The organism is Microbacterium sp. CFSPD4_SD4, from assembly GCF_057364585.1.
Genome location: NZ_JBNFOC010000004.1, coordinates 107,218 through 274,402, shown reverse-complemented (window position 1 = coordinate 274,402; position 167,185 = coordinate 107,218). Strand labels below are relative to the sequence as shown.

Below are 167,185 nucleotides of genomic sequence, written 5' to 3'. Positions count from 1 at the left end.
CGGCGGTTGGCGGCCTCGCGCGACGCGGCGGGCCGCCGGGTCGACGTGGTCCGCGTCGCCGTCGTCCTCCTCGTGCGCGGAGCCGTCATCGTCCGACGGCGCGGCGCTGGTCGGGACGCCGTCCGGCGAGCGCGGCCGCACCACCCCCGATGGCGCCGAACAGATGGCCCTGCCACGACACGCCGTCCGCGACGCCGAACACCCCGGCCAGCATGGTGCCGCCGTACAGGCCGACCACGACGACGGCGATCACCGCGTAGAGGATGCGGTGCGACACGCGGCCGGGAGCGAACACCCGCATCACCACGTAGCCGAAGTACCCGAAGACGAGCCCGGAGGCGCCCACGGTCAGCGTGCCGGGGGCGTTCACGAGCCAGGTCCCGAGCCCGCCGACGACCGCGACGATCACGGTGACGGCCCAGAACCGGCGCGTGCCCTCGACCGCGACCAGGCAGCCGAGCACGAGGAACGGCACGGAGTTCGCGATCAGATGCGCCCAGCTCGCGTGCAGCAGCGGGGCGAAGACGATCCCCAGGAGTCCCGCAGGGTCCCACGAGCGGATGCCGAGGCCGCTGAAGGAGCCCGGCAGCACGGCGTCCGCGAACTGCACCGCCCACATGGCCGCGAGCAGCAGCACGGGCGACGCGAATCGCCGCAGCGGATGCTCGGGTCTGGCCGGCGGAGGAACGGTCACCGCTCGATTCTCGCAGGAGCACCCTGCGGCCGGCTGGACGCGGGCAAAAGAAAAGACCCTCCGCGCACCCAGCAGAGCCCGGTTACCCTTGCTGCGTTTCCGCCCTGGGGGAATTGGCCTGGATGCCGCCACGCGGAGAGCCGTCGTCCACTCTACCCGACGCCGACGGGACCCGACGACCGCAGCCCGGCATGGTCCCGCGGGCCGTGCGGAGCGTACGATCGATGCACGCGCATCGTTGCGCCGGACGAGAGGGAACGCATGCCAGAGAACGCCCCCCTGAGCCCGGTCGCGATCGACGCCGACGGATTCGCCGCCCAGACCGCGGCCATCCTCGGCTCGATCAGCCAGGTGATCGACGGGAAGCCCGAGGCCGTGCGCAGCGCCCTCGTCTGCCTGCTCGCCGAAGGCCATCTGCTCATCGAGGACGTGCCCGGCGTCGGGAAGACGATGCTGGCCCGCGCCCTCGCCGCGACCGTCGACGCCACCGTCCGGCGCATCCAGTTCACCCCTGACCTCCTGCCCGGCGACGTCACGGGGGTCTCGGTCTACAACCCCGTCGATCGCGAGTTCGAGTTCAAGCGCGGCGCCGTCTTCGCCCACATCGTCATCGCCGACGAGATCAACCGTTCCTCCCCCAAGACCCAGTCCGCGCTCCTGGAGGCCATGGAGGAGGGGCAGGTCACGGTCGACGGCTCCACGCATCGGCTGCCGGACCCGTTCCTCGTCGTCGCCACGCAGAACCCGCTGGAGATGGAGGGCACCTACGCGCTCCCCGAGGCGCAGCGCGACCGGTTCATGATGCGCATCTCGATGGGCTACCCCGACCCCGCAGCCGAGGCCCTCATGCTGCGGCAGCGTGACGTCGTGAACCCGCTGGCGACCGTGACCCCGGTCGCGGACGCCACCGCGATCTCGCAGCTCATCGCCTGGGCCCGGGCCGTGCACGTGGCGCCCGCACTCGAGGAGTACGCGGTCGCCCTCGCCCAGGCCACCCGCACCGACCCGAGCCTGCACCTCGGCGCCAGCCCGCGGGCCACGCTGCAGCTCGTCCGCGCGGCGAAGGTCTGGGCCGCACTGGACGGCCGCGACTACGTCATCCCGGATGACATCACGGACCTGCTGATCCCCGTGTTCGCCCATCGGCTGCTCCCGGCCCGCGGCGCGCATCGGGCGGGCGCCCAGCCGGTCGAGGCGGCGCTCACCCAGATCGCGGAGCGCGTGCGCGTGCCCGTCGCGACCCGTTCCTGAGGACACCGCCATGCGCCGACGTCGACTGCTCACGCCGCGCGGCACCGGTGCGCTCATCGCCGCGCTCGGATGCGTGATCGCGGCCAACATCCTCGGTGCGCGGATCCTGCTGTACCTCGGGGTCCTTCTGGCCGCGCTCACGCTGTTCGCGGCTCTCGCCGTCCGCCTCCCCCGCCGCTCCGGAACGGTCACCCGGCAGATCTCGACCGACCTCCTCACGGTCTCGGAGACCTCGCGCGTGACGGTCCGCTTCACGCTCCGGGCCCTCCGGGTGCCGCACGGGCTGTGGCACGATGTCCTCCCCTCCGCCGTCACCGGCGACTCGGGAGGCGAATACCCCGCCGACACCCCGCAGCTCAGCTACCTCGTCACCGGCGTGCGCCGCGGCGTCTGGCCCCTGGGGCCGCTCCTGCTGCGCACCGTCGATCCGTTCGGTCTGGCGCAGCGGGAGCAGGCGTTCGGCGACACGCGGACGATCACGGTGGTCCCGGAGGTCTTCGCGCTGACCCCGCTCGCCGTCCGCATCGGCGCGGCGGGCGGCACGGCGCACACCTCCTCCACCCGGCTCGGCCAGGGCAGCGACAACCTCTCGCCCCGCGGCTACGCGCCCGGCGACTCGATGCGCCGCATCCACTGGAGGGCGACCGCGCACCGCGGAGAGCTCATGGTCCGGCAGGAGGAGGAGGAGTCGAGCCCGGACGCCGTCGTCGTTCTCGACCGCTCGGGCAGCGGGTGGACCGCGAATGCCGAGGAGATCGATCCGACGTTCGAGGCCGCGGTCTCGCTGTGCGCATCCGCCGCCCTCCATCTCGCCGCCGAGGGATACAGCGTCGACGTCCTGGACAGCGCGGGCACGCTCCTCGGTGCCCTCCGCGGACACGAGGACGACCGGGACGGCCTGCTGGTCGCGCTGGCGATGGTCACGCCGCGCGGCGAGCGTCGCGACCTCGTCGCCCTGCTCGGCGGGACACCGCCCGGACCGCTCGTCTACGTGACCGGCCGACTGGATGAGGAGGACGCCGCGCTGCTCCGCCCCGCCGGCGCCGCCGCACCGCTCCTCTTCAGCACCGACCCGCTGCCGGGCACCGAGGAGGCCGCCCGACAGCACGGCTGGACCGTGGCGCGACTGGGCACCGACGTCGCCGAGGCCTGGGACGACGCGCTCTCGGCACGGACGGGAGCCGTCGATGTTCCGGGATGAGCGGCCGCGGCCCGCCGCCGTGCCCACCGGCACCCGCCCGCGCTGGCACCGCGATCGGGAGGAGCCGGCCGGGATCCTCGCCCTCGGTGCCCTCGCCGCCCTCGCCGCGCTCACCGCGCTCTGGCCCTTCACCTCGGTCATCGCCCCCGGGGTCTGGTCGTTCGTCGTGACCCTCGTCGTCGTCGCGGTGATCGGCGTCGGCATGCTCGTACGGCATCTGCTGCGCGACCGTCCTGCGACCGTCGTCGGGCTGGTCGCCCTGCTCGCGCAGCTCCTCGTGGCCGTCGGTCTCCTCACCCTGCTCCTCGCGGGAGACACCGCCGTCGCGGGGGTGGTGCCGACGTCCGACACGCTCACGCTGTTCCAGGCCCTCGGCTCCGCAGCGGTCCAGGAGATCGTGTTCGGCTCGGCTCCGCTGGAGGCCTCCCCCGGGCTCGCGGCCGCCCTGGGTGCGGGCTTCGCCCTCGTCGCGATCCTGCTCGACCACCTCCTCGCCCACCGGGCCGCCGTCCTCGCCACCGTCCTGCTGGGGGCCGTCGGCGCGGTGCCGATGATCGTGACGCTGGGACCGCCGAACGTGGCCTGGTTCGCCATCGCGGCCGTCGTGGCCCTCCTCCTGTTCCGGGTCACGGCGCGACGGCACCCCGAGTCCCCGCGCCGCGCCTCGGCGGGTGTCGCGGTCTCCGTCGGGGCGGCCGCCATCGCGACCACGCTCCTCGTGACCCCGCTGCTCCCGGTCGCGTCCAGCATCGCCGGGACCGGGGTCGGCGTCACGGTCGACGCCTCCCTGCGCCTGGGCGACGACCTCCGACAGCCGAGTCCGGTCGAGGTGCTGACGGTGGCCACCGAGGCGGATACCGCTCCCTACCTCCGCCTCACGACGCTCTCCCGGTTCGACGGCCGCGTCTGGCAGCCGGACCGCGGCGACCTCCAGTCCCAGGCGGACGGGTTCGGCGACGCGGAGTGGAGCGAGGACGTGACCGCCGCCGAGCAGACGACCTCGATCCGGGTGCTGCGGATGTCGAGCTCCTGGCTGCCCGTGCCGTATCCGGCCACGGACGTGCAGGGGCTCAGCGCGGCGTGGCGCGTCTCGCCCGAGAACCGCACGTTGTTCTCCCGCCGCGCCGACGCGGTAGGCAACGACTACACCGTGACCTCGCTCCGCGTGACGCCGACGCTGGAGCAGATCCGTGCGACGGAAGCGGCCCCGCCCCGCGAGACCGACGAGGACGAGGAGGTGGAGCTCCCGGCTATCATCCCCGAGCTCGCGGCCGAGGTGACCGCGGACGAGGAGACCGACTACGACCGGCTCGTCGCGCTGCAGGACTGGTTCCGGTCGCAGTTCGAGTACTCGCTGGAGACGCCGGTCGACGAGGGCTTCGACGGCACCGGCGCCGACGCCGTGGCGCGATTCCTCGAAGAGCGGTCCGGATACTGCGTGCACTTCGCCGGCTCCTTCGCGCTCATGGCCGAGAGCCTGGGCATGCAGGTGCGGATCGTGGTCGGATACCTCCCCGGTTCGCCCACCGACGAGAAGCGCGGTGACGAGTCGATCTTCTCGGTGTCGAGCGACCAGCTGCACTCCTGGCCCGAGGTGCTGTTCCCCGGCATCGGCTGGGTGCCTTTCGAGCCGACCGCCTCGCTCGGTGTCCCCACGGCCTTCCGTGCCGGCACCACCGGGGGCGGGAGCAGCAGCGGCCCGGCGACCCCCGCACCCACGACGGCTCCGCAGACCGAGGAGACCTCCGGGCCGGAGGTCGACCGGAGGGATGCGGATGCCGGCTCGACGGACTCCGGGGGGCTGCGCCGACTCGACCCGACGCCGGTCCTCCTCACGACACTCGGTGTCGTGATCGTGCTCCTCCTCCCCGCCGTCGTCCGGCTCCTCGAGCGGCGCCTCCGGATGCGTCGCGCCGCCCACGGAGACGCCGCCGCGGCGTGGGCGGAGCTGCGAGACACCCTGATCGACCTCCGGATCCCCGTCTCGGACGCGGAGAGCCCGCGGATACGTGCCGCCGGGCTCGTCAGGGAGGCAGGTGCGGACGAGGCCGCGTTGGGCCGGTTGGTCACGGCGGTGGAGCGCGCGAACTATGCGCGCACGTCCGCCGCTGCCGACGACCTCGCCGTCCCCCTGCGGGCCGTGCTCGTCAGCCTCCGCGCGCACGTCGCCGGGGGGACTCGGGCCGAGGCGCTGCTGTTGCCGCGGTCGCTCTATGCGCCGCGGGGTTCCGACTCCCGACTCCTGGTCTGACGGTCGGCAGGCGCCGCGGTCAGAGGTGCGCGGCGGACGGCTCCGCGTGCGTCGGGCAGGCGACCGCGTCGCAGTCCGCACAGACGACGAACTGCGCCCGGCAGGAGGGGTCGGGGCAGTTCGCGGTGCGCTTCGTCGCCGCCCCGCATCCCGCGCAGACGCCGATCACCCGCGCGTGGTCCGAGAAGTCGACGGATCCGCGCCCGTCGAAGACGTAGAGCGATCCGTCCCAGAGGCCGTCGTCGCCATAGGTCTCGCCATAGCGGACGATCCCGCCCTCGAGCTGGTAGACCTCACCGAAGCCGCGGGACACCATGAGGCTCGACAGCACCTCGCAGCGGATGCCCCCGGTGCAGTAGGTGACGACGGGCTTGCCCTTCAGGTCGTCGTACACGCCGGAGTCGAGCAGACGCACGAAGTCCCTGGTGGTCTCGGTGTCCGGCACGACGGCGCCGCGGAAGCGTCCGATCTCCGCCTCCAGCGCGTTCCGGCCGTCGAAGAACACGACCTCGTCCCCGCGCTCGGCGACCAGGGCGTGCAGCTCGTCGGGGGTGAGGCGCGCCCCTCCGCCGACGACGCCGTGCGCGTCGACCCGCAGCTCGTCCGGGGCGCCGAACGACACGATCTCGTCGCGCACCTTCACGCTCAGCTTCGGGAAATCGAGGCTGCGGCCCGCCTCGTCCAGTCCGGTGCCCTCGCTCCACTTAATGTCGGTGTCCCGGAAAGGGGCGTAGGAGCGGAACGAACGCGCCCACTTCTTCAGAGCCGGGAGGTCCCCGCCCAGTGTGCCGTTGACGCCGTGCGACGAGATCAGCAGCCGTCCGCGCAGCCCCAGCGCCTCGCCGAGGTCACGCTGCCAGACGCGGATGGCCTCCGGATCGGCGAGCGGGGTGAACGCGTAGAAGAGGACGATCTTGGGGGTGGCCACCCAGGAATCCTACGTCGCCTCCCGTCGCGCTAGCTCACGTCCCGCCGCAGGAACACCACCGCTCCCGCCCCGACCGCGAGCAGGATCCAGCCCGCCGCGATCGGCACCGCCGCGGGCCCGAGCCCCTCGCCCGCGGGGATGCCCAGGGCGGCCACGTCGAACCGGAAGGCGTCGAGCAGGGCGGGAAGCGGCAGATAGACGGCGCCGGCGCTCCAGAACATCGCCGCGAGGAGGCCCACCCCCATCGAGAGGGCGGCGACGAAGAGCGCCGCGAGATGCGCCTGCACGACGATGCCGATCCCCAGACCCCACAGCGCCGCGGCCGCACCGAGGGCGACAGCCGACGCGACGGCCGACGCGTGCACGGGGACGCCGCCCAGGGTGACGAGAAGCGCCGTGTGCCCGCCGACCACCGCGGCGACCGCCACGACCGCGCCGCCCAGCGCCGCGGCGGGCACGCGGACGACGAGCATCGCCCACCGCGACTCCAGCATCAGCCGCTGCGCGACGACGCCGTCCCGCCGGTCGATCGTGTAGCGGAAGGAGCCGTAGACAGCCGCGAGGATGCCGGCGTAGGTCGCGAGCACGGCGTCGAAGGGGGCGGCGAGCTCCTCCCGGGCCGCCGACGGGGCCTCGGCGAGCTCCGCCGGGATGCTCGTCGCCAGGGAGAGCGACAGCAGGAAGGCCGCCAGCGTGACCCCGAGGAGAACGACGTCCCCGGCCGCGCCCCGCGCCTGTGCCCGCAACGCTCGACCGATCACGCGACGCTCCGGCGTCCCCGGACGGCGGCGAGCGCGACGAGGCCGACCGCCCACGCCGTCCCGATGGCGAGGGCGGGCGCGAAGGCGAGCAGTCGGCCCTGGTACTCCGGCACGCTCAGCGCCGCGATGGCCATTCCCGGCGAGAACCGCGCGATCTCGGGCGCCGTCCGCAGCATCGCGAACTCCAGCGCCATCGGGAAGACGAGGACGATGATCGCCGTCGCGTAGTAGTTCCGGGTGATCCAGCCGATCGCTCCGCCGATGAGGGCGCCGAGGACCACGCCGCCCAGAGCCCCCGCGACGATGCGCCCTGCCTCCGCCGTGAACACGAGGCTCAGCCCGTGCCGGGCGAGGAAGACCGAGATGCCGAGCATCCACAGCAAGATGACGACCACGGCCAGCGCGAGGGCGATGACGACGCCGGCGACCAGCTTCCCCGGGAAGGCGCGGCGGAACCCGACCGCCGTGAGTGTCCGGTCCATGGAGCCGTAGTAGTACTCCCGCGTCACGGGGTACGCGCCGACGAACGCCGCCGAGATGACCGACCATGCGAGCGGCTCCAGCAGCCGGGCTGTCGCCGCGCCCGCGTCGAGGCCGTCCACCGCGAGACGGGAGCCGTCGGAGAAGAGCACGAAGGCCGGCATGAGGACCGCGACGAGGTACACGGCCAGGATCGACAGCCCGCTCACCGCGCGCAGCAGTTCGCCCCGGATCACGCCGCTCATGCGGGGGCTCCTTCGACGAGATCGAAGTACCGGCTCTCGAGCGAGTCGGCCCCGCCCGTGACGAGGTCGTCCAGCCTCCCGGCGAAGAGCGCGCGGCGTTTGATGACGACCACCTCGTCCACGACCTGCTCGAGCTCCGGGAGCTGATGGCTGGAGACGAGCACCGTGCCGCCGCGTTCGGCGAAACCGCGAAGGAACCCGCGCAGCCAGCGGATGCCGTCGGGGTCGAGACCGTTGGCCGGCTCGTCGAGGATGAGCGTCCGCGGCGCACCGATCAACGCCGCGGCCAGGCCCAGCCGCTGCGCCATGCCCGTCGAGTAGGTCTTCACACGACGGCGCGCATCGGCGGCGAGGCCCACCTCGTCCAGCACCTCGTCGACGCGGCCGCGCGGCGCACCGGCTGCGAGTCGGCAGATCTCCAGGTGCCGTCGCCCGGAGATGCCAGGCTCGAAGCCGAACCCGTCCATGTGGACGCCGACGTGCGCAGCCGGGTTGTCCAGCGCCCCGAACGGCGCCCCGTCGATCACGGCCTCGCCGTCGGTCGGCCGCACGAGACCGACGATCGCCCGCAGCGTCGTCGACTTCCCCGCGCCGTTCGGGCCGAGAAGCCCCACGATCGCCCGCGGGCACCGCGAACGACAGGTCCTCGACAGCGGTGCGGCGTCCGAACCTCTTCGTGAGGCCGCGTACCTCGATGGCGTGCTGATTCATGGTCATCCTCTCTCCTCCTCGCTCGTGAGAGCTGCCAGCGGCGACGCGACCGCCGCCCAGAGCGCCTGCCAGAGCGGCACCGTGCCGAGCTCCACGCGCGCCTGTCCCGCTGCCGGGAGGGCGCTGCGCTCCCCCGACACCTCCACCTCCGCCACGGCCGTCGCCGGGATCGATGCCCCGGGCGTCCTGACCGGGAAGAGCGCCTCGACCGGCACCTCGATCTCCGTCGCAGGTCGGGTCCTGATCGTCCCCTCGCCGCGGTACTCGCTGGCGAGGATGCCCCGCGTCGACAGGACGACCGGGGCGCCGTCCGGGATGCGGGTGCCGGGATCCCGTCCGCCCTGCACCAGGACCACTCGGTCGTCGTCCACGGAGAACCCCAGCACCGCGGCCGTCGGGACCGGGACGAGGATGCCGGCGGCCACGATTCCGGCCGTGAGCGCGGCGGTCACGCCGACGAGGCGGAACCGCGAGGCACCGGATCGCCACATCCGGACCAGAGCGCGCACCAGGAGGACGACGCCCGCCACGACCACGACGGCCTCCAGAGCGAGCACGAAGAGGCTCGCCGCCGGGCCGGCTCCGTCGAGCAGCTGCGCGGTCCGGACGACCGCGAACAGCACCATGACGACCGGAGCCGTCAGGCAGCAGAGACCGAACGGCACGCTCCACCACCGCTCCAGCGCCCGCGGCTGCCGCGGCGCCCCGAACACGAGGCGGGCGAGGAAGCCCGCGCCGTCGCGGATCGACCTCCTCCGGAGATTCGGCTCGTCCAGGGCGCTCATCAGGGCGAGGTACCCGTCGAAGCGCACGAAGGGGATCAGGTTCACGAGCACGACGACCGTGCAGGAGATCGCGAGGAGCAGCAGTGTCTCGCGGGCCGCCGACGACGGCAGGGCGAGAGCGGCGAGCATCGCCACCGCCGCCACCGTGGCGTGGACGGCGGGGCCGGCCAGGGCGATCGCCACACGATGCCGTCGGTCGGGGAGCCGCCAGCCGTCCGTGACATCGACGAAGAAGGCGGGCGTGAGGTACAGGAGCATGAACCCCGCGCGCCGCGGCCGGCCTCCCAGCCGGGTGAGGGTGAGCCCGTGCGCGGTCTCGTGGACCAGGGTCGCGAGACCGAGCGCCACGACGACGAGGGCGAAGCCGGCGAGCGGCACCGGACGAGCGAGCACGTCACCCAGCTCGCCGAGGTGCAGGGCCGCGCCGACGATCCCGGCACCGACCACCGCCGCGACGATCGCGAGGACCGCACGACGCGGGACGGGCACGACCACACGGTCGAGACGCGCGAAGAGCGCGGACGCGCCGAGGGTCGCGAACTGCACGGTGAACGGCGGTCGATACGTGACCCGACCGGGCAGCCGGGACGCACCCCCGTCCAGGAGCCCGTTGTCGCGGAAGCGCTCCATCAGTCGCAGCACGCTCTCATCGGTCTCCCCCGCCGCGAAACGGGCGCGCAGCGCGGAGACCGCGGTGCGGCCGTCCATCGCCGTCAGCAGGTCGACGACCGGTCGGGACAGCCGCGCCGACGGCACGCCCTGGACAGTGGCGAGCCACCCGGAGCCCTCCGCCGTCGGCTCGAACGCGACGCCGGCGGCCAGGGTCGGACACGACTCGGCGGTGAGGGCGTCCCGTCCTCGTCCGCGACGTCGCCACACGGCTCGTGGCCCTGCCGTCGTCATCGCCCGCCCCTTCCATCCTCGGCGCGGGTGGTGGTGAGGAGGAGGATCTCCACACCGACGGGCGTCCGCACCGGGGACGTCTCGGGCACCGCGAAACCGGCCTCGACGAGTTCGTCGGCGAGGAGTCGGGGGTTCAGCACGTGCAGGCGACTCGTGAGGACCGGCACCTCCGCGCGCGGGGCGATGTCCGCGAGGCGGACCCAGTTGACCAGCCGCACGGCGCCGTCGTCCTCGATCTGCTGCGCGAAGAGGTAGGGCTCGTCTCCCGCGCTGCCGGGGACCGTGATCTCGCGGTCGGTCGGGAGTGCGAGAGCGTCCGCCGACGCCCCGTCCGCGATGGTGAGGGCGAAGACGCCGGCGGAGGCCAGATGACGTCGAACGCCCGCGTAGAGACGCGCCCGGTCTTCGCCATCGAGCAGCGTGATGGAGGTCGCCCCGAGGACGACGAGGCCGAAGTGCTCCCCGAGCGCGAGGTCGCGCATGTCCGCCACGACGCACTCGACGGCCGCCCCGTGCGGCACGGCGCCGCGGAGGCGCGCGAGCATGTCCGCGGAGAGATCCACCGCCGTGACGCGATGCCCCGAGCGTGCGAGCGGGATCGTCAGCCGTCCGCTGCCCGCGGCGAGGTCCAGCACGGGTCCGGAGGCCGTGTGCGCGAGCCCCAGGACCTCGCGGATCTCGGCTCGGTCCGGGCCGACGAGCCGGTCGTAGAAGTCGGTGCCGGCTCCGGCGTACAGGTCCTGTGCCCTGGCGGTCGCGCCGACGAGGTCGAGCCGTGCCGCCACGGTCTCGGTGATCAGGGACGTCATCCGTGCATCGCCTCTCCTCGGCTGGATGGTCGGGGGGGGTGCGGGCGGACGATCCCGCCCGCACCCGCTGTCAGGTCGCGATGGCGGCGGCTCCGCCGATGATCGCGATGATGTAGCTCGCGTGCTCCCACCACTCGAGCGGGGTGTCGATCTGTTCGAGTTCCAGGAACTCCAGCGACGTGGACTGCACAGTGCACCTCCTAGGTCAGAGCGAGAATTCCGATGATCACGCCCACGGCGAAGCCGCGGATGTAGTCATCGGCATCGCCCGGCGCGTCCATGGCCTCGAGTTCGGTGAACTCGAGCGCCGGCAGTGCTGCGGTCATGCGTCCCTCCTTCCTTTCTCCGATCGGGTGCTGCCGGACGGCATCACGTGGCGGCTGCCGCACCGATCCCGATGAGGACCAGCGCGCCGATCACGCCCTGGTAGAAGCTGTCCCAGCTGGGCGCCTCCATCGGGTCGAGCTCCTGGAACCGGATGCTCATCTCCGTGCTTTCGTTCATTCCCATCACCTCCTCTCCGCTGCTCGGGCCGGCGATCGCCGACCGGGGACGGGCTCCACCGGGAGTCGTGGAGCACAGCGCGGACGTCCGCGGCGCGGACTCCGCGCAGCATGGGGCGGTGATCCCCCCACGCCGTCTCCACGGCGGCGGCGATCCGATCGATCTCCCGTGCGCTCGGGCGCGGCGGTGACGGGAGCCCTCCCTGGTCGACGACGGCGGCGATGCCGGCGGCCGGGTCACGAGGCAGTGCTGTCCCCGCCGCGACGCCGGCCCAGAAGGCGTCGAGGCTGGCGCGGTCGCCCCAGCGCGGATCGCCCGCACCGATCCGCCGCCAGACGGCGGCGATGACCGCCGCCGTGGCCGTCATCTTGCGGACGCCGAGATGGAAGGCGACCTCGTTCGCGAGGTACCAGTGGCGGGCGCTGTACGGATCGGGCCCGCGGAGGGCGGCCGTGCGCTGGGTCGCGGCGCTGAGCCGCGCGAGGCGCAGCCGTCCCGTCGTCGACATCACGTCAGCCGAGGCCGCCTCGAGCAGCGCCCGGCCGAGGAGCCGCGCGTCGCGGTCGGCCCGCGCCGTCCGTGGACTCGTCGAGGCGCCGGCCACCCGGAGGAACGCCTCCAGCGCTCCCTCCCGGACGGCCGCGGGGGTGAGTGTGGCGAGCTGGTCGGGATCGAGGACGGCGTGGCGCGGACGCAGCGAGCGACCGACGAGGAGCCGGGCTCCGCAGCGGTTCCGGAGGATGGCGACGCTGTTCGTCTCCGACGACGTGCCGAGCGTCGTCGGCATCGCGACGATGTCGACCGGCGGAGGCGCGTCGGGCAGGATCGTGAGCGCCGAGGTCGCCGCGTGCCGCAGGGCGAAGTCCAGGAGGCGTCCGCGGCTGAGCGCGAGGGCCGCGATCTTGCTCGCATCGAGGACGCTTCCGCCGCCGACGGCCACGATGACCTCGGGCGGTCGTCGGACGAGCTCGTCGGCGATCAGGACGACGCCGAGCTCGTCCACCCCCGAGGCGTCCACCGTCATCGTCCGGGCGGACGCTGCGGCGGGAAGCGGGCGCGCGACGGCCGCGTCGGCGATCACCAGCGTGTCGCGTCCCGCTGTCAGAGCCGCCATCGTCTCTCGTGCGCGCGGCCCGTGCCACAGCGTGGGGACGCGTGCGGTGAACGGCACGGTCATGCCGCCGCCTCCCGCACCCGTGCCAGGCCGCCTCGCACGGCCCGGTCGGTCTCGGCCACCTCCGCGGGGGTGAAGCCGTAGCCGGGGATGAGCTGGAAGGAGCTCGGACCGGGGTGCACCACGACGCCGCTGTCGGCGATGGCGGACACCACCTCCAGGACGTCGGTCCCGGAGAGCGGGGACCCGTCCGGGCCGCGGAGCCCCACCCCGACGAAGCAGCCGCTGCCGGTGACGTCGGTGACGATCCCGTCCTCCTGCCAGGTCCGCGCGAGGCGGTGCAGCGTCGACGCCAGGGCCTGCGTGGTGGCCTCGACGTCGATGCGGCGGAGCTCGTCGATCACGGCGAGGACCGCGGCCGCGCAGGCCGGCGTGCCCGCCTGCGTCTCCCCGTGGACGAACGTCCATCCGCCGCGGGCGAACGCCGTCGCGACGCGGTCGCCGACGAGGAGCGCCGCCGCTCCCATCGCCCCGTTCGTCAGCGCCTTCGACACGAGGAGGACGTCCGGGGCGGCCGCCCAGCGGTCGGTGGCGAACATCGCGCCCGTGCGCCCGAAGCCGGTCGCCACCTCGTCTGCCACCAGCAGGAACCCATGCCGCTCCCTCAGCTCCAGGAGACGACGGACGAAGGCGGCGGACAGCGCGTGGGCGCCGCTCCCGAGGACGGGCTCCACGACGACGGAGGCGACGCGGGAGCCTTCACGCTCCAGCAGCGCTTCGAGCTCCGCCCCGTCGTCGGCGTGCGACACGTGCCGCACCGTGCGCCGGTCGACGCCGTAGACCGACTGCAGCAGGTCGTCGCCGCTCAGCACGTGGCTGCCGTACATCGTGCCGTGATAGCTGCCGCGCAGGCCGACGACGAGCGACCGCGAGCCCGCGCCCTGCTGCGCCCAGTACTGCCGGGCGAGCTTCATGGCGGCGTCGTTGGCCGCCCCGCCGGAGGTGGAGAAGATCACCCGCCGGTAGCGCTCGGAACCCGCGAGGGCGACGAGGGCATCGGCGGCGTCCTCGGCGTACCGGTGCGGGGCGCGGAACAGCGAGAGGTAGGAGGCGTCGCGCGTCGCCCTGCTCACGGCCTCGGTCACCGCCGGGTTGCCGAAGCCGAGGGGCACGTTCCACAGGCCGCTGGTCGCGCAGAGGCGGTCGGAGCCGTCGGCGTAGAAGAGGCGATGCCCGGAGGCGCCGACCGCCACCAGATCCGGAGGGAAGGCGGTGTCGGCGGGGAGCATCGACGTCCACAGCGCGTGCGGCGCGCTCATCGTGCTCCTCCCCCCGAGGCGTCCTCGATCCGCGCACCGAGGTGGACTCCGAGCGCGGCGAGCGCCTCCAGGCACAGGTGCCGCGCGTGGGCATCGGGCACTCCGCAGGCGCGGGCCACGCGCGCCGCCGCCCGCCCGCGTGTGCTCGAGGTCTGGATCGCGTCGACCACCGCAGCGGTCAGCGGGGACAGGAGGTGCCGGCGGAGCGTCCGGACATCGGCGAGCAGGAACCCCTCGGCGGTGTCGAGCAGGAACGGGTCGCCGGTCAAGGGTTCCGCGTCCGCGAGGTCGTCATCGAGGAGCGCCCACCCGAAGCCCGCGATCCGAGCGGCGCCGTTCGGCAAACGGAGCATCTTCCGGAGGTCGGCCACGTCGAGGTACCGGCGGACCCACGGCCGGCGGTCGAGCTCGACGACGAGGTCCGCCGAGCCGGGCACGCCACCCAGCGCCGACGCCAGGGGCAGGGCCTTCCCGAGGGCGGCGGGGAGGTCGTCCACGTGGCCGATCGCCTCCCCCTGCACTCCGAGATGCACACCGCCGTCCGCGTCGATGCGGAGGGCGCGCGGAGCCTCCACCTCCTGCGGGCGCGCGAGAGCGGAGCGGTCCGCGAGCAGCACCCGGGGGTCGAGTATCGCGGCGGCGAAGACCCCGGTGCCACGAGCGAGATCGGCGTCGTCGAGGAAGGCACGCCAGCTCGCCTCGTCGAAGAAGCGCATGGCCGTCGGCCCGACGATCTGGACGAAGGAGGCTGCGATGTAGTCCTGGAGCTCGACGCCGCGCTGCCCCAGGAAGAGCTCGTCGCCGAGGTCGGCGAGCCGTCCTCCGTAGCCGACGACCCGCGCCGACCCCGGCCGAGGCACCGATCCTGCGGGCTTGAGGATCACGTCCTCGGGGTCGGCCGCAGCCGCGAGGGCCTCAGCCCCGGTCTCCGCCTCGCGCAGGAACACGCGACCGCGTGCCGCATGTCCGCCCGTGACCCACGCCCGCAGGGCCTGCGGCCCGAGGAGCGGGTCCTCGCCCGTCGACCCGTCGTCCTGCCGTGCCGTCGTCGCACTCGTCCCCATGATCCCCCCAGAGAACCGGATCCATCTGACGCCTTTGCGTCTTCATATGAAGATATCCAGGCCTCTGACGAGGTGCAATATAACAGCTTTCGCGACCGCAGGCCTGGATCCCCGGTATGTCACGAGGCCCCCGGGACATCGGATAGGATGGACAGGTTGTTCCCTGGTGACGTGTCCGAGCGGCCGAAGGAGCACGCTTGGAAAGCGTGTGTTGTGCAAGCAACCGCGGGTTCGAATCCCGCCGTCACCGCCACAGACAGAGAAGACCTCCGCATCGCGGAGGTCTTCTCTCGTTTCGGGCGGCGTCAGCCGTCGAAGCGCACCCCGTACGTCAGACCACCGGGCGCGGACGGGAGCACGGTCATGCCGAGGCGCTCGTAGAACGCGGCCGCGCCGGAGTTCGCGGGGTCCATGCCGAGGTGCAGCGCCGGGACACCGCGCCGACGCAGCTCGGCGAAGAGCGTCTCGATGAGACCGCGACCGAGTCCCTGCCCCTGGGTCTCCGGCAGCAGGTCGATGTGCAGATGCGCCGGGTACTCGGCGGCATGCGGCTCGACTCCCGGCTCCCTGGTGTAGCCGTACTCGATCAGCTTCTCCTCGCGCGTCTGCGAGTCCGCCGATCGCGGATAGCGCGCGTGCAGGCCCGGCCACCACTCGTCGCGGAACCAGGCGTAGAAGGCGTCGGTGTCGTCGGTGGCGACGATGTAGCCGATGGTGCGCCCGTCCTCGGCCTCCACGACCCAGGCGAGGTCCGGGTGCCGCTCGACGTACGGCACCGCGAAGAGGTTCCCCCACAGCTCGTCATCGGACAGCACCCCGGTGGCGTCTCCCCCGGCGTCGGCCGTCCGCAGGCAGATCTCGAACATCGCCGGGCGATCGGTCGGACGGTAGGGACGGATGCGCGACACGGGGGCTCCTCGGACGGGTCAGGTTCCGCTCAGCCTATCGGCGCGGGCGGTCGCCTCGACGTCGCGTCGCACCCACGGCACCAGCCAGGCGGCGAGCACGAGGACGACGCCGGCGCCGACGAACGCCCCGCCGAGCGTGTCCGTGGCCCAGTGCACCGACAGGAAGGTGCGCGACAGGGCCATGAGCACGATCCAGGCCGCCCCCACGATCGCCACCCAGACCCGCGGGAAGAGCACCCAGAGCGCCAGGGCGATGGTCGCCGCATTCGCGGTGTGACCGGACGGGAACGAGCCGTAGTCGCTCACGACGAGCATGTCGTGCGGGCGGGCGCGGCCGAAGACGTTCTTCAAGAGCTGGACGGCACCGGCGCTGACGAGGAAGCACAACGCGGCGAACAGCGCCCCCCGCCATCGGCGCAGGAGCAGCAGGACGGCGATGGTCGCCAGCGGCACGGCGAGGATGGCGACCCAGCCACCGCCGATCCAGTTCAGCGCGAGGGCGAAGCTCAGCATCCAGTCCGCGCGGACCGCGGCGATCGTGTCGTTCCACCACTGGTCGAGCCCCGGCGTCTGCGGATACACGAAGACGACGAGTGCGCCGAGGGCAGTGGCCAGGAGGAGGCAGGCGACGCCCCACCACAGCAGCATCCGTCGATTCATCGTCCCATTGTGACGGACGCCCCCGCGATCGCGGGTCGCCGTGCCGGTCAGCGGGCGATGCGGGCGAGACCCTCCTCGAGATCCGCGATGAGGTCGGCCACGTCCTCGATGCCGACCGAGAGACGCACGACGTTCTCCGGGACGGCGAGCTCGGTGCCGCGGACCGACGCGTGGGTCATCTCCGGCGGGTAGCCGATGAGCGACTCCACGCCGCCGAGCGATTCGGCGAGCTGGAACACGCGGGTGCTCTCGGCGAAGGCCCGGGCGGCGTCCGCACCCGCGGCGAGACCGAGCGACAGCATGCCGCCGAAGCCGCTCATCTGCCGCGCCGCGATCTCGTGACCGGGGTGCGACGGGAGGCCGGGATAGAACACCTGCGCGAACTCCGGCCGCGCCTGGGCCCACTCGGCGATGGCCTGCGCGTTCTCGGAGTGCTGGCGCACCCGCACCGCGAGGGTCTTGATGCCGCGGGTCGTCAGCCAGGCGTCCAGAGGCGCGGAGACCGCACCCACCGCGAACTGCTGGAACTTCACGGCCTCGACGAAGCGGTCGTCACCGAAGACGACGGCACCGCCCAGCACGTCGGAGTGCCCGCCCAGGTACTTCGTCGTCGAGTGCACGACGAGATCGGCGCCGAGCGCGAGCGGCTGCTGCAGAGCCGGCGAGGCGAACGTGTTGTCCACCACGACGAGGGCACCGGCCGCGTGCGCCACCTCGACGATGAGCGCGATGTCGACGACCTTCAGCAGCGGGTTGCTCGGCGTCTCCAGCCACACGATGCGCGTCTCGGGACGGATCGCCGCGCGGATCACGTCGACGTCGGAGAGCTCGACCGTGGTCGTGTCGATCCCCCAGGGCGCGAGGACCTTCGTGAGCAGGCGGTAGGTGCCGCCGTAGACGTCGTTTCCGAGGAGAACGTGGTCGCCGGGCTTGAGGATGCCGCGCAGCAGCGCGTCCTCGGCCGCGAGACCGGACGCGAACGACAGCGCCCCGACCCCGCCCTCGAGAGCGGCGAGCTGCGTCTCCAGCGAGGAGCGCGTCGGGTTGCCCGCACGGTTGTACTCGTAGCCCTCCCGGAAGCCGCCGATGCCGTCCTGCACGTGCGTCGACGACTGGTAGATCGGCGGGATGATCGCCCCGGTGATCGGGTCGGGCGCCTGTCCGGCGTGGATGGCTCGGGTGGCGAAGGCGTGGTCGTGGTCGTGGTCGGACATGCCCTCAGCCTACGTCCGGGCCCTCCGACGGGTGCCGGCCTGTTACGTCCCGCGTCACCGGGAGAGGTAGCCGAGCAGGTCCTGTCGCGTCAGCACGGTGTGCGGCTTGCCGTCCTCGGTGACGAGGAGGGCGTCGGCGTCGGCGAGCGCGGCCCGTGCCTGCGCGACCGACGCGTGGATGCCGATGAGCGGGAGCCGCTCCCCCACGTGTGCGCCGACGGCGTCGCTCGGTTCGGCGTCGCCCCGGAAGAGCAGGTCGAGAAGGCCCTTCTCGTCGACGGTGCCCACGACCTCGCCCATCATCACCGGCGGCTCCGCGCTGAGGACGACGAGCTGCGAGACCTCGTACTCCGTCATCATGCCGATCGCCTCCAGCACCGTGTCGGTGGGGTGCGCGTGCACGAGGTCGGGGAGGCCGTGGCGGGAGGCCCGGGCGGCGAGCACGTCGGCGACTGTCTCCCCCTCCTCCACCTCGCTGAACCCGTAGGAGCGCATCCAGCCGTCGTTGAAGATCTTGCCCAGGTAGCCGCGTCCGCCATCCGGGAGGAGCACGACCATGACCGCATCCGCCGGCAGGTCCTTCGCCACCCGCAGCGCCCCGACGACGGCCATGCCGCTGGAGCCGCCGACGAGGATGCCCTCCTCGCGGGCCAGGCGCCGCGTCATCGCGAACGACTCCGCATCGCCGACCGCGACGATCTCGTGCGGGACGGCAGGGTCGTACGCTCCGGGCCAGATGTCCTCGCCCACGCCCTCGACGAGGTAGGGCCGACCGGTGCCGCCGCTGTAGACGCTGCCCTCGGGGTCGACGCCGATGATGCGCACCGCGTCGTCGGACACCTCGCGCAGGTAGCGTCCTGTACCGGTGATCGTGCCGCCCGTCCCCACCCCGGCGACGAAGTGCGTGACGCGCCCGTCGGTGTCGCGCCAGATCTCCGGCCCGGTCGTCTCGTAGTGGCTGCGCGGCCCGTTCGGGTTCTCGTACTGGTTCGGCTTGAAGGCCCCGGGGATCTCCCGTGCCAGCCGGTCGCTCACGCTGTAGTACGACTCGGGGCTGTCCGCCGGGACGGAGGTCGGGGTCACGACGACCTCGGCACCGTACGCGCGGAGCACGTCGATCTTGTCCTCGCCCACCTTGTCCGGGAGCACGAAGACGCACCGGTAGCCGCGCTGCTGGGCCACGAGGGCGAGCCCGACGCCGGTGTTGCCGCTCGTCGGCTCGACGATCGTGCCCCCCGGCTGCAGATCGCCCGCGGCCTCGGCGGCGTCGATGATGCGGGCCGCGATCCGATCCTTCGCCGATCCGCCCGGGTTCAGGTACTCGAGCTTCACGAGAACCGTGCACGCGATGCCCTCGGTGACGTGCTGGAGCTTCACCAGGGGCGTGTCGCCGACGAGGTCGACGATCGAGTCTGCGTACTTCATCTGTTCAGGGTACGGCGCGGGCCCTCGCCTCCGGGGCTGTGTTTCACCGCCGCTTCGACAGGCTCAGCGACCCAGAACCTGGGTCCCTGAGCCTGTCGAAGGGCCTGAGCCCGTCGAAGGGTCAGCCCTTCGTCGCGCCGGCCAGCAGGCCGCGCACGAAGAAGCGCTGAAGGGCGAAGAACACGATCAGCGGGACGATGATCGAGATGAACGTTCCCGCGGACTGCAGGAACCACTTGTTCCCCCAGGTCCCGGAGAGCGAGTTCAGCGCCTGCGTGATCGGCAGGGCACCGGGCGAGGCGAAGATCGTCGCGACCAGCAGGTCGTTCCACACCCAGAGGAACTGGAAGATCGCGAAGGACGCGATCGCCGGAGCCGCCAGCGGCAGGATGATCCGGAAGAAGACCTGACCGTGTCCGGCGCCGTCCACGCGGGCCGCCTCGATGATCTCGCCGGGGATCTCGGAGATGAAGTTGTGGAGCATGAACGTCGCCAGCGGCAGCGCGAAGATCGCGTGCGCGATCCAGACGCGGGCGAAGCTGTACTGCACCTCGTTCAGCCCGAACCCGGGGAAGATCGGCACGTCGTTGATCGTCAGCCCGTCCGAGAACAGGCTCAGCAGCGGCACGAGGGCCATCTGCAGCGGCACGATCTGCAGCGCGAACACGAAGATGAAGAGCATGTTCCGACCCTTGAAGTCGATCCATGCGAACGCGTACGCGGCGAGCGACGCCATCACGATCGGGAACACGGTCGCGGGGATCGTGATCGCCAGCGAGTTGATGAACGCCGTCGCGAGAGTCGTCGAGGTGCCGCCCGAGTTCCACGCCTGCACGTAGTTGTCGAACGTGAACTCCGGGTTGGAGAAGACCGTCCACCAGCCGCTGTTCTGCGTGTCGGCGCCCGGGCGGAACGACGTCACGAAGAGACCGAAGGTCGGGATCGTCCAGAAGAGCGCGATCACCGCGGCCGCGATCGTCGCCCCCTTCGAGGTCAGCTTCTTGTGGGCGGTCGCCTCGTTGCGGCGCGTGTCCCGCGCCACCTGGCGCTTGGTGCGGTTGTCCACGACGGTGGCCTGCGTTGCACTCATCAGCGGATCTCCCTCTGCTTGGCCATCGATCGGGCGTTGTAGATGATCAGCGGCAACACGAACAGGAACAGCACGACGGCGAGCGCCGACGAGTGCCCGTAGCTCTGGAACCGCTGCTGCTGGTTGACCATCTCGAAGCCGAGGACGCTGGTCTCGTCCCGTCCGCCGGTCATCACGGCGACGATGTCGTACACCTTGAGCGAGGCGATCGTGATGGTCGTGAGCACGACGATCAGCGACGACCGGATGCCGGGCACGGTCACGTTGCGGAAGCGCTGCCAGGCGTTCGTGCCGTCGAGCTCGGCCGCCTCCATCTGCTCCACCGGCACGGCCTTGATCGCGGCCGAGAGGATGACCATGGCGAAGCCGGTCTGGGTCCAGATGAACACGATGAGCAGCATGAGCGTGTTGAGGATCGGCTTGATCGCCAGCCACTGCACGGGGTCGCCGCCGAAAGCGGTCACGATCGCGTTGAGGAGACCGATCTGGTCACCCTGCCGGGCGTCGTACATGAACTTCCAGATGATGCCGGCGCCGACGAACGAGATCGCCACCGGCATGAAGACCAGCACCTTGAGGAACTTCTCGCCGCGGGCCCTGTCGATGAAGACGGCATAGGCGAGGCCGATGACCACGGAGATGACCGGAGCGAGCAGCGCCCAGATGATGGTGTTGATCACCGACGACGTGCCGACCGGGTTGGTGAAGACCCAGATGTAGTTCTCGAGCCCGACGAACTCGTCGCCGGTCTTGTCGAAGAAGGACTTGAAGATCGTCGAGATCGCCGGGTAGATGAGGCCGAGCAGCAGCATGATGGCCGCCGGGGCCATGAACAGCACGAGCTGGAAGAGATAGCCCGCTCCCTGCCGCGCGCGGAAGTCCGCGAAGAAGAGGAGCGCCCCGACGAGGAGCGCGATCGCGACGACGTACACGACGGCGTTCGCGTAGGGACGGAGCAGCAGCAGCGCGAGCACCGGGATGACGAGGCACGCGACCAGCCGCATGATGAAGTAGCCGCGACCAGGGCGGGGCGCGAACTCGATCAGCACGAGGATGATCGCCACGACCACGCCGAACACGAGCAGCACGGCGGGGATCTGCACCAGCGGATTCAGACCGCCCAGCCACAGGAAGAAGCTGTTGAGCGAGAACCCGATCGTGATCCGCGAGGACTCCTCGGTCGGGGCGGTGAAGACGAGGAGGAGAGCCAGCGCGACGACGACCACGAAGCCGATCGCGAGGATCGTGCGTGTGGTCTTCCTCCCCTTCTCGTCGGTGCCGTGCGTCGTCGGCGGCGCGTCAGCCTCGACGGGTTTCTCGATGGTCGCGTGCGACATGAACGTCCCCTTCTGGATCGTGCTGGGTTCCCGCGCAGTATGGATGGGTGGAGCGGGGCCGGGCTTGTGCAGCCCGGCCCCGCTCAGCCTGAGAAGATCGCGTCGAGGCGATCAGTTCTCGTAGCCGGCCTGGATGTCGGAGAGCACCGTGTCGGTGTCCTTGCCGTCGATCCAGTCGACCATCCCCTTCCAGAACGAGCCCGAGCCGACGGTCGACGGCATCAGGTCGGAAGCGTCGAACCGGAAGGTCGTCGCGTCGTCCTGCATGATGGTCATCGCCTCCTGGAGGAACTCGCTCGAGGCGAGGCTCGGGTCGGCGTTCTTGTTGGCGGAGATGACGCCACCGAGCTCGACACGGGCGTCGGCGAACTCCGGCGATGCCATGAACTCGAGCACCTGCTGGGTGGCCTCGTCGTCGGAGAAGGCCGCGACGAACTCGCCGCCACCCTCGACCTGGAGCTCACCGGCGGTCTCGCCCGGCATGATGAACGCGTAGACGTCGCCGTCCGGCGCGACCTCGGGGACGTTGCCGTCCGCGGTCTCCGTGTCGAGGAAGTTCGCCGACAGGAACGACGCCTGGTGGGTCAGCGCGCAGTCGCCCTTGGCCACCGCGTTGGCGACGTCACCGAAAGCGGTCGAGTTGATGCTCTTGACGTCGCCGTAGCCCGCGTTGACGTACTCCGGGTTGAGCAGGATCTCACCGACGGCGTCGAAGGCCTGCTTGATCTCGGGGTCGGTGAACTTCACGTCGCCGGCCACCCAGTCGTCGTACACGTCGGGGCCCGACTGGCGCAGGACGAGGTCCTCGATCCAGTCCGTCCCCGGCCAGCCCGACGCCGCCTCGGAGGCGAAGCCGGCGCACCAGGCGGGACCGCCGGTCTTCTCGACGATCGTGTCGGTCAGGGCGATCATGTCGTCCCAGGTCTCCGGGACCTCGACGCCCCACTCGGCGAACTGCTTCGGCGAGTACCAGACGTAGCCCTTGAGGTTCGCGAGCATCGGCGCCGCGTAGAAGGTGTCGTCGAACGTGCCGTACTTCTTCCAGTCCTCGGACCAGTTCTCGTCGACGGCGGACTCGACCGCCTCCGGCGCCGGCATGACCTTGCCGGTGTCGACGAGGGTCTTGAGCAGACCGGGCTGCGGGACGATCGCGATGTCGGGGGCGTCGCCACCGGTCACCTTGGTGACGATGTTGCCCTCGAAGCCCTTGTCGCCGGTGTACTCGACCTTGATCCCGGTGTCCTTCGTGAACTGCTCGAAGGAGGCGTTCAGGTCATCGGCCTCGACGCCCGTGATGCCGCCGGAGATCCGGACGGTGTCCTTGGTCTCTCCGCCCTCATCGCCCCCGCCCTCGGCGCAGCCGGCGAGCGCGAGAGACGCGACGCCGACGAGTGCGATGGGGGCGAGCAGGCGGTATCGCTGTGACAAAGCCATGTACTTCTCCTCTTCCGGTGGATCTTCAGTCCGCCCAAGGAGAGCAATCGCCACATCCATTGGGGAACCGATTCCAGGCCAACCTACTCGGGTTCCTTCGCGCCGTACAACTGGGGAAGGTTACAAGATCACAACCGTTTGAGGTCGGTGCCCTCCGTGTGGTGGGAGCGCTCCCAGTTCCACGGGTCTGGAACCGGTTCCTCCTCGCGTGTGGAACGGCTACGATGGCTCCCGGCGAGCGCCCGATGGCTCGCCGTCGTGGAACCGGGTCGAGGAGGACACGATGAGCACGATCGCCGACGTCGCGACGCGCGCCGGTGTGTCCAAGGCGACCGCGAGCCGCGCCCTGAGCGGCCGCGGCTACGTCTCGGAGGAGACGAGACAGCGCGTGGAGGAGGCGGCGCACGACCTCGCGTACGTCGCGCACTCCTCCGCCACCAGCCTGGCGACCGGGCGCACCGGCACCATCGGCCTGGTGATGCCACCGGTCGACCGGTGGTTCTTCTCGGAGCTGCTGGCGGGCGTGCAGGAGGCGCTGCTCGTGCGCGACCACGACCTGTCGCTGTACGGCGTCCCTGAGCGCTCGGAGACCAGGGAGCGGCTGTTCGAGAGCGTGCTGCCCGGTCGGAGATTCGACGGCATCATCGCCGTCGGCATCCAGCCCAGCGCCCGCGAGCTGGAGCGCCTGCACCGCACCGGGCGCCCGCTCGTCAGCGTGGGGCCCTACAGCGCCGGATCGAGCGCCGTGTCGATCGACGACGCGGCCGCCGCCCGGATCGCCACCGAGCACCTGATCGAGCTCGGCCACACCGACATCGCCTTCGTGGGCGGCGCCACCGACGACACCGACCTCAGTTACGGCGACGCCCGACGCCTGGCCGGCTACCGGGAGGCGCTGCACGCGGCGGGGCTGACTCCGCGGGCGCGCATCGCCGGGGCGGCCCCCACGATGCCCGGCGGCTATGCCGCGGCGGCGGGACTTCTCGGCGACCGTCGCCACCGACCGACCGCCATCGTCGGCGTGTGCGACGAGGCCGCCATCGGCGCCGTGATCGCCGCCCGCCGCCTGGGCATCGCGGTGCCGACCGAACTCAGCGTCGTCGGCATCGACGACCACGAGCACGCGGAGATGTTCGCCCTCACGACCATCGGGCAATCGCCGCGGGACCAGGGCCGGGAGGCCGTGCGCCTGCTCATGCGACGGATGAGCGAGCCCGACGCTCCGGTCGAGCACGTCGGGGCCGCTTCGGCGCTCGTCGTCCGCAGCTCGACCGCGGCGCCGCGCTGACCCCGCAGACGCACGAAGGCCCCGGGCGGAACCCGGGGCCTTCGCAGAAGCGCTGGTGCGCTGGAATTACTTGAGGGTGACGGTCGCGCCGGCCTCTTCCAGAGCAGCCTTGGCCTTCTCGGCCGTCTCCTTGTTGGCGCCCTCGAGGACGGCCTTCGGAGCACCGTCGACGACGGCCTTGGCCTCGCCGAGGCCGAGCGAGGTGAGCTCGCGGACAGCCTTGATGACCTGGATCTTCTTGTCGCCAGCGGCCTCGAGGATGACGTCGAAGGAGTCCTTCTCCTCCTCGGCCGCGGCCTCGCCCGCGCCACCGGCGGCACCGGCGACGGCGACGGGAGCAGCAGCGGTGACCTCGAACTTCTCCTCGAACGCCTTCACGAACTCGTTGAGCTCGATGAGGGTCAGGCCGGCGAACTGCTCGAGCAGCTCCTCGGTGGAAAGCTTCGCCATGATGTATCTCCTAGATAGATGGGGTTTGTAGACGAGATCGCCGGTCGCTTACGCGGCCTCGGCGGTCTCCAGCTTTTCGCGAAGCGCGTCGATGGTGGCCGCAGCCTTGCCCATCGTCGCCTTCATCATGCCCGCGGCCTTCGCCAGCAGAACCTCGCGGCTCTCGAGCGAGGCGTACGTGTTGACCTCGTCGGCGGTGAGGGCCTTGCCCTCGAAGATGCCCGACTTGATCACGAGAAGCGGGTTGGCCTTGGCGAAGTCACGCAGAGCCTTGGCGGTGGCGACGAAGTCACCGTGCACGAACGCGACAGCCGACGGCCCCTTGAGGTCGTCGTCCAGCGCGGAGATGCCTGCCTTGTTGGCGGCGATCTTGGTCAGCGTGTTCTTCACCACGGCGTACTCAGCGTCCTGACGGATGCTGTTGCGCAGCTGCTTGAGCTGGGCAACCGTCAGACCGCGGTACTCGGTCAGCAGGACGGCGTTCGAGTTCTCGAATGACTTCGTGAGCTCGTTGACCGATGCATCCTTCTGCGCCATGGTCACTCCTTGGTGTGTACGAGGCGCCGCACGGTGGTGGGGCGCCGGCCTCCGACCCCCTGCAAAAGAGAAGAGCTCCGGCGCAAGCGCACGGAGCTCGGAAGTTCGTGACACCTGCGCGGGCCCCTGCGATGCAGAGCTTCGATCCTGTGCACTCGCGCGCACACGATGACCAGCGGTCTTCGGTTATGACCACTGTACCCCACCCCCACCTCTCCCCCAAATCCCCCCTCCTCTTCCCGTCGACCCACCCCTTTGCGTGCACCCCGGCCCCTTACGCCTGCATGCACGGGGCCGGAGGGCACGGAAGGGGGTGGGTCAAGGGTTCACCGGGCGAAGAGACGGAAGGCACGGAAGTGCGCGTCGGCCGCGGCGAGGGAGGCGACGTGCTCGCTCGACACCCGGATCACCTGCCAGCCGGTGGTTCCGCGCACCCAGTCCTCGCGGATCTTCTCGTCGAGCACGACGCTCTCCGCGGTGCGGCCCCCGCGGAGCTCGTCATCCAGGTACTTGTCACGGCCGTCGCACTCCACGAAGGTGCGGGACTGGTCGACGGCGATGCCCATCCAGAACCGGCCGCCGCGCGGTCCGTCCACCGGCACCTGCAGCCGCGGTCTGCCGAAGCCGAGCTGATGGAGCCGGTACCGCGTCACGCTCTCCAGAGGCAGTTTCGCGCGACCGTCGGCCAGGCCCACGATCCGGCGAGCCTGCACGATGCCGCGGAGCCGTGGACGGCGGACCCGATCCGCGAGGTCCGCCAGGAGAGCCTGCTCCGCGGTGTCGTCGAACTCCCACGGGTCACCGCCGACCAGAGCGAGGGCGGCATCCGCGACCGCGAGAGCCGCCTCCGGAGCGACCGTGCGGGCGAGGTCGACGACCGTCCGGGCGAGGGAGGTGCAGCGGATGCCGTCGCGCTCCACGATGTCACCGGCGGCAACAGTGCCCTCGTGCCGCAGGATCCCGGACGTGCTGTGCCGGCGGTCCGGTGGCGCCGTCACATGGACCCTCGTCGGACGCACCCGATACAGCGGCAGTCCCCACAGCACCGCAGCCGAGGCGTGCGAGAACACGGGCCCTGGCCCCGAGGCCGCGAGGTCGGCGGCCACCACCTCCGCACGATGCCGGGACTCCGGGGCGAGCTCGCTCCAGGTCCGCAGCGCGAGGTACCACCCACGGCGCACACGATGCAGCTGCCGCCCTTCCACCGCGGCGTGGAGCGTCCGAGACCCCCAGCCCTCCTCCTCCAGCCGTCGACGACCGAGGAGCATCCCCCTGATCTCCTCCACGCTCACCTGTCTCATCCCCCGACTCTCCCCTCTCCTCTCGCCGCTCCCCCGCCTTCCCCGGTTTCTCCACACCCCTCTCTCCCCTCCCGCCCCTTGTGCAGGAATCGTCCTCCCCTGCCGCCCCACCCCCTTGCGTTCGATCCACCCCCCTACGCGCGTGCGCAGGGGGCCGGGACGCACGCAAGGGGTGCGTCGGCGGGAGGGGGCGGCGTGTACGACGGGAACGGGGGTGGGGGAGAGTTAGAGTCTTCTGGTGACCCCGGAACTCCAAGCTCGCATCGTCGCGGACTCACGCGACCGCGTGGCATGGATGAGGGCACGATCGCGCGGCATCACGGCCACCGACGTCGCCGGGCTCACCAGCGAGCGCTCGATCGCCCGTGCTGCCGACGCCAAGCTCGGCGGCGGGCCGCGGTTCGGCGGCAACGCCTACACCGACCACGGCCGGCGCCGCGAGCCGGAGATCGCCGCCTGGGTCGCGGCCACGCACGGCATCTTCCCCTCCTCCGCGCTGTTCCACGCTGAGGTCGAGCACCGCCACCTGGCGACCCCCGATGGCATCTCGGTGGACGCGGACGGCCGTGTCAGCCTCGCGGAGATCAAGACCACCAACAAGGCCTTCCGGGGATCCCCGCACCTACCTGCGTCAGGTGTGGTGGCAGCAGCACGTGCTGGGCGCCGAGCGCACCCTGTTCGTCTGGGAGGAGCACGTCGACTTCTCCCCCGTCCACGACGAGCCCCGCTGCGTGTGGATCGACCGCGACGACCGCGAGATCGCCAAGCTCGTGGGGCTCGCCACCGACCTCATCGACGAGCTGTACCGCCGCACGACCGGACGCACGGTCCCGGCCCGCTCCGCGTCCCCGGCGGACAGCCGTCGGGAGCAGCTCCGCGAGCGCGACGCCTTCCGCGCCCTCGCCCTCGCCGACTGACCGCGCGGCGGCGATGCCGTCCCGGTCGCGTCAGGGTTCGCGAGCGAGCACCCGACGCGCCTCCCCCGCGACCTCGGACGCGATCGTGTCGAGGAGCGCGGAGCGCAGGTTCCACTGCTGCCAGTACAGCGCCACGCGCAGAATCGGACCGCCGAGCGCCACGAGTCCCGGCACCTCCTGCAGCCGCGGCACCATCCCCCAGCCGAGGCCGAGGCCGACGGCGAGCGCATAGTCGTGCGACGCCGGGACGTAGTGCCGGGGAACGCCGGCCGCCGGCACGCCCCGCGCGGCCAGCCACTCGTGCTGCAGGGTGTCCCGGCGGTCGAAGTCGACGAACGGCGCGTGCGCCAGAGCATCGGGGGTGACGCCGTCCGGGAACCATCGCCGGGCGTAGGCGGGTTCGGCCATGGCGCGGTACTCGAGCACGCCGAGGGGCGCGACCGTGCACCCCGCGACCGCCGTGGCCTCGCTCGTGACCGCCGCCATGACGGTCCCCGATTCGAGCAGGCGGGCGGTGAAGTTCTGATCGTCGCGGTGCAGGTCGACATCGATGTCGTGCGCGGCGGAGAGCCGGGCCATCGGTGCCAGGAACCAGGTCGCCATCGAATCCGCGTTGACGGCGAGCGGCACGCTGATCCGCCGCCCCTCAGCGCTCCCCTCGATCCCGACTCCCGCGAGAGCATCCTCTTCGAGGAGGGCGATCTGCCGCGCGAGCCGCACGACGGACTCCCCCGCCTCGGTGAGGCGGACCGGCTTGCTACGCACGAGGAGGATCCGCCCGAGCTGCTGCTCCAGCGCCTTGAGACGCTGACTGACCGCGGACGGGGTGACCTGCAGCCGACGCGACGCGGCATCGAGAGTGCCCTCGTCGGCGACGGCGGCGAGCGTGGCGGCGAGCCCCGGGTCGATCCTCACATCAGTGATGCTAATGGTGCGGAAGGAATCTTCGCTGCACCTCATGCTCAGCCCTCATAGGCTCGACACATGCTCACGGTCCTCGCCGGTCTCGGCCTCGGTCTCTCCCTCATCGTCGCGATCGGCGCACAGAACGTGTTCGTGCTGCGTCAGGGCATCCGGCGCGAGCACGTCCTCGCCGTCGTGATCGTCTGCGCCCTCTCCGACGCCGTGCTGATCATCGCCGGTGTCGCGGGGCTCGGGTTCGTGCTGTCCGCCGCACCCTGGCTCGTCGTCGTGGCTCGCTGGGCAGGGGCGCTGTTCCTCCTCGGATACGGACTGCTTGCGGCGCGGCGGGCCTGGCGGGGCGGCGAGGAGCTGGTGGTCGACGGGGGCGACGCCCCGGTCTTCGAGGCGTCCGGGGGCACCGGCACGCTCACCCGCACCCGCCTCGCCCCGGTGATCCTCACGACGCTGGCGTTGACGTGGCTGAACCCGCATGTGTACCTCGACACGGTGCTGATGCTCGGGTCGATCGCGGCGACGCACGGGGACGAGCGGTGGCTGTTCGCGGCCGGGGCGGTCGCGGCGAGCATCCTCTGGTTCACCGCCCTCGGCTTCGGCGCCCGCTACCTCGGACGGTGGCTCCGCACCCCGCGCTCCTGGCGCATCCTCGACGCGGTGATCGCGGTCGTGATGATCACGCTCGCGGTGAGCCTCGTGCTCCCGGTGCTCGGCGGCTAGGCGTTCACCCGGCCTCGATCTGCGACACCCGCGCCCGGATGAGCGCGCGGACCGCCTCGACCGGAAGGGGGTGCTCCGGCTGGAACCGGATCGTCCCCTTGTCGAGGCTGACCCCGGGGTGACCGTCGAGGAAACCCGCTATGGCAGCGACCGCCGCGGGGCTGAACGGGTAGACGCCGATGTGCTTCTTCGCACGCATCACCGAGAGCAGCGGCTTGCCGTAGTAGACGAGGGCCGGCATCCCGTAGCCCTTGCCCTGTTCCGCCTCCGGCACCTCCTCCGTGGCGATCGCGTACACGCCATCGATCACCGCACGGTCTGCGGCGTCGAGATCGGTCAGGTAGTCGTCGATGGTGCCCACGCACCGCATCCTGCCACCGATCGCCCGCGGGGTCGAGGACTCACGCGCCGTCGAGGGGCCGGAGGATGCGGGTGAGGAACCGCTGCGTGCGCTCGTGCTGCGGAGCGCTGAACAGCTCGGCGGGCGGCCCCTGCTCGACGACGACGCCGTCGTCCAGGAAGAGCACATGGTCTGCGGCCTCGCGGGCGAAGCTCAGCTCGTGGGTGACGACGGCCATCGTCCATCCCTCGTCGGCGAGCTCCTTGATGACGAGCAGCACCTCTCCCACGAGCTCCGGGTCGAGCGCGCTCGTCGGCTCGTCGAACAGCAGCAGGTCCGGCTGCAGGGCCAGTGCCCGCACGATGCCCACCCGCTGCTGCTGCCCGCCGGAGAGCTGATGCGGCCGCGCGTCCGCCTTGTCGGCGAGACCGACCCGGGCGAGCAGCGCCTGCGCCTCGGCGACGACCTCGGCCTTCGGACGGCCCTGCACCCGCCACGGCCCTTCGATCACGTTCTCCAGCACGGTCAGGTGCGGGAAGAGGTTGTGATGCTGGAACACCATCGCCGACCGGTCACGCAACGCGAGCCGCTGCTGCTTCGCGACGCGGGGCTTCGGGCGGATCTCCGGTGCGAAGTCGATCTCCGGGCCCCCGGCCATCGCGATGGTGCCGGCGTCCGGGGTCTCCAGGCCGTTCAGGGCGCGCAGGACGGTCGTCTTCCCCGAGCCGCTGGGCCCGATGAGCACCACGACCTCGCCGCGGTGCAGGGTGAGGTCGAAGCCGCGCAGCACCTCGGTGGTGCCGAAACTCTTGTGCAGGCCCCGTGCGGTGAGCAGCGGTTCGGCCGTGGGGTCAGTGCGCGACACGACTGTCGAGCCTCCTCTCCAGGGCGCTCTGCCCGAAGGAGAGCACCAGGCAGATCACCCAGTAGACCAGCGCCGCAGCCAGGTACAGCACCATGAACTCGAGCGTGGCGGAGGCGATCTGCTGCGCCACCTTGAACAGCTCCGTCACGAGGATCAGCGAGGTGAGGGAGGTGTCCTTCACGAGCGAGATGAACGTGTTGGACAGCGGCGGCACCGACACCCGGGCAGCCTGCGGGAGGATGATACGGGTCAGCGTGCGGGTGCGGTTCATCCCCACCGTATAGGCGGCCTCCCACTGCCCCTTCGGCACCGAGAGGATCGCCGCCCGTACGACCTCGGCGCCGTAGCCGCCGACGTTGAGCGAGAGCGCGATGATGGCGCTCGGCCACGGATCGAGGGTCACCCCGACGGACGGCAGGCCGTAGAAGATCACGAAGAGCTGCACGAGCATCGGCGTGCCGCGGATCACCGAGATGTAGAACCGCGCGATGCCGGACACCACCGGATGCACCGAGATCCGCATCAGCGCCATGCCGATCGCGATCACGAGCCCCAGCGCGAACGACACCAGGGCGAGCGGGATCGTCGCCGTCAGCCCCGCCCAGGCGATCGGCCCGAGCGAGGAGAAGAAGAGCTCCCAGGGATTCTGCATCGCCTACTGCGAGACGTCTTCGCCGAAGTACTTCTCGCTGATCTCGGCCAAGGTGCCGTCGGCACGGAGCGTGTCGAGCGCTTCGTCGACCGCATCGACGAGCGCCTCCTTGTCCTTCGTGAACACGAAGGCCTGCTCACCGGCGTCATCGGTCTCCGCCGCGATCTTCAGGCCCGTCGGGCTGTTGGTCGTCTCGTAGTCGAGGAACGTCAGCTTGTCGTTGACGGTCGCATCCACCCGGCCCTGGCGGAGGAGCTCCACGGCCTGCGCCCACCCCTCGACGCCCTCGACCTTGGCGCCGGACTCGGTGGCCAGCTCGTACCAGTTGCTCGTGAGGGACTGCGCCGTCGTCTTGCCCTCGAGGTCGTCGAAGGACGAGATGGAGTCGTCGTCCTCCTTCACCACGATCACGCCGGGCGACACCGTGTACGGGGTGCTGAAGAGGTACTTCGCCTCGCGCTCCTCGTTGATCGACACCTGGTTCGCGATCACGTCGAAGCGGCCGGCGTCGAGACCCGCGAAGATCGCATCCCACTGCGTCTCCTGGAACTCGACCTTCAGGCCGAGCTCGTCGGCGACGGCCTGAATGATCTCGACGTCGTAGCCGGTGAGGTCACCGGAACCGCCGTCGTCGTGGAAGCTGAACGGGCGGTAGGTGCCCTCGGTCGCGACCGTCAGCGTGCCGTCCTTCACCAGGCCGAAGTCGGAGCCCGCGGCGCCCTCGCCGTCCGTGCTCGCGGGCGTGCTGGACCCGCTGCAGGCGGTCAGCGCGGCGGCGGCGACGACGAGTGCGGTGACGGCGATGAGACGACGGGACATGGACCCTCCTGGGGTGAGAAAGCGCGGGAGCGAGTTTACGCGACGACCGCGGGAACTCCCCCACAGTACGCGGCGCCTCCGACGTCAGCGCATCGGATGACGCCGGATGTCGCGCGCCGAACCGCCCCGGGAACGCAGAACGCCCCCGGGCGGACCCGGGGGCGTTCGGTGCGACAGGTGCGAGACCCGTCGACGCGTCAGATGGCGTTGACGTCCAGCGGGATGCCGGGGCCGAACGTGGTCGACACCGCACCCTTCTGGATGTAACGACCCTTGGCGCTGGACGGCTTGAGGCGGACGATCTCCTCGAGCGCGGCGTCGATGTTCTCGTTCAGCTGCTCGGCCGAGAAGGAGGCCTTGCCGATGACGAAGTGCACGTTGGCGTGCTTGTCGACGCGGAACTCGATCTTTCCGCCCTTGATCTCCTCGACGGCCTTGGCCGGGTTCGGAGTCACGGTGCCGGTCTTCGGGTTCGGCATCAGGCCACGGGGACCGAGCACCTTGCCGAGACGGCCGACCTGGCCCATGAGCTCCGGGGTCGAGACCGCGGAGTCGAAGTTGGTCCAGCCGTCGGCGACCTTCTGGATGAGCTCGGCGCCGCCGACCTCATCGGCGCCGGCCGCGATCGCCGCCTCGGCCGCGGGGCCGGTGGCGAACACGATGACGCGGGCGGTCTTACCGGTGCCGTGGGGCAGGATGACGGTGCCGCGCACCATCTGGTCCGCCTTGCGGGGGTCGACAGCGAGCTTCAGCGCGACCTCGACGGTCGAGTCGAACTTCGCCGAACCGGTCTCCTTCGCGAGCGCGACGGCCTCGGACGGCGTGTAGAAACGGTCTGCCTCGATCTTCTCGGCGGCAGCCTTGTAAGCCTTGGACTTGGTAGCCATGATTATTCTCCTCAGCCCTCGACCGTGATGCCCATGGAACGGGCGGTGCCGGCGATGATCTTCGAGGCGGCCTCGATGTCGTTCGCGTTCAGGTCGGCCTGCTTCTGCTCGGCGATCTGACGGACCTGGTCCTTGGTGATCTTGCCGACCTTGACGGTGTGCGGGGTGGCCGAAGCCTTCTGCACGCCGGCGGCCTTCTTGATGAGCTCCGCCGCGGGCGGGGTCTTCAGGACGAAGGTGAAGCTGCGGTCCTCGTAGACGGTGATCTCGACGGGGATGACGTTGCCGCGCTGCGACTCGGTCGCGGCGTTGTACGCCTTGCAGAACTCCATGATGTTGACGCCATGCTGACCGAGCGCGGGGCCGATCGGCGGCGCCGGGTTGGCGGCACCGGCGTTGATCTGAAGCTTGATCAGGCCGGTCACCTTCTTCTTCGGTGCCATTCTCTTTCCTTTCCTCGAGGCGGATGCGAGCATCCGCTTCTCCCACGGCTCCGGCCTCTCCGGCCCGTGGTCGTCTGCGCGCCCTTCGATAAGCTCAGCGGCACACAAACCACGTAAGTCTACCCGATCACTCCCCCACTCGCGAGCCGGCCCCTTGTGTGCGAGCCGGCCCTCTGCGTGCGTCCGCAACGGGCCGGGAGACACGAAAGGGGGTGGGTCGGGGGAAAGAAAACGGCCGCCCCCGAAGAGGGCGGCCGTTCTCGTGCACTTCGGCAGGCTCAGTGACCCACGGTCAGATCATCTTGGTGACCTGGTCGAACGACAGCTCGACCGGGGTCTCGCGCTCGAAGAGCGAGACGAGGACCGTGAGCTTGCCGCTCTCCGGCTTGATCTCGCTGATCGAACCGGGAAGACCCGCGAACGAGCCCTCCTTGATCGTGATGGTCTCGCCGACCTCGAAGTCGACCTCGGCGGGAAGCGGACGGGCGACGGCGACGCCACCCTTGGCCGCGATGTTCTTGGCGGTCGGCACGTCCTTGACCTCGACGAGGGACTTCAGCATGTTGAAGGCCTCTTCGAAGCGCAGCGGCGTCGGGTTGTGGGCGTTGCCCACGAAGCCGGTGACGCCGGGGGTGTGCCGCACGACCGACCAGGTGTCTTCCGTCAGCTCCATGCGCACCAGCACGTAGCCGGGGATGCGCACGCGGGTGACCATCTTGCGCTGGCCGTTCTTGATCTCGACGACGTCCTCCATCGGGACCTCGACCTGGTAGATCTCGTCCTCGACCTCGAGCGTCGACTTGCGCTGCTCGATGTTCGCCTTGACCTTGCGCTCGAAGCCGGCGTACGAGTGGATGACGTACCACTTGCCCGGGAGCATGCGCAGGTCCATGCGGAAGGCCTCGTACGGGTCTTCCTCGGACGCCGACTCGTCCTCGTCGGACTCGGCGGCGGGACGGTCGTCCTCGCCGTTCACGTCGGGCCCCTCGTACGGGGTGACCTCGTCGGCCGCTTCGGCCTCCTGCTCCGCGACCTCTTCGGCCACGGAATCGTTGAGGACCTCGGCGGCGGCTTCGGACTCCGCGGCCTCGTCCAGGTTCAGAGCGTCGTTCACGATGGCGTCCGCCTCCGGGTCGTCGATGTCGATGTCGATGTCTTCCGTCTCCTGCTCGCCGTCCTCGTCCTCGACGTGGACCGCGACGTGCTCGGCAGAGGTGACCGAGAGCTCCTCCGCGGCGAGCACGTTGCCCTCCTGGGCCTCGTCCTCCTCGCTGGACTGCTCTGCGGCGGTCGCCCAGTCGGCGTCGTCGGAATATCGTTCAGACACGTTGCTTCTTCTCCATAGCTGCGGCGGTCGCCGCGGGGGTCATCAGCCAGGGATTCCGAACACGTAGTGCGTCAGGAGCCCGAAGACGTAGTCGAGACCGTAGACGATGCCCATGACGATCAGGACGAAGACGAGCACCACACCCGTGAACTTGAAAAGCTCCTTGCGGGTCGGGGTGACGACCTTGCGCAGTTCGGCGATGACCTGGCGGATGAACAGGGCGATGCCCCCGAAGAACCGGGAGAAGGGGTTGCCCTTCTTCTGGCGCGTGGCGCCGGCCGCGACGACGTCGCCGCGCGGTTCGTCCTGATCCATCCTGAATGTACCTTTCGTGTGTCAGCGTGCGCTGACGCGCAGGGCGGACAGGAATCGAACCTGCAACCTGCGGTTTTGGAGACCGCTGCTCTGCCAATTGAGCTACCGCCCTAGAGACCCGGAGGTCTCGGGGATGCTCTCCTCACCCTGCCACCGGCCGATGTCGTAGACGCCAGGCACGGCGAAAGAATGCAGAGAACAACTGCTCACCAAGCATACGGCATCGATCCGGTGGTGCCGAACAGGAAGCGGAACCGGCGTTGTTGCTAGGCTCGGCGGGCGGACGAAGCAGGAAGGGACGCATGTGAGTGGGGATGTGCAGCAGTTCCAGGTGGACCTGCGCGGAGTCGTCGATCTGCTCAGCCGGCACATCTACTCCAGTCCCCGGGTCTATCTGCGGGAACTGCTCCAGAACGCGAGGGACGCGATCGCCGCGCGCCGTGAGGTCGACGGCGGCGGCAGCCGCATCCGGATCACGCCGCTGACCGCGCAGTCGGGCGAGTTCGTGCTCCGCGACGACGGCGTGGGATTGACCGCCGCCGAGGTCGCCGATCTGCTCGCGACCGTCGGGCGCAGCTCCAAGCGGGACATCTTCGACCTCCCCCGGAGCGACTTCCTCGGCCAGTTCGGCATCGGGCTGCTGAGCTGCTTCATGGTCGCCGACACCATCGTCATCCGCTCCCGCAGCGCCAGAGGCGGCTCCGCGGTGGAGTGGACGGGCAGCGCGGACGGCACCTTCCGCGTCACGGAGATCGACGACGACCTCCCCATCGGCACCAGCGTGCACCTCGTGCCGCGCTTCGACGCCGACGAGCTGCTGCGGCCGGCGGCTGTGCACGAGCTCGCGACCACCTTCGGGGAGTTCCTGCCGGTGCGGGTGACCATTGACGCGCCCGGTGGGGACATCGACGTGACGCGCGAGCCTCCCTTCCTCGACCCCGCCGCCGATGTCGAGGCGGCCGTGCAGTACGGTCGCGACCTGCTCGGGGCCGCCCCGCTGGACGTGATCCCGCTGAGCGAGCCGGCGACCGGGACGCAGGGCCTGGCGTACGTCCTGCCCTTCGCTCCTCCGCCCGGCGCCCGCCAGGCGACCCGCATGTACCTCGGGCGCATGCTGCTGTCCGAGCGCGTCGACGACGTGCTGCCCGACTGGGCCTTCTTCGTGCGCGCCGTCGTCGACTCCACCGGCCTCGCGCCGACCGCGAGCCGCGAGTCCCTCGTCGAGGACACGGCCCTGGAGCACGTCCGGGAGCAGCTCGGCGCCGGGATCCGCCGCTGGGTGCTCGAGCTCGGGCTGCGCGAACCGCATCGCCTCGCCCAGTTCGTCGCCGTGCACGAGGTCGGCCTCAAGTCGCTGGTGCGTCATGACGAGGAGCTCGCGCGCTTCATCACGCGCTGGCTCACCGTGGAGACCACGCACGGCACGCTGCGGATCGGCGAGCTCGTGGAACGGTACCCTCACGTGCGCTACGCCCAGACGGTCGACGAGTTCCGCCAGGTGGCGGGCATCTCACCCTCGGACGAGGTGCTCGCCAACGGCGGCTACCTCTATGACGCGGATCTGATCCGCCTGCTCCCCGACCTGTACCCGCAGGTCACGGTGGAGAAGGTCAACGTGACCGGGGAGCTCGATCGCCTCGACCCGCCGCCGCTCGATGACCGGGACATCGCGATGGCGCTGGAGTCCCGCGCCGGCGCCGTGCTCGCCGCCTCCGACTGCAGCGTCGTCGTCAGGGCGATCGATCGCCCCGAGCTGACCGGACTCTACGTCGCGGATCCCGAGGTCCTGCGCACGATCGACCGCGGGCGCACCAGGGGCATCGCGAGCACGCTCTGGGGCGGGGTGCTCGACCGGATCGATCAGACGCTCTCCTCCGCACGGGACGACGACCTCACGGCCCGGCTGTGCCTGAACTGGTCCAACCGCGTCGTCCGCGCCCTCGTCCGTGTCGATGACGACGCCGTGTTCGCGCGTACGGTCCAGCTCCTCTACATCCAGGCGCTCCTCGCAGGACACCACCCCCTCTCGGACGCCGACCGGGCACTCATGACCAGCGCCCTCTCCGACCTCGTCTCGCTCTCCGCCGGCATCGAGGGGGACACGCTCCCCTTCGACGCGCGCTGACACCCCCGACTACCCGAAAGGGGCCTCCATGGCACGTCCGAAGAAGCGCTTCCAGCAGCTCATCGAGGAGATCGACCGCACCCCGTGGGGCCCGGCGGAGCAGGCCCTCGTGGCGGAGGCGGTGGCGCTGGCCGTCGAGATCGGCGACGAACGGCTGGAGTACGAGGCCCGGATGCGGCAGACCGCGTCGGCGAACATGGTCGGGGCCACCGACGTCATGCTCAACTCCTTCGCGTGGTGCCTCGCGCACCACGACGCCGACCCGCAGCGGTTCCCCGCCGACCTCGACAACGGCGGCGCCGACCTCATGTGGCAGTTCAAGTGGATGGCGTCGTCCCTGCGCTCCTCCCCTGCCTTCTCGCAGGAGCAGATCGCCGCGGTGCTCGACGACATGGAGGCGCACTACCGCGCCGCAGGTCTCGGCCTCAGCGGCGTGCTGACCGCCCGTTTCGAGGACGCCTGGGACGCGGGCCGGTTCGACGCCGCCGAAGCCCTGCGCGTGCAGCTCGAGGCCACGCCGCGCGACGAGCACAGCCACTGCGACGCCTGCAGCCGCAGCCAGTTCGCGGGCTTCTTCGCGGAGACCGACCGCGACGCCGACGCCATCCGCCTCGTCGAGGAGATGCTCGAGGGCGGCTTCTCCTGCGGCGAGGAGCCGGAGCATGCGCTCTCCCGCGTCCTCCTCCCGTACCTCCGCGCCGGCCGCACGGAGGACGCGAAGACCGCGCACCTGCGCAGCTACCGCCTGGCGAAGGACAACCCGGACAACCTGCGCATCGTGGCCAACAACATCGTGTTCGCGGCGATCACCGGCAACGAGGCGCGGGCGCTGGCCCTGATCGAGAAGCACATCGCGTGGCTGGCCCACGATGGCCTCAACGTCGACGCGCACTTCGCCGCCCTCACCGCCTTCGCGGTCGCTCTCGACCGCGTCACCGCTGCCGGACACGGCGACACCCCGGTCCGCGGCGCCGACGCCCCGGCGCTCGTGCCGCTGCTGGGCACGCACGACGGCCCGTGGAGCGCCGCCGAGCTCGCCGCGACCGCCTGGTCGACGGCCGAGCGCATCGGCGCACAGTTCGACGAGCGGGACGGCACCGACGGCCACGCCCGCAGCCTCGCCCGGATGCGCGCTCTCGCCGACGAGAGCTACGACGTCCCGATCCGCTCCGACGCGTTCGTCGCCCCCGCGCCGGCCACGACCCCGACCGACCCGGACGGCTGGTTCGAGCGGGCGATGCAGCTCGCGCAGTTCGGCGCCGAGCAGGAGACCCTCGCCGCCCTCCCGCACGCCCTGGAGATCGACGACGCCGCCAAGCGCGCGCAGCTCCTGTCGATGCACCTCGGCATCCTCGTCGCACTCGATCGCGTGGACGAGGCCGAGGCCCTCCTCCCCGAGCGGATCGCCGCGCTGCGGGCCGCCGGGAACGACGCGCAGGCCGACCTCGAGGAGCGGCTCGGACTGGCGACCTTCGGCCTGCACACCGACGAGACCATGGCGGCGCTCGAAGAGGAGCTGGCCCAAGCCGACCGTCTTCCCGCCTGGTCGCGCGGCGACCTGGCGATCAGCCGCGCGTCGCTGCACCTTCGGGCGGAGGAGCCGGACGCGGCGCTGGACCTCGCGGAGCTCGCCGCCCGCTCGTTCGCGGAGGCCGACGACACCCGGCTGTCCAACACCACGACCCTCGTGGCGATCGGCGCCGTGCTGAGCAAGGGCGACCTGGACGCCGGTCGCACGCTCCTCGACCGCTTCCTCTCCCAGGAGGACCTGTCCGCCGGACACCGGGCCCACGCGCTGCAGACCCGGGCCCGCGTGCGCGGCGGCACGGGTGCGTACCAGGACGGGGCCGTCGACGCCGACGAGGTGTGCCGACTGCTCGCCGAACTCGGCGCCACCCGCGCTCTCGCCGAGGCCCATGTGCTCGCGGGCGCGCTCTGGGAGGACGCCGAGGAGCCCGAGAAGGCTGTCGCCCGCTACCGTCTGGCCGCTCGGCTGCAGGACGACGGCGATCGCACCGGCGTCGACTTCCGGCTGGCCAGGGCGATGCTCCGCGCGGGAGACGCCGAGGAGGCAGCCGAGCTCTTCGGCGACGTGCTCCAGCGCGAGGAGAACGCCGAGACCCCTGCGGGTTCGCGCGCTATGACCGCCTCGCTCCTGGCCCGGTCGCTCGCCGAGTCCGGCGAGTTCGGTCAGGCGGTCGGCGCGCACGGCTACGCGGCCGAGCTGTTCGGACAGGCGGAGGCCCACGCCGACCAGGCCATGGCCATGACGGAGCAGGCGAAGATCCTCGCCCGCTTCGAGGAACACGACGACGCGGTGCGGCTGCTGGAGGGCGCTGCAGACATCGTGCGGCGTGCCCCCGAGGCCGTCGGCGCGCTGTCCGAGGTGCTGCACAGCCTCGGCCAGGCCTATGCAGGCCGGGGTGACGAGCGCGCCTTCCCCCTCTTCGACGAGGTCGCGGCACTCGCCCAGGAGCACGAAGCCGGCTGGCTGCTCGCCGACGTGACCGACTCCCGCGGCCGCGCGCTGGCCAGCTGGGCCGGATCGACGAGGCCGTCGCCGCTGCTCTCACCGCCGCCGACGGCTTCGCCGCGCTGGGCGATCAGGGCGCCGCCGGAAGCTCGGAACTGTTCGCGGGCCGGGTGCTCGCGGGGAACGACCGCCCGGCCGATGCCGTGCCGGTGTACCGGAGCGCCCTGGAGCATGCCGAGGGCTTCCCGCCGCTGCGTCAGGTCGCGGCGCTGGAGCTCGGCGACGTGCTGGAGGCGCTGGGGCGGCACGCCGAGGCCGCAGAGGTCAGGGCTCTCGTCGAGAGCTGACGCGACACCGGCGCGGGATCCGGAGGGGATCCCGCGCCGATGCGGATGCGGCGGAGGGCCGTGTCAGAAGAGCTGACGCCAGTTCGCCCGCGCGAGGTCGAGCAGTTCGTCTCCGCGACCCGACATGACCGTGCGGATCGCGTAGAGCGCGAAGCCCTTGACCTGCGCGGCCTCGATCGCGGGCGGCATGGACAGCTCCTGCCGCTCGGTCACGACGTCGAGCAGCGCGGGACCGTCGTGCGCGAGGACCTCGCGGACCGCCTCCGGCAGATCTTCGCTGCGCTCCACACGACGGGCGAAGATCCCCATGGCCTCGGCGATCGCGGCGAAGCTGGGGTTGTCCAGCCCGGTGCCGTAGGTGACGAAGCCGGCGGCCTTCATCTCCAGCTCCACGAAGTTCAGCGACGAGTTGTTCACCACGATCGTCTTGACCGGGAGCCCATTCTGGGTGAGCGTGAGCAGCTCGCCGAGCATCATCGCGAGACCGCCGTCGCCGGCGAGCGCCACGACCTGACGGTCCGGATGCGCGACCTGCGCGCCGATCCCGTGCATCAGGGCGTTCGCCATCGAGCCGTGCGTGAACGATCCGATCAGCCGGCGCCCCTCGGTCATGGACAGGTAGCGCGCGGCCCAGACGGTCGGCGACCCCACGTCGGCGGTGAAGATCGCATCGTCGGCGGCGTACTCGTCGAGCAGTCGGGCGAGGTACTGCGGGTGGATGGGGCGCGTGCCCTTGGCCGGCACCGCGAGCTCGTCGAGCTTCTTCCGCGTCTTCCGGTAGTGGGCGACGGCGTCGTCGAGGTGGCCGCGGTCGTCCTTCCGCGCGAGGCGAGGCAGCAGCGCTTCGGCGGTGGCCTTCACGTCACCGACGAGACCGAGGTCGAGCGGGTGGCGCTTGCCGAGCTGGGACCCGCGGATGTCGACCTGGATGGTGGTCGCGTGATCCGGGTAGAACTGCTCGTACGGGAAGTCGCTGCCGAGGACGAGGAGCGTGTCGGCCGCCTCCATGGCGCGGTAGCCGGACGCGAAGCCGAGCAGTCCCGTCATGCCGACGTCGAACGGGTTGTCGTACTCGATGAACTCCTTGCCGCGCAGCGCGTGGACGATGGGGGCACCGAGTGCGTCGGCGAGCGCGATCACCTCGTCGTGCGCCCCCTCGACGCCGGCCCCGGCGAGGATGGTGACCTTCTTGGCCGCGTTCAGCATGGTCGCTGCCTTCTCCAGCTCCGGGCCGCTGGGCTGGATCAGCGGGCGGGTGCGCTCGATCACCACGGCGCGGTCGTCCGCGATCTCGGACAGCGCCACGTCGCCGGGGATCACGAGGACGGCGACGCCGCGCTGCTCGATGGCCGCGCGCATCGCGATCTCCATCAGCCGCGGCATCTGCGACGGGTCAGCGACGTATTCGACGTACACGCTGCACTCGCGGAACAGCTCCTGCGGGTGCGTCTCCTGGAAGTACCCGGTACCGATCTCGACGGTCGGGATGTGCGCGGCGATGGCGAGCACCGGCACGCGAGAGCGCTGCGCGTCGTACAGGCCGTTGATGAGGTGCAGGTTGCCGGGGCCGCACGAGCCCGCCACGACGGCGAGGTCTCCGGTGGTGCCGGCGTCGGCCGCGGCGGCGAAGGCGGCGGACTCCTCGTGGCGCACGTGCACCCAGCGGATCCGGCCGTCCTTGCGGAGGGCGTCCGTGAGACCGTTCAGGGAGTCGCCCGGGATGCCGTAGACCCGGTCGACTCCGTTGGCGTTCAGAGTCTTAACGATGTTCTCAGCGACGTTGGCCATACCCCGACCCTACGCCCGCCGAGGCCTCCCCGGGCCGGGCTCAGTACTCCTGCGGACCGTCCCGGTCGGGCTCGGGATCGCGCTGGAACGCGCGGCCGGACACCGATGCCGGGGCGATGCGCACGTACACCCGCTTGTCGGTCGGGATCCACGGGCGCAGACCCGCCGCCTCCGCCCGCTCGATGTCGGCGTCGGTCTCCAGTGCCTCGGCACGCCCGCGCACGATGACGCTCCACGCCGCAGTGTCGGTGTGGTCGTCGACCTCGAAGAGCACGTCGGCGTTGACCGTCAGCTCGAACAGCTTGCTCCCGGGGGCCGTGCGGAACAGGAGCGCTTCGCGGTCGACGGCGTAGTTCACGGGGAAGATGTCGATGGTCTCGCCGACCCTGGTGACGAGCCGCCCGAGCTCCTGGCTGCGCAGGTGCTCCCAGCTCTGCTCCGCGGTGAGGGACTGGACCGGATCCGTGTGCGCACTCATGCCGCCATTGTGCCTCGTCCGTCTTCGACGCGCACCCTGTCGACCCGGCCCCTCTCGTGCGAGCGGCCCCCTTGCGTGCGCACGCAAGGGGGCCGCTCGGCCGCAAGGGGGTGGGTCGACGGTCAGCCGATGCGGATCAGCTTCTTGTTGACGAACTCGTCGGCGGCCAGGTGGCCGAGCTCGCGGGCCGTGCCGCTGCGCTTGATGCCGCCGAACGGGAGCTCGGGGCTGTCGGCGAGCACGAGGTTCACGTAGACCATGCCTGCCTCGATCCGGTCGGCCACCCGCTCCGCCTGCGCCTCGTCCGTCGTGAAGACGTAGGAGCCGAGACCGAACGTGGTGTCGTTGGCCAGCGCGACCGCCGCGTCCTCGTCCGCGACGCGGTACACGACCGCTGCGGGGCCGAACAGCTCCTCGCGGTAGACGTCCATCTCCGGGGTCACGTCGGCGAGCACGGTCGGTGCGAAGAACGCCCCGTCGCGCGTGCCGCCCGTGAGGAGGGTCGCGCCCTGGGCCACGGCGGTGTCGATCTGCTTCTGCAGGTTCTCCGCCGCTGCCTCCGACGAGACCGGACCGAGGACCGTGTCGTCGAGCGTGGGATCGGTCGCCTCGACGGCCGCCATCGCCGCCGTGAACTTCTCCACGAACGCGTCGTAGAGCTCGTCGACGATGATGAAGCGCTTGGCGCCGTTGCACGCCTGGCCGTTGTTGTCGAGGCGCGCGTCCACACCCGCCTGCACGGTGGCGTCGAGGTCGTCGGTGGAGAGCACGATGAACGGGTCGGACCCGCCGAGCTCCAGCGCGACCTTCTTGAGGTTGCGCCCCGCGACCTCGGCGACCGCGGCGCCGGCGCGCTCGGAGCCGGTCAGCGACACGCCCTGCACCCGCCAGTCCGCGATCATCGCCGCGATCTGGTCGTTCGTGGCGAGCACGTTCTGGTACGCGCCCTTCGGGAAGCCCGCGTCGTGGTAGATCGCCTCGATCGCGCTCGACGACTCGGGGCACTGCGGCGCGGGCTTGAGGAGGATCGTGTTGCCGACGATCAGGTTCGGCGCGGCGAAGCGCACGATCTGGTACGCCGGGAAGTTCCACGGCATGATGCCCACGAGCGGCCCCAGCGAGGAGCGGCGGATGATCGCCGAGCCCTCCCCGAGGATCTTGATGGGCTGGTCGGCCATGATGTCTTCGGCCTGGTCCGCGTAGTACTCCGCGATGTCGGCGGCGAAGTCGACCTCGCCGAGTGCGGCCTCCCGCGGCTTGCCCATCTCGCGCACGAAGATGTCGGCCAGCTCCTCGCGGCGCTCACGGTGGAGCTCGGCCGCGCGACGCAGCAGCGCGGCACGGTCGGCGACCGTCGTGGAGCGCGACCACTCGCGGTGCGCCTCGTCGGCGGCCGCGACGGCCTCCTCGATCTGGGCGTCGGTGAACGTGTCGTACGACGCCAGGGTCTCGCCGGTGGCGGGGTTGACGACGGCATAGTCGGTCATGAGTTGTCCTCTCGTGTGCTGGGGCCCTTCGACAGGCTCAGGGACCCAGGCCGTTCAGGGGGTGGGGCCCTTCGACGAGCTCAGGGAACCACCCGGAAGGTCAGGAGACCGGGATCAGCGTGTACTTGGTGGACAGGTACTCGTGGATGCCCTCGAAGCCGCCCTCGCGACCGACGCCGGACTGCTTGACGCCGCCGAAAGGAGCCGCCGCGTTGGAGACGACACCCACGTTCAGACCCATCATGCCGGTCTCCAGCGCGTCGATCATCCGCTGACCGCGCTGCAGGTTCTCGGTGAAGACGTAAGAGACGAGGCCGTACTCGGTGTCGTTGGCGAGGCGCACGGCCTCGTCCTCGGTCTCGAAGGTCGCGATCGCGAGCACCGGGCCGAAGATCTCCTCGCGGAGGATCGCGGACCCGGGCACGACGTCGGTGAGGACCGTGGGCTCGTAGAACGTGCCGGTGCCCTCGAGCGCCTTGCCGCCCGCGAGCAGGGTCGCGCCGCGCTCGACGGCGTCGTCCACGAGCTCGCCGGCCTTGGCCACCGCGTCCTCGTCGATGAGCGGGCCGATCGCCACGCCCTCCTCCGTGCCGCGGCCGATCTTCATGCCGTTGACACGCTCGGTGACGCGCTTGGCGAACTCGCCCGCGACGTCCTTGTGCACGATGAAGCGGTTCGCCGCCGTGCAGGCCTGACCGATGTTGCGGAACTTCGCGGCGAGAGCGCCGTCCACGGCCTTGTCGAGGTCCGCGTCGTCGAACACGACGAACGGCGCGTTGCCGCCGAGCTCCATCGAGACCCGCAGCACGCCCTCCGCCGCCTGGGCGATGAGCTTGCGGCCGACCTCGGTCGACCCGGTGAAGGACAGCTTGCGCAGGCGCGGGTCGGCGATGATCGGCGCGGACAGGGCGCTCGACTTCGAGGTCTGCACGACGTTGACGACGCCCTTCGGCAGACCGGCCTCCTCGAGCAGCGTCGTGAAGAAGATGGTCGTGAGCGGCGTGAGTGCCGGGGGCTTGATCACGACGGTGCAGCCGGCGGCGAGGGCCGGGGCGATCTTGCGCGTCGCCATCGCGAACGGGAAGTTCCACGGCGTCACGAAGAACGACGGGCCGACCGGGCGCTGCGACACGATCATGTGCCCGGTGCCCTCCGGGTTGAGGCCGTAGCGGCCGCTGATACGCACGGCCTCCTCGCTGAACCAGCGGAGGAACTCGCCGCCGTAGGCGACCTCGCCGCGAGCCTCGGCGAGGGGCTTGCCCATCTCGAGCGTCATCAGCAGCGCGAGGTCCTCCTTGCGCTCCTGCACGAGGTCGAACGCCCGGCGCAGGATCTCGCCGCGCACGCGCGGCGCGGTCGCGGCCCACTCGTCCTGCGCGGCGACGGCCGCGTCGAGCGCCCGGATGCCGTCCGCGGGGGTGGCGTCGGCGATCGTGCGGATCACCTGGTTGGTCGAGGGGTCCTTGACGTCGAAGGTCGCGCCGGTCTCCCCCTCGATCCACTCCCCGCCGATGAAGAGGCCGGTGGGGATGCTGTCGAGCAGCGCCTGCTCGTTCTGAGTGCTCATGGATTCTCTCTCTTTCAGACGGACGTGGGACGACGGCGGCGGCTGGGCGGGGCGTCCATACCCAGCGTCTCACCGCGGAAGAAGGCGGGGCGGCGGATGGCGTTCCAGATCATCACGGCGATGCCGACGACGATGATGAGGATGCCGAGGATGAAGACGATCCCGATGCCGCCGATCTCCGACCCGGAGCCATAAGCAGGGTCCATGGAGTCGATCAGCGTGGTGAAGAACAGGATCGCCAGGATGATGCCGCCCACCAGCGGGAACAGGAAGGTGAAGAAGACGTTCCGCGCCGAGTCGAACCACTGCTTGCGGAAGTACCAGACGCAGGCGAACGCGGTGATCCCGTAGTAGAAGCAGATCATCATGCCGAGCGTGAGGATCGTGTCCCACAGCGTGTCCTCGCTGACCACGCGCATCACGGCGTAGAACGCGGAGGCCACGATGGCCGACACGATCGTGGCGTAGCCCGGGGTGAAGAACCGCGGGCTCACCTTCGCGAACGACTTCGGCAGCGCACCGTAGTGGCCCATCGCGAGCAGGGTGCGGGCCGGACCGACGAACGTCGACTGCAGCGACGACGCCGAGCTCGTGAGCACCGCGAGCGAGACGAGGAACGCGAGCGGCCCGAGGATCGGTCCGGAGAGGTGGAAGAACACGTTCTCCTGGATGTCGCCGTTGCCGAGGCCGAGCTCCCCCGTGCCGACACCCGCGAACATGATCATGGCGACGGCGAGGAGCAGGTAGAGCGAGACGATCGTGAGCACGGTGACAGTGGCCGCGCGCCCCGGGGTCTTCTCCGGGTCCTTCGTCTCCTCGTTCATGGTGAGGGTGACGTCCCAGCCCCAGAAGATGAAGATCGACAGCGACAGACCGGCGGCGACCGCGCTGAACGACGAGATCGCGAACGGGTTGAACCAGTTGAGGTCGAACGGCTGGTAGTCGAAGCCATTGCCGCCCACGGCCTGCACGATCGCGGCGACCGCGAAGAACACGAGCACGAGGATCTGGAATCCGACCAGCCAGTACTGCAGCTTCTGCGTGGTCTGCATGTCGCGGTACGACACCCACGTCGCGCCGAGCATGAAGAGCAGGCAGACGCCGATGTTGATCCAGGTCACGCCGGCGAGATCGGCGATCTCCGGATTGCCCGTGATCTGCGACAGCAGCAGGAACAGGAAGTCGACCGCGACGCCGGCGAGGTTGGAGAGCACGAGGATCGTGGCGACCACGAGGCCCCAGCCGGCCATCCAGCCCACCCACGGCCCGAACGCCCTGGCGGCCCAGGTGAAGGAGGTGCCGGAGTCGGGCATGCGGTTGTTGAGCTCGCGGTAGCCGAAGGCCACGAGGAGCATCGGGATGAAGCCGACGAGGATGATCGCCGGGATCTGCGCGCCGACCTCGGATGCGGTGGGGCCGACGGCGGCCGTGAAGGTGTAGGCGGGGGCGATGCACGAGATGCCGATCACGACGGCGCCGATCAGGCCGACGGTGCCGGCGCTCAGGCCCTTCGTCGAGATTCCGGTCGTGACGCCGGATGCGGGCTCCGTCGCCCGGTTGGTGCTGCTCATCAGCGGTCTCCTGCTTCATCGCGGGTACGCGGGACGACGATCATGGGGACGGGCAGCTCGTGCAGCATCTTCGCCGCCGTGGAGCCCAGGAAGAGGCGGCGCGGCTGCGCCAGCCGGCTGGAGCCGACGAGCACGACCTCACCGGGGAGCCAGGAGAGCCCGGCGACGGCGTCCTCCACCGTCTCGCCGGGGGCCTCCTCGACGACGGCGCCGAGACCGTCCGGCAGCCGCTCGGCGGCCACGGCCAGCACCTGGTGCGCGTGCTCGCTGCCGGCGAGGCGGATGGCGCCGGTGTCGAGCCCCGGCGGCACGTCGAACGGAACGAGGGACACCAGGCGCAGGCTCACCTCGGCGGCGCCGGCGAGGGCCACGGCCTGGTCGAGCACGCCCTCCGCGCCGGGACGGGTGCCGACGGCGACGGTGACGCGCGGGAGCACGTGGTCGTCCTGCTGCGCGAGACCGGACGGCGCGAGAGCCACCGGGATCGGCGAGGAGTGCAGCAGCTCCGATGCGACGCTGCCCAGGCGGTGCCGGCCGAAGAGGCCTCCACCGGCCGTGCCGATCACGATGACGCTGGCGTCGAACTCCTCACCGGCGGCGATGAGGCCCTCGGCGAACGACTCCGAGAACCGCACGTGGCCGCTGCGCACGAGCTCCTGCGGCAGGCGCACGACCGCGTCCTGCAGCCAGCTCCGGGCCTGCTTCCGGATGACGTCCTCGTAGGCGCGCTCCGGCGGCACGGCGGCGCTCCGGGTGCCCTCGGTCGGCAGCACGATCACGAGGTGCAGGGTCGCGCCGATGCTGCGCGCCAGTCGTGCGCCCAGCGCCGCCGCGTCGGCCCCCGCATCCGTCGCCGTGTAGCCGACGACGACCGAGCCGGTCATCAGCCGATGCTCTCGGGAGCGCCGGTCTCGCGACGGGCGTCGACGATGTTCGCCGCGACGAGGTGGCCCATGCGGATCGCCCCGTCGACGTGCTGGTACCCCGCTCCGGCCATGTCGCTGCAGGCGAAGTGGATCGGTCCGACCGGCGTGCGCAGGTCGGCGCCGTAGCGGTGCAGTCCGCCGAGGTCGAAGCTCGCGGCGTACGCGCCGCGGGTCCACTCCTCGCTGCCCCAGTCGCTCTCGTAGTAGACGACGGGGTTCTTGGCCTCGGGACCGTAGTAGTGCGAGAGCGACTCGAGGATGCGCTCCTTGCGCTCCTCGGCCGACAGCTCGAACACGCCGTCGGCGTTCGCGTCGGAGACAAAGCCGACCAGGGTGCCGCGCTCGTCGCCGTGGTTGGTGTTGTCGTACGCCTCGTGCGAGAGCTCGTACGGGCTGAACGCCGTACCGCTCAGGCCCTGCTCGCGCCAGAACGGGCGGTCGTAGACGGCGTGCACCTTGATGACGAAGCCCATCGACAGGTGCTGGTGCAGCTGGTGCTGACGACGCGGCAGCGGCGGGACGAAGGAGATGCGGTTGTAGAGGATGGGAGCGTGCGCGAGGATCGCGTACCGCGCCCGGACCGTGAGGTCGTCGGTGGTCGCCACGACCCCGTCATCCGACCACTCCAGGCTGCGGACGGGCTGATTCAGCAGCACGTCGTCGCCCAGCCGCTCGGCGAGGCGCAGCGGCACCTGCTGCAGACCGCCGACGACGCGCTTGTCGAGGATGAAGTCCGCGTCGACGAGATTCGAGTACGAGCCGGCGGACGCCGCCATCAGCAGCGACTGCAGGAGCGAGAAGGCATGGGTCGGCTTGGTCAGCATCGCCGAGCCGGTCGCGAAGGCGAGGTTGCGCACGGCCTCGTCGTCGTCGGTCTGCGACCGCAGCCAGGCGTCCCACGAGATGGAGTCCCACTCGGCCGCGTTCGGGTGCTCCCACGGGCGGTCCGGGTCGATCTCGGCGACGAGGGCGTCGAGGATGCCGGTGATGCGGGCGATCACGGCCTCGGTCTCCGCCGACACCGGGAACATCTCGCCCGTGAAGCGATGCGCCTTGCCGTCCGGGCCGACGTAGACGCTGTCACCCTCGCGGTAGCGGCTGTAGGTCTCGAGCCCCAGCTCCTCGATCGTGTCCTTGAGGGCGTCCTGGTCGGGCGAGACCCACTGGCCGCCGATCTCCAGCATGGCGCCGTCGATCACGTCGGTCCACAGCCGGCCGCCCACGCGGTCGCGGGCCTCCAGCACGGCGACCGACAGTCCGGCCTTCCGCAGGTCGTTGGCCGCCGTGAGCCCTGCGGCTCCGGCGCCCACGATCAGCACGTCGCGGGTGATCTCAGCCATCTGCAACTCCTTCGTCGTCGGGGGATGCGGGGGAAGAAGTACCGGTCGCGTCCCGAAATCCCCCGATCCGGGGACGCGACCGGACAGTGTGTCAGGCGCCGGCGAGCGCCTCGGCCACGACGTCGAGGCCCTCGTTCAGCAGCTCGTCGCCGATGGACAGCGGCGGGAGGAAGCGGATGACGTTGCCGTACGTGCCGCAGGTGAGGACGATGACGCCCTGAGCGATGCACGCCTTGGCCACGGCGGCCGTGAGCGCGGCGTCCGGAGCCTTGGTCTCCGGGTCCACGAACTCGGCCGCGACCATCGCGCCGTGACCGCGGACGTCGCCGATGCGGGCGTCCTCGGCCTGGAGGGCGGTGAGGCGGCCGATGAGGATCTCGCCGATCTCGCGGGCCCGCTCGATGACGCCGTCGTTCTCGAACACGTCGATCGCAGCCAGCGCCGCGGCACAGGCGATCGGGTTGCCGCCGTAGGTGCCGCCGAGGCCGCCGGAGTGCGAGGCGTCCATGATCTCGGCGCGACCGGTCACGGCCGCGAGCGGCAGCCCGCCCGCGATGCCCTTGGCGGTGGTGATGAGGTCGGGCTCGATGCCGAAGATCTCGCTGGCGAACATGTGCCCCGTGCGGGCGAAGCCGGTCTGCACCTCGTCGGCGATGAAGACGACGCCGTTCGCGCGGCACCAGTCGACGATCGCGGGGAGGAAGCCGTCGGCGGGAACGATGAAGCCGCCCTCGCCCTGGATGGGCTCGATGATGACGGCCGCGAGGTTGTCGGCGCCGATCTGCTTCTCGAGCTGGAGGATCACGCGGGCCGCGGCCTCGCCGCCCTCGAGTCCGTCGCGGAACGGGTAGGACATCGGCGCGCGGTAGACCTCGGGGGCGAACGGGCCGAAGCCGCTCTTGTAGGGCATCGACTTCGCGGTCAGCGCCATGGTGAGGTTCGTGCGGCCGTGGTAGCCGTGGTCGAACGCGACGACGGCCTGGCGTCCGGTGTGCTTGCGGGCGATCTTGATCGCGTTCTCGACGGCCTCCGCGCCGGAGTTGAACAGGGCGCTCTTCTTGGCGAAGTCGCCGGGGGTGACGCGGTTGAGCGCCTCGGCGACGCCGACGTACGACTCGTACGGCGAGATCATGAAGCACGTGTGCGTGAACTGCGCGGCCTGCGCGGCGACGGCCGCGGCGACCTTCGGGTGCGCGTTGCCGACCGTGGTCACCGCGATGCCGGAGCCGAGGTCGATGAGCGAGTTGCCGTCGGCGTCGACGACCACCCCTCCCCCGGCCGCGACGGCGGCGACGGGCACAGTGTGTCCGACACCGGCGGCGACCGCGTCCGCCTTGCGGGCGAGGACCTCGGCCGACCGCGGGCCGGGGAGTTCCGTGACGAGGCGACGCTCCTGCGGGAGGTCGGGGCCGCCGAGGGGGACTGCGGGTGCTGCGGTGTCGAGGAGAGCCATGTCGCGAGCGTACGGCGGCAGCGGAGACGCCCGCATTCGCCGGGTCGTACAATCGGAGAATTGATTTCGCCGTCTCGTACAACCGGAGATCGCATGGCCCCCACCGATCCGCCCACGCTGTCCGCCCTGCTGCGGCGCCGTGATCTGGACCTGCGCCTCGTCTCCGCCGCCACCGACCTGCCGGACGGCGCACTCGACCGGCCGCTGCGCTGGGTGCACAGCTCGGATCTCGCGGACCCGACGCCCTTCCTCGCGGAAGACCTGGTGCTCCTGACCACGGGTACCCAGTTCGACGACGCGGACGCCATTCCGCCCTACGTCGTGCGCCTCGCCGAGCGCGGGGTGCTGGGGCTCGGGTTCGGCACCGACGTGCATCGCTCGGGAACGCCGGGGGAGTTGATCGCGGCGTGCGCCGACCAGGGCATTCCGCTGTTCGAGGTGCCATACCGCACGCCGTTCATCGCGGTGGCCCGCGCGCACTCCGAGGCGATCGCGGCGCAGGCCTACGCCCGGCGCACCTGGGCGCTCGACACCCAGCGCGCCCTGGCCCTCGCCGCGCTCCGACCGCGCGGGCTGGACGCCATCGTCACCGAGCTCGGCCGTCGTCTCGGCGCCTGGGCCGGCATGTTCGACGCGGCGGGCGACCTGCTCGTCGCCCACCCCCGCGATGCGTTCTCGACGACTGTCCGGGAAGAGCTCGGGACGCGGGTCCAGGAGATCCTCGACCGCGGACTCGAGGCGGGGCAGTCCCTCACCCTCGAGGCGCACACCTTCATGCTCTTCACGGTGGGGCGGGGCGGGCACCTGCGCGGCGTCCTCGCCGTGGAGGCCGACGCCCTCGACCAGGAGGCCAGAGCCGTCGTCACGTCGGTCATCGCGATGGCCGGACTCGCGCGGGAGCAGAGCGAGCAGCTCACCCGCGGCCGTCGCCGCCTGCACACGCAGCTGCTGCGCTCCCTCCTGGGCGACGACCCCGGCCTCGCGCGCCGGGTGCTCGGGAGCCTCCCGCCCGCCCCCGTGGTGGTCGCCGTGACGGGCGACGCCCCGGCGGAGCCGCTCCTGGACTGGTGGGAGCGCCGACGCCTCGACCACGGCACCCCCGCGTTCCTCGCCGATTCCGAGGACGGCGTCGTCATCTGCATCTCCGCGACCGACGAGCCGCTTCTCGACGATGTGGCCGCCCGCTTCACCGCCCGCGTCGGCGTCTCCGCTCCGGAGGGGTACGACGCCTTCTCCCGGGCGCACGCGCAGGCGCTCGTCGCGCTCCGTCAGCCCGGCACGAGCGGCGCCGTCCGGTACGCCGACACGGTCGGGTCGAGCCTGCTCACCGCTCTGGCCACGGATGAGGCCCGGCTCGTCGCGGAGTCGCGGCTCGCCCCGCTCCGGGAACACGACGCCGCCCACGGCACCGCGCTCGAACACGCGCTGCGCACCTGGCTCGACCACGATGCGCGAGCCGAGCAGGCCGCGGCCGCCCTGGGCATCCACAGGCACACCCTCCGCTCCCGGGTCTCCCATGCCGGCGCCCTCCTCGGGGTCGACCTGACGACCTTCCCCGCCCGGGCCGAGGTGTGGGCCCTCCTGCAGACCGCCCGCGACTGACCCGGCCCCTTCCGTCCCCCTCTCCCCTCTCCCCCGCGCGACGCCTGCACGACCTCGCCGCGTATGCACGACGGATCGCCCCGATGAGTCGTGCACCCGGACCGGGATCGTGCCGCCGGAACCCGGAACCCGGAACTCGAACCGCAGGACCGGAGTCGGATCGGGTGTCAGCGGGCGAGGAGCCGCCGCGAGGCCGCGACATCCGCGGCGGTGCGAGCGACGAGCTCCTCGACCCCATCGAAACGGAGGGTCGGCCGGAGCAGCGCGACGAGCTCGATCGACAGCCGCTGTCCGTAGAGGTCGCGGTCGACGTCGTGCAGGTGCACCTCGAGTCGCCGCGCCCGGTCGCCGCAGAACGTCGGGTTGGCCCCGACGCTCGCCGTCGCCTCGCACCGCCGGCTGTCGTCGGGCAGCCGCGCCCAGGCCGCGTAGATGCCGTCGTCGGGCAGCAGCCGCTCGGGCAGGGCGAGGTTCGCGGTCGGGAAGCCGAGCAGTCGCCCGCGGCCGTCGCCGGGGACGACGAGGCCGGAGAGCACCGGGAGCGCCGGTCCGGTCACACGTCTGCGGCGGGCGAGATCGCGCGGTAGCGGCTCTGGTGGAACACGAGCGGCTCGACGTCGTCGAAGAGCGTCACGTCCTGGATCTCGTAGAGCGCGATCTCGTGGTCGCCGCCGTCGAACGTGCTGTGCAGGCGGCAGGTGAGCCAGAGCGCGGCGTCGTCGATCAACACTGCCCCGCCCTCCGAGCGATGCCAGGCATGGCCGCCGAACCGGTCCCCTTCGCGCGCGGACAGCGAGCGGCTGAGCGGCTCGTGGTGCGCCGCGAGGACGCTCATCCCCAGCTCCGGGACGGCTCGGAGCACCGGCCAGGTCTTCGAGGTGCGGGCGGCACTGACCGCGACGAGGGCGGGCTCCAGCGAGATCGAGGTGAAGGAGTTGACCGCCATCCCGACGGCTCGATCGTCGACGTGCGCGGCGAGCGCGACCACACCGGTCGGATAGACGGAGAAGGCGCGACGGAGAGCGCGGTCCCGCGGCAGGGCGTCGGTCACGGCAGTGGTCATCACGAAGTCCTTTCGTTAGTCAACTTTGACTAGTTTGAATCATATGCATTTTTGACCATCCAAACAACCGGTTTCGAGACAGCGAGCCGTTAGCATGAAGCGCATGTCGACCACCCGCCTCGTCGTCCTCGGCGCTGTCAAGCAGTTCCAGCCCGTTCACGGCTACTTCCTCCGCCGCGAGCTCATGACCTGGCACGTCGACGAATGGGCGCACATCCAGCCCGGTTCGATCTACAACGCCCTCCGCGCGCTCGAGGTCGACGGCTACGTGGCGGAGAGCGGCACGGAGACGGAAGGCAAGCGCCCGGCGCGGACCACGTACCGCATCACCCCGGCCGGCGAGGTGGAGCTGCAGCGCATGCTGCGGGAGAACCTCTGGAACGTCGCGGCATTCGACACGCAGGCGATCATGACCGTGGCCTCTTTCATGTTCGTCCTCAGCCGGCAGGAGGTCATCGCCGGCCTCGAGCACCGCCTCATCAAGAGCGATGCCATCATCACGCAGAACGGCTTCGACGTGCAGGACACGCTGCGCTCGGAGACGACCCCGGAGTACGTCCGCGAGATCTTCGACCTCTCCACCGCCCGGCTCACGGCCGAGAAGCAGTGGCTCCTGGCACTGCTGGAGCGGCTGCGCGCCGGGGCGTACACGTTCGCCGGCGAGACGGCGGAGACGACGGAGGCGGAACCCGCTCCCCCACGGTGACCTCGGAAGGCGCACGCACGGCGCACGGCGGGACTCAGCGCCCGGCCACCAGAGCCTCCAGGGCCGCCACGGACAGCGCCGGAGTGGTCGCCCCGCGGTGTCGGGCGACGATCGCCCCCGCGGCACAGGCGCGCACGAGAGCGTGCTCGATGTCCTGGCCCTGGGCGAGCCCGGCGGCGAGGGCGCCGCAGAAGGCGTCCCCGGCCCCCGTCGTATCGACGGCGTCGATGCGGAAGGCCGCCACGTGCGCACCGGGCCGTCCCGGCCGATGCAGCGTCACCCCCGCGGCCCCCTCCGTGAGCACGATAGCTCCGGCACCCGCGCTGAGGAGCCGCTCGACGCCGCCGAGCTCCGCGCACTCGGTCTCGTTCACGACCAGCACGTCCACCTCCGGCAGCAGCGCGACCGCCGCCTCGTGCGCGGGGGCGGCGTTGAGGATCGTGCGCGCCCCCGCACCCCGGGCGGCCGCGAGGGCGGCAGCGACTGCGGCGAACGGCACCTCGAGTTGAGCGAGCACCACAGCCGCCCCGGCGATCCCGGCCAGGGCGTCCTCCGGAGTGAGCTCGCCGTTCGCCCCCGCCGCCACGAGGATGCTGTTGTCGCCGTCGTCGAAGGCCAGCACATGCGCGACCCCGGTCGGCGCGGACGCGGAGCGGCGGAGCACGGCGTCCACGCCCGCCTCCGTCAGCGCCGCCTCCAGCACGGCTCCCGCCTCGTCCGCTCCGACGACACCGCAGAACCGCGTCGAGGCTCCTGTGCGCGCCGCCGCGACGGCCTGATTGAGGCCCTTGCCGCCGGGGAAGCGTCCCCCGGCACGACCGAGCAGCGTCTCGCCGACGCGGGGTGGGCGCGAGACCTCGACCACGAGATCGAGGTTCGCGCTCCCCACGACGGCGACGCCAGCGAGGGTCTCAGACACGGGCCATCGTCCGCCGGAACGACGAGCCCACGTGGGACTCGGCGAGCGCGGGCGTCGGGGTGCCCATCAGCCGTTCCCGCAGCGACTCCGGTTCGGCGGCGGGGTCGCTGATGGCCCCGCGCTCCTTGAGGATCGGCAGCACGTGCTCGATGAAGTCGGCGGTCGAGGCCGGCGGGATCACCGGGGCGAAGAGGAAGCCGTCGAGGTCGGCGCCGTCGGCGAGCTCCATCATCCGGTCCGCCACCTGCTCCGGCGTGCCCACGATGGGCCGGGCGCCGACCCCGTGCGCGTGCCAGTCGCCCAGCACGTCGCCCACCGTCTTGTCGGCGAAGCGGGCGACCTGCGTCTGCGAGAGCTCGGTGCGGAGCTCCGACATCGGCGTGCTCGGGTCGTACGACGACAGATCGAGCCCGGTGAACCAGGCGTAGGACGCCACGGTGACCTCGGGGTTCTGCGCGTCGGCGACCTCCGCGTAGGTGCGGCGCGCCTCCTCCTCGGTGCTTCCCACGACCGCGGCGAACGCCGACATGATCTTCACCTCGTGCGCGCCACGGCCGTTCTTCACCGCCTCCTCGCGGATCGCCGAGGAGTGCGCCCGGAGCTGCTCGACCGAGCCGCTCCCCACGAAGATCGCTTCGCCGTGCTTGCCGCCGAACTCGCGGCCGGCGGGCGAGGCCCCGGCCTGGAACAGCACCGGAGTGCCCTGCGGCGAGCGCTGCGTGTTGCCGTAGCCGTGCGAGCGGAAGTAGGGCCCGTCGTGGGCGATGCGGTGGACCTTTGCCGGGTCCGCGAAACGGCCCGCCTTGTCGCGCTCCAGCGCCCCCTCCTCCCAGGCCTCCTCCCACAGCTTGTAGACGACCTGCATGAAGTCGTCGGCCATCAGGTAGCGCTCGTCGTGCCCGACCATCGGCACACCGAAGCCCTGCACCGCGGTGTCGGCGGTGCCGGTGGTGACGACGTTCCAGCCGATCCGGCCGCCGGAAAGGATGTCGAGGGTGGCCAGGCGCCGGGCGAAGGAGTAGGGCGGCTCGAGCAGGGTCGACCCCGTGGCGACGAGGCCGAGGCGGGTGGTCTCCGGGATGAGCGCGGCGAGGATGATCGCCGGGTCGAGCCGCGGCAGGTCCAGACCCTCGACGGAGCAGATGTCCGGGCGCTCACCGGCGACGTCGGCCCAGCCCCACGCATCGGCGAGGAAGAGGAAGTCGAAGCCCGCGTCCTCGACCAGGCGCGCGGTGTCGCGCCAGTAGTCGAGCTTGTCGAACAGGTAGCGCCGGTTGTCGGGGTGGCGCCAGGTCGCGGTGCCGGAGTCGTTGGCCTGGGCGTTCTCGAAGAGCCCGAGCCGCAGGGTCTTCACGGGGTGCTGAGCGGTCATGGCGGATGCCTTCCTGGGAGTGGGGGATGGTGTCGTTCGGAGTTTCCGGGCACGCCGGGGGAACCCGGGGGCGCAGGGGTCGCGCCCCGGACCGGGGGTCGTGGGCTCAGCCCTTCGCGGTGACCTCGCCGTCGCTCCACCACAGGACGCGACGGCGCACGACCGCGAGAAGCACGATGAGGAGCACCCCGAGCAGACAGAGCAGGGCGATGCTCGCCCAGGTCACGGGCAGGTTCGCCTGCGCAGCCGAGGTGGTGACGAGGGAGCCGAGACCGGCCTGCTGCCCTGCCGCGACGAACTCGGCCACGGCCGCGCCGACCACGGCGAGGGGCAGCGCGATCCGCAGACCGGCGAACACGTACGGCATGCTGCCGGGGAACCGCAGCTCGCGGAAGATCTCCCACCGCGAGGCGTGCAGCGTCGTGAACACGTCGAGCGCCTTCTGGTCCACGTCGCGGAGGCCCGCGAGCGAGTTCACGAGCATCGGGAAGAACACCACGAGGCCGGTGACGATGAACTTCGGCACCATGCCGAACCCGAAGGCGACCACGAGCGCCGGGGCGATCGCGACGATCGGCGTCACCATCACGATGATGACCAAGGGCATGACGGCGCGCTCGATGATCTGGAACTCCGCCATCACGACCGCCAGGAGGAAGCCCGCGAGGATGCCGGCCGAGGCTCCGACGACGACCTCGAGCAGCGTCACGAGGAAGTTGGACCAGTACATCCCCGCGTCCTCGACGAGGCTCGCGCCGATGGCCTCAAGCGTCGGCAGGACGTACGGGTTGGTCCACGCCACGATCTGCCAGAGCAGGGCCGCGATCACGAACGTGATCAGGGTCGGGACCCAGGAACCCCAGCGGAGCCACCCGGGGATGCCGCGTCGAGGCTGCGCCTTCAGCCGGGCGGTGGCGAGGGTCGCGGTGGTGTCTCTCATCGTCAGCTCAGACATGGGCCTTCTCCGTCTGCGCGCGCAGCGCACCGCGCACGACTGCCTCCAGGTCGCGGAACTCGTCCGTCGCGTACGCCTCCTCGGTCCGCGGCCGCGGGAGGTTCACATCGATCACCTCGGCGATGCGTCCGGGGTGGGCCGCCATGACCACGATGCGGTCGGAGAGCATGATCGCCTCCGGCACCGAGTGCGTCACGAACATCACGGCCTTGCGGTTCGACTGCCAGAAGTCCAGCAGGGCGATGCGCTGCAGGTCGCGGTTCATCTCGTCGAGGGCCGAGAACGGCTCGTCCATCAGCATGATCGCCGGATCGAACACGAAGGCCCTGGCGATCGCGGCGCGCTGCTGCATGCCGCCGGAGAGCTGCCCCGGGTACTTCTTCAGCGCATGGCCGAGACCGAACGTCGACAGCAGCTCGGCCGGGTCGCGGAGGGCGCGGTCGCCGTTGGCCCCGCGGTTGATCCGCACGGGGAGCTCGACGTTCTCGCGCACCGTCTTCCACGGCAGCAGCGCCGGGGACTGCGGGACGAGACCGATCTTCTTGTCGCGGGAGGCCGCCGTGACGCTCTCGCCGTCGATCGTGACGGTGCCGGAGTCGGCGTCGAGGAGTCCGGCGACCACCTTGAGCAGCGTGGACTTGCCGCATCCGCTGGGGCCGATCACCGACACGAACTCGCCCATGCCGATCGTGAGGCTCACATCGTCGAGGACGGTCACCTGGGCGCCGTCGACGCCGAAGGCCTTCGAGACGTTCCTGACCTCGACGCCCGCCCCCTGTGCCGCGGTCATCACTTCTCCGCCCAGATGAGGGTGTCGCCGTCGTACAGGTCGGCCACGAGATCCGGGTCCATCATGTCGGCGATGGCGGGGAGGTCCTTGACATCGCCGTACTCCTGCACGATCTCGTACTCCGGCTGCCACATCTCCGCCGTCTGCACGCCGGGGTTGCCACCTGCGCTCTCGCGCACCCAGGCCGACTCGACCTCCCACGTGCGGGCGAGCTGATCGCGCGGGAACGCCGCACCCTGGCCGTTCTCCTCCGCGAGGGCCGCCAGCATGTCGATGCACTCGTCCGCCTCGTCGAGGCAGAACTGCAGGGCCTTGAGGCTCGCGCGCATGAAGTCGGCCGCGACCTCGCGGTGCTCATCGAGGAAGCGCGAGTTCACCTCCATGACGTTGTACGTGCCCTCGACGCCGAGGTCGGCGGGCAGGAACTCGCTGAACGGGAGGTCCTGCGCCTTGAGGGTCTGCGGCTGGTTGGAGGCGTAGCCGACGATCGCGTCGACCTGCTCGCGCACGACGACGGTCGGGTCGTAGTTGGTCATCTTCACCATCTCGACCTTCGAGACGTCGACGCCGGCCTCGTCGAGCATGGCCGAGGCGATGGGCGTGAGGTTGATGAAGTACCCCAGCGAGCCGCCTTCGAGGTCGGTGAGGTCGGTGAGCTTCTCATTGCCGAAGATCGAGAACGGCGGGGTCGTGCCGTACGTCGCGACCGCGGTGAGGTTCTTGCTGTTCGCCGCGGCGAGCATCACGTCGGAGGCGGAGCCGAGCGCGGTGAACTGCGCCTGCCCCGAGGCGACGAGCTGCTGCCCGTTCGCGCCGGAGGCGTTGATCTCCACATCGAGGCAGAGGTCGTCGAAATAGCCCAGCTCCTCCGCCAGGAACACGTCGAGCTGCCCGGCGCTGGCGGAGTAGCCGTAGCCGGAGATGTAGGTGATGGTGCCGGCATCCTGGTTGCGCTGGCAGGCGTCGCTGCCGCCCGCGCTCGTGGGGGCGGTATCGCCGCCGGGCGCCGGCGAGGAGCATGCTCCGAGCGTCAGCGTGGCGGCGAGAACGCACGTCAGGGTGGCAGTGGTGCGGAATCGGGTTTCCGCAGAGGAAGTAGCCATGAGGGTCCCTTCTCGGCCGTTCGTCATTGATGGCTCGATGAAAGTAACATAGTCAATCTTGACTAAGCAAGATCAAACTAACTTCTCCTGCACGATCCGGCGACGGATGCACGATTCACCCGCCCCTCGGGTCGTGCACGCGGAACACCGTCGTGCAGGCGGGGCGGAGGTGGGCCGGGGTGGCGCGGGGTCAGGCGGGGGTCGAGCGGAGGGGCCAGGCGGGCCACCAGCCGTCGTCGAGCCCGCGCAGCAGGACGGCCGCGCGCTCTCGCGCCTCCGCGGGCGCCTCCGGGGCGGGGCCTGAGCTGCTCTCCCGCCGCTCGCCGTCCGGTGACCGGACCTCCGTGTACAGCCACGCACGGTGACCGACGGGGTACTTCTCCCGGAAGCCGCCAGCGGCGATCGACAGCACGATCCGCTCCAGCTCGTCCGCCGCGGTCTCGGCGGTCTCATCGCACGCATCGCAGATGCACGACGGCACGATCGCGTGGAAGAGGGCGCCGGCCTCGACGCAGACGGAGGGAACGGCCGGCGTGATCGCGATCTGCGCACCGCGCGCCGGTTCGAGCACGATGCGCTCCGTCCCGTCCTCCCCCGACTCTCGCCGCACATCGACCTCGTACTCGCGGGAAAGGTGCTCGACGAGCGCGTCGACCACGAGGGAGAGCGGTGCGAAGCGCTCCGGGTGGGACTCCCGGGAGTACGACTCCTCCGGCGCGATGCCGTCGGGCCAGCGGTGTCCGTAGCGGATGACCTCGCCGTTCTCGTCATGGAAGTCCAGCAGCGGGAGAGCAGGCCGGACGTACGCGCGCGCCGGGACGACGGCAGCGGGAGCGGAGTCCTCCGCGGACAGTGCCCTCATCTCCTCGTCGTCGATGTCGTCCTGGTCCCACGACGCGAGCATCTGCAGGAACGCATCCCGCTGGTCGGGCTGCTGCACCATCCCCTGCACGAGACCCGTGACCGGGATCGAGAGGGTGTGGGTCCCGATCTCCGGCTCGCTCGTCATCCTCCATGTCGCGGCGGGGTGCACGACCGCGATGACGTTCCCCACGAACCGCGCCGCCGCCGTGGCCAGCGTCTCGCTCTCGAGCACCTCAGGATGACCGGCGACGAAGTCCCACGTCGCCCCGAGATCGACGGCGAGCACTGCGGAGTCGGCCCCCTGGCCCCGCGCGAACTCGGCGAAGGGCTCGAAGCCGTCGACGAAGCGGACCGGCCCCGGAGCGTCCGGCTGCGGGGGCATCCACAGGATCGCGGCAGCACCCGCCTCGGGCATCGGGCCGAAGGGACCGGGGAAGACAGCACTGCTCATCAACCGAGCGTACCGAGTGGGATCACCGGGGCGCGTGGGACTCCAGGAACTCGTACACGTCGGTGGTGTCCACGCCCGGGAAGGCTCCCGTGGGCAGAGTCGCCAGCAGCGTGCGCGGGGTCTTCACGTTGGGCCAGGAGTTCTCGCGCCACCGCTCCTCCAGGTCGGCGGGAGCCCGACGGCAGCACACCTCGACCGAGTGCTTCGAGACGCCGCGGTGCGGGGTGTCCCTGCCCACGAACCACCTCGTGTCGTCGAACCGTACCCCCACACTCACCGAGTGCAGGCCCTCGCTCGACGCCTCCACGCGGGCGGTGCACCAGTAGGTGCCGTTGCCGGTGTCGGTGTACTGGTAGTACGGGTTGAAGCGGTCATCCTCGTCGAAGACCACCCGCGAGGTCCACCGGCGACAGCACATCTGCCCCTCGATGGCGCCGAGGCGGTCGGTCGGGAAGTTCACGTCGTCGTTCTCGTACGCCTTGGTGATCGTGCCCGACTCGTGCACCTTGAGGAAGTGGACGGGGATGTCGAGGTGCCGTGTGGCGAGGTTCGTGAACCGGTGCGCCGCCGTCTCGTACGACACCGAGTACGCATCCCGGAGGTCTTCGATGGAGATCGCGCGCCGCTGCTTCGCGTCCTTCAGGGCGGGGACGACGTCGGCCTCCGGCATCAGCAGGGCGCCAGTGAGGTAGTTCGTCTCGACGCGCTGCCGGAGGAACTCGGCGTAGCTGCGCGGCTCGGCGTGCCCCAGGATGCGGCTCGACAGCGCCTGCAGCACCGCGGTGCGCGCATCGCCCTTCGCCGGCACGCTGCTCGACAGGTACAGCCGGCCGTTGGCGAGGTCGGCGACGCTGCGGGTGGTCTGCGGCAGATCGGGCGCGTAGTGGAGGGTGAAGCCGAGGTGCGCCGCGATCTCGGACGCGGTGCGCTGGGTCAGCGGTCCGCCGGGATGGCCGACGGCCGCGAGGATCTCGGCCGCCTTCGCCTCGAGGTCGGCGAAGTGGTTGTCCTGGCGGCGCATCAAATGTCGGAGCTCCACGTTGGCACGCCGGGCCTCCTCGGGCGTCGCGGCGCGCTCGTCCTTCAGCCGGTCGATCTCACCCTGCAGGGCGAGCAGCGCCTTCAGCGCCTCCGTCGGCACGCTCTTGGCGATGCGGAACGGCGCGATGCCCAGCGCCTGGAACGTCTGCCCCTTCATCGCGCGCTCCAGGGCGATCTCGATCGCGCTGCGCTCGTCGAGCGGCTCCCCGGAAAGCAGCGCGTCGATGGTCACCCCGAGCGCGCGGGCGATGGCCTGCAACTGCGTGAGCTTCGGCTCGCGCTTGCCCGTCTCGATCATCGACAGCTGGCTCGGCGCCCGATCGACCGCGGCGGCGAGCTCCTCGAGCGTCAGGCTCCGTGCTGTGCGCAGCTGGCGGATGCGTCGGCCGACGGTGAGGGCGTCGGTGTCTTCCGTGGCGTCGTCCATGTCGGCTCCTGTCAGCCCGCCGTCCGCGCCGGTGCGGGATCGGGAACGCTCCGCGCGAGGCCGCGCCGGGATCCTTCTTGATCCCGCCAGGCCGGGTGAGCGGGGCGTGAGGGCCGAGTCTGTCACGAAAACAGAAATTCGCGCAAACTTCTTCCCGATTCGGCGAGGGAGAGCAGGGGAACTTCACACAGAGTGGAGGCACGCCATCGGCACCGACGCCGATTCCCATCCGAGGAGACACCATGACGAACACCGCAGCGACCCCCACCCCGCGCCCCGCCGGCCTGCGCGCCGGCGACCAGGTCCAGACGGCCGCGGAGCTTCAGGAGATCTGGGACACCGACCCGCGGTGGGACGGCGTCGAGCGCACCTACTCCGCGGAGGACGTCATCCGCATCCGCGGCTCGGTCCGCGAGGACGCCACCCTCGCCCACCGCGGCGCGGAGAACCTCTGGAACCTCCTGCACACGGAGGACTACATCCGGGCTCTCGGCGCCTACACCGGAGGCCAGGCCGTGCAGCAGGTGCGCGCCGGGCTGAAGGCCATCTACCTCTCCGGCTGGCAGGTCGCCGCGGACGGCAACCTCGCCGGACAGACCTACCCCGATCAGTCGCTCTACCCCGCGAACTCGGTCCCGGCGGTCGTGCGCCGCATCAACAACGCCCTGCTCCGGCAGGACCAGCTCGAGCACGCCGAGGGCGAGATCACGCAGGACTGGCTCGCGCCGATCGTCGCCGACGCCGAGGCGGGTTTCGGCGGTCCGCTCAACGCCTACGAGCTCGCGCAGTCCCTCATCCAGGCCGGCGCCGCGGCCATCCACTGGGAGGACCAGCTGGCGAGCGAGAAGAAGTGCGGGCACCTCGGCGGGAAGGTGCTCGTGCCCACGCAGCAGCACATCCGCACGCTGAACGCGGCCCGACTCGCGGCGGACGTCGCCGGCGTGCCGACCGTCATCATCGCCCGCACCGACGCCCTCGCCGCCGATCTGCTCACGAGCGACGTCGACGAGCGCGACCGGGAGTTCACCACCGGCGAGCGCACGTCCGAGGGCTTCTACCGGATCCGCCCGGGCATCGAGTCGGTCATCAGCCGCGGCCTCGCGTTCGCCCCCTATGCCGACCTGCTCTGGGTCGAGACCGGGGAGCCGGACATCGCGCTGGCCCGGGAGTTCGCCGCGGCGATCCACGCGCAGTTCCCCGGTAAGCTCCTGGCCTACAACTGCTCGCCGAGCTTCAACTGGAAGCGCCACCTGTCGGACGCCGAGATCGCGACGTTCCAGCAGGAGCTGGCAGACCTGGGCTACAAGTTCCAGTTCATCACCCTGGCCGGGTTCCACGCCCTGAACCACTCCATGTTCGACCTCGCCCGCGGTTACGCCGAGCGCGCCATGAGCGCCTACGTCGAGCTGCAGGAAGCCGAGTTCGCCGCCGAGGCCGACGGCTACACCGCCACCAAGCACCAGCGCGAGGCGGGCACCGGCTACTTCGACGTCATCTCCACCGCGCTCAACCCCGACAGCGCGACCCTCGCCCTGGCCGGCTCCACCGAGACCGCCCAGTTCCACTGATTCTCCGCCGAGACCCCCGGTTCTCGTCGAGACCCCGCCCCGCACACGCCGGGAGCCCGGGGTCTCGACGACAACCCGGGGGCTCGGCACAAGGCAAAGGACACCATCATGACCACCGCACCGATGCAGACGACCCGACAGGGACCCGCGATCGAGATCGCCGGGCCCATGCGCGACCGCTACGACGAGATCCTCACCCCGGAGGCGCTCGCCTTCCTCACCGAGCTCCACCACCGGTTCGCCTCCCGCCGTCATGACCGGCTGGCCGACCGGATGCGTCGCCGCTTCGAGATCGGCAACGGGCACGACCCCCAGTTCCGCGAGGACACCGCGCACATCCGTCAGGACTCCACGTGGCGGGTCGCCGGCGCCGGCCCCGGACTCGAAGACCGCCGCGTCGAGATCACCGGACCCACCGACCCGAAGATGACGATCAACGCCCTCAACTCCGGGGCTCGCGTCTGGCTCGCCGACCAGGAGGACGCCACGAGCCCGACCTGGACGAACGTCATCGAGGGGCAGCTGTCCCTGCGCGACGCGATCCGCGGCGAGCTCGCCTTCACCTCCCCCGAGGGCAAGGAGTACCGCGTCACCGCCGAGCGCACCCCCACCATCGTGATGCGCCCGCGCGGGTGGCACCTGCCGGAGAAGCACCTCGCCTTCATCGACCGCGCCGGCCGCCGCACCTCGGCTTCCGGATCGCTGGTCGACTTCGGCCTCTACTTCTTGCACAACGCGCAGGCGCTGATCGAGGGCGGACGCGGACCGTACTTCTACATCGCGAAGCTCGAGTCCAGCGAAGAGGCGAAGCTGTGGGACGACGTGTTCTCCTTCAGCGAGGAGTACATCGGCATCCCGCACGGCACCATCCGCGCGACCGTGCTCATCGAGACCCTGCCCGCCGCGTTCGAGATGGACGAGATCCTGTACGAGCTGCGCGACCACTGCGCGGGCCTCAACGCCGGGCGCTGGGACTACATCTTCTCCATCATCAAGAACTACCGCGGCCGCGGCGCCCGCTTCGTGCTCCCCGACCGCAGCGAGGTCACGATGACGGTGCCGTTCATGCGGGCGTACACCGAGCTGCTCGTCAAGACGTGCCACAAGCGCGGCGCCTTCGCCATCGGCGGCATGAGCGCGTTCATCCCCAACCGTCGCGACCCCGAGGTGACGGCACGCGCGGTCGAGAAGGTGTCGGCCGACAAGAAGCGCGAGGCCGGAGACGGCTTCGACGGCACCTGGGTCGCCCATCCGGATCTCATCCCGACGGCGCAGGCCGAGTTCGACGCCGTGCTCGGAGACCGCCCGAACCAGATCGACCGCCAGCGCGACGACGTGCACGTGGAGGCGCGCGACCTGCTCGACCTGCACATCGGTCGGCCGATCACCGCCCAGGGCGTGCGGGACAACGTCTCCGTGGCCATCCGCTACCTGGAGGCCTGGCTGCGCGGGCTCGGCGCCGTGGCGATCGACAACCTCATGGAGGATGCCGCGACCGCGGAGATCAGCCGCTCGCAGGTGTGGCAGTGGATCCACCAGGACCGCACCACGCAGGACGGCACGCCCATCACGGTCGAGTACATCGAAGGGCTGATCGGCGAGGTGCTGGACGAGGTCGAGCGACGCGAAGGCGACCGCTTCGACGACGCCGCCGAGATCTTCCGCGAGGTCGCCCTCCGCGAGGAGTTCCCGACCTTCCTCACCCTGGGCGCCTACAGCCGGTTCCTGATCGACGAGGACTGACGATGCCGGGATGCCGCGGGCCGCGAGGTCCGCGGCATCCTCGCGTCCCACCCGGCCCGCACGTTCCCTGCCGGGCGTAGCCTGGAGCCATGAGCGCCGTATGGGACAGCATCGCCGAGGAGTTCCTGCACCTGTACCCGCGGGGGCGACGGCTGGTCGCGGTCGCCGGGGCCGACGCCGAGCGTTCGCGCGCGGCCGCGGATGGCCTGGCCGCCGCTCTCACCGCTGCCGGCCAGACCGTCGAGCGCGCACACACCGCCGACGGGGAGGAAGCCGCCCTCCGCGCCGACGTCGTGGGGCCGTTCCGCGCCACCGACAGCGACGCCGTGCTCCTCGTGTCCGGACCGGGCACGATCGTGTCGCCGAGCGCACGCGGGATGTGGAACTACGTCCTCTGGCAGCTCGCCGGAGACGAGCCCCCGCACACCGCGGCGAACGCCCTCGTCGACGTGACCGATCCGGCCCATCCCACCCGGCGCTTCGCCGACTACTGCGCCGTCCCCTCCTCGTTCGAGACCTGAGTCGCCGCGCGCCGACTCAGTGGAACGATGCGGCGACCGAGTTGCGGTGGTAGTCGAACACGATGCTCGTGCGGGTCGATGCCACGCTGCTCTGCGCGGACAGGTGCTCGAGCACGAACTCGCGCATCTCCGATGAGTCGGCGACCGCGATGTGCAGGAGGAAGTCGTCGTCCCCGCCGAGGAAGAACACCTGGATCACCTGCGGCAGCGCGCGCACGCGATCCGCGAACTCGACGATGCTCTCCCGCCGGGCGGCCGGGCGCAGGCTGACGCCGATGATCGCCTGGAGTCCGGCGCCGAGCTCGCGTTCGTCGACGCTCGCGTGGAACCCGGTGATGACCCCGCGCTCGATCAGCCCGCGCAGGCGTGCGTGTGCCGTCGACGGGGCGACTCCCAGTCGTCCGGCCAGCTCGGCGTTCGTCATCCTGCCGTCGGCGGTGAGGAGCTGCACGATCCGCGCGTCGGTGGGGTCGAGCGCGGGAGCCCGAACGCTGTTCGGCTCGGATGACGCGGCGGCGGTGGTCATACGAAGCATTATTCAGGATTCGAGCCTTCACCGAAGAGTCTTCATCGAATCTGTCTATGTCTCGACGTTTCTGCGATCCTTGTCTGCACCCTGCGCCCCGACACCTGGAGGATCGATGAAGATCGGCGTCCCGACCGAAGTCAAGAACAACGAGAACCGCGTCGCCCTCACCCCGGCCGCGCCGATCGGCTCGTGCGGGAAGGGCACCGCGTGCTCGTGCAGTCGGGAGCCGGCGTCGGGTCGAGCATCGACGACGACGCGTACCGCGCGGCCGGTGCCGAGATCGTCGCGACCGCCGCCGACGCGTGGGGCGAGGCCGACCTCCTCATCAAGGTCAAGGAGCCCGTGGCCGAGGAGTACGGCTTCCTCCGTCCCGACCTCACGCTCTTCACCTACCTCCACCTCGCGGCCGATCGCCCGCTGACCGAGGCGCTCGTCACGGCCGGCACGACCGCCGTCGCCTACGAGACCGTGCAGCTGCCGGATCGCACCCTGCCGCTGCTCGTGCCGATGAGCGAGATCGCCGGCCGCCTCTCCGTCATCATGGGGTCCCACTCGCTGCTGCGCTCGCAGGGCGGCCGCGGCATGCTGCTGGGTGGCATCGCCGGCACCCCGCGGGCGAAGACCGTGGTGATCGGCGGCGGCGTCGCGGGCGAGCACGCCGCCGCGAACGCGCTCGGACTCGGCTCCAAGGTCACCGTCGTCGACGTGGCGCTCCCCCGCCTGCGCGAGCTCGAGCACCGCTACGGCGGCGCCCTGGAGACGCGCGCCTCCAGCCGGTACGACATCGCCGAGGAGCTGACGACGGCGGATCTCGTGATCGGCTCGGTGCTCATCCCCGGCGCCGCGGCCCCCAAGCTGGTGACCGACGACATGGTCGCGGCCATGAAGCCGGGGTCCGTGCTCGTCGACATCGCGATCGATCAGGGCGGCTGCTTCGAGGGCTCCCGTCCGACCACGCACGACGACCCGACCTTCGCGGTGCACGACTCGATCTACTACTGCGTCGCGAACATGCCGGGCGCCGTTCCGACGACCGCGACCCGGGCGCTGACGAACGCCACCCTCCCCTACGTCTCGGCGATCGCGGCCAAGGGCTGGGAGCGGGCGGCCTCCGACGACGCCGCCCTCGCGAAGGGGCTCAACGTGCAGGGGGGACGCATCACCCTGGACGCCGTCGCCCAGGCGCACGGCCTCACGACCGACTGACCTGCCGAACCCGAAAGAACCTCGGATCTTGGCGTCATCCCACACCTCCCCCGCCGTATCGACCCGAGTACGCTCGTAACCGTGACCGAACGCGCTCCTCTCTCCCGCAAGCTGTCCGCCATCGCCGAGTCCGCGACCCTCAAGGTCGACGCCAAGGCCAAGGCCCTCAAGGCCGAGGGCAAGCCCGTCATCTCGTATGCCGCGGGCGAGCCCGACTTCGCCACGCCGCAGTTCATCGTGGATGCGGCGGCCGAGGCACTGGCCGACCCCGCGAGCTACCGGTACACCCCCGCTCCCGGGCTGCCGGCGCTGCGCGAGGCGATCGCCGCCAAGACGCTCCGCGACTCCGGGCTCGAGGTCTCCCCCGGCCAGATCATCGTCACCAACGGCGGCAAGCAGTCGGTGTACCAGGCGTTCCAGGCCGTCGTGAACCCCGGCGACGAGGTGCTGCTGCCGGCCCCGTACTGGACGACCTACCCGGAGGCGATCCGTCTCGCGGACGGCACGCCCGTCGAGGTCTTCGCCGGCGCCGACCAGGAGTACAAGGTGACCGTCGAGCAGCTCGAGGCCGCCCGGACCGACCGCACGACGGTCCTCGTGTTCGTGTCGCCGTCGAACCCCACCGGCTCGGTGTACACGGCCGAGGAGACGAAGGCCATCGGCGAGTGGGCGGTGGAGCACGGCATCTGGATCATCAGCGACGAGATCTACCAGAACCTCACCTACGAGGGCGTCAAGGCGACCTCGATCGTGGAGGCCGTGCCGGAGGCCGCGAACCAGACGATCCTCGTCAACGGGGTCGCCAAGACCTACGCGATGACCGGCTGGCGCGTGGGCTGGATGGTGGGTCCGGCCGACGCCATCAAGATCGCCGGCAACCTGCAGTCGCACCTCACGAGCAACGTGAACAACGTCGCGCAGAAGGCGGCGATCGCGGCGCTCAACGGCCCGCAGGACGAGGCCGAGAAGATGCGCGAGGCCTTCGACCGCCGCCGCCAGCTCATCGTGTCGGAGCTGTCGAAGATCGACGGACTCGTGGTCCCGAACCCGCTCGGCGCGTTCTACGTCTACCCCGACGTGCAGGGCCTGCTCGGTCGCACCTGGGGTGGCGTGACCCCGACCACCTCGCTGGAGCTCGCCGACCTCATCCTCGACCAGGCCGAGGTCGCGGTCGTCCCCGGCGAGGCGTTCGGTCCGTCGGGCTACATCCGCATGTCGTACGCGCTCGGTGACGACCAGCTCCTCGAGGGCGTGCAGCGCCTCCAGCGTCTGTTCTCCTCCTGACCCGAGACCCCGCTTTACCGCCGAGACCCCCTCGTACCTGCGCAGGTTCGAGGGGGTCTCGGCGTGAACGCGGGGTTTCGGCGAGGGAGGCGGTCAGTCCTCGGGGTGGAAGCCGATCAGCCAGCGGATGCCGTAGCGGTCCACCAGCGTGCCGTCGAAATCTCCCCACGGGCGCTGTTGCAGCGGATCGATGACGCGGCCGCCGGCGGAAAGCTCGTCGTACCAGCGGGTCAGCGTTCCGGGGGCGGCGGTGCCGAGGAGCGAGAGGAACATCCCGCTCATCTGGACCGCGTCGTCATCGGCTCCCGCATCGGCCCCGGCGAGTTCGACCGGCCCGCTGAGCTGTCCGTGCGCGACGGCATCTCCTGGACCGTCATGGCGACCGGCGCTCGCGTAGTCCATCAGCTGGAGCTCGCCGCCGAAGACGTCGCGGTAGTGGCCGAGCGCTTCGGCGGCGTTGCCGGGGAACAGCAGGTACGGGATCAGTCCGCTCATCCCGCGAGCGTAGTCCGCGGCAGCCCCGGCGGCCACCCGCCGGGGACGACGAACGGCCGCCACCCGGAGGCGACGGCCGTTCATGCGGACGGGTCAGGAGACGGGGATCACCGCGTACAGGATCCAGGTCAGCGCGAAGCCGGCCACGCCGAGCACCGTCGTGAGCGGCGTCCACGTGCGCAGACCGTCCTTGACCGAGAGGCCCAGGTATCGCGTGACCACCCAGAATCCGGAGTCGTTCACGTGGCTGAGGCCGAGGCCGCCGTAGCCGATGGCGACCGCGAGCAGCGCGGTGTGCACGGTGTCGAGCCCCATCGCGGAGACCGACGGCAGCAGGAGCCCCGCGGTGGTGGCGATCGCGACGGTGGCGGATCCCTGGGCGGCACGCATGATGAGGGAGATGAGGAAGGCCGCGAGGAGCAGGGGCATGCCGCTGGACGCGAGCACCTCGGCGACCGCTCCACCGATCCCGGTCTCCGTGAGGATACGCCCGAAGGCACCACCGGCACCCGTGACGAGGATGATGACGGCGGCGGCCGGCAGCGCCGACTCCATGACCTCGCCGAGGTGGGAGGCCGACCAGCCGCGGCGCACGCCGAGCAGGTACATCGCGGCGGCGATCGCGACCATGAGGGCGAAGATCGGCTGACCGACCATGCTGAGGAATCCGTTCCAGAACGTGCCCGCCTCGAACAGCGGCGCGACCGCGGTACCGAGCATGATGAGCACGAGCGGCAGGAGGATGAGGCCGAGGACGGTGCCGGCGCCCGGCGCCTTCTCGCCCTCGCCGAGTCCGCCGGTGAGCGTCGACTTCTCCGTCCCGAAGTTGTCGTACATCTCCTTCGTGGCCGCGAGCATCGCGAACTCGCGGGTGTTGATCCACTTCGCCACCAGGTAGGACAGCACGCCGAGCGGCACGGAGATCGCGAGGGAGAAGATCGTGACCCAGCCGATGTCGGCACCGAGGATCGCCGAACCGCCGACGATGCCCGGGTGCGGGGGCACCGCGACGTGCACGGCGAGCATGATGCCCGCGACCGGCAGGCCGAACTTGATCGGGTTGAGACCGGCCACCTTCGAGAAGGCGAACACGATGGGGATGAGGATGATGAAGCCGGCGTCGAAGAACACCGGGATCGCCAGGATGCCGGCGGCGATGACGAGCGCGATGCCGACGCGCTTCGGGCCCAGCCAGCTGGTGAAGCGTCCGGCGAGCGACTCGGCGCCGCCGGACAGCTCGATGATCTTGCCGAGCATCGAGCCGAGGGCGACGAGCACGGCCACCGAGCCGAGGGTGCCGCCGACACCGGCGATGATCGCCTGGATGACGCCGAGCTGCTCGGGGGTGTCGCCGTCGGCGGGGATCGTGGTCAGCGGCAGGCCTGCCGCGATGCCGACGATGATCGACACGAGGATGAGGGCGTAGAACGCCTGCATCTTGAACCGGATGATGAGCAGGAGCAGCAGGCCGAGGCCTGCCAGGCCGATCAGGATGAGGATCGGAAGAGGAAGCATCTCTGGATCTCTTCTTTCAGTGAGGGCGCGACGTCGCGCTCAGGACAGTCGTTCGGGTGCGACGACGCGGATGACGGCGGAGTCGTCCAGGGCGCCGAGGCCCTGCGCTTCGCCGAGGAGGAACAGCTGCTCGGCCGCGGCGGCGACCGGCGTGGACAGGTGCGCCCGGCGGGCGGCGTCGCCGACGATGCCGAGGTCCTTGACGAAGATGTCGAGGCGGCTGAGCACCTCGGCGCCTTCCTCGTCGTAGGCCTGCAGGGCGCGCGGACCGCGGTTGCCGAGCATGAAGGAGTTCGCGGCACCGGCCGTCAGCGCGTCCAGCGTGCGGGCGCGGTCCAGTCCGAGGGCGTCGGCGAGCGCGAGCGCCTCCGCGGCCGCGGCGATGTGCACGCCGCAGAGGAGCTGGTTGACGGTCTTCAGCGCCTGGCCGTCCCCGGGCTTGTCGCCGACGATGGACAGCGTCGAGGCGAGCTGGTCGAGCACGGGCCGCGCGGTCTCCAGAGCGGTCGGGGTGGCGCCGACGACGATGAGGAGGTCGCCCTCCCCGGCACGGACCGGCCCTCCGGACAGCGGAGCGTCGACGAGCTGCGCACCGTGCGCGGCGAGCTGGGCGGCGATCGCATCGATGCCGTCCGTGCCCACCGTGCTGGTGAGGATCACGACCGCGCCGTCGGCGAGGTGCGGGGCGAGCCCGTCCTCACCGAAGAGCAGCGCCTCGAGCTGCGCGCCGGTGCGGACGGCGACGAGCACCGCGTCGGCACCGTCGACGGCGTCGGCCGCGGACGCCGCCGGCGTGACACCCGCCTCTGCGGCGAGGGCGATGCGCTCGGCGGCGATGTCGAAGCCGCGCACCGCGAAGCGCTCGGCGAGGCGGGTGGCCATCGGCAGCCCCATGGCGCCGAGTCCGATGACAGCGACGGTGGATGTCATGAGTGTCCTTCCGGGTTGTTTCCATCGTCGCCTGCGAGCGTGGCGACGACCGTGACGAGGGAGTCCGCGTCGCCGACGTTGCCGGCGAACACGACGTACGGGATGCCGACCGCGGGGCCGGTCTCCGGCTGCCACAGCGAGACGAGGCCGGGCAGCATCGGACCGAGCACGGTGGCCCGGCGGATTTCGAGGGCCTCACTCGCGACATCGCTCGACGTGATGCCGCCCTTCGCGATGACGAAGCGGGGCGGAGCGATGGCGAGCACCCGACGCACGAGCTCCACCACGCCGCCGGAGATGCGGCGGGCGATCGCCAGGCTCTCGTCGCCGTCGGCGCCCGTGATGAGTTCGCGGGTGGTGTGCACGATCACGGTCCCCGTGGCGAGCGCTTCGGCGACGGCGTGCGCCTGCGTCTCGAGATGGGACTCGCGGTCGGGGCCGACGAGGGCGCGCACGTCGAGTTCGACCGTGCGGGTGCGGGGCCGCGCCGCCGTGAGGGCTTCGAGCTGGGCGGTGGTGAGCGGCACGTGGCTGCCGACGACCACGAGACCGCCGCGATCGTGCGCGAAGGGGATGTCCTCCGCCCGCACCGGCTCGGCGATCTCCTGTCCGATGTGCGCGCGCACGTAGGGCGGACCGACTCGGAGGAGCACGTCGCGGTCCCGCAGGCGGTGCAGCGCGAGCGCGACGACGCGCATGTCCGATTCCTCGACCACGTCGACCACAACGACCGTGCCGTCGGCCAGCGCCTCGAGGAATCCGGCCACGGCGTCCACCCCGGCGCGGATGGTGCGGATGTCGAGACCCGCGACCGCAGACGCCGGGATGCGTCCGCCGGTCTTCTCGGCGACCCACTCGCGCAGGTCGGAAGAGGCGTAGCCGAAGGTCGCGTCCGCCGCGAACGGCGTCTCGCCGACCGGGGTGGCCTCGCCGTCGGTCACCCAGTAGTGCACAGAGTCGACCGTGATGCGCCCGGCGTCCGGGAATGCGGGGACGAGCAGGGTCAGCGCGGGGGCGTGGCCGGTGCGGGATCCGATCTCCGCGGAGAGGACATCGGTCTCGAGCGGGAAGTGGCCGCGCAACGTCGAGTCGCCCCGGGAGACGAACGTCACGCGCCGCCCCTGGGCCTCGGCGGCGGCGAGGGCCACGTCGACGATCTCGCGATTGCGGGCGGCCGCGGCCTCCTCGTCGAGGGACCGGGTGTTCGTGAGCACATAGACGGCGGCGGCGCCGGTCGCGAGCGCCTCGTCCAGGTCGGCGCGCTCCCATCGGGTGAGGACCGGGAGGTTCGCGACCGACTGCGTGCCGGTCGGGTCGTCGTCGAGGACGAGGAGCACGTCGGCGGGGTCGACCTCGGTGCGGACGTCGGCCGCGGTGACGGCGACGGGTGCAGGCAGGGGGGCCAGCAGGTCGTCGATGTGCACACGAACTCCTTCGTTCCGGAAGATGGCCCGTGGTGGGGGCCACGGGCCAGGGGAATCTGCATCGTTATCCGATATCAGATAACGATGAGCGTACCTCACGATCACCGTCCCTCCAAACCGACGGAGAGCGTACTGCTCAGCGCCCGTGGACGTAGTGCAGCAGGTCGTCGCGGGTCTGGCGCATGTGGCTGCGCATGGCCTGGCGGGCAGCCGCACCGGACCCGGTCCGCATCGCGTCCAGCACCGCCGCATGCTCCTCCAGCGCGTGCTCCCGGATGTCCGGGATGGCGCTCGTCTCGCTGCGGGTCGCCTGCAGCATCGTCGTCAGCGGGCGCATCGAGGCTACGAGGATGCGGTTCTCCGCCGCGCGGATGATCACGTCGTGGAAGGCGAGGTCAGCGGCCACGAAGGCGTCCACGTCGGCCCGCTCGTGCGCCGCCTGCATCTCCTCGAGGAGCGCGGCCATCTCGGCGAGGTGCTCCTCGGTGCGCCGACCCGCCGCGAACTCCGCCGCCCCGGTCTCGAACATCATGCGCATCTCGAGCATCTCCAGCGAGGAGCGCTCTCGGGCGCCTGCGCTCTGGGCGTGCCGGACGACCGCGTCGAGGCCCGTCCACTCGTCGGTCGGCGCGATGCGGTGTCGGGTGCCGGGCACCGCGACGATCACGCCCTGCGCCTGCAGGAGGCGGACGCCCTCGCGCATCGTGAGGCGGGAGACCCCGAACTGCTCCGCGAGCTCCCCCTCGGGCGGCAGCGGCTGTCCGGCCTCGAGCCGACCCGCGATGATGGCGTCGAGCAGTCCGTCCACGACGGCCTGCGTCCGCGACACCCGCTCGAGCTTCGTCACAGGTCGACGCCCACCAGAACGGGTTCCGGCTGCAGCACCAGACCGAACTCGGCGTGCACACGGTGCTGGATGAAACGGGCGAGCTCGGCGACCTCGGCCGCCGTGGCACCGCCCCGGTTGGTCAGGGCCAGCGCGTGCTTGGTCGAGACGGACGCCCGCGAGCGGGGCAGCTTGAACCCCTTGCGGATACCCGCCTGCTCGATCAGCCAGGCGGCGCTCACCTTCACGTCCGGGGCCTCGGTCTTCGTCGGCGGCACGTGTCCGTCGTAGGAGGCGAGGGGGATGACGGTCACGGCGTCGAGATCGGGGGCCACCGGCCAGCGCGGGCACTCCGGCGGGAGGGACCGGGCCTGCGCGGCCGTGACGATCGCGTTCTGGAAGAAGGAGCCGACCCCGTGCGTGTCCGGGTCGTCGGCATCGAGCAGCATGCCCTTCGATGCCCGGGTGGCGAGGATGCGCTCTCGGACCCATGTCAGCGGCACCGGGGTGTCGTCGGTCAGGCCGAGAGCGCGTCGCAGCTGCTCCCCGCGGACCACGCGTTCGCGGGCGACGAGGAGATCGACCGTGAGGGACAGGATCACGGCCCGGCGCTGCGGCTCGCTCCCGTGATGATGCTTGAGCACCGAGGTGCGGAATCCGAGCCCGAGCTCGGTCGCCGGAACAGCGGAGATCTCGCCGGAGTCCTCGTCGATCAGCTCGACCTCGACCAGGGTCTCCTGGATCTCCTGCCCGTAGGCGCCGATATTCTGCACGGGCGCGGCGCCGACCGTGCCGGGGATGCCGCTCATGGCTTCGAGCCCGGCGTAGCCCCGCTCGACCGCGTACGACACCAGGTCGTCCCAGCCGTGTCCGGCCTGCGCGCGCAGGCGGATGCGGCCGGCGTGCGGCGACGGCAGCTCTTCGATGCCGCTCGTGCGGATGCGGATGACGGTGCCCTCGAACGGCTCGTCGCCGACGAAGAGGTTCGAGCCCCCGCCGAGCACCAGCCAGGGGTCGCCCTCCGCCCAGGTCTCCCGGAGAACCTCGACGAGCTCCGCCGTCGTCGTCGCCTCGCGCATGCGCGCGGGAGCGGCGCCGGTGCGGAGCGTGGTGAGCTCGGCCAGCCGGATCGGCTCGACGTCGCTCATCGGACGGCGACGCGCAGCTGCGCCTTGACGAGCACGGTGGTCTCGCCCGTCGTGACCTTGAGGTCGATGCGCGCGGACTCGTCGTCCACCGCGCCGACCGTCGCGACGACGTGCACGTCGGCGCCGGTCTCGGGATCGACCACCACGGGCTTCGTGAAGCGCACGCCGTAGTCGAGGATCCGGGTCTGCGGGTCGAGCGCGGCGACGACCACGGACGAGGCGATCCCCATGGTCAGCATGCCGTGCGCGAGCACGCCGGGAAGGCCCACCGCGGCGGCGACGTCGTCGCGGTAGTGGATCGGGTTGAAGTCCCCGGAGGCGCCGGCGTAGCGGACGAGAGACTCCCTCGTCAGGTGCACGGTGCGCTCGGCCAGCACGTCTCCCACGGTGAACGCGCTCATGCGGCCTCCTCCTCGGCGCCCACGAGCAGCACGCTCGTGGCGGTGACGACATGCGCGCCCCCGTCGTCGGTGATCTCGGCCTCGCTCGTGATCATGGCGTTGCCGCCCATCATGCGGATGCCGGTGACGCGCAGCTGCGCCGTCAGCTCGTCTCCCGCGACGATCGGCCTGGTGTAGCGGAACCGCTGCTCGGCGTGGATGGTCCGCGCCAGGACGATGCCGGAATCCGGCTCGGCCAGCAGCTGCTGCAGCGTGAGGTCCTGCAGGACCATCGCGAAGGTCGGCGGCGCGACGACGTCGGCGAAGCCCGCCGCACGGGCCGCCTCGACGTCGGTGTGCTGGGGGGCGTCGGCGAAGACGGCGCGCGCGAACTCGCGCACCTTCTCCCGTCCGACGAGGTAGGGGGCGGTCGGCGGGAACTCCCGGCCGACGAGTTCTTGGTTCACTGCCACCCGTCGATCCTACCGAGGCACGCCGACAGTCCGGTCCGGGCGGGGCCGGCGGAAACCCGGACGATATGCGGCATCGCGAGACCCGGGCTGCCCTCACCCCTGGGAGCGAACCACCATGTTCAGCGTCATCCGACTCGGAACGACCTTCACCCGTGACGTGTGAACGACCTCACCAGCCCGGTCGAGTGCGCGCTTCCGGACGACGATGAGCGGATCGTGCTCCGGGCGGGCCAGCCACTCCGCGGTCTGCGCGGTCGTGAAGCCGACGTCGATCTCGCGGTACATCTCCGAGAACTCGACGCCGTACACGTCGCGGAGCACCTGATACGTGGAGGTGTCGTGGTCGATGTGCCGATCGAAATCCGGGAAGCGCGTCAGAGAATACCGGCTGTCGTCGATGGAGAGCGGGATGCCGTCGAGAGCGAAGACGCGTACCAACCGGAACACCGGGTCGCCGACGGGGACGCCGAGGCGGCGCGCGCGCTTCTCGTCGGCGGGGGTCGTCTCAGCGCGCATGATCCGTCGGGACTTGACCCCGTCTGCCACCACGGTGTCCGCGAAGCCACCGAGGGTCATGGCGCCGATCACCTCGCGTCGCGGAGCGACGAAGGTCCCACGGCCCTGCTGTCGACGCACGATGCCGAGACCCTCGAGGTCGGCCACCGCCCGCCGCACGGTGATCCGGCTGACACCGAAGCGCTCGCACAGCTCGGGTTCGGACGGAAGCCGCTCGCCTTCGGCATAGGTCCCGGCGTCGATCTCCCGCATCAGCAGGCTTCGCACCTGTTCGTGCAGCGGGGTCGAACCGACGGCTGACGACAGCTGAGTCACGTCGGAGTCCTCCTCTACGGCGCCGGGTATCGTCGCAGCATCTGCGCGCGTGCGTCGTCCCCCGCATGCACAGGGTATCCGAACGCCCCGCGCAACGTGCAGGCGAGCGCTCCGCTGACAGCGGCGATATCGAGGCTTTCGGCGAGATCGGCCCCGCCCGCCCGCGCCGCGAGGAACCCGGTGAGGAAGGCGTCCCCGGCGCCGAGCGCATCGACGGCGTCGACCTCGCGGATACCGGTACGCCGCACGGAAGTGGCGTCGAAGCCGACAGAGCCGCGGGCACCCCGCGTCACCACGGCCGACCCCATACCGCAGGCCACGGCGAAGCGGCCGAGGGCGTCGATCTCGGAATCACTGCGGTGGCCGCCGGAGAAGAACCCCACGTCGACGTGCGGAGCTGTCGCCCGGATCACATCCGGCGACGCGTCGTCGGAATAGTCGTACGACACGCGGCTCCCCCGTTCCGCGATGGCCGGAAGCTCCGGCTCCAACGACGAGTAGACCGAGGTGTGCACGCGGTCGAAGCCGGAGAGGTACTCGTGATCGGCCTCGCTCAGACGCAGCCGCAGCTCGGCCTGGACTCCCCCGCGGTTCGAGGCGACGAAGCGCCGGTCACCGTCCTCGTCCAACGCGACGAAAGCCATGCCGTTCGCGCCGCGCACGCGTCTGATGCGGGCGCCGTCCACTCCGACCTCGTCGAGGACGCCCCGCACGTGGTCCGCGAAACGGTCGTCTCCCATGATCCCGACGAATCCGGCTGTGCCGCCGAAGAAGAGCCGGCTGTACGCGGCGACGTTCAGGGCGTTGCCCCCGGGGTAGGCCAGGTCCTCATGCAGATAGCAGTCGAGCACGTTGTCCCCGACGCCGACCAGCGAGGGCGGTGGGACCGCGGCGAGCGCATCCCGGAGCTGATCCGTATCCATCGTCATCCCTTCACACTCCCCGCCGCGACGCCGGCGACGAAGTACCGCTGCAGCGCGAGGAACACCACCACGATGGGCAGGGCCGCGATGGTCAATCCTGCCAGGAGCACACCCCACTCCGTGGAGAGGGAGTCGCGGAACGACATGAGTCCCGCGGGGATGGTGCGGAGCGCATCAGCGTCGATGTAGACGATCGCGAAGAGGAACTCATTCCAGGCGAAGTAACCGGTGAGGACGGCGGCGGTCGTCAGCACGGACGCGCTCAGCGGCAGGTAGATGTGCCGGAAGACGCCGAACGAGCGGCAGCCATCGATGGTCGCGGCGTCCTCGAGCTCGCGGGGGATGCCGAGGAAGACCGAACGGATGAGCAGGATCGCCATCGGCAGACGGAACGCCACATAAGGGAGGATCATCGCCCAGTACGTGTTCAGCAGTCCCATCGTGTCGAGAAGGCGGTAGAGCGGGATGAGGCTCACCTGCGGTGCCACCACCAGCCCGCCCATCGCCACGATCAGCACGACGTTCGCCACGCGGCTCGACAGCCTCACCATGCCGTAGGCGCACAGTGCCGCGAGTGCGACGGTCGCGGCGGTGGAGATGACCGTGACGATGACGGAGTTGAGGAAGTAGTCGGAGATCCCGCGATCCCAGGCGGCGGCATAGTTCTGGACGAGCCAGACCGACGGCAGCCCCCACGGATCGGCGAAGATCTCGGACGAGGACTTGAACGAAGAGATCACCATCCAGAGCAGGGGGTAGGCGATCACGACGGCGTAGACGGCCAGGATCATCTGGACCGGAGCACGGCGGATACGCTCCGCCGGACGAAGCCGGGTACTGCTCATGTCATTGCCTCCCGCTTCGGAACGAGACCATCTGCACGACGGACAGCACGAGCGTGATCACGAAGATCAGGCTCGCGATGGCCGAGGCGTAGCCCATCTCGTTCTGGAAGAAACCCTGGTTGTACATATAGGTCGCGAGGACCTGGGTGGTGTTTCCCGGACCGCCCTTGGTCAGAATGTAAGGCTCGTTGAACACCGTGAAAGCGCCGGAGACGGTGAGGATCATCGCGACGAAGATCATCTCCTTGGCCTGCGGGACGGTGATGCTGAAGAACTGGCGAATCCGTCCGGCGCCGTCCAGCGACGCGGCTTCGTAGTATTCCTCCGGGATCTGCTGCAGTGCGACGACGTAGAGCATGCAGACGTAGCCGATGCTCTGCCACTGGGAGACGCCGATGACCGCTCCCATCGCCGTGTCGACATCGGCGAGCCACGCCGTCTGCAGGCTGCCGAGTCCGATCGCCTCCAGCAGAGCGTTGAGGAGTCCGCCGCGGGCGTTGTACACGAACGTGAACAGCAGCGCGATCACGGTCATCGAGATCACGGCGGGCAGGAAGTACACGCTGCGCAGGAATGCGCCCATGCGCGGACCCAGCAGCCGGGTCAGCCAGGCGGCGATCACGAGGGCACCACCCACTTGGCACACGATCGAGACGATCGCGTACAGGATGTTGTTGCCCAGGGCCGTCGCGATGATCGGATCACCGAAGAGCCGCGCGAAGTTGTCGAGGCCGACGAAGCGCATCTCGCCGCTGCCGGCGCTGAAGGAGAAGAAGCCGAAGGCCGCATTGGCGACCAGCGGGTAGTACACGAACACCCCGATCAGGATGATCGCGGGAAGCACGTAGAGCAGGTTCGACCAGGCTCGAGAGCGTGTTCTCATCACGGTGTCTCTTCCGAAAGGTGGGAGGGGCCGCCGGCCGAGGATGCCGGCGGCCCCGGTGCGGATCAGGAGGCGTCGCGCACGCGCTTCGCGGCTTCCTGCACGGCGGCCATGACCCCCTCGGGGGTCTGCTGGCCGCTGAGCATCAGCTGAGTCTCGGACAGGTACGCCTGCACGATCTGCGGATCGTAGGCGTTGTCGAGCCAGGTCGTCATCGCCGAGGCGTCGACGATCCCCTGGGCGAGCTCCCGGGAGATCTCGGGCACATCGGCCTCCTCCACGGCCCCCTTGACCGGGCTCAGCTCGCCCGCGCGTTCCGCATAGGCGATACCGCTCTGCTTGCTGAGCAGGAACTCGAGGAACCGCTGCGCCTCCTCGGGGTGTTCCGTGGTCTTCGAGATCGCGAAGCCCTCCGGAGCTCCGGTCAGCTCCGCCGGATCGCCCTTGCCGCCCTCGACCGCAGGGAAGTTGAACGTGCCGTACTCGAACTGGGCGTCGCCGAAGTACCCCACCTCCGCGCTCTGCATGTACATGATCGGCGCCTCCCCCGCGATCCAGGCGTTACGCGCGATCTCATGCCCGACGGCCGTGAGGTCGTCGTTCATGTACTCGGCGAGTTCCTGGAAGCGCTCCAGCGCCCGGACATACCCCTCGTCCGTGAACGCGCCGGTCGCCGGATCCTGATCCGCTGCGAACACCTCCGGATCGACGACGCGCTGATTCAGCGTGCCGACGTAGTGCGCGATCGTCCACTGCTCCTGCGCACCGTACTCGATCGGGGTCATGTCGGCGTCCTGAATCGTCTCCAGGACGTCGATGAACTCGTCCCACGTCGCCGGCGGCTCGAGACCCAGCTCCTCGAACACGTCTTTGTTGTAGAAGAACAGCTTCGACTGCATCCCCACCGGCAGACCGTAGGAGGTGCCGTCGACCTCGAAGGCTTCCAGCTGGCTCGGGTAGAAGCTGTCCCGGAAGTCCGTGTCCTCCTCGAGCCACGGCCCGAGATCGAGCAGGGCGTCGTTGGAGACGAGCTCGTCCACGAACGAGCCACTCCAGGTGAACAGGACGTCCGGAGCGTTGGCGGAGCCCGCGACGACCTTCACCTTGTCCTTGTAGGCGTCGTTGAGCACGCTCTCGACGGAGACCTTGATGTCGGGGTTCTCCTTCTCGAACTCCGCCACCATGTCGGTGTAGTACGAGTTCTTCGGCTCGTTGGGCCAGCGGTGGAAGAAGCTGATCTCCACCTGGCCGTCCGAGGCCTCGCTCTCGCCGCCGGCGCACGAGGCCAGGGGCAGGACGAGGGCGGCGGCGGCCGCAGCCGCCACGCCGATCCGGGCTGATGTTCGCATCGTTGCGATCCTTTCGTTCCTAGTACTCCATGCGCCACATGTAGCGGCGCACGCTGAGGGGGTGTCCTCGGTGGTCGGCGAGTGCATCCGCGTACGCGCGGAGCACGACGTTGAAGAGGAGGTGGGCGAAGATGCCGCGCACCTCCGGAGCGACGACATCGAGGCCGAACTCCTGGGCGTCGATGACGAGCACCCGATCCGAGTGCTTCGTGACGAAGTCCACCGCGCGCTGCTCGACGGACCGAGTCTCATCGAGTCCGAGCAGCGCGATGAACGGCACATCCTCCTCGGTGATCTCGAAGGGGCCGTGGAAGTACTCGCCGGCGTGGATGGCGGCGGAGTGCACCCACTGCATCTCCTGCAGCAGGCAGATGGCGAACGAGTACGCGGAGCCGTAGTTGGAGCCTGCCGCCATCGTGTAGATGAGGGGCTCGCGACGGTGGCGGTATCCCCAGGCATCGGCGGCTGCGGAGTGCGCTTCGCGCGCTGCCGGCACGAGGGTCGGCAGCTGGGCGACGGCCTCGTCGACCGCACCGGCGATGCCGGCCTGTTCACGGTCGTCCAGGATGCCGGCCGCCAGGCGCAGCAGCAGCGCGGGGCCGACGTGGGCCTCGCTCTTCCCCTCGCCGTGCTGATACGCCACCACGTGCTCCGATGCCTCGGCGAGCGGCGACGTCGGGTCGAACGTGAAGGCGACCGTGAGCGCTCCGCGCTCGCGTGCGTGCTTCGCCGCGGCGACCGTCTCCGGCGTGGTGCCGGAGTGCGAGCAGAGCACGACGAGGGTGTCGGCGTCGACGCGCGACGAGGCGCGGCTGGTGAACTCGGCAGCATTGAGTGCGGTCGCCTCGAGCGACACCGCCTTGGTGCCGAACAGGTACTCGATGGGCTGCATGACGGCAAAGGAGCCGCCGCAGGCGGTGAGCACGACGCGCGAGATGGTGTCTCGGGTCGCGATCGCCTGGCGGGCCGCAGCGAGCTGGTTCTCGATAGCGGCGGAGTCGACGAACAGAGCGGTGGCAGACAAGATGGTCCCTTCTGATGACCTTCGATCAAACATCATGACTCGTTATATGACGTCATGTGATGACTGACGATAGCGAGCGCAGCACCGCCTGTAAAGAGGCGCGGCGAAAATCGTTCGCGGGAGTCAGGGAAAGGGACGGGTCCGGCGCGCTTCAGCGGTCGGCTCGCGCCGCAGGAACGGCGGCCGCTGCGTCAGCCGCGCCGGCGCCCGCGGACGGCCTTGAGGGCCATCTGCACCGCGATCACGACGAGATACGCGGCGAAGAGGAGGTTGCCGACGGTCGGGTCGACGATGGTCGCCAGCCAGGCGCCGAGGGCCGTCGTGGTGCACGCCGAGACGCCGATGAGCAGCGCCGCGAGGAGATCGACGTTGCGGTTGCGGAGGTTGCCGACCGTGCCGGAGAGAGCGGTCGGGATCATCATGAGCAGCGAGGTGCCCTTGGCGACGAGGTCGCTCGTGCCGAACGCGAGCATGAGCACCGGGACGACGATGACACCGCCGCCCACGCCGATGAGCCCGGCCAGGATGCCCGTTCCGATTCCCACGACCACCAGGGCGATCCCGGTGAGCCAGGTGAGCTCGAAGACGGCGTCGCGCGAGGGGATCACGAGGAAGAGGCTCACGATCACGACGACGAGGAAGCCGACGAAGCCCCAGCGGAGGGCGGTCTGCGAGATCCGCGGGAGCAGGCGGGTGCCGATCTGCGCTCCGACCACGGCCCCGGCCGCGAGGATCAGCGCCGGGATCCAGGCGACGGAGCCCGACGCGGCGTAGGAGATGACGCCGACGGTCGCCGTCGGGACGATCGCCGCCAGCGAGGTCCCGGCCGCGAGGCGCTGGTCGAACGCGAGCAGGAGCACCAGCAGCGGGACGATCACCGTGCCGCCGCCGACGCCGAAGAGACCGGAGAGGAGGCCGGCGAGGAGGCCGATGCCGATGAACGTGGCGTAGGCGCGGGGTCCGCGCTTCAGGACCGTCGCATCGCTCACCGGATCAGCCTACTCCCGGCCTCTCCCCTCCTCGAATCGTGCGGGCTCAGACCTCCGAGTCCGCTTTGACGGGCACCGCGATGGACTCCGTGAGCGCCTGCTCGTACCGGCGCTGCCGGCGCCGCAGCCACAGCCCGCCGGCGATGAGCAGCGCGAGGATCACGTAGGCGACCGCGGAGAACGGCTGCGCGATGAGCGTCGTCAGGTCGCCCTGGCTGAGCTGCAGTGCGCGCCGCAGCTGCTCCTCCCCCATGGGCCCGAGGATCATGCCCACCACCAGCGGCGCCACCGGGAACCCGTACCGCCGCAGGAAGTAGCCGAGGACGCCGATGATGAGCAGGATCAGGATGTCGACGACCGCGAAGTTCAGCGCGTACGCGCCGAAGGCGGCGAACAGGAGGATGCCCGCGTACAGATACGGCCGCGGGATCTGCAGGAGCTTCACCCACATGCCCACCAGCGGCAGGTTCAGCACGAGGAGGATCACGTTGCCGATGTAGAGGCTCGCCACCAGCGCCCAGACGAGGTCTGCCTGTCCGGTGAACAGCTGCGGTCCGGGCTGCAGACCGTACGTCTGGAACGCCGTGAGGATGATCGCGGCGGTCGCCGTCGTCGGAAGGCCCAGCGTCAGCAGCGGCACGAGCACGCCCGCGGCCGCGGCGTTGTTCGCCGACTCCGGGCCCGCGACGCCTTCGATGGCCCCGCGGCCGAACTCGTCCTTGCGCCGCGAGAGCTTGCGCTCGGTGGCGTAGGACAGGAAGGTCGCCACGTCGGCGCCACCGGCCGGGATCGTGCCGATGGGGAAGCCGATGGCGGTGCCGCGGAGCCAGGGCTTCCACGAGCGGCGCCAGTCGTCCTTCGTCATCCAGCTGCGCCACCCGCGCGACACGGGGATCACGTCGATCGCGCCGTGCCGCAGCCGGGCCGCGACGTACAGAGTCTCGCCGACGGCGAAGAGCCCGACCGCCACGAGCACCACGTCGATGCCGTCCGCCAGCGGCAGCAGGCCGAGCGTGTACCGCTGCTGCCCCGAGAGCCAGTCGGTGCCGACCAGGCCGAGGAACAGGCCGACGCCGAGCGACAGCAGGCCGCGCGGCACGGAGGACCCCATGAGCGCGCCGACCGTGACGAAGGCCACGACGATGAGCGCGACGTAGTCGGCGGGCCCGAGGTTCACGGCGAACTGCGCGAGCACCGGGGCGAGCAGCGTCAGGCCCACAGTGGCGAGGGTTCCGGCGACGAACGACCCGAGCGCCGCGGTGGCCAGCGCCGCTGCACCCCGCCCGAGCTTGGCCATCTTGTTGCCCTCGATCGCCGTCACGATCGACGACGACTCCCCCGGGGTGTTCAGCAGGATGCTCGTGGTCGACCCGCCGTACATGCCGCCGTAGTAGATGCCCGCGAACGTGATGAGCGCCGCGGCCGGCTCGAGCGTGTAGGTGAGCGGAAGGAGCAGGGCGACGGTCATCGCCGGCCCGATTCCGGGCAGGACGCCCACGGCCGTGCCGATCAGCACGCCGAAGAAGGCGAACACGAGGTACTGGGGCTGCAGCGCGGTCGCGAACCCCTCGAGGAGCAGACTCCAGCTGTCCATCAGAACATCCTTCCCAGCCAGCCGAGCGCCGGTCCCCACGGGAGCGAGAGCCCGAGCAGACCGCCGAACACGACCTGCACGACCAGCGCGATGATCGCGCCGATGAGGAGCGCCATCCACCACCGCCGCGCGCCGAGCGCCCACGCGACGCCGCCGAACAGCAGCGCCGCTGCCGGGGCCCAGCCGAGCGGCTCGATGAGGAGCAGATGAGCGACCACGAGCGCCACGATCTTCACGAGGGTGAGCCAGTCGGTCGGCAGGCTCTGATCGACGTCCTCCCCCTCCTCCGGCACACCGCGGTGCCCGCGGAGGATGCTCACCACGACGGCGAGAGAGGAGCCGAGCAGCAGCACCGAGACGAACAGCGGGAAGACCGTCGGGCCGACCTGGCCACCCGCGGGCACATGGATGGTGAACACACCGGCGAACGCGAACACGCCGAGCGCCACCATGAGCAGGGCGAAGACGAGCTCCCCCCGCGGCAGGGACGCGACGAGGCGTGCGGACCGACGGGCGTCGGTCCGCACCTCCTCGCCGGGTCCGGAAGACCCGGTCGTCATGTCAGCCGACCAGCCCGATGTTCTGCAGCGTCGTGGTGACCTCGGTGATGTTGCCGTCGAGGAACTCGTCGAACTCGGCACCCGTAAGGAAGGCATCCGCCCAGCCCCGCGTCTCCAGCTCGTCCTTCCAGGCTTCGGACGCCTCCAACTCGGTGACGATGCGCTCGAGCTCCGAGCGCTCGGCGTCGCTGATGCCGCCCGGCGCGATCACGCCGCGCCAGTTGGTGAGCACGACGTCGTATCCGGAGTCGGTGATCGTATCGACGTCCGGCAGCTGCGTGACCGGCTCCTCCGACGAGACGGCGAGAGCCTTCATGGTGCCGGCTTCGATGTGCTGCAGGAACTCGCCGACGCCGGAGATGCCTGCCGACACCTTGCCGCCCAGGATCAGCGACGTGGCCTCGCCGCCGCCCGAGTTGGGCGTGTAGTTCAGCTTCTCGGCGATCTCCGCGCCGTCGAGCCCCGCCTCCTCGAGCAGCAGTCCGGCGAGGATGTGGTCGGCTCCCCCGGCGGAGCCGCCGGTGATCGTGACCTCCTGGCCCTTGTCCACGACGTCCTCGACGAGGTCCTCCAGGGTGTCGTACTCGGAGTCCGCGGGGACCACCACGACGAGGGGCTCGTCGGTGAGGCGGGCGATCGGGGTCATGTCCTCGATGCGCACGGCTGAGGCGTTGGTCTCCACCGCACCCACCATCACGAGGCCCATGACCATGAGGGTCGCCGGGTCCTTCTCGTTGGCGAGCTGCGCGAGGCCGACCGTACCCCCGGCCCCGCCGACGTTGGTGACCGGCGCCGAGCCGACGATGTCCTCCTGGGTGAGCAGCTGGGAGAGGGCACGACCGGTCTGGTCCCAGCCGCCACCCGGGTCGGCGGGGACGACGATGTTCACGTCGGTGATGGCGACCGCCTCGTCGCCGCCGTCGGAGCCGGCGGTTCCGCCGTCCGCGGTCGAGCACGAGGTGAGGACCAGGGCGGTCGCGGCGACGGCCGCGGCGAGGGTCCCGATGCGGGCGTGATTCATGGCGCTCCTCCTTGAGCGTTCGGGTGCAATCCGTCCACTGTCGAGGCGCGGATGCGCCCGCTCAAGCTTCGGAAACCATTGGTCGCGTTCCGTAACTATTGGTCGTGAACACCTCCGCCGGCGGCTCGCGGCCCGTCCGCCCGCCCGGGAGAATGGACCCGTGGCCTCGAAGATGACGCTCCGTGTGCAGCTGCTCGCGCTGCAGGCGCTGATCGTGTTCCTGGTGTCCCTCGCGACCGGCATCGCCGCCGGAGCGTTCCAGGAGAACGCGCTCCGCGAGGCCTACAAGGACCGCATGCAGGCGGTCGCCCAGTCCGTCGCCGCTCTTCCCGTCGTCCTCGACGCGTTCGACGACGAGGACCCGGCCGCCGCCATCCAACCGGTCGCCGAGGTCATCCGCGAGGCCTCCGATCTCGCCTACGTGGTGGTCGCCAACGACGAGGGCATCCGGTACTCGCATCCGAACACCGACCGCATCGGCGAGCGGGTGTCCACCGACCCGTCGATCCCGCTGGGCGGCGACATCTTCGTGGGCACGCAGACCGGGACGCTCGGGACCTCGTGGCGCGTGAAGGTGCCCATCCGCGACGAGGACGGCACGGTCATCGGCACCGCCTCCGTCGGCATCCTGGAGTCCGAGCTGAACGAGGAGTTCACCAGCAACCTCGTCGGACTCATCTCCGCCATGCTCGCCGCGGCGGTTCTCGGGGTATTCGGCGCTGCGTGGGTGACGTCGTTCATCCGGCGCCGCATCTACCGGCTCGAGCCGCACCAGATCGCGGCGCTGGTCAAGAACCAGGAGACGACCCTGCATGGGTTGAGCGAAGGGGTCGTCACGGTGGACGGCACAGGGCGGATCACCCTGGTCAACGACGCGGCGGCGCGGTTCCTCGGTCGCGATGCCGCCGATCTCGACGGCGCTCCCGCGGATGACGTCCTCGGCGACGAGCTCGCCACCGTGCTCCGTGAGGGGGAGGCCGCGGGACGCCCCGTCATCGTCGGCTCGCATGTGCTGGTCGCGCGGAGCACGGCCTCGGGGAGCGGGCCCGCCGACGTGGGGGCGACGCTGCTGCTGCGCGACCACACCGAACTGCACGACGTCGTGCGCCGGGTCGAGGCCGCCGATGCGATCATCGCCTTCCGGGAGCGGTACGGGCTGCCGAAGGGGCTGAGCGCCGAGACGCTGGAGCGGGTCTCCGCCGCCCTCGCCGCCCGACCGGATGCCTCCGCGACCGAGATCGGAGCGGATCTCGCGATCTCCCGCGTCAGTGCGCGCCGCTATCTCGAGCACCTCGCCGCCACGGGCCAGGCGGTGCGGTCTCTGGACTACTCCACCAAGGGGCGTCCCGGGGCACGCTACCGGATCACCGACCCCCGCTGAACGACGAAGCCCGCCACCCCGGAGGGGCGGCGGGCTTCGTAGGAGATCTGTCCTTACTCGGACTTCTTCTCGACAGCGTCCTCGGCGGCGGCCTCAGCGGCCTCGCCCTCGGCCTGCGACTCGGCGCCGGCCTCGGCAGCCGTGTCCTCGGCAGGGGTCTCGTCCGCGGGGGCCTCGACGGTCTCCTCGGCGGGAGCCTCCTCGACAGCCGGCTTCTCTTCCTTCGTGGCCGCAGCGGCCTTCTTGGTCGACTTCGCCTTCGGGGTGACGGGCTCGAGGACGAGCTCGATCACGGCCATGGGGGCGTTGTCGCCCTTGCGGTTGCCGACCTTGGTGATGCGCGTGTAGCCACCCTCGCGGTCCGCGACGAGCGGAGCGATCTCGTTGAACAGGACGTGCACGACTTCCTTGTCACCGATGACCGACAGCACGCGACGGCGGGCGTGGAGGTCTCCGCGCTTGGCGAAGGTGATGAGGCGCTCGGCGAGCGGACGCAGGCGCTTGGCCTTCGTCTCGGTCGTCTTGATCGACTTGTGGGTGTACAGCGCAGCGGCGAGGTTGGCAAGCAGCAGGCGCTCGTGGGCGGGCCGCCTCCGAGGCGGGGACCCTTGGTGGGCTTGGGCATAATCGTCTAACTCCTGGTCAGAAAGGGTCGGGTATCAGAAGGACTCGTCTTCGCTGCCGCCGTAGAAGTGGGCGCCGTCGAAACCGGGCACCGAATCCTTGAGCGACAGACCGAGCGAGATGAGCTTGTCACGCACCTCGTCGACCGACTTCTGGCCGAAATTGCGGATGTTCATGAGCTGCGTCTCCGACAGGGCGACGAGCTCAGAAACGGTGTTGATGCCCTCACGCTTCAGGCAGTTGTACGAGCGGACCGACAGGTCGAGGTCCTCGATCGGCATCGACAGCTCGCTGGAGTTCACAGCCTCCACCGGCGCCGGGCCGATCTCGATGCCCTCGGCCTCGACGTTCAGCTCGCGGGCGAGACCGAACAGCTCGGTGAGCGTCTTGGCAGCCGAGGCGACGGCGTCGCGGGGGCTGATCGCCGACTTGGTCTCGACGTCAGGATGAGCTTGTCGAAGTCGGTGCGCTCACCGGCACGGGTGGCGTCGACGCGGTAGCTGACCTTCAGCACGGGCGAGTAGATCGAGTCGATCGGGATCTGACCGGCCTCGGCGTACTCGTTGCGGTTCTGCGTCGCGGAGACGTAGCCACGGCCGCGCTCGATGGTGAGCTCGAGCTCGAACTTGGCGGTGTCGTTGAGCGTCGCGATGACGAGCTCGGGGTTGTGCACCTCGACACCGGCCGGAGCCGAGATGTCGGCGGCGGTCACTTCACCGGCACCGGTCTTGCGGAGGTACGCGGTGATGGGCTCGTCGCGCTCGCTGGAGACGACCAGCTGCTTGATGTTGAGGATGATCTCGGTGACATCCTCCTTCACGCCGGGGATCGTGCTGAACTCGTGCAGCACACCGTCGATGCGGACGCTGGTGACAGCGGCGCCGGGGATCGACGACAGCAGGCTGCGACGCAGCGCGTTGCCGATCGTGTAGCCGAAGCCGGGCTCCAGAGGCTCGATGATGAACCGGCTCCGGTTCTCGACGATCTTTTCCTCGGTCAGTGTGGGACGCTGTGCAATAAGCACTCTGTGTTCCTTTCGATCACATGCCCGCTATATGACATGTGGTGGGGTGAGGTCTTGAGTTGTGGAAGTCGATGCCCCACGCGGGGCGCCGAGCCGCTCGACCCGAAGGACGAGCGGCTCGGCACACGCATCAGACGCGGCGACGCTTCGGCGGACGGCAGCCGTTGTGCGCCTGCGGGGTGACGTCCTGGATCGAACCCACCTCGAGGCCGGCGGCCTGCAGCGAGCGGATCGCGGTCTCGCGGCCGGAGCCCGGACCCTTCACGAAGACGTCGACCTTCTTCACGCCGTGCTCCTGCGCCTGGCGGGCGGCCGACTCGGCGGCCATGCCTGCGGCGTACGGGGTCGACTTGCGGGAGCCCTTGAAGCCCACGCCACCCGACGACGCCCAGCTGATGACAGCGCCGGACGGGTCGGTGATCGAAACGATGGTGTTGTTGAACGTCGACTTGATGTGGGCCTGGCCCAGCGCGATGTTCTTCTTCTCCTTGCGGCGCGGCTTGCGCGCGGCGGCCTTGGGTGCAGCCATGAAAGTGTTCTCCTAGTCCCTGGCCGCTGCTTAGCGGGCCTTCTTCTTGCCGGCGACGGTGCGCTTCGGGCCCTTGCGGGTACGGGCGTTGGTCTTGGTGCGCTGACCGCGGACCGGGAGGCCACGACGGTGGCGGAGGCCCTCGTAGGAGCCGATCTCGACCTTGCGGCGGATGTCTGCGGCCACCTCGCGGCGCAGGTCACCTTCCACCTTGTAGTTGCCTTCGATGTAGTCGCGGAGGGCGACGAGCTGGTCGTCGCTGAGGTCCTTCACGCGGATGCTCTCGTCGATGTCGGTCGCCTTGAGGATCTCGACCGAGCGGGTACGGCCGACGCCGTAGATGTAGGTAAGGGCGATCACCACGCGCTTGTCGCGCGGGATGTCAACGCCGGCAAGACGTGCCATGCGGTTCTCCTGGGTGTTGTGGAGGTGTGGAGCAGGATCGGTGCCCGGGCCTCCGCCCCGAGGTGTCCCCCGCTTCCGCGGGTTCTGATCCTGCCGTGTCGTATTGAGTTATGAGATTGCGAGAGCGGCGCTCACGCAGCGGGGGCTCAGCCCTGGCGCTGCTTGTGACGCGGGTTGCTCTTGCAGATCACCATCACGCGGCCGTGGCGGCGGATCACCTTGCAGTGATCGCAGATCGGCTTGACGCTGGGGTTGACCTTCATGATGTTTCCTGTTCGCTGTCTTCACCGGGCAGGCGTGGAGCCTGGGGTGTTACTTCTCGACCGATCAGCGGTAGCGGTAGACGATGCGGCCGCGGGTCAGGTCGTAGGGGCTGAGCTCCACGACCACGCGGTCCTCGGGGATGATGCGGATGTAGTTCTGCCGCATCTTTCCGGAGATCGTCGCCAGAACCTTGTGTCCATTGCTGAGCTCAACGCGGAACATCGCGTTGGGCAGAGCCTCCGACACGACGCCCTCGATCTCGATGACACCGTCTTTCTTAGCCATAGCCTCGCTGACGCTTCTGCAGACCGGTCGATCTGCGGTGGGTGGGTGATGTGCGGTACCGGGCCGGATCGGACACGCCGAACGCATGGCACAAGGCACCAAAGATCTATGTTATCCGACGACGCCCCATCCGGCAACTTGGCCGGACGGGGCGTCGAGGGGTCGGTGCGTGTCAGCCGAGCAGGTCGGTGAACCGCTTCATGTCGTCCTGGTTCTGGAGGTCGAGCCGCTCGCCGTCGATCTCGACGGTCGGCGTGCCCTGGATGTCGTTGGCCTTCGCCTGCGCGGCACCGAACTTGCGGTACGTCTCGTCCGTGATGCAGGACACCACATCGTCGCCCGCGCCGACCTGGGTGGCGAACTCGGCGAGCTGCTCGTTCGTGAGGCCGGGGCTGTTCTCCGCCGGCTGGTTCTCGAACAGGACCTTCGCGTAGTCGAAGTAGAGGTCGGAGTCGGACTCGGCGACGCAGAACGCGGCACCGGCCGAACGGGAGGAGAACTCGGTGCCCTGCGAGAAGCGGTCCAGGATCGCGATGGGGTGCTGCTCGAGGGTGATCTCGCCGCTCTGCGCCTTGGCCTCGAGGGCGGCGCCGAACTGGTCCTCGAAGGACTTGCAGACCGGGCACTGGAAGTCGAGGAAGACCGACACCGTGGTGTCGCCGTCGCCCATGGAGATGGAGCCGGCGTCGGCGTCGAAGTTGTCGCTCGCGGTCGGGGTGGCGCCGGGAGAGGTCGCCTGGTTGTTGAGGAACACCACGAGTCCGCCGAGGGCCACCAGGACCACGACGACAGCGATGGAGACGCCGATCGCGAACCAGTTGGTGTTGCTCTTCGCCGCTGCCATTACTTTCCGATCTCTCGAGGCTCGACCCCGAACGGGGCGAGTCCGGCTCTTCCACCATCGGGCGCGGTGAGCACCCAGATGCCCCCATCATGCAGGGCGACGCTATGTTCCCAATGTGAGCCGTCCGTGCCGTCGACCGTCGTGACGGTCCAGTCGTCGTCCTCCACGAAGGTCGCCTCGCCGCCGGCGGTCACCATGGGCTCGATGGCGAGCACGAGCCCGGGCTTCACGTCCGCGCCGCGGTCGGGTGTCCGGTAGTTGAAGACGCTGGGCGCCTCGTGCATCTTCCGCCCGATCCCGTGGCCGACGTACTCGCGGAGGATCCCGTAGGGCTCGCCGCTCACGGCAGACGGCCCCTGCGCCTCGATGTAGTCCTGGATGGCGGCGCCGATCTCGTCGATCGAGGATGCCGTCGCCATCGCGGCGATGCCCGCCCACATCGACCCCTCGGTCACGCGGGAGAGCTCCTCGCGGCGGGCGACGAGCTCCGGGCGCTCGGGATCGGGGACGACGACCGTGATCGCGCTGTCACCGTTCCAGCCGTCGAACTGGGCGCCGCAGTCCACCGAGACGATGTCGCCCGGCTGGAGCGCCCGCTCCCCCGGGATGCCGTGCACGACTTGCTCGTTGACCGAGACGCAGATCGTGTGGTGGTAGCCCTTGACGAGCTGGAAGTTCGACTCCGCTCCCCGCTGCACGATCGCGCGGTTGGCGGCGGCATCGAGCTCGATCGTCTTCACTCCGGGCTTGATGAGGGCGCGGACGGCGTCGAGGGCCTCGGCGGTGATGAGGCCGGGCTCGACCAGGGCTCGGAGCTGAGCCGGGGTCTTGTAGATCGAGCGGCGGAACATCTCAGGCGGCGGAGGCGGCGGAGCGCAGTCCGCGAGCGGCCAGGGCGGCGGCGATGCGCTCCGTGATCTCCTCGAGGGAGCCCACGCCGTCGATGCGGTCGACGATACCGCGGCTGCTGTAGACCTCGATGATCGGCGCCGTCTCCTTCTCGTAGATGTCGAGTCGGTGCGCGATGGCCTCGTCGGTGTCGTCGGAACGGCCCTGCTCGGCGGCGCGGAGCGCGAGGCGGGCGATGCTCTCCTCACGGGGGACGTCGAGGAGGATCACGGCGTCCAGCGCCTCGCCGCGTCCTTCGAGGAACGCGTCCAGGTGCGACACCTGCGCGGTGTTGCGGGGGTAGCCGTCGAGGAGGAAGCCGTTCTGCGCGTCGTCCTGGCTCAGCCGGTCGCGCACGATCTCGCTCGTCAGCTCGTCCGGCACGAGGTCGCCCTTGTCGAGGATCGCGGTGACCTGCTGGCCGAGCGCCGTCCCCTCCTTGATGTTCGCGCGGAAGATGTCGCCGGTCGAGACGACGGGGATGCCGTAGGACTCGGCGATGCGCACACCCTGCGTGCCCTTGCCGGAACCCTGCGGACCGACGATGAGAAGACGTGCGGATGCTGTCATCGGAGAAGTCCTTCGTAGTGTCGCTGCTGCAGCTGGGCGTCGATCTGCTTGACCGTCTCGAGACCCACGCCGACGATGATGAGGATCGACGCGCCACCGAACGGGAAGTTCTGGTTGGCGCCGACCGTGGCGAGGGCGATCAACGGGATGAGGGCGATCAGGCCCAGGTAGAGGGAACCGGGGAGCGTGATGCGGGTGAGCACGTAGTCCAGGTACTCCGCGGTCGGACGGCCGGCCCGGATCCCGGGGATGAAGCCGCCGTACTTCTTCATGTTGTCGGCGACCTCGACGGGGTTGAACGTGATCGCGACGTAGAAGTAGGTGAACCCGATGATCAGCAGGAAGTACGCCGCCATGTAGATCGGGCTGTTGCCGGTGGTGAAGTTCGCGCTGATCCAGCTGACCCAGGCGGGCGGCGTCGAACCGTCCTGCGGGGTGTTGAACTGGGCGATGAGCGCGGGGATGTACAGCAGCGACGAGGCGAAGATGACCGGGATCACGCCCGCCATGTTGACCTTGATCGGGATGTACGTGTTGGTGCCGCCGTACGTCCGGCGTCCCACCATGCGCTTCGCGTACTGCACGGGGATGCGCCGCTGGGACTGCTCGACGAAGACGACGAGACCCATCACGATGATGCCGACGAGGAGCACGAGGAGGAACACCTCGAAGCCGCGGGTCTGCCAGATGATCGACATCGCACCGGGGAACGTCGCGGCGATGGAGGTGAAGATCAGCAGCGACATGCCGTTGCCGATGCCGCGCTCGGTGACGAGCTCGGCGAACCACATGATCAGACCGGTGCCAGCCGTCATCGCCATGATGATGAGCACCTGCGCCCACCAGACGTCGTTCGTGAGGAGCTGGGTGCACGCGCCGATGTCGGTCGTTCCGAAGAGCTGACCGGTGCGGGCGACGGTGACGAGGGTCGTCGACTGCAGGAGCGCGAGCGCGATCGTGAGGTACCGCGTGTACTGGGTGAGCTTGGCCTGTCCGGCCTGGCCCTCCTTGTGCAGCGCCTCGAAGTGCGGGATGACGACGCGCAGGAGCTGCGTGATGATCGTCGCCGTGATGTACGGCATGACACCGAGCGCGAAGATCGACAGCTGCAGCAGAGCGCCGCCGGAGAAGAGGTTGACGAGTCCGAGCAGACCCTCGGTGCCGGCATTGGCCGCGAGACACTGCTCCACGTTCGGGAAGTTGACGAACGGCGCGGGGACGTTCGAGCCGAGACGGTAGATCGCGATGATCGCGAGAGTGAAACCGATCTTCCGACGCAGGTCGGGCGTGCGGAAGATCCGCGCGATGGCGCTAAACAAGAACGTTCCTCCTGAAAAGGTGGCCGAACCCCCGAGGGGCGGCTGAAACACCAGGGTAACCCACTCCGAGGTCCGGGGAATGCGAGCGGTCGGCTTCTCCCCCACCGAACCAGAAGAGGGGCCGGAGAATCTCCGACCCCTCTTCCGCAGTGGTTACTTGACGGATCCGCCCGCAGCCACGATCTTCTGCTCGGCGGAACCCGAGACCTTGTCGACCGCGACGGTGAGCTTCACGGCGATGTCGCCGTTGCCGAGAACCTTGACCTTCTCGTTCTTGCGAACCGCACCCTTGGCGACCAGGTCGCTCACGGTGACGTCGCCACCCTGGGGGTAGAGCTCCGCGAGCTTCTCCAGGTTCACGACCTGGTACTCGACGCGGAACGGGTTCTTGAAGCCGCGCAGCTTCGGCGTGCGCATGTGCAGCGGCATCTGGCCACCCTCGAAGCCGACGCGCACGGTGTTGCGGGCCTTGGTGCCCTTCGTGCCGCGACCGGCCGTCTTGCCCTTCGAGCCCTCACCGCGACCGACACGGGTCTTCGCGGTGTTGGCACCCGGGACCGGACGCAGGTGGTGGACCTTCAGCACGCCGGGGCGGGACGCCGGGGCGTCCTTCTTCGGCGCAGCCTTGGCGGAGCCGTCGGCCTTCGCGTCGGCGGCAGCGGTCTTGGCCGGTGCCTTCTTCGCGGCGGGCTTCTTGGCGGCGTCGGCCTTGGGAGCCGCCGCCTTCTTCGTGGCCTTCTCGGCCTCGACGGCCTCGTTCTTCTCAGCCATTAGTCGATCTCCTCAACCTTGACGAGGTGGGCGACGGTCTTGACGTAGCCGCGCGTCTGCGCGTCGTCGGGGCGGACGGTGGTGTCACCGATCCGCTTGAGACCGAGGCTGCGCAGCGTGTCGCGCTGGTTCTGCTTCTCGCTCACCTTGGACTTGATCTGCGTGACCTTGAGTCGCGCGGCCATCAGGCACCTACCTTCTGTGCGGCGATGGCCTCGGCCTCGGCGCGGACGAGCCGGGCCGGGGCGACCTGGTCGAACTCGAGACCACGACGTGCGGCGACGGCGCGGGGCTCCTCGAGCTCCTTCAGGGCGGTGACCGTCGCGTGCACGATGTTGATCGTGTTCGACGAGCCGAGCGACTTGGACAGCACGTCGTGGATGCCGGCGCACTCGAGCACGGCGCGGACCGGACCACCGGCGATGACACCGGTACCGGCAGCGGCGGGGCGCAGGAGCACCACACCGGCGGCCGACTCACCCTGCACGGGGTGCGGGATGGTGCTGCCGACGCGCGGGACGCGGAAGAAGTTGCGCTTGGCCTCTTCGACACCCTTCGAGATCGCCAGGGGGACCTCACGGGCCTTGCCGTAGCCGACGCCCACCAGACCGTTGCCGTCGCCGACGACCACGAGAGCGGTGAAGCTGAAGCGACGACCACCCTTCACGACCTTCGAGACGCGGTTGATGGTGACGACGCGCTCCAGGAACTGGTTGTCGCCGCGGTCGCGCGAGTTGCGGTCGCGGCCGCCCTGGTTGCGGTCACGTCCGCCGCGGCGGCCGTCCCGCTGGTCGCGAGTGGGCTCAGCCTGCGTGGTGCCGGCGGCCGTCTCGGAAGTGGCAGCAGCCGCTTCGGTCACTTCGTTCTCCTTGTTGTCACTCACAGTGCCAGACCCCCTTCACGGGCGCCGTCGGCGATGGCGGCGACACGACCCGCGTAGCGGTTGCCGCCACGGTCGAACACTGCCTCGGAAACGCCTGCGGCCTTCGCACGCTCGGCGAGGAGCTCGCCGACCTTGCGAGCCTTGGCGGTCTTGTCGCCATCCAGCGAACGCAGGTCGGTCTCGAGCGTCGAGGCCGAGGCGACCGTGTGGCCCTTGCTGTCGTCGACGAGCTGCACGAAGACGTGACGCGCCGAACGGTTGACGACGAGGCGCGGACGCACCTCGGTGCCCACGATCTTCTTGCGAAGACGGGCGTGACGACGCGCGCGGGCGTCGGACTTCGACTTCACAGCCATGGTTACTTACCAGCCTTTCCGGCCTTGCGACGCACGACCTCGCCGGCGTAGCGCACACCCTTGCCCTTGTACGGCTCGGGCTTGCGGATCTTGCGGATGTTCGCAGCCGCCTCACCGACGGCCTGCTTGTCGATCCCGCTGACGGTGAGCTTGTTCGTGCCCTCGACCGTGAGCGTGATGCCGGCGGGCGGGTCGACCAGGACCGGGTGCGAGAAGCCGAGGGCGAACTCGACCGAGTTGCCCTTCTGCTGCACGCGGTAACCGGTGCCGACGACCTCGAGACCCTTGGTGTAGCCCTGGGTCACGCCGATGATGTTGTTGTTGATGAGCGTGCGGGTCAGGCCGTGAAGCGACCGGGACTCGCGCTCGTCGTCGGGGCGGGTGACGAGAACCTGGTTCTCCTCGACCGACACCTCGATGGGGCTGGCCACCGTGAGGGTGAGCTCACCCTTGGGGCCCTTCACCGCGACCTCACGGCCGTCGACCGAAACGGTCACGCCCGCGGGAACGTCGATGGGAAGTCGTCCAATACGCGACATTTCGGATTACCACACGTAGGCGAGAACTTCTCCGCCCACGCCCTTCTGCTCAGCCTGGCGGTCCGTGAGGAGACCGGAGGAGGTGGACAGGATGGCCACGCCGAGGCCGCCGAGGACCGTGGGGATCTCGGTCGACTTCGCGTACACGCGGAGGCCGGGCTTCGACACGCGCTTGATGCCCGCGATCGAGCGCTCGCGGTTCGGGCCGTACTTCAGCGTCAGCGTGAGGTTCTTGCCCACGCGCGCGTCGGAGGTCTCCCAACCGGCGATGTAGCCCTCCTGCTGGAGGATCTCTGCGATGTGCGTCTTGAGCTTGCTCGACGGCAGCGTCACGGTGTCGTGGTGCGCCGAGTTCGCGTTGCGCAGACGGGTCAGCATGTCTGCGACCGGGTCTGTCATTGTCATTGTTGTCTACTTTCGTTCATGAGGTTCCGGCTGCCGTTACACGACAGACGGCCTGCGATGAGCACGCAATCTTCAATTGTACGTGCACATCGACGGGCTCAGTGACACGAGACCACTGAGCCCGTCGAAGGGTCACGCCTGGGCGTCGTCCGCGCGGAACGGGAAGCCGAGGTGACGGAGCAGCGCCCGACCCTCGTCGTCCGTCTTCGCCGAGGTCACGACGGTGATGTCGAAACCACGGACGCGGTCGATCTTGTCCTGATCGATCTCGTGGAACACGCTCTGCTCCTGGAGACCGAAGGTGTAGTTGCCGTTGCCGTCGAACTGCTTGGCCGACAGACCGCGGAAGTCGCGGATGCGGGGCAGCGCGAGCGAGACCAGGCGGTCCACGAACTCCCACGCACGGTCGCCACGGAGGGTGACGTGCGCGCCGATGGCCTGGCCCTCACGCAGCTTGAACTGCGCGATGGACTTGCGGGCCTTGGTGACGATCGGCTTCTGGCCGGTGATCTTGGTGAGGTCGTCGACCGCACCTTCGATCACCTTGCTGTCGCGAGCAGCCTCGCCGACACCGGTGTTCACGACGACCTTGACCAGGCCGGGGATCTGCATGACGTTCTCGTAGCCGAACTCGTCCTGCAGAGCCTTCTTGATCTCGGCGTTGTACTTCGCCTTCAGGCGGGGCTGGATCTTGCCAGCCACCGCAGCGTCGGTCGTTGCCATCAGAGGTCCTTACCGCTCTTCTTCGCGAAGCGCACGCGGACGGTGCGCTTCACGCCGTCCTTGGTCTGCTCCTCGACCCGGTGGCCGACCTTGGTCGGCTTCTTGGTCGAGGGGTCGACGAGTGCGACGTTCGAGATGTGGATGGGCGCCTCGACGGTCTCGAGGCCACCCGTCTTCGTGCCACGCTGCGTCTGACCGACGCGCGTGTGCTTGGTGACGTAGTTGACGCCTTCGACGACGACACGGTTCTGCTCGACGAGGACGTCGAGGACCTTGCCCTGCTTGCCGCGGTCGCCACCACGCTCGGGCTTGGCGCCCGAGATGACCTGAACCAGGTCGCCCTTCTTGATCTTCGCCATGATCAGATGACCTCCGGTGCCAGCGAGACGATCTTCATGAACTTCTTGTCGCGAAGCTCACGGCCGACCGGCCCGAAGATACGGGTGCCGCGGGGCTCCCCGTCGTTCTTCAGGATGACGGCGGCGTTCTCGTCGAACTTGATGTAGGAGCCGTCGGGACGACGGGTCTCCTTCTTGGTGCGGACGATGACCGCCTTGACGACGTCGCCCTTCTTGACGTTGCCACCGGGGATCGCGTCCTTGACGGTCGCGACGATGGTGTCGCCCAGACCGGCGTACCGGCGGCGCGAGCCACCGAGGACGCGGATCGTGAGCAGCTCCTTGGCGCCGGTGTTGTCGGCGACCTTGAGACGGGACTCCTGCTGAATCACTTGGCCTTCTCCAGAATCTCCACCAGACGCCAGCGCTTGGTGGCGCTCAGCGGGCGGGTCTCGTTGATCAGGACCAGGTCGCCGATGCCGGCGGAGTTCGCCTCATCGTGCGCCTTGACCTTCGACGTCCGGCGGATGACCTTGCCGTAAAGCGGGTGCTTCACGCGGTCCTCGACCTCGACGACGATCGTCTTGTCCATCTTGTCGCTGACGACATAGCCACGACGGGCCTTGCGGTACCCGCGGGCGTCGGCGTCGCGCACGTCGTGAGCGGCGTGCTCAGCCTCGACGGCGGCTTCCTTCTTGGTGGCCATCACTCAGCCTCTTCCTTCGGGGCGTCCTCGGCGGCGTCCGCCTTCTTCGCCTTCGACTTGGTCGCCTTCTTCGCGGGAGCCTCGACCGGAGCGGGCGTCGCACGGATGCCCAGCTCGCGCTCGCGGATCACCGTGTAGAGGCGCGCGATGTCGCGCTTGACGGCGCGGATGCGGCCGTGGCTCTCCAGCTGGCCGGTGGCCGACTGGAAACGGAGGTTGAACAGCTCCTCCTTGGCCTTGCGCAGCTCCTCAACGAGGCGCTGGTCTTCGAACGTGTCGAGCTCTGCCGGAGCGAGCTCCTTGGTGCCGATCGCCATTACGCGTCGCCCTCCTCGCGCTTGATGATGCGTGCCTTGAGCGGCAGCTTGTGGATTGCACGGGTCAGTGCCTCGCGAGCGAGCTGCTCGTCGACACCCGCGACCTCGAAGAGGACGCGGCCCGGCTTGACGTTGGCGACCCACCACTCGGGGGAACCCTTACCGGAACCCATGCGGGTCTCGGCCGGCTTCTTCGTGAGCGGACGGTCCGGGTAGATGTTGATCCACACCTTGCCGCCACGCTTGATGTGACGGGTCATCGCGATACGAGCGGACTCGATCTGACGGTTCGTCACGTACGCGGGGGTGAGGGCCTGGATGCCGAACTCGCCGAAGGAGACCTTCGTGCCGCCGGTGGCCTGACCCGAGCGCCCCGGGTGGTGCTGCTTGCGGTACTTGACCTTACGGGGGATGAGCATTATGCCGACGCTCCTTCTGCAACAGGTGCCTCGTTGCGCGGGGCACGGCGGCGGTCACCACGGTCGTCACGGCGCGACTTCGGCGCGTTGGCCTGCTCGCGCGCGAGCTCCTTGGCGGTGAGGTCGCCCTTGTAGATCCACACCTTCACGCCGATGCGGCCGAAGGTGGTCTTGGCCTCGTAGAAGCCGTAGTCGATGTTCGCGCGCAGCGTGTGCAGCGGCACACGACCCTCGCGGTAGAACTCCGACCGGCTCATCTCGGCGCCGCCGAGACGGCCCGAGACCTGGATGCGGATGCCCTTGGCGCCGGCGCGCTGCGCGCCCTGCAGACCCTTGCGCATCGCGCGACGGAACGCCACGCGAGCCGAGAGCTGCTCGGCGATGCCCTGGGCGACCAGCTGAGCGTCGGCCTCGGGGTTCTTGACCTCGAGGATGTTCAGCTGGATCTGCTTGCCCGTGAGCTTCTCGAGGTCGCCGCGGATGCGCTCGGCCTCTGCACCACGACGACCGATCACGATGCCCGGGCGGGCGGTGTGGATGTCGACGCGGACGCGGTCACGGGTGCGCTCGATCTCGATGTTCGAGACGCCGGCACGGTCGAGCTGCGTCTGCAGCAGGCGACGGATCTTGATGTCCTCGGCCACGTAGTCGGCGTAACGCTGACCCGGCTTCGTCGAGTCGGAGAACCAGCGCGACACGTGGTCCGTGGTGATGCCGAGGCGGAAGCCGTACGGGTTGACCTTCTGTCCCATTACTTGCTCGCCTTCTTGTTGCTGTCGCCGGCCGCGGCAGGAGCCGCCTCCGGCGTCGAGAGCACGACCGTGATGTGGCTCGTGCGCTTCTTGATCTGGAAAGCGCGACCCTGTGCACGGGGCTGGAAACGCTTGAGCGTCGTGCCCTCGTCCACGTACGCGTTCTTCACGTACAGGTCCTGCTCGTCGAGGTACTCGCCGTCACGATCCGCCTTGACCTGCGCGTTGGCCATGGCCGACGCGACAAGCTTGTAGATCGGCTCACTGGCGGACTGCTGAGCGAACTTCAGGATCGCCAGAGCCTCCTGGGCCTGCTTGCCCTTGATGAGCGCGACGACACGACGAGCCTTCTGAGGGGTCACGCGGATGTGTCGCACGCGTGCGATGGACTCCACCATTTCTCTCTCCTCTATCGCCGCCGCGTCAGCGGCGACGGCCCTTCTTGTCGTCCTTCTCGTGGCCGCGGAAGGTGCGGGTGGGCGCGAACTCGCCCAGCTTGTGACCGACCATGGTCTCGGAGACAAACACGGGGATGTGCTTGCGACCGTCGTGGACCGCGATCGTGTGACCCAGCATGGCCGGGATGATCATGGACCGGCGGGACCAGGTCTTGATGACGTTCTTCGTGCCGGCTTCGTTCTGCACGACCACCTTGCGAAGCAGGTGCTCGTCGACGAAGGGGCCCTTCTTGAGACTGCGAGGCATCTTCTCTTACTCCTACTTGCGCTTCTTGCCGGCGTTGCGACGACGCACGATGTACTTGTCGCTTTCCTTGTTGGCGTGGCGGGTGCGGCCCTCGGCCTGACCCCACGGGGAGACGGGGTGACGTCCACCGGACGTCTTGCCCTCACCACCACCGTGCGGGTGGTCGACCGGGTTCATCGCGACACCGCGGACGGTCGGGCGGACGCCCTTCCAGCGCATGCGGCCGGCCTTGCCCCAGTTGATGTTCGACTGCTCGGCGTTGCCGACCTCGCCGATGGTCGCGCGGCAGCGCGCATCGACGTTGCGGATCTCACCGGAGGGCAGACGCAGCTGGGCGTAGGGGCCGTCCTTGGCGACGAGGCGGACCGACGCACCGGCCGAGCGCGCCATCTTCGCGCCGCCGCCGGGGCGGAGCTCGATGGCGTGGATGACGGTACCCGTGGGGATGTTCTTCAGCGGGAGGTTGTTTCCCGGCTTGATGTCCGCCGCGGGGCCCGACTCGACGATGTCGCCCTGCTTCAGCTTCGCCGGCGCGAGGATGTAGCGCTTCTCGCCGTCGAAGTAGTGCAGCAGCGCGATGCGCGCGGTGCGGTTGGGGTCGTACTCGATGTGCGCGACCTTGGCGTTCACGCCGTCCTTGTCATTGCGACGGAAGTCGATGACGCGGTACTGGCGCTTGTGGCCACCACCGATGTGACGGGTCGTGATGCGGCCCTGGTTGTTGCGACCACCGGTCTTCGAGATCGGGCGCAGCAGCGACTTCTCCGGCGTCGATCGGGTGATCTCGGCGAAGTCAGCCACCGACGAGCCGCGACGGCCCGGGGTCGTGGGCTTGTACTTGCGAATAGCCATGATTGTCCTTATCCCCCGGATCAGCCGATTGCCGTGAAGATGTCGATGGTGCCCGACTTCAGGCTCACGATGGCGCGCTTGGTGTCCTTGCGCTTACCGGTGCCGAAGCGGGTGCGACGGGCCTTGCCGACGCGGTTGATCGTGTTGACGGACGCGACCTTGACGCCGAAGATCTTCTCGATGGCGAGCTTGATCTCGGTCTTCGAAGCGCGCGGGTCGACGAGGAAGGTGTACTTGCCCTCGTCGATCAGGCCGTAGCTCTTCTCGGACACGACCGGCTTCAGGATGATGTCGCGCGGGTCCTTGTTCAGGGCCGTCTGGAGAACAGATGCCTGCTCGCTCATGCGGAGACCTCCTGGTTGGCGCCGGACTTGGAGGCGATGAAGCCCTCGAGCGCGGCCTGGGTGAAGACGATGTCGTCGGAGACGAGCACGTCGTAGGCGTTGAGCTGGTCGAACGTCAGCACGTGGACGTGGCCGAGGTTGCGGATGCTCTTGAGCGCGAGCTCGTCGCCGCGCTCGATGACCACGAGGACGTTCTTCGACGTGGCGACCTGGGCGAGGAAGCCCGCGGCGGCCTTGGTCGACGGCGCGCCGTCGGTGCCGAACGTGTCGATCGCGTGCAGACGGTCACCGCGGAAGCGGTCGCTGAGCGCGCCCAGCAGGGCGGCCGCGATCATCTTCTTGGGGGTGCGCTGCGAGTAGTCGCGCGGCTTCGGGCCGTGCACGATGCCACCGCCGGTCATGTGCGGCGCGCGGATCGAGCCCTGGCGGGCGTTACCCGTGCCCTTCTGCTTGAAGGGCTTGCGGCCGGCACCCGAGACCTCGCCACGACGCTTGGTCGAGTGCGTGCCCTGGCGAGCCGCCGCGAGCTGCGCGACGACGACCTGGTGGATGAGCGGGATGTTCGTCTTGACGTCGAACAGCGCGGCGGGAAGCTCGACGGAGCCTGCCTTCTTGCCGTCTGCCTTGAGGACGTCGAGCGCGAGAGTGGAGTCAGCCATGATCAGGCACCCTTCACTGCGTTGCGGACGTAGACGATGCGGCCGCGAGCACCGGGGACGGCGCCCTTGACGAGCATGAGTCCCTTCTCGATGTCGATGGCGTGCACCGTGAGGTTGAGGACGGTCACGCGCTCGCCACCCATACGGCCGGCCATGCGCATGCCCTTGAAGACGCGGCTCGGGGTCGACGATGCGCCGATGGAGCCGGGCTTGCGGTGGTTGCGGTGCGCACCGTGCGATGCCGAGACGCCCTTGAAGTTGTGGCGCTTCATGACACCGGCGGTGCCCTTGCCCTTGCTCGTGCCGACGACGTCGACGAGCTGGCCGGCCTCGAACGTGCCGTCCACCGTGAGCTCCTGGCCCAGGGTGTAGTCGGCGGCGTCGGCCGTGCGGACCTCGGTCACGTGGCGGCGCGGCGTGACGCCGGCAGCCTCGAAGTGAGCCGAGAGGGGCTTGTTCACCTTGCGCGGGTCGATCTGGCCGTACGCGATCTGCACGGCGTTGTAGCCGTCCTTCTCGGGGGTACGGATCTGGGTGACCACGTTCGGCGCGAGCTCGATGACGGTGACGGGAACGAGCTTGCCGTTCTCGTTCCAGACCTGGGTCATGCCGAGCTTGGTGCCGAGCATGCCCTTGGAAACCTTGGAGTTGATGTCAGCCATGTCGAACCTCAGAGCTTGATCTCGATGTTGACGTCGGCCGGCAGGTCGAGACGCATCAGCGAGTCGACGGCCTTGGGCGTCGGGTCGACGATGTCGATCAGGCGCTTGTGGGTGCGCATCTCGAAGTGCTCGCGGCTGTCCTTGTACTTGTGGGGCGACCGGATGACGCACACGACGTTCTTCTCGGTCGGAAGGGGCACGGGTCCGACGACGGTCGCGCCCGCACGGGTCACGGTGTCGACGATCTTGCGTGCGGACGTGTCGATGACCTCGTGGTCATACGACTTCAGGCGAATGCGGATCTTCTGTCCCGCCATTGTCTGCTCTCTCTCTTTAAGCGTCTTACCGTCCGGGACCGGGTGGCCCTGGGGCATTGGACGCACGTCGGCGCTGTTCGCGCCTCGGCACTCGTTCTTCTCGGGCCCTCGACCTCGCGGTCGGGAGCCTGTCGAAGAGGCTGCACCACTGTTCTGCTGTCAGCCGTACACCCGGAGGTGACGGATGCCCGACCCCCGCCGCGCACGGCAGTGCCCTCGATGATGAAGGTGTCGGGATTGTGTTCTGCTGCCCGCGGCCTAGAACCCTGCGGCCTCCCGGAGGAGGCGCCGTCTATGCACTGCCCTGGCAGTGATCCGGCGCACGCACAGCGGCGACGGAATATCGAACCTGTCTATTCTGCCACGGCGGATTTCACTTCTGCAAACCCGGGCGTGTCGCGCTCACCGGACTCTCAGGGACCCCCTCCTCCGCGAGCGTTCAGCCCGCGGAGGAGCGCGGGGCGAGGCATCCCCATGCCTCGCCCCGCTTGGGGAGGGCGTTCAGTGCGAGGGGGCACACCGAACGCGAGGAATCCAGCGTGAAGGGACGCCGGACGCCTCGACCGAGGGCACGGCGGAAGACCCGCCGCGCAGGCGGGGAGACGCTCAGGCGCACGGAGTGCGCGCGTCGCACGATGATCCCCAAAATCGTTTTCCCCAGATTTCCAACGCGGACGAACCGCGTGATTCGGGAGCCGAACCCCTTCGGCGTCCCCGACCGCAAGATCCCCAGGCGGTCGACATGATCCTACTCGATGTATCCGCGAATGCGCCACATCCGAGGGCGCTGTGCACCGGCATTCCCCCGGACGCGGAAGAGCGGCGGCCCCGTCTCGGGGGCCGCCGCTCTTCCGCGGAGACGTCCGGCTCTACTCGTTGCCGATGCTCTTGTCCGCGCTGTCGCGGATCTCGTCGATCTTGTCCGCCGCGCCCGGTGCGATCTTCTTCGCGAAGTCGGCGACGCCGTCGAGCACCTTGTCGCTGATGTCTTCGGCCTGCTCGCTCTTGACGGCTTCGGCGAGCTTGTCCTTGTTCTGCTCGTACAGGTCCTTGCCCTTGTTGACGGCGTCCTCGATACCCATGTGAATCCCCTTCGGAGGTGTGTGCTTCCGACGATCGCGCCGGACACCTCATTGTGCCGGGCAGAACCGGGCGACGGAACCCTCGATCCGGAAAACGACAAAGGGGTCGAGCCCGAAGGCTCGACCCCTTTGCGAGGAAGCAGATGCTTACTTGATGATCTTCGTCACCGTACCGGCGCCGACCGTACGACCACCCTCACGGATGGCGAAGCCGAGGCCCTCCTCCATGGCGATCGGCTGGATCAGCTCGACCGTCATGTCGGTGGTGTCGCCGGGCATGACCATCTCGGTGCCCTCGGGCAGCGTGATGACGCCGGTGACGTCCGTGGTGCGGAAGTAGAACTGCGGACGGTAGTTCGTGTAGAAGGGGTTGTGGCGGCCACCCTCGTCCTTGGACAGGATGTAGGCCGTGCCCTCGAAGTCGGTGTGCGGCGTGACCGAACCCGGCTTCACGATGACCTGGCCGCGCTCCACGTCCTCGCGCTTGGTGCCGCGGAGGAGCAGACCACAGTTCTCGCCGGCCCAGGCCTCGTCGAGCTGCTTGTGGAACATCTCGATACCGGTGACGGTCGTCTTCTGCGTCGGGCGCAGACCCACGATCTCGACCTCGGAGTTGATGGCCAGGGTGCCACGCTCGGCGCGACCCGTGACGACGGTGCCACGACCGGTGATCGTGAAGACGTCCTCGACGGGCATGAGGAACGGCTTGTCACGGTCACGCTCCGGGTCCGGAACGCTGTCGTCGACAGCCTGCATGAGCTCGAGGATCGCGTCGACCCACTTCTCGTCGCCCTCGAGGGCCTTGAGAGCGGAGACACGGACGACGGGAGCGTTGTCGCCGTCGAAGCCCTGGCTCGAGAGCAGCTCGCGGACCTCGAGCTCGACGAGCTCCAGGATCTCCTCGTCGTCGACCGCGTCGGACTTGTTCAGCGCGACGAGCAGGTAGGGGACGCCGACCTGCTTGGCGAGCAGCACGTGCTCGCGCGTCTGCGCCATCGGGCCGTCGGTGGCCGCGACGACGAGGATCGCGCCGTCCATCTGCGCCGCACCCGTGATCATGTTCTTGACGTAGTCGGCGTGGCCGGGGGCGTCAACGTGGGCGTAGTGGCGCTTCGGGGTCTCGTACTCGATGTGCGAGATGTTGATCGTGATACCGCGCTGGCGCTCTTCCGGCGCCGAGTCGATGGAAGCGAAGTCACGCTGCACGTTCGTGTCGGACGGGTACTTGTCAGCAAGCACCTTCGAGATCGCTGCGGAGAGCGTGGTCTTGCCGTGGTCGACGTGACCGATCGTTCCGATGTTGACGTGCGGCTTGGTCCGCTCGAACTTGGCCTTAGCCACTGGGTCCTCCTCAGGACGTCGTTGTAGAGGTGCCGGGCACTGGTTTGCGACCGGTTCTCTACGGGTTAGGTTCTCAGTTTAGTAGAGAGGGAATGTGAAGTTGTAGGTGACCTGGGAACCCCGGGTGCTTCGACAGGCTCAGCGACCCAGGGTTCCCAGAAGTGTTACTCGCCCTTGGCCTTCTGGACGATCTCGTCGGCCACCGCGCGCGGGACCTCGGCGTAGCTGTCGAACTCCATGGAGTAGACGGCACGGCCCGAGGTCTTCGAGCGCAGGTCGCCGATGTAGCCGAACATCTCGGACAGCGGCACCGCGGCGCGCACGACCTTGACGCCGGCGGCGTCCTCCATCGACTGGATCTGGCCACGACGCGAGTTCAGGTCGCCGATGACGTCGCCCATGTACTCCTCCGGAGTACGGACCTCGACGGCCATCAGCGGCTCGAGCAGCACGGGGTTGGCACGGCGAGCGGCCTCCTTGAAGCCCATGGAGCCCGCGATCTTGAACGCCATCTCCGAGGAGTCGACGTCGTGCGCCGCACCGTCGACGATGGTCGCCTTGACGCCCACCATCGGGTAGCCCGCGAGGACACCCACGTTCATGGCGTCCTGGAAACCGGCGTCGATCGAGCCGATGTACTCGCGCGGGATGCGGCCACCGGTGACCGCGTTCACGAACTCGTACGTCTTCTCGCCGTCGAGCTCGAGCGGCTCGATGTTGAACTGGATCTTGGCGAACTGGCCCGATCCACCGGTCTGCTTCTTGTGCGTGTAGTCGTGCTTCTCGACGGCCTTGCGGATCGTCTCGCGGTACGCGACCTGCGGCTTGCCGACGTTCGCCTCGACGCGGAACTCGCGCTTCATGCGGTCCACGAGGATGTCGAGGTGCAGCTCGCCCATGCCCTTGATGGTCGTCTGACCGGTCTCGGGGTTGAGCTCCGTGCGGAAGGTCGGGTCCTCCTCAGCGAGCTTCTGGATCGCGAGACCCAGCTTCTCCTGGTCGGCCTTGGTCTTCGGCTCGATGGCGACCTCGATCACCGGCTCCGGGAACGTCATCGACTCGAGGACGACCGGCTGCGCGATGTCGGCGAGGGTGTCACCGGTGGTGGTGTCCTTCAGGCCGATGACGGCGTAGATGTTGCCGGCGGTCAGCTTGTCGACCGGGTTCTCCTTGTTGGCGTGCATCTGGAAGATCTTCCCGATGCGCTCCTTCTTGCCCTTGGTCGAGTTGATGACCTGGGCGCCCGACTCGAGCTCGCCCGAGTAGACGCGCACGTACGTCAGACGGCCGAAGAACGGGTGCACGGCGACCTTGAAGGCCAGGGCCGCGAACGGGTCCTTCGCGTCGGGGTGACGCTCGATGATCTTCTCCTCGTCCTTCGGGTCGTGCGCCTCGATGGCGGGCACGTCCAGCGGGGACGGGAGGTAGTCGACGACGGCGTCCAGCATCGGCTGCACACCGCGGTTCTTGAAGGCGGAGCCGCAGAGGACCGGGTAGATCTCGCTGGCGATGACCATCTTGCGGATGGCGCCCTTGATCTCCGCGACGGTGAGCTCCTCGCCGCCGAAGAACTTCTCGAGAAGCTCCTCGTCGGTCTCGGCGACCGTCTCCAGCAGCTGCTGGCGGTAGTCCTCGGCCTTGTCCTTGAGGTCGGCCGGGATCTCCTGCACCTCGTAGGAGGCACCCATGGTCACGTCACCCTTGGCGTCGCCGGGCCACACCAGGGCGCGCATCTCGATGAGGTCGATGACGCCGACGAAGTCGTTCTCGGCACCGATCGGGAGCTGCAGCACCAGCGGCTTGGCGCCGAGGCGGTTGATGATCGTGTCGACCGTGAAGTAGAAGTCCGCGCCGAGCTTGTCCATCTTGTTGACGAAGCAGATGCGCGGGACGTTGTACTTGTCGGCCTGACGCCACACGGTCTCGGACTGGGGCTCGACGCCCTCCTTGCCGTCGAACACGGCGACCGCGCCGTCGAGGACGCGGAGCGAGCGCTCCACCTCGACCGTGAAGTCCACGTGACCGGGGGTGTCGATGATGTTGATCTGGTTCTTGTTCCAGAAGCAGGTCACGGCGGCAGACGTGATCGTGATGCCGCGCTCCTTCTCCTGCTCCATCCAGTCGGTGGTCGAGGCACCGTCGTGCGTCTCGCCGAGCTTGTGGTTGACGCCCGTGTAGAACAGGATGCGCTCGGTCGTCGTGGTCTTGCCGGCATCGATGTGCGCCATGATGCCGATGTTGCGGACCTTGCTCAGGTCCGTGAGCACGTCTTGTGCCACAGGAGTGTCCTTATCTATTGGAGCAGCAGGTGTACTGCGAAGAGGGGGTGCGACGGGCCCAGGAACGCGGAAGGGTCCCTGAGCCCGTCGAAGGGGTTACCAGCGGTAGTGAGCGAACGCGCGGTTCGACTCGGCCATCTTGTGGGTGTCCTCGCGGCGCTTGACCGCGGCACCGAGGCCGTTCGACGCGTCCAGGATCTCGTTCTGGAGACGCTCGGTCATCGTCTTCTCACGACGACCCTTGGCGTAGCTCACGAGCCAGCGCAGCGCGAGGGTGTTCGCGCGGTGCGGCTTGACCTCGACCGGAACCTGGTAGGTCGAGCCACCGACGCGGCGGCTGCGGACCTCGAGCGTGGGGCGCACGTTGTCGAGCGCCTTCTTCAGGGTGGCGACGGCGTCCTGGCCGTTCTTCGCCTCGACACCGCGGAGGGCGCCGTAGACGATCGACTCGGCCAGCGACTTCTTGCCGTCGACGAGGATCTTGTTCACCAGCGAGGTGACGATCGGAGCGCCGTAGACCGGGTCGTTGACGACGGGGCGCTTGGGGGCGGGACCCTTACGAGGCATCTAACTCAACCCTTCTTCGCGCCGTAGCGGGAACGAGCCTGCTTACGGTTCTTGACGGCCTGGGTGTCCAGAGCGCCACGGACGATCTTGTAACGCACGCCGGGGAGGTCCTTCACACGACCGCCGCGGACGAGCACCAGGGAGTGCTCCTGCAGGTTGTGGCCCTCACCGGGGATGTACGCGGTGACCTCGGTCCCGTTGCGGAGCTTCACACGAGCGACCTTGCGCATCGCCGAGTTCGGCTTCTTCGGGGTGGTGGTGTAGACGCGGGTGCAGACCCCGGCCTGCTGCGGGTTCGACTTGAGCGCGGGCGCCTTGGTCTTCGAGACCTTGGGCGAGCGACCCTTGCGAACCAACTGCTGAATGGTTGGCACGTTCTCTCCTCATAGTGCTGCACGGTGACAGCGTGATGGGTTTCACATCATGACCCACCGGCACGCCGGAACCGGCGAGCTTTTGGTGTGGTGGGTATGCCGTGGGGGCGGACCGGCGAGGTGCCGACGCCCAGCGCGCACGTCAGGACGTGCACACACCTGATCAAGTGTAATGCCGCGTAACCTGACGGTCAAATGACGGCCGCCCTCGCCCGGCCCGCGCGGAGTCAGGGGATGTCGGGGTCGAACGGGGAGTCCAGCGACTCCGTCAGCTCGGCGAGGAGCGCCTCGATCTGCGGCTCGACGTGCCGGGACACCGCCGCCTGGATCGTGATGCGGTGCCGGAGCAGGATCCCGCAGATCTCCCGGCCGACGAGGTTCGCGTACTCGTCCGCGAGGGCGACCTCCTGTCGCAGTGCCGTCTTGGCCTCGTCGGAGAGCGGAGGCAGCGGTGGCAGCTCGGCCGCGGAGTCGTCGGCGAGGCCGGCGATCGTGAAGAGGAAGGGGGCACCGGGCACCGGCTCCGGGTCCAGCGGCATGCCCTCGAACTCGGGGTCGAGGTCTTCCGTCGGTCGATAGCTGCGGGCCCTGTTGCGCGCGGCCTGCTGGTCGAGTTCCCGCTGCAGCGTGGGGAGGTTCCGCGCGGTGTACTCGGCGACCGCGTGGTCGACGATCGTCTTGATGCGCGTCGACAGGCCATGCTGGACGCCGTGCGGGGTGGTGCCGGCGATTCCCGCGGCGGCGAGGATGGGCGAACCGAGACAGCGTCGGCAGGGCGCGGTCCGGCCGCGGTGCGTCGCCGGCTCCCAGCGCGGCACCCAGCGCAACCAGGCCTCGACGGCCTGGTCGACCTGCGTCTCCAATGAGCGCTCCACCCCACCAGCGTACGGCGCGTCGCCGCTCGCGGCGCGGATTTTCCGGGGTGTCATTCCCCCTCGTCGCGCTCCCACGGCCATCGCGGCTGCGCCGACTTCGTGCGGCGCAGGGCGATCCCGCCCCAGGCGGCCACCGCCGCCGCGGCGAGGAGCACGAGACTCGCGCCGCCGCGGACGAGATCTCCGGTGACGGCCGTGGCCACGACCACATCGCTCGTCGCGACGAGCACGGCGAACCAGACGGTGGCCAGGTGCACGAGGGCCGTGAGCAGCGCGATCACGGGAGCGGAGCCGAAGGAGGCGTGTCCCCGCCGCACCGTCGCCCACAGGACCAGTGCGAACACCACGACCGCCGCGACCATGCCGGACACCCCGGGGATCTGCCCGAGGCCCGGTGCATCGATGATGTCCCGGTCGGTGGCGACGCTGAGCGCACCGAGGCCGAAGACGGCGAGGGCGAAGAAGGCGATGGTGGCCATCACTGCCGCGAGGACAGCCGAAACCCCCGCGGACTCGGGCCCGCGGGGGTTCGGCTTGGTGGTGTTCGTGATTACCTCGACAGGGTGGGACCGGCCTCGAGGGTGCGCTCGTACTCGCGCTGCGCCTCCTCGTTCAGCTCGGTCTTGCGGGCGCCACTGCGGGCCACCCAGGCGCCGAACCAGATCGTGAGCTCGCGGGCGAACACGAAGGCCGCGATCGCCAGCGGTGCCAGCAGCTGCTCCCCCGCGAGTTCGAGGCCCTGCGACGCCGTGAGCTTCCAGAACGGCGCCTCGAAGAGCTGCCCCAGGATGTGTCCGGCGTAGGCGATGAGTCCGACCACGATGCCGAACACCACCCACAGGCCCCAGCGGCCACGGTTGATGATCGCTCCGAGGAGCCAGAAGCCGAGGAAGAACACGACTACCGGCGTCCAGAAGCCCCAGGTGAGCAGCGGGGCCACGAGCGCCTCGCCGATGTTCTCCCCGTTCACGTCGCCGGCGAGAGCGCCGAGGCCGAGGACGGTCGCGAGGTAGAGCAGCGCGAAGGCGACGGTGGCGAGCAGGCCGATGGCCCCGGCGGTGCCGCGGTTGCCGCGCTCGCGCGGCGGCTCCGGCGCCTGCACGAAGATCGGCTGCGGCTGCTGGGGCTGCGGCGCGGCGGCAGCGGCACCGTTCGTGAGCGGCTCGGAGGGCACGATCCGGGTGTCGGTGTCGTCGGCGTGGGAGGCGTAGGCGGCGCCTGCCATGGCCGACTCCTCGTGCGCGCGGGGGGCCGAGGTGTCGTACAGCGAGGTCTCCGGCGTCGCGTACAGCGAGGTCTCGGGGGTCGCGTCGCGTCGCTCGTCACCGAAGCTGTCGGCGACGGGACGGTCGCCCTCTGTACGGCTTGGAGCCGGTGCGGAGGAGGCGAAGGTGCCGGGGTGCTCCCGCTCGGCGGCCTCGAACGCGGCGAGATCGGGGTCGACCGCGGGTTCCTGCCGCGCGGCGGCGTGGTCGGCCGGCGTCTCCGCAGACGCCGGCGTCGCGTCTTCGGCACGCGAGCGGTCGACGTCGTCCGCGCCGCCGGGAACATCTCCGCGGGCTGCCGCTGCGGCGTCGAGACCGGCGTTCGCGCTGCCGACGACGTCGTCGACGTCGTTCGACTTCTCGGGCTGACGAGCCTCGGGATCACTCATGGGATGCGCCTCTCATCGGGGATGTGCAGTGCGAGATTACCGCCGCGCGTCCCGGCGCTTCCGGAGGCGTGCCGTCGTGTCGCCATACGCGTCGCCGCGCGGGTTCCGCGGCTCAGGGGAAAGTGCTGCGGAGCGCGTCGCCGGCGAACTGCGCGAGGATCGGGAGCATCGGCAGTGAGAGCCAGACCAGAGCGCCGACGATCCCGGCGCACACGATGCCGGCGAACCAGCTCATCCCGAGGTTCCGACCACCCACCCGTGCCATGGTCCCACCGTAGGCCCACGCCCCCGCGCAGGCCGTGAGCAACGCCGCGACGCGGCCGCCTCGGTCAGCGGACGCCGCGGCCGCGCATCCGCCACAGCAGCCAGAGCCCGGAGGCCGGGACCAGTAGGAACCCCAGCAGCAGGAGCAGGTGCCACTCCCCGAAGGACGGGACGAGCGGGTTCACCACGTCCGACACCGCGTCGCCGTCGGTCGAGCTGCCGGAGGCCGACCCCGTCGAGAACCCCGTCATGGTCGAGGTGATCAGGAAGGACAGCCCCGTGGCCGCGAAGGGCACGAGGATCGCGAGCGCCTTCTCCCAGGTCCGCCACATCGCACTGAGGCTCACGAGCACCGCGCCCACGAACCAGCCGACGACCGGCACCACGATCCCGCCGAAGCTCAGGGTGAGCGCGGCCGCGATCGCGAAGCCCCGCGTCGCCGTCGTCGGCGTACGAGGTGCCGACGGAGCGGGCGCGGGCGCAGGGAACACGACGGGCGGCACCGTCGGCACCTCGTCCTCCGCTTCACGGGCGATCCCTCGGGGATCCCCCAGCCTGTCGATCCGTTCCGCGGTCGCCTCCGCGTCGAGCCCGTCGAGCTCCTCCGCGATCCCGCCGCGGATGTCCGAGGCGACACCGTGCGGGAGCCCCCGCATCGCCTCGTCCAGCCGGGCCAGGTAGTCGTCACGCAGCTCGGCTGCGGTCTTCTCGGTCATGGTCATCCTTCCCCCACCATGCCCGTGACGGCACGGGCGAACGGCGCCCACTGCGCCCGGAAGCGCGCGAGCTGATCGATACCGGCATCCGTGAGCCGGTAGTACTTGCGCGCCGGACCGCTCTCGGACGGCCGGTCGAACGTCGTCACCCAGCCGTTGTCCCGCAACCGCCCGAGCAGCGGGTAGAGCGTGCCGATGCTGGCGATCAGCCCGGCGCCGGTGAGTTCCTCCGACAGCTGCCAGCCGTACATGGGCTCGCGCGAGAGCAGGCCGAGTACGCAGTACTCGACCACTCCTTTGCGCATCTGCGCCCCGGCGTCCGCTGTCATGCCTCACAAGGTAGCATGTGACGCACGCTAGCGCCTGCCGGTGCGTCGATCAGCCCTTGGTCGCCCCCGCGGTGAGACCGCCGACGATGTACTTCTGAAGGAAGAGGAAGAGGACCATCACCGGGATCGCCGCCATGACCGCGCCGGCGGAGAAGGCCGACCAGTCGGCGTAGCGAGGGTTCGCCACGAGCTTGGTCAGACCGACGACGAGGGTCTGCTGATCCACGTCGACGAGCATGACGCTGGCGATCACGTACTCGTTCACCGTGCCGATGAAGGAGAGCAGACCGACGACCGCGAGGATCGGGGCGACCAGGCGGAGGATGATCGTGAAGAAGATCCGCGCGTGCCCGGCGCCGTCGATGCGGGCGGCCTCATCGATCTCCTTCGGGATCGTGTTGAAGAAGCCGTACATCAGGTAGGTGTTCACACCGAGCGCGCCGCCGAGATAGACGAGGATCAGGCCGGTGTGCGTGTTGAGGCCGATCGCCGGGAACCAGTCCCCCAGCGTCGACATCAGCAGGAAGATCGCGACCACAGCGAGGAGCTGCGGGAACATCTGCACCACGACGATGGTGACGAGCCCCACGCGACGGCCCGCGAAGCGCATGCGGGAGAAGGCATATGCCGCACACGCTCCGATGAACACGGTGACCGCGCCCGTCACGACCGCGATGAGCAGCGTGTTCAGGAACCACGTTCCGTACGGGTTCTGCGGGTCGCTGAGGATGCGCACGTAACTGTCGATCCCGATGGCCGAGAAGAGCTGGTTCGATCCGGTGAGCGTGCCCTTCGGGTTGAGCGAGGCCGACACGACGTACAGGAGCGGGAAGAGGGCGAAGGCGCTCACCACGATGGCGACGAGGTGACGCCATCCGGTGTCGGCGAACCAGGCGCCGAACGAACGACGCGGCGGAGCGGTGCGCGGGGCGGTGGCGGTGCTGGGGACGGTGCTCATGTCAGTTCAGCTCCTCGAGGGCCTTGGTCTTGCGGAAGCTGATGATCGAGATCGTCGCGACCACGACGAAGATCAGGATCGTGAAGGCGGAGGCGAGACCGTAGTCGCGGGTCTGTCCGGTGAAGGCCACTTTGTAGACCATCGAGATGAGGATGTCGGTGTGGCCGACGGGGATCGACACGTCGCTGAAGCGCGGGCCGCCCTTGGTCAGCATGTAGATCAAGTTGAAGTTGTTGAAGTTGAACGCGAACGACGAGATCAGCAGCGGTGCCACGGTCACCAGCAGCAGCGGCAGCTTGATGCGGCGGAAGATCTGCCACGCGTTCGCGCCGTCCATGACGGCGGCCTCGTTCACGTCGTCCGGGATGCCCTGCAGCGCGCCCATGCAGACGAGGAACATGTACGGGAAGCCGAGCCAGAGGTTCACCAGCAGCACGGACACCTTCGCCAGCACCGGATCGGTGAGCCACGGGATGGCCGCGCCACCGAACAGCACCTGGTTGATGAACCCGAAGCTCTCGTTCATCATCCCGGCCCAGACGAGCGCGGAGAGGAACGCGGGGAAGGCGTACGGGAGGATGAGGATGATCCGGTAGCCGTTGCGGAAGCGCATGCGCGTGTTGTTGAAGACGAGCGCGAGCAGCAGGCCGAGGAAGAAGGTCGTCGCGACGGACACCAGCGCGAAGACGAAGGTCCAGACGGTGACGGAGATGAGCGGTCCGCGGATGGACTCGTCGGTCACCGCGCGGACGAAGTTGTCGAAGCCGACCGTGGTCTGCCAGCCGGGCAGCAGCTGCTCGCCGTCCTCCGCGGTGAACGCACCGTCGCCGGTATCGCTGTAGACCGTGCCGGTCGCGGTGTCCGTGATCGTGTCGGCAGCGGCGTCGTAGGTCAGCGTCGAGACGTACAGGTAGCCGTTCTGCCCGTCGGGTGCACGGAGGCTGCCGTCGTTGGGGTCGTCGCTGAACGGGACGGAGAGCTGCTCCAGCTCCTCCGACAGGGTGAAGACGGTGGCGAGCGGAAGCGTGGTCCACCCGTCGACGGCGACCGCCGTGCCGCCTTCGAACTCCGCATCGACCTCGGCGAGAGGCTGCTCCGCCGTGCCGAGGAGCGCATCGCCGTCGTCGGGATCCGTGACGAGGAGGCCGTAGGTGCCGAACTGCTCGACCACCGTGACGGGGTACGTCGGAGAGTCCTCGACGCGCTCCTGCGCGGAGGCGAGCAGCGACGAGATCGCCTGCTCCTTGCTCCCGTTGTGACCGGTGCCGTAGTTCGTGAAGCCGATGTAGCCCGTGTAGAGCAGCGTGAAGACCTGGAACAGGACCAGGAAGATGATCCCGGGCGTGAGGTACTTCGCCGCGATGCGCTTGCGGGAGAAGTAGATGTAGTTGACGACGACCGTCACCGCGACGACGAGGCCGAGCACCAGCCACTCGCGCTGCACGAGCAGCACGAACACGGCGTAGACGGCGATCGCGTCCACGATCGCCAGCAACAGGATCTTGAGCAGCATCCACCCGATCGGTCGGGAGGCCGCCTCGGCGATCTTCGCCGCCTGGCGCTGCCGAGGCGTGGGGGGCGCGGTGCGCTCTTCGGTGTCTGTCATGTCGTCCTCGTCATGGTCCTGCCGGGGCGGGCTGGGTGGCCCGCCCCGGCAGGGTCGTCATCTTGTCGGCCGTTACTCGATCGCGGCGGTCACGTCGTCGACGAGCTTCTGCCACGTCGCCTGCGGGTCCTCGCCGTTGATGATGGCGGCCTCGGCCACTCCCCAGAACTGCCAGACCGCGCCCATGGCGGGGATCGCCGGCATGGGGACCGCGTCGGCACCGACGGACTGGAAGCCGGCGATGATCGGGTCGGACGCCGCGGTGTCGGCGGCAGCGGTGAGGGCCGGGAGGACGTTGCCGGCCTTGAACAGCTCCAGCTGCACGTCCTCCGTGCCGAGGTAGTTGACGAGGAAGTCGTTGGCCGCGACCTTGTTCTTCGACTCGGCGCTCACGAAGAAGCCCTTGACGCCGGCGAACGGCGAGGCCGTCTCCCCCGTCGGGCTCGGGATCGGGTCGATCTCGACGTTGATGCCCGCCTCGGTGGCCGCGCCCACGTTCCACGGGCCGGTCAGCCAGAAGGCGGCGGTGCCGTCGAGGAACTGCTGCTTGGCGATCTCACCGTCGATGTCGGTGTTCAGCGTGCCGGCCGCGCCCTGCGCCCCCAGCCAGTCGGCGAAGGCGAAGCCGCCCTCGCTGCCGAGCTGCAGGTCGGTCGGGTCGTAGCTGCCGCTGTCGTCGGTGCCGAAGACCGGAGCGCCGAACGCGGTCTGGAACGGGTACAGGTGGTACGGGTTGCCCTCGGCGCCCTGCTCCACCACGAAGGTGCCCTTCGAGACCATGTCGTCGAAGCTCGTCGCGGGCTCGGGGACGAGGTCGGCGTTGCGCAGGACCGCGATGTTCTCGACCGCGTACGGGAGCATGTAGACGGTGCCCTCGTAGGTCGCCGCCTGGAGCGCGACGGGGAGGTAGTCCTCGGAGCTGTCGCCGAGCTCGATCGGCGCGACGACACCGTTGGTCGAGAGCTCGCCGAGCCAGTCGTGAGCGCCCATGACCACGTCGGGGCCCTTGCCGGTCGGGACCTGCTGGATGAAGTCGTCCTTCATGTCGTCGACGGACTTCCCCACCAGCTTGACCGTGACACCGGTCTTCTCCTGGTACGCGTCCGCCGCGCCCTGCAGCGCGTCGACCCGCTCGGCGTCGACCCAGACGGTCAGCGTGCCGCCGCTGTCTCCACCGGAGGAAGAGTCGTCGCCGCCGGAGCCGGTCGAGCAGCCGGCGAGCGTCAGAGCCGAAACGATGGCGATGGCGCCCGCGGCGACCATGCCCCTCTTGTTCACCTTCATTGGTGTGTGCCTCTCTCAGTGCTGAGCGCCTGCAAGACTGCAAGCGCTTACAGTATGCATCGTTTCGAAAGGCGATCACAATCCGCAACCGCGTCGATATCAACCCGTGACCGGCCCGGCACCCGGCGCGCGGCATGAAAACGCTTCCATATCGGCCGGAGTTCCAACCTTTCGCGGCTCCGCGGGGGTTCCCCGTACGGCTCATCTACGAGAGCATCGCTGGATGGGGATCCACGTTCGGGCGGCTGCCGCCGTCGTCGTCCTGTCCACGGTCGCGCTCAGCGGATGCACCAGCGTGGGAGCCGCATACGCCGTGCTCGATCGGGAAGCCGGGGCGCGGGACGAGGTTCCGGCAGATCTTCCCGGCTACGCGTGGGACGACGTGGACCAGGCGACAGCCCGGTTCGTCGGCGAAGACGAAGGGACATCCCTGTGGCTCGCTCGCGCCCGCGACGACGCTTCCGCATGCCTCTTGGCGTACGCCGACGAGGAGAGCTGGGTGCTCGGGTGCGGCGGTGGCGGCGCGCTCTTCTCGGTCGGAGGCATGACGGGCACGTTCACCGTCGTCCCCGACGGTGCGCCCGCTCCGGAGGGGATGACTCGGATATCCGAGAACGTCTACACGGCGAGCGGCGGCAGTTCGCACTCGTAGGCGACCGTGACGTAGCCGACCTGGTCCCCGTTCGGAGAGGTCACCGCCATCGGGTCGCCACCGTACGCGCCGATCAGTCTTGTGATCCGCAGACGCGCTCCCGGGGTGCCGCGCCCACGGGACTTTCCGCACAGCCGCGGATACAGTTGAGGCATGGCTGACAGTTCCTTTGACATCGTCTCGAAAGTGGATCGCCAGGAGGCCGAGAACGCCCTGAACCAGGCGCGCAAAGAGGTGGAGCAGCGCTACGACTTCAAGGGGACCGGTGCTTCGATCGCCTGGAGCGGCGAGCAGATCCTCATCACCGCGAACACCGAGGAGCGCGCGAACGCCGTCCTCGACGTGTTCCAGTCCAAGCTCATCAAGCGCGGCATCTCCCTGAAGAGCCTCGACTCGGGCGAGCCCTTCGCCAGCGGCAAGGAGTTCCGCATCATGTCGAGCCTGAAGGACGGCATCTCCTCCGAGAACGCGAAGAAGATCGGCAAGATCATCCGCGACGAGGGCCCCAAGGGCGTGAAGAGCCAGATCCAGGGCGACGAGCTGCGCGTGCAGTCCAAGAGCCGCGACGACCTCCAGGCCGTGATCGCGCTCCTCAAGGGCAGCGACCTCGACATCGATCTGCAGTTCATCAACTACCGCTGACGCCACTCGCGTCGGAGGCCAGGGCTCGGGAGTCATCCCGGGCCCTTTCTTTTCCCCGGTCAACGCATACCGAGATATCGGTGTTCTTCGTCGAGACTGGAGGCGGTCGTGACTCGTCACGACTCCGACGCCATCCCCGCCCGACACCCGATCGCCGCGGTGGATGCGCTTCGAGGATGCCACGCCGGCTCAGGGGAGGGAGCGGCGCGGGCCCCCGGAGCTCGCGTCGGCCTGGGGTCTGCCGACGTCGCACGCCGACCGGTCCCGGGTTCATGACAGGCCTCCCCGCCCGCTGCGCGCCCCCACGCGGATCGGCCCCCCGAGGAGGCATGACGGCAATCCTGCGGCCGTCGCTCCCCTCATCGCCCGGGAGCGGACGTCGGTCGCAGACCAAGAACCACCGGGGGCTGGGCCATGGCGCAGATCGAGTCGAAGAGCATCGGAGAGAACAAGCAGCTGCTGGCGGATGAGGTGTTCCACCACATCGGGCGGCTGATCACGGAGGGAGAGTTCGCCGAGGGCGACCGGATCCGGGACGTCGACGTGGCGGACGAGCTCCACGTCTCGCGGACGCCGGTCCGCGAAGCACTGCAGCGCTTGGAGCGACTGGGACTGGTGACGATGTACCCGAGCCGGTACACGGAGGTGACGATGGTCACGCCGCAGGTGGTGGCCGAATCGCTGGAGTTCGCCGGCTACCAGGGAGGCATCACGGCCCGGATGGCGGTGCCGCGACTCAGCGCGGTCCAGCGCGAGCGGGTGCAGGAGCTCATCGCTCGAATGCAGGACTCGCTCACCGACGGCGCGTCCACGGCACGGGCGCGATGGGCGGTCTTCGCCTACCTCGCCGACCACAGCGGGAACCGTCAGCACCGGATGCTCATCGACGATGTCGCCGTCGCGGTGACCCGGAACCTGCGCGCCTGGGTGGTGCGCCCCGGCGATCGCGAGCGGATGCGGCAGGTGTACGCCGACTTCGCCGAAGCGGTGCGCGCCGGCGACGGCGACGAGGCGGAGCGCCTCGCACGCGCGATGTACTACGTCTGAGCGGCGCGCCAGCCGACGACCCAGCGGTGCAGGCGACGATACGCGTCCTCGCGGGCTTCATGCCGGGACAGGAAGACGTCGTGCAGGGCGCCGTCGATCCGTTCGACGGTCACGGAGGAGCCGAGCCGCAGGGCCGCGCGGGCGATGTCGTCGACGACGAGGACGGAGTCGGCGGCGGTCAGCTCCTCCGACCACCGGGTCGGCGGCACGAACCGCTTCGACAGGAGGACGCAGACCGGCGCCGCGATGTCCAGACCCGCGGCGACGGCCTTGTGCCCGGTGAGGATCGCGTTGAGCCACCCGGCGTACACGGCCATCGTCTGCACGGGACGCCACGCGGTGTTGACCTCCATCGGGTCGTCCGGGTCGGCCACCTCCTGCTGCGCCCGGGTGTAGTAGCCGAGGTCGACCTGCGGCGCGACGTCGAGCGGTCGGATCCGCGCTTGGAACTCGACCATCGGGGCGATCGCGGCGCGCACGGGGGCGAACTGGAATTCGAGCCAGGGACTGTTCAGGATGAGAGCACCGGCCGCGCCGGGATGCCGGGCCGCCCACAGGCTCAGCGTCAGCCCTCCGGTCGAGTGTCCGAGCAGGATCAGGCGTCGCCCGCTCTCCTCGCCGCCCTCGCCGCGCCCCATCGCGTCCAGGGCCGCGGCGATGTCCTCGTCGTAGGTGGACAGGTCGGTGATGTAGCCGGGGGTCTGGCCCTCGCGCAGACTGCGCCCGTACTTGCGGAGGTCGAGGGCGAAAAAGCGGGCACCACGAGCGGTCCAGAATCGGGCCAACCGCTTCTGGAAGAAGTAGTCCGACCACCCGTGGATGTAGAGCACGTCCACGCCCTCGAGCAGCGGGCGACGGCGCCGAGCGCGCTCCCACCACGGGACCGGAGCCGGCAGCGCGCGCACGAGGGTGGCCACCACCGGGCCCTGCTCGTCACTGCCGAGGTCGAGGGTGAGCTGGGCGAACTCGTCTCCGAGCACATCCGGGATCCACTCGGCCATGCGTCCTCCCCCTCGTGCCCAGGCTAGCCCACGGCCGTCATTCGCCGCCGGGGCGGGCCACGGAGAAATCGTCCGCGATGGCGGCGCCGATCGGGGCGAGGTCGTCGATCCCTGACCCTTCGAACGTGGTCAGACGCAGCCAGTCCTGCCCCACCCGGAGGTCGAGCACCGACCGGCCGAGCTCGTCGACGCCGGTCACGGCGGCGTCCGCCCCCTCGACGTCGACGGTGTCCTCGCCGTCCAGCCGGTCGAAGGCCCAGGCGCCGCCGGGAAGCGTGGTGAGGGTGAGGTAGCCCTGTGCCGCATACTCGTCCTCGGCCGAGGCGTAGTAGCAGATCCGCGAGCCGTTGCGCTCCTGGTACACCTCGGCCGGGATGGACCAGCCGCCGAAGGCGTCGACGACGTGCACCTCGGCGCCGACCCGCTCCGCGAGCTCGGTGGCGGTGAGGAAGCGCGTGCAGTCGACCCCGGCGACCGGGCTCTCCGGGACCTCCACGGGCTGCAGCGAGGCGACGGCGGTCGCGGCGAGCCCGCGCAGCACCTCCTCGAGCGACGCGGTGTCGTCCGGTCCGCGCTCCGGGTCGACGATCGTGGCCGAGACGAGCACGTCGCCGTCGACGATCTGGAAGAAGCAGTACCCGCCGCCTTCGCAGCGCGCCTCCTCACCGAAGTATCCGCCGCGGGACTCCGCCCCCGTCGTGACCTCGTCCGCGTCCGGGAGGATCGTGACCTCCCAGTTGCGCTCCGCCGTCCCCGCCGAACAGGCGATCCCGCCGGCCCGCTGGAACATGTGCTGCGCCGGTCCGGGGTACCAGCTCGGGGAGGACCAGACCCCGAGGACCTCGGCGACGTCGCCGCCGGCCTCGCCGAGCGCACTCGACATGGCCGCGTCGACATCGGCGCAGTCCACGTCGAAGGCGGGCGTCGGCGCCTCGGCCCCCGGTGTCGGCGCGGTCGTGACCGCGGCCGACGGCGTCCTGGTCGGCTTCACCTCGGGTTCGGGCGCACAACCGGACAGCAGGAGCACGGCCACGGCGCCGAGGGCCAGGAGTGCACGAGGTCGCATGGCCTCAGCCTAGGGGCGCGGGGGCCCGGCGCCGGGAGCACGCCCCGGCGCCGAGACGACTCACTCGCCGCGGGAGACGCGCACCATCTCCTCACGCGGGACGACCTTCACGCGCGCCCGCTCCTGGGGCGCGCCGAGGCTGATCTCGTGCTCGTCGAGGCGGTGCCAGCCGTCCAGGTCGGTCCAGGCGACGCCGCGCTCGGCGAGCAGTGCCGGGATGGCCTCCTCGGACGGGTCTTCCGGGTGCCACCACGAGCCCTGGTCGTTGATCAGGTGACGGACGGTCTCCATGGCGTCGGACTTCGTGTGGCCGATGAGGCCGACCGGGCCGCGCTTGATCCAGCCGGTCGCGTACACGCCGGGGACGCGGTCGTTGGAGTCCTTCGCGAGCACCTGGCCCTCGTGGTTCGGGATGACGCCGTGCTTCTTGTCGAAGGGGACGCCCGGCAGCGGCGAGCCGAAGTAGCCGATCGCGCGATACAGCGCCTGCACGGGTACCTCGCGCAGCTCACCGGTGCCGACCGCACCGCCCTGGCCGTCCGGCTGGGTGCGCTCGTACACGAGAGCCGCGACACGGCCGTTCTCGTCGGTGCGCACCTCGACCGGGCGCGCCCAGAAGTGCAGGTGCAGACGGCGCGAGGCGGTGCCGCCGGCGTTGTTGACGGAGTCGCGCTTGCGCCACGACTGCAGGATGCGGTCGATGACCATGACCTGCTTGTTGCTCGCGACCGCGTCCTTCGAGGCCTCGTCGTAGTCGAAGTCCTCGTCGTAGACGACCATGTCGACGTCGCGGAGCTCCCCCAGCTCGCGGAGCTCCAGCGGCGTGAACTTCACCTGGGCCGGGCCCCGGCGGCCGAACACGTGCACATCCGTGACGGCGCTCGCCTTGAGTCCCTCGTACACGTTCTCGGGGACCTCGGTGACGAGGAGGTCCTCCGCGTGCTTCGCGAGCATGCGGGAGACGTCGAGGGCGACGTTGCCGTTGCCGAGGACCGCCACCGACGCGGCGTCCAGCGGCCACTCGCGCGGCACGTCGGGGTGTCCGTCGAACCAGCTCACGTAGTCGGCGGCGCCGTAGGAGCCCACCGCGTCGATGCCGGGGATGTCCAGCGACGTGTCACGGATCGCCCCGGTGGCGAAGATGACCGCGTTGTAGTGCTTCTTGAGGTCGTCGAGCGTGATGTCCTCGCCGAACCGAACGTTGCCGAAGAGGCGGATGTCGCCACGGTCGAGCACGTCGCGCAGGGCGGTGATGATGCCCTTGATGCGGGGGTGGTCGGGGGCGACGCCGTACCGGACGAGCCCGTAGGGGGCGGGGAGCTGCTCGAACAGGTCGATGGACACGTCGAACTTGCGCTCGGCCTTCAACAGGATGTCCGCGGCGTAGATGCCTGCAGGGCCGGCGCCGACGATGGCCAGTCTCAGCTTGGTCATGGAGGTCCTTTCGTGTGCCGTCGCGGCGGACACCCGGGCCCGGGGCCCGTACGGTGTCAGCTGGAGCGCTCGGCGAGAGTCTCGGCGAATCGGGTGAGCGCTTCGCGCACGGTGCCGCGCGGAAGGGCGGTGAGGGCGTCGATCGCCTCCTGCGTCCACGCGTGGGCGAGCTCGAGGGTCTTCTGGGTGACGGCGTGGTCGCGGAGCTCGTCCAGCGGTCCGTCGAGGATCGCCGGGTCGGCGCCGTCGGCGATGAGGGCCACACCGTCGTCGATGCGGGCGGCGAGGTCGGCTGCGGCGTCGTCGTCCTCCGCCTTGAGCAGGAGGTATGGCATGGTCGGGACGCCCGCGCGCAGGTCGGTGCCCGGGACCTTGCCCGTCTCCTCGGGCTTGGCCGACAGGTCGATCACGTCGTCGAGGAGCTGGAAGGCGACGCCGATCTTCTCGCCGTAGACGCGCAGCGGCTCCTCGTACTCCGCCGGGGCGTTCGAGAAGATCACGCCGCCCTGGGTGGCCGCCGCGATCAGCGAACCGGTCTTGTCCGCGAGCACCTGGATGTAGAACGCGATCGGGTCGTCGTCCGGCTGCGGACCGAGGGTCTCGTGCATCTGCCCGAGGACGAGGCGCTCGAACGTGTCGGCCTGGAGCCGGATGGCGCGCTCGCCGAGCCGCGACATGAGCTGGCTGGCGCGCGAGAAGAGGATGTCGCCGGTGAGGATGGCGATGTTGTTGCCCCACACCGTCTGCGCGGCGGGGACACCGCGGCGGCGGTCCGCGCCGTCCATGACGTCGTCGTGATACAGCGAGCCGAGGTGCGTGATCTCCAGCGCCTTCGCGACGTCGATCACCTCTCGGGTGTTGCCGTCGCCGAGCTGGGCCGCGAGCAGCGTGAGGACGGGGCGGATGCGCTTGCCGCCGGCCTCGTACAGATAGCGGCTGGCGGCGTCGGCGAGGGGGTCGGCGACACGCACGTCGTCCGCGAGCCCGGTCTCGACCAGCTCCAGTCCGTCTTCGATGGTGCGGGCGATGCGACGCGCGGCGGGACCGACGAAGACGCGATCGCTGAAGCCGAGACGGCTCGCGAGTCGCGAACCCGGGGCGCTGGGGCTCGAAGTCACGCTCCCAGCCTACCTGCGTCGGGTGCCGCCGTTCGCGCCGTGCTCACGCGGGCTTGCGCGCCCGGTGCAGGGCCACGATGCCGAAGGTGAGGTTGCGGTAGGCGACATCCTGCCAGCCGGCCTCCCTGATCCATTCGGACAGCCGCTTCTGGTCGGGCCAGTCGCGGATCGACTCGTTCAGATAGTCGTAGGCGTCGCCGTTCGTTCCGGCGACCCGGGCCACGCGCGGGAGCACCTGCGCGTTGTAGAACCGGTAGGCCCCGCGGAACAGCTTCCCCGGAGGCGTGGAGAACTCGTTGATGACGAGGCGGCCGCCCGGCTTGGTCACCCGGTAGAGCTCGCGCAGCGCCTTCTTCGGGTCGTTCACGTTGCGCAGCGCGTACGACATCGTCACCGCGTCGAACTCCTCGTCCGCGAACGGCAGGGCGGTGGCATCCGCCTGCACGAAGGAGAGGTTGCGCATCGCTCCATGGCGACGCTGCCCCTCGGCGAGCATGCCGGGCGAGAAGTCCGCCGCGACGACCTGCGCGCCGCTGCGGGCGAGGGAGGCGGAGGAGGATGCCGTGCCCGCTCCGAGATCGAGGATGCGCTCCCCCGGCTTCGGGGCGACGGCGCGGGTGGTCGCGGCCCGCCACAGCGCGTCGTTGCCGAACGTCATCGCGGTGTTCGTGCGGTCATACCCGGCGGCGACCTGGTCGAACATGCCGCTGACGCGGGCGGGGTCCTTGCCGAGATCGGCGCGGTTCTTGTCGTTCGCGGTCACGCGTCCAGTCTAGGCGCGAGGTCCAGCGCTTCGAGTCGGTCCAGCCAGGGATCGGCCGTGGCGTCGTCGAACGGCGCCGTGCGTTCCCTGACCCTCGTCTCGAGGTCGAGCGCCAGCTCCTCCAGATGTCGCATGACGGGGGCCGGGTAGCCGTAGCGGGCGCTGTGCTCCGCCCACTCGTCGCGGTCGTCGACCCAGGTGCCGCGCTCGCCCTCCACACGGACGACGTCGAGGTCCATGTCGATGCCCGTCGCGAGCAGCGGGTCGTCCGACCACCGCACGTCCCACCCGAGATCGATGTAGACACGCATCCCCCGGGGGTGCCGGCGATTGACGGTGAGCGCGAAGTCGGCGCTCGGCGGGACAAGGGTGACGTTCGGCGTGGCCGCGTGGAACTCCGCCCCCGGGCGGGCGCTGTGCCAGCCGGTGGGCTGCCCCATCCAGTCGCCCCACCGGTCGGCACCGAGGTACACGCACTCGTGGCGCCAGTGCGGCGACCCGTCCCACTTGCGCCACTGGAAGATCATCTCGGCACCGGCTGCGGGACGCGCATCGCTCATCCGCCCACCCTACGTCCGCGGAATAGGCTGGAGTCGTGCAGCACACCCCCCTGGTCGTGGAGACCCGAGAGATCGATCCGGTCGAAGACCTCCTCTCCTTCGCGGACCCCGCCCGCCCGCTCGCCTGGTTCCGCCGCGGCGACGGGATCGTGGCGGTGGGTGATCCGGTCGCCGAGCTCCGCCCGTCGGCCGAGGAGGGGCGCACCCGCGCCGAGACCCTCGCGGCGCTCTGGCAGGGGCTCGCGGCGGCGGCCGAGGTCTCCGATCCGCTGCGTCTCCCCGGAACCGGACTCGTCGCGTTCGGGGCCTTCACCTTCGACGAGGACTCGCGCGCCGACAGCGTGCTCGTCATCCCGTCGCGGATCCTCGGCCGCCACGGCGACCGCTTCTGGGAGACCCGCATCCACCGCTCCGACGACGAGCGTGCGCCGGGTGCCGTCGAGGCCGCGGAGTACGGACCGCACTGGGCGGGCACCGTGGGCCCCGGAGCGCAGAGCCCCCAGGGCTACCAGGACGCCGTGCGGGGCGCGCTGGCCCGCATCGCGGACGGCGAGCTCAGCAAGGTGGTCCTCGCCCGCGACCTCCAGGGCACCATCCCCGCGGGCTCCGACCTGCGGCGACTCGTCCGCGCGCTGGCCACCGGATACCCGGACACCTGGGTCTTCGCGGTCGACGGACTGATCGGCGCGAGCCCGGAGACCCTCGTCACGGTGCAGGACCGGACGGTGACCGCTCGTGTGCTGGCCGGAACGATCGGGCGCGGGGCCGACGCCGACGCGGACACCGCCGCCTCCGCGCACCTCGCCTCCAGCACCAAGGACCTCGATGAGCACCAGTACGCCGTGCAGAGCGTGCTCGCGTCCCTCCGCCCGTACACCAGGGCCCTGGCGGCGAGCGAGCAGCCGTTCCTCCTCAAGCTGCCCAACCTCTTCCACCTCGCGACCGACGTGGAAGGCGAGCTGGAGAACGGCCGCTCGGCCCTCGACCTCGTGCGCGCACTCCACCCGACCGCGGCCGTCGCCGGCACCCCGACGCCGACGGCCATCGCCGCCATCCGGGAGCTCGAACCGTTCGACCGCGGGCGCTACGCCGGACCGGTCGGCTGGGTCGACGCGGACGGCAACGGCGAGTGGGCCATCGCGCTGCGGTGCGCGCAGTTCACGACGACCGGCGACGCGATCGCGGTCACCGCGTACGCCGGGGCCGGGATCGTCGCCGGATCGGATCCGGAGAGCGAGCTCCTCGAGACACGCGTGAAGTTCCGCCCGCTCGTCGACGCGCTCGCCTGAGCCCCCCGCGCAGTCAGCTCGCGGCGAGACGCTTCTTCTCGGCCTCGACGTCGAAGTCGGCCACCGGCCACTGCGGATCGATGTCCTCGAGGGCGGCCAGCAGCAGCTCCTGCACGGCCAGCCGCGCGTACCACTTGGCGTTCGCCGGCACGACGTACCAGGGCGCAGCCTCGGTGGACGTGCGATCGAAGACGGTCTGGTACGCCTCCATGTACTGCGGCCACAGCATCCGCTCGTCGACGTCGCCCGGGTTGTACTTCCAGTGCTTGTCCGGGCGCTCCAGGCGCTCCATCAGCCGCGCCTTCTGCTCCTCCGGGGAGATGTGCAGCATGACTTTGACGATGCGGACGCCGGAGGCCGCGACGCGCTCCTCGAACGCGTTGATCGCGTCGTAGCGCCGCTCGATCTCGGGGGCGTCGGCGAGCTGCCGCACCCGTCCGATGAGCACGTCCTCGTAGTGCGAGCGGTCGAACACCCCGATGAACCCGGGCTCCGGCACCCTCTTCTCGACGCGCCACAGGAAGTCGTGCTGCCGCTCCTCCGCCGTCGGCGCCTTGAACGCGGCGAGCGCGACGCCCTGCGGATCGACGCCCCCGACCACGTGCCGGACGATGCCGCCCTTGCCTGCGGAGTCCATCGCCTGCAGGACGAGCAGCACCGCGTCCTGCGCCGTGCCCACCCGGTTCTCGGCGAAGAGCCGCTCCTGCAGGTCGTTCAGGCGTTCGAGACCGGCTTCGAGGTCGGCCGTGCCGCGGGACTTGCCGTGGTCGTAGCCGGGCTTGCTGTCGGGATCGACGTCGGCGAGGCGGAAGCCGGGCCGCACCCGCAGGTTCTGCGTCCAGGTGTGCGCGTTCATACGCACATGATGCCAGTCACCGCGGCAGCGGCACCTCGATGATCTGGCGACCGCCACGCGGCGTCGTCAGCGCCTGGTCGAGAGCGGTCCGCGTGGTGACCCGCTGATACTCCCAGCCGTAGGCGAGCGCGAGGTGCTCCAGGCGGACCCCGTGCGGGGTGTAGAACACGCGATCGAGGTGCGCGGCCGGCGCGGTGCCCGCCACCTCCAGGCCGTCGAAGATCGTGCCGCCGCCGTCGTTGCCGACGATGACCTGGAGTCGCGGCTCCGTCTCGTCGCTCGGGAACAGCAGCGCACCGACGTCGTGGAGGAACGCGAGGTCGCCGAGCAGCACCCGGGTCACGCCCGGAGCCCCGGCGGCCTGGCTGGCGACGGCGATGCCCGTGGCGGTGGCGATCGTGCCGTCGATCCCGGCGAGACCGCGGTTGGCGTGCACGGGGACCTTCTTGCCGCCGAGCACCTCGTCGGCGACGCGGACCAGGCGGGACGACCCGAACACCAGTCGGTCATGCGGCCAGGTGGCCCGCCACACCGCATCCACGAGGCGCTCCCGGTCGAGCGGGCGCCGCACGGCGTCGAGCTCCGCGCGCACGGCGTCACGACGGGCGGCGAAGTCGGTGGAGGAGAGCCCCTCGGTGTCCGGGGCGTTCTCGCTGAGATCCACGGCCTCGTCGGCGGCGGCCCGCATCCACGCGCCGAGCCACTCCCGGTCGGTCTCCCCCTGGGCGACCGTGACGGCCGCGACGGCGCGCGTGCGGTGATTCAGATTCAGCTCCTCGCCGCCCCTGCGGACCGCGATCACCTCCACGTCCGCGCGGGACAGCAGGCGTGCGGCCTCGCGGCTGAGCGTCGGGTGTCCGAGCACGACCACCCGTTCGATGCGTCCGCCGAGGTCGTCGCGGGACAGCAGCCGGCGATACCCATGCACCACCTGGCGTCCGAAGCGTGCGCCGCTGACGATCTCCGCGATGAGCGGCCACTCGCCGGCATGGGCGATCTCCTCCGCCGCGGCACCCGCATCGGCGCCCGCGAGGACAACTGTTCGCGGCCCGCGCTCCAGCGCGAACGCCTCCGGCTCCGGCAGGCGCGGCGCCTCCCCCGGCGTCAGCATCCGTGCCGGCATCGCGCCCGACAGCGGTTCCCGGGACGGCAGGTTCAGGTGCACGGGGCCGGCGACGCCGGGAAGCCCGGACTCGGGTTCCGCCGCCCCGAGCGCGAGGGCGACCACGCGCGCGGCGAGGCCGTCCCACTCGCCGTCTCCGGGAACGGGCGCGTCGATCTGCGCCCGGACCCAGGGGTGGAACAGACCCTCCTGGATGGTCGCCTGATTCGCACCGACTCCCCTCAGCTCGGGAGGCCGATCCGCGGTGAGCAGCAGCAGCGGCACCCCGGAGTGGAAGGCCTCCATCGTGGCCGGGAGCAGGTTCGCGACAGCCGTGCCGCTGGTGCACACGAGCGCGACGGGGACCCGGGTCTCCCGTGCGATGCCCAGGGCGGTGAACCCGGCGACCCGCTCGTCGATCCGCACGTGCACGCGCAGCGCGCCCTCGTCGGCGAAGGCCGCCGCGGCGAGCGCGAGAGCCTGCGACCGCGAGCCGGGAGACAGCACGACATCACGGACGCCGTGGGACGCGAGGTCGGCGAACAGGGAGGCCGCGGCCTCCATCGCCGGCGACGACGTCACGGGCGCGGATCCGCGGCGGGCGGCTCGTCGGTCTCCTCGTCGAGCCGCGCGAGCTCCTCCTCGAGACGACGGATGCGGGCGTCCTGCTCCGCCTTGCTGATGCTGCGCAGGAACGCGGGGTCGTCGTCGGGAGCGACGGTGCGCGGCACGCCCTGGTCGTTCGCCCGGCGACGGCCGATGACGAACCAGAGGATCCCGCCGATGACGGGGATGAGGACGACGATGGCGACCCAGGCGGCCTTGGGCACGCCCCGGTGCCGCGTCGCCGGCTGCACGGCACAGTCGACGATGCTGTACACCCAGAACACGGCGGCGAGGAAGCCGCCGACGATCAGTAGTCTCGCCACCCCTCCAGTGTAGGCATGTCGGGGTCGGACGGGCCCGGGGCGGGCAAAGCGTCCGTTGCTAGACTGCGCGGGACATGCCGCCCCTCGCCCCCGTCCCGACGCCGCGAGCGCGCGCCGAGCGGATCCTGCAGAGCCGGATCGTCATCGCCGTCGGCCTCGCGCTCCTGCTCGTCGTCGGCGCATGGTCGGCCTCGCACGGGACGGCGGATGCGCACGCGACCCTGTGCCTCGCCCCCGGCGTCTCGCAGGCCTCCGACACCGCGGGGACCGCGGGACCGGTCGCCGAGCCCGCTCCCGCGGATCCGGCCGCCGACGCGGCGGCGTGCGCGATGGCCGCCCTCTGCTGCGTCGCCCTCGTCCTCCTCTTCCGGCGTCTATGCACCCGCAGCGGGATCCGTCTCCGCGGCCTCCTTTCCCGGGCGACCGCTCCCCTCCGCGCCGGCCCCCGCCCGTTCCTGCCCGCGGTCTCGCTCATCCAGCTCTCCATCTCCCGCACCTGATCCGACGCCGGCTCCGGCCGCCTCCGCGGCACCCCTCGTCGTATCACCCGTGTTTGGAGACCCCATGAAGACCCCCGTCAAGGCGACCCTCATCGCCGTCGCCGTCGCCGTCGTGCTGCTCGTCGTCGGCATCGTCTATGCCCTCAGCCAGCAGCCCGCGCAGCCCGATCCCGAGGCCGGCGAGAAGCTGCCCACCGTCCGCACCGACTCCCACGTGCTCGACGAGGGCGGCCCCGACGCCGTCACGGTCGTCGAGTTCCTCGACTTCGAGTGCGAGGCCTGCGGCGCGTTCTACCCGATCGTGGAGGAGTTGCGCGCCACCTACGACGGCGACATCCGGTACGTCACCCGGTACTTCCCCCTGCCCGGGCACGTGAACTCGACCCAGGCCGCGCTGGCCGCCGAGGCCGCCGCGCAGCAGGGCCGCTACGAGGACATGTTCCACCGCCTGTTCGAGACCCAGGCGCAGTGGGGCGAGCAGTCGACGGAGACGCCGGAGGTGTTCCGTGCGTTCGCCGAGGAGCTCGGGCTCGACCTGGCCGCGTACGACGCCGCGGTCGTGGATCCGGCAACCCTCGCCCGTGTGCAGCAGGACAGGCGCGACGGCGAGCGGCTGGGCGTGAGCAGCACCCCGACCTTCTTCGTCGACGGCGAGAAGGTCGAGCTCGTCGAGTGGAACGACCTGGAGGAGGCGATCGCCGCGGCCGTCGCCGAGTGATCCGGTCGGTGGGGTCGCCCACCGGCGGCCCCACCTCTACGCTGAGCGCATGACCTCGGAGCGCCCCTCGTCAGCCCGTCTCCTGTTCGGGGCCCTGCGGACCACGCCGGCGACGCTGACGATGATCGGTCTCGTGCTGCTCACGGGCGTGGTCTGGCAGGGGCTGTGGCGGCCGTTCGAGGACTCGGCCCTCTTCCCCGCCGTCGCCTATGGGCTGCCGAGCCTGGCTGAGGGCAAGTGGTGGACGCCGGTCACGGGGACGTTCTTCGTCAACCAGCCCTGGGTGTACCTCTTCACCATCGCCGGGTTCTGGGGTATGGGCTACCTGGAGCACCGCCGCGGCACCCGGGTCGCCCTCGCCTACTTCACGGTCGGACAGCTCTTCGCGATCTTCGCGACGGCTCTGTTCCTGCTGCTGGTGTCGCAGCTGCCGTGGGCGTGGGCGCAGACCCAGGCGCAGGCCCTCGACGTCGGCGCGTCCGGCGGCACCATGGCGTGCATCGCCGCCGCCGTCGGGCTCTTCCGTCCGCCGTGGCGGGTGCGCGCGTGGCTGGTGCTCCTCGGATTCGTGTTCGTCGCGATGATGTTCTGGGGAAAGCTGGCCGACCTGGAGCATCTGTTCGCGGTGCTGCTCATCCTCTTCGTCGACCGGAGCCTGCGCGTGCGGCGCACGACGGTCCGGGAGCAGCGGCTGATCGCCGTGATGGCCGTGCTCACGCTCGTGGCCATCGAGATCATCACGGTCCTCGTGCCGACCGATGGCCCGTTCGGCCCCACGGACCCGGCATCGGGCGGATTCATCGACACGGCGATCGACGTCGCGGTGATCCTGGTCATCGCGAACGGCCTGCGGCGCGGTCGCCGCTGGGCGTGGGTCGTCGCCGTCATCCTCGGACCTCTCAACGTGCTGGCCGCCACCCTCGTGCTGGTCCTCATCATCCTCACGAGCGAAGCACAGCTCGAGATGGTGATCGACGCGGAGACCGAGCTCACGCTCGCCACGGGCGTGCTCTGGGCTCTCGTGCTCGTGTATCTCGTCGCGGTGCGGCGGGCGTTCCGCGCACGGCGCACGACGGCTCTGGGCCGGCAGCCCGCCCCGACCGCAGACGAACTCCGGCGCGAACTGCGGGCGCACGGCGGGGGCACCCTGTCCTGGATGACGACCTGGGAGGGCAACGGCTACGCCCGCGTGGACGGCGGGATCGTGGCCTATCAGCGCCGCAACGGCGTCGCCCTGGCCCTCGCCGACCCGATCGGGCCGGCGGAGTCCCGTGCGGCGGCGGTGCGCGACTTCATCCGCACGGCCGAGGACGCCGGACTCGTGCCGTGCTTCTTCAGCGCGGACGAGGCGACGAGGTCGGCGGTCCCGGAGACCTGGCGCAGCCTGGTGGTGGCGGACGACACGATCGTCGACCTCCCGGGTCTCACCTTCACCGGCAAGCGCTGGCAACCGGTGCGCACCTCCCTCAACCGGGCGGGGCGGGAGCAGATGACCTTCCGGCTCACCCACCTCGCCGCAGAGACCTGGGGCCTGCGGCAGCAGCTCCGCGCGATCTCGGAGGCCTGGGTCGGCGACAAGGACCTTCCGGAGATGCGGTTCACGCTGGGGACCCTGGAGGAGGCGGAGGACCCCGAGGTCCGCCTCGCGCTCGCGATCGCTCCGAACGGCGACGTCGACGGCTTCCTCTCCTGGCTGCCCGTGTACGGGGAGGGCGGGGTGGTGCGCGGCTGGACCCTCGACCTCATGCGCCGCCGCGAGGGCGGTTTCGGACCGGTGATGGAGTACCTGATCGGGGCCTCCGCCCAGCAGTTCTCGGAGGAGGGCGCCGAGATCATGTCGCTCTCCGGCGCTCCGCTCGCACACGACTACCCGCCGGACGCGGGCGTGATCGCCGCGTTGAGCGACCGTCTCGCCGACGCGCTCGAGCCCGTCTACGGCTTCCGCTCGCTGCACCGTTTCAAGGAGAAGTTCCACCCCCGCTACGAGACCCTCTACCTCCTCTTCCGCGACGAGAGCGACCTCACCCGTATCGGCGGAGCCCTCACCCGGGCCTTCCTCCCCGATGCCACGCTGCGGCAGTTCGCCGGTGCGGGGGTGGAGCTCGTCCGCGGGGAGCGCTGACCCCCGCGGACCGTCGACGCTGCACCGGGTCCTTCTGCTCAGACCCGCGCTTCGGCCACCTCGACGGCCTCCTGCCCCTGCGGCTCACGCTTCGCCGTGTTCGCGATGTGCGCCCGCGCGACGACCAGTGCGGCGACGACCATGATCCCGACGCCCAGCCAGTACGGCGCGGCATGGCTGACCGCGGTGTAGAGGGCGGCCGCGATCAACGGGGCGATCGTGCCCATCGCGGCGTTGAGGGACTGCGTGGCCCCTCCGAGCCAGCCCTGCTCGTCGTCGCCGACGGCGTTGGACATCGCCCCGTCCATCGCGGCCTGCGCCGCGCCCTGACCGGCGGCGAGCAGGAGCGCTCCGACGATGAAGAGCCACGGCTGGGCGAGCAGCGAGGCCACGATCGCGAGGCCGGCGAGACCGACCGCCTGCGCGGTGATGGCGCTGACGATCACGCCGCGCTCCCCCATCCGCGGCAGCAGGATGCCGAGCAGCACGCCCTGGATGAGGATGTCGATGATGCCGACCCCCGCCGTGAGCAGGCCGATCTGCGTCGGCCCCCACTGGATGGCGTCGAGGGCCAGCACGCTGAAGTTGTTCACGAAGAATCCGAACGGCAGCGCGAGCAGTGCGAACGCGATCATCAGCCCGCGGAGCTCGGGCCGACCGAACGCGGTACGGAACACCCCGAACGGCTGGACGTCGCGGAGAGCGATCCGGGCGATGCGGTTCTCCGGCCGCAGGCTCTCTGGCAGCAGGAAGATGCTGAGGACCGCGATCGTGAGCCCGACCGCAGCGGTGAGGAACACGGGCAGGCGCAGGTCGATCGCGGCGAGCAGACCGCCGATGGCGGGGCCGATCATGGTGCCGATGCCGGTCAGCGCGCCGAGGAGGCCGAAGCGCTGCGCGCGCTTCTCGGGCGGCGTGATGTCGGCCAGGTAGGCGAACAGCGCGGGGAGGTCTCCGGCCGTCAGCCCCTGGATGACACGGGCGAGCACGAGCACCCAGATCGCCCCGCCCACGCCGAACAGCGCCATCGAGAAGGCCGCGCCGAACGCCGCGACGATGATGACGGGTCGTCGTCCGAACCGGTCGGAGAGCCGCCCCAGGAGCGGTGCGGCGAGGAAGGCGCACAGCCCGTTGACCGCTTCCAGCACGCCGACCCAGAGGGCGAGGTCCTGTTCGTGCGCGACGTACTGCAGTACGACGAACGGAAGGACAGGAAGGACGACGGTCATGCCGATGACCGTGAGCATCGTCAGGACGACGAGCATGACCCAGGCGCGGCCGGCGCCGCGAACGGGGAGATGAGGTGAAGTCATACCGAAAGTGTAGCGATACCAGTTTTGGTGTCAATACAGTTTCGGTTCCGATGCGCGATAAGGTGGCCGCATGACGACGCCCCCGCCCCCGGGCCGCCGCGAGCGCAAGAAGGCCGCGACCCGCAAGAACATCTCCGACGTGGCCACCCGGATGTTCCTGGAGCGCGGATTCGACAACGTGAGCATCCGCGAGGTCGCCGACGCCGCCGACGTCTCCCCCACCACTGTGTTCGCCCACTTCCCGCAGAAGGAGGCGCTCGTCTTCGACGAGGACGACGAGCAGCGCGATCGCCTCGTCTCGGCGGTGCGCGACCGGCCGACCGGCGTGACGATCAATCGGGCCATCCACGACTTCTACGCGGCCGAGGTCGGCGCCAACCTCGACGAGCACGGCGACGACGTGGCCCGCGTCTTCCTGCGCTTCCTCAACGAGACGCCGGCGCTCCGCGACTACGCGTCGAAGATGTGGCTGCGCCATGAGGATGCACTCGCCGCGGCCATCGCCGACGAACTCGGCATCCCGGCCCCCACCCCCGAGGTCCGGGTGTACGCGCGGTTCGTCCTGCAGATGCAGATCCTCGTCACCGAGAGCGACGACCAGCAGGCGGTACTCGACGCCGGTTCCGCGCTCCTCGAACACGGCTGGGCCCCGATCGAGGAGCAGCTCACCGGCTCGCGGAGCGCAGAGCCGCCGGCGGACGTCAGTCCTCGCGGGGGCGCCGCCGCAGGCTCTTGACGTCGGTGCGGCGGTGCTTCGCCGTCAGCCGCCGCTCCTTCGATCCCCGACTCGGCTTCGTCGCCCGTCGGGCCGGCGCCGGCGGACGTATCGCCTCCGCGACGAGCGCGGCGAGCCGTTCCCTGGCCGCTTCCCGATTGCGCAGCTGCGCGCGGTGCTCGGACGCGGCGATCGTGAGCACGCCGTCGACCAGCCGTCCGCGGAGCCGCTCCAGGATCCGCTCGCGCTGCGCCGGTGCCAGGGCCCCCGAATGCGCCGCATCCCACACCAGCTCGACCCGGGAGTCCGTGGTGTTCACGCCCTGACCGCCGGGCCCCGACGATCGGGAGAATCGCCAGGACAGCTCGGCCTCCGGGATCGTCAGACCCGCGGAGACCCGGAGTCCGGGGCGAGGGGCGGAAGGCATGTCTCCATCATCCGGGATGAGCGGCCGAGCACGGGACCGAGTGGACGCGACGGCGGGAGTCGAACCCGCAACGCCTCCGGATATGAGCCGGGGCCCGGGACCGCCCGGATCGCCGCGATGGGGATGACGTTACCCGGCCGTGATCCTCCCCGCCAGGACCGTTGCCTGGGATAACACCATGAGTCGCCGGATGACGGAGACGGCTAGCGTCGCTGCCGCGTGTCGTCAACCGGTTCGACCGCACCGCGCCGCCGCCGTACCGTCGCTCGCACCGATGACGCCCGAGCAGGAGGCCGACATGTCCGAATCTCAGCACAACGACAAGACCCCGACGCCGATGGCGGAGGCCGGTGACCCGCAGGCGCGGCTGGAGGCCGAGGCCCGCCGCGCGATCGTGACCGGTGCCGACTCCGGGATCGGCCGCGCCACCGCCGTCGCCCTCGCCGCGGCGGGTATCGACGTCGGCATCACCTGGCACCGCGATGAGGCCGGCGCCCAGGAGACCGCGGACGAGGTGCGCAGCCACGGCGCCCGCGCGGTGGTGACGCAGCTCGACGTCTCCGACATCCCCGCCTGCGGCGACGTGATCGACGGGCTGATCGCTGAGCTCGGGGGCGTCGACGTGTTCGTCAACAACGCCGGCGCCGGACTCCAGACCCCGTTCCTCGACGTCACGCTCGACGAGTGGAACCGCGTGCTCGACACCGACCTCACCGGCGCGTTCGTCTGCCTGCAGCGGGCGGCCCGGTCGATGGTCGCCGCGGGGCGCGGGGGGCGGCTCATCTCCGTGACCAGCGTGCACGAGCACCAGCCGATGGTGGGGGCGAGCGCGTATGACACCGCCAAGCACGGCCTCGGCGGACTCATGAAGAACCTCGCGCTCGAGCTCGGCCGGTACGGGATCAGCGCGGTGAGCGTCGCCCCGGGCGAGATCGCGACCCCGATGACCGGGCAGACCGACACCGACCCGCACGCCGAGGACCGTCCCGGCATTCCGCTCGGCCGCCCGGGCGATGCCCGCGAGGTGGCCGCCCTGATCGCCTTCCTCGCCTCGCCGGAGGCTGCGTACATCTCCGGCGCCTCGGTCGTGATCGACGGCGGGATGCTCCAGATGGGGCCCCAGGCGGGTGCGGCGATCGAGAGCCACGACTGGCGCACGGTCTGAGCACGACACAGGCGGCGTCAAGAAGGGCGGACGCTGAGGTGTGGCCCGCACCCGAACGAGCCACACCCCCAGTGCGTTGCACTGCCGGATGCGAGCATCCGGTGAACCGCCACCGTGAGGCGACGGCCACCTCGCGGCGGTACTGGCCCCCACCAGCGGACCGCGAGGAGTCGTCGAGCGCGACTCCATGAAGGTCAGCACTCAACACGTAACACGATACAACTGTCTGTTCGATCGTGCGAATCGACCTAGGTCAATCCGTGAAAATTCGCATGCGGTCTCCGGATCGGCGACGATGGACGGATGCGCTGGCCGTGGAACACGATGTGGCGCCCGATGCGTCGGCGCCGCCGGCGGGGCGGCATCGAGCTGCGCTGGCTCACCGCCCGCTCGTGGACGCAGCGCTGGTACCCCCAGGGCATCGACGTCGGCGAGCGCCGCGGACGGCGCGCCCTCGCGGTGAGCTGGTTCCGCCAGGATCGCACCGGTCGCCACCTCGCCTCGCGGGTCGTCCTCGTGGATCGAGCGCGCGCCCGCCGCATCGACATCGTGTTGGCGGTCGCCGACGACGACGGCGTCCTGCAGCCCGCGCCCATCCATGCGGGCGGTCTCGCCTGGTTCGGCGACCGCCTGTTCGCGGCGGCGACAGGGCAGGGCATCTGGGAGTTCGACCTGGGGGCGCTCCGGCGCGTGCACGGCACGGAGGCGCAGCGGATCCGCGGCGGCACGAGCCGCCGGGACCGGCGGACGACGGTCGTCGCGGTGCGGACGCGGCGCCACCCGGTGGCGCTGCGGTGCTCCTTCCTCGGTCGCGTGTTCGACGCGGACGGGACGCCGCTCCCCCGCGTGCTCATCGGCGAGTACCGGGGTCAGGAGACCGGGGCTATCGGCGAGTTCACGATCCCCGACGGCACCGACGACGGCTTCGTCGAACACGAGCGGTTCACTCCCGGCATCCGGCACATGCAGGGGGCCGTGCGGTGGGGCGACCGCTACTTCGTGTCGCAGTCCGACCACCTGCGCCCCGGGATGCTGTGGTCGGGACCTCGCCAGGCCCTCACCCGACACCCGGTGGCCCTGCCGGTCGGCTGCGAGGATCTGGCCCTCGACCCGGATGACGAGCTGCTGTGGACCCTGGGGGAACACCCGTGGCGGCGCGTGGTGCGGGGCATCCCGTTCGCGGCTCTCGGGCTCCGGCGTCACGGAGGGGGCACAGATCCGCGAACGTAGACTGAAGGGGTGAAGAAGCCCGCCCCCCTCCTCGTCTACACCGTGCTGCGCCTGCTGGCGTTCCTCGTCCCGCTGGCCATCCTGTGGTTCTTCTTCCCGATCTTCCGCGAGTTCTGGTGGCTGGCGGCGATCTTCGCGGCCCTCATCGGCGCGAGCATCTCGATGCTGTTCCTCCGCACCCCGCTCTCCGACGCGTCCGCCCGCCTGCATGAGCGTCGGCAGGGCAAGGTCTCCGGGCAGCAGGCCGATGCCGACGCGGAGGACGAACTCGTCGACGGCACCCCCGACGACCGCCCCTGACGGCCTCGCCGCGCAGTGCTTCGGACATCCGAGGCAGGTCTCATTGTTGGACCGGGTCGTAAAACTCTCGGCTAAACCATAGGTTCGACCGGCATCTCGGGCCCTTCGCCCGGGTCGCCGGGCACGACTTCGGAGCGACCGCACGACACGCCGAGGATTGGCCCGAGACGACGGCGTGTCGGTCGCGAGCTCCGAAGCTGTGCCCGGCGAGGCGCGGGAGACGGCGAGCAGGTCAGCCGACGAAGGCCCAGAACAGGGCGCCCGCGTAGAGCAGCGAGGTGAGCGACGTCAGGGCGAGGGCGATGACCAGCTCCCGCGGCTGCCGGTAGGTCCAGACGATCACGATCGCGGGGAGGCCGGCGAGAAGGGCGAGCAGCGCGATCCAGGCGATCGGGAACAGCAACGCGAGGAACACGGCGATGCCGAACGGCACGAGCACGAAGAGCGTGAAGAGGACCTGCGTGGCGCGGCGGCCGATGAGGACCGTCAACGTGCGCTTGCCGACCTCGCGGTCCTGATCGATGTCGCGGAGGTTGTTGGCCAGCAGCACGGCGCAGGCGAACAGTCCGGCGGCGATCGCTCCCAGCCAGGCCTGCTGCGGGAGCATGAAGACCTGCACCCAGGTGGTGCCGAGAGTGGCGACGAGCCCGAAGAACACGAAGACGAAGACCTCGCCGAGGCCGTAGTACCCGTAGGGCCTCTTGCCCCCGGTGTAGAACCAGGCGGCGACGATGCAGGCCGCACCCACGGCGAGCATCCACCACTGCCCGGTCCGCACGACGATCGCGATACCGACCACCGCGGCGAGCGCGAAGAACACGAGTCCGATGACGAGCACCGTGCGCGGCTTCACCCGCCCGGAGGCCGTGAGCCGCGCCGGGCCGACCCGGTGGGCGTCGGTGCCGCGGATCCCGTCGCTGTAGTCGTTGGTGAAGTTCACGCCGATCTGCAGCAGGACCGCGACGGCGAGGCACGCGAGCGCGATCACCCAGTGGAACTCCGGCCCGGTGCTGCGCGCGGCTCCCGTGCCGATGACGACGGGGGCGATCGCCAGGGGCAGCGTGCGCAGACGAGCCGCGCCGATCCAGTCGCCGATCGTCACGGGACCCGCCTCGACGACCGGCCGCTTGGCCGGGTTGCCGCTGGTGCGCGGCGGGGTGCGCCGACCGGACTTCTTCTTGCGCTGGGAGGATGCTGCCACCCACGGAATCCTAGTCGTCGCGGCGAGGCGGCGAACTCAGCGGTGCGGGTTGCTGTCCTTGCCGTCGAGCCAGAGCTCGTCGGTCTTGTCGGCGTGCGCCCCGGTCGTGCCGACGTGCTTGTCGCTGATCTTCGGCCCCTTGAGGATGACGTGGACCATCGCCTGCGCGTGGCCGTGGCCGAGGCCGTACTCCTGCTTGAGCCAGTTCAGGACGACGGTGGACTTCGTGCTCTCGTCGAACCCCTGCTCCTGCGCGAGGGCGATGAACTGCCGCGGCGTGAGGCCGGTCTGGGTCTCGACCTTGTCGAGGTACGCCTGGAAGGACATGGTGGTCTCCGCTCTCAGTCCTCGTCGAGGAACGTCTGGATGATCGTGTCGGACGCGTGGATGCACAGGATCCGGAGGAGCCCGGTCCCCGCGTTGGTGAAACCGTGTGGCGTGAAGGCGGGCGCGGTGGCGGTGTCTCCGGCTCGCGCGACGAGGACGTCGTCGCCGATCCGGATCCGCACCGTGCCCTCGAGCACGATCCAGGTCTCAGAGTAGGGGTGCCAGTGCAGCCCCGGCCCCTCTCCTGGCTGGTTCTCGACGAAGAAGTAGGAGACGGCGGCTCCGTGGTCGGCGCCGACGAATCGGCGGCTGCGCCCTGTGCCGATGCGGATCGTACCGCTCGGGACGAGGAGAGGAACGTGGATCTCGGTCATGACCCCAGTGTCGACAGCAGGCGTCGCACCTCCTAGAGTTTCGACGTGGATCGAAACTCCGCGCCGGTCGAGGGCGTCGACCACCCGGATCACCGGGTCGAGTTCCACCTGAGTGCCGGCGACATCCAGGCGGTGCGGTTCGGCATCTCCCCCGGGCACGAACTGGCGCATGCGGTGCGCGTGCTCCTCCGCCCGGCGGCGCACCCCCTGCAATGGGGGTGGCTCCGCACCGCGCGGGAGGGGCTGCCTCGCGACGCCTTCGCGCTCCTGGCGACGGTGATCGGCGACGACGGCTACCTCCCGGACTTCCTCACCAGCACGCCGCGCGCGACCTGACCCCCGAGGCGGAACTCACCGCCCTGCGGAAGGCGGCACTCGACCCGCTGCGGTCGACCTCGGCAAGCGGATCCAGCGCTCGACGGGTGCACAGCGTCAGGCCCTGCGCGACCTGTCCGCCCGGCCGGCGCGCGCCCGTGCGATGATCGCCGATGCCTGGGAGGAGGTCTGGGAGGCCGCGTTGGCACCGGCCTGGCCTCAGCTGGAGCGCCTCCTCCGGGCCGACATCGCCGTTCGCGCCCGGGCGATCGCGACGACCGGCATCGCCGGGATGGCCGGAGCCCTCCATCCCCAGGTCTCGTGGGGCGCGGGCGCGGTGCGGGTCTCGCTCCGCCGCCACAGCGAGGACGTGGACTGTCGCGGCAGCGGTCTCGTGCTGGTGCCCTCCGTCCTCTCGTCCTGGGGCTGCCTGGTGCTCACCGAGCCACCGGCACAGCCGACGCTGTTCTATCCCGCCCGTGGCGTGACCGCGGGGTGGGCACGGGACACCACCGAGACCGTGGCCGCCCTGGGCGCCCTGCTCGGCCCGGCGCGCGCCGGCATCCTCCTCACCGCGGGGTCGCCCCGCACGACCTCGGAGGTGGCCGCCGATGCGGGGCTCGCGCTGTCGACCGCATCACACCATCTCACCGTGCTGCGGGACGCCGGGCTCGTGGTGAGCGAGCGGGACGGTTCCCGCATGCAGCACGTGCGCACCCCCTTGGGCGAGGCGCTCGTCGGCGCGCTGCTCTGACGCCGCCCTACTCGGCGGTCGAGACGGGGATGATGGGCCGGTGCTCGTAGTAGGTCTGCAGGACCACGGTCGTGCGGGTGCTCACGTTCGCCGCGAGCCGGACGTCGCGGACGAGCTGCTCCAGGTCGCGCGGCGTCGGCACGCGGACGAACAGCATGTAGCTCGCGTCGCCGGCGATGGAGTGGCAGGCCTCGATCGCGTCGAGGTGCTCCAGGAGCTCGGGGGCGTTGTCGGGCTGGGCCGGATCGAGCGGCGTGATCTCGATGAAGGCGGACAACGGAGTGCCCACCTGCTCGGGGTCGAGGATCGCGCGGTAGCCGGTGATGACGCCGCGGGTCTCGAGCCGCCGCAGCCGGGACTGCACGGCCGACACCGACAGCCCGACGGCGTCGGAGAGCTGCGACAGCGTCGCCCGCCCGTCGCGGGAGATGGTCGCCAGGATCGCACGGTCGACAGAATCATCCATGGCTGTAAGATTATCGTCAGGATTCCGTTATCACCGGAATCTTTCCGTTTTTCACTGCGATCGGAGGTTCCGATGTCCCTCGTTTCCGCCAACAGTTCCGCTGTTCAGGCCGTCGTCGGCGAACCCGAGGTCGTCGAGGATGCGTCGATCGCGGAGAACTCCGCCGCCTGGGCACAGCTCAAGCAGGCCGCGATCGCCATCCGTGAGTTGCAGATCAAGGACGGCTCGATCCCTGGCGCTTCGACGAGCTCAGCGACCCAGGACCAGGCGACCGCGCTCGTCGGGCAGATCACCGCTGCGATCCGGGCACTCGCCCCCGCCTTCCCGCACGACGCGGACTACCTCGCCGCCTCCGTCGCCGACTTCGAGCGCTGGGCCTCCGAGGGCTTCGGCGTGCCCGACTTCCTCGACTCGCTCGTGGCGTTCCAGCCGCAGCAACACCGCATCGACGGGATCCGCCACCTCGTGGTCTTCCCGATGTACACGCAGAACGGCTCCAGCGACCGCCTGGTCGAGGCGCTCATCGTCGAGACCATCTGGCCGGAGTTCATCGCCGCACTCGAGGCGGGCGACTACGGCAACAAGCTCTTCGTCTCGCTGCGCCTCGTGGACTTCACGCCCGGCTACGACACGAATTCCGCGGTGCTCTTCCCGGAGACCGTCGCCATGCGCGAGATCCCGACCTTCACCTGGGGCGCGATCTTCCAGGACCGTGAGGCCGCCCGTTACCGCCGCGTGGTCCGTGCGGCCTCGGAGATCACCAACCTCGACCTCCCCGAGCGTGCGGCGGCGATGCTGGAGGATCAGGAGGTCGCCGAGAAGACCTTCGTGATGTGGGACATCATCCACGACCGCACCCACATGCGCGGAGACCTGCCGTTCGACCCGTTCATGATCAAGCAGCGGATGCCGTTCTTCCTCTACTCGCTGGAGGAGATGCGCTGCGACATGACGGCGTTCCGCGAGTCGGTGAAGATCGAGCGGGCGCTGGACGCCCGGGTTGCCGCGGGCGAGGAGCTCACGGAGACCGAGCGGGAGATGCACGAGTACGCGCACCTCGTGCAGTACGCCGTGATCTTCGACCGCATCTTCCGCTTCGCCATCACCGGAACGCGCGTGCGCAACTACGACGCGGTCGGCGGTCAGCTCCTGTTCGCCTGGCTGCACCAGCGCGGCGTGCTGCACTGGACCGACACGGCGCTCGCCTTCGACTGGGAGAACGTGCCGGACGCCGTGGTGGCCCTCGGTGACGCGATCGACGACCTGTACTGGCACTCGATCGACCGCCCCAAGGTCGCGCACTGGCTCGCCGCCTACGAGCTGGTCCGCGGCACGCTGACTCCGCATCCTGCCTCGCAGTGGGCGCGCGGCCTGTCGGACGAGATCCTCGCCGGGGCTCCGAAGGGCTACACCGACGCGGTCCTGGACGACGAGTTCCCGCTGTCGATGTTCTTCGAGACCCTCGACAAGAAGATGAAGCCGGTCATCGAGTCGACGGTCGGCATCCGCGGTACGGACGACTGATCCGCACCGCTCCGTTGTGACGCTGGGGCGCACCCCCTCTGCGGCCGGAGACCCGGATCCCGGGTCCGGCCGCAGAGGCATCTCCGACCGAGAGGACACCGCATGACGACGCCGACGAGCCAGGGAGCGCAGGGCCGCGTGGTCGTGCTGGCGGGGGCAACGAGCGCGGCGGGACTCGCGGCGACGCGAGCACTGCGCGATGCCGGTGCCCGGGTGATCGCCACCGGCCGCACGGACGAGCGGCTGCGTCCGCTGGCCGAGGCGGGGGCGGAGACCGCGGTCGCCGATGCGACATCCTTCGCCGAGATGACGACGCTCGCCGATCGGCTCGACACGGTCGATGCGGTCGTGCCCCTCGTGGGCGGCTGGCGGGGCGGCGGCGGACTCGCCGGGCAGACCGACGACGACTTCGCGGCGCTGCTGCCGGCGCTGGAGGCGGTGCGGGCGACGAGCCGCGCCTTCGACGGCCCCCTCCGCGCCTCCGCCGCCGGACGATTCGCGATCGTGTCGTCGACCGCCGTCGCACGCCCCCTCGCCGGCGGAGCGAACTATGCAGCGGTCAAGGCGGCGAGCGAAGCGTGGACCCGCGCCGTCGCTCAGGGCTACGCCAAGACGGCGCGCGAGGCCGACGAACCGTTGCGGGCCGCTGCCGTCGTGTTCCGCGCCAAGGCCCTCGACCCCGATGCTCTCGCGGCGCGTCTCGTCGGGCTCTGGGACACCGACGCCGCGGACCTCAACGACCGGGTGCTCGAGCTGGGCTGAGCCCCGCTCCTCGAACCGCCACCGGGGCTCGGATCGTCACCGGGACTCGGGCGGTATGCCGGGGACGATCGGCGGGGCGTCGCGGAACGTGTCCGGTTCGCCGGTCGCTTCGTGTGCACCGTCGGCAGCCTGCTCGGGAGCCTCGTCGGGAGCTGAATCCGGGGCGGTCGCGTACAGCTCGGTGAGCGTGCGATACGACCGGGTGAAGAAGGCCAGGGTCGCGGCGACCACCATGATCAGACCCGCGAAGAGGCAGATGAGTGCGATGCCGCGCGCCTCACCTTCCCCGAGGAGCCACCCCCACTGCCGCTGCCCCTGCGCGCTGTCCATGTACGGGATCACGAGGAACTCGGCGATCGGGGCGATGAGGAACGCGGTGATCGGGGCCGCCGCCGCCTCCATCGCGGCCGCGGTGCCGAACACCCGTCCCTGGCGCGCGAACGGGACGACCTTCTGGATCACGGTCTGCTCCGCGGCCTCGACGGGCGGCACGAGCGCCATGTACACCCACATGCCGAGGACGTACAGCGGCCACCACTCGCGCAGCATGAAGATCGCCCCGAGGAGTCCCATCGCGATCACGATGAGCAGCATCGTGCGCACGGGCTTCCTGCCGAGGCCGAACTTGGCCACCAGTCCCCCGCCGATCAGGAATCCGGTCGACGCGAAGGCCAGGGCGAACCCCCACATCTGCGCGTCGAAGAGCGTGAGCCCGTACGGATCCATGAGCGCCATGTAGACGCCGCCGATGAGGTTGTTGAAGGTCGAGAAGACGATGAGCGCGAACAGTCCGGGAGCTTGGCGGATCGCCTGGACGCTGCCGCGGAAGTCGACGGCGCTCTTCGCCTCCGGGTCGACCTCGGGCTCGGACTCCGGGATCCGGATGAACAGCAGGTGCGCGAAGGTGAGGGCCATCGCCGCGATCGCGATCCCCAGGGTCCACCCCATGCCGAGGAAGCCGATGGAGAGGCCGGAGAAGACGCTCGTGACGAGGAAGGCGAGCCCCTGCACCGTGCCGACGAGACCGTTGGCGTTGGCGCGCTTCTCCTCCGGCACCAGCAGCGTCACCGTGGTGGACAGCGCGATGTTGCGGAGCTGCTCGATCACCCCGCCGAACAGGATGACGCCGGAGAACAGCCAGAACCACGGCCCGCCGAGGTCGAGCAGGGACGCCTCGGGCTGCCACAGGTAGAGGACGCCCGCGACGAGGAACGCCGCCGCCGAGATGACGCTCGACAGGAGCATGACGCGGTGCTTGCGATGACGGTCGACGATGGTGCCGAACACCATCGCGAAGAACGCGACGAACAGCATGTAGGCACCGCCGATGATGCCCGTGGCCAGCACCGACCGGGTCTCGATGTAGACCCAGAAGGTGAGGGCGAACCACAGGAAGCTCGTCGTGACGTTGGCGATCAACGTGTTGACGAGGACGTTCGCGAAAGCTGTCTTCGCCGCGCTGCGTTCCATGGGTTCGAGGGTAGAGCGGGCCTCGGACATCCGGTAGGGGAAGGCGATTAGGCTTGTCCGGTGAGCATCCCGCACGACCCCGCCATCCGGGGCTTCGCCAGTGACAACTACTCCGGCATCCACCCCGAGGTCCTGGCGGCCCTCGCGGCCGCGAACGGGGGCCATCAGGTGGCCTACGGCGAGGACGCCTACACCGCCCGCCTGCAGGAGGTGTTCCAGGCGCACTTCGGTGACACCGCCGCTGCGTACCCCGTGTTCAACGGCACCGGGGCGAACGTCACCGGTCTGCAGTCGATGCTGCCGCGCTGGGGTGCCGTGATCGCGGCCTCGACCGCGCACATCAACGTCGACGAGGGCGGAGCGCCGGAGAAGATCGGCGGCTTCAAGCTCCTCACCGTCCCCACCGACGACGGCAAGCTCACCCCCGAGCTCATCGACCGCGAGGCGTGGGGCTGGGGCGACGAGCACCGCGCGCAGCCGCTCGTGGTGTCGATCACGCAGTCCACCGAGCTCGGCACTCTGTACACCGCGGAGGAGATCCGCACGATCGCGGATCACGTCCACGCGCGCGGCATGAAGCTGCACGTCGACGGTGCGCGCCTGTCGAACGCGGCCGCCGCCCTCGATCTGCCGCTGCGGGCGTTCACGACCGACGCCGGGGTGGACGTGCTGACCTTCGGCGGCACGAAGAACGGCGCCATGCTCGGCGAGGCCATCGTCGTGCTGAACCCGGACGTCGCCGTGGGCCTCAACTACGCGCGCAAGTTCAACATGCAGCTCTCGTCGAAGATGCGCTTCGTCTCGGCGCAGCTCATCGCCCTGCTCGACGGCGACCTGTGGCTGCGGAACGCCCGGCACGCCAATGCCATGGCGGCCCGGCTCCGCGCGCGGATCGAGGACGGCCTCGCCGACGGATCGATCGTCGGGGTGGAGTTCACGCAGCCGACGCAGGCGAACGGCGTGTTCGCGACCCTGCCCGAGGGCGTCGCCGATCAGCTCCGCGACGTGTTCCGCTTCTACGACTGGGACGCCGCCCGCCGCGAGGTGCGCTGGATGTGCGGCTTCGACACCGAGGAGTCCGACGTCGACGCCTTCGTCGACGCCCTCGCCCGCCTCACCCGCCCCTGACCCCGCCCCGCCCCCTGATCGCCGAGACCCCGGGTTCGCGTCGAGACCCCGGGGTATCCGTGGGTCGACGCCGGGGTGTGGGCGGGAAGCCGGGGTCTCGGCGGAGGGACGGCTACCGCTTCGACTTGCGGTAACCGGCCTTGACGGCGGCGCTCTCCGTGGAGAAGCACACCTCGGGCTTGGTCTTCGCGTAGTACGCCCCGCTCCGCACGTGGTAGATCATCGACTGCGCGTTGCCCTTGATGGGAGCCCAGGCGGGGCAGTTCCACGTGGAGACCGGCGTGGTGCGGGCGGGATACGTCACGGCGGCGGTCTGCGCGGAGGTGCGCGCGGCCGTGACGTAGCCGCTCTTCGTCCCGGTGACCTTGACCGTGATCCTGGACTTCACCATGGCCGCGGTGACGACCAGCGTGGAGCCGGTCGCCCGCGCGATCGCGCGACCGTTCAGGTACCACTGGTAGCTCAGCCGCGTGCCGCCGGTCCATGTCGACGCGACCGCCGTGAGACGGGAGCCCACGATCGCGGAGCCGGTGATCCGGGGCGTCGGCGCGGAGAGGATCCCCTTGACGGCGGCCGTCGGCTTCGAGCGCTTCGATGCTGCGGCGTACCCCGACTTGGTCCCGGAGACGACGACCGTCACCGGCTTCAGCGCCGCGGAGGACGGGATCTTGAAGGAGGTCCCGGTCGCTCGGGCGACGGCCACGCCGTCGACGTACCACTGGTAGGTCAACCGCGTCCCCGCCGTCCACGTCCCGGTCTTGACCTTGAGGGTCTGTCCGACCGTGGCGGTGCCGGTGATCGTGGGGGTCGGCACGGTCAGCACGCGCAGCACGGCCGACGTCGCCGCCGACGCGACGGTCGCCGACGCGAAGGCCGCCTTCTTCCCGGTCACGCGCACGGTGATGCGGGCTCCCGCGTGCGCGGTGGTGAGGGTGAGCGACGATGCCGTGGCCTTCGAGATCGCGACGCCGTTCGCGTACCACTGGTATCCGAGCGCGGCGCCCGACGTCCACGCCCCCGGCGCCGCACGGAGCGTCTGCCCGACCGTCGCCGTCCCGTTGATCGTGGGAACGGACGTCTCCATCCGGTGCAGCGGCTCGAGCGCGGCGACGACTCCGGACTGCGTGGCCCCGGCGGCGAGCGTGATGGTCCGCGCCTTCTCGAAACGAGGAGCATCGTCCCACCACTCCGAGACCGCTCCCGCAGCTCCCGAGACGAAGGCCACGCGATACGCGCCCGCGGGCAGTCCGCCGACGGCGAAGGTGCCGGCATCGGTCACGGGGGCGGCGGCACCCACCACGGTCCCCGCCCCCGAGAGCGGGTAGACGGCGACGACGACGCGCTGCCCGGTGATGTCGGTCCCCTTCGGCGCGGTCACGCTTCCGGAGATCAGGGCCGAGCGCTCGAGCTGCACGTCGCGGACGACGCCCTCGGTCCCGACCGCCAGGACCTCGCCGCTCTGCGGACCGCCCTGGTCGAAGACGGCGCGCCCCTCGGACACCACACCGAGGACGACGTCGCCCTGCGGCACGCGCAGGGAGTACGAGCCGTCGGTGACGGCAGCGGCCGCGACGGGGACGCCGGCGCCGGGAGCGTAGGCCGCGACGAAGGTGCGGCCCCGCGAGACGTCGACGCCGGTCGGGAACGTGACGCGACCGGAGACGGTGGCGGTGCTCTCGGGGTCGGCCTGGCCGGGAGACGCGGCGACGTCCGCAGCCGCGGCGACCGCGGTGGGGAGCGCTTCCGCGACGCCGGGGAAGGCCGGGTCGAGCGCGGTCGTGGCCGCGGTCGCGGGTGTCGCGACGAAGACCAGACCGGAGGCAAGGAGGGCGGCGGCGACCGTGACGGCCAGCGCACGGAGACGGCGGAGCGGAGCGGCGAACGCCATGGGCATCCTTCGGGACGGACGCGGTCATCGACCGCGCGGATCAGGGCGTTCTGAGCAGATCACCTCCGTCATGAATACCGGTTCCTCCGCTCCGAAGACAAGCTTTCATCTTCCGCCGAGGCCCCGGGTTCTCGCCGAGACCCCGCCTTCAGCGCGCGGCGTAGCCGGGGTCTCGACGCGAACCCGGGGTCTCGGGGAGAAAGAACGAGCGTCAGCGGAGGAGGCCGAGGCTGGCGAGCGCGTGGCGGATGAGGGTGCCGCGGCCGCCCTCCATCTCGGCGGCGACGGCGTCGGAGGCGGCGGCCTCCGGGGAGAACCACGTCACCTCGAGGGCGTCCTGGCGCGGCTCGCACGTCCCGGTCACGGGCACCACGAAGGCGAGGGAGACGGCGTGCTGACGGTCGTCGTGATACGCGCTCACCCCCGGGATCGGGAAGTACTCGGCCACCGTGAACGGCAGCGGCTGCGGCGGCAGGAGCGGGAAGGCCATGGGCCCGAGGTCGTTCTCGACGTGGCGGAACAACGCGTCGCGGATCGTCTCGCCGAAGCGCACCCGGCCCGACACGATCGTGCGTGTGATCTCGCCGAGCGGGGTGGACCGCAGCAGCACGCCGATCTCGGTGACCTGACCGGAGCCGTCCGTGCGCACGGGGATCGCCTCGACGTAGAGCATCGGAAGGTGGCGCCGGGCCTCTTCCAGCTCGACGTCGCTCAGCCAGCCGGGGTTCGCATCCGGCACCGGCGGGTTCGCATCGCGGAACGAACCGAGGCCCTCGTCTTCGGGCTCCGGCTCCGGATCGGGTGTGCGCACCGCCATGCCTCCTTTCTACCAGCCGTCCTCGTCGATGGCAGCACCGGCGCGAGCCCTGGCAGGATGACGGTGTGACCGAGAACCTGACGATCGACGATGCGGCGACGCGCTGGTCGCACACCGACCGCGCCGGGCTCCCGCTGCTCGTGCTGCTGCACGGGTACGGCGCCGACGAGCACGACCTCTTCGGCATCGTCCCGTATCTCCCCGCCGGCGTCGCCGTGGCCTCGGTCGCCGCACCACTGACCCCGCCGTGGCCGACCCCGGGTCGCTCCTGGTACCCGATCGAGGGGCTCGACGGACGCAGTTCCACCACCGTCACCCTCGCGGCGGAGGCGTTCCTGCGCTGGCTCGACGACGCCGCGGCGGACGCGCCGTCGGTGGCGCTGCTCGGGTTCTCCCAGGGCGCCGCGGTGTCACTCCAGGCCCTGCGGCTGGCCCCCGAACGGTTCGGTGCGGTCGTCGCGCTGAGCGGGTACGCCGCCCCGGACCCCCTCCCCGGCGATGCGCACCTCGCGGAGGTCAGCCCCCCGGTGTTCTGGGGCCGCGGTTCGCACGACGACGTCATCCCCGCGCCGCTGATCGCCCACACGGCGCAATGGCTCCCCGCGCACACGTCCCTGTCCGGTCGCGTCTACAGCGGACTGACCCACAGCATCTCCGAGGAGGAGCTCGGCGACGTGCACCGGTTCCTCAAGACCTGGGTCGAGGGGATCGGCGCGGATCAGGCGGACGGGTCCCGGCCGTCCTGAGCGCCGTCAGCGGAGTCCGGGTCATCGACATCGCCCTCCGCCGCGTCTCCCCTGCCGCCCGCGGAACCGCGGAACGCCACGGACAGGGCGACGCCGATCGCGAGACCGATCCCGATGCCGAGGATCCAGTTGTCCAGCGCCATCCCCATCGAGACGCCGATGGCCACGCCGAGCGCGAGACCGATGCCGAGGCCCGTCCGTGCGCGCATCTCGTCGGGACTGGGGTTCCGATCGTCTGCCATGCCTCCACGGTACGAGCCGTCCCGCGGCCCCGCATCCCCCGCGCGGCGGACCGGCGACACGCCCGGGAGTTGCGCGGCGCGACACGCCCGGGTATCGTCGTGGCGTCCTGTCCGCCGTGTCTGGAAGTCCTTTGATCTGAATCGTCGCCTCCGCGCCCCTCTTCTCGCGCGCTGACCCGACGATCGCCGACTCCCCGGCAGACGCCCTCCTCCGCTTCCGTGACTCCACGGTCCGGCAGGGGCTCGGTGTCAGTGCACCCTCGCACTCGACAGGAGACACCCCATGTCACAGCCCTCTTCCTCGCACGCCGCCGTCGTCCTCGACCGCCTCTCCCTCACCTGGCCCGACGGCACGGTCGCCCTCGACGGCGTGTCCGGAGCCTTCGGCGCCGGGCGCACGGGACTGGTCGGCCGCAACGGCGCCGGCAAGTCCACGCTGCTCCGGCTGATCGCCGGGGAGCTCGCCCCCACCTCCGGAACGCTCACCACCTCGGGCGAGGTCGCCTTCCTCCCCCAGCAGCTCACCCTCGACGTGGACCGTCGGGTGTCCGACCTCCTCGGGGTGACGGCCGCCCTCGATGCCGTGCGGGCCATCACCGCCGGTGACGTCGACCCCGCGCACTTCGACGCGGTCGGCGACGACTGGGACATCGAGGCGCGGGCGGAGGCCTCCCTCGCGGAGGCCGGGCTCGCCCCCGCCTTCCTCGACCGCACGGTCGGTGAGCTGTCCGGGGGGGGAGGCCGTGCTCGTCGCGATCGCCGGCATCCGGCTGCGCCGGGCTCCCATCACCCTCCTCGACGAGCCGACGAACAACCTCGACCGCGACGCCAGGGCGGCCCTCGCCGCGATGGTGCAGTCCTGGAAGGGCACGCTCATCGTCGTGAGCCACGACCTCGCTCTGCTCGAGCTCATGGACGACACCGCCGAGCTGTACGGAAGGAACCTCTCCGTGTTCGGCGGCCCCTACTCCGAGTGGCGCGCGTGGCTCGACGCGGAGCAGGACGCGGCGAAGCAGGCCGAGGTCGCCGCCGCCCAGGTGCTCCGCAAGGAGAAGCGGCAGCGGATCGAGGCCGAGGTCAAGCTCGCCCATCGGGCCCGGACCGCCAAGAAGGCCGAGGTCGAGAAGCGCGTCCCGAAGATCGTCGCGCACGGTCGGAAGATGGCCGCCGAGGTGTCCGCGGGGAGGCTGCGCACCGAGGTCGGCGCGAAGGAGGACGCGGCCCGCGCGGCACACGATGCCGCGGGGCGACGGGTCCGCTCCGACGCCTCGATGAAGATCGAGCTGCCGGACCCCGACGTGTCGCGGAGCCGGCGGATCGCCGAGCTCGGCGGACCGGAGCGGTCGTGGGTGATCCAGGGTCCCGAGCGCGTGGCCCTCATCGGCCGCAACGGCGCCGGCAAGACGACGCTGCTGGAGCGGTTGGTCTCCGGCGCCGCGCCCGACTCCGGAGACGAGGCGCGGGAGCGGCCGGAGCTCCGGGCGGAGGCGCTCACCGACCGGATCGGCTACCTGCCGCAGCGGGTGGACGGTCTCGACGAGGGCCTGTCCGTGTTCGCGAACGTGGCCGCCGCGGCACCCCAGGTCCCGGAGAAGGAGCTCCGCAATCGGCTCGCCCGGTTCCTCATCCGGGGCGGGACGACCGACCGCCCGGTGTCGGCGCTCTCCGGCGGGGAGAGGTTCCGGGTCGCCTTGGCCCGGCTACTCCTCACGGATCCGGCTCCGCACCTCGTCGTCCTCGACGAGCCGACGAACAACCTCGACCTCGACACGGTCGACCAGCTCGTCGAGGCGCTGCGGGCGTACCGCGGGGCGGTGCTCGTCGTGAGTCACGACGACGCCTTCCTCGCCCGGCTCGACCTCGACCTCACCCTGGAGATCGATGCCGACGGCGGGTTGCGGGAGGTCGGGTGACGTCATCCGTCGTTCCGTCTGCACGACCGGGGTCCGCCCGCACGACCGGAACCGTGGTTCCGTCGTGCGGGCGGAACGAGGTCGTGCGGGTGGCGCAGCCGGGTGTCAAGGTCCGGGCCGGATGTCGGTGGGGTCGGGAATGATGGAGGCATGAGCGACGTGCTCGACCGCTTCACCCCGGCCACACAGGACTGGTTCCGGGGTGCCTTCACCGCACCCACGCCGGCGCAGGCGGGCGCGTGGGAGGCGATCTCCGCCGGCAAGCACGCCCTCGTCGTCGCTCCGACGGGCTCCGGCAAGACCCTGTCGGCGTTCCTCTGGGCGATCGACAGCGTGTTCCGCGAGCGCGCCGACCTCCCGGAGGAGCCGAAGAAGGACGGGTCCCGCACGCGGATCCTGTACATCTCCCCGCTCAAGGCCCTCGGCGTCGACGTGGAGCGCAACCTGCGCTCGCCCCTCATCGGCATCGGGCAGTCCGCGCGGCGACTCGGTCTCACCGCCCCCGGCATCACGGTGGGCGTCCGCTCCGGTGACACCACGTCGAGCGATCGCCGCAAGCTCGTGTCCGATCCGCCCGACATCCTCATCACGACGCCCGAGTCGCTGTACCTCATGCTCACGAGCCGGGCCGGAGACACCCTGCGCGACGTGCACACGGTCATCATCGACGAGGTGCACGCGGTCGCCGCCACCAAGCGCGGCGCGCACCTCGCGGTGAGCCTGGAGCGCCTCGACGCCCTCCGCCGCTCCCACGGCGCGGAGACCGCAGCGCAGCGCATCGGCCTCTCGGCGACCGTCCGACCGATCGACGAGGTGGCGCGGTTCCTCGGCGGCGCCGACCCGGTCGAGATCGTCGCTCCCCCGGCATCGAAGACCTTCGAGCTCGGCGTCGTCGTGCCGATGGACGACATGACCAACCCGCCACCCCCGCCCGGGGCGCCGCCGGAGGCCCCGGGGATCGATGCGGAGTACACCGAGGTCACCGGCTCGGTGTGGCCGCACGTCGAGGAGGCGATCGTCGACCGCATCCTCCAGAACAACTCGACCATCGTCTTCGCGAACTCCCGCCGCCTCGCCGAACGGCTGACCGGACGGTTGAACGAGATCTATGCGGAGCGGATCGGGGTCGCTCTTCCGGAGCCGACCGTGCCCGCCGCGATGATGGCACAGGCGGGGTCCACCGCCGGCGCCGAACCGGTGCTCGCCAAGGCCCACCACGGCTCGGTGTCGAAGGAGCAGCGCGCGCAGGTCGAGGAGGAGCTGAAGTCGGGGGTGCTCCGCTGCGTGGTCGCCACGAGCAGCCTGGAGCTCGGCATCGACATGGGCGCCGTCGACCTCGTGATCCAGGTCGAGGCGCCGCCGTCCGCGGCCTCCGGGCTCCAGCGCGTGGGACGGGCCGGACACCAGGTCGGCGAGATCAGCCGCGCGGCCCTGTTCCCCAAGCACCGCGGGGACGTGCTGCACACCGCGATCGTGACGGAGCGGATGCTCGCGGGGAAGATCGAGGCCATCCAGGTGCCGCGGAACCCGCTCGACATCCTCGCCCAGCAGACCGTCGCGGCCAGCGCCCTCGGAGCGATCAGCGTCGAGGAGTGGTTCGAGACCGTCCGCCGTTCCGCCCCGTTCCAGTCGCTCCCCCGCTCCGCGTACGAGGCCACGCTCGACCTGCTGGCCGGCCGCTTCCCCTCCGACGAGTTCGCCGAGCTGCGCCCGCGCCTCGTCTGGGATCGCGACGCCGGCACACTCACGGGCCGCCCGGGGGCACAGCGGATCGCGGTCACCAGCGGCGGCACCATCCCCGACCGGGGGCTGTTCGGCGTCTTCGTCGCCGGCGAGTCCACGGGTGCCCGGGTGGGCGAGCTCGACGAGGAGATGGTCTACGAGTCCCGGGTCGGCGACGTGTTCACCCTGGGCACCACGAGCTGGCGCATCGCCGAGATCACCCACGACCGCGTCAACGTCATCCCCGCCTACGGCCAGCCCGGCAAGGTGCCGTTCTGGCACGGCGACGGCATCGGCCGCCCGTTCGAGCTGGGCGAGGCGCTCGGGGCGTTCTCCCGCGAGGTGTCCGCCGCGAAGCCGGAGAAGGCGGAGCAGCGGCTCATCGCGGCCGGACTCGACGAACAGGCGCGCGCCAACCTCCTCGCGCATCTCTCCGAGCAGCGGGAGGCCACGGGCACCCTGCCGACGGACCGTACGCTCACCGTGGAGCGCGGACACGACGAGGTCGGCGACTGGCGGGTCATCCTGCATTCCCCGTACGGCATGAAGGTGCATGCGCCCTGGGCGCTCGCCATCAATGCGCGCGTGCGGGAGCGTCTCGGCGTCGATGGCTCCGCGGTGGCGAGCGACGACGGCATCATCGTGCGCATCCCCGACGCCGAGTCCGAGCCGCCCGGTGCGGAGCTCTTCGTGTTCGATCCGGACGAGCTGGAGCAGCTCGTCACGCAGGAGGTCGGCGGCTCGGCGCTGTTCGCCTCGCGGTTCCGCGAGTGTGCCGCGCGGGCGCTGCTCATGCCCCGCACGAACCCCAACCGCCGCACGCCGCTCTGGCAGCAGCGCCAGCGCTCGGCCCAGCTCCTCGAGGTCGCCCGCCGGCATCCCACCTTCCCCGTGATCCTGGAGACCCTGCGCGAGGTGCTGCAGGACGTCTACGATCTGCCGTCGCTCAGGAAGCTCGCGACGAGCATCGCCGACCGCCGCATCCGCCTCGTCGAGACCCAGCCGGGACAGCCGTCGCCCTTCGCGCGCGACCTCCTCTTCGGCTACGTCGGCGCGTTCATGTACGAGGGCGACTCGCCGCTGGCCGAGCGCCGAGCGGCCGCCCTGTCCGTCGATCCCGCGCTGCTCGGGGAGCTGCTGGGCACGGTCGAGCTGCGCGAGCTCCTCGACCCCGACGTCATCGCGCAGTTCGAGCGCGAGGCCCAGCGCCTCGACCCGGAGCGTCGGGCGCGCGGCCTGGAGGGCGTCGCCGACCTGCTCCGGCTGCTCGGACCGCTCGACGCCGACGAGGTGGCGGCACGCCTCGATCCGGAGTCCACCGGCGGAGCGACCGCGGCGACGCTGCTCGACGACCTCGTAACCGCGCGGCGGGCCATCCCCGTCACGATCGCCGGGGTGACCAGGGTCGCCGCGATCGAGGACGCCGGGCGCCTGCGCGACGCGCTCGGAGCGGCCCTGCCGACCGGCATCCCCGTGGCCTTCCTCGAGCCCCTGGCGGATCCCCTCGGCGACCTCGTGGCCCGTCACGCCCGCACCCACGGCCCCTTCACCACCGCAGCCGTCGCCGAGCGCTTCGGTCTCGGCACCGCGGTCGCCCGGCACACCCTGCAACGTCTGGAGACGAACGGCCGCCTCACGAGCGGGTACTTCCTCCCCACCGCGGCCGGCAGCGGCGACGACATCGAGTGGTGCGACACCGAGGTGCTGCGGCGGCTGCGGATGCGGTCGCTCGCGGCGATCCGCGGGTCGGTCGAGCCGGTCTCCCCGGAGGCCTATGCGCGGTTCCTGCCGGACTGGCAGCATCTCGGTCGACCCCTGGAGGGCATCGACGGCGTGCTCACGGTGATCGAGCAGTTCGCCGGCGTCCCGATCCCCGCCAGCGCCTGGGAGTCGCTCGTCCTGCCGTCGCGGGTGCGCGACTACACCCCGGCGATGCTCGACGAGCTCACGGCCGCGGGCGAGGTGATCTGGTCGGGACACGGCACGCTTCCCGGGCGCGACGGGTGGGTCTCGCTGCACCCGGCCGATCTCGCCCCATTCACCCTCCCCGATCCGGACGCGGAGATCGCCGCGGAGTCGCTGGAGGCGCGCCTCCTCGCGGCCCTCGCGGCGGGCGGCGCCTACTTCGCCGCGCAGCTCAAGGAGATGACCGGCGCCGAGAACGAGCAGTCGGTGCTGGAGGCCCTGTGGTCGCTGACGTGGTCCGGGCACGTCACCAACGACACGTTCGCGCCGATCCGCTCGCTGCTGACCGGGGGCTCCCAGGCCCACAAGGTCAAGCGCCGCGCCCCGCGTGCGCGCACCTATCGCGGCATGTCGCTCACGCGCACCGCTCCGCGCCCGACCTCCATCGGCGGTCGCTGGTCGCTGCTCCCCGAGGTCGAGACCGATCCGGCGCGGCGCGCGACCGTCACCGCCGGGCTGCTCCTCGACCGCTACGGGGTGGTCACCCGCGGGGCCGTGCAGTCGGAGGGCGTCCCCGGCGGTTTCGCCCAGGCGTACCGCGTGCTGGCCGGGTTCGAGGAGGCGGGGCACTGCCGCCGCGGCTACGTGATCGAGAAGCTCGGCGCCGCGCAGTTCGCCGCCTCCGCCACGGTCGACCGTCTCCGCACGTACGCCGGTCTCGCCGATCCGCCGCCACGGAAGGCCGTCACCCTGGCGGCCACCGACCCGGCGAACCCGTACGGCGCGGCGCTCGGGTGGCCGAAGCTCGAGGGCGTGTCGCATCGCCCGGGGCGCAAGGCCGGTGGGCTCGTGGTGCTCGTCGACGGCGCCCTCGTCCTGTCGCTCGAGCGCGGCGGACGGACAGTGCTGTGCTTCACGGACGACGAGGAGGTGCTGCAGGCCGCCGCCGCCGACCTCGCGACGACGGCCAGGGACCGCCGCCTCGACACCCTCACCGTCGAGAAGGTGAACGGCGAGGGGGTCTACGGCACGATCCTCGGGCGGGCTCTGCAGGAGGCGGGCTTCGTGCAGACGCCGCGCGGCTTCACGCTCCGCAAGGCCGTCTGACCCGGCCTCACCACGACCACCACCGACCCACCCCTACCCTGGAGCCATGATCCGAGAGTTCGCCGCCGGCGTCCGCACCCTGTTCCGCGGCTTCGGCGTGTGGCGCACCCGCCCGGGGCTGATGGCGCTCGGGCTCGTCCCCGCGATCATCGCGCTCGTGCTCCTCGCCGCCGTCCTCGTGCCGCTGATCCTGTCGATGCCCTCGCTGTCGGCCTGGCTCACCCCCTTCGCCGACGGATGGGTCGAGCCCTGGCGCGGGTTCCTGCGGACCGCGGTCAGCCTCGTGGTGGTCGCCGCCGCGCTCGCGCTGGCCAGTTCGGTGTTCAGCGCCCTCACCCTCACGATCGGCGACCCGTTCTACCAGCGGATCTGGCACGCCGTGGAGAAGGACCTCGGCGACCCGCCTCCCGCCGACGGCGGCAGTTTCTGGACCACCGTCGGTGAAGGTCTCCGACTGGTCGTGCTCGGCATCCTCATCGCCCTCCTCGTGCTCCTCATCGGCCTCGTGCCCGGTGTCGGCGGCGTCCTCGGCGCGGTGTCCGGCGTGGTCCTCACGGGCCGCCTGCTCGCGCGGGAGCTGACCGGTCGAGCCTTCGATGCGCGCGATCTCAGCCCCGCCGCCCGCGCCGCGCTGTTCTCCGGCAGTCGCGCCCGCGTGCTCGGCTTCGGGGTCGCCACCCAGCTCTGCTTCCTCATCCCGGGCGGCGCCGTCGCCGTGATGCCGGCCGCGGTCGCGGGAAGCACGATGCTGGCGCGCGACATGCAGGCCCGCACCCCGCTCGCGGTCGCCACCCCCGCACCGGCGCCGGGACGGCACGACCGCACGACCGGGATCGCCTGATGCCTGAGGGCGATACCGTCTTCCGCACGGCCCGCCGCCTGGACGAGGCCCTGGCGGGCGGCGAGGTCACGCGCTTCGACCTCCGCGTGCCGCGCTTCGCGACCCTCGATCTGACCGGACAGCGCGTGCAGGGCGCCGTCCCTCGCGGGAAGCACCTGCTGCTGCGGATCGGCGAGAGTACGCTGCATTCGCATCTGCGCATGGACGGCGCCTGGTTCGTGTACCGGCCCGGTGAGAAGTGGCGGCATCCGGCGTTCAAGGTGCGGGCGATCGTCGGCACGGCCGAACGCGAGGCCGTGGGCGTGGACATCGCCGAAGTCGAGGTCGTCCCCACCCGCGATGAAGACGACCTCGTCGGCTACCTCGGCCCCGACCCCCTCGCCGCCGACTGGGACCCGATCGAGGCCGCGCGCCGACTCGGCGCCGACACCCGGGCCATCCACGTCGCCCTGCTCGATCAACGCAACGTCGCGGGCTTCGGCAACGAGTACGCGGCAGAACTCCTGTTCCTCCGCGGAATCCTGCCGACCACCCCGACCCCCGAAGTCGACGTCGCCGCCCTCCTCGATCTGGGCGTGCGGACCATCCGCGCGAACCGCGACCGCCGCAACCGCACCTTCACCGGCATCGATCGCCCGGGCCAGGCGACGTGGGTCTACGGACGCGCCGGCCGCCCCTGCCGACGCTGCGGAACGCTCATCCGCCGCGGGGAGCTGGGGGCCGATCCGACCCGCGAGCGGATCACGTTCTGGTGCCCTCGGTGCCAGCGTTGAGCCGTATCCATCCGCGGGAATGAATCTCCCCCTCCCGTGGTTGTTGATATATCCGGAGCACGGGAGGAATCGTGGGCAAGAACTACGTCGACATCGAGAACGACCACGGAGCGACGCTGCGGTACCGCAAGCACGCCAACGGTCGCGGTCTCGTCGCGCATGGCGCCAAGGTGCATCCGAAGGCGCACATCGAGGCGGGAGCCTACATCGAACCGGGAGCACGCGTCGGAGCGGGGGCCATCGTCGCCCGCGGTGCGTGGGTGGACGAGGACGCCGTGATCGGCGAGGGCGCGTACATCGACGCCCACGCGCACGTCGGCCAGGGCGCGGCGGTCGGCGATCACGCGCACGTCGGCGTCCGCACCGACATCGGCGCCGGGGCCCGCATCGTGCGAGGCGCCCGCATCGGCGACGACGAGACGGTCGCGGCGGGGCTCACCGTCGCCACTGATCAGAAGGGTCTCTGGCTGGCGGCCTGACCGGCCTCAGAGCAGTCGCCGCTCGGAGGCCCACGCGGTGAGCTCGTGGCGGGAGGAGAGCTGCAGCTTGCGCAGCACCGACGACACGTGCGTCTCGACGGTCTTGATGGAGATGAAGAGGGCTGCGGCTACTTCTTTGTACGCGTAGCCGCGGGCGATCAGTCGCATCACCTCCTGCTCGCGCGAGGAGAGGCGGTCGAGCTCGTCCGTCGCGGTGGCCGTCTCGCCGGCCACGGCGCCGAACGCGTCGAGCACGAACCCCGCGAGCCGCGGCGAGAACACCGCGTCCCCCTCGGCGACGGCGCGCACGGCGTCGCTCACCTCGCGGCCCGAGGAGCCTTTGGTGATGTAGCCGCGCGCCCCGGCCCGGATCACCCGCACGACGTCGGCCGCCGCATCGGAGACGCTCAGCGCGAGGAACCGCGTCGTGGTCGGTCGCGTCCCTCGGATCACGGCCTCCCCACCCGTCGCGTCGTCGCCCTCACCGCCGGGGAGGTGCACATCGAGGAGCACCACGTCCGGGGCCGTCTCCACGATCACGGCGATCGCTGAGGGCACGTCCGCCGCCTCGCCCACGACCTCGACGCTCGCATCCAGATCGGCCCGCAGGCCCGAGCGAAAGATGGAGTGGTCGTCGACGATCACGACGCGGAGACGGTCAGCCACGGGGCTCCTGTCGGATCGGTCCCCGCTCCGGGGACGAGATGGTGGGCAGGCGCAGATGCACCTCGGTACCGGCGTCGTCGCTGCGCACCGACCCCGTGCCGCCCGCGCGACGCAGCCGCCCGATGATCGACTCCCGCACGCCGAGCCGATCGCCGGGCACCTCGTCGAGCCGGAATCCGGGACCGCGGTCGCGGACGAACACGTCGACGCCGTCGACACGACCCTCGATGTAGACGGAGATCTCGCCGCCCGCGTGCCGGGCGGCGTTCAGCATCGCCTCCCGGGCCGCGGCCGCCAGTTCCCCGCTCGCCCGCTCCGCCGACAGCCCGGCCGAGACCACCTCGATCCGGACCGGGTGGTCGATCTCGAGCGCTCCGGCGTAGTCGCGCAGGTCGGTCGGCAGGTCGCTGTCCGCCGGAGCATCGCCGTCGTACAGCCAGGCACGCAGCTCCCGCTCCTGCGCGCGGGCCAGCCGTGCCGCCTCGCTCGATGCCCCGGCCCGGTTCTGGATGAGGGCGAGCGTCTGCAGCACCGAGTCGTGCAGGTGGGCGGCCATGACGCTGCGCTGCTCCTCCCGGATGCGGCGCACGCGCTCCCCCGCCAGCTCCCGCCAGCGCGGGATGAGGGCCGAGGCCACCACCGCCACCAGCCCGGCAAGCGGGAGCAGCACGAGCACGACACCCGAGCGCGCGATCGGCCACGAGAGGAGCAGGAGAACGACGAGGCCGAGGATGAGCACCGCGAGGATGCGGACGGTGGTGGTGTGCCGAGGGCCGCGGGCCGTGTCGGTGCGATCGATGAGCGTGGCCCACAGCCCGGAGGCGGTCGCGCACAGCGTGGTGCCGCCGACGACCACGGCCGCCATTCCCGGAGGGATCGAGCCGTTCAGCCAGTCGCTGCCCCCGCGCCACACCACGACGACGAGGGCACCGACGGCCGCGGGGACCAGCAGGAGCCAGGCGACCGGGAGGCGACGCGTCGGCGCCGTCGTCCCCTCCGTCCACGGCATGAAGGTCCAACACCAGGCGTACAGGAGCACACCCGCGCCGCCGCAGAGCGTCAGGGCGACGAACAGCGCCCGCACCAGCCCGACGCGCACACCGAGGTGGCGTGCGAGCCCGGCGCTCACTCCGGTCACGAGAGCATCGCGATCGCGGGCCAGCGCCGGACGCGCAGTCGCCGGCGCGGGGCCGGGGAGCGTGGAGACGGCGGAGGGCATACGGTCATCCAATCATCCGCCTCCGCTCTCCGGGACCTCCCTGTCGCGGAATCAGGGTGCGCTCAGGGGATCCCCCCATGGCCCCGCGGCGCTGCCGACCACGAGGATCGACTCATGACGATTCCGACCGCTCCGCCACCGCCCGCCGACCACGAGGCACCGGCACCGGAAGCCCCCCGCCGACCGCGCGGTGCCGACAGGTTCCTGCTGTGGGTCGCCGGCCTCGGCGTGGTGCGCACGGACGGCTGGCTGGGTGGCGTGGCCGCCGGCCTCGCGATCCGCCTCCGCATCGATCCGCTGATCGTGCGCGGGGTCCTCGTCGTCGCGGCCCTCTTCGGTCTTCCGGCCTTGTTCCTGTACGCCCTCGCCTGGGCGGTGCTGCCGGACGTCGACGGCCGCGTGCATCTGCGTGATCTGCTGCAGCGCCGGTACGACCCCGTGCAGCTCGGCATCCTCGCCCTCGCCGTGATCGGCCTCTTCCCGACGGCGCCGCTCGCCGGGCGCCTGTTCGGCCTCGGCTACGACGGCTGGTCGGCACTGTCGACGGTCACCTGGGTGGTCGGGCTCGTGCTCGCCGCCGCCTTGCTCTTCCTCATCGTGCGTGCCGCGCGCCGCACTCCGGGCGCTTCCGCGCCGGATCCGGCGGGGGCTTCCGCAGATCCGGCGGCCCCGGCCGCGTCCGCCCCCGACGCGGGTTCGGGTCCCGCCACGGGGGCGGACGCCATTCCCTCCACGGCCACGGACGCTCCGGTCTCGGTACCGCTCGCCGACGCCGTCGGGCACGACGTCCTCGCCATTCCCGCACCTCCCGCACCCCTGCCTCCGGGCACCCAGGACCCCGCCGCGCTGGAGGCCTGGCGCGCCCAGCACGCCGCCTGGAAGGAGCAGGATCAGGCCTGGCGCCGCCAGCAGCAGGATGCGGAGCGAGCCGCACGCGACCAGCTCCGCCGGGAGCGTCAGGCCGAGGCGGCCGTGTTCGCCGCCGCAGCCGCGGAGCGCCGACGTATCCGCCGCGCGTCGAATCCGCGCGCCGGCTTCGCCTTCGTCATGACCGCCCTCGGACTCGCGATCGTCGTCGGCGCCGGCGTGGGACTCGCCGTCGGTGAAGCTTTCGGCGGCGCGCTGGGGCTGTTGTCCGGCGCGCTGGTCCTGGCCCTGGCGATGATCACGGCCGGAGCGCTCCGTCGCCGCAGCGGCGCCCTGGCCTTCCTCACCGTGGTGACGCTGGCCGCGGGTCTCCTCACGGGCTTCCTGTCCACGATGCCCGGCCTCACCCTCGGGTACGCCTCTCTCACGAACAACCAGGAGGCGCACGTCCGACAGCCGTTCGGCGACCTGTACCTGCAGCTCCACCGGCACGACGGCGGCCCCCGCCCGATCGAGATCGAGAAGGGGTCGGGGCGGACCGAGATCTTCGTCGACGCCGGCGTACAGCTGCAGCTTCGCGGCACCGTCGGCGACGGAGTGGAGGTGAGCTGGCTCCGCGTCGATCCGGACGATCCGATGGTCATGGACACCGGCGTCATCGCCGCCACGCCGCGGGGTGACGAGAACGTCATCTCCGCGAACATCTCCGCCGAGGAGGGCAGTCCCTCGACGATCCAGCCCGTGACCATCGACCAGGCGAGCGGCGTCATCGTCGTGACCCTGCAGGAGCCCGAGGAGGGCCAGGAATGAGCACCGAGACCGTCACCGCACCCCGGGTGCGCTGGGCAGCCGTCATCTGGGGGACGACCTTCGCCGCGATCGCCGCGGGGGCGCTGTGGTTCCTCACCGATGCGGAGCGCCGCGCCGCGCTGGCCGACGGCGTCGGGACGATGACTCCCGCCACCCTGCTCACGATCGTGCTCCTCACGGCGGGGGCCTTGTTCCTCGTCGGCGGTGTCGCCGGACTGGTCCGGCGGACCCAGCGGAACTCCCCCGCCGAGGACTCGGAGGACGCCGAGTAGCCTGGATCCCATGGCGCACCAGGGACGACGACCCGCGAAGGGCTCCGGCAAGGGCTCACCCGCCCACCGGGGCCGTGCCGCGGGCGGCGGCCCACGCCAGGGGAAGCCGTCCCCGCGCCGCGCACCCCGCGCCGAGAAGGTGGTGTTCGACGCACCGGCCGCCGCACCCGAGGAGCCGCGGACGTTCCGCCTCGGTGCCGTGCCCGGAGCGACGCCGGGCAAGTGGATCGACACGTGGAAGCGGCGCCTGCCCCACGTGGCCCTCGAACTCGTCCCGATCGAGGTCTCCGGGCAGCGAGAGGCGCTCGACGATCTCGACGCCGCCCTCGTGCGCCTCCCGCTGGACGACGACGCCCTGCACGTCATCCCGCTGTACGACGAGGTCCCGGTCGTCGTGGCCTCGACCGATTCGCACCTGCTCGCGGCGGACGAGCTGACGACCGCCGACCTCGACGGCGAGGTGCTGCACTCCCTGTCCGACGACGTGCTCGGGCCGGTGGAGGTGCCGGGCACCAACCCCGCACGCGGCGGCCCCCTGTCGACCGCCGACGCGATCGCCACGGCGGCGACGGGTGTCGGCATCGTCCTCGTGCCGATGTCGCTGGCCCGACTGCACCACCGGAAGGACGCCGACTACCGGGTCCTCGCCGACGGCCCGGTCTCGACGGTCGCCCTCGCCTGGCCCCGTGCCCGCACGACGCCCGATGTGGAGACGTTCGTCGGGATCGTCCGTGGCCGCACCGCGAACTCCTCGCGCTGAGCCGTCGGGCCGGCACCCTCCCCCTCGTTAGAATCGCCTGATGGCCTCGCTTCTCTACGTCTGCGTGCGACCCGAGACCGGGGCGGCGGATGCCGAGCACGCCTCGTTCCGGCGGGCGCTCGGAGTCGACGTGGTCGATCGTCTCGATCTGCTGCACGAGCCGCTGACCGAGGCCCACCTGGATCGATACCGCGGGGTCGTCATCGGCGGTTCTCCCTTCAACGTCACCGACGTCGAGAAGACCCCGGTGCAGCGGCGCGTGGAGGCCGATCTGGAGACGCTCGCCCGCGCCGCACGGGAACAGCGGATCGCCGCCTTCTTCACCTGCTTCAGCATCGGGGTGCTCACCCGGCTCCTCGGCGGCGAGGTCGTGACGACCATGCCGGAGGCGGCGAGCGCGACGGTCATCGAGACGACACCGGAGGGCGCCGTCGATCCCGTGTTCGGCCCGTCCGGCCCCGCGCTCACCGTCTTCACCGCGCACAAGGAGAGCGCCGCGACGACTCCGCCGGGGGCCGTGCTGCTCGCCACCAACGCGGCCTGCCCCGTGCAGGCCTACCGGGTGGGGACGCACCTGTACGCCGCGCAGTTCCATCCCGAGCCGACGCCGCGCGACTTCGCCGATCGGATGACGTTCTACCGCACGACGGGGTACTTCGATCCGGCGCAGTTCGACGCGGTGCAGCAGGAGGTCCTCGCGGCCTCGGTCACCGAGGGCGCCGCTCTGCTCCGCCGCTTCGCCGAGCTGTTCGGCTGAGCGATACCCGGCGCGTAGAGGTGGCGTCGCCGGCAGAATGCAGGGATGAAGTCTGGCTGGATCGTGTTCGACGACGAGGATGACGCGGGCATCTACGGCGTCTTCGACAACCGCGAAGACGCGGATACCTATGCCGATGAGGTCAGTCACACGTCCTCGAATGGCATGAAGATTGCGGATTTTCCGGTGCCATGGCGCCTGACGGACAGGGCCACGCGCATAGAGATCTGACTCCTTGCGGTGGGTCGGAGCGCATGTGCTCGCCCTTACAGACGAGGCGACGGTCGACGCCGAGCTGTTCGGCTGAGATCAGGCCGGGGCATCACCGCGGAGCAGCGGGACGCGCTCGCGCAGGTAGGCGTCCAGCGGCATGAAACCGCCCGCCTGACTCCAGCGCACCGACGGCGCGCTGTCGATGAGCGCGAGCGGACCGGAGGAGCCTCCCGCGTCGACCGCGTCGACATCGATCACGCTCCAGCCGACGTGCACGACATCCCCCTCGTGGAAGCCGCCGCGCAGGGCGAGGGCCCGGCGCTCGGCCCGTGCGCGCGCCGACTCGGCGGTGTATCCCCGACGCCCCGGGTCCGCCGCGCGGAGCACCTCCGCCGTCGCCAGGGCATGCGTGTCGGTGAGCAGGATGACGCCGAGGTGCCAGGCCTCGCCGACACGGACGATCCGACGCCCGCGCCAGCGCGAGTCCTTCTCCTCGCCCAGCCCCTCCTTGGGGGCGCCGGCGAGATCCTGCACGGCCTGGGTCAGCAGGGCGGAGGCGGTGGTCACAGCTCCCCCAGCGTGGTCTGGTCGGCAAGGCGCGGACCCGCGACCTGCGCACGATCGCCCCGCAGCGTCATCCCGATCAGCGGGTACAGGAGCACCGACAGCATGCCCGCCCCGACCAGCGCGGCCGCGGTCCCGGAGTCGAGCATGTCCTGATCCACGCCGATCGCTGTGACCGCGACGATGATCGGCAGCCCGGTGGCTGCGAGCAGGCCGAGCGCGGCGCGGTCGCGTCCGCTCGCGCCCGCCGGGGCGGACAGCTGGGCGGCCGATCCGCGGATCACCAGGAGCGCCAGCAGGAACACCGGCACCAGGGACATCGCCGAGGGAGACGTCACCAGCGCCTGCAGGTCGAAGGTCACCCCCGTGTAGAGGAAGAACACCGGGACGAGGAAGCCGAACGCCAGACCCTCGATCTTGCTCTCGACCTCCGCCGCATCCTTCTCGGGCGCCCGCGCCATGATGATGCGCCAGATGGCCCCCGCGACGAAGGCGCCGAGGAGCATGTCCAGGTCGAGCATCACGCTGAGGCCGACGAGGGCCGCGATGAGGAGGATCACGAAGCGCACCCCGAACTGGTCGGAGGTGTGGAGGGTCGCGCGCACGATGCCGTGCAGGCGCCCGTGCGGCACCCGGTGCGCGACGAGGACGGCGAGTCCCGCCAGCACGACGAAGGTCAGCAGCACCGCCGTGGCCAGGGGCGTCGTCCGGGTGCTGAGGAAGATCGAGATCGCGATCAGCGGCAGGAACTCCCCCACGGCGCCGATCGTGCTGATGGCACGGCCGAACGGGGTGTCCAGCTCCTTCGCATCGCGCAGGATCGGCATCAGCGTGCCGAGAGCGGTCGAGCTCAACGCGATCCCGATGACGACCATGCCCTCGCCCGGGGCGAAGAAGAACCCGAGCCCGATGCCCAGCAGCACGCTGAGCAGCCAGCCCAGCGACGCCCGGGCGAGGGGCTTCCCGGCCACCTGGCGGAAGTCGATCTCCGAGCCGGCGACGAAGAACAGCACCGCCAGGCCGAAGTCGCTGAGCTTCTCCAGAAGGGGGCCCGGTTCGACCCAGCCGAGCACGGCGGGGCCGACGAGGATCCCGAGGACGAGCTCGAACACGACGATCGGCACCCGGACGAGCGGGCGGACGCCGCGAGCCAGAAGGGGTGCGGCCACCGCCAGCAGCGGGATCAGCACCAGTCCGACGTCGCTCGCATCCACGGTCTCAGGGTAGCGACGCTGTGGGCGATTCGCTCCCCACCCGCGCGGCACGGCAGAATCGATGCACACCCCGAGGAGCAGCCATGACCCAGCCCGATACCGCCCGCCTGCTGATCGCCTGCGACGACCAGCCCGGCATCGTCGCCGCGGTCGCCGGCGTGCTCGCCCAGCACGGGGCCAACATCATCTCGCTCGACCAGCACTCGACCGACTCCGAGGGCGGGCGGTTCTTCCAGCGCACCGTCATCCACCTCGACGGGCTGGCCGCCGCGCGCCCCGCGCTGGAGGCCGACATCGCGACGGTCGCCGAGCGCTTCGGCATGGAGTGGTCGCTGCACGACGTCGCCCGCCGCAAGCGCGTGGCGATCTTCGTGTCGAAGTACGACCACTGCCTGATGGAGCTGCTGTGGCGCACGCAGCGCGGGCAGCTCGACATCGACATCACCATGGTCGTCTCGAACCACCCCGACCTCGCCGAGGCCGTCCGCTCCTTCGGCGTGCCGTTCGTGCACATCCCCTCGACGGACAAGCAGGCGATGGAGGAGCGTCAGCTCGACCTGCTCCGCGGCAACGTCGACCTCGTCGTGCTCGCCCGGTACATGCAGATCCTCAGCGACGACTTCATCACGCGCCTCGAAGCCCCGGTCATCAACATCCACCACTCGTTCCTGCCCGCGTTCATCGGCGCGAACCCCTACGCCAGGGCGAAGGAGCGCGGCGTGAAGCTGATCGGGGCCACGGCGCACTACGCCACGGCAGACCTCGACGAGGGGCCGATCATCGAGCAGGACGTCACGCGGGTCACGCACTCCGAGTCCGCGGCAGAGCTGCAGAGCCGGGGCGCCGACGTCGAGCGTCTGGTGCTGGCCCGGGCCGTGCAGTGGCACGCCGAGGACCGGGTGATCGTGCACGGCCGCTCGACCGTCATCCTGTAGCGCCCGGCCGCTCAGCGGTCGAGGATGTCCACGGCGAGCCCGTGCGACGCGGCGGCGAGGCGCTTGTCGTTCGTCCACAGCTCCGTGCACCCCGATAGCTGGGCGGCGGCGAGGTGCAGCGCGTCCGGGGTCTTCAGGCCGAAGTCGGCCCGGAGCTCGGCCGATCGGACGAACGCGGTCGTATCGAGCGCGACGATCTCCATCCGCTCGAAGAGAGCC

General features: G+C 70.5%; 174 protein-coding genes, 3 tRNA genes, 1 other RNA gene and 6 pseudogenes (1 of these 184 cut by a window edge). 45 read left to right on the top strand and 139 right to left on the bottom strand.

What is annotated here, in order from left to right:
* Positions 1-85: 85 nt before the first annotated feature.
* Together AC2W7E_RS09385 and ffs are read right to left on the bottom strand one after the other, a co-directional pair.
* Positions 86-694: a rhomboid family intramembrane serine protease gene (locus tag AC2W7E_RS09385; protein ID WP_060922551.1), complete on the bottom strand. Its 609-nt coding sequence runs from the start codon at positions 692-694 to the stop codon at positions 86-88.
* Positions 695-742: 48 nt separating this feature from the next.
* Positions 743-839: signal recognition particle sRNA small type (gene ffs / locus AC2W7E_RS09380), an RNA gene on the bottom strand.
* Positions 840-955: 116 nt separating this feature from the next.
* Here ffs and AC2W7E_RS09375 point away from each other — a divergent pair.
* The 3 genes from AC2W7E_RS09375 to AC2W7E_RS09365 are packed head-to-tail and all read left to right on the top strand — an operon-like array spanning position 956 to position 5,397.
* Complete coding sequence (locus tag AC2W7E_RS09375) at positions 956-1,945, top strand: AAA family ATPase (RefSeq protein ID WP_085606278.1); 990 nt, start codon at positions 956-958, stop codon at positions 1,943-1,945.
* Between the two features lie 10 nt (positions 1,946-1,955).
* The gene (locus AC2W7E_RS09370) at positions 1,956-3,146 is read left to right on the top strand and encodes a DUF58 domain-containing protein (RefSeq protein WP_085606280.1); all 1,191 of its coding nucleotides are present in this window, start codon (positions 1,956-1,958) and stop codon (positions 3,144-3,146) included.
* Positions 3,133-5,397, top strand: a complete 2,265-nt coding sequence (locus tag AC2W7E_RS09365; protein ID WP_485988978.1) for a transglutaminase TgpA family protein — start codon at positions 3,133-3,135, stop codon at positions 5,395-5,397. The genes AC2W7E_RS09370 and AC2W7E_RS09365 overlap by 14 nt, the downstream gene beginning before the upstream one ends.
* Before the next feature lie 19 nt (positions 5,398-5,416).
* Here AC2W7E_RS09365 and trhO read toward each other — a convergent pair whose 3' ends face one another.
* The 12 genes and pseudogenes from trhO to mpaB form a co-directional block, all read right to left on the bottom strand.
* Positions 5,417-6,325 carry an oxygen-dependent tRNA uridine(34) hydroxylase TrhO gene (gene trhO / locus AC2W7E_RS09360; RefSeq protein ID WP_085606284.1) on the bottom strand — a complete coding sequence of 303 codons (909 nt, stop codon included), beginning with the start codon at positions 6,323-6,325 and terminating at the stop codon, positions 5,417-5,419.
* Positions 6,326-6,354: 29 nt separating this feature from the next.
* Positions 6,355-7,086, bottom strand: coding sequence for a hypothetical protein (locus AC2W7E_RS09355; protein WP_485988977.1), 732 nt, complete (start codon positions 7,084-7,086; stop codon positions 6,355-6,357).
* Complete coding sequence (locus AC2W7E_RS09350) at positions 7,083-7,811, bottom strand: ABC transporter permease (RefSeq protein WP_485988976.1); 729 nt, start codon at positions 7,809-7,811, stop codon at positions 7,083-7,085. Before AC2W7E_RS09350 ends, AC2W7E_RS09355 begins: the two co-directional genes overlap by 4 nt.
* Positions 7,808-8,425 (bottom strand): ATP-binding cassette domain-containing protein, encoded by a 618-nt coding sequence (locus AC2W7E_RS09345; protein ID WP_485988975.1) that lies wholly within the window; start codon positions 8,423-8,425, stop codon positions 7,808-7,810. The genes AC2W7E_RS09350 and AC2W7E_RS09345 overlap by 4 nt, the downstream gene beginning before the upstream one ends.
* Positions 8,426-8,524: 99 nt before the next feature.
* Positions 8,525-10,210 carry a daptide biosynthesis intramembrane metalloprotease gene (gene mpaP, locus AC2W7E_RS09340; RefSeq protein WP_485988974.1) on the bottom strand — a complete coding sequence of 562 codons (1,686 nt, stop codon included), beginning with the start codon at positions 10,208-10,210 and terminating at the stop codon, positions 8,525-8,527.
* The gene (mpaM, locus tag AC2W7E_RS09335) at positions 10,207-11,019 is read right to left on the bottom strand and encodes a daptide-type RiPP biosynthesis methyltransferase (RefSeq protein ID WP_485988973.1); all 813 of its coding nucleotides are present in this window, start codon (positions 11,017-11,019) and stop codon (positions 10,207-10,209) included. The genes mpaP and mpaM overlap by 4 nt, the downstream gene beginning before the upstream one ends.
* A 70-nt stretch (positions 11,020-11,089) precedes the next feature.
* Positions 11,090-11,209, bottom strand: coding sequence for an MpaA3 family daptide-type RiPP (gene mpaA3, locus AC2W7E_RS09330; protein ID WP_301178377.1), 120 nt, complete (start codon positions 11,207-11,209; stop codon positions 11,090-11,092).
* Positions 11,210-11,219: 10 nt separating this feature from the next.
* Positions 11,220-11,345 (bottom strand): MpaA2 family daptide-type RiPP, encoded by a 126-nt coding sequence (gene mpaA2, locus AC2W7E_RS09325; RefSeq protein ID WP_257721411.1) that lies wholly within the window; start codon positions 11,343-11,345, stop codon positions 11,220-11,222.
* Between the two features lie 43 nt (positions 11,346-11,388).
* Positions 11,389-11,475 (bottom strand): MpaA1 family daptide-type RiPP, encoded by an 87-nt coding sequence (mpaA1, locus tag AC2W7E_RS09320; RefSeq protein WP_374209022.1) that lies wholly within the window; start codon positions 11,473-11,475, stop codon positions 11,389-11,391.
* A 121-nt stretch (positions 11,476-11,596) separates the two neighbouring features.
* Positions 11,597-12,637: pseudogene (gene mpaC, locus AC2W7E_RS09315) on the bottom strand (daptide-type RiPP biosynthesis dehydogenase); the annotation flags it as partial.
* Positions 12,638-12,696: 59 nt separating this feature from the next.
* A complete protein-coding gene (mpaD, locus tag AC2W7E_RS09310; RefSeq protein WP_485988972.1) occupies positions 12,697-13,956 on the bottom strand; it encodes a daptide-type RiPP biosynthesis aminotransferase in 1,260 nt (419 codons plus the stop codon).
* Positions 13,953-15,020, bottom strand: coding sequence for a daptide biosynthesis RiPP recognition protein (mpaB, locus tag AC2W7E_RS09305; RefSeq protein WP_485988971.1), 1,068 nt, complete (start codon positions 15,018-15,020; stop codon positions 13,953-13,955). Before mpaB ends, mpaD begins: the two co-directional genes overlap by 4 nt.
* 165 nt (positions 15,021-15,185) lie before the next feature.
* Here mpaB and AC2W7E_RS09300 point away from each other — a divergent pair.
* Positions 15,186-15,273: transfer RNA gene (locus tag AC2W7E_RS09300), tRNA-Ser, on the top strand.
* 52 nt (positions 15,274-15,325) lie between these two features.
* Here AC2W7E_RS09300 and AC2W7E_RS09295 read toward each other — a convergent pair.
* The 7 genes from AC2W7E_RS09295 to AC2W7E_RS09265 all read right to left on the bottom strand — a co-directional run bounded on the left by AC2W7E_RS09295 (position 15,326) and on the right by AC2W7E_RS09265 (position 23,088).
* Positions 15,326-15,928 carry a GNAT family N-acetyltransferase gene (locus AC2W7E_RS09295; protein ID WP_485988970.1) on the bottom strand — a complete coding sequence of 201 codons (603 nt, stop codon included), beginning with the start codon at positions 15,926-15,928 and terminating at the stop codon, positions 15,326-15,328.
* An 18-nt stretch (positions 15,929-15,946) separates the two neighbouring features.
* A complete protein-coding gene (locus AC2W7E_RS09290) occupies positions 15,947-16,588 on the bottom strand; it encodes a phosphatase PAP2 family protein (RefSeq protein ID WP_485988969.1) in 642 nt (213 codons plus the stop codon).
* Positions 16,589-16,635: 47 nt separating this feature from the next.
* A complete protein-coding gene (locus AC2W7E_RS09285) occupies positions 16,636-17,802 on the bottom strand; it encodes a cystathionine gamma-synthase (protein WP_025104233.1) in 1,167 nt (388 codons plus the stop codon).
* A 54-nt stretch (positions 17,803-17,856) separates the two neighbouring features.
* Positions 17,857-19,227, bottom strand: coding sequence for a cystathionine beta-synthase (locus AC2W7E_RS09280; RefSeq protein WP_062765045.1), 1,371 nt, complete (start codon positions 19,225-19,227; stop codon positions 17,857-17,859).
* Between the two features lie 121 nt (positions 19,228-19,348).
* Positions 19,349-20,317: a carbohydrate ABC transporter permease gene (locus AC2W7E_RS09275; RefSeq protein WP_025104231.1), complete on the bottom strand. Its 969-nt coding sequence runs from the start codon at positions 20,315-20,317 to the stop codon at positions 19,349-19,351.
* Positions 20,317-21,654 (bottom strand): carbohydrate ABC transporter permease, encoded by a 1,338-nt coding sequence (locus AC2W7E_RS09270; RefSeq protein ID WP_025104230.1) that lies wholly within the window; start codon positions 21,652-21,654, stop codon positions 20,317-20,319. The genes AC2W7E_RS09275 and AC2W7E_RS09270 overlap by 1 nt, the downstream gene beginning before the upstream one ends.
* 111 nt (positions 21,655-21,765) lie before the next feature.
* Positions 21,766-23,088, bottom strand: coding sequence for an ABC transporter substrate-binding protein (locus AC2W7E_RS09265; protein WP_249520874.1), 1,323 nt, complete (start codon positions 23,086-23,088; stop codon positions 21,766-21,768).
* Positions 23,089-23,371: 283 nt separating this feature from the next.
* Here AC2W7E_RS09265 and AC2W7E_RS09260 point away from each other — a divergent pair, with 283 nt between their 5' ends.
* Positions 23,372-24,376, top strand: a complete 1,005-nt coding sequence (locus tag AC2W7E_RS09260; protein ID WP_485988968.1) for a LacI family DNA-binding transcriptional regulator — start codon at positions 23,372-23,374, stop codon at positions 24,374-24,376.
* 66 nt (positions 24,377-24,442) lie between these two features.
* On the opposite strand, the gene rplL is transcribed toward AC2W7E_RS09260, so the two are convergent.
* The 3 genes from rplL to AC2W7E_RS09245 form a co-directional block, all read right to left on the bottom strand.
* Positions 24,443-24,826: a 50S ribosomal protein L7/L12 gene (gene rplL / locus AC2W7E_RS09255; RefSeq protein ID WP_025104227.1), complete on the bottom strand. Its 384-nt coding sequence runs from the start codon at positions 24,824-24,826 to the stop codon at positions 24,443-24,445.
* A 48-nt stretch (positions 24,827-24,874) separates the two neighbouring features.
* Positions 24,875-25,363 carry a 50S ribosomal protein L10 gene (rplJ, locus tag AC2W7E_RS09250; RefSeq protein WP_025104226.1) on the bottom strand — a complete coding sequence of 163 codons (489 nt, stop codon included), beginning with the start codon at positions 25,361-25,363 and terminating at the stop codon, positions 24,875-24,877.
* Positions 25,364-25,689: 326 nt separating this feature from the next.
* Positions 25,690-26,664, bottom strand: coding sequence for a hypothetical protein (locus AC2W7E_RS09245; RefSeq protein ID WP_485988967.1), 975 nt, complete (start codon positions 26,662-26,664; stop codon positions 25,690-25,692).
* A gap of 238 nt (positions 26,665-26,902) precedes the next feature.
* On the opposite strand from AC2W7E_RS09245, the pseudogene AC2W7E_RS09240 reads away from it, so the two are divergent.
* Positions 26,903-27,581: pseudogene (locus tag AC2W7E_RS09240) on the top strand (YqaJ viral recombinase family protein).
* A gap of 30 nt (positions 27,582-27,611) precedes the next feature.
* Here AC2W7E_RS09240 and AC2W7E_RS09235 read toward each other — a convergent pair.
* Complete coding sequence (locus AC2W7E_RS09235) at positions 27,612-28,496, bottom strand: LysR family transcriptional regulator ArgP (RefSeq protein ID WP_485988966.1); 885 nt, start codon at positions 28,494-28,496, stop codon at positions 27,612-27,614.
* Between the two features lie 69 nt (positions 28,497-28,565).
* On the opposite strand from AC2W7E_RS09235, the gene lysE reads away from it, so the two are divergent.
* Positions 28,566-29,219, top strand: coding sequence for an L-lysine exporter (gene lysE, locus AC2W7E_RS09230; RefSeq protein ID WP_217316485.1), 654 nt, complete (start codon positions 28,566-28,568; stop codon positions 29,217-29,219).
* Positions 29,220-29,223: 4 nt separating this feature from the next.
* On the opposite strand, the gene AC2W7E_RS09225 is transcribed toward lysE, so the two are convergent.
* The 9 genes from AC2W7E_RS09225 to AC2W7E_RS09185 form a co-directional block, all read right to left on the bottom strand.
* Positions 29,224-29,580: an iron chaperone gene (locus AC2W7E_RS09225; protein ID WP_485988965.1), complete on the bottom strand. Its 357-nt coding sequence runs from the start codon at positions 29,578-29,580 to the stop codon at positions 29,224-29,226.
* A 40-nt stretch (positions 29,581-29,620) separates the two neighbouring features.
* Positions 29,621-30,424 (bottom strand): amino acid ABC transporter ATP-binding protein, encoded by an 804-nt coding sequence (locus tag AC2W7E_RS09220; RefSeq protein WP_085606301.1) that lies wholly within the window; start codon positions 30,422-30,424, stop codon positions 29,621-29,623.
* Positions 30,411-31,076, bottom strand: coding sequence for an amino acid ABC transporter permease (locus AC2W7E_RS09215; RefSeq protein ID WP_085606303.1), 666 nt, complete (start codon positions 31,074-31,076; stop codon positions 30,411-30,413). The genes AC2W7E_RS09220 and AC2W7E_RS09215 overlap by 14 nt, the downstream gene beginning before the upstream one ends.
* Positions 31,077-31,079: 3 nt before the next feature.
* Positions 31,080-31,895 carry an amino acid ABC transporter substrate-binding protein gene (locus tag AC2W7E_RS09210; RefSeq protein ID WP_025102335.1) on the bottom strand — a complete coding sequence of 272 codons (816 nt, stop codon included), beginning with the start codon at positions 31,893-31,895 and terminating at the stop codon, positions 31,080-31,082.
* A gap of 197 nt (positions 31,896-32,092) precedes the next feature.
* Positions 32,093-32,782, bottom strand: a complete 690-nt coding sequence (gene rplA / locus AC2W7E_RS09205) for a 50S ribosomal protein L1 (protein WP_025102336.1) — start codon at positions 32,780-32,782, stop codon at positions 32,093-32,095.
* Positions 32,783-32,793: 11 nt separating this feature from the next.
* Complete coding sequence (rplK, locus tag AC2W7E_RS09200; protein WP_025102337.1) at positions 32,794-33,225, bottom strand: 50S ribosomal protein L11; 432 nt, start codon at positions 33,223-33,225, stop codon at positions 32,794-32,796.
* 292 nt (positions 33,226-33,517) lie between these two features.
* Positions 33,518-34,552 carry a transcription termination/antitermination protein NusG gene (gene nusG / locus AC2W7E_RS09195; protein ID WP_025102338.1) on the bottom strand — a complete coding sequence of 345 codons (1,035 nt, stop codon included), beginning with the start codon at positions 34,550-34,552 and terminating at the stop codon, positions 33,518-33,520.
* Positions 34,553-34,594: 42 nt separating this feature from the next.
* Complete coding sequence (gene secE, locus AC2W7E_RS09190; RefSeq protein WP_025102339.1) at positions 34,595-34,867, bottom strand: preprotein translocase subunit SecE; 273 nt, start codon at positions 34,865-34,867, stop codon at positions 34,595-34,597.
* A gap of 39 nt (positions 34,868-34,906) precedes the next feature.
* Positions 34,907-34,979, bottom strand: a tRNA-Trp gene (locus AC2W7E_RS09185).
* Positions 34,980-35,171: 192 nt separating this feature from the next.
* Here AC2W7E_RS09185 and AC2W7E_RS09180 point away from each other — a divergent pair.
* Complete coding sequence (locus tag AC2W7E_RS09180; RefSeq protein WP_485988964.1) at positions 35,172-36,992, top strand: HSP90 family protein; 1,821 nt, start codon at positions 35,172-35,174, stop codon at positions 36,990-36,992.
* Between the two features lie 28 nt (positions 36,993-37,020).
* Entirely contained in the window at positions 37,021-39,888 is a 2,868-nt protein-coding gene (locus tag AC2W7E_RS09175) for a hypothetical protein (RefSeq protein ID WP_485988963.1), read from the top strand.
* Here the strand turns inward: AC2W7E_RS09175 and poxB are convergent.
* The 8 genes from poxB to gabT form a co-directional block, all read right to left on the bottom strand.
* Positions 39,876-41,600: a ubiquinone-dependent pyruvate dehydrogenase gene (poxB, locus tag AC2W7E_RS09170; protein ID WP_025102342.1), complete on the bottom strand. Its 1,725-nt coding sequence runs from the start codon at positions 41,598-41,600 to the stop codon at positions 39,876-39,878. The genes AC2W7E_RS09175 and poxB overlap by 13 nt on opposite strands.
* A 40-nt stretch (positions 41,601-41,640) precedes the next feature.
* Complete coding sequence (locus AC2W7E_RS09165; RefSeq protein ID WP_062765090.1) at positions 41,641-42,078, bottom strand: pyridoxamine 5'-phosphate oxidase family protein; 438 nt, start codon at positions 42,076-42,078, stop codon at positions 41,641-41,643.
* A 122-nt stretch (positions 42,079-42,200) separates the two neighbouring features.
* On the bottom strand, positions 42,201-43,565 hold the full coding sequence (locus AC2W7E_RS09160) for an NAD-dependent succinate-semialdehyde dehydrogenase (protein WP_062765093.1): 1,365 nt from the start codon (positions 43,563-43,565) through the stop codon (positions 42,201-42,203).
* 100 nt (positions 43,566-43,665) lie between these two features.
* Positions 43,666-45,132, bottom strand: coding sequence for an NAD-dependent succinate-semialdehyde dehydrogenase (locus tag AC2W7E_RS09155; RefSeq protein WP_060923240.1), 1,467 nt, complete (start codon positions 45,130-45,132; stop codon positions 43,666-43,668).
* Positions 45,133-45,146: 14 nt separating this feature from the next.
* A complete protein-coding gene (locus AC2W7E_RS09150) occupies positions 45,147-46,703 on the bottom strand; it encodes an APC family permease (RefSeq protein WP_062765097.1) in 1,557 nt (518 codons plus the stop codon).
* On the bottom strand, positions 46,703-47,587 hold the full coding sequence (locus AC2W7E_RS09145; RefSeq protein ID WP_085606317.1) for a universal stress protein: 885 nt from the start codon (positions 47,585-47,587) through the stop codon (positions 46,703-46,705). Before AC2W7E_RS09145 ends, AC2W7E_RS09150 begins: the two co-directional genes overlap by 1 nt.
* On the bottom strand, positions 47,587-48,969 hold the full coding sequence (locus AC2W7E_RS09140; protein ID WP_485988962.1) for a flavin monoamine oxidase family protein: 1,383 nt from the start codon (positions 48,967-48,969) through the stop codon (positions 47,587-47,589). Before AC2W7E_RS09140 ends, AC2W7E_RS09145 begins: the two co-directional genes overlap by 1 nt.
* 91 nt (positions 48,970-49,060) lie before the next feature.
* Positions 49,061-50,422: a 4-aminobutyrate--2-oxoglutarate transaminase gene (gene gabT / locus AC2W7E_RS09135; RefSeq protein WP_062633027.1), complete on the bottom strand. Its 1,362-nt coding sequence runs from the start codon at positions 50,420-50,422 to the stop codon at positions 49,061-49,063.
* 93 nt (positions 50,423-50,515) lie between these two features.
* Between gabT and AC2W7E_RS09130 the strand changes: the two genes are divergently transcribed.
* Positions 50,516-52,024, top strand: coding sequence for a PucR family transcriptional regulator (locus tag AC2W7E_RS09130; protein WP_249521554.1), 1,509 nt, complete (start codon positions 50,516-50,518; stop codon positions 52,022-52,024).
* Between the two features lie 167 nt (positions 52,025-52,191).
* Here AC2W7E_RS09130 and AC2W7E_RS09125 read toward each other — a convergent pair whose 3' ends face one another.
* The gene (locus tag AC2W7E_RS09125; protein WP_485988961.1) at positions 52,192-52,581 is read right to left on the bottom strand and encodes a riboflavin kinase; all 390 of its coding nucleotides are present in this window, start codon (positions 52,579-52,581) and stop codon (positions 52,192-52,194) included.
* Positions 52,578-53,087: a flavin reductase family protein gene (locus tag AC2W7E_RS09120; RefSeq protein ID WP_060923367.1), complete on the bottom strand. Its 510-nt coding sequence runs from the start codon at positions 53,085-53,087 to the stop codon at positions 52,578-52,580. The genes AC2W7E_RS09125 and AC2W7E_RS09120 overlap by 4 nt, the downstream gene beginning before the upstream one ends.
* Before the next feature lie 103 nt (positions 53,088-53,190).
* Between AC2W7E_RS09120 and AC2W7E_RS09115 the strand changes: the two genes are divergently transcribed.
* Positions 53,191-53,793, top strand: a complete 603-nt coding sequence (locus AC2W7E_RS09115; protein ID WP_085606337.1) for a PadR family transcriptional regulator — start codon at positions 53,191-53,193, stop codon at positions 53,791-53,793.
* 34 nt (positions 53,794-53,827) lie between these two features.
* Here the strand turns inward: AC2W7E_RS09115 and AC2W7E_RS09110 are convergent, their stop codons facing one another.
* From AC2W7E_RS09110 to AC2W7E_RS09080, 7 genes are all read right to left on the bottom strand, one after another.
* Positions 53,828-54,712: a ribokinase gene (locus tag AC2W7E_RS09110; protein WP_485988960.1), complete on the bottom strand. Its 885-nt coding sequence runs from the start codon at positions 54,710-54,712 to the stop codon at positions 53,828-53,830.
* On the bottom strand, positions 54,705-56,084 hold the full coding sequence (locus AC2W7E_RS09105; protein WP_485988959.1) for an NtaA/DmoA family FMN-dependent monooxygenase: 1,380 nt from the start codon (positions 56,082-56,084) through the stop codon (positions 54,705-54,707). The genes AC2W7E_RS09110 and AC2W7E_RS09105 overlap by 8 nt, the downstream gene beginning before the upstream one ends.
* Positions 56,085-56,190: 106 nt before the next feature.
* Positions 56,191-57,039, bottom strand: coding sequence for an ABC transporter permease (locus AC2W7E_RS09100; protein ID WP_062765124.1), 849 nt, complete (start codon positions 57,037-57,039; stop codon positions 56,191-56,193).
* Positions 57,032-57,829, bottom strand: a complete 798-nt coding sequence (locus tag AC2W7E_RS09095; RefSeq protein ID WP_029989074.1) for an ABC transporter ATP-binding protein — start codon at positions 57,827-57,829, stop codon at positions 57,032-57,034. The genes AC2W7E_RS09100 and AC2W7E_RS09095 overlap by 8 nt, the downstream gene beginning before the upstream one ends.
* Positions 57,829-58,932, bottom strand: coding sequence for an ABC transporter substrate-binding protein (locus tag AC2W7E_RS09090; RefSeq protein WP_485988958.1), 1,104 nt, complete (start codon positions 58,930-58,932; stop codon positions 57,829-57,831). The genes AC2W7E_RS09095 and AC2W7E_RS09090 overlap by 1 nt, the downstream gene beginning before the upstream one ends.
* Positions 58,933-59,122: 190 nt before the next feature.
* Positions 59,123-60,247 carry a DUF6226 family protein gene (locus AC2W7E_RS09085; RefSeq protein WP_485988957.1) on the bottom strand — a complete coding sequence of 375 codons (1,125 nt, stop codon included), beginning with the start codon at positions 60,245-60,247 and terminating at the stop codon, positions 59,123-59,125.
* A gap of 22 nt (positions 60,248-60,269) precedes the next feature.
* Positions 60,270-61,715 carry a helix-turn-helix domain-containing protein gene (locus tag AC2W7E_RS09080; protein ID WP_485988956.1) on the bottom strand — a complete coding sequence of 482 codons (1,446 nt, stop codon included), beginning with the start codon at positions 61,713-61,715 and terminating at the stop codon, positions 60,270-60,272.
* Between the two features lie 242 nt (positions 61,716-61,957).
* Between AC2W7E_RS09080 and aceA the strand changes: the two genes are divergently transcribed.
* The 3 genes from aceA to AC2W7E_RS09065 all read left to right on the top strand — a co-directional run bounded on the left by aceA (position 61,958) and on the right by AC2W7E_RS09065 (position 65,547).
* Positions 61,958-63,283, top strand: coding sequence for an isocitrate lyase (gene aceA, locus AC2W7E_RS09075; RefSeq protein WP_249521557.1), 1,326 nt, complete (start codon positions 61,958-61,960; stop codon positions 63,281-63,283).
* Positions 63,284-63,391: 108 nt separating this feature from the next.
* Positions 63,392-65,026, top strand: coding sequence for a malate synthase A (gene aceB, locus AC2W7E_RS09070; RefSeq protein WP_485988955.1), 1,635 nt, complete (start codon positions 63,392-63,394; stop codon positions 65,024-65,026).
* 89 nt (positions 65,027-65,115) lie between these two features.
* Complete coding sequence (locus tag AC2W7E_RS09065) at positions 65,116-65,547, top strand: hypothetical protein (RefSeq protein WP_485988954.1); 432 nt, start codon at positions 65,116-65,118, stop codon at positions 65,545-65,547.
* A gap of 16 nt (positions 65,548-65,563) precedes the next feature.
* On the opposite strand, the gene AC2W7E_RS09060 is transcribed toward AC2W7E_RS09065, so the two are convergent.
* Positions 65,564-66,082, bottom strand: coding sequence for an Lrp/AsnC family transcriptional regulator (locus AC2W7E_RS09060; protein ID WP_029989076.1), 519 nt, complete (start codon positions 66,080-66,082; stop codon positions 65,564-65,566).
* A gap of 106 nt (positions 66,083-66,188) precedes the next feature.
* Between AC2W7E_RS09060 and ald the strand changes: the two are divergent.
* Positions 66,189-67,282: pseudogene (gene ald / locus AC2W7E_RS09055) on the top strand (alanine dehydrogenase).
* Positions 67,283-67,363: 81 nt separating this feature from the next.
* Positions 67,364-68,566 carry a pyridoxal phosphate-dependent aminotransferase gene (locus AC2W7E_RS09050; RefSeq protein ID WP_071328936.1) on the top strand — a complete coding sequence of 401 codons (1,203 nt, stop codon included), beginning with the start codon at positions 67,364-67,366 and terminating at the stop codon, positions 68,564-68,566.
* A gap of 93 nt (positions 68,567-68,659) precedes the next feature.
* Here the strand turns inward: AC2W7E_RS09050 and AC2W7E_RS09045 are convergent, their stop codons facing one another.
* The 18 genes from AC2W7E_RS09045 to AC2W7E_RS08960 all read right to left on the bottom strand — a co-directional run bounded on the left by AC2W7E_RS09045 (position 68,660) and on the right by AC2W7E_RS08960 (position 85,776).
* Entirely contained in the window at positions 68,660-69,061 is a 402-nt protein-coding gene (locus tag AC2W7E_RS09045) for a VOC family protein (protein ID WP_485988953.1), read from the bottom strand.
* 93 nt (positions 69,062-69,154) lie between these two features.
* Complete coding sequence (locus tag AC2W7E_RS09040; RefSeq protein ID WP_062765157.1) at positions 69,155-70,576, bottom strand: GntP family transporter; 1,422 nt, start codon at positions 70,574-70,576, stop codon at positions 69,155-69,157.
* Between the two features lie 39 nt (positions 70,577-70,615).
* On the bottom strand, positions 70,616-71,506 hold the full coding sequence (locus AC2W7E_RS09035) for an NAD(P)-dependent oxidoreductase (RefSeq protein WP_062765161.1): 891 nt from the start codon (positions 71,504-71,506) through the stop codon (positions 70,616-70,618).
* Positions 71,503-72,930 carry a four-carbon acid sugar kinase family protein gene (locus AC2W7E_RS09030; protein WP_062765164.1) on the bottom strand — a complete coding sequence of 476 codons (1,428 nt, stop codon included), beginning with the start codon at positions 72,928-72,930 and terminating at the stop codon, positions 71,503-71,505. The genes AC2W7E_RS09035 and AC2W7E_RS09030 overlap by 4 nt, the downstream gene beginning before the upstream one ends.
* Positions 72,931-73,066: 136 nt before the next feature.
* Entirely contained in the window at positions 73,067-73,777 is a 711-nt protein-coding gene (locus tag AC2W7E_RS09025; protein ID WP_085606360.1) for a FadR/GntR family transcriptional regulator, read from the bottom strand.
* Positions 73,774-74,904 (bottom strand): UDP-N-acetylmuramate dehydrogenase, encoded by a 1,131-nt coding sequence (locus AC2W7E_RS09020; RefSeq protein ID WP_485988952.1) that lies wholly within the window; start codon positions 74,902-74,904, stop codon positions 73,774-73,776. Before AC2W7E_RS09020 ends, AC2W7E_RS09025 begins: the two co-directional genes overlap by 4 nt.
* Positions 74,901-75,305 (bottom strand): MaoC/PaaZ C-terminal domain-containing protein, encoded by a 405-nt coding sequence (locus tag AC2W7E_RS09015; RefSeq protein WP_062765173.1) that lies wholly within the window; start codon positions 75,303-75,305, stop codon positions 74,901-74,903. The genes AC2W7E_RS09020 and AC2W7E_RS09015 overlap by 4 nt, the downstream gene beginning before the upstream one ends.
* Positions 75,302-75,757 (bottom strand): FAS1-like dehydratase domain-containing protein, encoded by a 456-nt coding sequence (locus AC2W7E_RS09010; protein ID WP_062632842.1) that lies wholly within the window; start codon positions 75,755-75,757, stop codon positions 75,302-75,304. Before AC2W7E_RS09010 ends, AC2W7E_RS09015 begins: the two co-directional genes overlap by 4 nt.
* 93 nt (positions 75,758-75,850) lie before the next feature.
* Complete coding sequence (locus tag AC2W7E_RS09005; protein ID WP_025102374.1) at positions 75,851-76,588, bottom strand: GntR family transcriptional regulator; 738 nt, start codon at positions 76,586-76,588, stop codon at positions 75,851-75,853.
* A gap of 14 nt (positions 76,589-76,602) precedes the next feature.
* Positions 76,603-77,517 carry a PfkB family carbohydrate kinase gene (locus tag AC2W7E_RS09000; RefSeq protein WP_082758402.1) on the bottom strand — a complete coding sequence of 305 codons (915 nt, stop codon included), beginning with the start codon at positions 77,515-77,517 and terminating at the stop codon, positions 76,603-76,605.
* A complete protein-coding gene (locus AC2W7E_RS08995) occupies positions 77,514-78,356 on the bottom strand; it encodes a carbohydrate ABC transporter permease (RefSeq protein ID WP_485988951.1) in 843 nt (280 codons plus the stop codon). The genes AC2W7E_RS09000 and AC2W7E_RS08995 overlap by 4 nt, the downstream gene beginning before the upstream one ends.
* 1 nt (position 78,357) lies before the next feature.
* On the bottom strand, positions 78,358-79,239 hold the full coding sequence (locus tag AC2W7E_RS08990) for a carbohydrate ABC transporter permease (RefSeq protein ID WP_485988950.1): 882 nt from the start codon (positions 79,237-79,239) through the stop codon (positions 78,358-78,360).
* A gap of 65 nt (positions 79,240-79,304) precedes the next feature.
* Complete coding sequence (locus AC2W7E_RS08985) at positions 79,305-80,588, bottom strand: ABC transporter substrate-binding protein (RefSeq protein ID WP_485988949.1); 1,284 nt, start codon at positions 80,586-80,588, stop codon at positions 79,305-79,307.
* A gap of 19 nt (positions 80,589-80,607) precedes the next feature.
* Positions 80,608-81,612 (bottom strand): SIS domain-containing protein, encoded by a 1,005-nt coding sequence (locus tag AC2W7E_RS08980; protein ID WP_315107481.1) that lies wholly within the window; start codon positions 81,610-81,612, stop codon positions 80,608-80,610.
* Between the two features lie 191 nt (positions 81,613-81,803).
* Positions 81,804-82,601, bottom strand: coding sequence for a sulfite exporter TauE/SafE family protein (locus AC2W7E_RS08975; RefSeq protein ID WP_025102380.1), 798 nt, complete (start codon positions 82,599-82,601; stop codon positions 81,804-81,806).
* Between the two features lie 46 nt (positions 82,602-82,647).
* Positions 82,648-84,195 carry a tripartite tricarboxylate transporter permease gene (locus AC2W7E_RS08970; protein WP_085606370.1) on the bottom strand — a complete coding sequence of 516 codons (1,548 nt, stop codon included), beginning with the start codon at positions 84,193-84,195 and terminating at the stop codon, positions 82,648-82,650.
* The gene (locus AC2W7E_RS08965; RefSeq protein WP_217316505.1) at positions 84,195-84,755 is read right to left on the bottom strand and encodes a tripartite tricarboxylate transporter TctB family protein; all 561 of its coding nucleotides are present in this window, start codon (positions 84,753-84,755) and stop codon (positions 84,195-84,197) included. Before AC2W7E_RS08965 ends, AC2W7E_RS08970 begins: the two co-directional genes overlap by 1 nt.
* Before the next feature lies 1 nt (position 84,756).
* A complete protein-coding gene (locus tag AC2W7E_RS08960) occupies positions 84,757-85,776 on the bottom strand; it encodes a Bug family tripartite tricarboxylate transporter substrate binding protein (RefSeq protein ID WP_062765201.1) in 1,020 nt (339 codons plus the stop codon).
* A gap of 160 nt (positions 85,777-85,936) precedes the next feature.
* Here AC2W7E_RS08960 and AC2W7E_RS08955 point away from each other — a divergent pair, with 160 nt between their 5' ends.
* A complete protein-coding gene (locus AC2W7E_RS08955) occupies positions 85,937-87,157 on the top strand; it encodes a PAS domain-containing protein (protein WP_485988948.1) in 1,221 nt (406 codons plus the stop codon).
* 53 nt (positions 87,158-87,210) lie between these two features.
* Here the strand turns inward: AC2W7E_RS08955 and rplQ are convergent.
* The 44 genes and pseudogenes from rplQ to AC2W7E_RS08735 form a co-directional block, all read right to left on the bottom strand.
* Positions 87,211-87,782 (bottom strand): annotated as a pseudogene (gene rplQ / locus AC2W7E_RS08950) (50S ribosomal protein L17).
* 34 nt (positions 87,783-87,816) lie between these two features.
* Positions 87,817-88,805, bottom strand: a pseudogene (locus AC2W7E_RS08945) (DNA-directed RNA polymerase subunit alpha).
* Between the two features lie 130 nt (positions 88,806-88,935).
* Positions 88,936-89,334 (bottom strand): 30S ribosomal protein S11, encoded by a 399-nt coding sequence (rpsK, locus tag AC2W7E_RS08940; protein WP_045249905.1) that lies wholly within the window; start codon positions 89,332-89,334, stop codon positions 88,936-88,938.
* Positions 89,335-89,364: 30 nt separating this feature from the next.
* Complete coding sequence (gene rpsM / locus AC2W7E_RS08935) at positions 89,365-89,739, bottom strand: 30S ribosomal protein S13 (RefSeq protein WP_062632862.1); 375 nt, start codon at positions 89,737-89,739, stop codon at positions 89,365-89,367.
* 146 nt (positions 89,740-89,885) lie between these two features.
* Positions 89,886-90,002, bottom strand: a complete 117-nt coding sequence (rpmJ, locus tag AC2W7E_RS08930) for a 50S ribosomal protein L36 (protein ID WP_005050492.1) — start codon at positions 90,000-90,002, stop codon at positions 89,886-89,888.
* A 64-nt stretch (positions 90,003-90,066) separates the two neighbouring features.
* The gene (gene infA / locus AC2W7E_RS08925; protein WP_018171468.1) at positions 90,067-90,288 is read right to left on the bottom strand and encodes a translation initiation factor IF-1; all 222 of its coding nucleotides are present in this window, start codon (positions 90,286-90,288) and stop codon (positions 90,067-90,069) included.
* 172 nt (positions 90,289-90,460) lie between these two features.
* Positions 90,461-91,132 (bottom strand): DsbA family protein, encoded by a 672-nt coding sequence (locus AC2W7E_RS08920; protein WP_126893296.1) that lies wholly within the window; start codon positions 91,130-91,132, stop codon positions 90,461-90,463.
* The gene (gene map, locus AC2W7E_RS08915) at positions 91,132-91,983 is read right to left on the bottom strand and encodes a type I methionyl aminopeptidase (protein WP_485988947.1); all 852 of its coding nucleotides are present in this window, start codon (positions 91,981-91,983) and stop codon (positions 91,132-91,134) included. Before map ends, AC2W7E_RS08920 begins: the two co-directional genes overlap by 1 nt.
* Before the next feature lies 1 nt (position 91,984).
* The gene (locus tag AC2W7E_RS08910) at positions 91,985-92,590 is read right to left on the bottom strand and encodes an adenylate kinase (RefSeq protein WP_062765215.1); all 606 of its coding nucleotides are present in this window, start codon (positions 92,588-92,590) and stop codon (positions 91,985-91,987) included.
* Positions 92,587-93,909 (bottom strand): preprotein translocase subunit SecY, encoded by a 1,323-nt coding sequence (gene secY, locus AC2W7E_RS08905; RefSeq protein ID WP_025102391.1) that lies wholly within the window; start codon positions 93,907-93,909, stop codon positions 92,587-92,589. Before secY ends, AC2W7E_RS08910 begins: the two co-directional genes overlap by 4 nt.
* A 153-nt stretch (positions 93,910-94,062) precedes the next feature.
* Positions 94,063-94,680 carry a 50S ribosomal protein L15 gene (gene rplO / locus AC2W7E_RS08900; protein ID WP_082758410.1) on the bottom strand — a complete coding sequence of 206 codons (618 nt, stop codon included), beginning with the start codon at positions 94,678-94,680 and terminating at the stop codon, positions 94,063-94,065.
* Positions 94,680-94,865, bottom strand: coding sequence for a 50S ribosomal protein L30 (gene rpmD / locus AC2W7E_RS08895; RefSeq protein WP_017201575.1), 186 nt, complete (start codon positions 94,863-94,865; stop codon positions 94,680-94,682). The genes rplO and rpmD overlap by 1 nt, the downstream gene beginning before the upstream one ends.
* Entirely contained in the window at positions 94,865-95,539 is a 675-nt protein-coding gene (rpsE, locus tag AC2W7E_RS08890) for a 30S ribosomal protein S5 (RefSeq protein WP_200838869.1), read from the bottom strand. Before rpsE ends, rpmD begins: the two co-directional genes overlap by 1 nt.
* 20 nt (positions 95,540-95,559) lie before the next feature.
* A complete protein-coding gene (rplR, locus tag AC2W7E_RS08885) occupies positions 95,560-95,919 on the bottom strand; it encodes a 50S ribosomal protein L18 (RefSeq protein WP_025102394.1) in 360 nt (119 codons plus the stop codon).
* Between the two features lie 2 nt (positions 95,920-95,921).
* On the bottom strand, positions 95,922-96,458 hold the full coding sequence (rplF, locus tag AC2W7E_RS08880) for a 50S ribosomal protein L6 (RefSeq protein WP_025102395.1): 537 nt from the start codon (positions 96,456-96,458) through the stop codon (positions 95,922-95,924).
* 6 nt (positions 96,459-96,464) lie between these two features.
* On the bottom strand, positions 96,465-96,863 hold the full coding sequence (gene rpsH, locus AC2W7E_RS08875) for a 30S ribosomal protein S8 (protein WP_025102396.1): 399 nt from the start codon (positions 96,861-96,863) through the stop codon (positions 96,465-96,467).
* Between the two features lie 132 nt (positions 96,864-96,995).
* The gene (gene rplE / locus AC2W7E_RS08870; RefSeq protein WP_217316511.1) at positions 96,996-97,586 is read right to left on the bottom strand and encodes a 50S ribosomal protein L5; all 591 of its coding nucleotides are present in this window, start codon (positions 97,584-97,586) and stop codon (positions 96,996-96,998) included.
* Positions 97,586-97,945: a 50S ribosomal protein L24 gene (gene rplX, locus AC2W7E_RS08865; RefSeq protein ID WP_025102398.1), complete on the bottom strand. Its 360-nt coding sequence runs from the start codon at positions 97,943-97,945 to the stop codon at positions 97,586-97,588. The genes rplE and rplX overlap by 1 nt, the downstream gene beginning before the upstream one ends.
* A 2-nt stretch (positions 97,946-97,947) precedes the next feature.
* On the bottom strand, positions 97,948-98,316 hold the full coding sequence (rplN, locus tag AC2W7E_RS08860) for a 50S ribosomal protein L14 (protein ID WP_025102399.1): 369 nt from the start codon (positions 98,314-98,316) through the stop codon (positions 97,948-97,950).
* Positions 98,313-98,630 (bottom strand): 30S ribosomal protein S17, encoded by a 318-nt coding sequence (rpsQ, locus tag AC2W7E_RS08855; protein ID WP_025102400.1) that lies wholly within the window; start codon positions 98,628-98,630, stop codon positions 98,313-98,315. The genes rplN and rpsQ overlap by 4 nt, the downstream gene beginning before the upstream one ends.
* Complete coding sequence (gene rpmC / locus AC2W7E_RS08850) at positions 98,630-98,947, bottom strand: 50S ribosomal protein L29 (protein ID WP_025102401.1); 318 nt, start codon at positions 98,945-98,947, stop codon at positions 98,630-98,632. The genes rpsQ and rpmC overlap by 1 nt, the downstream gene beginning before the upstream one ends.
* Positions 98,947-99,366: a 50S ribosomal protein L16 gene (gene rplP, locus AC2W7E_RS08845; protein ID WP_025102402.1), complete on the bottom strand. Its 420-nt coding sequence runs from the start codon at positions 99,364-99,366 to the stop codon at positions 98,947-98,949. Before rplP ends, rpmC begins: the two co-directional genes overlap by 1 nt.
* Complete coding sequence (gene rpsC / locus AC2W7E_RS08840) at positions 99,366-100,118, bottom strand: 30S ribosomal protein S3 (protein ID WP_025102403.1); 753 nt, start codon at positions 100,116-100,118, stop codon at positions 99,366-99,368. Before rpsC ends, rplP begins: the two co-directional genes overlap by 1 nt.
* Positions 100,118-100,516 (bottom strand): 50S ribosomal protein L22, encoded by a 399-nt coding sequence (gene rplV / locus AC2W7E_RS08835; RefSeq protein WP_025102404.1) that lies wholly within the window; start codon positions 100,514-100,516, stop codon positions 100,118-100,120. The genes rpsC and rplV overlap by 1 nt, the downstream gene beginning before the upstream one ends.
* A gap of 25 nt (positions 100,517-100,541) precedes the next feature.
* Positions 100,542-100,823: a 30S ribosomal protein S19 gene (rpsS, locus tag AC2W7E_RS08830; RefSeq protein WP_017201589.1), complete on the bottom strand. Its 282-nt coding sequence runs from the start codon at positions 100,821-100,823 to the stop codon at positions 100,542-100,544.
* Positions 100,824-100,835: 12 nt separating this feature from the next.
* Positions 100,836-101,675, bottom strand: coding sequence for a 50S ribosomal protein L2 (rplB, locus tag AC2W7E_RS08825; protein WP_025102405.1), 840 nt, complete (start codon positions 101,673-101,675; stop codon positions 100,836-100,838).
* Between the two features lie 20 nt (positions 101,676-101,695).
* Positions 101,696-102,019 (bottom strand): 50S ribosomal protein L23, encoded by a 324-nt coding sequence (rplW, locus tag AC2W7E_RS08820; protein WP_025102406.1) that lies wholly within the window; start codon positions 102,017-102,019, stop codon positions 101,696-101,698.
* Positions 102,016-102,678 carry a 50S ribosomal protein L4 gene (gene rplD, locus AC2W7E_RS08815; RefSeq protein WP_025102407.1) on the bottom strand — a complete coding sequence of 221 codons (663 nt, stop codon included), beginning with the start codon at positions 102,676-102,678 and terminating at the stop codon, positions 102,016-102,018. The genes rplW and rplD overlap by 4 nt, the downstream gene beginning before the upstream one ends.
* 2 nt (positions 102,679-102,680) lie before the next feature.
* Positions 102,681-103,340 carry a 50S ribosomal protein L3 gene (gene rplC, locus AC2W7E_RS08810; protein WP_062632874.1) on the bottom strand — a complete coding sequence of 220 codons (660 nt, stop codon included), beginning with the start codon at positions 103,338-103,340 and terminating at the stop codon, positions 102,681-102,683.
* Positions 103,341-103,348: 8 nt separating this feature from the next.
* On the bottom strand, positions 103,349-103,657 hold the full coding sequence (gene rpsJ / locus AC2W7E_RS08805) for a 30S ribosomal protein S10 (protein ID WP_017201594.1): 309 nt from the start codon (positions 103,655-103,657) through the stop codon (positions 103,349-103,351).
* Between the two features lie 869 nt (positions 103,658-104,526).
* Positions 104,527-104,739, bottom strand: coding sequence for a hypothetical protein (locus AC2W7E_RS08800; RefSeq protein ID WP_062765219.1), 213 nt, complete (start codon positions 104,737-104,739; stop codon positions 104,527-104,529).
* A 147-nt stretch (positions 104,740-104,886) separates the two neighbouring features.
* Positions 104,887-106,080, bottom strand: a complete 1,194-nt coding sequence (gene tuf / locus AC2W7E_RS08795; protein ID WP_062632876.1) for an elongation factor Tu — start codon at positions 106,078-106,080, stop codon at positions 104,887-104,889.
* Positions 106,081-106,244: 164 nt separating this feature from the next.
* Positions 106,245-108,359: an elongation factor G gene (gene fusA / locus AC2W7E_RS08790; RefSeq protein WP_062632877.1), complete on the bottom strand. Its 2,115-nt coding sequence runs from the start codon at positions 108,357-108,359 to the stop codon at positions 106,245-106,247.
* Between the two features lie 96 nt (positions 108,360-108,455).
* Positions 108,456-108,926, bottom strand: coding sequence for a 30S ribosomal protein S7 (gene rpsG, locus AC2W7E_RS08785; RefSeq protein ID WP_017201608.1), 471 nt, complete (start codon positions 108,924-108,926; stop codon positions 108,456-108,458).
* A 5-nt stretch (positions 108,927-108,931) separates the two neighbouring features.
* Positions 108,932-109,300, bottom strand: coding sequence for a 30S ribosomal protein S12 (rpsL, locus tag AC2W7E_RS08780; protein WP_013584051.1), 369 nt, complete (start codon positions 109,298-109,300; stop codon positions 108,932-108,934).
* A 227-nt stretch (positions 109,301-109,527) separates the two neighbouring features.
* Positions 109,528-110,175, bottom strand: coding sequence for a hypothetical protein (locus AC2W7E_RS08775; protein ID WP_062765222.1), 648 nt, complete (start codon positions 110,173-110,175; stop codon positions 109,528-109,530).
* A gap of 50 nt (positions 110,176-110,225) precedes the next feature.
* Positions 110,226-110,654: a hypothetical protein gene (locus AC2W7E_RS08770; RefSeq protein ID WP_231729497.1), complete on the bottom strand. Its 429-nt coding sequence runs from the start codon at positions 110,652-110,654 to the stop codon at positions 110,226-110,228.
* 71 nt (positions 110,655-110,725) lie between these two features.
* The gene (locus AC2W7E_RS08765) at positions 110,726-111,829 is read right to left on the bottom strand and encodes a hypothetical protein (RefSeq protein ID WP_062765228.1); all 1,104 of its coding nucleotides are present in this window, start codon (positions 111,827-111,829) and stop codon (positions 110,726-110,728) included.
* A gap of 112 nt (positions 111,830-111,941) precedes the next feature.
* Positions 111,942-112,094 carry a hypothetical protein gene (locus tag AC2W7E_RS08760; protein WP_164498161.1) on the bottom strand — a complete coding sequence of 51 codons (153 nt, stop codon included), beginning with the start codon at positions 112,092-112,094 and terminating at the stop codon, positions 111,942-111,944.
* A 64-nt stretch (positions 112,095-112,158) separates the two neighbouring features.
* Positions 112,159-112,809, bottom strand: a complete 651-nt coding sequence (locus AC2W7E_RS08755) for an HAAS signaling domain-containing protein (protein WP_485988946.1) — start codon at positions 112,807-112,809, stop codon at positions 112,159-112,161.
* A gap of 2 nt (positions 112,810-112,811) precedes the next feature.
* Positions 112,812-113,138 carry a PadR family transcriptional regulator gene (locus AC2W7E_RS08750; protein ID WP_249521583.1) on the bottom strand — a complete coding sequence of 109 codons (327 nt, stop codon included), beginning with the start codon at positions 113,136-113,138 and terminating at the stop codon, positions 112,812-112,814.
* Between the two features lie 49 nt (positions 113,139-113,187).
* Positions 113,188-114,096, bottom strand: a complete 909-nt coding sequence (locus AC2W7E_RS08745) for a sugar ABC transporter permease (RefSeq protein WP_062765238.1) — start codon at positions 114,094-114,096, stop codon at positions 113,188-113,190.
* A 1-nt stretch (position 114,097) separates the two neighbouring features.
* Positions 114,098-115,702: a maltose ABC transporter permease MalF gene (gene malF / locus AC2W7E_RS08740; protein ID WP_485988945.1), complete on the bottom strand. Its 1,605-nt coding sequence runs from the start codon at positions 115,700-115,702 to the stop codon at positions 114,098-114,100.
* A gap of 72 nt (positions 115,703-115,774) precedes the next feature.
* On the bottom strand, positions 115,775-116,986 hold the full coding sequence (locus tag AC2W7E_RS08735; RefSeq protein WP_062765244.1) for a sugar ABC transporter substrate-binding protein: 1,212 nt from the start codon (positions 116,984-116,986) through the stop codon (positions 115,775-115,777).
* 223 nt (positions 116,987-117,209) lie between these two features.
* Between AC2W7E_RS08735 and AC2W7E_RS08730 the strand changes: the two genes are divergently transcribed.
* From AC2W7E_RS08730 to AC2W7E_RS08720, 3 genes are all read left to right on the top strand, one after another.
* The gene (locus AC2W7E_RS08730) at positions 117,210-117,638 is read left to right on the top strand and encodes a hypothetical protein (protein WP_378872223.1); all 429 of its coding nucleotides are present in this window, start codon (positions 117,210-117,212) and stop codon (positions 117,636-117,638) included.
* A 153-nt stretch (positions 117,639-117,791) separates the two neighbouring features.
* Complete coding sequence (locus tag AC2W7E_RS08725; protein ID WP_062765250.1) at positions 117,792-118,280, top strand: YajQ family cyclic di-GMP-binding protein; 489 nt, start codon at positions 117,792-117,794, stop codon at positions 118,278-118,280.
* A 414-nt stretch (positions 118,281-118,694) separates the two neighbouring features.
* Positions 118,695-119,327: a GntR family transcriptional regulator gene (locus AC2W7E_RS08720; RefSeq protein WP_249521585.1), complete on the top strand. Its 633-nt coding sequence runs from the start codon at positions 118,695-118,697 to the stop codon at positions 119,325-119,327.
* On the opposite strand, the gene AC2W7E_RS08715 is transcribed toward AC2W7E_RS08720, so the two are convergent.
* Genes AC2W7E_RS08715 through AC2W7E_RS08690 form a run of 6 tightly spaced genes read right to left on the bottom strand, consistent with a single transcriptional unit; the run spans position 119,318 to position 125,269 of the window.
* Positions 119,318-120,328, bottom strand: a complete 1,011-nt coding sequence (locus AC2W7E_RS08715) for an alpha/beta hydrolase (protein ID WP_485988944.1) — start codon at positions 120,326-120,328, stop codon at positions 119,318-119,320. The two genes, AC2W7E_RS08720 and AC2W7E_RS08715, sit on opposite strands and share 10 nt — an antisense overlap.
* Positions 120,329-120,365: 37 nt before the next feature.
* Positions 120,366-121,394 (bottom strand): hypothetical protein, encoded by a 1,029-nt coding sequence (locus AC2W7E_RS08710; RefSeq protein ID WP_249521586.1) that lies wholly within the window; start codon positions 121,392-121,394, stop codon positions 120,366-120,368.
* A gap of 60 nt (positions 121,395-121,454) precedes the next feature.
* Complete coding sequence (locus AC2W7E_RS08705; protein ID WP_062632898.1) at positions 121,455-122,828, bottom strand: FAD-dependent oxidoreductase; 1,374 nt, start codon at positions 122,826-122,828, stop codon at positions 121,455-121,457.
* Between the two features lie 56 nt (positions 122,829-122,884).
* The gene (locus tag AC2W7E_RS08700) at positions 122,885-123,946 is read right to left on the bottom strand and encodes a polyprenyl synthetase family protein (RefSeq protein ID WP_060921235.1); all 1,062 of its coding nucleotides are present in this window, start codon (positions 123,944-123,946) and stop codon (positions 122,885-122,887) included.
* Between the two features lie 43 nt (positions 123,947-123,989).
* Positions 123,990-124,709, bottom strand: coding sequence for a class I SAM-dependent methyltransferase (locus AC2W7E_RS08695; protein WP_062765270.1), 720 nt, complete (start codon positions 124,707-124,709; stop codon positions 123,990-123,992).
* Positions 124,706-125,269, bottom strand: a complete 564-nt coding sequence (locus tag AC2W7E_RS08690; protein WP_085606400.1) for a DUF402 domain-containing protein — start codon at positions 125,267-125,269, stop codon at positions 124,706-124,708. Before AC2W7E_RS08690 ends, AC2W7E_RS08695 begins: the two co-directional genes overlap by 4 nt.
* A gap of 35 nt (positions 125,270-125,304) precedes the next feature.
* Here AC2W7E_RS08690 and AC2W7E_RS08685 point away from each other — a divergent pair, with 35 nt between their 5' ends.
* Positions 125,305-126,558, top strand: a complete 1,254-nt coding sequence (locus tag AC2W7E_RS08685) for an isochorismate synthase (RefSeq protein WP_485988943.1) — start codon at positions 125,305-125,307, stop codon at positions 126,556-126,558.
* A 13-nt stretch (positions 126,559-126,571) separates the two neighbouring features.
* Here the strand turns inward: AC2W7E_RS08685 and AC2W7E_RS08680 are convergent, their stop codons facing one another.
* The 3 genes from AC2W7E_RS08680 to AC2W7E_RS08670 are packed head-to-tail and all read right to left on the bottom strand — an operon-like array spanning position 126,572 to position 129,445.
* A complete protein-coding gene (locus tag AC2W7E_RS08680) occupies positions 126,572-127,414 on the bottom strand; it encodes a polyphosphate kinase 2 family protein (RefSeq protein WP_485988942.1) in 843 nt (280 codons plus the stop codon).
* Between the two features lie 16 nt (positions 127,415-127,430).
* On the bottom strand, positions 127,431-129,080 hold the full coding sequence (gene menD / locus AC2W7E_RS08675) for a 2-succinyl-5-enolpyruvyl-6-hydroxy-3-cyclohexene-1-carboxylic-acid synthase (RefSeq protein ID WP_485988981.1): 1,650 nt from the start codon (positions 129,078-129,080) through the stop codon (positions 127,431-127,433).
* A 14-nt stretch (positions 129,081-129,094) separates the two neighbouring features.
* A complete protein-coding gene (locus AC2W7E_RS08670) occupies positions 129,095-129,445 on the bottom strand; it encodes a PLD nuclease N-terminal domain-containing protein (RefSeq protein ID WP_025102432.1) in 351 nt (116 codons plus the stop codon).
* A 74-nt stretch (positions 129,446-129,519) separates the two neighbouring features.
* Here AC2W7E_RS08670 and AC2W7E_RS08665 point away from each other — a divergent pair, with 74 nt between their 5' ends.
* The 3 genes from AC2W7E_RS08665 to AC2W7E_RS08655 all read left to right on the top strand — a co-directional run bounded on the left by AC2W7E_RS08665 (position 129,520) and on the right by AC2W7E_RS08655 (position 132,785).
* Complete coding sequence (locus AC2W7E_RS08665; RefSeq protein ID WP_485988941.1) at positions 129,520-129,945, top strand: hypothetical protein; 426 nt, start codon at positions 129,520-129,522, stop codon at positions 129,943-129,945.
* A gap of 64 nt (positions 129,946-130,009) precedes the next feature.
* Positions 130,010-130,663 carry a DsbA family protein gene (locus AC2W7E_RS08660; RefSeq protein ID WP_485988940.1) on the top strand — a complete coding sequence of 218 codons (654 nt, stop codon included), beginning with the start codon at positions 130,010-130,012 and terminating at the stop codon, positions 130,661-130,663.
* Positions 130,664-130,712: 49 nt separating this feature from the next.
* Positions 130,713-132,785, top strand: a complete 2,073-nt coding sequence (locus AC2W7E_RS08655) for a bifunctional lysylphosphatidylglycerol flippase/synthetase MprF (protein ID WP_485988939.1) — start codon at positions 130,713-130,715, stop codon at positions 132,783-132,785.
* A 38-nt stretch (positions 132,786-132,823) separates the two neighbouring features.
* On the opposite strand, the gene AC2W7E_RS08650 is transcribed toward AC2W7E_RS08655, so the two are convergent.
* Positions 132,824-134,098 (bottom strand): MFS transporter, encoded by a 1,275-nt coding sequence (locus AC2W7E_RS08650; protein WP_485988938.1) that lies wholly within the window; start codon positions 134,096-134,098, stop codon positions 132,824-132,826.
* A gap of 70 nt (positions 134,099-134,168) precedes the next feature.
* Here AC2W7E_RS08650 and AC2W7E_RS08645 point away from each other — a divergent pair, with 70 nt between their 5' ends.
* Positions 134,169-134,834, top strand: coding sequence for a TetR/AcrR family transcriptional regulator (locus AC2W7E_RS08645; protein ID WP_485988937.1), 666 nt, complete (start codon positions 134,169-134,171; stop codon positions 134,832-134,834).
* Here the strand turns inward: AC2W7E_RS08645 and arfB are convergent.
* Both arfB and AC2W7E_RS08635 read right to left on the bottom strand, forming a co-directional pair.
* Positions 134,800-135,240, bottom strand: coding sequence for an alternative ribosome rescue aminoacyl-tRNA hydrolase ArfB (gene arfB / locus AC2W7E_RS08640; protein ID WP_485988936.1), 441 nt, complete (start codon positions 135,238-135,240; stop codon positions 134,800-134,802). The genes AC2W7E_RS08645 and arfB overlap by 35 nt on opposite strands.
* 41 nt (positions 135,241-135,281) lie before the next feature.
* Positions 135,282-135,357: transfer RNA gene (locus AC2W7E_RS08635), tRNA-Met, on the bottom strand.
* 220 nt (positions 135,358-135,577) lie between these two features.
* Here AC2W7E_RS08635 and AC2W7E_RS08630 point away from each other — a divergent pair.
* From AC2W7E_RS08630 to AC2W7E_RS08620, 3 genes are all read left to right on the top strand, one after another.
* Positions 135,578-136,405 (top strand): SDR family oxidoreductase, encoded by an 828-nt coding sequence (locus AC2W7E_RS08630; protein ID WP_485988980.1) that lies wholly within the window; start codon positions 135,578-135,580, stop codon positions 136,403-136,405.
* Positions 136,406-136,708: 303 nt separating this feature from the next.
* Complete coding sequence (locus tag AC2W7E_RS08625) at positions 136,709-137,635, top strand: hypothetical protein (protein WP_303708827.1); 927 nt, start codon at positions 136,709-136,711, stop codon at positions 137,633-137,635.
* 9 nt (positions 137,636-137,644) lie between these two features.
* Positions 137,645-137,935, top strand: a complete 291-nt coding sequence (locus tag AC2W7E_RS08620; protein WP_085606423.1) for a DUF4229 domain-containing protein — start codon at positions 137,645-137,647, stop codon at positions 137,933-137,935.
* Between the two features lie 232 nt (positions 137,936-138,167).
* Here AC2W7E_RS08620 and AC2W7E_RS08615 read toward each other — a convergent pair whose 3' ends face one another.
* The 3 genes from AC2W7E_RS08615 to AC2W7E_RS08605 are packed head-to-tail and all read right to left on the bottom strand — an operon-like array spanning position 138,168 to position 139,837.
* On the bottom strand, positions 138,168-139,136 hold the full coding sequence (locus AC2W7E_RS08615) for a 1,4-dihydroxy-2-naphthoate polyprenyltransferase (RefSeq protein WP_366215376.1): 969 nt from the start codon (positions 139,134-139,136) through the stop codon (positions 138,168-138,170).
* Between the two features lie 36 nt (positions 139,137-139,172).
* Positions 139,173-139,463 (bottom strand): DUF4287 domain-containing protein, encoded by a 291-nt coding sequence (locus tag AC2W7E_RS08610; protein ID WP_062765313.1) that lies wholly within the window; start codon positions 139,461-139,463, stop codon positions 139,173-139,175.
* Positions 139,464-139,477: 14 nt separating this feature from the next.
* Positions 139,478-139,837 carry a cupin domain-containing protein gene (locus AC2W7E_RS08605; RefSeq protein WP_366215377.1) on the bottom strand — a complete coding sequence of 120 codons (360 nt, stop codon included), beginning with the start codon at positions 139,835-139,837 and terminating at the stop codon, positions 139,478-139,480.
* A 45-nt stretch (positions 139,838-139,882) separates the two neighbouring features.
* Between AC2W7E_RS08605 and AC2W7E_RS08600 the strand changes: the two genes are divergently transcribed.
* Both AC2W7E_RS08600 and AC2W7E_RS08595 read left to right on the top strand, forming a co-directional pair.
* Entirely contained in the window at positions 139,883-140,173 is a 291-nt protein-coding gene (locus tag AC2W7E_RS08600) for a hypothetical protein (protein WP_485988935.1), read from the top strand.
* A 142-nt stretch (positions 140,174-140,315) separates the two neighbouring features.
* Entirely contained in the window at positions 140,316-140,906 is a 591-nt protein-coding gene (locus tag AC2W7E_RS08595; protein ID WP_485988934.1) for an ArsR/SmtB family transcription factor, read from the top strand.
* 7 nt (positions 140,907-140,913) lie between these two features.
* Here AC2W7E_RS08595 and AC2W7E_RS08590 read toward each other — a convergent pair whose 3' ends face one another.
* Positions 140,914-141,372 (bottom strand): Lrp/AsnC family transcriptional regulator, encoded by a 459-nt coding sequence (locus AC2W7E_RS08590; RefSeq protein ID WP_126893279.1) that lies wholly within the window; start codon positions 141,370-141,372, stop codon positions 140,914-140,916.
* Positions 141,373-141,444: 72 nt separating this feature from the next.
* Between AC2W7E_RS08590 and AC2W7E_RS08585 the strand changes: the two genes are divergently transcribed.
* Together AC2W7E_RS08585 and AC2W7E_RS08580 are read left to right on the top strand one after the other, a co-directional pair.
* Entirely contained in the window at positions 141,445-142,896 is a 1,452-nt protein-coding gene (locus tag AC2W7E_RS08585; RefSeq protein ID WP_315106913.1) for a DUF6421 family protein, read from the top strand.
* 102 nt (positions 142,897-142,998) lie between these two features.
* Complete coding sequence (locus AC2W7E_RS08580; RefSeq protein ID WP_485988933.1) at positions 142,999-143,658, top strand: SDR family NAD(P)-dependent oxidoreductase; 660 nt, start codon at positions 142,999-143,001, stop codon at positions 143,656-143,658.
* Positions 143,659-143,694: 36 nt separating this feature from the next.
* On the opposite strand, the gene AC2W7E_RS08575 is transcribed toward AC2W7E_RS08580, so the two are convergent.
* Positions 143,695-145,128, bottom strand: a complete 1,434-nt coding sequence (locus tag AC2W7E_RS08575) for an MFS transporter (protein WP_338566679.1) — start codon at positions 145,126-145,128, stop codon at positions 143,695-143,697.
* A gap of 60 nt (positions 145,129-145,188) precedes the next feature.
* Between AC2W7E_RS08575 and AC2W7E_RS08570 the strand changes: the two genes are divergently transcribed.
* Positions 145,189-146,256, top strand: a complete 1,068-nt coding sequence (locus AC2W7E_RS08570; RefSeq protein WP_485988932.1) for a threonine aldolase family protein — start codon at positions 145,189-145,191, stop codon at positions 146,254-146,256.
* Positions 146,257-146,368: 112 nt separating this feature from the next.
* Here AC2W7E_RS08570 and AC2W7E_RS08565 read toward each other — a convergent pair whose 3' ends face one another.
* Positions 146,369-148,144 carry a sunset domain-containing protein gene (locus AC2W7E_RS08565; RefSeq protein WP_485988931.1) on the bottom strand — a complete coding sequence of 592 codons (1,776 nt, stop codon included), beginning with the start codon at positions 148,142-148,144 and terminating at the stop codon, positions 146,369-146,371.
* Between the two features lie 211 nt (positions 148,145-148,355).
* Positions 148,356-148,961, bottom strand: a complete 606-nt coding sequence (locus AC2W7E_RS08560) for a DUF4916 domain-containing protein (protein WP_025102462.1) — start codon at positions 148,959-148,961, stop codon at positions 148,356-148,358.
* Positions 148,962-149,026: 65 nt separating this feature from the next.
* On the opposite strand from AC2W7E_RS08560, the gene AC2W7E_RS08555 reads away from it, so the two are divergent.
* The gene (locus AC2W7E_RS08555; protein ID WP_485988930.1) at positions 149,027-149,707 is read left to right on the top strand and encodes an alpha/beta hydrolase; all 681 of its coding nucleotides are present in this window, start codon (positions 149,027-149,029) and stop codon (positions 149,705-149,707) included.
* Here AC2W7E_RS08555 and AC2W7E_RS08550 read toward each other — a convergent pair.
* Positions 149,680-149,949 carry a glycine zipper domain-containing protein gene (locus tag AC2W7E_RS08550; RefSeq protein WP_485988929.1) on the bottom strand — a complete coding sequence of 90 codons (270 nt, stop codon included), beginning with the start codon at positions 149,947-149,949 and terminating at the stop codon, positions 149,680-149,682. The two genes, AC2W7E_RS08555 and AC2W7E_RS08550, sit on opposite strands and share 28 nt — an antisense overlap.
* Before the next feature lie 283 nt (positions 149,950-150,232).
* Between AC2W7E_RS08550 and AC2W7E_RS08545 the strand changes: the two are divergent.
* The 5 genes and pseudogenes from AC2W7E_RS08545 to AC2W7E_RS08525 all read left to right on the top strand — a co-directional run bounded on the left by AC2W7E_RS08545 (position 150,233) and on the right by AC2W7E_RS08525 (position 158,689).
* Positions 150,233-151,862 (top strand): annotated as a pseudogene (locus AC2W7E_RS08545) (ABC-F family ATP-binding cassette domain-containing protein).
* 150 nt (positions 151,863-152,012) lie between these two features.
* Complete coding sequence (locus tag AC2W7E_RS08540) at positions 152,013-156,596, top strand: ATP-dependent helicase (RefSeq protein WP_485988928.1); 4,584 nt, start codon at positions 152,013-152,015, stop codon at positions 156,594-156,596.
* A gap of 46 nt (positions 156,597-156,642) precedes the next feature.
* Positions 156,643-157,437, top strand: a complete 795-nt coding sequence (locus AC2W7E_RS08535) for an EI24 domain-containing protein (protein ID WP_126893274.1) — start codon at positions 156,643-156,645, stop codon at positions 157,435-157,437.
* A complete protein-coding gene (locus AC2W7E_RS08530) occupies positions 157,437-158,210 on the top strand; it encodes a DNA-formamidopyrimidine glycosylase family protein (RefSeq protein ID WP_485988927.1) in 774 nt (257 codons plus the stop codon). Before AC2W7E_RS08535 ends, AC2W7E_RS08530 begins: the two co-directional genes overlap by 1 nt.
* Positions 158,211-158,281: 71 nt before the next feature.
* Entirely contained in the window at positions 158,282-158,689 is a 408-nt protein-coding gene (locus AC2W7E_RS08525; RefSeq protein ID WP_025102471.1) for a DapH/DapD/GlmU-related protein, read from the top strand.
* Between the two features lie 6 nt (positions 158,690-158,695).
* On the opposite strand, the gene AC2W7E_RS08520 is transcribed toward AC2W7E_RS08525, so the two are convergent.
* Both AC2W7E_RS08520 and AC2W7E_RS08515 read right to left on the bottom strand, forming a co-directional pair.
* Positions 158,696-159,355, bottom strand: a complete 660-nt coding sequence (locus AC2W7E_RS08520) for a LuxR C-terminal-related transcriptional regulator (RefSeq protein ID WP_374460378.1) — start codon at positions 159,353-159,355, stop codon at positions 158,696-158,698.
* On the bottom strand, positions 159,348-160,574 hold the full coding sequence (locus AC2W7E_RS08515; protein WP_485988926.1) for an ATP-binding protein: 1,227 nt from the start codon (positions 160,572-160,574) through the stop codon (positions 159,348-159,350). Before AC2W7E_RS08515 ends, AC2W7E_RS08520 begins: the two co-directional genes overlap by 8 nt.
* Positions 160,575-160,688: 114 nt before the next feature.
* Here AC2W7E_RS08515 and AC2W7E_RS08510 point away from each other — a divergent pair, with 114 nt between their 5' ends.
* From AC2W7E_RS08510 to AC2W7E_RS08490, 5 genes are read left to right on the top strand one after another with little or no spacing between them, the layout of a single operon-like run.
* Positions 160,689-162,251, top strand: a complete 1,563-nt coding sequence (locus AC2W7E_RS08510) for a PspC domain-containing protein (RefSeq protein ID WP_485988925.1) — start codon at positions 160,689-160,691, stop codon at positions 162,249-162,251.
* The gene (locus tag AC2W7E_RS08505; RefSeq protein WP_303708807.1) at positions 162,248-162,523 is read left to right on the top strand and encodes a hypothetical protein; all 276 of its coding nucleotides are present in this window, start codon (positions 162,248-162,250) and stop codon (positions 162,521-162,523) included. Before AC2W7E_RS08510 ends, AC2W7E_RS08505 begins: the two co-directional genes overlap by 4 nt.
* 10 nt (positions 162,524-162,533) lie before the next feature.
* Positions 162,534-163,283, top strand: coding sequence for a LysR substrate-binding domain-containing protein (locus tag AC2W7E_RS08500; RefSeq protein WP_485988924.1), 750 nt, complete (start codon positions 162,534-162,536; stop codon positions 163,281-163,283).
* 40 nt (positions 163,284-163,323) lie between these two features.
* Positions 163,324-164,040: a glutamine amidotransferase-related protein gene (locus tag AC2W7E_RS08495; protein ID WP_303708804.1), complete on the top strand. Its 717-nt coding sequence runs from the start codon at positions 163,324-163,326 to the stop codon at positions 164,038-164,040.
* Between the two features lie 45 nt (positions 164,041-164,085).
* The gene (locus AC2W7E_RS08490; RefSeq protein ID WP_485988923.1) at positions 164,086-164,271 is read left to right on the top strand and encodes a hypothetical protein; all 186 of its coding nucleotides are present in this window, start codon (positions 164,086-164,088) and stop codon (positions 164,269-164,271) included.
* Positions 164,272-164,349: 78 nt separating this feature from the next.
* On the opposite strand, the gene AC2W7E_RS08485 is transcribed toward AC2W7E_RS08490, so the two are convergent.
* Both AC2W7E_RS08485 and AC2W7E_RS08480 read right to left on the bottom strand, forming a co-directional pair.
* Complete coding sequence (locus AC2W7E_RS08485; RefSeq protein ID WP_485988922.1) at positions 164,350-164,820, bottom strand: glutaminase; 471 nt, start codon at positions 164,818-164,820, stop codon at positions 164,350-164,352.
* Positions 164,817-166,031: a cation:proton antiporter gene (locus AC2W7E_RS08480; RefSeq protein WP_085606462.1), complete on the bottom strand. Its 1,215-nt coding sequence runs from the start codon at positions 166,029-166,031 to the stop codon at positions 164,817-164,819. Before AC2W7E_RS08480 ends, AC2W7E_RS08485 begins: the two co-directional genes overlap by 4 nt.
* Positions 166,032-166,114: 83 nt before the next feature.
* Between AC2W7E_RS08480 and purU the strand changes: the two genes are divergently transcribed.
* Positions 166,115-166,966 carry a formyltetrahydrofolate deformylase gene (purU, locus tag AC2W7E_RS08475; protein ID WP_062632982.1) on the top strand — a complete coding sequence of 284 codons (852 nt, stop codon included), beginning with the start codon at positions 166,115-166,117 and terminating at the stop codon, positions 166,964-166,966.
* An 11-nt stretch (positions 166,967-166,977) separates the two neighbouring features.
* On the opposite strand, the gene AC2W7E_RS08470 is transcribed toward purU, so the two are convergent.
* Positions 166,978-167,185, bottom strand: the 3' portion of a protein-coding gene (locus tag AC2W7E_RS08470) for a type II toxin-antitoxin system VapC family toxin (RefSeq protein WP_485988921.1). 182 nt of this gene lie beyond the right edge of the window; 208 of the gene's 390 nt are visible here — the last part of the coding sequence; its start codon lies beyond the right edge, outside the window; its stop codon occupies positions 166,978-166,980.

Bases quoted from the DNA above. Each gene is read 5' to 3' on its own strand.
- rplX (WP_025102398.1), bottom strand. From the start codon at position 97,945: ATGGCGAAGATCAAGAAGGGCGACCTGGTTCAGGTCATCTCGGGCGCC.
- rplR (WP_025102394.1), bottom strand. From the start codon at position 95,919: ATGGCTGTGAAGTCGAAGTCCGACGCCCGCGCGCGTCGTCACGCCCGT.
- AC2W7E_RS08910 (WP_062765215.1), bottom strand. From the start codon at position 92,590: ATGACAGCATCCGCACGTCTTCTCATCGTCGGTCCGCAGGGTTCCGGC.
- AC2W7E_RS08550 (WP_485988929.1), bottom strand. From the start codon at position 149,949: ATGGCAGACGATCGGAACCCCAGTCCCGACGAGATGCGCGCACGGACG.
- secE (WP_025102339.1), bottom strand. From the start codon at position 34,867: ATGGATCAGGACGAACCGCGCGGCGACGTCGTCGCGGCCGGCGCCACG.
- AC2W7E_RS08800 (WP_062765219.1), bottom strand. From the start codon at position 104,739: ATGGGTATCGAGGACGCCGTCAACAAGGGCAAGGACCTGTACGAGCAG.
- rplK (WP_025102337.1), bottom strand. From the start codon at position 33,225: ATGGCACCGAAGAAGAAGGTGACCGGCCTGATCAAGCTTCAGATCAAC.
- AC2W7E_RS08990 (WP_485988950.1), bottom strand. From the start codon at position 79,239: ATGAGAACACGCTCTCGAGCCTGGTCGAACCTGCTCTACGTGCTTCCC.
- AC2W7E_RS09215 (WP_085606303.1), bottom strand. From the start codon at position 31,076: ATGCAGAATCCCTGGGAGCTCTTCTTCTCCTCGCTCGGGCCGATCGCC.
- AC2W7E_RS08760 (WP_164498161.1), bottom strand. From the start codon at position 112,094: ATGGCACGGGTGGGTGGTCGGAACCTCGGGATGAGCTGGTTCGCCGGC.
- rpsH (WP_025102396.1), bottom strand. From the start codon at position 96,863: ATGACAATGACAGACCCGGTCGCAGACATGCTGACCCGTCTGCGCAAC.
- AC2W7E_RS09245 (WP_485988967.1), bottom strand. From the start codon at position 26,664: ATGAGACAGGTGAGCGTGGAGGAGATCAGGGGGATGCTCCTCGGTCGT.
- AC2W7E_RS08535 (WP_126893274.1), top strand. From the start codon at position 156,643: ATGATCCGAGAGTTCGCCGCCGGCGTCCGCACCCTGTTCCGCGGCTTC.
- mpaA1 (WP_374209022.1), bottom strand. From the start codon at position 11,475: ATGGAGGCGCCCAGCTGGGACAGCTTCTACCAGGGCGTGATCGGCGCG.
- AC2W7E_RS09370 (WP_085606280.1), top strand. From the start codon at position 1,956: ATGCGCCGACGTCGACTGCTCACGCCGCGCGGCACCGGTGCGCTCATC.
- AC2W7E_RS08770 (WP_231729497.1), bottom strand. From the start codon at position 110,654: ATGGCCACCATCGCCTTCTTCGCCCTCGCCGTCTTCGGCCTCGGTGCG.
- AC2W7E_RS09260 (WP_485988968.1), top strand. From the start codon at position 23,372: ATGAGCACGATCGCCGACGTCGCGACGCGCGCCGGTGTGTCCAAGGCG.
- AC2W7E_RS08630 (WP_485988980.1), top strand. From the start codon at position 135,578: ATGGCGGAGGCCGGTGACCCGCAGGCGCGGCTGGAGGCCGAGGCCCGC.
- AC2W7E_RS08715 (WP_485988944.1), bottom strand. From the start codon at position 120,328: ATGGCCGAGTGGATCCCGGATGTGCTCGGAGACGAGTTCGCCCAGCTC.
- AC2W7E_RS09210 (WP_025102335.1), bottom strand. From the start codon at position 31,895: ATGTCCCGTCGTCTCATCGCCGTCACCGCACTCGTCGTCGCCGCCGCC.
- rplD (WP_025102407.1), bottom strand. From the start codon at position 102,678: ATGGCTGACTCCACTCTCGCGCTCGACGTCCTCAAGGCAGACGGCAAG.
- AC2W7E_RS08735 (WP_062765244.1), bottom strand. From the start codon at position 116,986: ATGAAGGTGAACAAGAGGGGCATGGTCGCCGCGGGCGCCATCGCCATC.
- AC2W7E_RS09090 (WP_485988958.1), bottom strand. From the start codon at position 58,932: ATGGCTACTTCCTCTGCGGAAACCCGATTCCGCACCACTGCCACCCTG.
- AC2W7E_RS09020 (WP_485988952.1), bottom strand. From the start codon at position 74,904: ATGAGCGACGTCGAGCCGATCCGGCTGGCCGAGCTCACCACGCTCCGC.
- infA (WP_018171468.1), bottom strand. From the start codon at position 90,288: ATGGCTAAGAAAGACGGTGTCATCGAGATCGAGGGCGTCGTGTCGGAG.
- AC2W7E_RS08575 (WP_338566679.1), bottom strand. From the start codon at position 145,128: ATGGAACGCAGCGCGGCGAAGACAGCTTTCGCGAACGTCCTCGTCAAC.
- rpsJ (WP_017201594.1), bottom strand. From the start codon at position 103,657: ATGGCGGGACAGAAGATCCGCATTCGCCTGAAGTCGTATGACCACGAG.
- AC2W7E_RS08965 (WP_217316505.1), bottom strand. From the start codon at position 84,755: ATGACGACCGGGTCTTCCGGACCCGGCGAGGAGGTGCGGACCGACGCC.
- rplW (WP_025102406.1), bottom strand. From the start codon at position 102,019: ATGAGCGAGCAGGCATCTGTTCTCCAGACGGCCCTGAACAAGGACCCG.
- AC2W7E_RS09000 (WP_082758402.1), bottom strand. From the start codon at position 77,517: ATGACGATGGATACGGATCAGCTCCGGGATGCGCTCGCCGCGGTCCCA.
- AC2W7E_RS08710 (WP_249521586.1), bottom strand. From the start codon at position 121,394: ATGCGACCTCGTGCACTCCTGGCCCTCGGCGCCGTGGCCGTGCTCCTG.
- AC2W7E_RS09365 (WP_485988978.1), top strand. From the start codon at position 3,133: ATGTTCCGGGATGAGCGGCCGCGGCCCGCCGCCGTGCCCACCGGCACC.
- rpsQ (WP_025102400.1), bottom strand. From the start codon at position 98,630: ATGGCCACCAAGAAGGAAGCCGCCGTCGAGGCTGAGCACGCCGCTCAC.
- map (WP_485988947.1), bottom strand. From the start codon at position 91,983: ATGTTCCGCCGCTCGATCTACAAGACCCCGGCTCAGCTCCGAGCCCTG.
- AC2W7E_RS09150 (WP_062765097.1), bottom strand. From the start codon at position 46,703: ATGAGCAGCACCAACCGGGCGACGGAGCCCGCATCCGGCGTCACGACC.
- AC2W7E_RS08595 (WP_485988934.1), top strand. From the start codon at position 140,316: ATGATCGCCGATGCCTGGGAGGAGGTCTGGGAGGCCGCGTTGGCACCG.
- AC2W7E_RS08730 (WP_378872223.1), top strand. From the start codon at position 117,210: ATGGGGATCCACGTTCGGGCGGCTGCCGCCGTCGTCGTCCTGTCCACG.
- AC2W7E_RS09105 (WP_485988959.1), bottom strand. From the start codon at position 56,084: ATGACCGCTCAGCACCCCGTGAAGACCCTGCGGCTCGGGCTCTTCGAG.
- mpaM (WP_485988973.1), bottom strand. From the start codon at position 11,019: ATGACGTCCCTGATCACCGAGACCGTGGCGGCACGGCTCGACCTCGTC.
- AC2W7E_RS09265 (WP_249520874.1), bottom strand. From the start codon at position 23,088: ATGGCTTTGTCACAGCGATACCGCCTGCTCGCCCCCATCGCACTCGTC.
- AC2W7E_RS08560 (WP_025102462.1), bottom strand. From the start codon at position 148,961: ATGGCGGTGCGCACACCCGATCCGGAGCCGGAGCCCGAAGACGAGGGC.
- rpmD (WP_017201575.1), bottom strand. From the start codon at position 94,865: ATGGCCGCGCGACTCAAGGTCACGCAGATCAAGTCCAAGGTGAGCGAG.
- rplL (WP_025104227.1), bottom strand. From the start codon at position 24,826: ATGGCGAAGCTTTCCACCGAGGAGCTGCTCGAGCAGTTCGCCGGCCTG.
- AC2W7E_RS09015 (WP_062765173.1), bottom strand. From the start codon at position 75,305: ATGAGCGCGTTCACCGTGGGAGACGTGCTGGCCGAGCGCACCGTGCAC.
- AC2W7E_RS08680 (WP_485988942.1), bottom strand. From the start codon at position 127,414: ATGAACGCGCACACCTGGACGCAGAACCTGCGGGTGCGGCCCGGCTTC.
- rplO (WP_082758410.1), bottom strand. From the start codon at position 94,680: ATGGCTGAGAAGAACGAGGCCGTCGAGGCCGAGAAGGCCACGAAGAAG.
- menD (WP_485988981.1), bottom strand. From the start codon at position 129,080: ATGGAGGCCGCGGCCTCCCTGTTCGCCGACCTCGCGTCCCACGGCGTC.
- AC2W7E_RS08585 (WP_315106913.1), top strand. From the start codon at position 141,445: ATGTCCCTCGTTTCCGCCAACAGTTCCGCTGTTCAGGCCGTCGTCGGC.
- rplC (WP_062632874.1), bottom strand. From the start codon at position 103,340: ATGGCTGACATCAACTCCAAGGTTTCCAAGGGCATGCTCGGCACCAAG.
- AC2W7E_RS08765 (WP_062765228.1), bottom strand. From the start codon at position 111,829: ATGAGTGATCCCGAGGCTCGTCAGCCCGAGAAGTCGAACGACGTCGAC.
- AC2W7E_RS09285 (WP_025104233.1), bottom strand. From the start codon at position 17,802: ATGTCCGACCACGACCACGACCACGCCTTCGCCACCCGAGCCATCCAC.
- AC2W7E_RS08725 (WP_062765250.1), top strand. From the start codon at position 117,792: ATGGCTGACAGTTCCTTTGACATCGTCTCGAAAGTGGATCGCCAGGAG.
- AC2W7E_RS09130 (WP_249521554.1), top strand. From the start codon at position 50,516: ATGGCCCCCACCGATCCGCCCACGCTGTCCGCCCTGCTGCGGCGCCGT.
- mpaB (WP_485988971.1), bottom strand. From the start codon at position 15,020: ATGGGGACGAGTGCGACGACGGCACGGCAGGACGACGGGTCGACGGGC.
- AC2W7E_RS08565 (WP_485988931.1), bottom strand. From the start codon at position 148,144: ATGGCGTTCGCCGCTCCGCTCCGCCGTCTCCGTGCGCTGGCCGTCACG.
- AC2W7E_RS08530 (WP_485988927.1), top strand. From the start codon at position 157,437: ATGCCTGAGGGCGATACCGTCTTCCGCACGGCCCGCCGCCTGGACGAG.
- AC2W7E_RS08985 (WP_485988949.1), bottom strand. From the start codon at position 80,588: ATGCGAACATCAGCCCGGATCGGCGTGGCGGCTGCGGCCGCCGCCGCC.
- AC2W7E_RS08505 (WP_303708807.1), top strand. From the start codon at position 162,248: ATGAGCACCGAGACCGTCACCGCACCCCGGGTGCGCTGGGCAGCCGTC.
- rpsK (WP_045249905.1), bottom strand. From the start codon at position 89,334: ATGGCTGCACCCAAGGCCGCCGCGCGCAAGCCGCGCCGCAAGGAGAAG.
- AC2W7E_RS08590 (WP_126893279.1), bottom strand. From the start codon at position 141,372: ATGGATGATTCTGTCGACCGTGCGATCCTGGCGACCATCTCCCGCGAC.
- AC2W7E_RS09280 (WP_062765045.1), bottom strand. From the start codon at position 19,227: ATGAAGTACGCAGACTCGATCGTCGACCTCGTCGGCGACACGCCCCTG.
- rplJ (WP_025104226.1), bottom strand. From the start codon at position 25,363: ATGGCGCAGAAGGATGCATCGGTCAACGAGCTCACGAAGTCATTCGAG.
- AC2W7E_RS09085 (WP_485988957.1), bottom strand. From the start codon at position 60,247: ATGAGCAGTGCTGTCTTCCCCGGTCCCTTCGGCCCGATGCCCGAGGCG.
- AC2W7E_RS09140 (WP_485988962.1), bottom strand. From the start codon at position 48,969: ATGGCTGAGATCACCCGCGACGTGCTGATCGTGGGCGCCGGAGCCGCA.
- AC2W7E_RS08745 (WP_062765238.1), bottom strand. From the start codon at position 114,096: ATGAGCACCGTCCCCAGCACCGCCACCGCCCCGCGCACCGCTCCGCCG.
- AC2W7E_RS08540 (WP_485988928.1), top strand. From the start codon at position 152,013: ATGAGCGACGTGCTCGACCGCTTCACCCCGGCCACACAGGACTGGTTC.
- arfB (WP_485988936.1), bottom strand. From the start codon at position 135,240: ATGCCTTCCGCCCCTCGCCCCGGACTCCGGGTCTCCGCGGGTCTGACG.
- rplA (WP_025102336.1), bottom strand. From the start codon at position 32,782: ATGGCTACCAAGTCCAAGGCTTACAAGGCTGCCGCCGAGAAGATCGAG.
- AC2W7E_RS08720 (WP_249521585.1), top strand. From the start codon at position 118,695: ATGGCGCAGATCGAGTCGAAGAGCATCGGAGAGAACAAGCAGCTGCTG.
- AC2W7E_RS08495 (WP_303708804.1), top strand. From the start codon at position 163,324: ATGGCCTCGCTTCTCTACGTCTGCGTGCGACCCGAGACCGGGGCGGCG.
- AC2W7E_RS08755 (WP_485988946.1), bottom strand. From the start codon at position 112,809: ATGACCGAGAAGACCGCAGCCGAGCTGCGTGACGACTACCTGGCCCGG.
- rplE (WP_217316511.1), bottom strand. From the start codon at position 97,586: ATGGCAACGACCGACGCTGCGGTGGCTGGCAAGATCCAGCCCCGCCTG.
- AC2W7E_RS08750 (WP_249521583.1), bottom strand. From the start codon at position 113,138: ATGACAGCGGACGCCGGGGCGCAGATGCGCAAAGGAGTGGTCGAGTAC.
- AC2W7E_RS09175 (WP_485988963.1), top strand. From the start codon at position 37,021: ATGGCACGTCCGAAGAAGCGCTTCCAGCAGCTCATCGAGGAGATCGAC.
- rplF (WP_025102395.1), bottom strand. From the start codon at position 96,458: ATGTCGCGTATTGGACGACTTCCCATCGACGTTCCCGCGGGCGTGACC.
- AC2W7E_RS08920 (WP_126893296.1), bottom strand. From the start codon at position 91,132: ATGGCAGCGGCGAAGAGCAACACCAACTGGTTCGCGATCGGCGTCTCC.
- rplB (WP_025102405.1), bottom strand. From the start codon at position 101,675: ATGGCTATTCGCAAGTACAAGCCCACGACCCCGGGCCGTCGCGGCTCG.
- AC2W7E_RS09100 (WP_062765124.1), bottom strand. From the start codon at position 57,039: ATGTCTGAGCTGACGATGAGAGACACCACCGCGACCCTCGCCACCGCC.
- AC2W7E_RS08665 (WP_485988941.1), top strand. From the start codon at position 129,520: ATGCCGCCCCTCGCCCCCGTCCCGACGCCGCGAGCGCGCGCCGAGCGG.
- malF (WP_485988945.1), bottom strand. From the start codon at position 115,702: ATGACAGACACCGAAGAGCGCACCGCGCCCCCCACGCCTCGGCAGCGC.
- gabT (WP_062633027.1), bottom strand. From the start codon at position 50,422: ATGGCTCTCCTCGACACCGCAGCACCCGCAGTCCCCCTCGGCGGCCCC.
- AC2W7E_RS08970 (WP_085606370.1), bottom strand. From the start codon at position 84,195: ATGGACAGCTGGAGTCTGCTCCTCGAGGGGTTCGCGACCGCGCTGCAG.
- mpaP (WP_485988974.1), bottom strand. From the start codon at position 10,210: ATGACGACGGCAGGGCCACGAGCCGTGTGGCGACGTCGCGGACGAGGA.
- mpaA2 (WP_257721411.1), bottom strand. From the start codon at position 11,345: ATGACCGCAGCACTGCCGGCGCTCGAGTTCACCGAACTCGAGGCCATG.
- mpaD (WP_485988972.1), bottom strand. From the start codon at position 13,956: ATGAGCGCGCCGCACGCGCTGTGGACGTCGATGCTCCCCGCCGACACC.
- rpmJ (WP_005050492.1), bottom strand. From the start codon at position 90,002: ATGAAGGTCAACCCCAGCGTCAAGCCGATCTGCGATCACTGCAAGGTG.
- AC2W7E_RS08705 (WP_062632898.1), bottom strand. From the start codon at position 122,828: ATGACCAAGCTGAGACTGGCCATCGTCGGCGCCGGCCCTGCAGGCATC.
- AC2W7E_RS09035 (WP_062765161.1), bottom strand. From the start codon at position 71,506: ATGACATCCACCGTCGCTGTCATCGGACTCGGCGCCATGGGGCTGCCG.
- AC2W7E_RS08610 (WP_062765313.1), bottom strand. From the start codon at position 139,463: ATGTCCTTCCAGGCGTACCTCGACAAGGTCGAGACCCAGACCGGCCTC.
- rplV (WP_025102404.1), bottom strand. From the start codon at position 100,516: ATGGTGGAGTCCATCGCACGCGTGCGACACATCCGCGTGACCCCTCAG.
- AC2W7E_RS09145 (WP_085606317.1), bottom strand. From the start codon at position 47,587: ATGACCGGCTCGGTCGTCGTCGGCTACACGGCGACGGATGCGGGGGCC.
- rpsM (WP_062632862.1), bottom strand. From the start codon at position 89,739: ATGGCACGTCTTGCCGGCGTTGACATCCCGCGCGACAAGCGCGTGGTG.
- rpsC (WP_025102403.1), bottom strand. From the start codon at position 100,118: ATGGGACAGAAGGTCAACCCGTACGGCTTCCGCCTCGGCATCACCACG.
- AC2W7E_RS09350 (WP_485988976.1), bottom strand. From the start codon at position 7,811: ATGAGCGGCGTGATCCGGGGCGAACTGCTGCGCGCGGTGAGCGGGCTG.
- lysE (WP_217316485.1), top strand. From the start codon at position 28,566: ATGCTCACGGTCCTCGCCGGTCTCGGCCTCGGTCTCTCCCTCATCGTC.
- rplP (WP_025102402.1), bottom strand. From the start codon at position 99,366: ATGCTCATCCCCCGTAAGGTCAAGTACCGCAAGCAGCACCACCCGGGG.
- AC2W7E_RS09155 (WP_060923240.1), bottom strand. From the start codon at position 45,132: ATGAGCACTCAGAACGAGCAGGCGCTGCTCGACAGCATCCCCACCGGC.
- AC2W7E_RS08515 (WP_485988926.1), bottom strand. From the start codon at position 160,574: ATGCCCTCCGCCGTCTCCACGCTCCCCGGCCCCGCGCCGGCGACTGCG.
- AC2W7E_RS09080 (WP_485988956.1), bottom strand. From the start codon at position 61,715: ATGGACGACGCCACGGAAGACACCGACGCCCTCACCGTCGGCCGACGC.
- AC2W7E_RS09120 (WP_060923367.1), bottom strand. From the start codon at position 53,087: ATGACCACTGCCGTGACCGACGCCCTGCCGCGGGACCGCGCTCTCCGT.
- AC2W7E_RS09160 (WP_062765093.1), bottom strand. From the start codon at position 43,565: ATGACCGACTATGCCGTCGTCAACCCCGCCACCGGCGAGACCCTGGCG.
- AC2W7E_RS08500 (WP_485988924.1), top strand. From the start codon at position 162,534: ATGGCGCACCAGGGACGACGACCCGCGAAGGGCTCCGGCAAGGGCTCA.
- aceA (WP_249521557.1), top strand. From the start codon at position 61,958: ATGACGAACACCGCAGCGACCCCCACCCCGCGCCCCGCCGGCCTGCGC.
- AC2W7E_RS08660 (WP_485988940.1), top strand. From the start codon at position 130,010: ATGAAGACCCCCGTCAAGGCGACCCTCATCGCCGTCGCCGTCGCCGTC.
- AC2W7E_RS09095 (WP_029989074.1), bottom strand. From the start codon at position 57,829: ATGACCGCGGCACAGGGGGCGGGCGTCGAGGTCAGGAACGTCTCGAAG.
- AC2W7E_RS08605 (WP_366215377.1), bottom strand. From the start codon at position 139,837: ATGACCGAGATCCACGTTCCTCTCCTCGTCCCGAGCGGTACGATCCGC.
- AC2W7E_RS08995 (WP_485988951.1), bottom strand. From the start codon at position 78,356: ATGAGCAGTACCCGGCTTCGTCCGGCGGAGCGTATCCGCCGTGCTCCG.
- AC2W7E_RS09270 (WP_025104230.1), bottom strand. From the start codon at position 21,654: ATGTCGCACGCGACCATCGAGAAACCCGTCGAGGCTGACGCGCCGCCG.
- AC2W7E_RS09065 (WP_485988954.1), top strand. From the start codon at position 65,116: ATGAGCGCCGTATGGGACAGCATCGCCGAGGAGTTCCTGCACCTGTAC.
- AC2W7E_RS09060 (WP_029989076.1), bottom strand. From the start codon at position 66,082: ATGCTTCGTATGACCACCGCCGCCGCGTCATCCGAGCCGAACAGCGTT.
- rpsS (WP_017201589.1), bottom strand. From the start codon at position 100,823: ATGCCTCGCAGTCTCAAGAAGGGCCCCTTCGTCGACGAGCACCTGCTT.
- AC2W7E_RS08655 (WP_485988939.1), top strand. From the start codon at position 130,713: ATGACCTCGGAGCGCCCCTCGTCAGCCCGTCTCCTGTTCGGGGCCCTG.
- AC2W7E_RS08625 (WP_303708827.1), top strand. From the start codon at position 136,709: ATGCGCTGGCCGTGGAACACGATGTGGCGCCCGATGCGTCGGCGCCGC.
- AC2W7E_RS08580 (WP_485988933.1), top strand. From the start codon at position 142,999: ATGACGACGCCGACGAGCCAGGGAGCGCAGGGCCGCGTGGTCGTGCTG.
- AC2W7E_RS08960 (WP_062765201.1), bottom strand. From the start codon at position 85,776: ATGAATCACGCCCGCATCGGGACCCTCGCCGCGGCCGTCGCCGCGACC.
- AC2W7E_RS08645 (WP_485988937.1), top strand. From the start codon at position 134,169: ATGACGACGCCCCCGCCCCCGGGCCGCCGCGAGCGCAAGAAGGCCGCG.
- AC2W7E_RS09290 (WP_485988969.1), bottom strand. From the start codon at position 16,588: ATGAATCGACGGATGCTGCTGTGGTGGGGCGTCGCCTGCCTCCTCCTG.
- AC2W7E_RS08490 (WP_485988923.1), top strand. From the start codon at position 164,086: ATGAAGTCTGGCTGGATCGTGTTCGACGACGAGGATGACGCGGGCATC.
- purU (WP_062632982.1), top strand. From the start codon at position 166,115: ATGACCCAGCCCGATACCGCCCGCCTGCTGATCGCCTGCGACGACCAG.
- poxB (WP_025102342.1), bottom strand. From the start codon at position 41,600: ATGGCCAACGTCGCTGAGAACATCGTTAAGACTCTGAACGCCAACGGA.
- rpsG (WP_017201608.1), bottom strand. From the start codon at position 108,926: ATGCCTCGTAAGGGTCCCGCCCCCAAGCGCCCCGTCGTCAACGACCCG.
- AC2W7E_RS08650 (WP_485988938.1), bottom strand. From the start codon at position 134,098: ATGACTTCACCTCATCTCCCCGTTCGCGGCGCCGGCCGCGCCTGGGTC.
- AC2W7E_RS09040 (WP_062765157.1), bottom strand. From the start codon at position 70,576: ATGCTTCCTCTTCCGATCCTCATCCTGATCGGCCTGGCAGGCCTCGGC.
- AC2W7E_RS09375 (WP_085606278.1), top strand. From the start codon at position 956: ATGCCAGAGAACGCCCCCCTGAGCCCGGTCGCGATCGACGCCGACGGA.
- AC2W7E_RS09165 (WP_062765090.1), bottom strand. From the start codon at position 42,078: ATGAGTGCGCACACGGATCCGGTCCAGTCCCTCACCGCGGAGCAGAGC.
- aceB (WP_485988955.1), top strand. From the start codon at position 63,392: ATGACCACCGCACCGATGCAGACGACCCGACAGGGACCCGCGATCGAG.
- AC2W7E_RS09275 (WP_025104231.1), bottom strand. From the start codon at position 20,317: ATGAGTGCAACGCAGGCCACCGTCGTGGACAACCGCACCAAGCGCCAG.
- rpmC (WP_025102401.1), bottom strand. From the start codon at position 98,947: ATGGCGATCGGCACCAAGGAGCTCGCTCCGGCAGAGCTCGACACGTTC.
- AC2W7E_RS08690 (WP_085606400.1), bottom strand. From the start codon at position 125,269: ATGAGCGATGCGCGTCCCGCAGCCGGTGCCGAGATGATCTTCCAGTGG.
- AC2W7E_RS09115 (WP_085606337.1), top strand. From the start codon at position 53,191: ATGTCGACCACCCGCCTCGTCGTCCTCGGCGCTGTCAAGCAGTTCCAG.
- AC2W7E_RS08510 (WP_485988925.1), top strand. From the start codon at position 160,689: ATGACGATTCCGACCGCTCCGCCACCGCCCGCCGACCACGAGGCACCG.
- AC2W7E_RS09045 (WP_485988953.1), bottom strand. From the start codon at position 69,061: ATGAGCGGACTGATCCCGTACCTGCTGTTCCCCGGCAACGCCGCCGAA.